The organism is Dyadobacter crusticola DSM 16708 (assembly GCF_000701505.1).
Taxonomy (GTDB): Bacteria; Bacteroidota; Bacteroidia; order Cytophagales; family Spirosomataceae; genus Dyadobacter; species Dyadobacter crusticola.
Genome location: NZ_JNJB01000006.1, coordinates 288,358 through 483,989 on the forward strand (window position 1 = coordinate 288,358; position 195,632 = coordinate 483,989).

Annotated in this window: 165 protein-coding genes and 2 pseudogenes (1 of these 167 running past the window's edge); 105 read left to right on the forward strand and 62 right to left on the reverse strand. The window is 47.5% G+C overall.

Annotated features, from left to right (window positions below; all coding sequences use genetic code 11):
- The 9 genes from sufC to Q369_RS0109700 form a co-directional block, all read left to right on the forward strand.
- On the forward strand, positions 1-404 hold the 3' portion of the coding sequence (sufC, locus tag Q369_RS0109660; RefSeq protein ID WP_031527602.1) for a Fe-S cluster assembly ATPase SufC. 355 nt of this gene lie to the left of the window's left edge; the window shows 404 of its 759 coding nt (coding positions 356-759); the start codon falls outside the window, past its left edge; it ends in the stop codon at positions 402-404.
- Between the two features lie 51 nt (positions 405-455).
- Positions 456-1,775 carry a Fe-S cluster assembly protein SufD gene (gene sufD, locus Q369_RS0109665; RefSeq protein ID WP_031527603.1) on the forward strand — a complete coding sequence of 440 codons (1,320 nt, stop codon included), beginning with the start codon at positions 456-458 and terminating at the stop codon, positions 1,773-1,775.
- Positions 1,776-1,856: 81 nt separating this feature from the next.
- Entirely contained in the window at positions 1,857-3,083 is a 1,227-nt protein-coding gene (locus Q369_RS0109670) for a cysteine desulfurase (RefSeq protein WP_031527604.1), read from the forward strand.
- 53 nt (positions 3,084-3,136) lie between these two features.
- On the forward strand, positions 3,137-3,325 hold the full coding sequence (locus Q369_RS0109675) for a hypothetical protein (protein ID WP_031527605.1): 189 nt from the start codon (positions 3,137-3,139) through the stop codon (positions 3,323-3,325).
- A complete protein-coding gene (locus tag Q369_RS0109680; RefSeq protein ID WP_031527606.1) occupies positions 3,313-3,597 on the forward strand; it encodes a type II toxin-antitoxin system RelE/ParE family toxin in 285 nt (94 codons plus the stop codon). Before Q369_RS0109675 ends, Q369_RS0109680 begins: the two co-directional genes overlap by 13 nt.
- Before the next feature lie 9 nt (positions 3,598-3,606).
- Positions 3,607-4,038 (forward strand): SufE family protein, encoded by a 432-nt coding sequence (locus tag Q369_RS0109685; protein ID WP_031527607.1) that lies wholly within the window; start codon positions 3,607-3,609, stop codon positions 4,036-4,038.
- 29 nt (positions 4,039-4,067) lie between these two features.
- Positions 4,068-4,379 (forward strand): SUF system Fe-S cluster assembly protein, encoded by a 312-nt coding sequence (locus Q369_RS0109690; protein WP_031527608.1) that lies wholly within the window; start codon positions 4,068-4,070, stop codon positions 4,377-4,379.
- A 155-nt stretch (positions 4,380-4,534) separates the two neighbouring features.
- Entirely contained in the window at positions 4,535-4,963 is a 429-nt protein-coding gene (locus Q369_RS0109695) for a BrxA/BrxB family bacilliredoxin (RefSeq protein ID WP_031527609.1), read from the forward strand.
- Between the two features lie 89 nt (positions 4,964-5,052).
- The gene (locus tag Q369_RS0109700) at positions 5,053-6,162 is read left to right on the forward strand and encodes a vWA domain-containing protein (RefSeq protein WP_031527610.1); all 1,110 of its coding nucleotides are present in this window, start codon (positions 5,053-5,055) and stop codon (positions 6,160-6,162) included.
- 3 nt (positions 6,163-6,165) lie between these two features.
- Here Q369_RS0109700 and Q369_RS0109705 read toward each other — a convergent pair whose 3' ends face one another.
- Positions 6,166-8,640, reverse strand: coding sequence for a PIG-L family deacetylase (locus Q369_RS0109705; protein WP_031527611.1), 2,475 nt, complete (start codon positions 8,638-8,640; stop codon positions 6,166-6,168).
- Between the two features lie 31 nt (positions 8,641-8,671).
- Positions 8,672-9,298: a 4'-phosphopantetheinyl transferase family protein gene (locus Q369_RS0109710; protein WP_031527612.1), complete on the reverse strand. Its 627-nt coding sequence runs from the start codon at positions 9,296-9,298 to the stop codon at positions 8,672-8,674.
- Between the two features lie 12 nt (positions 9,299-9,310).
- On the opposite strand from Q369_RS0109710, the gene Q369_RS0109715 reads away from it, so the two are divergent.
- From Q369_RS0109715 to Q369_RS0109785, 15 genes are all read left to right on the forward strand, one after another.
- Positions 9,311-11,068 (forward strand): C45 family autoproteolytic acyltransferase/hydrolase, encoded by a 1,758-nt coding sequence (locus Q369_RS0109715; RefSeq protein WP_229206787.1) that lies wholly within the window; start codon positions 9,311-9,313, stop codon positions 11,066-11,068.
- Entirely contained in the window at positions 11,068-12,330 is a 1,263-nt protein-coding gene (gene flxY / locus Q369_RS0109720; RefSeq protein WP_031527614.1) for a flexirubin biosynthesis putative acyl-CoA ligase FlxY, read from the forward strand. The genes Q369_RS0109715 and flxY overlap by 1 nt, the downstream gene beginning before the upstream one ends.
- A 33-nt stretch (positions 12,331-12,363) precedes the next feature.
- Positions 12,364-12,978 (forward strand): hypothetical protein, encoded by a 615-nt coding sequence (locus Q369_RS0109725; protein ID WP_031527615.1) that lies wholly within the window; start codon positions 12,364-12,366, stop codon positions 12,976-12,978.
- Positions 12,979-13,001: 23 nt separating this feature from the next.
- The gene (locus tag Q369_RS0109730) at positions 13,002-13,634 is read left to right on the forward strand and encodes a hypothetical protein (protein ID WP_031527616.1); all 633 of its coding nucleotides are present in this window, start codon (positions 13,002-13,004) and stop codon (positions 13,632-13,634) included.
- Between the two features lie 199 nt (positions 13,635-13,833).
- A complete protein-coding gene (locus tag Q369_RS0109735; protein ID WP_084165695.1) occupies positions 13,834-14,496 on the forward strand; it encodes a YdcF family protein in 663 nt (220 codons plus the stop codon).
- Positions 14,497-14,505: 9 nt separating this feature from the next.
- Positions 14,506-15,570: a methyltransferase gene (locus tag Q369_RS0109740; protein ID WP_051664009.1), complete on the forward strand. Its 1,065-nt coding sequence runs from the start codon at positions 14,506-14,508 to the stop codon at positions 15,568-15,570.
- A gap of 35 nt (positions 15,571-15,605) precedes the next feature.
- Complete coding sequence (locus Q369_RS0109745; protein WP_031527619.1) at positions 15,606-16,088, forward strand: hypothetical protein; 483 nt, start codon at positions 15,606-15,608, stop codon at positions 16,086-16,088.
- A 25-nt stretch (positions 16,089-16,113) separates the two neighbouring features.
- Complete coding sequence (locus tag Q369_RS0109750; RefSeq protein WP_031527620.1) at positions 16,114-17,025, forward strand: hypothetical protein; 912 nt, start codon at positions 16,114-16,116, stop codon at positions 17,023-17,025.
- Positions 17,025-18,167, forward strand: a complete 1,143-nt coding sequence (gene darB, locus Q369_RS0109755; RefSeq protein WP_031527621.1) for a dialkylresorcinol biosynthesis protein DarB — start codon at positions 17,025-17,027, stop codon at positions 18,165-18,167. The genes Q369_RS0109750 and darB overlap by 1 nt, the downstream gene beginning before the upstream one ends.
- 13 nt (positions 18,168-18,180) lie before the next feature.
- Positions 18,181-18,579, forward strand: coding sequence for a flexirubin biosynthesis protein DarG (gene DarG / locus Q369_RS0109760; protein ID WP_031527622.1), 399 nt, complete (start codon positions 18,181-18,183; stop codon positions 18,577-18,579).
- A 4-nt stretch (positions 18,580-18,583) separates the two neighbouring features.
- On the forward strand, positions 18,584-19,615 hold the full coding sequence (gene darH, locus Q369_RS0109765) for a BtrH-related acyltransferase DarH (RefSeq protein WP_031527623.1): 1,032 nt from the start codon (positions 18,584-18,586) through the stop codon (positions 19,613-19,615).
- 3 nt (positions 19,616-19,618) lie between these two features.
- Positions 19,619-20,377, forward strand: a complete 759-nt coding sequence (locus Q369_RS0109770) for an ABC transporter ATP-binding protein (protein WP_031527624.1) — start codon at positions 19,619-19,621, stop codon at positions 20,375-20,377.
- Position 20,378: 1 nt separating this feature from the next.
- Positions 20,379-21,656, forward strand: a complete 1,278-nt coding sequence (locus Q369_RS0109775; protein ID WP_031527625.1) for an ABC transporter permease — start codon at positions 20,379-20,381, stop codon at positions 21,654-21,656.
- 35 nt (positions 21,657-21,691) lie between these two features.
- Positions 21,692-21,958 (forward strand): phosphopantetheine-binding protein, encoded by a 267-nt coding sequence (locus tag Q369_RS0109780; RefSeq protein ID WP_031527626.1) that lies wholly within the window; start codon positions 21,692-21,694, stop codon positions 21,956-21,958.
- A 1-nt stretch (position 21,959) separates the two neighbouring features.
- Positions 21,960-23,156, forward strand: coding sequence for a beta-ketoacyl-[acyl-carrier-protein] synthase family protein (locus tag Q369_RS0109785; protein ID WP_031527627.1), 1,197 nt, complete (start codon positions 21,960-21,962; stop codon positions 23,154-23,156).
- On the opposite strand, the gene scpA is transcribed toward Q369_RS0109785, so the two are convergent.
- Together scpA and Q369_RS0109795 are read right to left on the reverse strand one after the other, a co-directional pair.
- Complete coding sequence (gene scpA, locus Q369_RS0109790) at positions 23,153-25,297, reverse strand: methylmalonyl-CoA mutase (protein WP_031527628.1); 2,145 nt, start codon at positions 25,295-25,297, stop codon at positions 23,153-23,155. The genes Q369_RS0109785 and scpA overlap by 4 nt on opposite strands.
- Positions 25,294-26,679, reverse strand: coding sequence for a methylmalonyl-CoA mutase family protein (locus tag Q369_RS0109795; protein ID WP_031527629.1), 1,386 nt, complete (start codon positions 26,677-26,679; stop codon positions 25,294-25,296). Before Q369_RS0109795 ends, scpA begins: the two co-directional genes overlap by 4 nt.
- A 250-nt stretch (positions 26,680-26,929) precedes the next feature.
- Here Q369_RS0109795 and dnaA point away from each other — a divergent pair, with 250 nt between their 5' ends.
- Positions 26,930-28,357: a chromosomal replication initiator protein DnaA gene (gene dnaA / locus Q369_RS0109800; RefSeq protein ID WP_031527630.1), complete on the forward strand. Its 1,428-nt coding sequence runs from the start codon at positions 26,930-26,932 to the stop codon at positions 28,355-28,357.
- Positions 28,358-28,401: 44 nt separating this feature from the next.
- The gene (locus Q369_RS0109805; RefSeq protein WP_031527631.1) at positions 28,402-29,379 is read left to right on the forward strand and encodes a GNAT family N-acetyltransferase; all 978 of its coding nucleotides are present in this window, start codon (positions 28,402-28,404) and stop codon (positions 29,377-29,379) included.
- On the opposite strand, the gene Q369_RS0109810 is transcribed toward Q369_RS0109805, so the two are convergent.
- Both Q369_RS0109810 and Q369_RS0109815 read right to left on the reverse strand, forming a co-directional pair.
- Positions 29,366-30,133, reverse strand: a complete 768-nt coding sequence (locus Q369_RS0109810; RefSeq protein WP_229206788.1) for a DUF3108 domain-containing protein — start codon at positions 30,131-30,133, stop codon at positions 29,366-29,368. The genes Q369_RS0109805 and Q369_RS0109810 overlap by 14 nt on opposite strands.
- Before the next feature lie 46 nt (positions 30,134-30,179).
- Positions 30,180-31,199 carry an aminopeptidase gene (locus tag Q369_RS0109815; protein ID WP_229206789.1) on the reverse strand — a complete coding sequence of 340 codons (1,020 nt, stop codon included), beginning with the start codon at positions 31,197-31,199 and terminating at the stop codon, positions 30,180-30,182.
- Positions 31,200-31,411: 212 nt separating this feature from the next.
- Between Q369_RS0109815 and Q369_RS0109820 the strand changes: the two genes are divergently transcribed.
- On the forward strand, positions 31,412-32,911 hold the full coding sequence (locus tag Q369_RS0109820; RefSeq protein WP_031527634.1) for a hypothetical protein: 1,500 nt from the start codon (positions 31,412-31,414) through the stop codon (positions 32,909-32,911).
- 214 nt (positions 32,912-33,125) lie between these two features.
- A complete protein-coding gene (gene recA, locus Q369_RS0109825) occupies positions 33,126-34,196 on the forward strand; it encodes a recombinase RecA (RefSeq protein ID WP_031527635.1) in 1,071 nt (356 codons plus the stop codon).
- 75 nt (positions 34,197-34,271) lie between these two features.
- Here the strand turns inward: recA and Q369_RS0109830 are convergent, their stop codons facing one another.
- The 6 genes from Q369_RS0109830 to Q369_RS0109855 all read right to left on the reverse strand — a co-directional run bounded on the left by Q369_RS0109830 (position 34,272) and on the right by Q369_RS0109855 (position 41,408).
- A complete protein-coding gene (locus tag Q369_RS0109830) occupies positions 34,272-35,807 on the reverse strand; it encodes a magnesium chelatase ATPase subunit I (protein ID WP_031527636.1) in 1,536 nt (511 codons plus the stop codon).
- A gap of 15 nt (positions 35,808-35,822) precedes the next feature.
- Positions 35,823-37,394: a ribonuclease Y gene (gene rny / locus Q369_RS0109835; protein ID WP_031527637.1), complete on the reverse strand. Its 1,572-nt coding sequence runs from the start codon at positions 37,392-37,394 to the stop codon at positions 35,823-35,825.
- Between the two features lie 120 nt (positions 37,395-37,514).
- Positions 37,515-37,826 (reverse strand): cell division protein ZapA, encoded by a 312-nt coding sequence (zapA, locus tag Q369_RS0109840; RefSeq protein ID WP_031527638.1) that lies wholly within the window; start codon positions 37,824-37,826, stop codon positions 37,515-37,517.
- Positions 37,823-38,167, reverse strand: coding sequence for a hypothetical protein (locus tag Q369_RS0109845; RefSeq protein ID WP_031527639.1), 345 nt, complete (start codon positions 38,165-38,167; stop codon positions 37,823-37,825). Before Q369_RS0109845 ends, zapA begins: the two co-directional genes overlap by 4 nt.
- 44 nt (positions 38,168-38,211) lie before the next feature.
- Positions 38,212-40,641, reverse strand: coding sequence for a phenylalanine--tRNA ligase subunit beta (gene pheT, locus Q369_RS0109850; protein ID WP_031527640.1), 2,430 nt, complete (start codon positions 40,639-40,641; stop codon positions 38,212-38,214).
- A 122-nt stretch (positions 40,642-40,763) separates the two neighbouring features.
- Positions 40,764-41,408 carry a DUF1684 domain-containing protein gene (locus tag Q369_RS0109855; protein ID WP_031527641.1) on the reverse strand — a complete coding sequence of 215 codons (645 nt, stop codon included), beginning with the start codon at positions 41,406-41,408 and terminating at the stop codon, positions 40,764-40,766.
- A 185-nt stretch (positions 41,409-41,593) separates the two neighbouring features.
- On the opposite strand from Q369_RS0109855, the gene Q369_RS0109860 reads away from it, so the two are divergent.
- Both Q369_RS0109860 and Q369_RS0109865 read left to right on the forward strand, forming a co-directional pair.
- On the forward strand, positions 41,594-41,971 hold the full coding sequence (locus tag Q369_RS0109860) for a response regulator (RefSeq protein ID WP_031527642.1): 378 nt from the start codon (positions 41,594-41,596) through the stop codon (positions 41,969-41,971).
- A 5-nt stretch (positions 41,972-41,976) separates the two neighbouring features.
- Positions 41,977-42,747 carry an MBL fold metallo-hydrolase gene (locus Q369_RS0109865; protein WP_031527643.1) on the forward strand — a complete coding sequence of 257 codons (771 nt, stop codon included), beginning with the start codon at positions 41,977-41,979 and terminating at the stop codon, positions 42,745-42,747.
- Positions 42,748-42,763: 16 nt separating this feature from the next.
- On the opposite strand, the gene Q369_RS0109870 is transcribed toward Q369_RS0109865, so the two are convergent.
- Complete coding sequence (locus tag Q369_RS0109870) at positions 42,764-44,008, reverse strand: DUF819 family protein (RefSeq protein ID WP_031527644.1); 1,245 nt, start codon at positions 44,006-44,008, stop codon at positions 42,764-42,766.
- 179 nt (positions 44,009-44,187) lie between these two features.
- On the opposite strand from Q369_RS0109870, the gene Q369_RS0109875 reads away from it, so the two are divergent.
- Both Q369_RS0109875 and Q369_RS0109880 read left to right on the forward strand, forming a co-directional pair.
- Positions 44,188-44,679: a (2Fe-2S)-binding protein gene (locus Q369_RS0109875; protein WP_031527645.1), complete on the forward strand. Its 492-nt coding sequence runs from the start codon at positions 44,188-44,190 to the stop codon at positions 44,677-44,679.
- A 33-nt stretch (positions 44,680-44,712) separates the two neighbouring features.
- Positions 44,713-46,875 (forward strand): molybdopterin cofactor-binding domain-containing protein, encoded by a 2,163-nt coding sequence (locus Q369_RS0109880; RefSeq protein WP_031527646.1) that lies wholly within the window; start codon positions 44,713-44,715, stop codon positions 46,873-46,875.
- A gap of 82 nt (positions 46,876-46,957) precedes the next feature.
- Here Q369_RS0109880 and Q369_RS0109885 read toward each other — a convergent pair whose 3' ends face one another.
- The 3 genes from Q369_RS0109885 to Q369_RS0109895 all read right to left on the reverse strand — a co-directional run bounded on the left by Q369_RS0109885 (position 46,958) and on the right by Q369_RS0109895 (position 50,101).
- On the reverse strand, positions 46,958-48,517 hold the full coding sequence (locus Q369_RS0109885) for a vanadium-dependent haloperoxidase (protein WP_031527647.1): 1,560 nt from the start codon (positions 48,515-48,517) through the stop codon (positions 46,958-46,960).
- 11 nt (positions 48,518-48,528) lie between these two features.
- Entirely contained in the window at positions 48,529-49,371 is an 843-nt protein-coding gene (locus Q369_RS0109890) for a hypothetical protein (RefSeq protein WP_229206796.1), read from the reverse strand.
- A gap of 175 nt (positions 49,372-49,546) precedes the next feature.
- Positions 49,547-50,101: a hypothetical protein gene (locus Q369_RS0109895; protein ID WP_031527649.1), complete on the reverse strand. Its 555-nt coding sequence runs from the start codon at positions 50,099-50,101 to the stop codon at positions 49,547-49,549.
- Between the two features lie 189 nt (positions 50,102-50,290).
- Between Q369_RS0109895 and Q369_RS0109900 the strand changes: the two genes are divergently transcribed.
- Positions 50,291-50,809 (forward strand): DinB family protein, encoded by a 519-nt coding sequence (locus Q369_RS0109900; RefSeq protein WP_031527650.1) that lies wholly within the window; start codon positions 50,291-50,293, stop codon positions 50,807-50,809.
- Here Q369_RS0109900 and Q369_RS0109905 read toward each other — a convergent pair.
- Together Q369_RS0109905 and Q369_RS0109910 are read right to left on the reverse strand one after the other, a co-directional pair.
- Positions 50,804-52,822 carry a thioredoxin domain-containing protein gene (locus Q369_RS0109905; protein WP_084165697.1) on the reverse strand — a complete coding sequence of 673 codons (2,019 nt, stop codon included), beginning with the start codon at positions 52,820-52,822 and terminating at the stop codon, positions 50,804-50,806. The two genes, Q369_RS0109900 and Q369_RS0109905, sit on opposite strands and share 6 nt — an antisense overlap.
- A gap of 9 nt (positions 52,823-52,831) precedes the next feature.
- The gene (locus Q369_RS0109910) at positions 52,832-54,463 is read right to left on the reverse strand and encodes a T9SS type A sorting domain-containing protein (protein WP_031527652.1); all 1,632 of its coding nucleotides are present in this window, start codon (positions 54,461-54,463) and stop codon (positions 52,832-52,834) included.
- Between the two features lie 127 nt (positions 54,464-54,590).
- Here Q369_RS0109910 and Q369_RS0109915 point away from each other — a divergent pair, with 127 nt between their 5' ends.
- The 5 genes from Q369_RS0109915 (at position 54,591) to Q369_RS0109935 (ending at position 59,423) form a co-directional block, all read left to right on the forward strand.
- Positions 54,591-55,046 carry a hypothetical protein gene (locus Q369_RS0109915; RefSeq protein ID WP_031527653.1) on the forward strand — a complete coding sequence of 152 codons (456 nt, stop codon included), beginning with the start codon at positions 54,591-54,593 and terminating at the stop codon, positions 55,044-55,046.
- Positions 55,047-55,123: 77 nt separating this feature from the next.
- Complete coding sequence (locus Q369_RS0109920) at positions 55,124-56,437, forward strand: MFS transporter (protein ID WP_031527654.1); 1,314 nt, start codon at positions 55,124-55,126, stop codon at positions 56,435-56,437.
- A 187-nt stretch (positions 56,438-56,624) separates the two neighbouring features.
- On the forward strand, positions 56,625-58,448 hold the full coding sequence (locus Q369_RS0109925) for a glycoside hydrolase family 2 protein (RefSeq protein ID WP_031527655.1): 1,824 nt from the start codon (positions 56,625-56,627) through the stop codon (positions 58,446-58,448).
- A gap of 91 nt (positions 58,449-58,539) precedes the next feature.
- Entirely contained in the window at positions 58,540-59,103 is a 564-nt protein-coding gene (locus tag Q369_RS0109930) for an HD domain-containing protein (RefSeq protein ID WP_031527656.1), read from the forward strand.
- Positions 59,104-59,129: 26 nt separating this feature from the next.
- The gene (locus Q369_RS0109935) at positions 59,130-59,423 is read left to right on the forward strand and encodes a hypothetical protein (RefSeq protein WP_031527657.1); all 294 of its coding nucleotides are present in this window, start codon (positions 59,130-59,132) and stop codon (positions 59,421-59,423) included.
- Positions 59,424-59,484: 61 nt separating this feature from the next.
- On the opposite strand, the gene infB is transcribed toward Q369_RS0109935, so the two are convergent.
- The 3 genes from infB to rimP form a co-directional block, all read right to left on the reverse strand.
- Entirely contained in the window at positions 59,485-62,565 is a 3,081-nt protein-coding gene (gene infB / locus Q369_RS0109940; RefSeq protein ID WP_031527658.1) for a translation initiation factor IF-2, read from the reverse strand.
- A 73-nt stretch (positions 62,566-62,638) separates the two neighbouring features.
- The gene (gene nusA, locus Q369_RS0109945) at positions 62,639-63,880 is read right to left on the reverse strand and encodes a transcription termination factor NusA (RefSeq protein WP_031527659.1); all 1,242 of its coding nucleotides are present in this window, start codon (positions 63,878-63,880) and stop codon (positions 62,639-62,641) included.
- Between the two features lie 87 nt (positions 63,881-63,967).
- Entirely contained in the window at positions 63,968-64,450 is a 483-nt protein-coding gene (gene rimP / locus Q369_RS0109950) for a ribosome maturation factor RimP (protein ID WP_031527660.1), read from the reverse strand.
- A gap of 166 nt (positions 64,451-64,616) precedes the next feature.
- On the opposite strand from rimP, the gene Q369_RS0109955 reads away from it, so the two are divergent.
- Both Q369_RS0109955 and Q369_RS0109960 read left to right on the forward strand, forming a co-directional pair.
- A complete protein-coding gene (locus Q369_RS0109955) occupies positions 64,617-65,708 on the forward strand; it encodes an endonuclease/exonuclease/phosphatase family protein (protein ID WP_031527661.1) in 1,092 nt (363 codons plus the stop codon).
- A 377-nt stretch (positions 65,709-66,085) separates the two neighbouring features.
- Positions 66,086-67,252: a glycosyltransferase family 1 protein gene (locus tag Q369_RS0109960; protein ID WP_035333214.1), complete on the forward strand. Its 1,167-nt coding sequence runs from the start codon at positions 66,086-66,088 to the stop codon at positions 67,250-67,252.
- Between the two features lie 20 nt (positions 67,253-67,272).
- Here the strand turns inward: Q369_RS0109960 and Q369_RS0109965 are convergent, their stop codons facing one another.
- Both Q369_RS0109965 and Q369_RS0109970 read right to left on the reverse strand, forming a co-directional pair.
- Positions 67,273-67,620 (reverse strand): DUF4907 domain-containing protein, encoded by a 348-nt coding sequence (locus tag Q369_RS0109965; protein ID WP_031527663.1) that lies wholly within the window; start codon positions 67,618-67,620, stop codon positions 67,273-67,275.
- Positions 67,617-68,657 (reverse strand): Kelch repeat-containing protein, encoded by a 1,041-nt coding sequence (locus Q369_RS0109970; protein WP_031527664.1) that lies wholly within the window; start codon positions 68,655-68,657, stop codon positions 67,617-67,619. The genes Q369_RS0109965 and Q369_RS0109970 overlap by 4 nt, the downstream gene beginning before the upstream one ends.
- Positions 68,658-69,127: 470 nt before the next feature.
- Between Q369_RS0109970 and Q369_RS0109975 the strand changes: the two genes are divergently transcribed.
- Entirely contained in the window at positions 69,128-70,543 is a 1,416-nt protein-coding gene (locus Q369_RS0109975) for a DUF4270 family protein (RefSeq protein ID WP_031527665.1), read from the forward strand.
- Between the two features lie 83 nt (positions 70,544-70,626).
- On the opposite strand, the gene Q369_RS27615 is transcribed toward Q369_RS0109975, so the two are convergent.
- Complete coding sequence (locus Q369_RS27615) at positions 70,627-71,277, reverse strand: oxygenase MpaB family protein (RefSeq protein WP_310588976.1); 651 nt, start codon at positions 71,275-71,277, stop codon at positions 70,627-70,629.
- Between the two features lie 268 nt (positions 71,278-71,545).
- On the opposite strand from Q369_RS27615, the gene Q369_RS0109985 reads away from it, so the two are divergent.
- The 3 genes from Q369_RS0109985 (at position 71,546) to Q369_RS0109995 (ending at position 77,189) form a co-directional block, all read left to right on the forward strand.
- Positions 71,546-72,004, forward strand: a complete 459-nt coding sequence (locus tag Q369_RS0109985; protein ID WP_031527666.1) for a hypothetical protein — start codon at positions 71,546-71,548, stop codon at positions 72,002-72,004.
- 65 nt (positions 72,005-72,069) lie between these two features.
- Positions 72,070-72,945: a manganese catalase gene (locus Q369_RS0109990; protein ID WP_031527667.1), complete on the forward strand. Its 876-nt coding sequence runs from the start codon at positions 72,070-72,072 to the stop codon at positions 72,943-72,945.
- 386 nt (positions 72,946-73,331) lie between these two features.
- A complete protein-coding gene (locus Q369_RS0109995) occupies positions 73,332-77,189 on the forward strand; it encodes a hybrid sensor histidine kinase/response regulator (protein ID WP_169739245.1) in 3,858 nt (1,285 codons plus the stop codon).
- Positions 77,190-77,207: 18 nt separating this feature from the next.
- Here Q369_RS0109995 and Q369_RS0110000 read toward each other — a convergent pair whose 3' ends face one another.
- The 7 genes from Q369_RS0110000 to Q369_RS0110030 all read right to left on the reverse strand — a co-directional run bounded on the left by Q369_RS0110000 (position 77,208) and on the right by Q369_RS0110030 (position 84,728).
- A complete protein-coding gene (locus tag Q369_RS0110000) occupies positions 77,208-77,606 on the reverse strand; it encodes a response regulator transcription factor (RefSeq protein ID WP_031527669.1) in 399 nt (132 codons plus the stop codon).
- Positions 77,607-77,620: 14 nt separating this feature from the next.
- Complete coding sequence (locus Q369_RS0110005; protein WP_084165698.1) at positions 77,621-79,507, reverse strand: PAS domain S-box protein; 1,887 nt, start codon at positions 79,505-79,507, stop codon at positions 77,621-77,623.
- A 51-nt stretch (positions 79,508-79,558) separates the two neighbouring features.
- On the reverse strand, positions 79,559-80,815 hold the full coding sequence (locus tag Q369_RS0110010; RefSeq protein ID WP_031527671.1) for a sensor histidine kinase: 1,257 nt from the start codon (positions 80,813-80,815) through the stop codon (positions 79,559-79,561).
- An 18-nt stretch (positions 80,816-80,833) separates the two neighbouring features.
- Positions 80,834-81,457 carry a response regulator gene (locus Q369_RS0110015; protein WP_031527672.1) on the reverse strand — a complete coding sequence of 208 codons (624 nt, stop codon included), beginning with the start codon at positions 81,455-81,457 and terminating at the stop codon, positions 80,834-80,836.
- Positions 81,458-81,693: 236 nt separating this feature from the next.
- Positions 81,694-82,278 carry a DinB family protein gene (locus tag Q369_RS0110020; protein WP_031527673.1) on the reverse strand — a complete coding sequence of 195 codons (585 nt, stop codon included), beginning with the start codon at positions 82,276-82,278 and terminating at the stop codon, positions 81,694-81,696.
- A gap of 70 nt (positions 82,279-82,348) precedes the next feature.
- Positions 82,349-82,918, reverse strand: a complete 570-nt coding sequence (locus Q369_RS0110025; protein WP_031527674.1) for a Crp/Fnr family transcriptional regulator — start codon at positions 82,916-82,918, stop codon at positions 82,349-82,351.
- A gap of 112 nt (positions 82,919-83,030) precedes the next feature.
- Positions 83,031-84,728, reverse strand: a complete 1,698-nt coding sequence (locus Q369_RS0110030) for a hypothetical protein (RefSeq protein ID WP_031527675.1) — start codon at positions 84,726-84,728, stop codon at positions 83,031-83,033.
- 190 nt (positions 84,729-84,918) lie between these two features.
- Here Q369_RS0110030 and Q369_RS28310 point away from each other — a divergent pair, with 190 nt between their 5' ends.
- Entirely contained in the window at positions 84,919-85,275 is a 357-nt protein-coding gene (locus tag Q369_RS28310) for a hypothetical protein (RefSeq protein WP_051663993.1), read from the forward strand.
- Between the two features lie 69 nt (positions 85,276-85,344).
- Here Q369_RS28310 and Q369_RS0110040 read toward each other — a convergent pair whose 3' ends face one another.
- From Q369_RS0110040 to Q369_RS0110055, 4 genes are all read right to left on the reverse strand, one after another.
- Positions 85,345-86,259, reverse strand: coding sequence for an LEA/WHy family protein (locus tag Q369_RS0110040; protein WP_031527677.1), 915 nt, complete (start codon positions 86,257-86,259; stop codon positions 85,345-85,347).
- A gap of 173 nt (positions 86,260-86,432) precedes the next feature.
- Positions 86,433-89,672, reverse strand: a complete 3,240-nt coding sequence (locus tag Q369_RS28315) for a PAS domain-containing protein (RefSeq protein WP_169739246.1) — start codon at positions 89,670-89,672, stop codon at positions 86,433-86,435.
- 129 nt (positions 89,673-89,801) lie between these two features.
- The gene (locus Q369_RS0110050) at positions 89,802-90,197 is read right to left on the reverse strand and encodes a response regulator (protein WP_031527679.1); all 396 of its coding nucleotides are present in this window, start codon (positions 90,195-90,197) and stop codon (positions 89,802-89,804) included.
- A complete protein-coding gene (locus Q369_RS0110055) occupies positions 90,181-91,971 on the reverse strand; it encodes a PAS domain-containing protein (RefSeq protein ID WP_031527680.1) in 1,791 nt (596 codons plus the stop codon). The genes Q369_RS0110050 and Q369_RS0110055 overlap by 17 nt, the downstream gene beginning before the upstream one ends.
- 334 nt (positions 91,972-92,305) lie before the next feature.
- Between Q369_RS0110055 and Q369_RS0110060 the strand changes: the two genes are divergently transcribed.
- The 5 genes and pseudogenes from Q369_RS0110060 (at position 92,306) to Q369_RS27620 (ending at position 96,551) form a co-directional block, all read left to right on the forward strand.
- On the forward strand, positions 92,306-93,535 hold the full coding sequence (locus tag Q369_RS0110060; protein ID WP_310588977.1) for a DEAD/DEAH box helicase: 1,230 nt from the start codon (positions 92,306-92,308) through the stop codon (positions 93,533-93,535).
- Positions 93,536-93,699: 164 nt separating this feature from the next.
- The gene (locus Q369_RS0110065) at positions 93,700-94,422 is read left to right on the forward strand and encodes a DUF1361 domain-containing protein (protein ID WP_229206790.1); all 723 of its coding nucleotides are present in this window, start codon (positions 93,700-93,702) and stop codon (positions 94,420-94,422) included.
- A gap of 44 nt (positions 94,423-94,466) precedes the next feature.
- On the forward strand, positions 94,467-95,198 hold the full coding sequence (locus Q369_RS0110070) for a class I SAM-dependent methyltransferase (RefSeq protein ID WP_031527683.1): 732 nt from the start codon (positions 94,467-94,469) through the stop codon (positions 95,196-95,198).
- A gap of 9 nt (positions 95,199-95,207) precedes the next feature.
- A complete protein-coding gene (locus Q369_RS0110075) occupies positions 95,208-95,924 on the forward strand; it encodes a pseudouridine synthase (protein WP_035333216.1) in 717 nt (238 codons plus the stop codon).
- Positions 95,925-95,964: 40 nt separating this feature from the next.
- A pseudogene (locus Q369_RS27620) lies at positions 95,965-96,551 on the forward strand (DUF1572 family protein).
- On the opposite strand, the gene Q369_RS0110085 reads toward Q369_RS27620, so the two are convergent.
- The gene (locus Q369_RS0110085) at positions 96,548-96,781 is read right to left on the reverse strand and encodes a hypothetical protein (RefSeq protein ID WP_051663995.1); all 234 of its coding nucleotides are present in this window, start codon (positions 96,779-96,781) and stop codon (positions 96,548-96,550) included. The pseudogene Q369_RS27620 and the gene Q369_RS0110085 sit on opposite strands and share 4 nt — an antisense overlap.
- Positions 96,782-96,827: 46 nt before the next feature.
- Positions 96,828-97,184: a VOC family protein gene (locus tag Q369_RS0110090; protein WP_031527686.1), complete on the reverse strand. Its 357-nt coding sequence runs from the start codon at positions 97,182-97,184 to the stop codon at positions 96,828-96,830.
- Between the two features lie 431 nt (positions 97,185-97,615).
- Here Q369_RS0110090 and Q369_RS0110095 point away from each other — a divergent pair, with 431 nt between their 5' ends.
- Positions 97,616-100,726, forward strand: a complete 3,111-nt coding sequence (locus Q369_RS0110095) for a SusC/RagA family TonB-linked outer membrane protein (RefSeq protein ID WP_031527687.1) — start codon at positions 97,616-97,618, stop codon at positions 100,724-100,726.
- Positions 100,727-100,742: 16 nt separating this feature from the next.
- Positions 100,743-102,275 (forward strand): RagB/SusD family nutrient uptake outer membrane protein, encoded by a 1,533-nt coding sequence (locus tag Q369_RS0110100; protein WP_031527688.1) that lies wholly within the window; start codon positions 100,743-100,745, stop codon positions 102,273-102,275.
- A 47-nt stretch (positions 102,276-102,322) separates the two neighbouring features.
- Here the strand turns inward: Q369_RS0110100 and Q369_RS0110105 are convergent, their stop codons facing one another.
- Positions 102,323-105,367 (reverse strand): ligand-binding sensor domain-containing protein, encoded by a 3,045-nt coding sequence (locus Q369_RS0110105; RefSeq protein WP_157488127.1) that lies wholly within the window; start codon positions 105,365-105,367, stop codon positions 102,323-102,325.
- 115 nt (positions 105,368-105,482) lie between these two features.
- Between Q369_RS0110105 and Q369_RS0110110 the strand changes: the two genes are divergently transcribed.
- Positions 105,483-106,931, forward strand: coding sequence for a glycoside hydrolase family 30 protein (locus Q369_RS0110110; protein ID WP_051664011.1), 1,449 nt, complete (start codon positions 105,483-105,485; stop codon positions 106,929-106,931).
- A gap of 31 nt (positions 106,932-106,962) precedes the next feature.
- Here Q369_RS0110110 and Q369_RS0110115 read toward each other — a convergent pair whose 3' ends face one another.
- A complete protein-coding gene (locus tag Q369_RS0110115; protein ID WP_031527691.1) occupies positions 106,963-107,934 on the reverse strand; it encodes a c-type cytochrome in 972 nt (323 codons plus the stop codon).
- Positions 107,935-108,112: 178 nt separating this feature from the next.
- Here Q369_RS0110115 and Q369_RS0110120 point away from each other — a divergent pair, with 178 nt between their 5' ends.
- The 3 genes from Q369_RS0110120 to Q369_RS0110130 are packed head-to-tail and all read left to right on the forward strand — an operon-like array spanning position 108,113 to position 110,149.
- Positions 108,113-108,649: an LVIVD repeat-containing protein gene (locus tag Q369_RS0110120; RefSeq protein ID WP_031527692.1), complete on the forward strand. Its 537-nt coding sequence runs from the start codon at positions 108,113-108,115 to the stop codon at positions 108,647-108,649.
- Between the two features lie 40 nt (positions 108,650-108,689).
- On the forward strand, positions 108,690-109,451 hold the full coding sequence (locus Q369_RS0110125) for an LVIVD repeat-containing protein (protein WP_031527693.1): 762 nt from the start codon (positions 108,690-108,692) through the stop codon (positions 109,449-109,451).
- Complete coding sequence (locus Q369_RS0110130) at positions 109,448-110,149, forward strand: DUF3575 domain-containing protein (protein WP_157488129.1); 702 nt, start codon at positions 109,448-109,450, stop codon at positions 110,147-110,149. Before Q369_RS0110125 ends, Q369_RS0110130 begins: the two co-directional genes overlap by 4 nt.
- 1 nt (position 110,150) lies before the next feature.
- Here the strand turns inward: Q369_RS0110130 and msrB are convergent, their stop codons facing one another.
- The 7 genes from msrB to Q369_RS0110165 form a co-directional block, all read right to left on the reverse strand.
- Positions 110,151-110,717: a peptide-methionine (R)-S-oxide reductase MsrB gene (gene msrB / locus Q369_RS0110135; RefSeq protein ID WP_031527695.1), complete on the reverse strand. Its 567-nt coding sequence runs from the start codon at positions 110,715-110,717 to the stop codon at positions 110,151-110,153.
- Between the two features lie 84 nt (positions 110,718-110,801).
- Entirely contained in the window at positions 110,802-112,142 is a 1,341-nt protein-coding gene (locus tag Q369_RS0110140; protein ID WP_031527696.1) for a sensor histidine kinase, read from the reverse strand.
- A gap of 79 nt (positions 112,143-112,221) precedes the next feature.
- Positions 112,222-112,950 (reverse strand): bacillithiol biosynthesis deacetylase BshB1, encoded by a 729-nt coding sequence (bshB1, locus tag Q369_RS0110145; RefSeq protein ID WP_031527697.1) that lies wholly within the window; start codon positions 112,948-112,950, stop codon positions 112,222-112,224.
- Between the two features lie 8 nt (positions 112,951-112,958).
- Positions 112,959-114,038, reverse strand: coding sequence for a peptidoglycan DD-metalloendopeptidase family protein (locus tag Q369_RS0110150; RefSeq protein WP_031527698.1), 1,080 nt, complete (start codon positions 114,036-114,038; stop codon positions 112,959-112,961).
- 76 nt (positions 114,039-114,114) lie between these two features.
- Entirely contained in the window at positions 114,115-115,077 is a 963-nt protein-coding gene (gene trxB / locus Q369_RS0110155; RefSeq protein ID WP_031527699.1) for a thioredoxin-disulfide reductase, read from the reverse strand.
- A 162-nt stretch (positions 115,078-115,239) separates the two neighbouring features.
- The gene (locus Q369_RS0110160; protein ID WP_031527700.1) at positions 115,240-117,201 is read right to left on the reverse strand and encodes an OmpA family protein; all 1,962 of its coding nucleotides are present in this window, start codon (positions 117,199-117,201) and stop codon (positions 115,240-115,242) included.
- Entirely contained in the window at positions 117,156-117,737 is a 582-nt protein-coding gene (locus tag Q369_RS0110165) for a 7-carboxy-7-deazaguanine synthase QueE (protein WP_031527701.1), read from the reverse strand. Before Q369_RS0110165 ends, Q369_RS0110160 begins: the two co-directional genes overlap by 46 nt.
- Before the next feature lie 163 nt (positions 117,738-117,900).
- Between Q369_RS0110165 and mnmE the strand changes: the two genes are divergently transcribed.
- The 4 genes from mnmE (at position 117,901) to Q369_RS0110185 (ending at position 120,641) form a co-directional block, all read left to right on the forward strand.
- Positions 117,901-119,268 (forward strand): tRNA uridine-5-carboxymethylaminomethyl(34) synthesis GTPase MnmE, encoded by a 1,368-nt coding sequence (gene mnmE, locus Q369_RS0110170; RefSeq protein ID WP_031527702.1) that lies wholly within the window; start codon positions 117,901-117,903, stop codon positions 119,266-119,268.
- Positions 119,269-119,325: 57 nt separating this feature from the next.
- On the forward strand, positions 119,326-119,808 hold the full coding sequence (locus Q369_RS0110175; RefSeq protein ID WP_031527703.1) for a nucleotidyltransferase substrate binding protein: 483 nt from the start codon (positions 119,326-119,328) through the stop codon (positions 119,806-119,808).
- Complete coding sequence (locus Q369_RS0110180) at positions 119,805-120,107, forward strand: nucleotidyltransferase family protein (protein ID WP_031527704.1); 303 nt, start codon at positions 119,805-119,807, stop codon at positions 120,105-120,107. The genes Q369_RS0110175 and Q369_RS0110180 overlap by 4 nt, the downstream gene beginning before the upstream one ends.
- A gap of 138 nt (positions 120,108-120,245) precedes the next feature.
- Positions 120,246-120,641 carry a hypothetical protein gene (locus Q369_RS0110185; protein WP_031527705.1) on the forward strand — a complete coding sequence of 132 codons (396 nt, stop codon included), beginning with the start codon at positions 120,246-120,248 and terminating at the stop codon, positions 120,639-120,641.
- Positions 120,642-120,779: 138 nt separating this feature from the next.
- On the opposite strand, the gene Q369_RS0110190 is transcribed toward Q369_RS0110185, so the two are convergent.
- A complete protein-coding gene (locus tag Q369_RS0110190; RefSeq protein ID WP_031527706.1) occupies positions 120,780-121,202 on the reverse strand; it encodes a helix-turn-helix domain-containing protein in 423 nt (140 codons plus the stop codon).
- 711 nt (positions 121,203-121,913) lie between these two features.
- Positions 121,914-126,056, reverse strand: coding sequence for a hybrid sensor histidine kinase/response regulator transcription factor (locus Q369_RS0110200; RefSeq protein WP_031527708.1), 4,143 nt, complete (start codon positions 126,054-126,056; stop codon positions 121,914-121,916).
- Positions 126,057-126,383: 327 nt separating this feature from the next.
- Here Q369_RS0110200 and Q369_RS0110210 point away from each other — a divergent pair, with 327 nt between their 5' ends.
- From Q369_RS0110210 to Q369_RS0110230, 5 genes are all read left to right on the forward strand, one after another.
- Positions 126,384-129,620 carry a SusC/RagA family TonB-linked outer membrane protein gene (locus Q369_RS0110210; protein WP_031527710.1) on the forward strand — a complete coding sequence of 1,079 codons (3,237 nt, stop codon included), beginning with the start codon at positions 126,384-126,386 and terminating at the stop codon, positions 129,618-129,620.
- A gap of 7 nt (positions 129,621-129,627) precedes the next feature.
- On the forward strand, positions 129,628-131,442 hold the full coding sequence (locus Q369_RS0110215; RefSeq protein ID WP_031527711.1) for a RagB/SusD family nutrient uptake outer membrane protein: 1,815 nt from the start codon (positions 129,628-129,630) through the stop codon (positions 131,440-131,442).
- 13 nt (positions 131,443-131,455) lie between these two features.
- Positions 131,456-133,453, forward strand: a complete 1,998-nt coding sequence (locus tag Q369_RS0110220) for a sialate O-acetylesterase (RefSeq protein ID WP_031527712.1) — start codon at positions 131,456-131,458, stop codon at positions 133,451-133,453.
- A gap of 21 nt (positions 133,454-133,474) precedes the next feature.
- Positions 133,475-135,607: an alpha-glucuronidase family glycosyl hydrolase gene (locus Q369_RS0110225; protein WP_031527713.1), complete on the forward strand. Its 2,133-nt coding sequence runs from the start codon at positions 133,475-133,477 to the stop codon at positions 135,605-135,607.
- A 258-nt stretch (positions 135,608-135,865) separates the two neighbouring features.
- Positions 135,866-137,602 (forward strand): response regulator, encoded by a 1,737-nt coding sequence (locus Q369_RS0110230; RefSeq protein WP_157488131.1) that lies wholly within the window; start codon positions 135,866-135,868, stop codon positions 137,600-137,602.
- Between the two features lie 49 nt (positions 137,603-137,651).
- Here the strand turns inward: Q369_RS0110230 and Q369_RS0110235 are convergent, their stop codons facing one another.
- The 8 genes from Q369_RS0110235 to Q369_RS0110270 all read right to left on the reverse strand — a co-directional run bounded on the left by Q369_RS0110235 (position 137,652) and on the right by Q369_RS0110270 (position 146,253).
- Entirely contained in the window at positions 137,652-138,341 is a 690-nt protein-coding gene (locus tag Q369_RS0110235; RefSeq protein ID WP_031527715.1) for a MarR family winged helix-turn-helix transcriptional regulator, read from the reverse strand.
- Positions 138,338-139,594: an NAD(P)/FAD-dependent oxidoreductase gene (locus Q369_RS0110240; protein WP_031527716.1), complete on the reverse strand. Its 1,257-nt coding sequence runs from the start codon at positions 139,592-139,594 to the stop codon at positions 138,338-138,340. The genes Q369_RS0110235 and Q369_RS0110240 overlap by 4 nt, the downstream gene beginning before the upstream one ends.
- A gap of 6 nt (positions 139,595-139,600) precedes the next feature.
- A complete protein-coding gene (locus Q369_RS0110245; protein ID WP_031527717.1) occupies positions 139,601-140,245 on the reverse strand; it encodes a flavin reductase family protein in 645 nt (214 codons plus the stop codon).
- Between the two features lie 2 nt (positions 140,246-140,247).
- Complete coding sequence (locus Q369_RS0110250) at positions 140,248-140,964, reverse strand: SDR family NAD(P)-dependent oxidoreductase (RefSeq protein WP_031527718.1); 717 nt, start codon at positions 140,962-140,964, stop codon at positions 140,248-140,250.
- Positions 140,964-141,644 (reverse strand): GTP cyclohydrolase I FolE, encoded by a 681-nt coding sequence (folE, locus tag Q369_RS0110255; RefSeq protein WP_031527719.1) that lies wholly within the window; start codon positions 141,642-141,644, stop codon positions 140,964-140,966. Before folE ends, Q369_RS0110250 begins: the two co-directional genes overlap by 1 nt.
- A gap of 182 nt (positions 141,645-141,826) precedes the next feature.
- Positions 141,827-143,242, reverse strand: coding sequence for a TolC family protein (locus tag Q369_RS0110260; protein WP_031527720.1), 1,416 nt, complete (start codon positions 143,240-143,242; stop codon positions 141,827-141,829).
- Positions 143,243-143,249: 7 nt separating this feature from the next.
- Positions 143,250-144,587, reverse strand: a complete 1,338-nt coding sequence (locus Q369_RS0110265; protein ID WP_031527721.1) for an HlyD family secretion protein — start codon at positions 144,585-144,587, stop codon at positions 143,250-143,252.
- Positions 144,588-144,597: 10 nt separating this feature from the next.
- A complete protein-coding gene (locus Q369_RS0110270) occupies positions 144,598-146,253 on the reverse strand; it encodes a peptidase domain-containing ABC transporter (RefSeq protein WP_031527722.1) in 1,656 nt (551 codons plus the stop codon).
- 190 nt (positions 146,254-146,443) lie between these two features.
- Between Q369_RS0110270 and Q369_RS0110275 the strand changes: the two genes are divergently transcribed.
- Complete coding sequence (locus Q369_RS0110275; protein WP_229206791.1) at positions 146,444-147,073, forward strand: TetR/AcrR family transcriptional regulator; 630 nt, start codon at positions 146,444-146,446, stop codon at positions 147,071-147,073.
- A 153-nt stretch (positions 147,074-147,226) separates the two neighbouring features.
- Here the strand turns inward: Q369_RS0110275 and Q369_RS0110280 are convergent, their stop codons facing one another.
- On the reverse strand, positions 147,227-147,832 hold the full coding sequence (locus Q369_RS0110280; protein WP_035333218.1) for a DinB family protein: 606 nt from the start codon (positions 147,830-147,832) through the stop codon (positions 147,227-147,229).
- Positions 147,833-148,071: 239 nt separating this feature from the next.
- On the opposite strand from Q369_RS0110280, the gene Q369_RS0110285 reads away from it, so the two are divergent.
- From Q369_RS0110285 to Q369_RS0110435, 30 genes are all read left to right on the forward strand, one after another.
- Positions 148,072-148,875 (forward strand): polysaccharide biosynthesis/export family protein, encoded by an 804-nt coding sequence (locus Q369_RS0110285; protein WP_031527725.1) that lies wholly within the window; start codon positions 148,072-148,074, stop codon positions 148,873-148,875.
- 36 nt (positions 148,876-148,911) lie between these two features.
- Complete coding sequence (locus tag Q369_RS0110290; protein WP_051664000.1) at positions 148,912-151,248, forward strand: GumC family protein; 2,337 nt, start codon at positions 148,912-148,914, stop codon at positions 151,246-151,248.
- 94 nt (positions 151,249-151,342) lie between these two features.
- Positions 151,343-152,653 carry a polysaccharide biosynthesis protein gene (locus tag Q369_RS0110295; RefSeq protein WP_157488133.1) on the forward strand — a complete coding sequence of 437 codons (1,311 nt, stop codon included), beginning with the start codon at positions 151,343-151,345 and terminating at the stop codon, positions 152,651-152,653.
- Positions 152,650-153,489 (forward strand): hypothetical protein, encoded by an 840-nt coding sequence (locus Q369_RS0110300; protein ID WP_035333220.1) that lies wholly within the window; start codon positions 152,650-152,652, stop codon positions 153,487-153,489. The genes Q369_RS0110295 and Q369_RS0110300 overlap by 4 nt, the downstream gene beginning before the upstream one ends.
- A gap of 20 nt (positions 153,490-153,509) precedes the next feature.
- Positions 153,510-154,460, forward strand: a complete 951-nt coding sequence (locus Q369_RS0110305; protein WP_031527729.1) for a hypothetical protein — start codon at positions 153,510-153,512, stop codon at positions 154,458-154,460.
- Positions 154,461-154,475: 15 nt separating this feature from the next.
- The gene (locus tag Q369_RS0110310; protein WP_031527730.1) at positions 154,476-155,618 is read left to right on the forward strand and encodes an acyltransferase family protein; all 1,143 of its coding nucleotides are present in this window, start codon (positions 154,476-154,478) and stop codon (positions 155,616-155,618) included.
- 132 nt (positions 155,619-155,750) lie between these two features.
- The gene (locus tag Q369_RS0110315; RefSeq protein ID WP_229206792.1) at positions 155,751-156,191 is read left to right on the forward strand and encodes an acyltransferase; all 441 of its coding nucleotides are present in this window, start codon (positions 155,751-155,753) and stop codon (positions 156,189-156,191) included.
- The gene (locus tag Q369_RS0110320; RefSeq protein WP_051664001.1) at positions 156,188-156,802 is read left to right on the forward strand and encodes an acyltransferase; all 615 of its coding nucleotides are present in this window, start codon (positions 156,188-156,190) and stop codon (positions 156,800-156,802) included. The genes Q369_RS0110315 and Q369_RS0110320 overlap by 4 nt, the downstream gene beginning before the upstream one ends.
- Positions 156,762-157,838, forward strand: coding sequence for a glycosyltransferase family 4 protein (locus Q369_RS0110325; protein WP_031527733.1), 1,077 nt, complete (start codon positions 156,762-156,764; stop codon positions 157,836-157,838). Before Q369_RS0110320 ends, Q369_RS0110325 begins: the two co-directional genes overlap by 41 nt.
- A 2-nt stretch (positions 157,839-157,840) precedes the next feature.
- Entirely contained in the window at positions 157,841-158,953 is a 1,113-nt protein-coding gene (locus Q369_RS0110330; RefSeq protein WP_031527734.1) for a glycosyltransferase family protein, read from the forward strand.
- A 6-nt stretch (positions 158,954-158,959) separates the two neighbouring features.
- Positions 158,960-159,997, forward strand: coding sequence for a glycosyltransferase family 4 protein (locus Q369_RS0110335; RefSeq protein WP_031527735.1), 1,038 nt, complete (start codon positions 158,960-158,962; stop codon positions 159,995-159,997).
- Positions 159,994-161,250: a glycosyltransferase family 4 protein gene (locus tag Q369_RS0110340; RefSeq protein ID WP_035333222.1), complete on the forward strand. Its 1,257-nt coding sequence runs from the start codon at positions 159,994-159,996 to the stop codon at positions 161,248-161,250. Before Q369_RS0110335 ends, Q369_RS0110340 begins: the two co-directional genes overlap by 4 nt.
- A 2-nt stretch (positions 161,251-161,252) precedes the next feature.
- On the forward strand, positions 161,253-162,563 hold the full coding sequence (locus tag Q369_RS0110345) for a hypothetical protein (RefSeq protein WP_051664002.1): 1,311 nt from the start codon (positions 161,253-161,255) through the stop codon (positions 162,561-162,563).
- Positions 162,564-162,600: 37 nt separating this feature from the next.
- Positions 162,601-163,152 (forward strand): hypothetical protein, encoded by a 552-nt coding sequence (locus Q369_RS0110350; protein ID WP_157488135.1) that lies wholly within the window; start codon positions 162,601-162,603, stop codon positions 163,150-163,152.
- Positions 163,115-164,290 (forward strand): glycosyltransferase, encoded by a 1,176-nt coding sequence (locus Q369_RS0110355; RefSeq protein WP_031527739.1) that lies wholly within the window; start codon positions 163,115-163,117, stop codon positions 164,288-164,290. Before Q369_RS0110350 ends, Q369_RS0110355 begins: the two co-directional genes overlap by 38 nt.
- A gap of 2 nt (positions 164,291-164,292) precedes the next feature.
- Positions 164,293-165,492: a glycosyltransferase gene (locus tag Q369_RS0110360; RefSeq protein ID WP_229206793.1), complete on the forward strand. Its 1,200-nt coding sequence runs from the start codon at positions 164,293-164,295 to the stop codon at positions 165,490-165,492.
- 331 nt (positions 165,493-165,823) lie between these two features.
- Positions 165,824-167,404, forward strand: coding sequence for a capsule assembly Wzi family protein (locus Q369_RS0110365; RefSeq protein WP_051664003.1), 1,581 nt, complete (start codon positions 165,824-165,826; stop codon positions 167,402-167,404).
- Positions 167,405-167,637: 233 nt separating this feature from the next.
- Positions 167,638-168,441 (forward strand): LytR/AlgR family response regulator transcription factor, encoded by an 804-nt coding sequence (locus Q369_RS0110370; protein ID WP_084165704.1) that lies wholly within the window; start codon positions 167,638-167,640, stop codon positions 168,439-168,441.
- Between the two features lie 19 nt (positions 168,442-168,460).
- A complete protein-coding gene (locus Q369_RS0110375) occupies positions 168,461-169,747 on the forward strand; it encodes a WcaI family glycosyltransferase (RefSeq protein ID WP_031527743.1) in 1,287 nt (428 codons plus the stop codon).
- Between the two features lie 76 nt (positions 169,748-169,823).
- Positions 169,824-170,807 carry a phytanoyl-CoA dioxygenase family protein gene (locus Q369_RS0110380; RefSeq protein WP_031527744.1) on the forward strand — a complete coding sequence of 328 codons (984 nt, stop codon included), beginning with the start codon at positions 169,824-169,826 and terminating at the stop codon, positions 170,805-170,807.
- Between the two features lie 311 nt (positions 170,808-171,118).
- The gene (locus Q369_RS0110390) at positions 171,119-172,174 is read left to right on the forward strand and encodes a sensor histidine kinase (protein ID WP_031527745.1); all 1,056 of its coding nucleotides are present in this window, start codon (positions 171,119-171,121) and stop codon (positions 172,172-172,174) included.
- A complete protein-coding gene (locus Q369_RS0110395; protein WP_031527746.1) occupies positions 172,152-172,937 on the forward strand; it encodes a LytR/AlgR family response regulator transcription factor in 786 nt (261 codons plus the stop codon). The genes Q369_RS0110390 and Q369_RS0110395 overlap by 23 nt, the downstream gene beginning before the upstream one ends.
- A 286-nt stretch (positions 172,938-173,223) precedes the next feature.
- Positions 173,224-173,760: a WcaF family extracellular polysaccharide biosynthesis acetyltransferase gene (locus tag Q369_RS0110400; RefSeq protein ID WP_031527747.1), complete on the forward strand. Its 537-nt coding sequence runs from the start codon at positions 173,224-173,226 to the stop codon at positions 173,758-173,760.
- Between the two features lie 34 nt (positions 173,761-173,794).
- Entirely contained in the window at positions 173,795-174,652 is an 858-nt protein-coding gene (locus Q369_RS0110405; protein WP_035333224.1) for a glycosyltransferase family 2 protein, read from the forward strand.
- Between the two features lie 210 nt (positions 174,653-174,862).
- Positions 174,863-175,753, forward strand: coding sequence for a glucose 1-dehydrogenase (locus Q369_RS0110410; protein WP_031527749.1), 891 nt, complete (start codon positions 174,863-174,865; stop codon positions 175,751-175,753).
- 208 nt (positions 175,754-175,961) lie between these two features.
- A complete protein-coding gene (locus Q369_RS0110415; protein WP_031527750.1) occupies positions 175,962-176,801 on the forward strand; it encodes an oxidoreductase in 840 nt (279 codons plus the stop codon).
- Between the two features lie 60 nt (positions 176,802-176,861).
- Positions 176,862-177,104, forward strand: coding sequence for an Atu4866 domain-containing protein (locus Q369_RS0110420; RefSeq protein WP_031527751.1), 243 nt, complete (start codon positions 176,862-176,864; stop codon positions 177,102-177,104).
- A gap of 28 nt (positions 177,105-177,132) precedes the next feature.
- Positions 177,133-178,029, forward strand: a complete 897-nt coding sequence (locus tag Q369_RS0110425; RefSeq protein WP_031527752.1) for a helix-turn-helix domain-containing protein — start codon at positions 177,133-177,135, stop codon at positions 178,027-178,029.
- Between the two features lie 103 nt (positions 178,030-178,132).
- A complete protein-coding gene (locus Q369_RS0110430) occupies positions 178,133-179,125 on the forward strand; it encodes a bestrophin family protein (protein WP_031527753.1) in 993 nt (330 codons plus the stop codon).
- Positions 179,126-179,205: 80 nt separating this feature from the next.
- Complete coding sequence (locus tag Q369_RS0110435; protein WP_084165706.1) at positions 179,206-181,743, forward strand: glycoside hydrolase family 95 protein; 2,538 nt, start codon at positions 179,206-179,208, stop codon at positions 181,741-181,743.
- A 16-nt stretch (positions 181,744-181,759) separates the two neighbouring features.
- On the opposite strand, the gene Q369_RS0110440 is transcribed toward Q369_RS0110435, so the two are convergent.
- Positions 181,760-182,977, reverse strand: coding sequence for an MFS transporter (locus tag Q369_RS0110440; protein WP_031527755.1), 1,218 nt, complete (start codon positions 182,975-182,977; stop codon positions 181,760-181,762).
- 156 nt (positions 182,978-183,133) lie between these two features.
- Between Q369_RS0110440 and Q369_RS0110445 the strand changes: the two genes are divergently transcribed.
- Both Q369_RS0110445 and Q369_RS0110450 read left to right on the forward strand, forming a co-directional pair.
- The gene (locus tag Q369_RS0110445) at positions 183,134-183,973 is read left to right on the forward strand and encodes a sugar phosphate isomerase/epimerase family protein (RefSeq protein ID WP_229206794.1); all 840 of its coding nucleotides are present in this window, start codon (positions 183,134-183,136) and stop codon (positions 183,971-183,973) included.
- A gap of 64 nt (positions 183,974-184,037) precedes the next feature.
- On the forward strand, positions 184,038-184,448 hold the full coding sequence (locus tag Q369_RS0110450; protein ID WP_031527757.1) for a DUF4345 domain-containing protein: 411 nt from the start codon (positions 184,038-184,040) through the stop codon (positions 184,446-184,448).
- A gap of 9 nt (positions 184,449-184,457) precedes the next feature.
- Here Q369_RS0110450 and Q369_RS29855 read toward each other — a convergent pair.
- Positions 184,458-185,976 (reverse strand): annotated as a pseudogene (locus Q369_RS29855) (glycoside hydrolase family 32 protein).
- A 130-nt stretch (positions 185,977-186,106) separates the two neighbouring features.
- On the opposite strand from Q369_RS29855, the gene Q369_RS0110465 reads away from it, so the two are divergent.
- The gene (locus Q369_RS0110465) at positions 186,107-186,937 is read left to right on the forward strand and encodes an SGNH/GDSL hydrolase family protein (protein WP_031527758.1); all 831 of its coding nucleotides are present in this window, start codon (positions 186,107-186,109) and stop codon (positions 186,935-186,937) included.
- On the opposite strand, the gene Q369_RS0110470 is transcribed toward Q369_RS0110465, so the two are convergent.
- Positions 186,930-187,472 (reverse strand): DUF4468 domain-containing protein, encoded by a 543-nt coding sequence (locus Q369_RS0110470; RefSeq protein ID WP_035333275.1) that lies wholly within the window; start codon positions 187,470-187,472, stop codon positions 186,930-186,932. The genes Q369_RS0110465 and Q369_RS0110470 overlap by 8 nt on opposite strands.
- Positions 187,473-187,595: 123 nt before the next feature.
- On the opposite strand from Q369_RS0110470, the gene Q369_RS0110475 reads away from it, so the two are divergent.
- Both Q369_RS0110475 and Q369_RS0110480 read left to right on the forward strand, forming a co-directional pair.
- Positions 187,596-187,949, forward strand: a complete 354-nt coding sequence (locus tag Q369_RS0110475; protein WP_031527760.1) for a DUF6152 family protein — start codon at positions 187,596-187,598, stop codon at positions 187,947-187,949.
- A complete protein-coding gene (locus Q369_RS0110480; RefSeq protein ID WP_229206795.1) occupies positions 187,949-188,422 on the forward strand; it encodes a DUF6644 family protein in 474 nt (157 codons plus the stop codon). Before Q369_RS0110475 ends, Q369_RS0110480 begins: the two co-directional genes overlap by 1 nt.
- Positions 188,423-188,448: 26 nt before the next feature.
- Here the strand turns inward: Q369_RS0110480 and Q369_RS0110485 are convergent, their stop codons facing one another.
- The gene (locus Q369_RS0110485) at positions 188,449-189,831 is read right to left on the reverse strand and encodes a hypothetical protein (protein WP_035333277.1); all 1,383 of its coding nucleotides are present in this window, start codon (positions 189,829-189,831) and stop codon (positions 188,449-188,451) included.
- 155 nt (positions 189,832-189,986) lie between these two features.
- Here Q369_RS0110485 and Q369_RS0110490 point away from each other — a divergent pair, with 155 nt between their 5' ends.
- The 3 genes from Q369_RS0110490 (at position 189,987) to Q369_RS0110500 (ending at position 194,742) form a co-directional block, all read left to right on the forward strand.
- Positions 189,987-190,409, forward strand: a complete 423-nt coding sequence (locus Q369_RS0110490; RefSeq protein WP_031527763.1) for an organic hydroperoxide resistance protein — start codon at positions 189,987-189,989, stop codon at positions 190,407-190,409.
- A 100-nt stretch (positions 190,410-190,509) separates the two neighbouring features.
- Positions 190,510-194,175 carry a phosphoribosylformylglycinamidine synthase gene (gene purL, locus Q369_RS0110495; RefSeq protein ID WP_031527764.1) on the forward strand — a complete coding sequence of 1,222 codons (3,666 nt, stop codon included), beginning with the start codon at positions 190,510-190,512 and terminating at the stop codon, positions 194,173-194,175.
- A 174-nt stretch (positions 194,176-194,349) separates the two neighbouring features.
- Complete coding sequence (locus Q369_RS0110500) at positions 194,350-194,742, forward strand: GxxExxY protein (RefSeq protein WP_031527765.1); 393 nt, start codon at positions 194,350-194,352, stop codon at positions 194,740-194,742.
- Between the two features lie 74 nt (positions 194,743-194,816).
- On the opposite strand, the gene Q369_RS0110505 is transcribed toward Q369_RS0110500, so the two are convergent.
- Positions 194,817-195,281, reverse strand: coding sequence for a hypothetical protein (locus Q369_RS0110505; RefSeq protein WP_031527766.1), 465 nt, complete (start codon positions 195,279-195,281; stop codon positions 194,817-194,819).
- Between the two features lie 78 nt (positions 195,282-195,359).
- Between Q369_RS0110505 and Q369_RS0110510 the strand changes: the two genes are divergently transcribed.
- Positions 195,360-195,632 (forward strand): transposase (locus tag Q369_RS0110510; RefSeq protein WP_031527767.1); only part of this gene is annotated, 273 nt, incomplete at its 3' end.

Consider the following 195,632-nt stretch of genomic DNA (forward strand, 5'->3'; position numbering starts at 1 on the left):
AGTTCCTTAAAATGGTGCGTGAGAAAGCCAAGCTGGTGAGTATGAACGACTCGCTGCTGAAACGCGCATTGAACGAAGGGTTTTCAGGTGGGGAGAAAAAGCGGAACGAAATTTTCCAGATGGCGGTGCTCGAACCGAAGCTGGCGATACTTGATGAAACGGATTCCGGTCTGGATATCGATGCATTGCGCATAGTTTCGGAAGGTGTTAACTCGCTTCGTTCTCCTGAGCGCGCTACGATCGTGGTAACCCACTATCAGCGTTTGCTTGACTATATTGTTCCTGATTATGTACACGTACTTTATAAAGGCAGGATCGTAAAATCGGGCCCGAAAGAACTGGCTTTGGAGCTGGAAGAAAAAGGTTACGATTGGATCAAAGCCGAAGTGGAAGCAGTCAGTTAAGAACCTTGTTTGTGGAGTTTCTTGGCATTAAAGTACCTTATTAAAAATTCGATGAGTACCGAAACAATAGATTTAAAAACCAGGCTTGTTACAGACTTTTACGCACGTGAATCTGTCATGAACGGCGCAGCGTCGTCTGCGTTTCACCAGAAAAAACGTGCGGCACTGGCCAGGTTTGATAAATTGGGCTTCCCAACTATCAAGAACGAAGAGTGGAAATACTCCAACGTTAAAGAGCTAGTAAGCGAATCCTATAATTTCAATGCACCAAGTGATATTGCGCTGAGCGATTTGCAGGATCTTAGAATCCCCGAGCAGGATGCTAATATTATCTATTTTGTAAACGGGCATTATCACGCCGAGCTGTCAAGACTTGTTTCTTCGCCTGACCAACTGACGATCAGCTCGCTTTCAGAAGCAATCAAGAATGATCCAGATCTGATCAATTCTTATTTTAACGAGCTGGCCGGCGAAAGCGGCGACGCATTTACCGAGCTGAACACCGCTTTTACACAGGACGGAATTTTCATTCATGTACCTGAGAACAAAACGGTCGAGCACCCGGTGATTTTGCGGTTTGTGAGTGACGCAAGAAATCAGAACATAGGCAGCCAGCCCAGAAATATCATTTCTGTCGGCCGCAATGCACATTTGAAGCTTGCAGAAGCTTTCAGGACCTTGGGAGCAGAGCGTTCATTTACAAATGCAGTGACTGAAATATATGTAAGTGAAGATGCAGGCGTAGAGTATTACAAAGTGCAGAATGAGAGTGAGAAAGCATACCACATCGGTACTACTCAGGTAAGAATGCTGGATCGCTCGCAGTTTTACGCCGGTACAGTGACTTTGAACGGCCGGTTTACAAGAAACAACCTCAATATAGTAATTGACGGGGAACGTTGTGAAGCGCATATGTACGGTCTGTATTTTCCCGACGGAGTACAACATGTTGACAATCATACCACTGCCGATCACCGCAAGCCAAATTCGAACAGCAACGAACTGTATAAAGGAATTTTGAGGGACAGGTCGAAAGGTGTTTTTAACGGAAAGATTTATGTTCGTCCTGATGCTCAGAAAACGAATGCATTTCAATCCTGCAAGAACATTGTACTCTCCCCGGATGCTACAATGAACACCAAACCCCAGCTTGAAATCTTTGCGGACGATGTAAAATGTTCGCATGGAACGACAACCGGGCAGATAGATGAAGAGGCATTATTTTATATGCGTTCAAGAGGTATCTCACGCTCGGAGGCGCTATCCCTGCTGATGTTTGCTTTTTGTGCGGACGTAGTTTCGCAGATCAAAATAGACTCGATCAGAGAATACCTGGAAGATTTAATAGCTGAAAAGCTGGCTACCAAATAACGTCCGCGATCATTCAAGACACAGCTAATTGTTGCCCAGCTCAATTTTTTTGGGTTGGGTATTTTTCTTAAAAAACATCTCATGAATACTTCTTTTGATATATCATCCATCCGGAAAGATTTCCCGATCCTCAATGAGGTGGTAAATGGAAAGCCGCTTGTCTACTTCGACAATGCAGCTACAACGCAGAAGCCGCGGGTTGTACTGGATGCAATCTCGGGTTATTACGAGCATTACAATGCGAATATTCACCGTGGTATCCATCACCTGGCCGAAAAAGCAACTTCTGCATTCGAGCAATCGAGAAAGCGGATGCAGGCATTTTTGAATGCAGAATTTTCTGACGAAATCATCTTTACTTCCGGTACCACCGACGGGATTAACCTCGTGGCAGCTACATACGGTCGCAAATTCCTGAAAGAAGGCGACGAAGTGATTATTTCGACAATGGAGCATCACTCCAATATTGTCCCCTGGCAAATGCTTTGTGAAGAGAAAGGCTGCATTCTCAAAGTGATCCCGATCAACGATGAGGGCGAGCTGCTGATGGACGAATATGAAAAGCTGCTCACGGAACGAACCAAGTTTGTATCTGTGGTACATGTTTCGAATTCCCTCGGGACGATCAATCCGGTGAAAGAAATTATACAAAAAGCACACGCGGTAGGAGCGAAGGTGCTGCTTGACGGCGCGCAGGCAAGTTCACACCTGCATCTGGATGTTCAGGATCTCGATTGTGACTTCTATTCATTATCCCTGCACAAAATCTATGGTCCTACGGGAATGGGTATTTTGTATGGTAAAAGGGACTTGCTGAACGAAATGCCGCCTTATCGCGGAGGAGGGGAGATGATCAAGGAAGTTACATTTGAAAAAACAACCTATAATGAGCTTCCCTACAAATTTGAGGCTGGTACTCCGAACATTGCTGATGTAGTGGCCGCCAAGTATGCGCTGGATTATGTGGATACATTGGGGAAAGAAAACATTGCCGCATACGAAAATGAGCTTCTGAGATATGCTACCGAGGCAGTTGGTGAGATTGACGGTTTGAAGATTATCGGGCAAGCAAAGGAAAAAGTGAGTGTGCTTTCATTTGTGATTGACGGGATACATCACCAGGATATCGGCGTATTGCTGGATCAGCAAGGTATCGCCGTGCGGACCGGTCACCACTGCACGCAGCCGCTGATGAGCCGCTTCAATATTACCGGAACCTCCCGGGCATCTTTTGCTGTTTACAACACGAAAGAGGAGATTGACCTTCTGATAAAGGGTCTTCATAAGGTGAAAAGAATGCTTGGATAATTTTCGTAAATTACTTTCAGAAGTTGATCATGTAACGAAGCATCCTGTTTACAATGGAAACCATACCAAAGGAGATTTTGCTCAATTCGCTGGAAACAATGCCGGACCAAATCGAGGTAGAGCAGGTTATTGAGCAGATAATATTATTGTCAAAGATCGAGAGATCCGGCAGACAAATTGAGAACGGTGAATCATACACACATGAAGAAGTAAAGGATTCTTATAAAAAATGGCTGGAATAATTTGGTCCAAAGAAGCCAGGCAGGATTTAGATACCATATTTCTTTGGCTCGAATCCGAGTCAAAATCTTACTCAAAGAAATGGATCAATGAACTCTTTCAGAAAGTGGAGCTAGTTGAGAAGTTTCCTAAAATGGGTAGGAAAATACCGGAGACAAGAATTGAGAGTATACGGGAAATACGCGTTGGAAATTACAGAGTTATCTACAACGCCAAAAAAGATGATGTAGAGATTCTGGCGATAAGACATACTTCCCGGCCATTATCAGAATAACGAAATACAATGACGATAAACGAGACACAGGACGAACTAATTTCTGATTTTGAGTTGTTTGATGATTGGGAAAGTAAATACGAGTACATCATTGATCTCGGAAAGCAGTTCCCACCTTTGGAAGAACAATACAAGACCGAAGACAATATCATCAAAGGGTGCCAGTCCAGAGTTTGGCTCAATGCTTACATGGATGGTGATTTGCTGAAATTCGAGGCAGACAGCGATGCGATTATCGTGCGCGGATTGGTGAGCATGCTGGTAAAAGTGCTTTCAGGACATACGCCGGAGGAGGTAGCAAATGCTGATCTGTACTTTATGGAGAAAATCGGCTTACACCAGCATTTAGCGCAGACACGATCAAATGGACTTGCGGCGATGTTGAAACAGATGAAAGCTTACGGATTTGCCTATCAGGCTAAGTCTGTCAATGCAGAATAATTGAAATCATTCAGATAATCACTAAGACAATGTCAGATTCAGAATTGCGGGAAGAAGTAGTTAAGGCAATTAAAACCGTTTACGACCCGGAAATTCCCGTGGATGTTTATGAGCTCGGCCTTATTTACGATTTGAAAGTATTCCCGGTAAATAATGTATTCGTTTCCATGACATTAACTTCTCCGTCTTGCCCGTCAGCGGGTACCTTGCCGGGTGAAGTAGAACAGAAGATACGCGAAGTGGAAGGGGTGAACGATGTGAGTGTAGAATTGACTTTCGATCCGCCTTATACAACCGAAATGATGTCGGAAGAGGCAAAATTAGAGCTGGGTTTTATGTAAGTTACCTCGGCCGTCAGCTATCGGCTTTCGGCTTTGAGATAAAAAACGAAGTGGCTGTCAGCTATTGGCTGTCGGCTTTGAAATAAAAAAGAAAATGGCTGACAGCCGACAGCTGAAAGCCGAAGTATAGAAAATAACCATAAAAATTAAAGAATATGTATCCACCGCAATTAGTGGCCCCAATGAAAGCCGAACTTGTAAATGTTGGTTTTCAGGATCTTACAACTGCCGAAGAAGTAGACAACTTCATGCAAAACACAAAAGGAACTGCACTTGTAGTGATTAACTCAGTGTGTGGCTGTGCAGCTGGCGCGGCTCGTCCGGGCGTGAGAGCAGCATTGTCGCGCAGCGAAATCAAGCCTGACCATCTCGCAACTGTATTTGCAGGAGCAGATCTGGAAGCGACTGCAAAAATGCGCGAATATACATTGCCATATCCGCCATCTTCACCAGCTGTTGCGCTGTTTAAAGACGGAGAATTGATCCACTTTGTTGAGCGTCACCACATTGAAGGCCGTTCTGCCGAAATGATCGCGCAGCATTTGCAAATGGCGTTCGAAGAGTTTTGTGCCGAAGAAGCCTAGTTAAGAAGATCAGAACATTGACATTCGGCTACTTTCAATTAACTTGGAAGTAGCCGAATCTTTTACAGCCTTTTTATTTCTTTATTATCATGCGCGGACATCGTTTTTCCAAGTTCATACCCGCCGAGCAAGGTGCCAACAGCAAGTTTGAGCAGCTTTTTGATATTTTCCAGCAGTTGCTACTCATGACCTCCGGTGATGTAAGCGAAGCTATGTCCTGGCTTAGCGAACTGGACAGGCAGTATAATCTAACCAATGATTCTTACGGGATCGGTGACTTTTTTGAGGACCTTAAAAAGAAAGGTTATCTCACCGAAGAGCGGCAGGAAGGTGAAAACAAGCTCATAATGACTCCGAAGGCAGAAAAAAGCATTCGGAAAAGCGCACTGGATGAGATATTCGGCAAACTAAAAAGGTCAAAATCAGGCGGAAATCACCACACCCCCCATTTGGGAGTCGGAGATGAGCTGAGCAGTGACATTCGGCAGTTTCAGTTTGGCGACACGCTGGATCAGATTGCAATGACCGAGTCCATTAAAAATGCGCAGGTCAATCACGGTATCGGCGATTTCATGCTGATGGAAAATGACCTGGAAGTAGTGGAGCGTGAGCAGAAAACGACTACTGCTACCGTGGTGATGATCGATATCAGTCACTCCATGATCCTTTACGGGGAAGACCGCATTACGCCTGCCAAAAAAGTAGCATTGGCGCTTGCTGAGCTGATCCGGAGCAAATATCCGAAAGATTCACTCGACATTATTGTCTTCGGAAATGATGCCTGGCAGATCCAGATCAAAGATTTGCCCTATCTTGAAGTTGGACCTTACCACACCAATACAGTTGCAGGCCTCGAATTGGCGATGGATATTCTGCGCCGCAAGAAGACGCGGAATAAACAGATTTTCATGATCACAGACGGTAAGCCAACCTGTCTCAAAGAAGGAATCCGCTATTATAAAAACAGCTTCGGCCTTGATCGCAAGATCATTAATAAGACATTAACGCTGGCAGCACAATGTCGCAGGCTGGATATCCCTGTTACTACTTTTATGATCGCGACCGATCCTTACCTCAAACAGTTTGTTCAAAACTTTACGCAGGTAAATAACGGCCGCGCTTATTACAGCAACCTGCAAGGGTTAGGCGGATTTGTTCTGGAAGATTTCCAGCGTAACCGCCGCAAGAATGTAAAGTAAAACCTACTTTTTGCCTACCGAAATCATATTTGCAAACAGACGATAGGCGCCGGTCACACCCGCAGGGAGCTCTCGGAAAAAGGAAAGGCCGGTATATATGTAGTGGCCTTTCCCATATTGCGCATAAAGCAAACTACCTTCTTTTGCACTCTCCGTTTCATCATTGGCCGAAAACAATGCCTTGAAGTTCTGCTTGTCCCAATCCTGAGCGAAGTACAAGCCGCGTTCCTGAACCCAGCCTTCAAAATCCTGTTTGGTAATTTTATTAGGGAAATTCAGGATTGGGCTGTCTGGCTGCAAAAATCGCATTTCTGCATCTTCTTCTGTTACCCGCTCACGGCCCAGCTGAATTTTATATGGACCAATTTCTTTTACTTTCTGACCAGGGATCGTGTATTGTACCACCATTGTGCCCCCGTTTTTCACATATTCCATCAGCTTGCTTTGATAGTTTGTGAGATAATCTTCTGTATTGTAGGCACGCACACCCACAACAATCGCGTCAAATGCGCTCAGATCTTTTGATAATCCGTTTGCATTCAGCATCGTAACCTGGCAATCCATTTGCCGCAATGCAGTAGGCACATCGTCGCCAGCACCGGCAATGTAGCCGATGTTTTTGGCAGTAGTTTTGACGTCAATTTTCGCCAGTTTGGCCTCAGATACTGGGAAGATGGTTTGCGAAGGAATGTGACGGTATGCAATGGTTCGGATGGACTTGTCAAAAGTCACGCCGTCAACGGTAGCGACAGCTTTGAGCGAAACTTCCTGATTATTGATTGGCGGCGTGATGATAAATGAAAAGTATTGCTGCTCGTACTTATTGGTCAATGTAAAATTGGCAGACTCAGGGACAGACTTCCAGCCGGCTGGTATCTGTGGTTTGAGTACGCCGCTCACATTACTTTTCTGCGCCTCTACCACCATCGTCACCGTTTTCGGCTCAGCCGAGGCAAAGATGTATACTGGTTCTGCAATGGTTGTGGTAACTGCCGGACGAATTTCAAACGGACGGTAAATCTCTCCTTCGGCAGGATCAGTGGATTTGTAAATCCAGGGCCGTGCAAATGAAAAACGCTGACCGCCGATTTCGAATGTAAAAGTGGTAACAGTTTCTGGACGGTTCTCAGGAAAACCGATATCTTCTTGTTTGTCAATCTGGAAAACACCCTTTTCAATAGGCTTTTCGAGCCAGTAAGGCTGACTGATTTTTAGTGTCTCTGGCAGCTTCGTTTTTAATCCAAAATTGTTGAGCTCATTCTCATTCAGCGCAAGATTGAGTAAGCTGTCTTTTTCTTTGCCGATCCAATGCATTGAAACGAGCTTCACAGGATAGTCGGAGCGCTTTATTACTGAAACATTCACCGTGGCTATATCGCCTGCAACTGCTGAGAAGTCGGCAGGGTTTGACTCAAACCAAAGTCCTGCACATTGGATAATCAGGTCACGTACTTCCTCTTTTTTTGCTTTTACATAAATATTTGCGGTATCCAGCTTGGTAAGCTCTGCATTGATCTTTAACAGATCGGGAATGGAAGCGGAAGGTTTGTTGACCGAAAAATTCCGGATTGTCTGCGTAACCAGCGCCTGTACCTTTTCACTTCCTTTAACCCTTTTCCAGCTGATATCCACATCGTCAAATAGCGACTTCTGGGCGGGCTGGCCTACTTTATGGAGGAAAAAATCAATGCGCTCGCCCCGCTGAGGTGAACTGCCAAAGCCCTGGCTTTTGTGCTGACTCCGGCTTTCCGCTGCAATTTCCGTGTAAGATTTACCTAGAACCGGATTGTAGCCGCCGATTTCAATGGAGATAAAAGGACTTTTTTCGCCGGTAGGCTTCTGGTTTGTAAAGCCGGGCGTGTAAGTGTTCCATACCAGGCGTTTTGTTTGCCAGGGTTTTACAAATTTAAGTTGATCAGGATATGCATTCGGATCTGCTGCCAGCTTAAAACCTTCTTCGGCAAGATATGCGGAAGTCTGGTGGTGACCGTGGCCGGCGCGGGGATCAGGTGGGAAGCGGGTAATGATAACGTCCGGACGGAATTTCCGGATCATCCAAACCACATCTCCCTGCACCTTTTTTGCATCCCAGAAATGCAGGGTTTCGTCCCGCGTTTTGGAAAAACCAAAATCATAAGCACGGGAAAAAAACTGTTGTGCCCCGTCGATGCGCCTTGCCCCGAGTAATTCCTGCGTTCTGATTACACCGATATTATAACCTTGCTCTGCGCCGATCAGGTTCTGTCCGCCGTCGCCTCTTGTTAGAGACAGGTACCCGGTCCGCACCATTTGATCTTTCGATAAATACGAAAGCATCAATGTATTTTCATCATCCGGGTGAGCTGCAATGTAAAGTACCGAGCCAAGTACATTGAGCTTTTTGACGTTCTGAAAAATCTCGCTGGAAGAAAGAGAAGGATTTTGAGCAGAAACTGTAAAGAAGGTAAATGCAAAAACAATCGTAAAAAATCGGCGCATAGATGGTTGGGGTTAGAGGCTTCAATCCGGACTATAAGGTCCAGGTCAGTACATAATCTTCAAAGGTATCGTAAGCTATTCTGACAGCTTCGTTTGTGTCCTTTCTTGCAAGCAAAACTTCAAATTCTCCGTTTTGGTTGCTTTTAAAAGGTGTAATCGTAATGTGTTTTTTCAAATCCAGCTCAGCGTCACCGGCATACTTGAATGCGGATTCCTTGGCAGACCAGATCAAATGCAGCAGGAGATTATCTTCTGCATGTATCCATTGTTGCTCTTCTTCATTCAAAAAATAATCAATTCCTTTTGAGATCGAAGGCTTCATCTGCTGGATATCTACTCCAACAGACTGGTCAGGAGCAATATACACCGCTGCGAAATCTCCTGAATGCGACATTGAAAGCTGAAAGTCAGTATCCGGAATATGAGGTTTCCTGTTAGTATCATACCAAACGACCGGCGGCCGGGAAGTAAGTTCCTGGATCAGCATGCGGCAGGAAAGCCATTCTTGTTTTCTTTTGTCCTTCGGGATGGTATTAAGTTGCGCAAATGCCTCTTCCGGAAGCTGAACCAGACTCCGCAATTCCTGCCAGGTTTCGGTCATATGCCAAATTCCAAGTCGGGCTTGCGGAGAGATGGTTTTTATGCAACTAATTCCCATTAATCGTTAATTTTGATCATAAAACAACTGCGCATCAACTGGCAGCGCATTGAATTTCTTATGTGGCCAAAAAACAAAATCGCCCGATCTGTTCTCAAAGCACTCTCCATTTTCCTGTTGGTAATCGGAATATTGTTCGGGCTATTCCTGTGGCGGATCAGTCTTCCTGCCCCGAAAATTGAAAGTAATAAAACTCCTGATAGTTACAAACGCGTACAGCTAGGGAAAGATCATTATGCGGTCGGTAACTGCTGGTTGAAAAAGAATAAACACGGGATTTGGGAAATGTACCTGGAAGGCGCGCCATACGAGCGAGGACTGATTTATGGTGTGCTTGCCAAAGAGTTAATGGAAAAGCAGGAAGTCCATTTCGTCGGACAGATCAACGAATTGATTCCAAGTTCCATGTTTTTACAGGTGCTGAAAGGGTTTGTGGGATGGTTTAACCGGGACATTTACAAATACATTCCGGAGGAAAATCAGCAGGAGATTTATGGGGTTTCGCGATCATTTTCAGACCAGTTCAACTATATCGGGCCGAAATATTACCGGATTATGAACTACCACGCCGCGCATGATATCGGTCACGCGCTGACGGATATGAATGTGGTCGTAGGCTGTACTTCATTCGCAGTTAAGAATGGACTATCCGCTGATTCGACTTTGCTGATTGCGCGCAACTTTGACTTTTACATGGGCGATGCATTCGCCGAGGACAAGTTGATCGTGTTCATGAAACCCGACAAGGGTTATAAATTCGCTTCATATTCGTGGGCAGGGTTAACGGGCGTAGTGTCGGGAATGAATGAAAAAGGGATTACGGTTACATTGAATGCGTCCAAATCTGATGTTCCATTTACGGCCAAGGAGCCTATTTCAATTCTTGCGCGGGAAATTTTACAATATGCTTCCAATATCGAAGAAGCTACGGAAATCGCCCAGCGCAGTGAAACTTTCGTGTCTGAGTCACTGCTGATTGGTTCCGCGGCTGACAAGAAGGCGGTAATTATCGAAAAGTCACCCCAGAAAATGGATGTTTATGAATCAGGTAAAGATTATCTCGTTTGTGCCAACCACTACCAGGGCAGCACATTTCTCAGCGATTCGGTGAACATCAAAAACATTGCTACTTCTGACTCCAAGGCACGATTTGATCGCATGACGCAATTAATGGAGCGTTCCTATCCTTTGGACGTGAATGAAGCTGCGACTATTTTGCGCGATAAGAATGGAATTGACGACAAATTTATCGGGTATGGAAATGCGAAATCTCTCAATCAGCTGATCGCGCACCACGGTATCCTTTTTAAACCTGAACAAAAAGAAATGTGGATCTCCGCGCCGCCTTACCAGCTGGGCGCATTTATTCATTACAACTTGAATGATGTTTTTTCAGGCAGAACGAGTTTAGAAGAAGCTCAAATGATCAGTGAAGACCCATTCCTAAAATCAGCGGATTACCGCCAATTCGAAGCATTTAAGGAGACCCGGCAGAAGATCACGAAGTTTGTGATGATCGGAATTCCATTTGAGTTGACGCCGGCAGCTGAGCGAAACTTTATCGCAAGTAACCCGAAAAGCTACGTGACCTATGTTGCGCTGGGAGATTATTTTAAAGCCAAAGAACAAAATAAAAAGGCGATCAGCTACTATGAGCAGGCGCTAAAATTGGATGTAGCCTCGGTTCGCGAGGCAGAAGGTATCGAACGGAAGATAGCGGATTGCCAAAACATCAAGCGGTCAGGGTTCTTTTTCAAAAGAGATAGTTAATGAGTCAAATAGCATACCGAGAGGCGCAGGATAACCGCCTTAAATATTTGTTGTCCTACGTAAGTGACCACTCACCTTACTATCAACGGGTTTTTCGTGAGCACGGGGTTGATATTGAAGCTGTTTTCAAAATTGCTGACCTTAACTCACTTCCATTCACAACGAAAGACAATCTGGCTGCGGCTAATGATGATTTTCTTTGTGTGCCAAAGAGCCGGATCGCAGATTATGTAACAACCTCCGGCACGCTCAGCGTCCCCGTTGCATTTTACCTCACGGATTCGGATATCGAAAGATTAGCTGCGAATGAAGCGGAGTCATTCAAATGCGCTGGTGGGAGTGAACGCGATATTTACCAGTTAATGACCACTATCGATCGCAGGTTCATGGCCGGACTTGCCTACTGGATGGGCGCGCGAAAAATGGGAGCGGGTATGATCCGCGTGGGACCCGGAGCTCCGTTCCTGCAATGGGAGTCAATCCAGCGGTTTTCGCCGACCGTCATTATAGCCATACCTTCATTTATTCCAAGATTGATAGATTACGCGATCGCGAACGGGATCGATTTTCAGTCTTCAAGCATTCAGTCAATCATTTGCATTGGCGAGCCGATCCGGAACCCTGATTTTACATATAATGAATTGGGAAAAAGAATCACCTCGCAATGGAATGTGAAGTTGTTCTCTACCTATGCATCCACCGAAATGGGCGCCGCATTCACAGAATGTAGTGAAGGAAAAGGCGGCCACTTGAATCCGGATTTGCTGATTCTTGAAGTAGTAGATGAGCAAGGCCAGGCGGTGGAGGAGGGCGGACTGGGGGAAGTAGTAGTCACAACGTTGGGTGTGGAAGGTATGCCGCTGATCCGCTATAAAACGGGGGATCTTTGTCATGTATATTATAGTCCGTGCGCGTGCGGCCGCACAAGTCCGCGGCTCGGTCCGGTAGTGGGAAGAAAGCAGCAGATGATCAAGTTCAAGGGTACCACCATTTTCCCGCCGGCGATTTTTGATGTACTTGATATGGTCAAGGAAATTGAGCTGTATCAGGTGGTAATATCAAAAAACGAGTTTGGAAATGATGAGATAACTGTACTGTTAGCTATGCAGTTACATACGCCGGCTTTCCGTGAAATGCTCCATTCTCTGTTCAAATCCAAGCTCCGGGTAACGCCCGTTTTTGAGTTTATAACCGCTGAAGAACTCTCCTTCCGAATCTTCCGCCAGGAGAAACGCAAACCTGAAAAATTGATATATATTTGAGCCTCTATCACTTAAATACTTGTCAGTTAGTCCATGAAAAAGTTCGTTTTTGCATCCGTAATAGCTATGGTTGCCCTGAGTTTCAATGCTTCAATCGCCCAGAGAGTAGAGGCGCGTTCCGGAGATGTCGCCGTTTTATCGGGACAAAAAATCGTCAATGTAGAGTACGACTATTCTAGTTTCGGGGTAGGTAAATTTGCTACCGAGCAGGAGTATGTCGATAAGAAATCGGCCGAGTACAATGCGAAAGAATCCGGGAAGGGAGATGCCTGGAAAAAAGCCTGGGTCGACGACCGCAAAAATCGTTTTGAGCCGAAATTCGAAGAGTTATTTAACAAGGGAATGGAGGACAAAGGATTGCAGGTTGTACAATCACGTCCGGATGCGGCGTATACCATGATCGTGCGGACCAAATTTGTAGAGCCCGGCTTCAATGTGGGTGTAATGCGCAAGAATGCCTATATCGATTACGAGATTGATGTGGTGGAATCCAATAACAAATCTGGAAAAGTGGCTGAGCTGGCCATGAGAAATGTACCAGGCGCTGTGGCTTTCGGAATGGACTTCGATACGGGCGCCCGTTTGGCTGAATCCTATGCAAAAGCTGGAAAAACGCTGGCTGCATTCCTCGAAAGAAAAATGAAGTAGTTAATCACTCGATACCTCAGGTTATGAAGAAGTTAGTACTGTTTGCTCTCCTGCTCTGCAATGCGGGAGCTGTTTTGGCTGATCATACAATGGCCGACCTGTTTGCAGGAAAAGCAAAGGTGGTTTTTCTCGGACTTGATTTTACACAAGCCAAGTACGTAGGCTCCGTAGGGTTCACAGATCCTGGCGCAATCCAGAACCAGCACATGGTGAGCTGGAATAATCTGATCGAAATGGAGCCAAAGAAATTCTCGCTTCAAAAAGCATTCAATCTCAACGATGGTCAGTATGTTTCCAAGGTTGAGGATATGATTAAATTCAATAAATCAGTGAATGTGGCTGAGAACATCACGGAAACTGCGAACAGCATTACAGAAGATCAGGTTAAGAAATCGGTTGCCAAATATTTGCTGAGCGAGAAGGACGGGATTGGGATCGTGTACGTGGTGGAAAACCTGAGTAAAACCGCCGAGAAAATGACAGCCTGGGTCACATTCATTGATCTGAGCACGAAAAAGGTGCTTTATACCGAGCATGTTGAAGGAAAAGCAGGCGGTTTCGGGTTCAGGAATTATTGGGCTGGCGCCGTTTACAAGATCAACCAGGAGATCGACTCCAAGCTGTACAAGAAGTGGAGTAAGTCTTTCAAAGGCTGAGAAAATAAATAGAATTGCGTATTTTTAAAGCTCAGAATTTAATACCGATACCATACTGTTGCCTGATAAGCTGTGATTTGTTTGCCGGTTTCGGTGAACTTTTCACAGCTTACTGCTTAAATTACAATCACAACTTGTGAGAATATCAACTTTGATCCTTTCAGTGCTTCTTTCCATATTTTTATCCGGATGTGGCAGGATGCTGTACCGTTCGGCGGATAAGGCTTTTCAAAAAGGTTTAAAGGAACAGCCCTACGACGCAGTCATTGTTCCCGGTTATCCATTCAACGGAGAGAAATGGGATATGATTTTGCAGCTGAGAATCCATTGGGCACATTATCTCTATGCCAAAGGATATACTAAAAACATCATCTTTTCGGGCTCAGCCGTTGCTACGGAGTATATTGAGAGCCGTGTGATGGCCAACTACGCGGAGGCGCTTGGCGTGCCGCGGGAAAACTTATTTACAGAAGAAAAGGCCCAGCACAGCACCGAGAACATCTACTATTCCTACAGGCTCGCCAAAGACCTGGGATTTAACAAAATCGCATTGGCAACAGACCCGGTGCAGACAAGCTATATGCGGCGGTTTATTAAAAAGTATGAGCTGCCTGTCGGATTAATGCCAACAGTGATTGATACCATCAAAGTGCTGAATTTGTACGAGCCAAGGATCAATCTGGAAAATACAAAACGGGAGAACTTTCAAAAGCTGTCAGACAGGGAAAACTTCTTCCAGCGTTTCAAAGGCACAATGGGCAAGTACATTGTGTGGCACGAAGAAGATCTCAAAAAGAAAAAATACAAAAAGAAGTTTAAAGACCGGATGATCCCCTCTTCGTCGGTAAGTAAGGAACCATAAATGCATATAATGAAAAAAGAATTATCTGCCATTGAGGCTAAGTATGAAGCACAGAAAATAGCGTTCGGGCCGATTTATTTTCAGTCGGTGGTAGCATTAAGGAAATTGGGTATCCTGCAGTTTATAAGCGAGCACCGCAAGGGCGTGACTGTAGACGCAATCCTCGAAAAGCTGGACGTATCTGAGTATAGTGTTCATTTGCTTCTGGAAGCTGCCGAAGTCCTCGGAGTGGTAGATATGGAAGGTGATATCGTGCGGATCAGCAAGGTGGGCTTTTTTCTTTTGAAGGATGAAATGACGCGGGTGAACATCAATTTTATGAACGATGTATGTTACCTCGGCGCAAAAAATATGACCGAAAGCTTTGTGAAAGGAAAGCCGGAGGGACTCAAAGTACTGGGCGACTGGCCTACCATTTACGAGGGACTTTCGGTACTGCCGGAGCCAGCCAAAACATCATGGTTTGAATTTGATCATTACTACTCCGACAATGCATTTCCCGAAGCGCTGAAAATTGTTTTCAGGAAAAAGCCAAAGCTGATTTTTGATATTGGAGGAAATACAGGGAAATGGTCGTTTGCCTGCTGTGCGCACGATCCAAACGTCCGCATTCAGATACTTGACCTGCCTGTGCAGCTGAAAGTAGCGAAGGCAAATGCAGCTGCCAAAAACCTGTTGGATCGCATTCAATTCCACGAAATTGACCTGCTCGATGCTGCGCAGAAAATTCCTCAGGGCGCCGATTTAATCTGGATGAGCCAGTTTCTTGATTGCTTTTCAAAAGAGCAGATCGTGCAAATTCTTGAAAATGCCTATCAGGCAGCCTCTCCCGACACCACATTGTTTATTCTGGAACCATTTTTTGATAACCAGAATTATCCTGCTGCGCATTACAGCCTCGTCGCAACATCTTTGTATTTCACAATTATGGCTAACGGTAACAGCAAAATGTACCGCATTGGTGTGATGAAAGAACTGGTCGACAAGGCTGGTTTTGACGTGGTTGAAACCTACCCGCTGATCGGGGACAGCTATCATACGATTCTGGAATGCAGGAAAAAGCAGCAGGCTTAATCCGTATCGAAACAGAAATCGTAAATTTGGAGAATATGAAGAAAACACTTGTTGCTTACCTGATACTCAGCCTTGCATTTACCGCATTCGCTGCTGCTAAAATTGAAAGAAGTGTTTTTTATAAAGCGTTATCCTCCGGCGATGAATCCGTGATTGATAAAACAATTTCATCACTGGAATCGGAAAAGTCTACATCACGTAACAAAGCCTACATCGCTGCATTGACGATGAAAAAGGCAGGCTTTGTGAAAGGAGCAGGGGAGAAGCTGAAAGTATTTAAGAAAGGCGCTCAGGTCCTGGAAGAAGAAATTAAGAGTAACCCGGATAATGCAGAATACCGGTTTTTACGGCTTGCGATTCAGGAACACGCACCGAAGATCTTGAAGTATAATAAGCAGGTCGACGAGGACAAGCGCGCGATTGTGGCAGCATATAACAAGCTGGATCCGGGTGTGCAAACTGCTGTTGCAGACTATGCGAAAAACTCGAAGGTACTCAGGCCGGCTGATCTGCAATAATGATTAAATTGGATTTAGATATTTAATGGGAAAGATTCTTGTCGTAAACTATTCACAGACGGGGCAGCTGAATGAAATTATCGACCACTTTTTACTCCCATTTGACCAGGCGGATATTGAGCGTGTGGTGATCAAACCGGCGAAGCCCTTTGTGTTTCCCTGGACCACAGACGAGTTTTTTGATAAGATGCCGGAATGCGTGCTGGAAGAAACAATCGAGCTGGAATCCTTTCAATTTTCCTCAACACACTACGATCTCATTGTACTGGGGTATCAGCCCTGGTTCTTGTCGCCTTCATTGCCATTTACATCCCTGTTGAAATCGCCTGCATTCAAAGCCGTAATGAATGGAACGCCGGTAGTTACCATTATTGGCGGCCGGAACATGTGGCTTAATTCGCAGGAAAGTGTCAAGAAGCTGATCGCTGAGGGTGGTGGCAGGTTGGTGGGCAACATTCCATTTATGGACAGGACTTCCAACCTGATCAGCGCATTTACCATTTTGCATTGGATGCTGACGGGACGGAAAGATAGGAAATGGGGCATATTTCCGTTACCGGGAATAAGTCAGAAGGATATCGAAAGCGCTGCGCAATTCGGGCGCATTGTGCGGAATGCATTTAAAAACCAGCAATACGGGAATTTGCAGAACGACATTCTCGCGACAGGCTTGATAGAAATCCCGACAGATATCCTGTTCATCGAGCAGCGGGCCAAAAAATTGTTCAGGATCTGGGCCAAATTGATCAAGACAAAAGGTACTACACCGGCGAAACGGAAAAGGCTGGTGGGCTTTTTCAAATACTACCTGCTGGTCGCGCTGTTTATGGTGGCTCCGATCATTCTTTTTGTGTACAATTTGTTCGTAGCGCCTTTCACCGAAAATACGATTAAGAAGAAAAAACAATACTTTTGTGGGGTTGAAATCAAATCATAATGTCAGAAGCATACATTACAAGAATTGCCAAGTTTTTGCCCAATGAGTCCGTTTCGAATGAGGAAATGGAAGAATATCTAGGATACATCAACGGTAAGCCTTCTAAATCAAAAGCAATCGTTTTACGTAATAACGGAATAAAAAGCAGGTACTACGCACTTACAAAAGACGGCGCGGTAACCCACACCAATTCCGAAATGGCAGCGCAGGCTGTCCGCGGTTTATTCAAAAATAATCCAGAGGAAATTGCGGAAATGGACCTGCTGAGCTGCGCCACATCCAGTCCGGACCAGCTGATGCCTTCGCACGGTTCAATGGTACACGGAAGTTTGCCTGAAACTGGCTTCGTCGAGGTGGTATCTCCTTCAGGCGTTTGCTGTGCGGGAATGCATGCGCTTAAATATGCTTACATGTCTGTGAAAGTAGGAGAGAAGCAAAAGGCAGTTTCCTGTGCATCGGAGCGACTTTCTTCGGTTTTAAAGGCTGATCAGTTTGCAGAGGAAATCAGCCAGCTGCAACGTTTGGAACAAAATCCGTATATCTCTTTTGAAAAGGATTTTCTAAGATGGATGCTTTCAGACGGCGCGGGTGCTTTTCTGGTAGAGCCGCAGCCAAATGCAACCGGAATCTCCCTGAAAATAGATTGGATCGAAGGCTGTTCCTATGCCAACGAGCACGAAGCTTGCATGTATATGGGCGCGGACAAGCTTGCAGACGGTACCCTGCAGAGTTACAAGGATTTTGGGGCAGAAGAAATTCAGGATCGGTCGGTATTCAGTATCAAGCAGGATGTGAAGCTATTAGGTGAAAAAATCGTTAAATTAGGCTTTGCAAAGTTGAAGGATATCCTACTTAAGAAAAATATGAGCGTGGATGAGATCAGCTACTTTTTGCCGCACTTGTCCAGCTACTTTTTTGAAAACAAGATTGACGATTTCCTGAAAATAAATGGAATGGGCATACCTAAGGAAAAATGGTATACCAACCTCGTGAACAAAGGGAATGTGGGCGCAGCTTCTATTTACATGATGCTTGAAGAAGTATTCCATAGCGGTGCATTGAAAAAGGGAGAAAAAATCTTACTCGCCGTTCCGGAGAGTTCGCGATTCTCCTACATGTTTTGTTTGCTGACTGTTTGCTAAAACCAGTTTCAAAATGAAAAGAGAAGATCTGCCACAAGATACCGGCGCCCTTGAAAAATTTACACGGGAAGTATGCTACGTCAAAAATGAGGACGGCAAGTATGAAACGGCGCTGAGTAAGGGTTGGGAGGTCAAGAAACTTGCATTGGATAGCGCCTGGGAGGATGTCAATGAGCGTGTAGAGGAAGCCAGGCAGGCAGTTATAAGAGGAGAAAAGAGCCCGATCCATTATTTCATGGAACTACGGTTAATGGACCTGGCGGTACTTTCGGGATACACAGGTATTTTCTCATTTTTTATCAAAAGACATTTAAAACCGGCTGTTTTTAAAAACCTCAGCGAGCGTAAACTTGAAAAATATGCGCGCGCGTTTGATATCACAGTCGATAGTTTGAAAAATTTTAAAGGTTGAGCCAGTGAATGTTGATAGTCAAACGGATGAATTTCACCACGTCCAAACGGCGCATTGTGAGAATGGCGTAACAACGGCTTTGCTGCGTTACCACGGACTGGATTTCATGACCGAGCCACTTGCGTTCGGAATGGGTTCAGGTCTTTTTTACATACAAATCCCTTTTTTAACTGTTAATAACGGTCCGGCAATCTCGTTCAGGACCATGCCGGGGGCCATTTTTAAGCGTACCTGCAAGTCGCTCGGTGTGGACGTAACCAGGAAGAAATTCTCGAATCAGCTTGCGGCTGAGTCCTTTTTAGATCAGAAGGTAAGAGAAGGAGTACCTGTGGGGTGCCAGGTTGGTGTATTCCACCTGACCTACTTCCCCAAGGAGTACCGCTTTCATTTCAATGCACACAATCTGATTGTTTTTGGTGAAGAAAATGGCCGGTACCTGATCAGTGATCCGGTTATGGAGGATGTAACCTCACTTTCGCGGGAAGAACTTACAAGAGTCCGCTTCGCACAGGGGCCACTTGCGCCGAAGGGACATATTTACTTTCCCGAAAGTGTAAAGCCTATTTCTGACGATATGATCAGGAAAGGGGTCGCAAAAGGTATCCGCCGCAATGTACGGGATATGCTGCGTATCCCAGGCAACTTCGCTGGTGTAGACGGTATCAGGCATACTTCCAATCACATTCGTAAGTGGCGCGACAAGCTCGGGCTGCGAAAAGCAAGCTTGTACCTGGGGCAGATCGTTCGGATGCAGGAGGAAATCGGGACAGGCGGCGGCGGTTTTCGCTTTTTGTACGGTGCATTCCTGGAAGAAGCCTCTGCTTACATGCAGGACGACAGGCTTTCTCAGGTTTCCGAGGATTTTACGAAAGCAGGAGATTTGTGGCGGGCGAGTGCTATCAAAATGGCGGGGGTGTATAAAGGAAGACTAACCGAACAAAAAGATTTCAATGAAATCGCCGATATGCTGTTGAATATACGCTCGGTAGAAAAAGAAGCTTTCGAAAAGCTTTCCAGACTTAACCTAGGAAAGTAAATTATGGCAGAAGTTTCAAATCCGGTATGCATTCAAATCAAGCACGTTTCAAAAAAATACAAATCTGCGCAGGAAAATAGCCTCACCGATGTTTCACTAAACATTACCCGATCAGATGTTTTTGGTCTGCTGGGCCCAAATGGCGCGGGAAAAACTACATTGATTTCCATTCTATGCGGAATAATCCCGCCCACCGAAGGAGAAGTAGCATTTATTATTGACGGGAAAGTACTGTCTCTGATTGAGCGCAAAAGCAGGATCGGGTTTGTGCCGCAGGAATACGCATTTTACCAGGAACTCAGCCCACGCCAGAACCTCGACTACTTCGGGGCTATGTATAACATTCCCAAAAACGATCTGCTTGAAAGAAGAGAGCATCTGTTAAACGTACTTGGCCTCTCCAAGTCCGGCGACGACAAGGTTGAAACGTTTTCCGGCGGTATGAAGCGGCGGGTGAACCTGGCAATTGGGATTATTCACGAGCCGGATATTCTTTTCCTGGACGAACCGACTGTGGGGGTGGATGTGCAAAGCCGCAATGCGATTATCCGCTATTTGCAATCCATCAATGAGGCAGGTACCACGATTATTTACACTTCTCACCACATGTCGGAAGCTGAGGAATTTTGTAAGAACATCGCATTGATCGATCATGGTAAGGTTATTGCTGAAGGCGAAATACAGGCTTTGAAAACGCAGCACGGCGTTCCTAACCTGCAATCACTGTTTATCAATCTGACCGGCGAAGCGTACAGGGACTAGGATGTTCAAGATATTTTCCTCACTTCGAAAAGAATTCCTACTGCTTATTAATGATAAGACCGGTCTCGCGCTGCTCTTTTTGATGCCGCTGCTTCTCGTTTTTATCATCACCATTATTCAGGACAGTGCCTACAAAATGGTCAATGAGAACCAGATCGCATTGTTAGTTGTAAATAAAGATGCGGGAAAGGAAGGTGGAAAGCTGGTGGATGCATTGACCAAGTCGGGCCTTTTCAAGATTGACTCGCAAGATCAGATCGAGCAAAATGCATTGAAATCGGAGCTGCTGGCGCGGGGCAAGCTGATCGCACTTTTTATTCCCAAAACATTTTCGGCCGGACTGGAAAGTAATGCAGAGGATGTCAGTAACATACTCATGCAGGATCTGGGATTGGAAACTGATTCTGCTGCAAAGGAAAAGGTGGACATGCCGAGACTCTCATTTTACCACGATCCGGTTTTGCAGGAAAATTACAGCCAGTCGGTAGTGGGGGTTATTCAGTCGTATATGGGTATGATTGAAAATTCGCTGATGATCGACAGAATGTACGCAAGTATGGAGTTGGGTGATAAATCAGCAGTTCTGAAGCAAAAAATGATTTCCAACCGAGTCAGGATCGATCCGGTGGTAGCCAGCAACAATAATTCGACAGTTCTGCCTAATTCGACACAGCATAATGTGCCAGCCTGGACCATATTTGCAATGTTTTTTATGGTAGTTTCCCTGGGCAGCAACATTGTCAAGGAGCGGATAAACGGGAGCTTTTTAAGATTAAAAACGATGCCCACCACATTCATGCTTGTGATGTTCAGTAAGATGGCAATTTATGTGATGGTAGCAGTAGTACAGGTCGCACTCACTTTTTCAATGGGGATTTGGGTACTGCCACAGCTTGGTTTACCGCAACTTACCGTGCCTGAAAGTCTGATCGCACTCCTCGCGGTTACCTTCGTGAGTAGCATGGCGGCAGTAAGCTATGCATTGATGATCGGTTCCTTTGCGAAAACCGAGCAGCAGGCCAACGGTTTTGGTGCCATTTCCATTATTATTTTCGGCGCAATCGGCGGAATTCTGGTACCTACATTCGTAATGCCCGCATTTATGCAGACAGCCAGTAATTTTTCTCCATTGCATTGGTGCCTCGAAGGATTTTATGTTTTGTTCCTGAAAGGCGGAAGCTGGCGGGAACTCGGACTCGTTTTTTCTTTTTTAGGTATTTTTATACTGATTTGTCAGCTAGCGACATATTTTAAACTCAGGATCGAAAGAATTCTTTAAGTTTGGCTAGCGTAGCAGCGCATTTAACTATTAATATGGACATAGAAAGCTTGAAGCCCATTTTGAAGGGCCAGATTGTACAGTATCTGAATTTATTAGACGTTAACCCTCAGGATATCAGAGATGATGAGCCACTTTTTGGTGGAGATCTCGGCCTTGACTCCATTGATTCTTTGGAATTGGTAGTACTTCTTGAAAGAGAATACGGAATTAAGATCAACAACCCGGCTGAGGGAAGAAAAATACTTGTTGATGTAAACCGAATGGCGGAATATATTCTTGCCAATACGAAAACTGCCTGATATGAGGAAAGTGCTGGTTACCGGAATGGGGGTTATTTCAGCGATAGGAGAGAACCTGCATGAAAATCATCAAAGCCTGCGTTCTGGTATCACCGGAATTGGCAAAGCTGCCCGCTTCGAATCACAATATGCTGCATTGTTGCCTTTTGGTGAGTGCAAAACAAGCAACGAATCTTTAAAAGCAATGCTCGGGCTTGAAAACAGCCTGGGATATACACGTACCTGCCTGCTTGCCAGCAAAGCATTTGACGAAGCCGTAAAGGATGCAGGATTAACTCCACAAGAACTCTCAGACTTTGCCACTGCATTCATCTCAGCCAGTACAGTAGGAGGAATGTGCCTGACCGATCAGCTTTATGATGATGCCAACCTGAGATCCAGCGGCTCACAGTATCTGGACGCTTACAGTTGCGCCGCACACACGCTCAAAATTATAGATCATTACAAAATCAGAGGATTTACGGATACGATTAATACAGCCTGCTCTTCCTCTGCCAATGCAATTATGCTGGGCGCGAGGCTGATACGCTCGGGCCGCGCGACGCGCGTGATTGTCGGCGGCGTAGATAGCCTTGCCAAATACACCGTTAATGGATTTAACGCATTAAAAATCCTCTCCGAATCTGCGTGCAAGCCTTTTGACGAAAATCGGGACGGTCTGAACCTGGGGGAAGGAGCTGCTTACCTGGTGCTTGAATCCGAAGAGGGTGCGGCCGGTAAAAAAGTTTATGCCGAAGTGGCGGGTTATGGCAATGCAAATGACGCGCACCATCCTTCTGCGATGTCTGATGAAGCAACTGGCGCAATCCGCTGCATGCGCGAAGCAGTCGAATCGGCGGGGATTACATTTGATCAGATCAATTATGTAAATGCGCATGGTACCGGCACGAGGAACAACGATGAGGTTGAGCTTTTTGGTCTCAACCAATTGTTTGATCAAATTCCACCTTACAGCTCGACCAAATCTTTTACGGGACATACCCTTGGCGCAGCGGGCGCGCTGGAAGCAATTTTCAGTGTCCTGAGTATCGTGCACTCCGAGCTTTATCCAAGTCTGAGTATTGAGGTTCCGGTTGCTACTTACGATCGTATTCCGGTGCTGCGCTTTGAAGAAGGGCAGCAGATCAACTACGTGCTTTCCAATTCTTTCGGCTTTGGCGGGAATTGTACTTCGCTGGTTTTTGGAAGCGTGAATTAATGCGCTTCCATGAGAGCTGTCAGTATCTTTTGGGCTGCTACTGAAATGATGGTTCCGGGTCCAAATACTCCTTTTACTCCTGCATCATACAAAAACTGGTAATCCTGCGCAGGTATAACTCCGCCAGCTATCACCATAATGTCCGGGCGACCGATGGTTTTCAAAGCCTCGATCAGTTCCGGGATCAATGTTTTATGTCCGGCCGCGAGACTCGACGCGCCGATTACGTGTACATCGTTTTCTGCCGCCTGCATTGCTACTTCCTGCGGAGTTTGGAAAAGCGGCCCGATATCCACGTCGAAACCAAGGTCGGCGAAGCTCGTTGCAATCACCTTAGCCCCTCTGTCGTGACCATCCTGTCCCATTTTTGCTACCAGGATCCGCGGCCGGCGACCCTCCATTTCAGCAAACTGATCAGAAAGCTGCCGGGCGAGCCGGAAATTTTCATCATCGGAAACTTCTGCACGGTACACACCCGAGATAGATCGGATGGTGGATTTGTATCTTCCAAAATGGTTTTCCATTGCTTCTGAAATTTCGCCCAATGTTGCTCTTTTGCGCGCTGCATTAATCGCCAGCGCCAGTAAGTTGGAGCTCATATCTTTTCCCCCTGGCTGTGCGCAGGCCATTGTAATCGATTTCAATGCAGCCTGAACTTCTTCCTGGTTCCGGCTATTGCGAAGTTGGTTCAATGCATTGATCTGTGCCTCTCTTACAGCCTGGTTATCTATTTCCAGCAGCTCCATACCATGCTGCTCTGTTGACTTGAATTTGTTCACCCCAACAATGATATCCTTGCCCGAATCAATGCGCGCCTGTTTTCTGGCGGCTGCTTCTTCAATCCGCATTTTCGGAAGTCCGGTTTCGATTGCGCGTGTCATGCCGCCAATTGCCTCCACTTCCTCAATCAACTGCCACGCTTTCTCAAGCAGCTCACCAGTTAGATATTCCATGTAGTAGGAGCCGCCCCACGGATCTACAAACTTGCAGATATCTGTTTCATATTGAATAAAAAGCTGGGTATTACGCGCAATCCTGGCAGAAAAATCCGTCGGGAGCGCCATTGCTTCGTCGAGTGAATTGGTATGTAGCGACTGTGTGTGCCCCATTACTGCGGCCATCGCTTCAATGGTTGTGCGGGTCACATTGTTAAATGGGTCCTGCTCGGTAAGACTGTACCCGCTCGTCTGGCAATGCGTGCGAAGCGCCATTGATTTCTCTTTCCCAGGGTTAAATTGCTTTACAATTTTAGACCACAACAACCTCCCCGCCCGCATTTTGGCAATCTCCATAAAATGGTTCATTCCGATTCCCCAGAAGAATGATAGACGCGGTGCGAAATCGTCGACCGGAATGCCGGCGGCGATACCTGTTCTGATGTATTCAAGTCCGTCTGCGAGCGTGTATGCGAGTTCAAGGTGCGCAGGTGCACCTGCTTCGTGCATATGGTAGCCGCTGATGCTGATGGAGTTGAACTTCGGCATAAACTGCGAGGAGTACGCAAAAATATCCCCGACAATCCGCATCGATGCAGCAGGTGGATAGATGTAGGTATTGCGGACCATGAACTCTTTTAAAATATCATTCTGAATCGTACCCGAGAGCATTTCCGGCGAAACGCCCTGCTCTTCGGCTGCAGCAATGAAAAACGCCATAATGGGAATAACGGCGCCATTCATTGTCATTGAAACAGACATTTGGTTCAGCGGAATCTGATCAAAGAGCGCCTTCATATCTTCGACCGAATCAATGGCGACGCCCGCCTTCCCCACATCACCTGTCACCCTGGGATGGTCTGAATCGTAGCCCCGGTGTGTGGCGAGGTCAAATGCAACTGACAATCCCTTCTGGCCGGCAGCCAAATTGCGTCTGTAAAATGCATTGGACTCTGCCGCGGTGGAAAAGCCTGCATACTGGCGGATCGTCCACGGGCGGTCGAGGTACATGCTGGCGTACGGGCCGCGCAGAAATGGCGCATTACCCGCACCGAAATGCAGGTGACCAGCCGACGCAGTATCTTCTCCGGTGAAGTAAGGCGCAAGCCGGATTCCCTCCCGGGTAATACCTGTTTTATCCTGCAATGCTGCCGGAGCTACTTCGCCTAGGTCTTGATCCGAAATTTTTCTAAAATCAGGTTTCATAAGGTTTTCCGGTGATTTTGGAACATCTCAGACAAGGAAGTGTCACGTAGCAGGCGCAGTTTCGCTGAATTACTACCGGGTATTTCTGCAACAGCAACAGGGTTTGATTCCGGTTCTGTAAAACGATTTACACCGATCATCACTCCACCATTTTCCAGCATATCCAGTTTTTGTCTGGCCGAATCTTGTAGTAAATCCTGAATGTAACGTTCCTGAAAACATTGTATCAATCCTCCTTTCTCTTCCATTTCGATGAAAAGAGCCCAGGCAGCATCTGACAATCTGATGGACATTTGTTCAATTGCATAAGCACCTCCTGCTGGGTCGGCTACTGCATTGTAGCCACTTTCATAGGAAAGAATTGACGAAACATTTCGGGCAATCCGCGACGAAAGTCCGGGTTCTTCCATAAGGTGACTTTCAAATCCTTCAACAGTCAATGCATCGCAGCCACCAATCACCGCGCTCATTGCCTCGCTGCCTGCACGTATGATATTGGTGTAGCTGGCGGCGGTAGAGTGGTAAAAAGAGGATGTTTTTGCGTGTATAAGCGGCTTTGTTTTGTTAAAAGGCAACTCGTAAGCAGTGGCAACTTTCTGAAGCAAATGTCGCAAAGCTCTTAGTTTGGCTATTTCTGATAAGTACTGTGTACCTGTTGAAATGGAAAAGAAAACACTATTGAAAGCCTTCAATACTGGAATACCAGCTTCTGTAAGCAGGTCCATATAAGTGACCAGCGCCCCGATCGAAAATGCAAGTTCCTGTACAGGGTTCGCTCCATTATTGTGATAAATGTGCGATTCGACCATTAACGGTCGGAATTGGCCTTCTTCTTTTTTACAAAAAGCAATCACCGTGTCCACCGCTTCTGCCCAGTCCAATCCTGTACGCATCCAGTTTGCAACGGGATCGTGGGCGACGCCTCCTTTGATGAGGTAACCTGTTTGATTCGATATAGCGTTAAAAAGGAATGTTACTGGCTGGTTTGTTTGAAAGTAAACCGGATTATCATTCAGCTTGGCGTTATGCAGCAGTCGGGCTATTTCGGCGGTATCTGGTTGTGCTTTTTGAAAGTCTATAATTACACCGTCAGCGCCCTGGCTTAAAGCTTCTCTGACACTCGTATTCGTTTCTGTTGGGCTGGTAAGTTTCAGGCGCGGGAGATTGAGCCAGCCGGGAACCAGCTTTTGGCAGTTTCGCATTTGTCTGACCTGCTCTGGGTTCAGGGTATCCGCTGTTGCGTATGCATTTGTAGATACGCCAGGCGCGGGCGACCAGCAATGCAATGCATTAAATTTCGCACCGAGCTCTGACTCAGCTTGCTTTGCCCAGGCATCGTAGCCGGTTGGTTCAAATTCTGAAAAAAGTGAAGCTGAATTCATCGTGCAACCGGAATGAAGAGAAAAACGGACCAGGGCAAAACTAAACAATTGAGCCAATATTTTGTGCCTCAAACACCTACGGAATTAAGCACGCGCAGCGCCGATTTTAAATGCGATGTTTTTATCCATTGACTTGGAGTTCGGTCATATTGATACTAAATTGAACCCTGGACCAATCTTGACAGATCAGGTATTTTTATATCTTTGCCGTCCCTTAAACAAGAACATCTGAGTTTTGGTTAGTTACACATTGGAAAGAGTAAAAGCAAATACAGAAGTAGACCATGTCTGGGATGCCTGCCTGAGAATTGTTCAGCAGCATGTTCCGGAGGAAAGTTTCAAGACGTGGTTCGAGCCTATCCGACCACTGCGGCTGTATGGAAAAGTACTTACGATCCAGGTTCCGAGCCAGTTTTTTTACGAATGGCTGGAAGATAACTACGTCAATTTGCTCAGAAAAGCTCTTGATTATGCGATCGGGCGCGATGGAATGCTTGAATATTCCATTATTGTAGATAAAGGAAATGAAAAGCATCAGCCGCTGACAATGAATGTGTCGACGCCCAAGTCGCCTAACTATTCGAAGCCGGATAACTTTGTTACAGATCCTCGGCTAGGCTCTAACCATAAGGAAAAAGACCAGGATTCAATGAACCTGGATACTTACCTCAACCCGAATTATTCATTCGACAACTTCATTGAAGGAGATTGTAACCGCCTCGCGCGGTCGGCAGGATTCGCTGTGGCGCAACGTCCCGGACTGACCTCTTTCAATCCATTGATGATGTACGGAGGTGTGGGGCTTGGTAAAACACATTTGGTACAGGCAATCGGAAACTACATCATGAACCACTATGAAAATAAGCTGGTGCTGTATGTTTCTTCTGAAAAGTTTACCAATCAATTTATCAACTCCATCAAAAACAATACGTTGCAGGACTTTACGGACTTTTATATGAAAGTCGATGTACTAGCGATTGACGACGTGCAGTTTTTGTCGGGTAAAGAAAAGACGCAGGATACCTTCTTCCATATATTTAACCACCTGCACCAGCTCGGCAAGCAGATCATTATGACAAGTGACCGCCCGCCGAGGGAATTGCAAGGGTTGCAGGACCGTTTGCTTTCTCGTTTCAAATGGGGATTAACAGCAGATTTGCAGGCACCGGATTACGAGACACGTATTGCCATTATTCAGAAAAAAATACAGTCGGAAGGAATTTACATTGACTATGATGTGATTGAATACATTGCACATAGCGTGAATTCCAATGTAAGGGAGCTGGAAGGTGTGATCGTGTCGTTAATGGCGCAGGCATCACTTACAAGACGCGAGATAGATGTGGAACTTGCCAAGAATACGCTCAAAAATATCGTAATGAATGAGAGCAAGGAAGTTACCATCGATACAATTCAGGAAGTAATCGCCGATTTTTTCCAGGTTACGATCGCAGACCTCAAAAGCAAGAGCAGGAAGAAGGAAGTTGTTTATCCGCGCCAGCTCGCGATGTTTCTTGCCAAAGAGTATACCGACCTCCCATTGAAATCCATTGGTTACCATTTTGGCGGCCGTGATCACTCTACGGTTATCCATTCTATTCAAAGTATTAACCTGCTGATGGACGAAACGCCGGACGTGGAAGAAACTTTACAGAAGCTTCGCAGTTACTTTAAGTAGAAGTTGACGTCTAAAGGACAAGTGTTTCATTTGATCCTGTCCCGATGTCACCCATCCTACTTACCCGCTCCCAAATTGACGATGCCGCCTGGAATGCGTTAGTTCAGGATTCTCCGCAATGCGTCATTTACGCGTTTACCTACTATCTCGATATCGTTTGCGTTGATTGGAAGGCGCTGGTTTATTCCGCCGGCGCAGGATACCAGGTTGTTATGCCGCTTCCTGTCAGGAAAAGCTTTGGCTTCGAGCTGGTTTATCAACCTCTTTTTTGCCAGTATCTGGGTCTTTTTTCACGCGGACAAATTACCGGCGAACAAGCTGCGCTGTTTCTGAAAGCACTGTCGCGGCATTACAGCTACATTTCAGCTTACCATTTCAATCCTGATAATGATCGGTTATTGGATGGATTAAACAAGAGCTTTCCTGAATTTCAAACCAATACATATGTTACGCATTGGCTTGATCTCACTCAAACATACTGCGAGCTCAGTGCCGGCTTTAATAAGGACCGGCGGAAGAATCTCAGAAAAGCCGAGGCAGCGCGGTGGGAATTGGTGGCAAGCACCAATATTCATCCACTTATCTATCTTTTTGTATCCAATCACTCCCGAAAAATTCCGGGGGGAGTGAATCCGAATGCTTTTAACGTGTTGGAAGCATTGCATTATACATTTAATACACGAGCGCAGGCCGAAGTTTGGTACGCGGCCAAATCAGGCAGAATACATGCAGGTATCCTGCTTATCAGGAGTGGCGGGAAGGTGATTTACCTTTTTAATGCGGCTGATGATACGGGAAGGAGGGAGAATGCAAGAACTTTTCTGCTTGATCAATATTTCCGGGAATTTTGCACGAATGCGCAGATCTTCGATTTTGAAAGTCCGCGGGTTAAGTCCATTTCAGACTTCTACAAAAGTTTAGGCGGCGAGGCTGTACCTTTTCCCGGTATACGTAAAAACCGACTGCCATTTCCGCTGCGGCAAATACAGGAATGGAGAATCAACGGCCTCAAAACCAGTTGATCTCCTGTTTAAGTCCTTTATACGATTTCAAGTCCATTTCCAGCGAACCGATCCGGAGCTCTACCTCGGCTTTCAGCGGCACTTTATTAACATCATCTGTTACCCAGAGGCGCATTGCACCTTCATCTTTGAAGAATTTATTGGTCGGGATCAGCGGATTGATCCGTAATGCTCTTGCCTTGCCAAACTTGGTTTTTATAACTTCTTTGCCCACATATCTTACCCGCAATTTGTAAACTTCGCCATCGAAAAAGGTAGGGACTTCTATAATATCTCCCTCATTAACCTTATCGAAATTGATCGTGCGCAGGAAATAATAGCCGCTGATAATGTCGTGAATGTTGTTCGGCACATTGAACGTCTTTGTCTCGTCCTTGGCGGTGGCAATAGCCTGGTCACGATTGTGGTTGAAAATGATCTTTTCTTCCTTGCGATATTTGTTCTCCTGAATCTGCCGCTCAAACATTTGCGGGAGAATGGCAGTTGTGTCGATGTAAGAACGCCAGGTGTCGCGGACTTTCGAAATCAGGTCGAACGCTCCCACTGTACGCCCGGTCACATTTACACGGTAACAGGGCCGGCTGTTGATCATGGAAATGTTCTTTCCGATCTCCACTTTCGCTTCCGCTGCATTGATGAAGCCATAATGCACGCGGTACTCAACCCGCTCGCCGGCTCCGAAACTCTTGTTTGCTACTACGCGCAAATCTGCGGCTTTATCTTCCAGTTGCCTGAAAGAAAGGAATAGTAACATTGTCAAAATGGCTAATAGATAACTGGCTCTTCTCATTTTACAGCGATTACATAGAGGGGTATGTTTTCTTCAGGTGTTCCAGATACAGTCTCAAATCACTCCTGAACTCATTTTTAAACTCCTGCAAAAACACATTTTGCTTCGATTTATAGGTTAGGTAACTGATAAAATAGGCATTGTTCGGAATCTGATCGTCTGCAAGGCGCTTTTTGTTTGTTAACGCTTGCGAGCCCGACAGAAGTGTATCGGCATCTTCCACAATCTGCACGATCAATGCTTTTTTCAAAGAATCCTTTCGCTTGTCCGGTTTCTGATTTCCGTCAAATGTGTTATAAAGTTCATTCAATTTCATAGCTCCACGCAGCATATGTGCCGAATAAGCCTCATTGTACTTTCTGGAAAATTCGTAATTACGAAGCTCGGCAGATTCAGGACCGTACTTGTATTTCAAAAAACGGATCGCCCCCTGGTCGCCTACGAAACTTGCCAGATTTTCATTGAGTTCCAGATTACTTTTAACAAAAAGTGTACCATGTGTCAGTTCGTGCAGGATCAGGTTCGCCAGGCTGCCGGGTTTGCGTTTGAGCATGCTGGAAAGAATCGGGTCTTTGAGATACCCTAGTGTCGACCAGGCGGACACTTCGCCAATGTCCGTATCCAGTCCTTTTGCAATAAGCGCCTGCTCTTCCGTTACTGCTCTTGTAGAGTCAAAATAGCCTTTGTATGGAAATGTACCAACGATGGGAAAATGCCACAGATGTGGCGCTATCCTGTATCTTTCAGAAGCTGTAATCAGCCAGATTAGCGGCCGGCCGTGTTGATCGTAAAATGTAGTATAGTTTTTGGAAGGGTTCAGTCCCAGTGAGTCGGTACCAAATTTCTTTATTTCCTGAATAAGTCTGATCTGAGCTTTCAGGGAGTCAGGAAAGGTGGGATCTGCCATTACTTCTTCCACATCCTGCACATGCATCAGAATGCCGATCTGTCCTTTTGCCTGCAGGAAACCATATCCGATCACATCCCGGTAAATAATCCCAAAAACCAGAATAACCAGGCTAAGGAGCAAAAGTATTTTTTTGAAAACGGATAAGCTATTCACTCTGAGCGCTAAAAGGTACCGGTGGCAAATCTATGTAAAAATGACCACTCCGAGTGGTGAATGCTGTATAATTGAGGAAAAGGAATTTGTATGCAATGGATAGCCGCATAGTAACCGGTCGGTGATTATGGCGATAATATAAGCTGGCATTGATATATTTGTTCTTACATCCATTTTCCATGAAAGTAAAATTACTCAGGTCCCTCACGATCGGCTATTTACTGGTTCCGAACCTGCTCTATTATTTCTTTTGGACGAAAACCGCAATTGCGGCCGTCTGGATTCTCTTACTTCTGGCTGCATTTGCAACTGTGCTTACTTCGGGTAACTTCAATTCGGATGCACGCGCGTCGCTGACTGCCAAAGATCTGGGTGTCTTAATTGCAGTTGCATTGCTGATCACCTTCGTCTCCGGCGCGGCAGGATTGTCTTACCAAACCTTCGACTACTGGTGCCATAACACTAAATTTTACGAACTCTTCAAATACGACTGGCCGATCCGCATTCCGCAGGACGGGCCGGTGATTTCCTACTATTACGGCTACTATGTCGTGCCTGCGTTGATCTTTAAATGGTTGGGCGGCATTAATGAGGCTGTTATTTTCATCTGGACGGCAATTGGCTTCTTCCTGGGGCTCGCGTGGGTATACCTGGCTTTGAACAAGAGCATCATTTTCACATTGCTCGCCACTGCTGTGGGCGACACGCCGCACGTGATCAAGACTGTTTTCTACAAATTCACGCACATGTGGTACCAAATGGGAGATTTCGGTCTTGAATCGTGGTCAAACTTCGAAAACTTGCTTTGGGTACCCAACCAGGTGATTCCGACCCTGATGATCGGCGGCATGTTTGTGTATCTGCTTAAAAACAAGCTTGACGTTGAGCACATTGTACTGCCGGTCGCGCTCACCTTCTGGTGGGCGGTTTTCCCGGCTTTCACGGGCGGACTGTTGGTGGCTATTGTGATTGTTCGCAAATGGCTCCTCGCAGGTCTGAGGCTTGACTGGGGGCTGGTGTCCAAGCATGTTGTATTGCCATTTTTGTGCTGTTTGCCAATGCTGGTGTTCCTGACCTCACATGAAGAGCCGCCTATTTCGGGATTTATCTGGCAGTTTCCGGACAGTATGCCAAGTAGAGTGATAGAGTACATTGTGAACATCGGTATCAATCTGGTACTCTTCTTCTTCTGTTATCGTTACTTCAGCTCACGGCAAACTTCGCCAATGGATTCGTTTCCATTCTACGTGATCCTGTTCTTCTTTATGGTATTCCCTATTTACCGGGTAGGCAAGGTGAATGATTTCCTGTTCCGTGGATTGATGCCGTACCTGATTATCATAGGTATTTACGTGTTTTATCCGTTTACGACTGGGTCTTGGCAGGACTCCTGGCGGATGATGCGCAAATCGCTTTTGAAGCTTGCCTTTATTGCTGTTATGGCCTCGTGCTCATTCATTGCAATTGGCCGGGTCGTGCGTTCATTGCGGGTTAATGTAATAACGAAGCATTATTTCCCAGATCGCGTTGTTTTTGATCCTATTCCTTATGATGCTTACCCGAATATCTATGAAGTGCTGCGAGACAAATGGTCGCAGCGAGAGGCAGATCAGTACCTAGGTAAAAAGGACTCGTTTTACGAATTGAAAATGGCTCCGGCAAATCCCGCTGATAATTGAAATGATCCGCTTGAACACTCAGGTTGTACACCCATTTTTATAAAATGTCAAAACTGGAATTTGAAGCCATTTTCTTGAATTAACCGCATAAAGCGGGTTGGAATTATTACAAATTTTTGGTATTTTTACATGAAAGACAACCCCTTTTTGATTGCGGTTTTTGGAATTCAAGAACCTGCGGTTTTTACACAAACTAAATTCTGTTTACCATTTTATGGCACAACCAAACACAACAGATAAGGACAACAAATTAAAAGCGTTACAGACCACGCTGGAAAAGCTTGATAAAGCTTATGGTAAAGGCACAGTGATGCGCCTGAGCGACAGCAAGGTTTTAGATATTCCTGTAATCTCAACCGGTTCCCTCGGACTTGACCTGGCGCTTGGCGTTGGCGGCGTTCCCCGTGGCCGTGTCGTGGAGATTTACGGACCTGAATCGTCCGGTAAAACCACGCTGTCAATGCATTGCATTGCAGAAGCTCAGAAGAAAGGCGGACTGGCTGCTTTTATAGATGCTGAGCACGCTTTTGACCGTTCTTATGCTGAAAAATTAGGAATAGATACAAGTAACCTGCTGATCTCACAGCCTGACAGCGGCGAGCAGGCACTTGAAATTGCCGAGCACCTGATCAGTAGCGGCGCAGTAGATATCATTGTAATTGACTCTGTTGCCGCATTGGTTCCACGCGCTGAGCTGGAAGGTGAAATGGGCGACAGTAAAATGGGTCTGCAGGCAAGGTTAATGTCGCAGGCACTTCGTAAGCTGACCGGAGTTATCAATAAAACTGGCTGCTGCTGTATATTCATTAACCAGTTGAGAGAGAAGATCGGTGTAATGTTCGGTAACCCCGAAACAACTACCGGTGGTAATGCACTTAAATATTACGCTTCGGTACGTCTGGATATCCGTCGTGTTGGCCAGATCAAAGAAAGTGCTGATGCGATCCTGGGTAACCGTACACGGGTTAAAGTGGTAAAAAACAAAGTTGCACCTCCATTCAAGGTTGTTGAATTCGATATCATGTATGGCGAAGGTATTTCCAAAGTAGGAGAGGTGATTGACCTTGCCGTGGAGCTTGACATTGTGAAGAAAGCCGGATCCTGGTTCAGCTATGACGGCAACCGGTTAGGACAAGGTAGAGATGCGGTTAAGTCGCTCTTGAAAGACAATCCTGAATTGCTGGAAGAACTCGAATCGAAAGTGCGCGGGAAAGTAAATAACGATCCCGATTCTTTGATCGATACCAGTGAGCCAAATGTCGTTGACGACGGAGCTCCGCTATAAGTCTCTAAATGCTGACTAAATAAAAAATGCCCTGTTTTTAGCAGGGCATTTTTGTTATAACTTACTTCAATCGAATCAGAAAGGTTTCCGGTCGTCGTCATCTTCGTCGAAATCGTAGTCCTCATCCTCAGGACCGGAGAACATACTGCTTACCAAATCCTGGAATTTCATACCCTGATCAAGTGACTGCTTGCCGATCAGCGAGAATTCAGCCATACCGTGCAATGCGAATTCCATCATAAACAGCTTTTCCTCCGCACTTGAATATGCACTCAGCATATCAACGAAATCATCCAGTCCGTCAATGGTTTTGAGCCTTGCAATGTACTCCCGGTCGGTCATATCGCCCGGCATTTCCATTTCATTGCCGGAACCGAACCACTCAATTACTTTCGCATACGGATTGATTTTGCTCTTCTTGGTTTTCTCAGGATCCGGGAAGAAGTTCAGGAACTGCGTCCGAATTGCTTTTCCAATCAGGTTTTGAGCTACGATCACCGGCCCTTCCACCTCGCCTTCATAAACCAGCTCAACCTTCCCGCAGATTGCCGAAACAACTCCATACAAGTCTGAAATGCGTACATAAGTCGAAGTTTCACCATTGATCAATGCACGTCGCTCGGCCGTACTCAACAGGCTTTCATAAGCAGAGATCGTCAGACGAGCCGAAACGCCACTTTTACTATCAACATACTCACTTTCACGTGCTTCGAATGCGATTTGCTCGATCAGCGTTTTAGCCAGCTCGTTAATTTGTACCAGAGTCTTTTGCTCTTCCTTCACAACCGCTTCCTGCTCGGTAATTCTCTTGCCGGTTTCAATGGTTTTGGGATAGTGCGTGACAATCTGGCTTTCAATGCGGTCTTTCAAGGGAGTTACGATGCTACCGCGGTTGGTGTAATCCTCCGGGTTAGCCGTAAATACAAATTGAATATCGAGCGGTAGACGCAGTTTAAAACCACGGATCTGAATATCACCCTCCTGCAAAATATTAAACAATGCAACCTGAATACGCGCCTGCAAGTCGGGCAACTCATTGATCACGAAAATCCCCCTGTGAGAGCGTGGGATCAAACCAAAATGGATCACGCGCTCGTCAGAATAAGGCAATTTTAATGTCGCCGCTTTGATCGGGTCCACATCGCCGATCAAATCCGCTACCGAAACATCGGGTGTAGCCAGTTTTTCAGTATATCGATCGCTTCTGTGAAGCCATTCTATTTCGGTATGGTCACCATGCTCCGCAATCAAATCTTTGGAATGGCGGCTCAGTGGCGCAAAAGGATCGTCGTGCAGGTCGGAACCTTTGACAAAGGGGATAAACTCATCGAGCAAATCGACCATCATACGCGCAATACGCGTTTTAGCCTGCCCCCTCAAACCCAAGAAGTTGATGTTATGCATCGAGAGAATGGCCCGTTCCACATCGGGAATCACCGTTTCTTCATAACCCCAGATCCCCGGGAAAATATGTTCTTTATTTCTGATTTTCGCAATCAGATTATCTCTTAACTCCTGCTTAATGGAACGTGATTGATAACCTGCTTTTTTAAGTTCTCCGAGCGTTTGAATGCCCAGACGTTCTGAACTGGTAAGCTGTGAGTAATTCATGTATGAGAATCTAAGTTAGCGCGCATAGGCAACCGAACGCATTTCGCGGATCACAGTGATCTTGATTTGTCCGGGGTACTGCATTTCTTTTTCAATTTTTTGAGATATATCAAATGACAGCATTCCTGCTTTTTCATCGGATACATTTTCTGCGTCGATAATTACCCTCAGCTCTCGACCAGCCTGGATTGCATAGCATTTTTCGACTCCGTCAAATGACAACGCCATATTTTCCAAATCGCGCAGACGCTGGATGTAAGACTCCATCATTTCGCGGCGCGCACCCGGGCGGGAGCCTGAAATGGCGTCACAAACCTGGATAATCGGGGATAAAATGCTGGTCATCTCGATCTCATCGTGGTGAGCGCCGATCGCATTGCACACCTCTGGATTTTCCTTGTATTTCTTAGCAAGCTCCATTCCCAGGATTGCGTGCGGCAGATCTGATTCTTCCGGCCACACTTTTCCGATATCGTGGAGTAGTCCGGCACGTTTGGCCAGCTTCGTATTCAGTCCGAGTTCCGATGCCATTGTCGCACAAAGTTTTGCTACTTCACGAGAGTGTTGCAGCAGGTTCTGGCCGTAAGAAGAGCGGAAACGCATTCTTCCGATCATTTTCACCAGCTCAGGGTGCAAGCCGTGGATACCCATATCAATGACGGTACGCTCCCCGATTTCCACGATCTCGTCGTCGATGTTTTTGCGTGTTTTGGCTACTACTTCTTCAATTCTGGCCGGGTGAATCCTTCCGTCCTGAACAAGTCTGTGTAGTGATAGTCTTGCTATTTCTCTCCGTACAGGATCAAAGCCGGAGATAACAATTGCTTCCGGTGTATCATCCACAATGATTTCAACACCTGTTGCCGCTTCCAGAGCGCGGATGTTGCGTCCTTCGCGACCAATGATTTTTCCTTTGATATCGTCATTTTCGATATTGAAAACAGACACGCAGTTTTCGATGGCGTGCTCGGCAGCAGTTCTCTGAATGGTTTCAATGACAATTTTCTTGGCCTCCTTGGTAGCAGTAAGCCTGGCTTCTTCCATTGCGCTTTTCACGTAAGATCCGGCGCGGGTGTCTGCTTCTGCTTTGAGTGCATCGATGAGTTGTTCGCGGGCCTGTTCTGCGGTAAGATTTGCGATTTTTTCCAGCTGTGCTACTTGTTGCTGCAGCGACTTTTCAGCTTCTTCCTTGCGTTTAGTCGCGGTTTCCAGCTGCTGGTTCAAGTTATTTTTAAGCGCTTCCAGTTCATTCTCGCGGCGTTTGTTCTGCTCGATAGACTGGTTCAGGCTTTGTTCGCGCTGTTTGAGTTTCTGTTCGTTGCTTTGAAGAATGCTCCGTTTTTTATTGGCATCTTCTTCAAATTCTGATTTCAAGCGCAGGTACTTTTCTTTTGCTTCCAGGATGCGGTCCTTTTTAATATTCTCGGCAGCACTTTCTGCATTTCTGAGAATCTCGGCCGCTCTTTCCTGAGCTTCCTTTTCCTTCTGATCAAATGACCGCTGGAAAATATACTTACCTGCGAAAATACCCACGCCGACCGCAATAATGTCGGACAGGACTACGATGAAAAACAAAGAATTTGACATTTCAATAAAGGTTTTATATATAGTTGGTTTTACCGACTACACCAATGCTAAAATGCCGAAAGTGAAGGAGTTAAAAGAAATATCAGAAGATTATCAAATAAAAGGTCTGTTGTATAGTGGTTAGCTCTCGATGGCGCCGGATATTACTTCATCCAGCTTTTCAACTCTGTTCTTAAAAGCCAGAACCAGATCATCCATTTGCTCCTGGTTCCGCTGCAATGCCACCAGGCATTCGATAGAAGTCAGCGCGATGGCCTCAATATCTCCGTATACTTTTCCTCTTAATTTATGCTGTTGCACGCGATGCAAGAACACCTCATACCCATCCCTATAGAATTTCTCCTGATCCGCCGGAACGCTCAGTTTGAAACCTCTGTCCAGCAGTTTTATAAAGACAGAAACGTCTGGATTAGGTATGCTATTTTTTTTCATAAGGTCTCTTCAAGCAATTCTATGCACTTATCAATCTCCTGGATATATCTTTCAACTGATTCTTTCAGCTCGGCAATTCCGCTTGTTGGTGTCAGTTTACTAGTGACAATTTTAGCGAAAGTTTTGGACTTATTAAAGTCTTTTTCCAAACTCCCGCTTTTTTTCTTCAATTCCCTGGCGTCCTCTTTTAGTTTAATATTGGCCTGCCGGAGCTCCGCATTTTCACGCTGAAGCTCCGCAATTGTCCAGCTCATTTTCTCTTTTGTATTGATCAGAAATTCGAGTTTTCTCTCAAGATCAGACAGTTTGTGTTCGATTATGCGCTCGATGCTTCTTTCCATTGTCCAGCCTGTTGAATGTTGATCAACACAATTTTAAAACTGATTTACTTCCTGATCACGGCTTCAAATTCCTTTTCATAAGCTGCGATCAAACGCTGCATCGACTTGTCGATTACCTTATCTGTCAATGTCTGCTGGTCGTCCTGAAGAATGAAGCTAATGGAATAGGATTTTTTCCCTTCCAGGTTTGCGCCTTCGTATACATCAAACACATTCACGGCGCGGAGCAGCTGTCGCTCGGTTCGGTAGGCAAGCTGTTTAAGCTCTTCAAACGTGATTTTCTTGCCTACAACAAGCGAAAGGTCTCTCCGTACTTCGGGAAATTTGGAAACTTCCTTGTACTGAACCGCCGAATCGTACTGACGTAACAAGTATTCCCAATCAAAATCGGCAAAATATACAGGCACTTTGATATCAAGCTTTTTTGCAATAGCAGGTTGCAGCAATCCGAGGGTAGCCACAGATTTTTTGTTTACAAACAATGTAAGCCCGCTTTTGAAAATGGCTTTGTCAACTTCCTGTTTTTCGACTTCGCGAATCTTCATCGCGCTCAGTACCTGACTCGCAACGCCGGCCAGATCATGAAAAGTAACTTCACGAGACGTCTGGACCCAGCTTTCCTGCTGAATATTGCCCGTCAGAAAAACCGAAAGTCTTTCCTTTTCGATGTACTTCTCTCCTGACTTATGATAGGTTTTGCCAAATTCGAACAACTTCAGATCGCGTTGGCGGCGGTTGATATTATACCCAATCACTTCGAGTCCCGAGAAAAGAAGCGTTTGGCGCATGACAGATAAATCTTCGCTCAGGTAATTGAGGATTTGAACGGGCTCACCGAATAGACTTTCTCTCAAAGACTCCTGATACTCCGGTTTGGTCAGCGAGTTATTGATCATCTCGTTAAAACCATTTCCAGCCAACAGCTCAGAAATTCTCAATCGAAGCTTCTCAGGATCATTAACAGGGAAATCAGAAAGGAATTCAGAGCTCATGGCATCTGATAACTCCACTTGTCCGAACCCGTAAATGCGCAGGATTTCTTCGATCACGTCTGCTTCACGCTGCACATCGACGCGGTAAGGCGGAACAATGGCAGTGAATGTGCTTTCCGTTTCGTTTTCAATGGTAATGTCCAATGCGGCAAGAATGCGGCTGATCTCCGCTTTTTCCAGCTCTTTTCCAATCAGTCTGTTGATGTTGCGGTACTTCATTTCTACTTTGAAGTCGGCGACAGTCTCTGGATAAACATCGACGATTTCAGAAGATACCTCACCTCCCGCGATCTCCTGGATCAGCAATGCAGCCCGCTTCAATGCAAAAACAGGCATATTCGGGTCAGTACCTCGCTCGAAGCGGAAAGAAGAATCTGTTTTCAAGCTGAATCTCTGCGCTGTTTTTCGTACTGAGGCAGGGGAGAAGTAAGCTGATTCAAGGAAAATGGAAGTTGTTTCTGAGGAAACGCCCGAAGTAAGTCCGCCAAAAACACCGGCAATGCACATCGGCTCCGGCGTGGTACCATCGCCTGCATTGCAAACCATCAGGTCGGTTGCAGCGAGTTTTCTTTCAACACCATCAAGCGTGACAAACGGTGTTCCTTCTGCCAATGTGGTCACAATTACTTTGCCGCCTTTGATTTTATCGGCATCATAAGCATGCATGGGCTGTCCCAGCTCGTGGCACACGTAGTTTGTGATATCCACGATATTATTGATTGACCTGATGCCGATCGTCTGCAAACGTGTTTTCAGCCAATCGGGAGACTCTCCAACCTGAATGCCTGAGATAGTCAGTCCGGTAAACCGCGGCGCTGCTTCCTGGTTTCTGACTTCCACCGGAATGGATAAAGATTGATTTGCTACTGCAAAGTTTTCAACGGACGGAAGTTTGATAGACCTGTGTAAAACTGCTTTCAGGTCTCTTGCGACACCGTAATGCGAAGCCGCGTCAGCTCTGTTGGGTGTAAGTCCGATTTCAATCAGGTAATCGGAAGAAATGCCGAAGTATTCGCTGGCAGGCGTACCGTTTGGCAGGTCGGTGTCGAGCACCAGAATCCCGTCGTGAGAAGTGCCGGTACCCAGCTCATCTTCCGCGCAGATCATCCCTTCGGACAATGCGCCACGGATTTTTGATTTTTTTAAAACCAAAGGCTGCTCGCTGCCGGTTGGATAAAGTACTGCACCTACTGTGGCTACAATCACTTTTTGTCCAGCTGCCACATTCGGCGCGCCACATACAATGGATAATGGATTTTCACCACCCACATCAACAGTGGTAAGGCTCAGCCTGTCTGCTTCCGGGTGTTTCTCGCAAGTCAATACTTCTCCGACAACTACGCCCTGCAAGCCGCCTTTGATCGATTCAATCTCTTCTATTGCTTCAACTTCCAGCCCGGTGGCCGTAAGCAGTTTGCCGATTTCATCGGGAGTTTCACTAATTTCAATGAGGTCTTTCAGCCACTTATAAGAGATCTTCATGCGATTACTATAATGATAATAAAAGCGGTCATTTCGGTAGACCGCCTTTATGCAAAAATAATGATTTAGTTGGAACAGGTGCGCTCAAATGCATTGCTGCGCACTTTTAAGCGGATAAACTGCTATTCGTGAACCGAACTTTCGATGAGTTCTCCTGCCTCGATTGGTATAGTAAGCCTGTTTTCTGGGGGTGGAACCGGGCATGCATAAGTTTCCTGGTATACACAATAAGGATTATACGCCTTGTTGAAATCGAGCACAATGACGTTGTTTTTGACATTAGCCACAGGATAATCAATGTAGCGCCCGCCGCCGTAAGTTTGCTTTCCGCTGGTGGCATCCTGGAAAAGAACTGAGATAGTGCCGTCGTTTTCAAGTAGCAGCAGCTTCTGGTCTTCGCCCATGATTTTAAAGTTGGCATAACCATACTTCTGGTACTTTTCCGTTGTGCCGTCGGTATATTTTACCACCATTTCCCTATCATCATTCATATAAGGTGAAATCGTTGCCTGCACCCGGTAGGTAAGGTTTGGCTCGAAGTAATGCAATCCGTGGAAACCTGCTTTATTTGCAATGGGCGAATCTTCGGAAGTCCTGAACTGCTCGTCTTTTGCGGCTCTTTCTTCTGCGAGCTGCGTTTTGTATTGCTGGGGGTTCACTGCGGCCAGGGGATCGTTGCCGGCCGAGAAATTCTCGATCACGAAGTAGGCAAGAATTGCAACGACCATCGCAATTGTGCTGTAACGGATCAGCTTATTTTTAAACATAACTAAAACGGTAATGGTAAACGGTTTGCAAACTTACAGCTAATGTGAGCTCCGAAAAAGTCTCGGGAGTTTATTTACTTTTTTATGATATTTTTCAAATTTCGCATAAAGCTGGTTTGTGTTGTTGATTGAAATATACCTAAATTGACCTGGCAAATAATTAAAACCAATACCTGGCCCATCATATGTCATACACAAAGAGAGTACTCATTGCCGAAGACAGTTCAGTAATTCAAAATCTGGCAAGGAAAATACTGGAATTCCAACATTATGAAATCACGTCGGTGAAAAATGGAGAACAAGTATTGCAATTGCTTGAAAAAGAGGATTTCGATATCATTTTGCTGGATATCAATATGCCTGTGATGGATGGAATGGAGTGCGCGAGAAGTATCCGCAAATTGCCGAATGAGCAGAAAGCGAAGACGCCGATTGTGGCAATCACAGGAAATGCAAAGAATTATTCAGAAGAAGATTTCAAAGAAGCAGGATTTGACGATGCGCTCATGAAACCTTTAAATTTTGACCGCCTGGTTGAAGTGGTGGCGCATTTGACAGAATAAAAAGAATGAGGATCACATTTTTAGGGACCGGCACATCACAGGGAATACCAGTTATCGCCTGTGAATGTGCCGTTTGCCGTTCTAGTGACCAGCATAACAAACGTTTGCGGGCATCCGTGTTCATCGAAACCAGAGGAAAAGCGATGGTAATCGATACCGGCCCGGACTTTCGTCAGCAAATGCTGCGGGCGGATATCAAGCACCTGGATGCCGCAATTTTTACCCATCAGCACAAGGACCATACTGCCGGCCTTGACGATATTCGCGCATTTAACCACAAGCAGCAAAAGGATATGCCGCTTTACGGCAGGCTGGAAGTGCTCAACCAGATCCGGAACGAATTTGCCTACGCATTTTCAGAAACGAGATACCCCGGTGTACCGCATTTCGAAATGCATGCCATTGAAAACAAGCCTTTTGATGTTGCTGGTATCCGTGTAATCCCGATTGAGGTAATGCACCACAGGCTGCCAGTTTACGGATTTCGCTTCGGTGACTTCACGTACATTACCGACGCCAATTTCATCTCGGAAGCAGAACAGGAGAAGATAAAAGGTACGCAGGTGCTGGTACTCGACACTTTGCAAAAAGAACCTCACCTGTCTCATTTTACGCTATCACAGGCATTGGCGCTCATTGAAAAGCTGCAAGTGCCCCGCGCGTACCTGACCCACATCAGCCACAAGCTTGGTCTGCACGCCACGATTGAAAAAGAGCTTCCGGCGAATGTCCATCTGGCTTACGATGGGTTAGTCCTGGACCTGGAAGATTTCTGAAACTCCGAATTGATAGCTAAAAGCTGCCCATTTCGGAAACTGCCTGCATCAGCAGACCAGTAAGATAACCGCCGTAAGTTCCGATCCCATAGCCCAGAATAGCCAATAAAACACCTACCGGGGCGAGCGAAGGATGAAATGCGGCTGCCACGACGGAAGCCGAAGCCGAGCCGCCCACATTTGCCTGGCTACCTACTGCCAGGAAGAAGAATGGGATTTTCAGCCACTTACAAACCAGTATAAGGATAATACCGTGAACGGTTATCCAGATCAGCCCGATCGCAAATAGTCCGGGGTTATCCGCCACCGCACCGAGATCCATTTGCATACCGATCGTTGCGATGAGCACGTAAAGAAACACTGATCCGAGCTTCGACGCGCCTGCATGTTCCAGCTTCCGGACAGGAGTTGCCGAAAGCCCGATCCCGATTAAAGTTGCAATGCTGATTACCCAGAAGAAGTTAGAAGTCAGGCTGTATTTTGCGAGAGCCGGATAATTTGTGGCAAGAAAAGGAGTGATTACCTCGGCAAGAGCGTGCGAAATGCCCGTCGCTCCGAATCCAATAGCAGCGATCATCATATAGTCCTGCATTGCGGGAATGCGTTCGTTGACCTTGTTTTCTCTGTCCAGATGAACTTTGACGTCATCTACCATACGACCGTCAGCTCCCAGCCAGGTATCCAACCGGGCCGCCACACCGGCTCCGTATATCAAAGCGGCCATCCAAAGTTCAGCGATCAAAACATCCACTGCAACCATTTGAGAAAACAGTACATCGCTGGGCTGGAAAACTTCCCGCATAGCAGTTTGGTTGGCGCCTCCTCCGATCCAGCTTCCTGCGATCGTGGCAAGTCCCCGCCAAACCTCATTGTTGCCTTCTCCTGCGACTGTTCCCGGGCTGATGCTCCCGACGATCCACAGTGCCGCCGGACCGCCGATCATTATTCCTGCTGTACCTGCCAGCATCGCGATCAACGCCTTTGGGCCTAATTTTGCGAGCGATTTCCAGTCCATCCCCAGCGTGAAAAACACGAGACAGGCAGGGAGGAAGTATTTGGAAACGACCGGATAAAGCTGAGAACCCGCGCCATCCACAATGCCGAATGAATTTAAAAGGCCGGGAATAAAGTAGCATAGCAACAAAGGAGGGATAATGCTGTAAAATCGTTTCCAGACTCTGCTGTTGAGCGAAGCTGTCAGGAAAACAGCGCCCAGGATCAGCATCAGTATCCCAAGTACTACCGCGTCGTTTTTAATCATTAAAAGAGTAAGGTTCGGTCAGAGGGTAAAAATAGCTTTGTTTTCGATAACTCGGCTGCATTCGTGAAGAGAGCTTTCGTTTTCATTATCAGTTGCGCGTGCCGGCTTTTGCATAAATGTTTTTTTTAAAATAATTTACATACCTGTTGGCAGGCGAATGCTGACCTTATTGACTTACTATGGCGATCTATAATTTATCAGTAAACGGGAAGAAAGTAAAGGTTGATGTTGAACCGGATATGCCTTTGCTTTGGGTTGTTAGGGATTTTGTCGGGCTTAAAGGGACTAAGTTCGGATGCGGAATGGCGCAATGTGGTGCCTGTACGGTGCATTTAAATGGGACACCTGCCCGGTCTTGTCAGACGCCGGTGTCTGCTTTGGCCAAAACAGATAAGATTACGACGATCGAAGGAATTGGTGACGGCAAGTTGCACGCGATCCAGAAAGCCTGGATTGAAGAGCAGGTACCTCAATGCGGATACTGCCAGTCGGGCCAGATTATGTCTGCAGTTGCATTGTTAAAATCAAATCCGAAGCCAACTGACGCAGACATTGACGTGGCAATGAGCGGCAACCTTTGCCGCTGTGGTACTTACGACCGGATCCGCAAGGCAATCCACCGTGCGGCAGAAGAAGTAAAGGTCGCAGAAAGCGGCATTGGGAAGATGTAAGTCGCAATTCACAAAATTTAGTCAATCAAGATCTTGGAAAACATACAACCATCACGCCGCAGCTTTTTGAAAGCAGGCGGCCTTGCTTCTGTGGGATTAGCGCTGGGAATATCAGGCTTTACTAGGAATGCAGCAGTAAAAAAGATCAGTCCGGCAATTATCAAGCTGGAAATCAATCCGTTCATTATCATCGATACGGCGGGCAATATCACATTGGTAAACCCGCGACCTGACATGGGGCAGGGGTCAACGCAGGCGGTACCGTCGCTGCTGGCCGAAGAACTTGAAGTAAGTTTGGAAAAGGTATTGATCGTGCAAAGCGACGGAAACGGCAAATACGGCAGCCAGACTTCCGGTGGAAGCAGCTCGGTACGTGAGCTTTGGATGCCGATCCGCAAGGCAGGCGCTGCCGCCAGGGAAATGTTGACTACCACAGCCGCCAAACGTTGGAATGTGCCGGTATCGGAATGCAAAGCCGAAGATGGGAAGATTGTACATCCAGGCAGCGGCAGGAGCTTTACCTACGGAGAACTCGCCGACGATGCATCTAAACTCGAAATTCCAAAAGCTCCCAAATTGAAGGAGTCCAAGGATTTCAAGATTATCGGTAAATACAATAAACGTCTCGACGTACCTGAGAGAGTAACCGGCAAAGCTGTCTATGGAATTGATGTGGAAGTGCCTGGAATGGTTTACGCGAGCATTTTGCATTCGCCTGTAATCCACGGTAAGGTGCTCAATATCGATGATTCGGAGACCAAAAAGGTCAAGGGAGTTTTAAAGGTGATCAAAACGGAGCGTACCATGCCGCACCGTACTTCTGAGGCTGTTGCAGTAGTGGCAACTAATTACTGGGCTGCATTGAAAGGTAAAAAAGCCTTGAAAGTGACCTGGGACAATGCCGATTATGAAAAAACATTAAACACTGCTGACTACTATAAGGCAACCGCTCAGGCCGCCGCCAAGCCAGGTGTTAACTTTGAGGAAAAAGGAGATTTCGCCGCAAAGTACGCCAAAGCACAGGAAAAGCTCGAAGCTAATTACCAGACGCCATTTTTAGCACACGCGCCCATTGAACCTGAGAATGCAATTGCGCACGTGAAGGAAGATGGAACCGTCGAAATCTGGGGTCCGGTACAAGGGCCAGACTGGACTTTGAGAGACGTATGCGGTTATTTGAAGGTTAAACCTGAGCAGGTAAAGATCAATGTCGCATTGCTGGGAGGCGCTTTCGGCCGCAAAGCTTATCACGATTTTGTGTTGGAAGCCTGTCACCTTTCTCGGGAGGTCAAGAAGCCCGTAAAGGTTATTTGGAGCAGGGAAGATGATATTGCGCAGGGACCTTACCGGCCGGGTATGCTCAGCCACATGCAAGGTTTTGTCGAGAATGGTAAAATCACCGGTTTTCACCATCATACTATTGGTGAATCTATATTAGGCCAGGTTTTCAAAGGGTTGAAAGAAGACGAAGCCGATGCCTGGATCGGTGGTGAGCTCAGTACTGAAAACAGTAAGTACCAGTTTGACTCCGCTTCTAAAATCAGCTGGACCAATGTGAAAACTGATATTCCTATCGTTTGGTGGCGGTCGGTTTATGCGTCTAACTTTGGCTGGGGGCAGGAATGTTTTGTAGATGAGCTGGCGCATTTGGCCAAGAAAGATCCCCTGCAGGCAAGACTGGATATCTTGCCGGATCCACGTTTTCAGAAAGTGCTTAAAACTCTTGCTGAAAAAGCCAACTGGGAGGAAAAGCTTCCGGAAGGAAGTGGAAGAGGGTTGGCTGTATTCAAATCTTTCGGGAGTATATCAGCTTGTTGCATTACTGTTTCGAAAAAGGATAAAGGAGTGCAAATCGATAAGGTTGTCTCTGTGATCGACTGTGGCCACTATGTTAATCCTGACAACGTAAAGGCGCAAACCGAAGGGAATATCGTTATGGGGCTAACCGCGGCTATCAAGGACGGAATTACATTCACGAACGGCAAGTGCGACCAAAACAATTTCCACGAATACAACATCATGCGGCTCAACGAAATGCCGAAAATCGAAGTGCACATTATTGACAGCGACGAGGTACCCGGTGGTGTTGGTGAGCCTGGCTTACCACCCATTGCGCCAGCACTAGGCAATGCAGTTTTCGCAGCGACCGGCAAAAGAATGCGTACGCTTCCATTCGATATCCATAATCTTGGTTAAAACTATCTGATTATCAACGAATAGGCAAAAAAATAGCAGTACTCGGAAGAGTGCTGCTATTTTTTTATGTTTTTAGAAGTGATTATTCAGCGCCGTCGGCTTTTGCTCTTGCTACGGCAAATTCACCCACTTTATGTCCTGATTCCAGACCAGCTTCACAATCAAAACGATAGTGGATCAATCCGTAGATTCTTGAAACAGAAGCTTCATTGGCCATCGCGTCGAGCTTTTGTTTCTCACCTGGGAAAATGTGCGCCAGCAGTTCAGCCGCTGCTCCCGAGAAGGTGGAATGCCCGGATGTATAGGATGGGAAATTAGGTAATCCAACTGAGGTTTTTACCTTCTTGTCCATTTGGTTCGGGCGCGGATAATAGTAATAATATTTAGCGTCCCAGCAGCAGATACCCGCATCCTGCAATGTGGTGCCCAATAAAGCCAAGGTTCTGGCGGTGCGTACTTCACTGAATTTGTTCTGGTGACAAAGGTTTGCTGCGCGTCTGTGCCAGTGGCCCGGTGGGGTGTAGCTGCCGACGCCGTCGGACCAGAAGCTCGCAATGCGTGCCTGCTCGCGGGTCTGGCTTTTGGCTATTTTTCGCAGCTCTTCCATATTTTTGTTAAACTCTTCACTGCCAATTGCGGGAGGAGGTGAAGGTCTCATGGTAGCTACTGCCTGACGGTCGAAGTTCCAGGGCATCACTGTTCCATAAGTAGGCAACATAGCAGGGCGTGCCGGCACTTCCTGGCTTACCCATGGTTCAGTAATGCCGATCGCCTTCGCATTTGCGATCATTTCAGCCGTTTTTGCCTGGTTGTTTGCTGCGCCCATCCCATCTGTTTTTGCGCGCGCCATCGCTTTTTCTCCTACGGCTTTGCCCAATGCAGCTCCTGCATCAATGTCGCTTTTCACATTTAATCCTGCCCAGAGCCTGCTTTCTTTATGCTCTTTCAACTTGGCTTCCAGGTAAGGTACCTCGCCGGGGAACATTGCTTTCAGTATTTGAAAGGAAGCTTCCGCCACCACCGCGTCCTCAGAAGGATAGGAGGGAAGATCCGTGACCGGCAGGAGTGTCTTGATCTCATTGTCTGACCTGGAAGGTGCGGGACGTTTGTACTTAAACTTATAGTTCCATGCTGCCACCAGCGCGTCGTACTGGGCCACGCTCAGGTAAGCGAGCGCTCTTGCTGTATAAGGCGGGTTTGCAAATGGAAATTTCGGGTCTGCAAGCGGATTGGCGGGATCGGGTACCGGGTATTTACCGTCCTGATTAGAAGCCGGCGGGGTATTGTACCTGGCAGCGAGCTCTCGACCGATCTCATTCCAGCGGAAAACAGCGCCTGCGCCCCAGTAATTTACCTGCTCTTTTTGTTGAGGTGTAACTGCATTTACAACCTCTTTGAGCTTGCGCAGCTCGGTTTTATAGTTTTCGCTGGTTATTTCGGCTGGCGCTTCCACGGGTATCTCTGACGATGCCGTCAACACGTAAGTCTTCCAGTTGCCTGCATTCTGGTCCAGGCTGGACGGATCATTGATTCCGATGGTAGGTTCCTGTACGACTTTATTACAGGAAAGCGCAATTACGCCGAGAAGAACAAAGGATGCGGACTTCGCAATTTTGTGTAAGAAAGAATAGCTATATCTCATTTCAGGAAAGATCAAAGTTTTTTGTCCGCCCTGGCATAGCGGAACTGGTAAAGAATGCCGGCCGAGAAAGCCGTGCTTTGTCCAACATTAGCGCCATTTACCACGTGTGCAGCCCGCGCATTTACGCCAATGTTCTTGGGTTGATATTTGGCATAAACCCCAACAGTTGTGGACTTCATATTATTGGTAGGAAATGGCATATCATTCCGGCGGATAAAATCCCCGCCTGCACATGCGCCGTACTCTGCGTAAGCTTCTGCCTGAATTGCCTTTTTGAGGTAACCCAGACGAGCAGCTGCGTCGTAAGCATTTGGAACACGAACCTGATCAGAATCGTACAGTTTTTCGTCAGCCTGGTAGGTATCCCGGTCTATTTTGATGTTGCTTCTGAATATGTAGCTTCCGTGAGCAGTCATGTATACGCCGGATTTGTGACGGTAATTGATCAGAAGTCGGGCAGTGGCCGTTTTGCATTGCAAGCCGATTGACATGGGCAGGAAGTCAGGAATGTAGTTCGTCACGGGAATGGAACCGCCCGCAATGGCGTGAAGGCTAAAACCTGACACATTCAAAAAGCGGTATTTAAGCCAGCCCGATGCATCCTGAAATCCCTTTTGCCACATCAGGTTGCCGGCGCTGGTCTGTGTCCAGATATAAGGAACCGCAGCAATTACATTGAGATTTTTGGTTATACCTACCGCCAGCATTGGCATTACACTTTGTGTTGTGTGTGTGCCAATGTTCAGGTTCTCGCGACGGAGGCTGTTTTCCCAGTATTTATCCCACGAGCTGTGTGAATAAGTGACGGCCAGGCAGGCAGTCTTTTTTGACATGTAAATGGCGTCGTTAGGCATTTGGGCAAAAACCTGCGACACGTGAAAGGTTAGCAAAAACCAGCAAGCGAGTGAAGTCCACCTGGTCAATGGTAAATATTTTTTCATATAATAAATGATTTTTAAGAGCATTCAAACAGCCGCATAGGGCAGTATGGAGTGCTATACAAGCAAAGCTTTTGAAGAAAAAATGGAGTTATGACCGGCGCTCAGGTGGAGGATTGCTGACCATTGCGGAAATAGAGGAATAGCTCCCGCTATAATCAAAGGTAGGGCGGTTAGGAACGCCCGTCATGGAATGAGGCTGAATGTTAAAGTCCTGTTTGTTTCCCGGTACATACGTTTTGATTAGCTCCGATAAGAGCTTCAATGCTTTGCTGCCTGGATGATCAGGTGTATCGCCGGGTTGGTTGCTGAGCATTTGCATGGCTGCGGTCAGCTCGAAAAACCTGTCGCGTGCGGCCTGGTTACTTTGCAGGGTAACATATAATGTATCGTTAGCATGCTGCACCTGAACCGGGTTGTAAAACTGATTTTCATGTCGGATTAATGCTTCGATCTGACTTGGAATTTCCAGATCTCCGGAGTAGGGCAGGGAAGGCAGGTAAACTTTCAACAGTTGCTGCTCAGCGATTGTCTCTGTTGTTGGCGCCACAAGGTAATCTTTTTCAAAAAAGATCACAGCTACGCTAAGCCCGAACGTATTGCAGAGCAACAAAACCAATAAAGCTACCGGCGCTAAACTTTTCAATTCTGAGAGGATTATATTCAAAGTAATCAAATTGATTGCATATAAACAAGATCTATTATCATACTTTATGGTAAATGAAGTCCATTAAATAAGTAACCTTGGGTTATATACTTTTGAATGTCGTCGAAGTTGGTTTGAAGGTGATCAGTCTGTATTTTGGCATTTTTAATTCAGCTTATTTGATATGCCATGAAAAAATCAGACATCAATCCCATGCCGCCCTTTTTTGACCGCTACATCAATCTTGTTGATGATATCGATATTATGGAAGGATTTGAAAAATATACACCGGCTGCAATCTATCATGATCTGGCTAAATTGAAGGCGCTGGGAAGCCGGGTTTACGCTCCAGGTAAATGGACGGTTCATGACACTTTACAGCACGTGATCGATAACGAGCGCATTATGGCGTATCGTGCATTGCGGTTTTCGAGAGGGGATGATACGCCACTGGCGGGATATGATGAGAATATCCTCGCGCCGAATACCACCGCGAATAAGCGCACCCTTGAAGACCTGCTTGCAGAATTTGACCTGGTGCGGGCAGCAAGTATTGCCTTATTCAGCAATATGAATGATGTGATGCTGCAGCGGGCGGGCAGTGCAGACGGCAAGCAAATTACTCCGCTGGCGCTGGCATTTGTGATTCTGGGGCATCCTGTTCACCACATGAATATCCTGTCGGAGCGGTATTTCCCGTTGCTATGAAACGCCGGCAAGCTGTTGCAAGGCTTCTTCCACGTTGGTAACAGGCAGCTGACAGGTTTTATCAAAGCAAATGTAAATCGCCGTCTGATTGTTGATTTCGGTCCGGTTTTGCAACAATGGAAGCTCCGAGGCTGCCGTAGTGCCCATTACGACTTTGTTTGGCACAAAAAAGCGGTCGAAGTCCTTACGAACCTGATCTGCCTGGGCGCCAACGATTGCTACTTCCGCAGTCGGTACCGCGTGCTGGCAGTACAGCGCGGCCCAGTTGGTTACCCACTGCACATCAGAAAGCAGCAGCCGACTGATTTTTGAAAGCATTTTATTGGTAATATCCAGGTACTCGCTCTTATCTGTAATCAATGAGAGCGTATACAGGTTATGTGCCATGATGGAGTTGGAGCCGGGAATTACATTATCGAAAAGCTCTTTTTTCCTCGCAATCAAAGCTTCTCCATACACATCTGTAAAGTTGAAAAAACCTTCCTGCTCATCGTAAAAATTGGTCAGAGTGTAGGAAGTAAGTTCTTCCGCTTTACGGATCCAGTGTTCCTCAAAAGTGATTTGGTACAAGGAGAGACAAGCGCCGATAACTGCGGCATAATCTTCCAGAAAACCGGTCACCGAAGCTTTTCCATTTTTGTAACTGTGGAGCAAACGTCCTTCGGCGCTCATTTTTTCAAATACAAAATTGCCCGCTGATACAGCCATTTCCCTGATTTCCTCATCGCCAAGCGCACGGTATGCAGCTGCAAGACCTGTAATCAGCAGCCCATTCCATGAGGCAAGTATCTTATCGTCAAGCCCAGGTCGCACGCGGTGACTGCGATGTTCGAAGAGTATATCCAGCGTGCGGCGGTAATTTGCTTCAAACTGATCATGGTAGATCCCAGCGGCTTTCGCCGTATGAACTGGCGCTTCTGTAAGATGCAGATGATTGAAGCCGTGTTCCCAGTTGCCGTGGCCTGATATGTTATATAGTTTGGAAAACCAGTTGAAATCATCGCCTAATATTTCACGCAGCTCAGCTTCGGTCCAGATGTAAAATTTACCTTCCACACCTTCACTGTCTGCATCCAGAGCCGAGTAGAACCCCCCTTCTGCATGCCGCATTTCACGACCTAACCATCCGATCGTTTGCCGGATCCGGTCGGCATATAATGGATTTTGGGTGAGCGAGTAAGCTTCCGAGAAGATTTCCAGCAGCTGCGCATTATCATAGAGCATTTTCTCAAAATGCGGTATAAACCATTGATCATCGACAGAATACCGTGCCCAGCCGCCGCCAGCGTGGTCGTAAATTCCTCCCAGTGCGATCCGGTTCAGCGAAAGTTCAATGTGGCGCAGCGCTTCTGGGTTCTGGCTGATGTCGTAGTAACGAAGCAGAAATTTGTAAATGGAAGGCATCGGAAACTTGGGCGCCCGGTTCATGCCACCATTGTAGGTATCAAAGTTTTTTTGAAGCTGTTCAAACATTGAGTCTAAATGCGCGGCTTCAAATTCGGTATGCTGGGTGTTCAATCCATATTTTTCTGAATCGGGAATTGCCATATTTTCCACGAATCCTTCGGCTGATTTTGCCAGCTCGTCGTGGTGGTTTTTAAATGCATTATCAATGCTTTTCAGCAGCTGCACCCAGTTCTGAGGAGGCAAATAGGTGACTCCGTAAAATGGTTTACTGTCGGGCAGCAAAAATACGTTCAGCGGCCAGCCGCCGCGCACGCCCATTGCCTGCACTGCGTCCATGTACACCGCATCCACATCAGGCCGCTCTTCACGATCTACTTTAATGCAAACAAAATGCGCATTCATCACTTCGGCGATATCCTGCTTTTCAAAGCATTCCCGTTCCATCACGTGGCACCAGTGGCAGGCAGAATAGCCGATACTAACCAGAATAGGCTTGTTTTCCTGCCTGGCTTTTTCAAGCGCCTCATTTCCCCATGGATACCAATCTACCGGATTGTGGGCATGTTGAAGTAAATACGGGCTGGTTTCCTGGGCAAGACGGTTCATAATGCTGTTTTATTGGTTTACAACTACCTTTTTGGTAATTGTTTGGGTCGGAGTGTCGAACCGGACAAAATATATGCCAGAAGAAAGATAAGGAAGCGCAACTGAGTGCCTGGTCTCTCCTGCTTGTGATTTAAGGAGCTTTTGGTAAAAACTTTGCCCTTTTGTGTTCAAAATTGTCATCGACACATCGCTGCTGCCATTAGCTCCTGTGAGTACCACGTTGATCTCACGTGATACAATGTGCGGATATACATATGCGTCTGAGAGTGGCTGCTCTACACCATTCACTGTATCGTCCAGGTCAAACTTGCAGAGAAATACCTGCTTTCCATTCAATGTGATCGTGCGTGTCCATTTCTGGTGTGAGACCGCGATAGTTGTTTGCTGGTTGTCGGCAGCGTAAGGATTTTGAGCTGCGATCAGAATTTCCCTGCCTTTGACAACACCCCGCCAGACCGGGTTTTGCAGCTCCATATGATCGCGGGCTGACTGCGGTATTACCAGCTGGTAAGCGCCTTCAAACATGCTCCTGAACTCGGAAAGCCGGTACAAACCATAAATAAAATGTTCGTAAGGTGCATAGTTTTCCTGACGGTTACCGGGAAAAAATGGGTTTTCCCAGAGCCAAAGCCCTTTTGCACCAGAGAAGAAGGGGAAAATAGCCGTAGCCTCGGCCTGGTACTTGTCGATCAGCGGCGTGTTCGGATCGTAGCTGTCGTGAATTCTCATCCATACAAACGGAATGACGGGTTTGTTGCTCCAAGCTGCATTGGCTTCGATATTGAACAGCAGGTAAGAAAGATAATCCTTACCGATAGGATGCGCATAACCATAATAGTAGTAAGGCGATGGCGACTGAAAATCAAGTGAATTGAAAAAGTTGCCTCCGATCTTACCACTGTTATCCTGAGCCAGGTAGTGTGTTCGCGCCAGGTTAGTGGTCCAGTCCTGCCAGGAATTAGAGGTGATATTAAGCCAGGTATTGCGGACCGGAACATCGCTGTAACTCGTTATTTGGGCAGTTACACCTTTTGCACGCAGCCGGTTGACAGCTTCTGCGTACCACCAGCGCATATCCCGTTTGTAGGTAAGCAAGAAATCCTGATCAGAAAGGTTGCGGTAATTTTGCGGGATCTGGTTATTCGTTTTTAATGCAAGAATGTCGCGGTCTTCTCGCTGCATTCGTTCAATGTCAAGGCACACAATATCTACATCAGTCACGGTACCGGCAAAATTGTCCCAGTAATTGCGGTAGGCTGCTGTGTCGTTTCCCCACGGACTTCTGAGTGCATTATCCGCCCACGGCTGGTTGCCGCTCGATGTCGCTACTCCGTACCAGAGCACAGCCCTTTGCTGGCGTGTAAGTGAGCCTGGCTCATTGCCGGAGAAGGAAGCGAGGTGACTAAATCCGTGCTGCAACGGCTGTGACTGTGTATCGCCGAAACGTGGGCCGCTGTAAATGATCTTGAATGGAAGGGAGAATGTTGGGAATTTGCCCCATTCTATGGTGTTGTTACCGGTAACCGGATTTAGTACAAATGCGGGCTGACAATCCTGTCCGAAGCACGTGAAACCGGTAAATAGCAGTAGGAAAAGTGTCGTATAAAATTCCTTAAAATAGATTTTAGCAGATTGAATCATAAGAATGGCCAGACAAATTCGTTACTTTTGCGACGTGTATAATGTTGTTTTTCCGGGAAAAGCGAATGTATTTTACAAGATTCAAACTACTCGGTAACTAGCCTGAAAATTTAAATCCAGAAGAATTATGAAAAAAATATTGCTACTCGCCAGTCTTGTTCTTGGCCTTTTTATGGCAGCTTGTGACAAGGACAAAGATAAGAACGAAAACCCGCAGCCCACAGAAAAGGACAAAATACTCGTCAACTATCCGTGGCGCATGTCAAAGGTGACTGATTTGTCAGGTAAGGATATTCCGATCAATTTGCTGAATACGCAAACACAGGCGATCAAGCAGGTAATGGATATTCAGTTTATGCAAAACAATGTCACCAAAGCAATTGACCAAAAGTCCAAGCAGGTGATCAATGGAGGTACCTGGTACCTGATCGATGAAGGAGCAATATTGGATATCTCAATCTCCGGGTTTGCCGGGAAGTTCGGCGTTGAGGAACTTACCAATAGCAGGATGCGGCTAAAAAGCACAATGCCTGTTAATGGAGTTGATCAGGAGACTATTATGGTATTTGAGCCCGTGATCTAGGTCTTGTTTCGAATATATATGAGTGGAGCGGCGGATTAAATCTGCCGCTTTTCTTATTTTGTGCCAAACATATTTGAATGAAAAAGAATAACCCTTCTATCATTAACGCGTGGTGTATGTACGACTGGGCCAACTCGGTACATGCACTTGTAATCGTTTCCAGCATATTTCCGGTTTACTTTAGCGCAACTGCCCTCAGTGCCTCGGGGCGCCCGGAGGTAGACTTCTTCGGATTTTCCATTAAAAGCTCAGTGCTTTTTTCCTACACAGTTTCTGTTTCTTTCCTGATCACCGCCCTGCTTGTTCCCATTTGTACGGCAATCGCCGATTATACCGGCAAGAAAAAGCGATTTATGCAGTTCTTCTGTTATACTGGTGCATTGAGCTGCATGCTCCTTTATTTTTTTACAAAAGATACCCTGATAGCTTCAATCTTCCTTTTCGGTTTGAGCCTGGTAGGGTGGAGTGGGAGCATTGTTTTCTATGATTCCTATTTGCCCGAAATCGCAACGGAAGACAATTTCGACCGGTACAGCGCACGCGGATTTTCGCTGGGGTATCTTGGAAGTTGTCTGCTGCTGCTTTTCAACCTGAGCATGGTCCTGTTCCCTGATTTCTATGGAATCACCCAAAAGGCGCTGCCTGCACGGATCTCGTTTTTTACTGTGGGACTTTGGTGGATACTATTCGCGCAAATTCCCTTCCATTATCTGCCCGAAGGAAGAAGTGATAAGCAAAAAGGCGGCAGCTGGATTTTGAATGGATTCAGAGAGCTAAGCAAAGTATATGGCAATTTGCGGGAGCAGCCCTACCTGGCTAAGTTCCTGACTGCATTCTTTATTTATACAATGGGGCTTAGAACGGTGATGTATGTAGCTACAATTTTCGGCGCAAGCGAGTTGAAATTACCTTCCCAAAGCCTGATCATAACAGTACTGCTGATTCAGCTGGTGGGAATTGCGGGTTCCTACACCTTTGCCTGGCTCTCTGCTCAGATAGGAAACATCTATGCATTGATGACTGGCGTCGTGATCTGGATCGGCATTTGTACCGGCGCCTACTATACCACCGAGGCAATGGAATTCTATATGATCGCCTGCACAGTCGGGATGGTAATGGGCGGTATTCAATCGCTTTCACGCTCGACTTACTCGAAGCTGATCCCCGAAAATGTGAGTGATACCGCCTCTTATTTCAGCTTTTATGACGTCACCGAAAAGCTGGCGATCGTGCTCGGTACCTTTATTTACGGAATGGTAGAACACATTACGGGCAGCATGCGCAACAGTATTCTAGCATTACTTGTGATCTTCGTGCTGGGTCTCGTTTTGCTTTATCGCATTCCTTCTCTCAAAGTTTACCGCTTTGAATTGGATAAGAAAAGTAGCTGATTACAGCGCTATCCGGTGAATCTGACCTGGTTTTTGGCTTAATCAATCCGTTTATCTTCGTTGTTAAATCCCCCGCGCTGGCACAATTCTTATCGACTTTGGTTCAACGTTGGTTACATTTTCACATATACATTGAGTGTTGCTGTACGTGAGTTCGGCTGCATTTGGAAATCAAATCAGGTAAAAGATGCAAAATCACACCAATTACGGGTCTTCCAAAAGCAGGGAAGCGTCCTTTGACACAGAAGCTTTTCGGGACGATCTTCCCCGGGCTGTCCTCCGACCAAATGAGTATATCCTGCTCGACGGTGAATGGAAATTCGCTGTTGATGCAGAGGACAGGGGGCTGGTTGACAGCTGGTATGTGAAACACGATTTTACACGAACAGCAAACTGGCCGGGCAGCGTAGAACAGCATTTGGCTGGCTCACAGAACGAAATAGCCTCCTGGCAGGACAAGATTGTAGTTTGGTACGAAAGGAATTTTGAGCTGCCTGAACAAGCCGCGTCGGTGATAGCCAGCGACACTATTCTGCAGCTGACTTTTGGGGCCTGTGGATACGCAACGATGGTTTGGCTCAATGGGCATTTACTTTCCACGATTGAAGGGGATCAGATGCATACCGGAGAGTATACCTCATTTTCCTACGAACTTGAAATGCTGAAACCTGTTAACCGGCTTACGGTCCGGGTTGCCAGCAGTATGGATGCGGATATACCCCGCGGGAAGCAGGAATCGCACGTTTATAAACGCGGCGGAATCTGGTACCAGACCTTTACTGGCGCAGTCCGGAGTGTCTGGCTTGAAAAGGTGGAGAGAAACCGGCTGCGGTCGCGTGTGGGTGTGGTCAGCATCATTGAAGATAATTTAGTACGGTTTACATTGACAACCCGCATTCATGATCCGGGTAAGTATAAGATCAAACTATGTATTTTCCCTGTTGAAAGCGATGAGCTGGTAGCAGAAGACGAGTTTGAGCTGGTACTGGAAGCGGGTCAGAAATCTCAACGCCTCGTTATTGATCTCCCAAATGCGTCGCTTTGGTCCGTAGAAAGCCCCAACCTGTACCGGCTGGTCGCGCAGCTTATTGACGACGACGGTGCAATTTCAGAGATTGAAACGAAGTTTGGTTTGAGGAAATTCGAGGCAAGAGGTAATAAGCTTTACTTGAATAACAAGCCCATTTACCTCGATGGGATCTTGTACCAGCCGGGTAATTCAACTTACCATCAGATCAAAAAGCATTTGCTTGCGATGAAGGAACTTGGCTGCAATCTCGTCCGGATCCACATCGCCGGTGTAGATCCGCGCATTTACAAGCTTGCAGACAAAATAGGAATTCTGCTATGGGTGGAGGTGCCCAGCCCGCATCAATCCACTTTCCAAAGTCGTGAGAATCACCGCGCGGAGCTGAAACGAATGGTAGCGCTAATTGGTACCCATCCTTCTGTAGTGATATGGAGCTTATACAATGAAGATTGGGGTGTGCAGGATATTGCGCACAACCTGGAAACGCAGCAGTACATTATCGATATGTACCATTACATGCAAATTTCATATCCACAGTTCCTGGTTGTTGATAACGATGGCTGGCAGCACATTTCCCTGGAAGGAAGGCTTAAATCAGATCTTTTAACGGCACATTTATACACGCCGAACTTGGAGGATTGGAAAAGAATGCTTGATGATTTGAGAGACGGGAAATTTGAAAAGGTAGCAGCTTTCCCGCTTGTGGTGGGAGATCCGTTTTTCTATCGCAAGCAGGTTCCATTGATAGTAAGTGAATGGGGTGGGTTTGGTTTCCAGGATTATGGCGGGCCAAAAGACGACGCTGCCCGTGCAAATCAAATCGCGCTTTACAAAGCAGAACTTCGTAAACGCGACATTTCTGGTGATGTTTACACACAGGCCACTAACATTGAAGATGAACAAAATGGCTTAATTGACCCGGAAACAGGCGCGTTGAATGTTCCCGCCGGCCTGTTGGCATCGAAGCGCAATGCTCTTTGACACTCTTATGAAATGAGTGGATTTTTCTGTTTTTGGAAGAATAGGATTATCTGTAAATACTTGATGGCCTAGCATCGCATTACAAAAAAGCATGGAACTTACGGAGAGGCAATGGCTGCTGTTTGATTTTGTCAAGGAAATGCACGGCACGCAAGTGCGGAAGTATTCAGGTAAGCCTTATTACACACATCTTCTGAGCGTCGCCGACACGGTGAGCCGATATTCCAATGAAGGTTGTGAAACTGAAATTGCGCTTTGCCACGACCTCATTGAGGATACGCCATGTTCGCTGGCTACACTATCGGGTTTACTGATCAAGCTCGGCTATAATGTTCAGGAGGACGCTCAAATACTTGCTGCCGTCGATGATCTTACCGATAAGTACACGAGCGCCAAATATCCTCACCTTAACCGGGCTAAGAGAAAACAAATGGAAGCTGCGCGTATCATCTCTTCGAAACCAATCGCGCAAACTGTCAAGTATGCAGATATCATCGATAATATCGTCTCCATTGCTGCAAGCGACAGGGGCTTTGCCCGTGTTTATCTTCGGGAAATCGATCATTATCTCTGGCGGCTAAACAAAGGCAATCCCGACCTGTATCAGGAATGCTGCACTGTTTTTACACAAACCCTGAAAACAGTCTCCTTCTAACATTTACCACTTTGACAGAATGATGTATGAATTCATCCGAACAGAAAGATTTTGAACACGCGACTCCAACAGAGGATGAGATAAACGGAACCATCGACCGTTTACAGGAAAAACTGAAAGATGCGGGAACAGAAGGTGAGCTTGCAGAAGCTTACACTCAGGCTATTGAGATTCTGAGTAAACGGATAACCAATTACGAAGAGCTAGTCCTCCAATCCAAATCAGAAGCTTCTAAGACGCTTGGCGTGTTGGCGGTCCGCTATCTTAATGGGGAAACAGGCACGGATGTCCTGCTCAACTATCCATTCAAAAAACAATAGCCTGTCCCAACAAAGGAACAGGCTATTCTTCTTATCTATAAACTCAGACCGGTTAACCGGCTTACAGTGTTCTTTTCACTTCACGTAGCTCAAAGCTTTCGATAATATCGCCGATTTCGATGTCGTTGTAGTTTTTAACACTCAAACCACATTCATAACCATTTCTTACTTCCTGAACATCGTCTTTGTAACGTTTCAGAGAGTCGATCTCACCTGTGTAAAGCACGATACCATCGCGGATTACGCGGATCTTATTACTGCGTTTTACATAACCGTCTGTCACGTAACAACCTGCAATCGTGCCTACTCGGCTGATTTTGAACACCTCGCGGATCTCTATGTTACCGGTAATGATCTCTTCGATTGTCGGAGCGAGCATACCTGTCATCGCATCCTTGATCTCGTCGATCGCCTGGTAAATTACAGAGTAGTGACGAATCTCGATCTGATCCTGTTCGGCCATTTTCTTCGCATTTGAAGAAGGTCTCACCTGGAATCCTACGATAATCGCATCCGAAGCAATCGCAAGGTTTACATCTGATTCGGAAATCTGACCCACTGCTTTGTGGATGATGTTAACCTGAACTTCGGAAGTAGAAAGTTGCAGTAATGAATCCGAAAGTGCTTCAACTGATCCATCCACGTCACCTTTCACAATCAGGTTCAGCTCGCGGAAGCTACCAATCGCCTTACGACGGCCAATTTCTTCAAGCGTAATGTGCTTGCGGGTCCTGATCGATTGCTCACGCTGAATTTGCTCACGTTTAGTAGCAATATCACGGGCATCACGCTCATTTTCAAAGACATTAAACCTGTCACCAGCTTGTGGCGCTCCGTTGAGTCCCAACAGCTGCACTGGTGTGGAAGGTCCGGCAGTTTTCAACCTCTTACCAAGATAATCGGTCATTGCCTTCACTTTACCGTAATGTGAGCCTGCGAGGACAACATCACCCACTTTCAATGTACCTGTCTGCACCAGGATAGTAGTTACATAACCACGTCCTTTATCAAGCGACGCTTCCACTACTGTTCCAACAGCTCTGCGGTTAGGATTCGCTCTCAATTCCAGAAGCTCTGCTTCCAGCAATACTTTTTCTAGCAGCTCATCGATACCCAATCCTGATTTGGACGAGATTTCCTGGGTCTGGTATTTACCGCCCCATTCTTCAACAAGCAAGTTCATATTGGCCAGCTCCTCGCGAATTTTTTCGGTGTTGGCACCTGGCTTATCTACTTTACTGAATGCAAATACGATCGGCGCACCTGCCACCTGTGCGTGGTTGATCGCTTCACGTGTTTGGGGCATCACACTGTCGTCCGCTGCAATTACAATGATAACAACGTCGGTAACGTTGGCACCACGTGCACGCATCGCTGTAAATGCTTCGTGACCCGGTGTATCCAGGAATGTAACCTGCTTGCCGGTTTTTGTTTTTACGCTATAAGCTCCAATGTGCTGGGTAATACCACCTGCTTCACCACTAGCTACGTTCTCCTGACGGATATAATCGAGCAGCGAAGTTTTACCGTGGTCAACGTGACCCATAATTGTAACGATAGGAGCTCTTTCCAGCAGACTTTCTTCATCATCTACTTCCTCCTGAACATCATTCTGAACCTCTTCCTCCGCGGAGATGAACGCAACTTCAAAGCCAAATTCATCAGCAATAAATGTGATTGCTTCTGCATCGAGACGCTGGTTGATCGAAACGAACATACCCATGCTCATACAAACTGAGATAACTTCCTGGACTGTTACGTCCATCAATGAAGCCAAATCGTTTGCCGAAACGAATTCTGTTACGCGCAATACTTTTGTTTCCTCATCACCGAAGCCATTTGCATCGTTTTGATCTGCTCTGTCACGACGACGTCCGCCTTTTCCGCCACGGGCCATATTTCTGGTGTTACCACCGCCCATACGCGCCATTGTAGCCTTGATATTGTCTGATACTTCTTTGTCAGAAACCTCTTCGCGTCGGCCACCTCTTCGGTTATTGCCGGCACCACTTCTGTTATTGGTATTTGTATTCGTGTTAGGTCTTGCATTTGCCTGGCCAGTTCCTGGCTGCGTTGTTGTACTACCAGTAGCAGGTGTACCCGGACGTGCCGCATTAGGTGCACTTCCTTCGCGTGGCCGGCCGGTTGCAGCATCAGTTGCTGCGGGTGTTGCCGGTTTGTTATCTCCTGGCAAGCCAGCTCCGTCGCGTATCCGTTTTCTCTTTCTGCGGCGTTTTTTATCTGCAGCAGTATCACTGCTGGATGCAACTGGGTCTTTCTTTTTAGCTCTATCAGAAGGAAGCTCGATCTTGCCAACTACACGCAATCCGCGCAGCTGTTCTCCGCGTGCTTCGATCAGCTCAGATCCCGCAGGCTCACTTTCAGTGGCTGCAACCGGAGTAGCAGCAGCTGGCTTAGCAGCTTCAACGGGCTCAGCCACGGGCGCGGGCTCAGCAGCAGGAGCTGGCTCTTTCTCAGGCGTGGCAGGTTTCGGAGCCTCGGCTGGTTCGGGTGCTTTTTCTTGCTTAGGCTGTTGCGGCTCTTCTGATTTCTCTGCAACAGGGGCCACAGGTGCAGCCTCTTCTTTGGGTTGCGCAGCAGCAGGTGCAGGCGCAGCTTCGGGCTCCTTAACAGGAGCAGGGGCTGGCTGGGTTTCTTTTGCTACAGGTTCCGGTGCTGGTTCAGCGACAGGTTTCTGCTCTTGAACTGGCGCAGGTGCCGGCTGAGCAGGTGCCGGTCTCTTTTGATCAAGATCAATTTTTCCAACAACCTTAATCCCCGGCAAACGATTTTCAAAAGCAGGCTGGGCTGTGGCAGGAGCTTGTGGCTCTGCTACCGGCTTTTCTTCGGCCTTTTGCGCATTGCGGAAATACAAGATCCCGTCAACATCGCTTTTAACTTTATCCTCTTTTATTTCAGCAGGAGCTTCTTGCGGCGCAGCAGGTTTCTGAGACAATGACGAACGCAGGTCATCGGACTTGAAATCTTTCGCCAGAAACTCGATTTGGTCGGAATTAATTTTGGTATTCGGGTTTGTTTCCACCTTATACCCTTTGGCAGACAGATGATCCACGATCGTAGTAATTCCCACGTTCAGGATCCGTGCCACTTGGCTAAGGCGCATCATTTTATCTTCTGCCATATTAGCAATTAATAGAAAAAAAGTTTTGCATTGTGGCAGTTTCAATCACAGCGATTGATGCCGCCAATTATTATTATTCAAATTCTTTACGAAGGATTTCCAGTATTTCTTCTACCGTCGCTTCTTCGAGGTCAGTTCTTCTCACGAGCTCCTCTCTGCTCAGGGCAAGTACACTTTTCGCGGTATCCAAACCGATTTTGTGCAGCTCGCTGATGATCCATTCATCGATCTCATCAGAGAACTCCGTCAGATCGACATCTTCATCATTTTGTTCTTCAACATCGCGGAACACGTCAATTTCCATTCCAACCAGCTTACCGGCCAATTTAATGTTCTGGCCACCTTTACCAATTGCGAGCGATACCTGATCCGGTTTCAGGAACACCGATACGCGTTTCGCATCCCGGTCGATCTGCATAGAGCTTACTTTTGCAGGGCTTAACGCTCTGCTGATCAGCAGTTCAAGGTTATCCGTATAGTTGATTACATCGATGTTCTCATTTCCAAGTTCACGCACTATTGAATGGATCCTGGATCCTTTCATACCTACGCAGGCGCCTACCGGATCAATTCTGTCGTCGTAAGATTCTACTGCTACTTTTGCACGCTCGCCTGGTTCACGGACTACTCTTCTTACTGAGATAATGCCGTCGTAAATCTCAGGTATCTCCACTTCAAAAAGCCTTTCCAGGAATACAGGAGAAGTTCTTGATAATGTGATCTTCGGAGAACCGTTATTCATTTCTACTTTGTGGATCACCGCTTTAACGGATTCTCCTTTACGGAAGCGGTCCTTAGAAATCTGCTCATTCCGGGGCAATGAAAGTTCGTTTCCTTCTGAGTCCATGATAATGACCTCGTGACGGAGTGTCTGATACACTTCCCCGGTAATCATTTCACCAACCTGATCCTTATATTTCTCAAACATGATTTCTTTTTCCATGTCCTTGATCTTCTGGATCAGCGTCTGGCGTGCGGTTTGAACCAGCCTGCGGCCAAATTCAACCAGCTTAACTTCTTCTGCAACTTCTTCGCCTACTTCAAAGTCACTCTGGATTCTGCGTGCTTCCGCGAGCGGTATTTTATTGTAATCCCAGATATCTTCCGAATTATCGTCAACGATTTCGCGGGTACGCCACATTTCAAGGTCACCGCTCTCTGGGTTGATAATCACATCGAAATTATCGTCTGTACCATATTTTTTACGAATCATAGTACGAAAAACCTCTTCTAAAACACTGATCATCGTAGGGCGATCGATGTTTTTAGAGTTTGCAAACTCCGCGAATGATTCAATTAATATTCCGCTATCCATTGCTTATTGAAAGAATATTTGCTGATACTAAGTTATACATATTATGCCATTGATTACAAGCCAGCTCCGGCATTCCGGCCCGTAATTCTATTTAAATGAAATTTCAACCAGCGTCTTCGAAATCTCGCTCAGCGCGATTTTGCGGACAAGCTCGCCGGGTTCAACAGGTACTTTCGGTTTTTTCTTTGGCAACGGCAGCTCAATTGTTATCTCCTCCTCGCTCGCCTCGGTTAGTTTGCCGGTTACCGCCTCACCTGTTTTCAAAGTGACTTTCAGGTTTCTGCCAATATTTTTGGTGTATTGACGTGGCAGTACCAATGGATGGTCAAGGCCAGGCGAAGAAACTTCGAGTGTGTAAGCCTCTGAAATCAGGTCCAGCTCTTCGAGCTGCTTGGCCAGCTGACGACTGATAGAAGTGCATTGCTGGATAGTAATGCCCTGGTCACTGTCAACAAGTATTGTTATTTTTTGGCTAAGCTTGGAAGGTTTGTTGATGATGTCAACCAAATAACAATCACCGTTTTCCAGCAGAGGAGCCAGTAAGACTTCTAAATGTTCCTTTATTGTCATGAAAGACCTTAATGCAAATAAAAAAGGGGATTAATGTCCCCCTCAATCAATCGATCAAAATAGAATTGGATGCAAATATATAACTATTTTATCACAACTACAACTGACTGCGACTCTTCAAAATTGATAACCAGTGCCTATTTTTGTCAAAATTTGATTTTCTACAATGAAGGGATTGATAAAGTTTTTGTGGTTTTTATATACGTGTTTTGTCTTCTACACCTTCCTTGTTTACGGACTCGTTTTGTGGACTCCATTTGACGGCTGGATCGCCGGTTTCATGATGATGTCTTTCCCGGTTGTGATGATCGTACATATTGTTTCGGTACCTGTCTGGTTTCTGTTTGGGTCAAAAAAAGCGTTGCTGCCCCTTGTTACACTTGCTGTCGGCTGTATTTTTTTGCCACGTACCTTTGCATTTGGAAATCAGGCGGATGCGGGAGAAGATCAGAAACGCAGCTTCAAGGTACTTGGCTATAATGCACACGTTTTTATGCTTAATTCCAATCGCCGGGATCCTGCTACAAAACAGCAGATCGCCAGTATGAAAGAATGGATCTCAGGAACTAATGCCGACATTCTGTGTATGCCTGAATTCTACGACGAGGATGTTAAGCTGTTCCGTACCACTGAATATTTCAGGAAGCAGGGATATCGCTATTCAGTCAATTTTGAAAGATCCAGGAAGCACAAGGAGGCGCAGTATCTGGGTCTCGCGCTTTTTTCAAAATACCCCATTATTAGTCAGCACGACACAATCTTTCAGGCACAAAATGGAATGATCCGGGCTGACATTGCGATCGGGCGTGACACGGTGAGGGTAGTTGCTCTTCACTTATACTCGATGACATTGAACCTCAGCCGGCTGGCTCATCAAAAGCAAATGGATGGTGTTGTAAAGGAGGGTAAGTTTACTTTCGGTAAAATGAAAGATGGTTTTAAAAAGCGATCAAAAGAGCTAGCCGCTCTGCAGGCCTGGACCCTGAATTCACCTTATCCGGTATTGATCTGCGGAGATTTCAATGAAATTCCTTACGGATATGTCTATGGTGAGCTGCGAAGGGACTTTGCAAATGCATTTGAGGAAAAGGGTACTGGTTTTGGCTTCACTTTCAACCACATTCCCTACTTTATCAGGATCGATCATCAGTTTTACGATTCCAAAAAGCTTGATTTGCTCAATTTCACCACTCACCGTGATGTTAAATACTCAGATCATTATCCTATCACAGGCACTTATCGTTTTAGTGACCAATAATCACGTTTAACTAAGCCGCAGCTGTGAAGGCGCTTGCATTTACCACAGCTACATTGCCCCTTCTTGTTCTCACAACCTCACCCCTCTAACCCGGCGCTGCGACGGCATTACCAGGCTTAAAACCTGTTTGAGCCACTTTCAGGCTTTTTTTTGCTCAAAATTCCTGTTAGGCCTTTTACCCGGTACAGTATTTGCTAAGGTCGCGTGCATTCATCAACATAAATCATGGGAACTATGGAAAAACAAACCAGAATCAAATAGGGTATTATCTCCAATGTGTACCCATCAGCCTTGCTAACAGTGCCGTGTACGTTGTACGATCTTTACTGCCGGCAAGCACCAGTTATTTTCTTAAGCTATTTAAATCTTTAAGAGTCATGCAGATCCAATTACCGAGTAACCTGGTTTGTTTTTCCCATTTACGCTGGGATTTTGTTTATCAGCGCCCACAACACCTAATGAGCCGTTTCGCTGCCGAATCGGTAGTATATTATGTAGAAGAACCCATTTTTGAAAAGGATGTTGTGCCTGCGATGGTGGTTAGCCGCCGGTTAGACCATCTCTGGGTTTGTGTACCTCACTTACCCCACGGCCTTAGCGCGGAGCAGATCAACTTCAATATCCATAAATTGCTGGTATCGATGCTGGCGGACGTAGATATGTCTGATTGCATTTTCTGGTACTATACACCCATGGCGCTGAAATTCTCCGCCGACTTTGATCCCGCCTGCATTGTTTACGATTGCATGGATGAACTTTCCGCATTCAAATTCGCTCCGGCAGAATTGAAGAGGTTAGAAAGAGAACTTATGAATGCCGCATCCGTGGTATTCACAGGCGGACACTCGCTTTACGAAGCCAAGCGGCACCAGCACGAAAACATCCATCCATTCCCGAGCAGCATTGACAAGCAGCATTTTCAGCAGGCACGAGAAGCTTGCGAATGCCCGGCAGACCAGGCTTGCATCGAAGGATTTAAGCTAGGGTTTTATGGTGTCATCGACGAGCGATTTGACACAGACCTGATTGCACAGATAGCTACCATGCGACCTGAGTGGCAGATCGTCCTGATTGGTCCCGTTGTTAAGATAGACCCTGCTATGTTACCGGCGAATCCAAACATTCATTACCTGGGTTCAAAAAGCTATGAAATGCTACCTAAGTATCTGGCAGGGTGGGATGTTGCTTTGATCCCCTTCTTGCTTAACGAATCGACTGTCTTCATCAGTCCGACAAAAACACCTGAATACCTTACAGCTGGTAAGCCGGTGGTTTCAACTGCGATCCGGGACGTGATTACGGGATATGGGGAAAACGGCGCAGTGTCAATTGCCTCAAATGCCGAAGAATTTGTAGAAATTATCGATGGGCATGTTGCGCAACTGCCTGGTGCGGAATGGCTGGAATTTGTGGATGGACTTTTGGAGGATAACTCTTGGGATAACACATTCAAGCAAATGAAAGCTTTAATTATTGACAGCACGAAGTCGACTGAGATCATCGAACTGTACCGTGCGAAGCTTCCGGCGCAAAGGAGTGTCTGAAAAAAGCGTGTTTGACGTTCTTAATATTTAACGCCTAGACTGTCAAGTTCTGCAAGTGAAATGGTAGGAGGGAAAATGCCCTGATCAAGCTTTTGTGTGACCAGGGTACCCGTCTTTTTTGCCAATTCCTCGGAGCGAAATCCGCTGTTGCCCGGCACGCCCGGAATCGTTGCCTGCTCGATCACTGGGATGGTATCCTGATAAATCCGGTAAGCCCAGCCGGTCTCTTTTTGAAAGGTCTCGACCCTGAAAGCAGACCGGCCTTCGCCGGTGAAGCTGCTGCTTTTGTTAGTGAAAAGCAGGTAAGCTGCAACAGCGAAGGCCAGCAAGCAAATAACTGTAATAATACTAGTCTTCTTATTGATCACTGGTTGTCGTCGTCATTTTTTGCGACAGTTGGATCAAATGCCCAGAAATCATCAGTTCCACCTGTACCAGACAAACTTCCTGTGCCAAAGTAAATCAGGTTACCAATAGAAAATCCGGCAGCATAACCTCTCTGCTGCCCTTCAAAACCTGCTTTTTCAACCCAGCTGTTAGACCCCGGAGTAAATTCCCAAACGTCAGATTTATTGTCACCACCGATGATGTAAGCTTTATCGCCCAGCGTAAGTGCGATGCCGTTAAATCTGGCGTCAAAATTTTCTTTCACGTCATCATTTGGAAAATCAATGCGGGTCCAGGCACCCTTTCCGCTACCTGCAGCAGGGTCAAAGCTGTAAATATCATTTGTCGCAACCGTAGAGTTGCTTCTTCCGCAGCCAACATATCCTTTTCCGCCAATTGTGAATGCAAATGCGCCTGCACGTTTACCACCTATAAAAGTAGCCATTTCGGTCCACTTGTCGGTGGTTGGATTGTATTCGTAAAAATCCTGGAAGTAGTTGCTTCCATTATATCCTAGTCCCACATACGCTTTGTTGTTTACAACGAAAGATGAAGCGTACTGACGGGTTCCAGGAAAATCAGCGATTCCTTTCCACTTGTTTGTAGCAGGATCGAATTGGTAGAAGTCTTTCTTATAACCGTTATCAACAGTTGTTACATTATCATAACCTGTTCCAACATAAGCTTTTCCGTCAAGTACAAATGCAGTGGCATCATTGCGGCCTGTTCCTGGAAAAGGAGCTACTTGTGACCATATTTTATCAGACGCATCGTACGCCCAGAAATCTTTAACCCGCGCCACTGTCTCATTCGTATAGCCAGTTCCCACATATCCAACATCGCCAATCACGAAACTTACAGACCTGGTTCTTCCCGAGCCGCCGAAGCTGGGAAGATCTTTACGGAACCAGTTTCCCTGCAGATCTGCAGCCGGATCATCATCCTTACAGCTGATCTGAGCAAATGCAAGTGAAGCAACTACAATGGCTAACGAAGTCTTTTTTAAAGTATTAAACATGAAAAAATATAGTTTGACGAATTGATACAAATGAATACTGACAAGATTTTTCAGGGCTAAGTGCCTGTGCGGATAAAGGTGTTTTTACACAAAATTTTTGCAAACATAATATCTTCAACCTGCTAAGTAAAAATTATAGGGGCTTTTTTGTCCAAAACTTTACCGGTCAGTTACTTTTAACGCGGATTCACTCAGGAATGTTGCCAACACCGTAATACTGCTTTTTCCTGACAACTTATATGTGCAATTAGTTGAAATAGGTCCGGCAGAAAATGCGTTTGTAACTAGGCTTGCCACTTTTCGGCCGGCTGTCGCGTATAGTTCAAAAAGCCTTCCGAAAAGCAATACGTGCCGCTCCGCTTGTTTGTTGCAAGTGGCGGTCACTTTTGATAACGGCTGCTAATTGTCACATACATATTGTAAATAAGCTTACATATGGTAGTTTTGCATTTTTTACTGTCTTGCTCTCAATGAAATTCAAGTCTGGTTATTTAAAAGGATTATTCAAGGCCTCTCCACTGCTGTTTATATTCGGAATGTCTGCTTCCATGATTGCCTGCGAGCCCACAGGCGATGAGATTGGAGCATTGGTTCAGCCCAATCCTGATGATTTTACGGTAGGGTTTTCTGACACTGCACGGGTGCAGCTTTCCACCGTTATTACGGATTCCGTAATGACCAGATCTGCGGGCCGCATGTTAGTAGGCCGGTTTACTGATCCTTACTTTGGGAAAATACAAGCCGCGAGTTTTTTTCAGCCTGGCATAAACAATGGCCTTACAATGGGCCAAGAGGCGGTTTATGATTCCCTGGTACTATCCATGTACTACGATAACTATACATACGGGGATACAACCAAAGCGATGAATCTGAGCGTCCATAAATTGCAATCGGATATCCGCGACAAGGGTGTGTATTTTAGTACGAATAGCATTCCATTCGATGCGGCACCGCTTGGTACGGTTAAACTTGCGCCTCGGCCATTCACCAGCAAGCGACTGGTTATTCGCCTGTCCGATGTGCTGGGTAAAGATATTTTTGCAAAAGCCAAAGCCAATCTGATACCTTCCAATACGGAATGGATCAATCTGCTGAAAGGATTGGTAATAAAAGGGGCTGCGAATGATGAAGGCGCAGTTGTCGGTTTCAGGTCAGACGGTGCAACAGTTAATTTGTACTTCCATACGCCAGAGGTTGACGGTATCCGAAGAGATTCGACTGTAATACAGAACACCAACATTTTCAATCAGGTACTGAGCGACAGGACAGGCACGCAGATCGCCAACCTCCCTGTAACCAGAAGGGTATCGTATCCTACCTCTCAGACTGGCAACACCGCATTTATCCAGGCTGGGACCGGTATCATGACGCGCATTGATCTGCCGACTGTTCGCGACCTCCGGTTTCAGAAGTATATAGCAGCAAACCGGGCGTTTTTGAGAATCACTCCCAAAAGACTGTCCGTAACCAACCAGTTCAAGGCCCCGCCGGCATTATACGTTTACAGGGTTGACAGAAATAATGATTTTTATGTTCAACCTTTTGGTCCAAGTCAGATCCAGCTTCCTGTACCACTATATAGCCTGACAACTGCAAGCGTCACTCCGGTTCCGATAGCGGCCCTTTACGTTGACGATCTGGTTACTAATAAACAGTATTACCTGCTGGACATCAGTTCATATGTAACAGATTTGTTGACCAGCGAATCAGGCGACGTGGGTGCGTTGGTGTTGCGTACTTCGCAATTTAATCCAGACGCCGGCAGTACTTACCCTGCGGCAAACACCGATTTTACAAATACATTCAACCGGCTCGTTTTCGGAGATCAGCAAAGCGATGATCCCGGCGTCAAATTGGAACTGTATTATACCAGGATCACGCCTTAGCAGGCGACCTCTAATTCTTTCATAACGAGAAATGCCCCGCTGTCTTACTGTCAGCGGGGCATTGTTGTTAATAATAGTTGCATTTATATTGCCACATCCAGTTCCCTGATTTCAGCCTTGTATTTCGCAGGCAGGATCAGCGCTTTCAACAGCCCGTCCATTCCCAACTTCCTGCTGATCTGATATAATCCAAGCAACGGGTTCAGCAGAGAAAATTTCCTGAATTGCATCAGTTCAATGACCCTGGCAGGGACAACCAGGATCTGAGCCTCCGTGAGTATCTTGTAACGCACCGTACCCAGATGCTTTCGGTATTGCTTGAACAGATCATCAGTATAGTGGCTATGTGCCAGATTTTGCTGTAAATGCTCCTGACGCATTAATCGCCATTGTTCAAATGTCACCGGCAGGCCCTTCACACCCATCCGGTTCCCGACTTTGTAAAAAACACCAAATACCTCCTGCTTTTCAGCTTCTGTAAGTTTTCGTTCCAGAACCTCAAAAGAGCGGATCGAGTAGTCAATGAGCATGAACAAAACATCGCGGTAAGCCCAGTCGGGAATGCTTTGGCCGCGTTTTGCTTCTACTCCGGCGTGTATAGTAGCCATTGTGTCAATGGCGCGAAGCGCTGATTCTTCTTCTGAAAAAACAATTTTCCGGGCATAGGAAACTGTGGAGAAGAGCCGCCCTAACGGATCTGCCGGCAAACGGTTCGTAAAATACAGCCAATCCACAGCTTTGCTGAGCGCGAACTCAGCCGAGGCTCCCGCAAAAATGAAGAGGATCGTGTCACTCTTTCCCTAAATTTGTCGCACAATAGAGTGCTTTTCAACAAAATATCCCATGCCGTAACAACGCAAAATCAGTCTGTAGTATCTCACATCCGTTTGATGACGGGCCAAAAAGTTTGGTCTGGTTATTTAACCTCGCACCCGCTGCTCAGTAGCAGTGCTACTCTGGTAGCGAATATACCTTTAACGCCCGACGGGCAATAAATTAGCTATGCAAACTTCACCAGATTCTTCGTGGGCAAATGCACGTGATCAGGCCGCACTCCGTGTTTTTTTCGAAGAATACAGACACAGAGACTCCGAAGTCCAGGCATTATTGTCACTCATCCAAAATGAACCCCCGTTACAATTTGGTAGCTATCATTGGCGTGCTATTTCCGTAGATGGAATCGATTTTCAGCTCTCCGGATTGACTAACGAAGATGGTACCTGTGTACTTGCCTGGTCGCGGATCTTTGAAGCGCGGGAGATACTGTGCGTCATCAACTTACACAGGCGGAGCGAGGCTGTCGTGCATGTTACTGTTGACAATGGACTGCACCCTTCCGGTACTAAAATGCACCGCCTGCTTGGTCCGCATTCAATTCCCGGAGAATTGAATGTAGAAGACCGCAATGGAAAATCTCTCCGGCTGACGATCCCGCCACGTGCGCTGGTGATGTACGGATAACGGGTTTTTCAACTGGCACAGTTTTTACCAAAGCGGATCAATTTTCAACTAAAAACTATTTTCTTATGTTTTATCACGATGGAAAACTCCAGTATCATGTAAGGGTTGACAAGCCCAATCCCCAGTTCGCAAAACTGCTTCAACAAGCAATCGGCGGTATAGAAGGAGAAATGCGCGTTTGTATGCAGTACCTGTTTCAAGCGTGGAACAGCAGAGGACCTCAGAAATACAGAGACATGCTCCTGGAGACCGGAACAGAAGAAATAGCGCACATCGAAATGCTTGCAACTGCGGTGTGTCTGAACCTGGAAGGCTCATCAACAGCAGTGAAAGACGAGATGGTGGCAAGTAACCCAATGGTGGAAGCCGTAATGGGTGGACGCGATCCGCGTCACATTCTTTCTGCCGGACTTGGCGCGATGGCCGCTGATGCGAATGGTGTGCCGTTCAACGGATCATGGATTGTCAGCAGCGGAAACATCGCAGCCGATATGCACGCCAATGTAATGGCGGAATCAACTGGCCGCGTGCTGGCTACAAGATTATACGAAATGACTGACGATGCAGGAATGAAGGATATGCTCGCATTTCTGATTGCAAGAGATACAATGCACCAGAACCAATGGATGGCAGTATTAGAAGAACTTGGACTTGAAAAAGGGCATCCGATTCCAAACAGCTTCCCCGAGGAGCTGCAAAATCAGGATGTCGCTTACAAATTTATAACTACCCGGGTCGATGGAAATGCTACACCATCAGGTCGCTGGACCGAGGGGGCTTCCATTGATGGAAAAGGGGTATTCAGTGTGGAAGTGGGCAAGCCAGTAGGCGGAGTGCCTGTTCTTGCACCAGCTGATAAAGAAGTGCACGGACAGCTAGAACAAGGTATCAGACCTGATTCCGGTTTTCTGGATCAGGTAAAAGACTTTATAACTAGCTAGTCGAACAACCACCTTAGTTGTGTGAGTGAGTGAGTGAGTGATGCAGCCACTGATTGTGAGGGAAACCTTTACAGTCAGTGGCTTTTTTTCTTACGAGATTGATCAGCAACTATGTTTTGATATTATTTTGGCAGTCTTTTTAAAAACTCTGATGAGCTAATTATCGCGTACCGCGCAATCTGTGCAATGCATTCTACAATTATTTCCCTTCACTGCTTAATATCTTACAGTGAATGAGATGTTTTAAACAATTCTAATTTATCATTTCCTGATTTATGAAGAGGTGAAAAATCCCTTTTTTACATGTAACTTACTACAAAATCTACAAAGTAATTTTACGCTCCTCTAAAAGCATGAAGCTGCGCCTTTGCCTGTTTATTTGTGCCTTGCTGATTCAGTTAGTTCCTATACTTGCGTTTGGGCAAAGCAAACCCATTCATTTTCGTCACCTCACTACTGAAAACGGTCTCACCGATAATAATGTCAATTGTATATTTCAGGATTCAAAAGGCTTTATATGGATCGGAACGAACGGCGGGCTGAACAGATATGACGGACATGAATTCAAGATTTATCAAAATAGTGAGCGTGATCAGAACACGCTTAGCAACAATGTTGTAACAAGCATAGCGGAAGACAAGGCCGGGAATATCTGGGTAGCAACGAGTGGCGGCGGGCTGAATATGCTTGACAAGGCCCGGAAAAAGTTTAAATCATACGTTTTTGATTATAACAACAAGCAGAGTATCGCCGGGAATTTTGTCAATCGCATTGTTTTTGATCAAAATGGAAAACTGTGGCTCGCTACCACAGGCGGGCTCGACTGTTTCGATCCTGAAACCGGGTATGTACTTACCCACTACAAATTCGATCCTGCCAATCCGCAGAGTCTCAGCGCGGATAATGTCAATACTGTATTCTGTGACAAGCAAAATAACATCTGGGCAGGGACTTCCGCTGGCTTGAACCTGCTCGACAGAAAATCGCAATCATTTAAGAAGTTCACTTACGACCGGGACAATGCAGCTTCTATTTCGGGGGATGATGTGCGTGCTTTATTTCAGGATTCAAAAGGAAATATCTGGGTAGGTACATATCAGAATGGGCTTAATCTATACCAACCTGAAAATGGTACATTCCGCCGCTTTCGGCGTGATCCGGCTAATCCTGGAAGTTTGTCAAACAACAGCATTACCAGCATCAATGAGAGCGAAGACGGGATTTGGGTAGGTACCGAGAATGGCGGGTTAAACATCTTAAATACAAATAGCTGGACATTCACGACTCACCTGCATGACGAAATCGACCTGAGCAGTGTAGCAGGCAATTCTGTGGACTGCATTTACCGGGACAGTCAGAGCAACCTGTGGCTGGGTGTGTACAGCAGCGGAGTGAGTATTTATAAAAAGAGTAACGGCTTCGACCATTTTCGTCGAAATGCTTCCAAGAACAGTCTCACAAACAATGCGGTACTCTGCTTCTATGAAGATGCGGAAGAGAATATCTGGATTGGCACAGATGGGGGAGGACTGAACCTTTTCGATACCAAAACACAGAAGTTCGTAGACAATCCAATGCTGGTTGCCGCCCGGAAAGCAATTAGCAAATTTGTGCTGACCATAATACCAGATAAACAACAGAAGTTATGGATCGGTACTTGGGGGGACGGCTTTGCAGTTCTTGATCCTAAAACCGGACGGTCTGATGTGTTCAAAAGTCAGAAGAATGCAGCCAACACATTGTATTCCAACAATGTGTATGCAATTGCGCATACAGCTGACAACAGGGTGTGGCTGAGCACCTATGGCGAGGGGCTTGATGTTTTTGATCCTGCAACAAAGGTTTTCAAACATTACCTGAGTACTCCCGATGACCCAAAAACGCTTTCTGATAACACGATCAACTGTTTTCTCGTCGACAAAAAAGGTGATTTGTGGATGGGAACAGATGAAGGCCAGCTTAACCGCTACGATCCCGCTTCTGATTCCTTTACCCGATTTTCAATCTCAACAGGAGAGCACCTATTCAATGGGGCGATTAACAGCATAACGGAGGATAAAACCGGTATTTTCTGGCTTTCTACGCTCAAAGGCCTGATCCGTTTCGACCCGGTAACGCGCAAGTCGAAAAAGTATACAACTGAAAACGGGCTGATCAGTAATGCAACGCAGGCTATCGTGGAGGATGATAGCGGAATGCTGTGGATCAGCGCGGCGGGCGGGCTTTCCAGATTTGATCCGAAACGCGGCAAATTTGAGGTGTATTCTGTAGAGTATGGTTTACAAGGACGCGAATACAAGCAGAAATCAGTCTATAAAGATCGCAGGGGCAATATTTACTTTGGTGGTGTCAATGGTTTCAACAAGTTCAATCCTGCTGAGATCAGGCGCGATCACGAAACTTATCCAGTTGTTGTTACCAATTTCAGAGTATTTAACAGGAATGCAAATTCGACCGACACGGAAAATCTCACGCCGGTGATTGACGGTGAGATATCCGAAGCCAGCGAGCTTACCTTATCTCACAACCAATCCTTTATCGCGATCGATTACGCAGCGCTGGACTTCATAGCGACGCGCCGCAATTACGCTTATTGCCTGCAAGGTTTTGACAAAGAATGGAATTACGTAGGAAGCAAGAATACAGCCGTTTACACCAATCTTCCGGCTGGAGAATACCACTTTAAGGTAAAGGCGCAGAGTATTTCCGGTGAGTGGGTAATGGGCGCTCAAACACTCGTGATTAAGGTCAAACCGCCGTTCTGGGCAACCTGGTGGTTCCGTTTGTTAGGTATAATCCTCGCTGCATTCCTCATATATCTGCTATATACCTACCGCGTCAAATCCATCGTAAGGCAAAAGGCTACCTTGGAGCGGCTCGTCGAAGAACGTACAATGGTGGTTCAGCGGCAATCAGAAGAGCTGCACGCGCAGGCTGATCAGTTACAAGCCTTGAATGAAGAGCTGCAGGCGCAGTCGGAGGAATTGCGGGTTCAGGCAGAGGAGTTGTACGAGCAGCATGAAGAAGCACAGTTTGCCCGCGAGGAAGCCGAGCGCGCCAATCAGGCCAAAAGTATCTTCCTGGCGACGATGAGTCACGAAATCCGCACACCGATGAATGGTGTGATCGGGATGACGGCGCTGCTTTCTGAAACACAACTGACTGACGAACAGAAAGATTATACCAGAACAATCGCCGCCTGCGGCGAAACACTGGTGAATGTGATTAACGACATTCTCGACTTTTCGAAAATTGAAAGCGGGAAAATTGATCTCGAAGATTATGAGTTCGAGCTGCGGCCCACGATCGAAGAGATGATCGACCTTTTTGCTCTGACAGCTTCCCGGAAGGGGATTAACCTGCGCTTTGAAATTGACCCCGACCTGCCGCATTACCTGGTAGGTGATAGCCTGCGTTTAAAACAGGTACTGACGAATCTGATCAGCAATGCGGTGAAATTCACATCCTCAGGAGAGGTGACTGTACTTGCTTACCTCCATTCCGAACCGGACCGGGGACAAGTTGAGGTCGGTTTTACGGTGAAAGATACGGGTATCGGAATTCAAGAAGATAGCCTTTCCAGCTTGTTTAAGGCCTTTTCACAGGTTGATTCCTCTGTTAACCGCAAGTACGGCGGCACCGGTCTTGGACTTGCTATTTGTGAAAGATTGGTCAGGTTAATGGGTGGCGCAATCCGGGTAGAAAGTGATTACGGAAAGGGTTCGTCATTTCACTTCTACATTACAACAGGCTACACCAACAAAATGTCTGACGGGCGCAACCACCGAGCAGCGCAGCAAAGTGAATCCAAAGTGCTGGAAACCGATTTCGCCTCACAATACCCATTACGGATACTGGTAGCGGAGGACAATCAGGTGAATCAGAAATTCATTGAATATGTCCTCAATAAGCTCGGTTACGAAATTCTGATCGCGAACAATGGACTGGAAGTGCTCGCTAACCTCGCACAGCGGCAGTACGATCTGGTGTTAATGGATGTACAAATGCCGGAAATGGACGGTTTTGAGGCTACAAAGATTATCCGCCAAGAAAATCCATTGGTACCTTACATTGTTGCTTTAACAGCAAATGCAATGATCGAAGACAGGAATAAATACCTGAGTATCGGCATGAACGATTACATGGCAAAGCCTATGAAGCTTGAAGAGATCAAGGAAGTATTAAAAAAGGCTTACTCCAGAATACAGCAACCTCAACTGGATGTCTCTTCCGGTCGCGTCTAAGCGCCTATTCCCAATACTTTACTTGCTGTCGTTGCTGATCAGCTGATACAAGCTTTCAGCATAGCGATCGTATGCAATGAAAATGTCAGGCTTGACCATAAACTCCCGAGCACCCAGCCCTACGCACTTCTCCCGGGTAGATGAAACGGAAGAAGTAGAGGTAATTACCACCGGGATTTGGGGGAAATTAGCTTTCACCCCCATGATTACGTCGTAACCGTTTTTGCCCGGCATGTTCAGATCGGACAAGATCAATTCTGGCAAAGTGTCGGGGCGCGTGTTCAGCCACTCAAAGAGCTGGTCGCCATTGCTGAACTCACCAACGATATCGAAACCCTGAGACGCGTTGAATGCATCTGCCATAAAGAAGCGCTCATCCTCGTCGTTTTCGACGATAGCTAGTTTAAACTTCTTCATAATAAATTCTACAATTAATGTTTATGGGGCAATATTACAAAAAAGGTGGTACCATTTCCTTCTACTGACTCCGCCCAGATTTTCCCGTTGTGCCGCTCAACTACTTTTTTGCATATCGCAAGGCCGACGCCCGTTCCCGGGTACTCACTGGAAAAATGAAGTCTTCTGAAAATCTCAAAAACAGATTCCAGTTTGTCCCGGGGGATACCAATCCCATTGTCGGCAAAAGCGAACCTGACGTGCTCATTTTCCAATACACAACCTACTGAAATGACCGGAGCGCGATCTTTGGTAAACTTCAATGCATTTCCAAGCAAGTTCTGAAATAGCTGAACAAGCTGGACACGGTCGCCACGCACATTTTCTACGTCGGACTGCAGCGTGACCTTCGCGCCGGAAGCTTCTATTGCTTCATTCAGGTTCTGAACTGCGGCTGTAAATAGGTCGGAAACCCTTACTTCCTCTTTGATCAGATCAGACTTGCTGATATGGGAATAATGTAAAAGGTTGTCGATCAGTTCCTGCATTCTTTCGGCGGCGGCGATACCCTTTCCAATGTAGGTTTTCATGTTCTGGAACTGATCCTGCTGCGCATTCCGGGCCATCAGATGCAGGAAGCTCTTCACCGTGCGTACCGGCTCTTTCAGATCGTGCGACACAATGGCCGAGAACTGTTCCAGCTCCCTGTTGGCAGCCGATAACTCACCATTGGCAATGGACAATTCACTTGCAAGCTGCCGGTACTTGTTTCTGCTCTCCTGCAGCGCCTGCTCGCTAAGCTTCCTCTCCGTCAGGTCGCGGGTAACTTTTGAAAAGCCCGTCAGTCTGTTTTCCTGATCATAAACTGCGGTAATCACAATATTGGCCCAAAAACGGCTTCCGTCTTTTCGCAGCCGCCAACCTTCTTCTTCGTATTTGCCGACTGCGCGTGCTATCCGCAGCTCATACCTCGGCTTATCATTGATAATGTCCTCTTCGGGGTAAAATATCGAGAAATATTTACCGATTACTTCTTCGGCTGCATAGCCCTTAATGCGCCTCGCACCCTCATTCCAGCTCACGATCCGCCCTTTTTCGTCCAGCATGAAGATACCGTAATCGGCTACCTGCTCTACGAGCGAGCGGTATCTTGCCTCACTGTCTCTCAGTACCTCTTCGTCTTTCAGGCGGCTGGTAAGATCCCGCGTCACCTTCGAAAACCCGATCAGTTGATTCCGATCATTGAAGAGGGCAGTTAATACCACACTTGCCCAGAACATCGAGCCGCCTTTCTTGACACGCCAGCCTTCTTCCCGGTAAATTCCCTGCTGCCTGGCAGTCAGGAGTTCATTTTCGGCTTTGTTGGCGATCAGGTCGGCCGAAGTATAAAATATGGAGAAATGTTGTCCGATCAGCTCACTGGCAGAGTACCCGTGGATCAGCTGCACGCCTTCATTCCAGGTAAGAATGTGGCCTTCCGGATCGAGCATGAAAATAGAATAATCCTTTACAGCCTCCACCATGAGCCGGAAGCGCTCTTCGCTGGCTTTGGTTTCGAGCCAACGGTTTTTTCTTTCCGTAGTATCGCGCAGCAGCACGGTAAAGCCGGAAAGCTTGCCGGTATTATCCAGAATAGGGGAGAATGTAGCTTCGGCCCAGTAGCGTGTTTTGTCTTTCCTGCGCCTCCATCCGTCTACTACCCATTTGCCCTCCTGAGCCGCTAAATTAAGCTCGTGCTGGAATTTGATGATGTCCTCGTGATCATCATCCAGGATATGGAAAGGCTTGTTTTCAATCTCGGCAGCAGCATAGCCTGTGATCCTGCCAGCTGCCTGGTTACACGAAAGAATATGGCCTGCTGCATCCAGCAGAAATACTCCTTCGGGAAGGTGTTCAAACAAAACACGGCTGTCTGGTGTCATTTATTTTAGTGGATATAGTGTTTGCATAAAGATAAAATTCTAAGATTATTCTTAACTGGCTTCGGGGCTGGCTTCTGCTACCAAACTTTCCTGCAGGGTAAGTCTTACCCTCGTACTTTGCTGATCTGATTCCATATACAGCCCGATATCCAGCAAAGATGCAATCTCCCGTATCAATATTAACCCGATACCTGCGACCTCGATAGTCGCCGCAAATTCGCGCTCTCCATTCGAATGCCCGTTTGAATTGAACCATTGCACCAAAAGTTCCGGTACACTGCTGCCACTGTTTTCCAGTTCTATCTGGACGACATTGTTTTCGGCAGATGCATTTACCCTTATCTCGCCGTTACGTGTATATTTATTTGCATTATCGATGAGATTATGTAGCACGATCCCGAGCAAATTGGAATTGCTCATCACCGTGATTGCCGGATCAATGGCAATGTGAAGTGTGTTATTGTTTGTCCTGATAACGCCTTCAAAAAGCTCAGATTTCTCCGATACCAGCTCGGATAGGTTCACTTTATCGGATATCGCGAGTTTCTGCTGGACCGGGATCTTCGTGAACTCCAGCAGGTTTTTCACATACCCGAACATTTTCTCCAAAGACTGGTTCAGTTCTAGGCTGTACTGTGCCACGGTTTCATAATCCTTGTTTTCCAGCATCCGGCAGATCTCCTCGGAGATGATCACCAGGAAGTTGAAAGGCCCGCGGATATCATGCGTGATGGACGCAACAATGCGGGATTGGACGTAAAGCTGATGTTCCAGGTCCTTCTGCGACTTTTCCAGAGAAACAAGCGCCTGCTGGAGTGCCCGTGTGCGTTCCACCACAGCTTGTTCAAGCAACCTGTTTTCAATCCTGACACGCTCCATGGCAAGCCGCTCGTTCTCCTTCCGCTGGTGCCGCGCTTCACCGTCTCTTTTCAGGTAGTAAGCTGCCGGAATGAGGATAATACTCATCAAAATCCCCCGGCTCGACAGCATCAGTATCTTGATTCCCAATGGATTTTGCGCAGTCCGGAACGGGAAGTCTTTGAAAATGGGATTGAATGTAAAATAAAACAGGTTGGACAGCAAACAGCAGCAAAGCAGTGAGAGGATAAGTCCCTGCCAGCGTGCGTGCCTTTGCTGGATGTAATGAATGCAGTACCAGCACGTGAGGCTCATAAAAAAAATAACAATCTCAGACCCGATCAGGTTAACCGGATCAGCCCACTGACCTTCCGAAATACGCGCCGGCAATACAAAAAGCGGAATGGAGATTGCAACAATAATACCTGCCTTGTGAAGATGCTTGTTCATCAAATACTTTGGATTACCTTACTCAACTTCTCCTGCATTCACCTTCACAAACAGCTCCATTACGCTGGTAACGTTTGCCTTTTCGAAGATCCGGGCTTTGAAAGTACTTACCGTACTCCCGCTGATATTCAGCTCGTGCGCGATTTCTTTTGTCCATTTACCCTCGATAAGCAGGTACATAATTTCGCGTTCGCGGGCAGATAAACGTACGGCCGTTTTCTTTGTCTGCTGTTCCTGTTCAAGCAGCTTGCTTTGCAGATTGTCGCTGATGTATTTCTGTCCGTGCATCACAGATGAAATTGCCGACATTGTCTCCTCCTTCGAGGCTGTTTTGGACAGGTAACCGTCCGCGCCGGACTGTAGATAGCGCAGGGCATGCTGCTCCTCGTCTAGTGAAGAGCAGACCAGGATAGCGGCTGCGGGCTGTTTTTCCCTGAGGAGTGCGGGCATTTGCGTTCCCATTCCACCGGGGATATTAATGTCAAGCAGAATAAGGTCAAATGATTCCCTGCCAGTTTGTTGCATAGCTTCGTTGAAGCCATCCACTTCATGGATGCTAACTTCCTTGTCGAGCTCTTGTAGCATGAGCCTGAGGCTCATGCGTATCAACACATGATCTTCAACAATCAGCACTTTATTCATGAATAGTCCTGGCAAGTTCTGATTGCCGTTTATGCTCAATTGGAAAAGTCATAACGTAACCAGATTGAAAGTAAGTTTTCTGCACCAAAGTAGTACTAAAATGCAATTTTGCCAACAGCTATTGGAGCCGAAGGCAAAACGAATTAAATTAATTCGCTTTTAAATCATACAACTTACAGGAATATCACGCGCAGCGAAATTAAAGTGCTTCAGTAATCTGTTGATAGCGATTTGTTTTACTGATGTCTAGCGTGAATGAGCTCGGGATGCAGGTTTGCCATCGCTTGCCGCAGGTGCCGCCTCGTATGTACGATCATGAACTGCAGAATGTCCCCGACAGGCAAACGCACCCAGCTGGCAATGGAGAGTGGGATGCGCATGTGGTTTACGTCTGCGGTGCGCGCAATTCGCAGCAGCTGCAGTAAGGTTTCCTGCTGTTCCAGAAACTCGGCAACTACCTGGTGTGCGTCCATTTGCTCGGCAGGCAGGTGCTTTTTGACGGCTTTCATTTTCTTCGGGCTTTGATCCGGGTCAGTGAGCTTGATCAGGTACCTGCCCAGCCAGGAGCTTTTGTAAGTGGCAGCGGCATGGTGTGCAGCCGGTTTATTCAACTCGTTTTGCAGACGTGGCAAATAGTACTCTCCGTAGCTGTTGAGGTGCGCCAGGCATTGGGCTATACTCCATCCGCCTGTGGCCGAGGAGCGGAGCAATGTTTGTTCTTCCAGGTTCTGGAAGTGCTGTAAAGTTTCACTGATAAATAGTTCTGTTTCTTCTTCAAGCGCATTGAGCCAGGGCGCTTTTTCAATGTTCCGTGCTGACATTTTACTGCTGTTTTGTACAATGCAAAGTTGACCAGCCTGCTGTGATCCGATATTGGTATTTGCCAAGATTTCAGGATCTGACGCTGTTGATGAACTTGCTGAAATTGGTCGGATCTACACCAATGTAATTTGCCAGGTACTTATGTGCGACCAGCTGTAAAATGTGCGGACTGCGGTTCAGCAGCTTTCTGAATTTCTCCTCCGACGAATAGCACTGCAATTCCACCAGCCGCTCCATTACTCCCGACATAGCCTGCGTAATCCCTAGCCTGATCATGGTATCGATGGCGGGTCTCTGCTCCATTAAAATGTGTAAGTCGCTGTAAGGCGCTCTGAGGAATTCCGAAGGGGTTAATGTTTCAAAATAGTAGCGAGAAGGTTTTTGTAAAAACAACGAGTCGACCACGCCGCCAAATGAAGGTGAGTAGGAAAAAACGAGCGTCGATTCGCGCCCTTGTTCATCGAGATAATACACCCGCTGAACCCCACTGAGCACGAAATACAAAAAGTTCTCATTGTCCCCTGCGGAGGTGAGCAGTACTTTTCGCTTCGCTGAAAAAGGTTGCCAGATCGCCGAGAATGCTGCCCAGTCGGACTCGCTCAACGGGTGAATGGCGTCAACAACCTGGCGCAGCTGCATACGAAATCGAAATGAGTTTATCAGTCAGTAAATATAAGGCATTTGAAAAATCTCCGATTGGCAATCCGTGGAGCGGCGCGTGATCCGCTCATTGATCCAGGAATGAGCGGCGCTACTGCAACGCAAACCCGCCGTCCTTTGCAACCAGCGATTTGTCTAACGAATAGAATTGCTTTTCACCTCTGTAATCCACATCCAGAATAGCCAGTTCATAAACTCCGGGAGCGAGATCGTCTTTTCTCAAAAAGGTATTGAAGCCGGGTTTATAGTAATTGCCTGTTGTCAATATCTTTTTGCGGGCCTCGATTTTAGCATTTGCATTCATCAAATGTACGGCGCCGGTTTGAAGATCTTTTAAAACAAGAAAACGATCGCTCAGAAGCGTTTTGCGGAAAGGCTCATCGTTGCTTCCAACAAAATAATGCGTCAGCGGCTCTGGCCCATCGGCCGTCATTCTGGTCACCTTCCAATCTTCCAGGTATATTTTATCGTCCGTTTTTGAAGCTGCACCGCGCGCAAACATACTATCCAGTTCCGCCTTTTCGATCACGGGTTGTGGAGGGCGGAAAAAGCCTTTTTCGTAGCCGGGAGTTAAATAAAAATCGGCATTGCGTGTGATCGTTTTTTCGACTGAAAACATATTGTGATTGGTTTTCCAGTTGTAAACGTCTGCCAGGTAGGTCGTCTTCTTGGCTGCTACAGTTGCAGTAAAAGCATAATGTGCGTATCCCCAATAGAAAATGCTCAGTATTGTTACTGTAATTAAAACCTGTTTTTTCCTGAAAAACGAAGTATAGTTGAGCAGGAGAATGTAGCATATCACCGTAGATAATGCAGCGTAAAGTTGAAAACGGCTGGCAATCGTTGAGCCTGCCCAGGACCTGAACAAGGCGATGACCGCGCTGGTGATGAAAATGAATGCAAAAAGCGACAGCAGCTCAATGGTTCCAGGTTTTACGGAGCTCGGCTTGTTGAAATACACAGCCGCTACTTTCAATGAAAGAGCAACCATAAATCCGACAATGAAAATACCCCACACAGCAGACCACAGCTCTTTACCCGACCAAAGCGACATACTTGACCCGATAAAACCAAAGAGCGAAGAAAACATGCTGAACAGATCATTCGGCAAATGCCCGGCCTGCCCCTTTTCGTAGCCGATCAGGTAAATAGCCAGGCAGGCGATCATAGAAACAGTGGCAAGGATCGCCTTTTTGAAATCCTTCAAGCATAAAAAATAAAACACAATCGCGGGAAAGGAAAGTACTCCATTACCGTGCGTGAATGTAGCCAGGAAGCAAAAAACCATTGCAAGCCAAAACGTTACGTTGGTCCTACGGGAAGCCAGCAGAATAGCTGTTACCGTAAATGCAGTCAAAAACGAATGCTGCATTCCATTAAGCGCCCAGCCGGACACTTCGTGGAAAAGCGGCGTGAAGAAAAAGAATGGAGCCGGGATGAAATAGTAGAGCGGCAGCTTTGCTTTCCTGAACTGTATATAGAGGAAAGAGAAGATGTAAACGACATTGATAGAGACCAGTATAATATAGAACCGGAAGTTCTGGTGACCTGTGAGTGCGTACTCGATCAGCGCAATAAGCCGGATTGTGGTGGCTTTGTGATCGTTGAAGGTCAGAAACATTTGTTTGATCACCACATCAAACGCAAACCCGCCCTCGGACGCAGCTTCGATGAATTGAATGATCAGGAAATCGTCCTGGAATGGGAAATTAACTGAAAAGAAGAGGTTATATAGTAAATAGAAAACAATAACCAGGCCGATAATCAAGCCTGAAACTAAACGCGGCATACATAATTGTTAAAGAGTTCAGCCTTGCAAGTGCAAAATTCGTACCGGGCAGGTTGAGGCTTTCTCTCCCCGCGCCGGCTGGCGAGCCGCCGAAGATAGTAAATGGAATGGTAATTGTCAGGGGCGCTTTCTGCAATCAGGATCTCAGACGATCCGAGTTCTTATTTGTTTAACCAAAACATCAACACTTATGAAAAAGCCAATTTCCCCTAAAATGCACGGTATCATTGATTATGCGTTCGCAGGCGTACAGCTGCTCGGACCATCTCTCCTGGGGCTGAATAAGGAGGTACGTACTGCCTACAAGATTTTAGGAGCCGGATTTACAGGAGTTAATGCATTTACTAAAACTCCGGTGGGAATCAGTAAGAAGATTTCAATGAAAAGCCATCAAAAAGCAGACGCATTATTTCTGGCGACACTGTCGGGTTTGAGTACACTGGGTATCATTAAAAACCACAAAAAATCCCTCGCATTCCACATGGGATTTCTCGGTCTCGCGCTGATGCATTACGCGCTGACTGACTATGACGGTACGAAAAGATAGAAATTAATGATGTAAACAGGCGGACCGGAAGTTTGTCCGCCTGTTCACAGTAAAAGGAAATGCAATGCACTATTTGGCTTCTTTCACTGCATTCATGATTTCGGCCAAAGTCCCCCGGACATTCATAACCATATTGCTATTGTCGAGCATCTCGCTTTCCGATTCAACTTTGCCGGTAAACTTGTAGAGAAAGCCGGTGTCCTTTTTGTCAGTCAGGATCTTCCAGCCGCTTTTCAAGATACTGCCGTCGGTAACTTTGGCATGCATCGATACGTTTTGTGAACCTTTGGCCGGTATGCTGATCGTTTTTTCCAGAACCCCATTCATTTGCAGCGCATCTTCAATACTGAAAACGAATGCGCCATTGCTCAGTTTCAATGGAAACAGGTTTGGATTAAACACCTCAACCTCCACATCCATTCCTTTACTTTTCATGGCGAGTGCATTCAGGTCGACATTTTTCAGCTTGATTTTAGGGATCCTCAAAGCCGGTAATTTTCTGGACACGTCCATTGTAAACTTCCGCTCACCGGCAATGGGTACATCCACCTCAAAGGTCGCTGTCATCGCATAGTCTGCGCTGTCTATTTTGTTATCATCAAAATGTTTCAGTACACGCGCCATTGGCTTGGCGAGCAGCTCCATGGGAACTGTAATAGTCGAGCTGTCTGCCGATCGGATACTGATCGGTTTCTCATAAGTATCCTCAATCACTTTAATGGAATCTATATAGATCACGTAGTTGAGCCGCCTGGTGTTGATATCTACCGGCAGGGGATTGTGGATCGTGACTTTGCTTTCCATTTTAATCCGTTCCGCGTCAATATCCCGGATGTTCAGAGTGGCGATTCCCACGGTCGGCGTGACTTTGTCTGCGGCTTTTTGCTTAGCCTTATCAGAAGAAGGCGACTTCCACCACCAAATGCCTGCGCCAGCCAGAACGACCAGTACCAGCAATACGATTAACCATTTGCTAATGCGCATATATCATCAGTTTAAGTGAGGTAAATTGAAGTTTCGTTCAATTCCGTGGCATTGATAATTTTCGTGCCATTTCAATTTTGCCGCAAGTGTGAACCTTGCATTATTCCAAACCGACTGCCGACACCGCGACAGAATGGCAAAATACTGAACCTGACGTGTTGATATACATTCACTTATAAGGGGATAAAAATGCTGAAAGTAGCTCCTTTTCCCGGCTCACTTACTACTGAAATGCCGCCGCCGTGATTGGCAGCTACTCTCTCACAAATAGCAAGCCCTATCCCGGTACCTGAATACTGACTCCTGCCGTGAAGGCGCTGGAACAACTGAAATATACGGTTGGCATACTGTTGTTCGAAACCGATCCCATTGTCGGTAATATCAATCCGGTAATACAATGCGGAAGTCCGGGTGACGATTACATTCGAGGGCAATAAACCGGAAGATATCAGGTCGCTTGTGATGCTGATCACCGGCCGGGTATCCGGTTTTCTGAACTTGATCGCATTGCTGATCAGGTTGAGGAACAACTGGTTGAGCTGCATTTGGTCACCCAGGATTTTGGGCAGTTCGCCAACACGGATCATTGCTGATGTTTCAGTAATGGCCAGTTCGAGGTCACTCAGCACTTCGTTCACCACCTTTGTCAGCGATACCGTCGTGTTCATTTCATTATGCGCCGTGATGCGGGAGAATGCAAGCAGGTCTTCGATAAGCTGCGACATGCGCGAGGCTGCTGTCTGCATTCGCTGCAAGTAGGTAATGCCCTCGCCGAGTCGATCCGAATAGCGGCTGATCAGTAAGTCGGAGAACGACCTGATCTTACGTAGCGGCTCCTGCAAATCGTGCGAGGCCACATAGGCGAATTGCTGCAGATTCACATTGGATTGCTGCAGCATGTTGTTTGAGGTAGAAAGCTCCTCGTTGGTAGATATATATTCCTCATTGATGGCCGCAAGCTCTTCATTGATCGCTTCCAGCTGTTCTGTGCGTTGCTGTACAAGTTGTTCCAAGGCCAGTTTGATCTTGCGCTGTGCCGTTACATCCTGCGCTGTGCCAATCATGTAACTCGGCTTGCCGGCTTCATCATAAAGTACCCTTCCCTGTACGTGCAGGATGCGTGCGGAGCCGGTCCGTTTTTCGTCGAGGGTATATTCCCGGTCGTAGGTGCCGCTCGCGCCAGGTGCAAGCGCCCGTTCTACTGCCTCCATCACATCCTGCCTGTCGTCATCACAAATGGCAGCATACATGGTCTCGAATGTTATTTTAAGCTCATTTTTTATTCCAAACCATTCTCTTAACCGTTCCGAGCAATCGACGATACCTGTTTTCAGATCAATGGAGTAGGTGCCCAGTTCGGCCAGTTCAATGGCACCCTGAAGGAAAGCTTGGGTTTCTTCTATTTTCTTCCGGTTGACTACATGATCCGTCAGCTCAGTTGCTACAACGAGTACGCCGTAAATGTTTCCTTCCGAATCGCGCTGGGGCTGGTAGGCCAGGTTTACGTAAATTGTTTTGAGCACACCGTCGTAGCTGATATCTGCCGCCTGTTCTTTGGACAGGAAGGGGATACCCGTAGCAATTACTTCTTCCAGGAGTTTATCAAAACCCTGTCCGTTGATCTCGGGAAGTGCTTCGAGCAGCGGTTTGCCGATGATTTCCCGGGGATCCCGCCCCACAAGCTTGCCGTAAAACGGATTGGCCATGGTGTAGGTCAGGTTGTCTTTATGGATCATGGCAATCCCGATCGGCGACTGTTCGAACAATGCGAGCAGCTGCATCTGGCTTTTCTCGATCTCCTTCTCGACATTGACCCGCTCCGTTACATCTATGGCAATGTCAAGGATCGCGTATACTTTTCCCTGACTGTCGTAAACGGGCGAGTAGGTAATGTCGTAGTAATTATGCGTCATGACGCCGTGCCGCACAATATCCACCTGCGTTCCATAGCTCTGGAACGGAACTCCTGTGGTGTATACATCGTCAAGGATTTGAAGGAATGGCTGACTTGCCAGCTCCGGCATTACTTCCCGCAGTGGTACCCCGACGATATCCGGACCTTTGCCCACAACATCTATAAATGCCTGATTAGGCAGCTCCACCAGCAAGTCGCGACCAACAAACAACCCGATCGCCGCAGGAGCCGATGCAATCACAGCCCTCAGTTTCGATTCGCTTTCCTCCAATGCCCTGAGCGCAAGTACCTGTGAGGTAACATCAATCGACATATTGATGATACCGTAAATGTTGCCTTCGCTATCGAATATAGGTTTATATGTAAAGTCAAAATAGTAAGTACGCAGCTCTCCGTCCACTTCAATGTCAACCGGAGCACTTTTAGCGCTATACGGAATGCCGGTCCTCAGAATGTCACTCAGTATATCAAGAAAGGGTTGACCGATCAGCTCAGGTACTGCCTCCCGCAGCGGTTTGCCTATCACATTTTCGTCTTTGCCCCAGTTATCAATCATTGGCTGGTTGGCAAGTTCAATCACCATATCCTTACCCACGAACAAGCAGGTAGCCACGGGTGCCTGATCTATCAGCGCTTTGAATTTGGCTTCGCTTGCTTCCAGCTTTTTCCGGGTCTGGTACTGCCGTGTGACTTCATGGGCCATAACCATGATACCGTCCACATCGCCAGTTGCGGTGCTGACGGGAGTATACACGAAGTCAAAATACAAGTCTTCAAGCTGTCCGTTCCGTTGCAGCCGGGCAGGTACTCCGTTCCCGATGTATGGTATTCCTGTATTGTAAACGTTCCGTAGAAGTTCTATAAAACCCTGATCCCTGATTTCCGGTAAAGCTTCTGCCAGCTTCATACCTGTGATGGATGCATCTTTTCCCCAAACCTCAAAGATCCTTTCGTTGCCCAGCTCGATCACGAGATCGGTGCCTTTGAGCAGCCCCAGAGCCATAGGTGCATGTTCCACAATGGTCTGGAAACTTCTGGAGTGCTGCTGATGCTGACTGAGTTCCCGCCGGTTCTCAACTTCCTGGGTAATATCAATGAAGGTGCCCAGCGCCCGAAGAGTTCCGGATGCTGCCCCATTCTGCAAACTACCCTTGCAAAGCAGCCAGCGTTCTTTTTCCGGATCACCCGCGTTTATACGCAATTCCGTCGAAAAGAATGCAGGTAAATCCCGGCTTCCCTTGCGCAATACTTGCTGGGAGAATGCGTCACGGTCATCGGCGTCTATTTGCGTCAACAGCTCGCTCAGATCGACGATGTCATTGCCTTCAAAGGAAAAAAGCTTTTTGGTCCTGTTGCACCAGCGTACCTGATTTGACCCTAAGTCCAGCTCCCAGGTCCCTACGCCTGCGGATTCCAGAGCTAGTTCAAGTCGTTGTATTTCTAAGGCGTTATCAGTATTGAAAGGCTTGGAAGCAGTAGTCATGTACTCGATTTTCAAGGCATTTAGTAAACCAGTAAATAGCGGACATTTGCCACTTTCCGACTGGCAGGAAAACATTGTGCCACAATGGTAGGATTACCACGGGCCGGGCGCGAAAATCCGGAACAGTTTATTAAAAGGCCACTGTCAGAACTTGCCCGAAAGGTCGGCGAGGATACGGGTGCAGTTTTCCCTTGTAAGTGGTTTGGAAAGGAAGCCTATTACCTGGCTGTACGCAGTGCCGGGCATTGCCACCCGACTTTCAGTGGCTGAGCTGACCAGCAATATGCTCGTCTGCTCCGAGTAGGGGCGGGTTTGTAATGTTTCCAGGAATTCCCAGCCGTTCATAACGGGCATGTTAATGTCTAGCAGCGCATAGTATGCTGTTTCGGGTTCGCAGCTGTCCATGAACTCAATGGCGTCTCTGCCATTGTTCAGGGTGTGTACATTGGCGGTGATGCCCGCTTTTTTCAACAAGGTTTTGTGAAGAAAAAGTACAACAGGGTCATCATCAATTAGTAGGACCTTAATTTCTCGGCTCATGCGTCGTTTCTGCTGTATGTACAATTTCACGTATAACTTTGTCAAGCTCACAGGCCGACCGGTACACATGGTCCAGCAGTTCCTGTGGGGTTAGCTCCTCGTACTCCCCGTCTTTGAGCAATGCAACCAGTCCCATTATCCTGGCCAGGGGCGCACGCACCACGTGTGATTGTGTCCAGGCAATGCGTGTTAGCGTCTCGTTTTGCTGGTGTATCCGCTGCAAATTTTTCCGGTATGCAGTTGCGTCTTTTACATGTCCGATCGCGCGGACTGCAATTCCCTCCTCATTTCTTAGGAAAATAATCCTGTGCTCTACCACTGCAATGCAGCCGTCGGCTTTTGTATAACCGTATTCAATATCGATCATTTCCTTTGCAGGATCGTTCTTCGCCTCATTTACCTGCTGTATCACGCGCTCTTTGTCGTGTGCGCAAATGTGAACAGACCATACGGAAGGGTCAGGGGACGAAAATTTGTAGCCGAAAATCTCCGTAAGCCCTTCTCCCCAGTCGACTGTGCCCTGCGTAATATCCCAGTCATAAACCGCCTGGTTTGCAGCTTTCATTAACAGCTTATAGCGGTCGTTGCTCGTTTTCAGCGCATTGGATTTGTTGAGCAGGTCGGTGATCTCGGTGGAATTGATAACAATACCGCCGACTGCTTCCTCGTGTGTCAGGTTGGTCGCCATTGTGGAAATCCAGCGCCAGCTTCCATTCACATCAGGGAATCTGTAAGGATCAATCTTGGTCTTTTCGCCAGGCAGCAGCGATTGCACCTGGCTGGTAACGCGCGCTTTGTCTGCGGGGTGAATATAGTCGAACAGATTGGTGCCGACCAGCTTATCAGCAGCAAAGCCTAGCACAGGCAAAATGCTGTCAGCTACAAAAATGCATTTGCCTGACTTCTCCATGATACCAACAAGATCGGCACCTTCCTGGGCCAGGGCTTTATAGCGTTTCTCACTGATGCGCAGCTGATTTTGCTGGCGTACGCGTTCGGTAGTATCCCGGATAATCCCATTCACTAAAATGGGCCGCCCGTCTTCATCACATTCGAGATGGAGGCGCTGAAACACCCAGCGTATCTCCCCGTTTTCGGTCACAATGCGGTGTTCGTAATCTGCTATCCCTGTTTCGGCGAGTGTTTGGAAAGCTTCCTCATCAAGCAGATGGCGGTCGTCGGGATGGAAGCACAGGCGAACGTTCTCGTAGCTAGGCACAAAAGTGGAGGGGTCTCGGCCGTAAATCGCATACATTTTCTCAGACCAATCGGAAATATCGTCGCCCATTTTCCTACTCCAATAACCGAGCTTTGCGATCACCTGCGCATCATGCAGCTTTTTTGTGGCTGCTTCAACTTCCTTCTGGGCGGCGAGCGTGGCAGTAACGTCGGCGGCAAGGATCAGTTCGGCATTTCTTCCTGCATACAGGATCCGGCTTCCCCAAACCTGGACACTGATTACTTCCCCTGTCTTTTTACGATGCTTGTAAATGCCGGTTGTAAAGTGTTTGTCGTCACTTTTAAGCTTTTCAATGGCTTTTTCCAGAACCGGAATGTGTTCGGGCGGGCGCAAATCTTTGATTGTCAGGCTTAAAAATTCTTCTTTGCTGTATCCATAGTGCAGGAGCGCAGCTTCATTGACATTCAGAACCTGGTAGGTATCAATGTCATACACCCACATAGGCAGGGGATTCAACTCAAAGAGTACTTTGTAATTTCCATCAAACTCAATAAAATCCTCCTGCTGTTTGCCCGGACCACTCTCGAAAATCATTCTCCATTATAAGTTATGCACTTCAACAAGGCTTAAATATAGAATGGTAATCGAGATTTGTAGCTTAATTGTAGAATTATTTGAGTAAAAAAGATAACGTAAGCACAATGTCTGCTGATGCGCACGGTGGAAGGTTTGCAAACCCGCTATGCCGCTCCTTTACATTTTCCCCGGATTTTGTTATATTTGTTCAAATCAAGCGGTTTGCTGACTAGGAAATTGAAGTCAGCTCTTCTATAAACACCTCTGCCGAAACGCCGGCGGATTTAAAAGCTGAATTTTGAATTTCGACGAATTTGAACTCCACGAGGACGTGATAAACGCCGTGGAATCTATGAACTACAAACAAGCCACACCCATTCAGGAGCAGGCTATCCCGTATATTCTTGAAGGAAAAGACCTGCTTGCCTGCGCGCAGACAGGTACCGGTAAAACGGCCGCTTACCTGATCCCGATATTGGACAAAGTGGCGCACGAATCCAATGTACATACCGGCGCATTGATCTTGGTACCCACCAGGGAGCTCGCTGTGCAGATCGACCAGCAGATCCAGGGTTTAGGATATTTCGTCGGAGCGACCAGCATTGCGGTTTACGGTGGAAATAAGGGTCCGGAATGGGATCAGCAGAAAAAGGCACTGACACAAGGCGCAGATATCATTATCGCAACACCCGGCCGTCTGATCGCCCACTTGCAGCTTGGTTATGTGAGTTTTAGTGACATCAAACACCTCGTGCTAGATGAGGCCGACAGGATGCTGGATATGGGTTTTCTTTCGGATATCCTCAAAATCATGAGCTACCTGCCTGCCAAGCGCCAAACGCTCATGTTTTCTGCGACGATGCCTCCCAAGATCAATGAGCTTGCCAAGAGGATCCTGCAACAACCAGAGGAAATTAGACTGGCAGTATCGCGCCCCGCCGATCGCATTGACCAGCAGTTTTACCTTACGAATGATGAACAGAAACTGCCGCTTCTGATCCACCTGCTCAGTGAGGTACAGAGTACGAGCATGGTACTATTCACCTCGCGGAAATCAACGGTTGAACCTATTGTAAGGTCGCTGCGGAAGCTGGGAATGGAAGCGCACGGTATCTCTTCTGATTCCGAACAGGCTGACAGGGAGATTGTTCTTAGAAATTTCAAGAACAGGCAGTTCCCGGTACTCGTTGCCACCGACGTGCTTTCGCGTGGGATCGACATTGATAACCTGAGCCACGTGGTCAATTATGATGTGCCGCGGGACCCGGAGGATTATGTACACCGTATCGGACGTACTGCACGGGCAGAGTCGAAGGGAACAGCAATTACCTTTATCAATGAGCAGGACCAGAAATATGTACTGAAAATTGAGCGGCTTTTTGAAAAGGAATTAGAGAAGAAATCCGTTACAAAAGAGCTGGGCCTGGGTGAAGCTCCTGCATTTGAACCCAAAAAGCACAGAGCGCCTGCCGCGGGTGGTAGAAAACGGCCGTCGGGCAGCAAGGAGGGATCCGGAAAAGCAGCCGGCAGACCAAAGCGACGCAAACCTAAAAAAGAACATAATAACCCCTCTCAGGCATAAGCTGTTTACAGCGTTCGTCAGACGTTAAGCGACAGAGAAAATGCAGTTCTGTGATTATACCAGTGTTCCTTATAATGAAAACAATGATATAAGCGCAGGTTGCTAATTTTCCCTTTCATTTGTCTTGCTTTATAGTCGACAGCATGAACTTAAATTAAGTACGTTTGGACCGTTTAATAGATTGGATAAGAAATTACAAGTTTAGCGTTTCCGATCCTCCCATTATTACAATGGAGGGTCTGTTTTCGCTGCTGCTGCTGCTGGTTTTGAGCCTGGCCGCCGTATTTTTCCACCTGATCCGTATCCTTTTCAACGCGCCGGTTGATTTTTCAATGGACTGGAACCTGTTTCTGAGCTGGATTCCACTTTTGATTGCCTTTGTCGCCGACAGCCTTACCAAAAGATATACTGAAATACCCGTCGGGCTCTCGCTTCTGAGTGTTATGTGGCTGGCATTTTTCCCGAATGCGCCTTATATGATCACGGATCTCGCGCATTTAACTGTTGACTATCAGCGGGACCTCACCTGGCACGATACCATTATGCTGTTTTTCTATGCGGAGGTAAGCCTGTTCAACGGGCTAGTTTCGTTGTACTGGATTCACCGGGCGTGGCGCAGGGTTTTCGAAAAGCGAGCAGCTAACATTATGTTGCTCGTCTGCCTTCCGCTGGCAGGCTTTGGTGTGTACCTGGGCAGGGTGAGGAGAATGAACAGCTGGGATATCATCCACGAACCTGGCCTGATTGTCACCAACCTGATCGAGAGCATTATGGACCGTACTGCCATGGTATTCAGCTTTGAGATCGGCTTGCTGCTCGGGATCTTATACCTTGTACTCTGGGGAATTATCCGTTTCAGGATCAGATATAGTAAGAAAAACCAGTGACTTTCGAATTTATCCGCACCAAGAAAACCTGTTTGTATTGAGATATGCAGATTTCTGAAAACATAAAAGGGTCCTATTCTTCCCAGTACGACCAGAGTACAGTGGCCTGGCGGAACACAGGTGCAAAATACAAGGCACTCAACATCGTCGAGCTTGCCAAGGGAATAACTTTCAGGAATGTGCTTGAAGTAGGAGCAGGGGAGGGTAGTATCCTGAAATGGCTGGACGAATGGAATTTCTGCCAGGATTTGAACTGCGTGGAGATTTCAGAGAGCGGCATCGAGCTGATCAAGTCGAAGAACATCCGTAACCTACGTGACATTCTGCTTTTTGACGGTTATAAAATTCCATATCCTGACAATCATTTCGATCTCGTGATCTGTTCGCATGTGCTGGAACACGTTGAGCATGAGCGCACGCTGCTCAGGGAGATCAAGAGGGTATCGAAGTACCAGATCTTCGAAGTGCCCATTGACTTTTCTTTTTATGTTGACAAAAAGGTGAACCATTTCCTCTCCTACGGTCATATCAACATCTACACACCCGCGCTGTTCCGCTTCTTGCTGGCAACCGAGAATTTCAAAGTGAGAAAAGACATTTGTCACCTTTATCACGACGATGTTTTAAAGCTTCTTTACAAAAACAACAAAGCAGCGCTTTATATTACTCAGCTCAAATACGCATTGTTGCGGCTTATTCCTTATTTCAGGGGAATTAAGCCCAGTGCTTATGCCGTGCTGACTGAAAAAACAGACAAGCAGCTATCAATCTTCTGAGCTGTTCCAATGGACGATCTTCCCATTATTTTTCGCGACGAGTTCCTGATTGCCGTCAACAAACCGCATGGATTGCTTGTGCACCGGTCTGCTATCGCCGCCGATACTGACCAGTTTGCAGTTCAGATCCTGCGTGACCAGATCGGGCAGCACGTTTATCCCGCTCATCGTCTTGACCGCAAAACCGCTGGTATACTGCTTTTTGCACTCAATGAGGAAGTAAATAGTCTGATGCAGCAGCAATTTCAGAATGGTCTCGTTGACAAAACGTATCACGCGATTGTACGTGGCTTTACACCGGAGCAGCTCGATATCGACTATCCGCTCAAAAAAGAGAATGGGACAATGCAGGAAGCGTTCACGGCTATGCGCGCTTTGCTGCATTCAGAAGTTGGATTTTCAGTTGGGAAACACCCTACGTCCCGTTATTCGCTGGTCGAGCTGAAACCCACTACGGGCAGAATGCACCAGCTGCGCAAGCACATGGCGCACATTTTCCATCCGATCATCGGGGACCGGCCTTACGGCTGTAATAAGCAGAACAGGTATTTCAAAGAGCAGTTCGGGGTGATGGAAATGATGCTGCATGCGTCGGAACTATCGTTTACCCATCCAATGCTGGGGAGCAGGCACGAGCTCCGTGCCCCTTACCAGAATGCATTCGCCGGGATGCTGGATTTGCTAGGATTTGAGGTGGGATTAACTTTCGACTCTCCTGTTCATTAACGATGCGCATTTACCTGATCGCATCTAATCAGCTATACAAATGGAATTAAGCTACTTAACCAGTGTTCTGAAACAGTTTCAGTACTATAAACATTTAGGTGAAAAGGCAATTGCACAACTGCCGGAAGACAGGTTATTCTGGCAATATGATCAGGAAAGTAACAGTATTGCTGTGATCGTAAATCACATGGCGGGCAATATGCTTTCCAGGTTTACAGATTTCCTGAGTACCGACGGTGAAAAACCCTGGCGGAACAGAGATGCTGAATTTGAAAATCCATTTACCGACGCCGGTCAGATCATGGAACAATGGGAGCGAGGATGGAAAGTAGTCTTTGAAGCCATTGAAGGGCTCACCGAATCCGAGCTGGAACGCATTACATACGGAACGAAGGGCACACTGTCGTGGAAGCATTGAACCGGCAGCTTGCCCATTATGCTTACCACGTTGGTCAGATTGTATTTATCTGTAAAATGCTGGGTGGTGCCAATTTCAAATCACTTTCTATCCCGCGCAGCCAGTCGGCAACTTACAATGCGGGCAAGTTCTCACAACCGCAAAGCAAGCGGCATTTTACAGATGAAATGCTCGGAGACCAAGCAAATGAAACTGGCCCGAAAGACTAATTTGAGCTGACGAAGTTGTCCGTGCGTATCTTGATAAGTTCGACCGGATCTACCTCGGGAAGGTCACTGGTTTGTTCTTCAAAGTTCGAAATCAGGTGAGCCAATAAAAGTTTCTCCTTGTGCAGCTCTGACCCACGAGCTGCATGTTTGATCTCCTGGTAACGATTTAATGCAGTTTCGTACTCCTGCTCGGTTTCGATCAGAAACCAATTTGATTTTGCTTTCTCCATATTTAGGGTGATTAAAAGAATAAGTTGGCAAAATACCAACTATAAATTACTCTGACCACACGGCCAGTTCATAACCGTCCGGATCTGTGAAATGGAAGCGGCGGCCGCCTGGGAACTCGAAAATATCTTTGACGATAGTCCCGCCGGCATTCACAACTTTCTCCTTAGTCGCGACTACATTTTCAGAGTAAAGGATCACCAGGACACTGCCATTCACAGGTTCACCCGTCGTGAAACCGCCATCGACAAAGTCGCCTTCAAATGAGGTGTAATGCGGACCGTAGTCAGTGAACTTCCAGCCGAAGCTCTCGGAATAAAACTTTTTGGCCGCCTCCAGGTCGCGGGAAAGAAATTCAATGTACTGGATCTGCTCGTGTCTGAGCCTTTTTTCTGGTGTTATCATGGAATTGCTTTTAAGTTTTTGGCGGATAAATATAGAAAGATTGTTCAAACTCATCTGCTGAAGGTACCACTCGGAAGCTAGTGTTCTTTTAAACGGACCTTACACTTGCCACCGGACTTACATTTCTCTCATTACCGGTGCGAATACCCTCGCCGCTCCCGGAAGACTAAACTGTTTATTTGGCCCTCGCTCTAATTCTTCTGGATCAATGCAGGAATAGCATATTCAGCTGCATTGTAGTAGTAATGTAGTGGTGACATTTCCGGTAAAATCTTTCATTTATCAAATATGAGGTAGTAATGTAGTAATGCATCTGCTACTGCTCTTTGTGCCCTGCGCATACCTTTGTCGTTAAGATTAGTGTATTACTATTTCAATAATTTATTGGGCAAATAGCATTTGCCTCTATCTACTAATTAATAAAAACATCTATGAAAAGAAAAATTGTACTATTGTGTAGTGTGTTAATGCTATACAGTATGGTGCAGAGCGCTTTTGCCCAAAGCAGGACTGTAAAGGGCAAAGTCACTGTGAAGAGTGGAGGGGAAGAATTGGTAGGAGCCACCGTGCTGGTAGAAGGAACCAACCAGGCAACGATTACTGATGCTGGCGGAAATTACACCATTGACGTGCAGCCGGAAGCTGTACTGGTGGCGAGTTTTATCGGTATGGTTACGCAAAAGGTACCAGTAGGAAACCAGAGTGAGATCAACTTTCAATTAGTTGAAGCCGCCGGTAACCTGGAAGAAGTGGTGGTGGTTGGATACGGCGCACAAAAGAAAAGTGTTGTGACCGGCGCTATATCCAGTGTAAAGGCAAGCGACCTCGAAACAATGCCCATCAACCGACTGGAAGAGGCGCTGCAGGGACGTACGTCTGGTCTTACCATTGCTGCCAACTCCGGTCAGCCGGGATCGGCAGCGACGGTCCGTGTACGCGGGGTAACTACTTTGAATAACAACAACCCGTTATGGGTAGTGGATGGTGTGGTGGTTGACAATGGCGGTATCGGTTATTTGAACCAGTCGGATATCGAGTCCATTGAAGTATTGAAAGATGCAGCATCGCAGGCCATTTATGGTGCCCGTGCAGCTGCGGGGGTTATACTTGTAACCACCAAGAAAGGTAAAGCGGGCGGGATCCGCATCAATTACAATGGCTATGTAGGTACGCAGGCGCCTGCGCGGAAGCTGGACTTACTGGATGCGACGCAGTATGCAACAATCCGGAATGAAGCGGCAGTTGCTGCGGGACAAGCGCCGGTATACGCTGATCCGGCCTCTTTCGGAAAAGGTACAGACTGGCAGGAGCTGATCTTCAACAACAATGCAAAGCGTCAGAACCATGAGCTCAGCATCAGCGGGGGAACGGACCGCTCTACTTTTTACCTTTCTCTCGGATACCTGGATCAGGAAGGTATTGTGGCAAGCGATATCTCCAAGTACAAGCGTACCAGCATCCGTCTGAATTCCGAGCATAAGCTTGCGAAGTGGCTTACTTTTGGTCAAAATCTAGGCTATGCGCATGACAAATCCGTAGGACTTGGGAATACAAACAGCGAGTTCGGCGGGCCATTGAGCTCGGCTATTAACCTGGATCCGATTACTCCCGTGGTGGTTACTGATCCGGCAATCGCGAATGCGGCTCCTTACACCAACAAAGGTGTGCGGCGCGACGCCAATGGCAATCCTTACGGGATTTCATCCGCAGTAGGACAGGAAATGAGCAACCCTTTGGCGTATATTCAAACACGTTTAGGTAATTATAGCTGGAGTGATAACGTGGTGGGTAATGCATACCTGACCGCCGAGCCGATCAAAGGATTGCAGCTGAGATCGACACTTGGTACCAAGCTCTCGTTCTGGGGAAATGAAAGCTTTACGCCAATTTCGTGGCTGAATGCAGCCTCGGTTACTTCACAGACGAATTTCAACCGGACCAATAACCGCCGTCTTGACTACAACCTTGAAAACACGATTTCTTACACGCGTGCCTTCGGGTTGCACAATGTAAATGTTCTGCTTGGCCAAGGTGCTTACCTGGATAATAACACCAGAATGACGAGCGTGACTTTCTTCAACGTGCCAGCGGATAATTTCGACGACGCGTCGCTGAACTTCAAGGTACCGGCCGACCAGCGTAATTCTGATGGTTCGGAAGGCGCACGTCACACAGTAAGCTCGCTTTTTGCCCGTTTGAATTACGATTACAATGAAAAGTACCTGTTGCAGGCGCTGGTGAGAAGAGACGGTTCTTCGCGCTTTGGTTCAAATCATAAATACGGTGTTTTCCCCTCCTTCTCTTTGGGCTGGGTGCTGTCGCGTGAGGACTTCTTCCCTGAAAACAATGCAGTTAACTTCCTGAAATTGCGCGGAGGTTATGGTGTGGTAGGAAATGACGGTATCGGTGATTTCGCTTATTTGTCAACTATCGGAAGCGGCAGGAACTACACCATCGGTAACTCAGGAAGCTATATCATCGGTTACAGCCCGAATGCACCTGCGAACCCTGACCTGAAATGGGAACAAACGAGCCAAACCAACATCGGTTTTGACGCAACGGTTTTCCGCAATGTGAATATCACCTTTGAGTGGTTTAAAAAAGCAACAAAGGACATTTTGCAAAATCCCCGCATTCCTGGCTATGTAGGCGCGATTTCCAATCCGGCTGCCAACATTGCCGATATGGAAAACAAGGGAGTGGAACTGGAACTGGGATACCGCAAGCAGTTTGGCAATGTTGACTTCTCTGTCAACGGAAACGTTTCTTACATCGAAAATAAGGTAACTAACCTGGGTAATGGCGTGGAATACCTCTCTGGCGGAGCAAGCTTCCAGGGTGCGCCTCCGATTACCCGCACGCAGGTAGGTTATGCTATCGGTTCGTTTTTCGGGTATGTCAACGAAGGAATTTTCCAGACGCAGGAAGAGGTTGACCGGCACGTAGCGGCAAACGGTAATAAGATCCAGCCGAATGCAAAGCCGGGTGATTTCCGCTGGGCTGATTTGAATGGGGACGGCGTGATCACCGAAACGGACCGTACTTTCATCGGTAATCCAACTCCGAAATGGTCTTACGGTTTGACGATCAATGCGGCTTACAAAGGTTTTGATGTAGTTGTATTTGGTCAGGGTGTCGCAGGAAACGATATTTTCCAGGGACTTCGCCGTTTGGATATTGCCAATGCAAACTGGCAGTCAGACGCAATGGGCCGCTGGACTGGTCCGGGTACCTCGACAGAATACCCGCGCATTGTGAACGGAGATCCTAACAAGAATTTCCAGAACCCTTCCAGCTTCTATCTCGAAAAAGGCGATTTTTTCAGAATGAAAACATTGCAGCTAGGCTACTCGCTCCCGAGCGCATTGATCAGCAAGGTGGCATTGCAAAAAGCGCGTGTTTACGTGATGAGCCAAAACCTGTTCACATTGACAAAATACACCGGTTACGATCCTGAGATCGGCGGCAGCGTACTGAGCATCGACAAAGGGATTTACCCGCAGGCACGCTCGTTCATGGTAGGACTGAACATTGGTTTTTAATTGATTAACAAGAAGAATGATGATGATAAAAAATAAAAAATTCATAGCTGCATTGACATTGATGGCGGGGCTGCAGCTGATGTCGTGCTCGGAGAGCTTCCTGGAAGTAAAACCAAGGGGACTGAACCTGGAATCCAACTACTACCGGAACCAGGAAGAAGCATACAATGGATTAGTGGCCATTTACGACGTGGTAGGCTGGCAGGGCGCCGGTTATGTGACCACGATAGCCACGATGAATGCAGCTTCTGACGACCACTACGCAGGTGGCGGTGGTCCAAGCGATATCATGGACTTCCAGGTAATTTCCAACTATACCCTTAACCCGACTACCGGGCCGCAGGGAGAACTTTGGAGAAAAGGGTTCTCAGGTGTTTTCCGGGCTAACTCGCTCCTGGAAAAGCTTCCTGCAGTGCCGATGGACGAGGCTGTTAAAAGAAGGTATACAGCGGAGGCTAAATTCCTGCGCGGTTACTTCTACTTCGAGCTGGTGAGATTATTCAAGAATGTGCCCCTTTTCACCAAAACAGTTTCCACCCAGGAAATGTACGACGTGACCCAGGCGGCTCCGGCGGAAGTATATGCGCAGATTGAAAAGGATTTGTCAGAATCCATGGCCGATCTGCCGGTAACCATCAACGTAGCCACGGAAGGTGGCCGCGTAGGGCAGGGTGCAGCGCATGCGATTCTTGGAAAAGTGTATCTGTACCAACAGAAATTTGCTCAGGCAGCGCAGGAATTGGCGCTGGTAAATGGAACGCCGGGCGGTACCAATCCTTACGGCTACAAGCTGCTCAACAATTTTGCTGACCTCTGGAAAAGCGATAATAAGTTCAACAGCGAGTCTATTCTGGAAATTTCCTACACCAACACTTCCGCAGGTACCTGGGATTGCGTGGCTTGTACAGAGGGTAATATCATGAACATTATCACGGGGCCACGCGGCTACAACCGCAAGTCCGACGCTGCGCCGGATTATGTTTCAGGATGGAGCTTTTTGCCGGTAACTCCTTCGTTGTTCGAAGCAATCCACTACGATCCACGCTATAAAGCGACAGTTGCCAACCTGGATAGTCTGGAAAAGGCCGGACTTGCCACTTACGAGAAAGGTTACATGAACACGGGCTACTTCCTGGAAAAGTTCGCTGGAAGAGTTTCCAACCGCTGGACCGGCGCCGGAACGCCTGAATTGAACTTCCCGCAGAATATGTACGATACACGCCTCGCAGATACTTATCTGCTTGAAGCCGAGGCATTGGTCCGCGGTGGAGGTGACCAGAGCCGCGCAACTGCATTGCTCAGCGCGGTAAGAGCGAGGGTAGGCTTGAAGCCGGTTGCAGCTACATTCGAGAACATCAAAAGAGAGCGCAGGCTTGAACTCGCAGGTGAAGGGCACCGCTGGATGGACCTTGTCCGCTGGGGTGATGCGCCGAAAGCATTGGAATCGAAAGGCTTTGTGGCGGGAAAACATGAGATATTGCCAATCCCGCTGCTCGAAATGGAGAATACCAAGATTGAGCAAAGCAAAGAGTGGGGCGGAACGAAATAGGGATTTAGTGTGAATTATTAAGCTGAGCGCATTGCGCTCAGCTTTTTTTATGACTGCGTCCCTCTGTTTTCTTTCGATTCGTCAATGTGAAAGCCCAGAAAAAAGTTAAACATGTTGACTTCGGTAGGCAGTTGCAGCTTCTTGCGAAGGCGATACCTGCTCACTTCTACACCCCGGAGCGAAATGTTCATCAGCTCAGCGATTTCTTTGCTCGACAGGTTCATTCGCAGGTATGCGCTCATTTTCAGCTCGCTGGCTGTCAGTTTAGGGTACCTTTCTTTGAGTGCGATCAGGAAGTTGCTGTGTACACTGTCGAAGTGTTTTGAAAACTGTCCCCAATCTTTATCCACCTTATTTTCCTCCGCTACGACCTTGATTACCTTTTTGAGATCGTCGTTGATCTTCTCATCGTCGGCCGTTTTGGTGATCTTGACAAGGTCTGTTTTTAGTTTGGAGAGGAGTTCGGCTTTTTGTACCAAATGCATTGCCGAAGTTGCCAGGTCTGTATTCTTATGCAGGATCTCGGCTTCCAGTTTCTCATTTTTCAGCTTGATAATCTCTTTCTCACTTTTTTCAAGTTCCAGCTGGTGCAGGTATTGCAATCTCTGCTGCTCCTCCTCATGCTTCTGCCGCTGGCGCAGAAAACGTTTTTCCTGCCATTCATAAAACAGGAAAGCTAATCCCAAAAGCATGACCCCGTACACGAGGTATGCCCAAAAAGTCCGGTACCAGGGTGGTTGAATGACAAAAGTATAACCAGTAACCTGCGACTCACTTCCGAAGTTATTGCGCGCTTTGACGTAAAATGTATACTGACCTGCCGGAAGGTTGGTGTACTCCTTTGCGGTTTTAATCGACCAATGCGACCAGTCCGCATCGAATCCATCCAGAAAATAGGAATATTCGACGCTGGATTGCTGGCTGAAAAGGGGTGAAGAAAATTCAAGACCAATGGAGTTCAGCTTGTACGCAATTTGCGGTATCTGGCGGTCGTCCTGCTTGCTGAGCTGGTTAACCTCGCCGAGGTAGCCTCCAAAAAGGACCGTGTCGGACGCCGCAACCGAGCGCAACATTCTGATTTGTACATCAATCTGGTTTTTGTGCTGTCTGTATTGCTGATAATTGATGTGGTAAATGCCTTTTTCGCTGCCAACGAGAATATTTTGTTCGTTCAAAGGATGAATGTATTCAAAGCCTGACACCAGCTTCTGGCTAAGCTCTGGCAGAGAAATAATTGCGGGCTTTTTACCGGAAACATCAAGTACCCCAAGCTCTTTTCCCGTCACAAACCACACATTACCAGCCTGGTCTTCTTTCAGGTAACGTACATTCACACCTTTGAAAATCCCATTGTAATAGTCCGACGCAGCGAAGCGGTCTTTCTGTGGATTGTACTCGTAAATGCCCCTCTCAGTCGCTACCAGTATTTTGTTTTTGACTTTATATACATAATTATTATTCAGCGAAAGCGGCAGCCCGTCTTTGCTGGTGTACAAACGCGCTGAGGATCCGCCGTTTGTTTGCAAGGAGATTTTGAAAACGCCGCGATATGGATGCGAAGTCCAGATCGCATTTTCATCGTGCGTATCTGTGCAGAGGAAACGGGACGCAATGTCAAAGCCACTTACTGCACCAGCCGGACGGAACTCTTTGCCGTTGTAGGAAAGAAAATTGATCCCGTTATAATTACCCACAGCAACCCGCGCCACCGGGTCAATCCGCGACAATGGTACCGCACCCCAAAATCCGTTCCGCCGTTCAATGGCGTGTGCTTTGTTTTGACGTATCTCAAATATCCCCTCATGGTGCGACATCAGCAGTTTTCCATTGATCTCAGACAGCCCCCAAACCTGCCCCCGCGAGCTTTCTACAAATGTGAATGCGCCTTTGACAAAGCTGAGGTCACCAAACTCACCCACCGGGACTGAGTACAACCCATTGGAAGTGCCAATGTAGAGGTGGTCTTTGTAGATAATCGAAGCATAGCCGGCCTCGTCTTTGGTAGGCACGGGATAAATCGTTTTGATCGCATTATCGTATGCAATGAAGTCTATCCCGTTATCGAGCCCCAGCCAGAGATTGTGGTCACGGTCGCTAAAAACACTCAGTACGTTGTTGGTTTGCAATCCGTCGCCACGTGAGAACCGGTGGACAAACTCACCTTTATTGGTCACGATGTAACAGCCTCCCAGGCTCGTGGAAAGTGCCAGCAGCTGCTCGTTGACGCGGGTAGCTCCGTAAATGCGTTCTTTTTTGATCTGTTCGATGAATGCAGATTCCATTTTCACGGCACTGTTACCCGCCAGCCTGTAAAGCCCGGCGTCCATGGTCACCAGAATGGAAGTATCCCGGCCGAGGGGCAGCAATGCAGTACTCAGGAATTCGGCAGGTAGCTGGCTCTTGCTGAGAAAGGGTTCCCAGCGTTCATTGTTGAACCGCAAAAGTCCGTTTGTCGCATCCTGCGCTAATACTTGTCCGTTTGCATCCCCCATGAAACGCCAGTGCGAAACGGGATTGAACGTGATGATCGATTTGTCTTTGTACAAAAAGATCTTGTTACTCGCCCTGAAAAACACATTGCCTTTCGAGACGGTAACATTCCAGATATCGGCAAAGCCCCTGTCTTTCTCCTGCACCAGCTCGCGCAAAGAAAAGTAGCGCAATACCCCGGATTGATCGGGTGAGAAGTATCCAAATTCGTTTTCTCCGCCAATGTAAATGCGGTTATCATCGCACATTTCCAGGGAACGGACTTTGGTTTTGTTGGGAAGCGGGTATACTTTCCAGTACACGCCGTCGAAACTGAGAAGCCCCTCGTTGTTAGCGAAGTACATAATCCCATTCCGGCCCTGACGTATCGCCCAGTTCTGTGTACCTGCCCGGTAAGTTTGTTTAGAGTAATTAACTACCTCGGGCAGTCCGATGGTCGGGAGTCCGCCGGTCGGCAGTCCGATGGTGTGCTGGGCTTGCAGGAACGGATGAGTAAGAATAAGTAATAAGACAGCGGCCACTCGTATCATTTTCCACAGGTGCTGTATACCGGTAAGCGGATTGACGTAGTAGCGAACCGCGCCTGGGTATCTATTTCGCAAGTTTTGTCAGTTTGTTGTATTAATGTAGTAGGAAGCCATGCAGATCAATGTACAGGTTGCGCTACATTTGACATTGCAAGATATTACATTATTGTTAGTGTATTCCAATATCCCTATGAGCATAAAAATCTTCTTTCCTAAACGCGCATTGCTGCTTGCCATTTACATCCTGATCAACTGGACAGCCGTTGGTCAGCCCCGAAAAGCGGGTTTCTGGCTCACCAACCTGGACCGTTCTGCGCTTTTTACGCAGCAGCCCAACCTTAGTTTCCGTCAAATATCAGAAGCGGGGCCACCTATTGAGGCGACTGTGGTGCACATAAACCCGAAGCAGCGTTACCAAAAAATAGACGGTTTCGGCTTCACCCTCACCGGCGGTAGCGCGCAACATTTGCTTGGTATGAGCAAAACGGGACGTCGCGCATTGCTTCAGGAACTTTTTTCTACTGCGGGAAATAGTATCGGAATGGCTTACCTGCGCGTGAGCATCGGCGCATCCGACCTGAACGAGAAAGTATTTTCGTACGACGATCTTCCGCAAGGGAATACTGATCCGGATATGATGCATTTTGACCTCGGCCCGGATCGTAAAGACGTTATACCCATTTTGAAGGAAATCCTTGCGATCAATCCCAAATTGAAGATTTTGGGTTCACCTTGGTCGCCGCCGGTGTGGATGAAGGACAATGGTGATACACGCGGGGGTAGCCTCAAACCTGAATGGTATGATGCGTATGCGCGCTATTTTGTCCGATACGTTCAGGATATGAAAAAGGAAGGCATTCGCATTGACGCTATTACCGTTCAGAACGAGCCGCTACATCCGGGCAATAATCCTAGCTTGCTGATGCTAGCAAAAGATCAGGCGGTCTTTGTTAAAAATCATCTGGGACCTGCATTTGAAGACGCAAAAATTAGTACAAAAATCATTATTTACGACCATAATGCGGACAAACCCGAGTACCCGATATCCATTCTCGACGACCCGGAAGCGAAGAAATATATAGATGGCTCGGCATTCCATTTATATGGCGGCACAATCGATGCATTGTCCAAAGTACATGACGCACACCCCGACCGCAACCTGTATTTCACAGAGCAATGGATGGGCGCGCCGGGTAATTTTGAAAAGGACTTTTCAAACCACATCAAAAATCTGACTATTGGTGCGACGCGCAACTGGGCCCGTACTGTGCTGGAATGGAACTTGTCGAGCAATCCGCAAAACCGTCCATTCACCGATCGCGGCGGCTGCGACCGCTGCTTAGGGGGCGTCACAATAGATGGCGATAAAGTTACGCGGAATGCGGCTTATTACGTGGTAGCGCACGCTTCCAAGTTTGTACGACCTGAAAGCGTGCGAATTGGTTCGGGTACTAATGCAACTATCGGTTGCCCTGCCGACGACAAGCTGCTGCACGTTGCATTCCGGACACCCGACGACAAAATTGTTCTTATAGTGATGAACGATTCCGAGGCAGTGAAGCCATTTACGATTCAGGATGGCGGCAAGGTGGTAAATGTGAGTTTGAAGCCAGGGTCGGTCGGTACATTCGTGTGGTAAAAGCGCCGGTGCGATACCCGGAAGGTAATCCTCAGTTTGGATCGAATTTCACAACCTTGTTCACTTTTGGTTCCAATGTTTGCAGATAAGTGTAAATAGCGGCCAGATCGCTCTCTTTCATGCCTGCGTACATCATCCAAGGCATAATTGTGTTCATCTCTTTCGGGCCTACCTTCTGCGGTTTGTAGTTCGAGTCCGCATACATTTTGAAGCGTTTGACAAATGCTTCCTCAGTCCAAAGGCCCAAACCTGTTGCTTTGTCCGGGGTAATGTTGGCTGAACGGACGGTTCCTGTGGGAATGATAAACTCGCTGCCGCCGCCGAACTCGCTGCCTTCCACGCGTGTGCCTTTCTCCATTTTACTGTGACATTCTACGCAGGCTGCCGCCGTCACCAGGTATTTACCGTACGCCACTTTGTCGGTTTCGGCCGGCTTTACTCCCGGGCTAGCTTCAGAGGGCATTGTATTTAAAAGTACACTCACCGGAAAGTCGGCAGCAGAAGTTTGCACATCGTTTTTGACGGAAGGCAATGTACGCAGGTAGGCAATAATGCTGTAAATGTCTTCGGGGTCCATTTGTCCGTAGCCGTGGTAAGGCATCACCGGGAACATGGCTGTGCCACTTTTGGTAACACCGGTGGTAATTGCCCTGAATATCTCTCCGTCAGTCCAGTCGGATAGTCCGTAAGGCGTGATGTTTTTAGAATAAAAAGTGCCAGGGAAACCGGTATTGGCGTCGAACTTTTCGCCTCCGCCACCGAGGTTACCGGCAAGCGGGGCCGCATAATAATTCCAATCGCGTGCGGAGTGGCAGTCCATACAAACTGTTACGTGGTTTGCCAGATACTTGCCGCGCTCCACCCGGGCAGCTGTTTTTTCTATTTTCAGGTCGGGCGCAGGGCCTACATTCGGCATTGCTGCTTTGATGTACACGGCTGCGCCAGCCACAAACAGGATTACGACGAGTACAAACACGCCGAACACTTTGAATGCTTTTTTCATTGGAAACGAGGAGTTAAGGATTTATGGAGTATCAAAGGCGAAAATTACCAGCAAATATCTGTTTGGGTTCCTTTTCCATTGAAATCTTATTAAGCGGATATTTCATGATTTCGTGTAACCGGCGGCAACGTTTTCAGCTGTCAGCGTGTCTGTCAATTAATCTCATAAACAGCTAGCTATGAAAAATTCTTTCCGTCTTCTCTCACTTGTTTTTATCTGCCTCGCATGCATTGAGCCCGACGAAGATTCGCCCCGGGGCATACCTTTCGACGGCACCGGCTACAAGCCCGTTTATGCGACTGTGGAGGATGTTGCGAAAATTCAGGTAGCTGCTGCACAGCCCCTGGTTCATCCGGGCAAGATATACCTGTTTGATCCCTATATTTTCGTCAATGAATCGGGAAAGGGCATTCACATCATTGACAATAAAGATCCTAAGAATCCCAAAAACCTATCCTTCATTTCGATCACCGGCAACTTCGATATTGCCGTAAAGGGCAACTGGCTGTATGCCGACAATCTATCCAACCTGCTCGTTTTCGATATAGCAGATCCCGTGTCACCGAAGCTGGTAAATACGATTAAAGATGCTATCCCTGTCAATAATTACCCGCCTCATCAAAATGTGTATTTCGAATGCGCCGATAGTAAGATGGGAGTAGTTGTAACATGGGAAAAAGTCCCGATGGCGACAAAGCCCAAATGCTTCAGGTAACACTTCCTCTTCCAGTTAAAAACCACTTTAACATAATGCCATGAAAAAATTAATGCCTTTTCTATTTATAGGTCTAGCCTTGCTGGGGCTTTGCATGATCCTGACTGCCTGCACTGACGGAGAGAGTAGCGTCAATCCGCAAACCGGAACGGGAGGCTCGATGGCGCGCTTCGCCATTACGGGCAATACATTGTATATCGTTTCAAAACAATCCCTCGAAGTTTACGATATCACGGAGGGCGCGGAGCCGGTCAAGAAGGTGCGTAGGGAAATGAATGTGGGGATCGAAACGATTTTTCCTTATAAAAACAACCTCTTCATCGGTGCTAATGACGGGATGTACATTTATGACAATGCCAATCCTGTAAATCCTGTTTTGCTGACCAAATACATTCACATACAATCCTGTGACCCGGTGGTAGTTCAGGACAAATATGCTTATGTGACATTGAGGAGCGGCGTCTCCTGCCGTACCGGAAATACCGGGAGCTCACTCGATGTGGTGGATGTATCCGTACCGTCCAATCCTACGATGGTGCATTCCCAGGTAATGACATCCCCTTTCGGACTGGGGGTTTCTGGGAATAAATTGTTTGTGTGCGAAGGGAGCGGTGGATTACGGGTAATGGATATTTCAAATCCCGCACTTCCTGTCCAAAAAAACTATTTCACAGATGTTCCCGCGTATGATGTGATCGTCAGGCCTAATCACCTGATTGTGACCGGAGAAAAAGGGCTGTTTCAGTACAAGTTCGACGATTCGGATGAATATGAACTGCTTAGCAAAATTCCGGTTTTATGAGACGTATAACTTGTACAGTGCTACTCCTGTTACTCGGTTTTTCATTCAGCTGGGCTCAGATTGATGCTTATAATGCAGCGAAGCACGTCATTATCAAATACTCGCCGGCCGCGATGTTCGATAGCGATAATACGATTCAATTTGGCGTGGAGGTTCCGCTGGGGAAGAGCGGGATCAGCTTGCAGCAGGATCTCGGATATGGACATTCGGGTTTTAATCTGTGGTACCATGACATTACCAATGCACCCAACAAATCAACTTACAAGAGCCGGACGCACCTTCGTTACTATTACTTCAGCAAGTCGCGGGTGAGAGGCTATTTCGCCGGTGAGTTTTTATACAAAAAGGTTCTCTACCGTGATAATCAATGGGTAGGAATGGACTGTTCGAGCTTCGGCGATTGTAATTACTTTGAAAATAAGGATGTGACAATTGGCCGTATTGCAGCTGCGGGACACGCCAGAATGGGCTGGCAATTCTACTTTCCCAGCCGGATGACCCTGGATTTATTCACGGGATTCGGTATGCGGGATATCAAAGTAAAGGCGCTGTCGCCTGGTCTGGAAACTGCAAGGGTGCGGGCTCCGCGGGAAATCTGGTCTGAAACTACACCAGGCACGCATTATGTAATGCCGAGCCTGGTGCTGGGTTTTCATTTGGGAGTTGTATTAGGCAAAATCCGCCAGAACAGCCAGTAGCTCAGCTGCCTGCGTTCGCCTTTTTCTTGTCTGCGTACTTTTTCTCTGCCGTTTTAGCCTTTTCGAAATCGAGTACAACGCCGTTAATGCAATAACGCAAGCCGGTTGGCGGCGGACCATCGTCGAAGACGTGACCAAGATGCGACTTGCAGCGGCCGCACATTACCTCAGTCCTGCGCATTCCGTGGCTGTTGTCCTGAGCTTCTACGATTGATTTTTTACTGATTGGTTCAAAGAAGCTGGGCCAGCCGCAGCCGCTTTCGTACTTAGCGTCGCTCTTGAAAAGTGCATTACCGCAAACTGCGCAGTAAAATGTCCCTATTTCCTTGGAGTGTTCGTACTCGCTGGTAAAAGGCCGCTCGGTACCTTTTAAACGCGCTACCTCATATACTTCGGGAGCAAGGATCTTCTGCCAGTCCTGGTTGCTTTTATTTACCGGAGCAGGATCAGAATGGGAATATTCAGGAGCCTTTTTCTGATCAGCAGGCTTGGACGCCGACTGTCCGTAGCAGTTCTGAAGCACGAGCATCAGTACCACCGAGACTGCGATTGTTACTATATATTTCATGTTGACAATGGATGTTTGTTCTACTATATATACGATAAACAAACGGATATAGTTGTGATCAAACCATTGTTTGCCAAGTTTCTTTTATACCTGGTGCAGGGCAGGGGAACGAGCGGCTTGGTCGATCTTACTAACTCCGACCGGAATTCTCAGGTAGCATTTCGTCCCGGTTTCAGGCGAGCTGGAAAATGTGATTTCGCCGTTAATAGCATCTGCATACTTCTTCGCCAGCACCAAACCCAGGCCGCCGGACCGGGATGTATTCCTGAATTTGTTTTCCCAGCTTTCGGCAATCGCTTGTTGAGCGCTCTTACTGATTCCAGGGCCATTATCTGCGACGCAGAATTCGTGCTGTGAGCCTTTCCTTACATAAGTGAGTGTAACAGTGCTGTTCTTGCCGGAGTACTTTACCGCATTGTTGATAAAGTTCCTGATCACGACGGAGAAAAGGTTAGGTTCGGAGAAAACCATTAAATGGTCAGGGATTTCTGAATAGAGGCTTATACCTTTCTCCCTCGCAATCCCGGCGTACACATTAATTGTTTCCTCGATTGCATTATTGACATTAAAATCGTGCAGGACTACATTTGAGCCAGACTCGATATTTCCGTTTGTGATAGCCAGCAGGTTCAGGAGCAGATTTTGCGTATTCACAACAGAATGGCTTAGTTCGGCTTCCAGCCCCTTCCGCTCTTCCACGCTCAGGTCGTAGCTACCTAAAATATCCAAGTATTTTTTCAACGAAATCAATGGTGTCTGGTAATCATGCGAAATTACCGAGATCAGCCGGGCCTTTTCCTCGTGCAGTTCGTCCAGGAGCATTGCGTGATTTTCAGCCTTTTCCCGTTCAGCCCGGTAGCTGCTGATGATATATCCCAGCGTGATCAGTATCACAATTACGCTCACTAGATAAGTAGAACCGATATCAATGAAATGCTGCTCTGTGCCGGTATACCCGGACACTACAAACTCCGGGTAAAAGTATTCTGTTGTCAAAAGCCCGCCGACGACCGCAATGTTGGTGATAGTGATTATGAAGTACTGCTTTCGGGGCGCGATCGTAAGTGACAGGAAGTACACCAGCCCCAAGGACAGGAGGGTTGATCCCGAAATTCCGGCCCCAATACGGTAAGAGGCTATGAAAAAGAGATAAATGATGGTCATGTAAAGGTTGAAGGAAAGCGTTGTGCGATTCCTGAACCTTGACAGATAATAAAGAAAAAGCTGAAATGGAATAAGTACGGCAGTGATTACCGATGCTGTAAACAGGCCGGTGACAAAGCTGAATACAAATACGTACACCATTACCAGGATCGTGGCGGTACATGCAAAATGGTAGATCCTGCTTTGAAGTGAAAACAGGTCGCTGTCACCTTGGAGGTACTGCCAGTATTTAAGTATGGTCTTGTGAACTTTGTTGATCAAAGCGTTGCCAGTTTAACAAAGAAATTCACGAGAATAAGAAAGTAGTGCGCTAGGAGATAAGCGGGCCTTTTCTTTCTGATCAGATAAAAGCACCGATATCGCGCACGCCCAGCATTCTTGCACTGGTAAAGCCTTCCCCAAAGGTTACACCCACGGCGTGGCCCATTTCGCGTGCACGCGAAATGATGAATTCGAGGAATTCAGGCGTGGAAATATAACTCTGCGGCTCGCTTTCTCCCTGATATTCGGGAATGTGAAACTGGCTTTTAAATGCGCGCACCGCTTCTATTTTCCGGTCGTGAAACTCGGTGATATCTACCACGAAATCAGGCTTGATGTACCTGTCCTGAACAGCATGAAATACCTGCTTCGGACGCCAGGCTTCCTGCTCATTTCCATTTTCATCAAACGTCTTCACCATTCTCAATCCCGCATAAAAACAGGCATCAGCTACCAACCGGGCTCCGCGTCCGTGATCAGGGTGGCGGTCGTCGATCGCATTGGTGATCACGATATCTGGCTGGTATTTCCTGATGAACGGGATGATCGCTTTCTGGTGCTCTTCGTCGTTTTTGAAGAAACCATCGGCCAGACCCACATTCTCCCGAACAGACACACCCAGAATAGCTGCTGCATCTTTACCTTCCTGAATGCGACCCTCGGGTGTTCCCCTGGTGCCAAGTTCACCTCTTGTCAAATCGATTATCCCAACCTTTTTGCCGAGCGCCATTTGGGACAATAATGTCCCGGCACAACACAGCTCAACGTCGTCGGGATGAGCTGTGATGGCGAGTATATCAAGTTTCATGTTTTAGATTATTTAATGCGAAGCTTTTGTCCGATCCGTAATGTTGAGCGGCTGGACATGCGGTTACGGCGGGCAATAGAGGAAACGCTCACACCGTAGCGTTCTGCAATGGCACCCAGCGTGTCGCCCGGGCGCACTTTGTGTAGAACAGACCGACTATAAGCAGCGGGTGCCGCGTCGCCGGATTCGAATTCACCTTTGTTGGATTTACCTCTGAGATGGTTCCATACTGAACTTGTCAATAGGAAATGATCAGATTTAATGGCCCGGTTATCCCAATCGAAAATATGTCTGGGGTCAAATGGATTTCCTTCGTACCGGTTTTCGTAATGCAGGTGAGAGCCGGAGCTTCTGCCTGTATTCCCGCCCAGGCCGATCACTTCGCCCGCCTTGACGATCTGTCCGGACTCGACCATTTGTTTAGAAAGGTGCCCGTACAAAGTTTCAAGCCCGTTATAATGCCGCACCACAATGAAACGGCCGTAACCTGATCCATCCCACGCAACAATCCTGACCATTCCGTCATAGGTACTTCTTACCGTATCGCCTGTTTCCAGGTCGAGGTCGGTACCATTGTGCCAGCGGCCCCAGCGATAGCTGAAATTGGAAGTAGTAGGGGTTTTTTCCATTGGCGTGCTCCATTTCCGGTTCAGCGCCTCGTTGTATAATGTCAGGTCGACGGGTTCGTCAAATTCAAGGGGGTTCAAGCCGTAGGGGTTGATGGTACGCGCATCCCAGATTACATAATATTCTGCCGCTTTCACCCATTCGTCGCCCACCTGCAAGGAGTCCACGACTTCTACCACTTCTGTTTCTCCTTCATCAAGGGTCGTGGTATCTTCGTGTACAACGGGGTTAAGGGGTTTTACAGGCTCAAACTGGTTTTGAAATTTCAGGTTGGAGGTTTCCACCTGGTATTCGTCTTCGGGCTGGGGGACGGTAGCCTTGGTAGTAGGTCCTTCGTTGGCGTTGTTTCCGGACTGGTTAATCTTTGGATTTCTTCTGAATTTACCTCGCTCTTGTGCTTGCGTGTTCCATGAAATCAAACACACCATCATCAGCAAACTTACAATAAGCTTTACTTTCATATTTAAAATGGGTCAGACTACATACGAGCGGTGAGCTAATATGTAGTCTGACTAAATTTTAGGGGTTGGGCAAAAATTAAGCTGTTGTTTCTTCGATAATCTCTTCCACTTCTCTTTCCATCAAAAAACGTTCTGCATCCAAAGCTGCCATACATCCTGTACCTGCTGCTGTAATCGCCTGTCTGTACACGTTATCCTGTGCGTCTCCACAAGCGAACACACCCTTAATGTTGGTGCAGGCACTTCCTTTTACGGTTTGAATGTAGCCGGTTTCGTCCATGTGCAGATATCCTTTGAATATATCCGTGTTAGGTTTGTGGCCGATTGCTACAAAGAAACCGGTTGCGTCGAGAAGTTGCTCCTCGCCGGTCTTATTATTTTTTACCAAAACAGATTCCAGTCCTTCTTCTCCATTCAGCTTCACGGTTTCTGTATTCCACAATACTTCAATATTAGGAAGCATTTCAATGCGTTTCTGCATGATCTTTGAAGCGCGCATTTCGTCGCGGCGCACCAGGAGGTATACTTTGCGGCATAATTTCGCAAGGTAGCTCGCTTCTTCCGCTGCCGTGTCTCCGGCTCCCACAACCACTACATCCTGGCCCCGAAAAAAGAATCCGTCGCAAACTGCGCAGGCAGATACTCCGCGACCATTCAGCCTGTCCTCTCCCTCGATTCCCAGCCACTTCGCAGAAGCGCCCGTGGAAACGATCACCGAGTCGGCAATGATCTCGTGCTTGTTGTCAATGATTACTTTGTGCGGATAAGAAGTGAAATCAACTTCCGTCGCCATTCCGTAGCGGATATCCGTACCAAAACGTTTGGCTTGCTTTTCGAAATTGATCATCATTTCGGGGCCGGTAATTCCGTCGGGGTACCCGGGATAATTATCAACTTCGGTGGTAATGGTAAGCTGGCCGCCGGGTTGGGCGCCTTGGTATAGTACAGGATTCAAACCTGCTCTTGATGCATATATGGCGGCAGTGTATCCGGCAGGTCCGGAACCGATAATGAGGCAGGAAACTTTCTCAGATGACATGATTGACAATAACTAGCGTATACAAAAAAACGTTACAAAATCTATTCAGGATTTTACTTGAAAATATAAGTGTGTGGAATTGAAAAGGCCTTTAAGGCATTCGCATAGTACAACAGCGACAGATCAACAAAAGTGCGAAATTTAGCCCCGTAATGCAAGCTATCAGAGAATGCGCCACTCAATGCGCCTGTTTTTTTGGCGGTTTGCTTCGGTATCATTCGCAGCTACTGGTTTTGTTTCTCCATAACCTTTTGACAGAATGCGGGGCTGGGCAATACCCGATTTGTGCAAATACTGCTGAACAGATTGCGCGCGCCGGCGTGACAGTTCCATGTTTTCACTATCCGAGCCCACATCGTCGGTATGTCCGGAAATCTCGATTTTTACATCCTTGTTCCGGCTCAGGAAGTCGACCATTTTGTCGAGCTCGACTTTTGATTTTTCATCCAGTTCGTACCTGCCCGTCTGGAAAAAGATGTTATTCAAAATTTCAGCGCGGTCTTTTTCGATCGCCTCCAAAGGAATTTGAAGGTCGACAAACGAAATGGAGTCACTGACTGAAAAAGTTAAGCTTTTGAAGAGGTACCCGGGTTTTGAAACAAAAAATGCATACTCTCCGCCTTTATTGAGCACCGCCAGAAACGAACCCGTGCGACCGTCGGAAGTGAATGCACCTACTTTCTGCTGCGTTTTCAGGTCAAAAAGGTCGATATCGGACGAAACTGGCTGCCCGGTTTTCTTGTCTGTCACCTTACCTTTTGCGTATCGGGTAGGTACGATCATGTTTTGAAGCGATTCTGGCAATTCGAAAGTGTAGATCAGCGAGCGGCCTTTTCCTTTGTCAGAAGTGTCGTCGGTATAATAGGCATTTTTTCCGTCAGAGGCGATAAAAAGTCCAACCTGATCTGCAACGGTGTTAATAGGATATCCCAGATTTTTCGGAGCTCCCCAGATTGTGTCTGTCTTTTGAGAAATGAAAATATCGAAACCGCCCATTCCTGCCAGTCCATCGGAAGCAAAAAAGAGCGTCCGGCCGTTTGCGTGGATAAAAGGTGCATTTTCATCGTCGGGTGTGTTGATGGCGGGACCCAGGTTTTTAGGCGCATTCCATTGCTTTTTCTCATTCAAAGTTGTGACCCAGATATCCCTTTTGCCGATTCCGTCCTTTCGTTCAGAGGCAAAGTACAATGTACGTCCGTCAGCTGACAGTGAAGGTTGCGATTCCCAGTCGCGGGTGTTGACCTGCTCACCAAGATTTACCGGTGGAGCCCAGTCTTTTCCTTCTTTATGTGTTATATAAAGATCGCAGCTACCATAGCCTTCGGGCCGGTTGCAGGCTGTGAAAACGAGGGTACGACCGTCAGCTGAAACACTGCACGTGCCTTCATTATTAATGGTGTTGATAGCGGGTGAAATATCTTCGGGAACATCCCAACCCACCAGCGCTCCGTCTTTCTTGGTGCGGTTGGTGACGTAGATGTTTTCGTCGCGTTCTTCCGTCAGTCCGGTGAAAATTAAAGTCTCGTTATCGGCTGTCAACACAGGGAAATACTGCGTTCGCAGGAAATTGACTGTATCGCCCATTGATTTTTTCTGAATAGCCAGCGGCTTTTTGATCGCTTCTGCGGCAAACTTTGAGGAGATAATGGATTTTTCAGCCAATCTGAACAGGCTCGATTTCGGCGGGAACAGCTTTATGGCTTTTTCAAAATAAAACTGCGCCGAATCGTATCGCTCAGCCTGGAAGTGGTACCTGCCCAGCCACTGAAATCCCGGTCCTGATTGCGGTGCGTCGGGTTTGAGCCGGGTAGCAAGCGTATAATATTTGCGGGCCAGATCAGCATTGCGCTGCAACTCGTAAATCTGCGCCAGCCTTAGATGGGTATCGTAACTTTGAGGTGTTTCCTGCAGCACTTTTTCAAACAATAATATTGCCTCTCCAAGCTGGCGCTGCTGCCACGCTTTTTGCGCCTTTTCATAATTTTCTCGTCCTTTTCTGGACAGGGTAGCCTCTTGCGCCACCACATTGAACGATCCTGAAAAACTTAGAATAACAATAAAAACGACGGCCCAACGCATTATGGAATGTTCATAAACTTGTGAGTTTGTAACGACATTTTCCATTTGGGATTGTCTTTGATATAGTCAATCATCAAAGGCAGCATGATATCGTGCTTACTCCATTCCGGCTGCATCAGCAATGTGCAGTTTTCATTGACCAATGCGGCGTGCTCTTCTGCAAAATCGAAATCACTTTTGTTGTAAATGATCGCTTTCAGCTCGTTGGCATTCCGGTAAATGTCGGGATGCGGGGTTTTGAATTTTTTAGGAGAAAAACAAACCCAGTCCCAGTGACCTGAGAAAGGGTAGACGCCGGAAGTTTCAATGTTGGTTTTAAATCCCGCCTCCTGCAATGCGGTTGTGAGCGCATCCAGGTTATACATCAAAGGCTCGCCTCCGGTGATTACAGCGAGGCGGCCTGGATATTGCAAAGCGCCTTCCACAATTGAATTGATCGTGTATTTAGGATGTGCCTCTGCATCCCATGATTCTTTCACATCGCACCAGTGACAGCCTACCTCGCACCCGCCCAGACGGATGAAATAAGCTGCCCGGCCGCTGTGCTGCCCTTCACCCTGCAAGGTGTAAAATGCTTCCATAACGGGAAGCGCGCTGGTGTATATTGGTAATGTTTCGGTAAGCAAAATCTTGAATTGCTAAATGTTTAAAAGAGCGTAACAATTGCCACAGCTCAAAAATCCCACAAAGGTACAAAAATCAATGCGGAACCGCCCGTCGTGAAAATAGTCGCATATTTGTATTATGAATACCTCACCAATTCATCAGCAGGAAGTAATATGTGCGCTCGCAACTCCTTCGGGAGTGGGTGCGATAGCCGTCATCAGGGTCTCAGGGAAAGGCTGCATTGACATGGTCAGTCGAATTTTTAAAGGTAAAAATCTGACCGAAGTCCCGACGCATACCGTGCATTTCGGCACGATCCGTGCAAACGGGGAGATCGTCGACGAAGTGCTCGCAACCGTTTTCAAAAGTCCCAAGTCATTTACAAAAGAGGATTCCGTGGAGATTTCGTGCCACGGTTCCAGCTATATTATTGGTCAGATCCTGCGGTCGCTGATCCAGCAAGGCGCGCGGATTGCAATGCCGGGTGAATTTACCCAGCGTGCTTTTCTGAACGGACAATTCGACCTCGTGCAGGCAGAGGCGGTCGCCGATCTGATCGCGGCAGATTCGCAGGCCAGTCATCGCACGGCGTTGAACCAGTTGCGCGGCGGCTTTTCAAAAAAACTCGCGGCGCTCCGTACTGAGCTGATCCATTTTGCTTCTCTGATTGAACTTGAACTGGATTTTGGTGAAGAGGATGTAGAGTTTGCCCAGCGCGATGATTTGCGCAGGTTGATCGAAGCGCTGCTGGCCAGTATTGGCCCGCTGATCAACTCGTTTGATTTCGGAAATGCGATCAAAGAAGGTATTCCAGTCGCCATTATCGGCTCTCCTAATGTGGGTAAATCGACACTGCTGAATGCGCTTTTGAACGAGGAGAAAGCCATAGTAACCAGTATCGCCGGCACTACCCGTGACGTAATTGAAGACACGATGGTGCTCGCCGGCCTGAAATTCCGTTTCATCGACACCGCTGGAATCCGCGAAACCACCGATCTGGTCGAATCCATCGGCATCGAACGTTCCCGCGCCGCCATGGAAAAAGCTGATATCGTCATTTTCCTCTTCGACAGCCAAGAAACGCTCGCGGAAAACCAGCAGCTGGCCGCCCTGCTACCTGCAGAAAAGCCAAGGTTTTTTGTCCTGAACAAAGCAGATCTGAACCCGGATCTGGCTACCGAAATGGCCCGGGTAAATCCCGGACACCTCATAATTTCAGCACGTACCCAATCCGGCATTCACCAACTTACAGACAGCCTGGTAAACCTCGTCGGCAGCCGCGCCCCAGGCGACACTGTGGTAAATAACATGCGGCATTATCAGCACCTTGTAAAAACGCACGAAGCACTCAGTGACGTCCTAAACGGCCTCCAAACCGGCGTCACAGGCGACTTCCTGGCGCAGGATATCAGGTTGGCGCTGCATCATTTGGGAGAGATTACAGGGACGATTGTGACGGATGATTTGCTGGATAATATATTCTCGAAGTTTTGTATCGGGAAGTAAATGTCGAGGTGATAACAGGCTGTTAAAGTATTGGCATACATCTGAAATTTTAAAACTATGGACGGGCAAGACATTCGTTGGGAGCAGCGGTTCGGTAATTATCTTAGGGCGTTGCGAAAGTTAGATCTGGCGGTATCTAAAATTAGAGCAGATTATCCTTTGGACGAGGCCGGAAATATTGATGAAGATGAATTTCTGGATGATATCATTAAAGAAGGGCTCATCCAGCGATTCGAGTATACGCACGAACTGGCGTGGAATGTCATGAAAGATTTTCTTTTGTACGAGGCTGATATAAAGGTGCTAGGGTCCAAAGACGCAACAAGGGCAGCTTTTGCTGCGGATTTAATTGAAGATGGCGAGCTATGGATGGAAATGATTAAAAGCCGGAATCAAACCTCGCATACGTACAACGAAGGAACGGCCAATGTCATTTTTAAGAAAGTGTTGGAAGAGTATTTACCAGCATTTCAAGATTTTAAGGCTACAATGGGCGAGAAGCGCAATGGAAAGCAGGGCAACCTATTTTACGAGAAATGAAGTACGGACTTAAAGAAAGCACCATTGCTGCAATCCAATCGGTTTTTATCAAATATCCTGGTGTTAAGGAAGTAATCCTGTATGGATCGCGGGCAAAAGGTAATTTCAGAAATGCTTCGGACATTGATTTAATGCTGGTAGGAGAAAGCCTCACTTTATCAGATCTATTCAAAATCGAAACGGAACTGGATGATTTATTGCTTCCCTACAAAATTGATTTAGCGGTTTATCATCAGATTGAAAATAAAGAGCTTGTTGCCCATATCGATCGGGTAGGGGTGGTGTTTTTTGAGAAGTAGATTAATGAGTTCAGGCCGTAAGTCTCATTTGATAATGAAACTTTTGTCAGCATGTTGGAAATATAATTTGACAATTGATGCGTAGCATGAATTTGAAGTTTGAAGCGCATTTTTATAAAAAGATCTCCAATCGTCAATATGAAATATACCCTTACGCTGCTCGTCGTCCTAATATCTTTAACTACTTACGCTCAAAAGCAATGGTATTCCAAAAGTGAATTAAAAACTCTTGTTATAGCTCAACAAAAGAGGATATCAAGTTTAGAAATTGAAATTGCCAGATTGTCAAGTTTGCAGAAAAAATACTTGACAGCAGATCAGGAGAAATTTGAATGCCTTAATAAGCTGTCTTCGATGTTGGATTCATTAAAAACCAAAAATGAGTACATAGAGAGTAAAAATCAAGAAAATCGATATTTATCAAACTACATCCATCAGCTAAAGGAAGAGCTTAGGCAAAAAGACCAGGTAGTGTCGAGCAGTACACAACCGATTGTTAGTTCATCCCAAATAGATAAGGTAAATATTCTTTAGCGAGTGATTATAATACACCAACCTACAAACCCGCACAACGTACCTATATAAACTGGACCACGAGGAGGATGCTATTACATCAATGGGAACGGAAACAAAACATATGTTGATCGGAGTCTCTGCAGATAGTTTGGTTATTTATTTCCCCCCAATCAACCGCTCCAACCGCCGCATCATCTCATCCTTCTCCTTCAACATCCGCTCATACAAAGCAATCTTTTCCTCATGGAGCTGCATTAGCTTATCAATTGGATTGTTATTGTAGGTGCCAAATGAATTCCCGAAAAACGCTTGATCCTGAAATGTATTAGAAATAACATTGATCGCTTGCTCCTCATCAAAATTCCGAATCGCCTCAGCCGGAATCTTTAAAATCGCCGCAACCTGTTCCAAAATATCATTATCAATCTTTTCTTTCTGTTCGAGCAGGGAGATTTTCTGCTGGTTCCAATCTTCACCGAGCTCAAACGCCATGGCGTCTTGTTTCAGGCCCAGGAGCTCTCTGAAACGTTTCAAATTACGGCCTTCGTGGATCTTTGGATTGGAGGTAGTATGTGCCATGTGGATAGGGTGTTTGGTAAAAAAAGCAATTTATGTAAATCTCCCGGGAAGTGCGTGGATATCTTACATGGGTTGCAATGTATGTTACCATTGAAGATGTCGCCTCAAAGTCTCAGGGAAGGACAAAGGTGGTGTTGCGTGATCTTCGACACAGGGCGCCCGGAAAAGGTCGGTCCGCCCTTGCACTTGCGTACAAATTGCGACGAGCTGCTTTTTATAATCGCTGGAATGTGAAATCGGGATGCCGCATTTCCAATTCATTTTCGCTCGAAGCGCGTTGGGCTTCCGATGCGTAGGAAAATATATTTCGCTCGTAGTCATCAATGGCCCCACAGTGGCGGTGACGTAGTAACGAACACCGAGATTAACAGATGAAAAAAGAGTGACTTTGTAGTCCTTGATTACCGCCAGGTTGGTTGCCAATGATATAAACCACTACGGCTTCTATATTCTTCATTTCTTTCTTTACTACTTTACTCTGACAGTCGCATGGGCCGGTCTCTTTATCAAGGTCCTTGCATTGGATGTTTAGAAAACATACAATCAAAGGCATCAATGTGAATCGGGCTATTTTACTCAGATTCATATTTACAATTGTATTTAGATTTCGACCTGAAAGATTACACTTTCAAGATTCAGAACTCATACAAATAGTTGGAGGCTAATAAATAGCGTTTCAAATATCATCTTTTTTCTAACTGAACATCCTAACTAAGAAATGCTCAACCGACGCGACGAATCAGCCATTCGCGCATTCCCGTCAGGTTGCCTTCGCTTCCTCAGCTTATATTCCGTTGGGAGCATGTTGAATTTGGCTTTGAAGGATTTTGCAAAATAATTCGGGGCCGTAAAGCCGGTCATGTAAGAGATCTGCGAAATGCTCAGATCGCTGTTTTCCAGTAATAATGCCGCCTTTTCAAGTTTAATGGAGCGGATGAATTCAATGGGCGTCTGGCCGCTCATTTCCAGTACTTTGCTGTACAATGTTCCCCGGCTCATGCCCACGTGCTTACTCAAATTTTCGACGCTCAACTGCGAGGTATGCAGGTTATCCTCAATGTAGGTGAGCATATCTTTCAGCAATCTTTCCTGGCTCGATTCGATCTGCGGCGCTTGGCCTGAAACCTGGATCTGGCGGGAGTAAACGCCTTTTAACAGCCGGTTCAGTAAAATCAGGTTATTGATTTTTGCATTCAGGATATCAAAGTTGAAGGGCTTGGTAAGGTAATCGTTCGCGCCCGAATTGAGACCTTCGAGCTGCTGCTGCTCGCCGGTGGAGGCGGTTAGAAGTATGATCGGAATGTGCTTGGTGCGCTTGTCCGACTTGATTTTCTGGCTCAATGCGATCCCGTCCATTTCGGGCATCGCCACGTCGCTTACGATCAGTTCCGGGTGGTGGCTGAGTGTTTTTTGCCAACCCTCTTTCCCGTTGCTGGCTTCAATAACATGGTAATATTGCATCAGGCTCTCCTTCAAATAGTGCCTGAATTCGTCATTGTCTTCAATAATCAGAACATTTGAAAGCTCTTTCAAGTTGGTCTTTTCCAGCTTTGGAAAGCCATTTTCAGCTTCTTCACGCATTGTTACGGATTCAGGCTGAGGTTGTTCCATTACAGGAACCTGCTGATCCGCAATCGGCAGCTCTACTGTAAATGTGCTGCCCGCGCCCGGCTGACTCTCAACATTTATTTTTCCCTGATGCAGCTGCACGAATTCCCGCACGATAGACAAGCCAATCCCGCTTCCCTGGTTCAGCACTGTCAAATCTGTATCATGTTGGTAAAACCGGTCGAAGATCTTTTCATGCTGATCCTCGGCAATGCCTGTTCCATTATCTGAAATGTTGATTTGCAGCCAGTGTCTCCCTTCTGACTCCGTCCGCTGCTGCACGTTCAAAGCTACCTCGCCGCCTTTGGGCGTGAACTTAAAAGCATTGGAAAGCAGGTTGAACAAAATCCGTTCGAGCTTATCCGCGTCAAAATCCATGACCAGCTGATCCAGGGAACTCGCTATTTTAAACTGAATCCCTTTTCGAATGGAAAGATCGCTGAACTGGTCGCAGGTATCTTTTATAAACAAAATAATGTCCTGCCGTTTTAAGTGCAGCTTCACTTCCTGTTCCTGCATATTCTTGAAATCCAGCAGCTGATCCACCAGGTTGAGCAATCTTTTTGCATTGCGCTTGATCGCATTCACGGGTGGGTGCAGCTCGGTGGATTTAGTCTTGACCAGCAAATTATCAACAGGGGCCAGGATCAGAGAAATGGGTGTCCGGAATTCGTGGCTCAGATTGGTCAAGAACTTGATTTTCATTCGGTCTAACTCCTGCGCCCGCTCTATTTCTGCGCGCTGCTGCTGTTCCCGGAACTGCCTTTGCAGCTTCTGGATCCCACGCCTTCTCATCAGATACACAATTACAAATGGCGCGAGAAAATAGAAAATATACGCGTAAATGGTCAGGTAAAAAGGAGGTTTGACGATTACTGCAACCGACTTTGTTTGCGGTCCCCAGTTCCGGCCGTCCTTACTGGCCTGCACTTCAAAAACGTACTCGCCCGGACTCAGATTCGTATAGCTCGCCTGGTTGGTAAGTCCCGTTTCGTTCCATTCGGATTGCATTCCCACCAGCCGGTGCCGGTAGTTCATCTGTTTGGGATTGGTATAATCCAGCGCCGCATATCCGATCGAGAAGTTTTGTTTGTAATCCAGTTTAATGGTTTTGGCCACCGCAATAGCGGCGTCTATATAGCTGGAATCGGCCGGGGTAATGCTGCGGTTACCAATTTTCAGATCTTTCAGGATAATGGGCGGAATGCGTTTGCTGTTCGGCAGGCTGCGTGTGTCGATGTAGTTGAACCCGGCTATTCCGCCAAAAAAGAGCGTGTTGTCGGAAGCCCGAATGCCCGAGCCCAGCACGAAAGTCCGGTCCTGAATGCCGTTGTAGGAAGTGTAGTTGGTGAATTTTTTGGTTTTTAAATCAAAACTGCTGATCCCATGATTGGTACTCACCCAAATGCGCCCCTGCGCGTCTTCGAGCACTTTATTGATAATGTTGCTCGCTAAACCTTCTGTCGCGCCGTAGGAAACAAACTTTTGAGTGCGCCTGTCGTACAAAGCCAGCCCTTCGCCCGAAGTACCTGCCCAGATATCGCCTTTGCTGTCTTCCAAAAGCGAGAAAACGATATTGCCCGGCAAATCGCTGGTCTGCTTGTTGAGCAGCACTGATTTTTGTGTAACAGGGTCGAAGACCGCAATGCCCGTGCCGTGCGTCGCAACCCAGAGCTTTCCTTGCTTGTCCAGCAGCAGATCGCGTATGTAGCCGTTGAGTGGAATAATGCGCTGAGCGATCGGAACACTGGCGTCATACATTCTCCTGAAACTTTTGGTGGCCGGATCATACAAATGCACGCCACCGCCATTTGTACCTACCCACAGCTTGCCAGACGGGTCTTTTTTCAGACAAAATATCTCATTGTTGCTCAGGCTGGATTCGTCTTTACCCCGGAGAAATTGCGTGTAACTGCCTGTTTTTGGATTGAATTGAAAAAGGCCATCTTTGAAAGTCCCTATCCAAAGCTCACTTTCTGAAACCAGTTCCAGCGTAAGTATAGCCAGTCCGGAGGCGGCAGTCCTGTTTTTTGGATCAATGGTGAATTTTTTAAAAAGATTAGTCTGCCGATTGTACAAATTCAGTCCGCCACCGTCCGTGCCCACAAACAGCTCGCCTGACGTGGTTTGCGCAAAAGAAGTGACGAAAGGCGCGCTTAACCCGAACGGATCATTTACATCCGACCGCTTTAAGCCGAAAATGGCCAGGTTCTGATCATACTTATTAACGCCGCCTTTGTAGGTGCCGAGCCAGCAAATGCCCTGGTCGTCGATCCAGACACAGCGTACCGACTTATTGGTTAAACTGAACTGCGTCCGTGCGTCGGGGCCGTAGCGCGTGATGTTTTCATTTTTGGTGTCAAGAATGTTGAGGCCGGCATCGGTGCATATCCACAGACGGTCTCGCTTTTCCCAGGCAATACCAAAAACCATGTTGGTGCTCAGCGAATTCTTGTTTTGCGGATCATATTTGTAGTGTTTTAGAATCTGCCCGTTTGCATTGATTTTGAACAAACCGCCGAAAGTACCCGCCCAGATATTTCCTTCCGAATCTTCTGCAATGGATTTGACCGTGCGTGCGGCGGCGTCATCTGGCAGCGCTTGCAGATAGTCAATGTATTCGCTGTTTTTGTCTTTGGGATCAATTTTATACAAACCGTTCCTGGTCCCGATCCAGATCCATTTTCTGCTGTCGATGACGATACTGAGGATCATACCCTTTGAAATCTGATCAGGTATGTTTGGCAGAGATAGGAACGTGCTGATCTGATGTGTTTTCGGGTTTACGGTCATCAGGCCCGCCGTGGTACCCACCCAGATCTGCCCTTTTTCATCACTTGCAATGCTGGTAATGCTATGCGGCGAGGGGATGCTGACGAATGCATCTTTCCGTCTGTCGTAAAGATGCAGGCCGCCTTCAATGGTACCCACCCAGATGCGTCCAGCGCGGTCCTGGTGCAGGCACGAAATATCGCTCGACCGGAGTGAAGCCGAATCCTTTTTGTCGTGGCGATAAACTGTCACATCCGTTCCATCGAATCTGTTCAGACCGTCGTCAGTTGCAAACCACATCAGCCCGTAACGGTCTTTCAGGATAGCCGTCACAGTGTTGGACGACAATCCATCCATGGAAGTCAGCGAGGTGAATTTCGGCTCGGCGAGCTGTGCAGAAGCGCTCGGTACCACTATACTGGACAGAACAGGCAGTAACGCTAAAAAACACAACAGTACAATTTTGGAGCGCATAAGAGCGAATGGGATTTGAAAGTTACCCTGAGACAGAAGATAAATGCAAAAAATGCAAACTTCTCACAGAATCCGGCATTTTCCGGCTCGATTTGAACAATCTTTTCTTTAAAATGAACAAAAATGCTCACAGCTGTGGGTATCATCCAGCTACTTTTGTCAGCTATAAATTAAATAAAATCTGGAAAAAATGATGAAGCACAGTTGCCATGTGATTGACCCAAGCTGCGTTCCAACCAAGTATTGTCAATTTGACACTTCCGTATTTTTCGAAAAAGAAACAAGCTCATTTAAAACTCATCTGACACTCTAATCCATACAGAACTTATGCAGGAATATTTATTAGACCGAAACATGTGGGCCAGGATATTGGGTATCTCTGGCCTGCCCATTCTGCTGCTCGGCGCCCCGGCTTTTGCCGATACAGGCCGGAATGCGTTGCTGGAGCGTAAAGTAAAAACGCGGTCCGAAGCTGTCGCCGATATTGAGGTTTCAGGTAAGGTTACGGGTGCTGACGGACAGGGCTTGCCCGGCGTAAACATCATCGTAAAATCGACCGTTCAGGGAACCAGTGCAGACCAGGACGGGAATTACAGACTGACAGTTCCGAATGGCGATGCCGTGCTGGTATTTTCCTTGGTAGGCTATGCTTCGAAGGAAGTGCCCGTGGGCACACAGCAGGTTATCAATGTAACACTTGCCGCTGACGATAAGACGCTGGAAGAAGTAGTTGTGGTAGGATACGGCGTTCAGCGGAAACGGGATGTCACAGGTTCGGTTGTTTCTGTCAGCGAAAGCACACTGAGGGAAGTTCCTGCGCCAAACCTGGTAAGCCAGCTGAAAGGCCGCGCGGCGGGTGTCTCCATCATCAGTAATGGAAGCACGCCCGGCTCGCAGGGACAAATCAGGATTCGCGGAAACCGGACATTAACGACAAGCTCAGGTTCGAGCGACGGCCTTGACGGTCCGCTCGTGGTGGTCGACGGAATTCCATTTGGCGGGTTAAATGACATCAACCCGGACGATATTCTGAGTTTGGAAGTGCTGAAAGATGCTTCTGCAACAGCTATTTACGGTTCACGCGGGGCAGGCGGAGTAATTCTTGTTACCACTAAAAGAGGAAAAGTGGGTAAGCCGGTGTTCAGCTATGATGGATATCACGGGGTAACGCAGGCGATGGGCAAATTCAATGTCATGAATGGACAGGAATATGCGCAGTTTAAAGCCGACGCAGCCAAATACAACCGCACAGCTCCGGGAACGTCGGGCTATCTGCTCACCCAAAAAGAACAGGAGGCATTAGATAATGGCGTGTCGACCGACTGGCAGGACCTGATCTATAAGTCAGGTTTCATGACCAATCACCAACTGGGATTGCAGGGCGGTGTGGAAAACACACAGTATTCGCTTGGGTTGGGGTATTTCAATGAAACCGGGATCATTCCAAACCAGAGTTTCCAGCGTTTCAACCTGCGCGCAACAATTGACCAAAGGATTGGTAAAAACATCAAAATCGGTCTGAATACCCTCAATACGCTGACTTACACGAACACACCGGGCGGTGGCGGCGTGCCGGGCGGTCTTGTGCGCCTGACTCCGTTGGCATCACCTTACAATGCAGATGGGACGGTGAATACCTTTCCGGCCGAAGGTTCCATTGATGCCGCAATTGTAAGTCCATTGACGATTATGACCAAAGAAGATGCCTATCTGGGACGCACGCGGGCACTGAGAACATTCAACAGCCTTTATGCAGAGGTCAATATCCTGCCGGGATTGAAGTACCGTTTCAATGCAGGTCTGAATTTCAGTCAATCGAATTTGAACAACTACAATGGCCCGCTGACTTACTTTAACACGGCAACAACTCAGGCCGGATCCACAGCCGAGATCAGCAACACCGAATATTGGGACGTGAACCTGCAACATTTACTGTATTTTGATAAAACATTCGCAGACAAGCATAAACTGGGCTTCACCGCGCTTTACGAATACACCAAAAACCATTCACTCGGCAGTCGCTTCACCGTGACGGGTGTGCCGGCGGATTATATCAAAACATCGAACTTTTCACTGGCAGGTGGACAACCTGTCGCACCTTCTGATTTTGGTAATTCATTCTCAGAAACCGGCTTGCTATCCTATATGGGTAGGTTGAATTACAGCTATGCAGACAAGTACTTGCTGACATTGACATTGCGCCGCGACGGTTCTTCAACGCTCTCTCCGGGCAACCAGTATTTTAATTATCCTGCAATTGGCTTAGGCTGGAATGTGGTAGAGGAAGATTTTATGAAATCGGTAACCTTCCTTTCAAACCTCAAACTGCGCGGCGGCTGGGGTATTTCCGGCAACAGGAACGTAGGCGCATATTCAACATTAGGTGCATTATCAGCCGGTTATTACAACTTCGGCCTGGGAACTGCCGGGCAGCAACTGGCCTACACTGTTACCAGCTTGCCTTCCAGCGATTTGAGCTGGCAGTCAACTTCGCAGGTGGACATCGGAATTGATTTTGGCTTATTTGATAACCGCATTACCGGTTCTGTAGACTGGTATCACCAGAAAACCAAGGACATTCTGTTGTCTGTACCCCTGCCGCCGAGCAATGGAGCCGGTTCGACTTTGAAGAATTTGGGTAGAACAGAAGGAAAAGGTTTAGAAGTAGCTGCGAGCTTCGATATTGTGAGAAGACAAAAAGGTTTCAATTGGAGCATTGACGCGACATATTTCTTTAACAGAGAAAAAATCACGCAGCTGACCACGCCGGAAGAAAAATCCAATACAGGCGCCGGATGGTTTGTCGGACAACCGCTTTCGGTGATTTATGATTACAAAAAGCTGGGTATCTGGCAAACTGCCGACGCTGAAAACGGAACATTGGCGCAGCAAACCTCGCCCGTTCAATTTGCCGGACAAATCCGCGTGGAAGACTTGAACGGCGATAATAAGATCGACGCCAGCGACCGCCAAATCCTGGGCAATTTTCAACCTAAATGGGAAGGTGGACTGACCAGCCGTTTCAGCTTTAAAAATTTCGACGCCTCCATCGTAACCTACGCGAGAATGGGCATGAAAGTACTCGTGCCTTATCTGACGGGTAACTCCACCGGTTCGGGAGGTTTTGCGTTCTTTAACCAAAGCCGCGTGAACCAGGTAAAAGTGGATTACTGGACCGAAACCAATCCTACCAATGCATTCCCTGCTCCTGATGCGAGCGGCGCAGTGGCCAACTTTGGTTCTACATTGGGTTACTATGACGGTTCATTCATCAAATGCCGCAGTATCAACTTCGGTTACACTTTTGAAAGTGATTTGATTAAAAAGATCGGCGGCAGTTCTGCGCGCATTTACGTCAACCTGACTAATCCATTCATCATTTACTCGCCATTGGTGAGAGACGATCTGGCCATTGATCCCGAGGGAAACAGCTACGCTACCGGACAGTCTACACTGAACCCGCAAGGCGCCAGTGACCGCGGCGCACCAGAGCGTCAGATCTCGGTAAACCTGAATTCTCCGCCGGTAAGACAATTCACTTTGGGCGTAAACCTTAAATTCTAATCCAACTATGAAAACCATAAAATCGCTGATCACCGCAGCCCTGATCGCTTCATTCAGCACCGGGTGCGAAAAAGTGCTCGAAGAACATCCGCAATCCCAGATCGTCCCTTCTTATTTCAACAGCCCGTCGGGTGTATTGGGCGGTATAGCCGGAGTGTATAACGATATCCGCAGTCAATGGGGTACCGAAGGTTTTACAATAGAAATGCAGGCCGGGACTGATGAATTTATCCAGGGCGTTAACTCGGGCGGGGGTCCGGCATATACCTATAACGGACTCAACAGCAGCAACTTTGGTTCTGCCTGGGGCATTGCATTTCAGGATATCAACACCTTGAACGGCGTGCTTCAATACGGCGCAACAATCGATCTTCCCGAAGCTACGCGGAAGCAATACCTGGCGCAGGCCAAGTTTCTGAGGGCATTCTGGTATTTCTATCTGGTGCAAACCTGGGGCGATGTGCCGCTGCATACGGAATTCATCACTGTACCTTCACAAGCCGCATCCCGCCAGCCGGCAGCAGACGTTTACGCCCTCATTATTCAGGACTTGACAGAGGCGGCAGCCGATCTGCCGAACCAGCCTACGGCACCTTTCCTGGGAAAAGCGGCGACTAAGCCGGTGGCGCAGTTACTGCTCGCAAAGGCTTATCTTACCCGCGGCTGGCTGAATAACACCGCCTCAGATTTCACACAGGCGGCGACGATTTGCGATGACATTATCGCCAATAAATCGGCTTACGGGTTGGATCTGTGGCAGGACTACGGCGATGCATTTGTACCTGCGAATGATTACGGCAAAGAAACAATGTTCGTCAGCGACCACGTGCTGGATCCCAAATACGGCTATTACCAGGTTGGAGGACAGGCTGGGGGAGGCGCGGCTCAGAATTTGAGTCCGTGGTTTACCAACTGGAATTATCCTAACAACAGTGGTATCAATTCCATAAAGAATGCGGCGGGTGCATTTGTCAACAGCGGTACGTCGGGTATGTTGCGCGACTCGTACTATGGCCGTCCGTATGTGCGGATGCGTCCGAATTCGGATAAGATCGCGACTGGCCCGCGCGCTGGAAAGAACTATTTCCTCGATCAGGCTTTCACCAACCGGGATGTGGATTCGCGCTATGCCAATTCTTTTTACACCGTTTACATTTCCAATACTGCGGTTACCAATCAGGCCAATGCCACCAATAACCTGCGTGGGATCAGTTACACAACAGTTCCGGGCGTGGATACTGCGGTTTGGCTGCCGGATTATGAAGTGCCGGGTGCGCCTCAGTTTGTAGGAAACAGGCCGTTCAAAGGCATTGTAGTGCCGCCAAGTCTTTGGAACAATGGTATTTTCCCTGCTTTGAAAAAATTCATGGACCCAAGCCGCGGCGCGAATTTCAACGATCCGTCAACCCGTCCAGCCGTTTTATACCGCTTTTCGGATGTGTATATGACAGGTGCCGAAGCTTACTTCAAAGCAGGCAACAACGCCAAAGCGGCCGCATTGATCAATGTAATCAGGCAGCGGGCCGCTTTCCGGAAGACTAACACCACAGCCCAGAATGCAGCAGCCGCAGCGGCTATGACCATCACCGCAGACCAGGTTACCCTGGACTTCATCCTGGACGAGCGCAGCCGTGAATTTTTCGGAGAATGGCAGCGCTGGCATGACCTCGTGCGGGCGCGCTCACTCGTTCGTCGCGTGCAGGAGTGGAACCAGGAAGCCGCCGCTTATGTGAAGGATTTCAATATGCTTCGCCCTATTCCGCAGACGCAGATCGACCGGGTGGTGGAAGGTCCGAAGTTTCCGCAAAATTCCGGATATTGATCAAAAAAAATCGATGACAAATCGAAGTTCGTTGCGGAGTATCTTAGTGGTTTTGCTGACGTTTGTTTTGAGCTGTCAAAATGGACAGAGTCAGGATACCAGCTTGGGACAGGTTCGCCTGCCTAAGCTGGTATCCGACAATATGGTTTTGCAGCGCGACCAGCCCATCACGATCTGGGGTTGGGCAATGCCGAAGGAAAAGGTGACGGTAACATTCAAAAGCAAAAGTAGGAGTACGCTCACCGGGGCGGATGGTAAATGGAGCATCCAATTGCCTGCCCAGCCTGCGGGGACGGGTTTTGAAATGCTCATAAAAGGCAGGAACGAGATCAGGATCAGGAACATAGCATTCGGGGATGTGTGGCTTTGTAATGGACAAAGTAATATGGTGATCAACATGGAGCGTGTTAAAGAGCGCTACCCCGAGGATATTGCCACCGCCGACTATCCGCAGATCCGCAACTTTTTTATCCCCACATTAACCGATCTGAATGGCCCGCAACAGGATTTTCCAAGCGCAGAATGGAAGGTAGCCAATCCTGAGAACGTGCTCAGCTTCGGCGCGGTCGCCTATTTTTTCGCGAGAGATCTTTATGATCAATATAAAGTGCCGATCGGCATCATCAACAGCTCGGTAGGCGGCACGCCCATTGAAGCCTGGATCAGCGAAGGTGGCTACAAAGATTTTGTTGACATTCAAAAGGTTATTAATCAAAATAAAGACACTGCCTACGTTCGGGAAAGGAAGCAGAGCACGGTTACCAATGCGCCAAGGCCACCTAAACCAACCGATACAGGACTTACCGAGCATTGGGAAAGCGAATCCTATCAGCCCAAAGGCTGGCGGAACTTCAACATTCCGGGATATTGGGAAGATCAGGGATTGAAAAATCTGAACGGCGTCGTGTGGTTTCGCAGGGAATTTGAAGTGCCTGAAAGCTGGATCGGTAAGCCGGTAAAGCTGTATATGGGACGCATTGTGGATGCGGATGAAATGTTCGTTAACGGCGAGAAAATAGGGAATGTAACTTATCAGTATCCGCCACGTCGCTACGAAATTCCCGCTGGCTTGCTGAGATCGGGAAAGAATACATTTGTGGTCCGGGTTACCAATACGGCTAAAAAAGGCGGCTTTGTACCTGATAAACCCTATTTTATGACGGCTAACGACCAGCGGATTGATCTGAAAGGGACCTGGCAATACAAAGTAGGACAGGTTTTTGAGTCAGCTCCAAGGAGAGATCCTGAGCAAGCTCCTTTTGTCACTCAAAACCAACCTGCGGCACTATATAATGCGATGATCGCGCCATTGTTGCCTATGAAGCTGAAAGGGTTTCTTTGGTATCAGGGGGAGTCGAATGTGGATGATCCGAAGCCTTATTACACACTTTTACCTGCATTGATCAACAATCGGCGCAGGCTTTGGAATGACGATAACCTGCCTTTTCTGGTTGTGCAGCTGCCCAATTTCCAGGATATCGATTTTACACCCGCAGAGAGCAACATGGCGCTGCTGAGGGAAGCTCAGAACCGGGCATTGACATTGAAAAATACGGCTGTCACGGTGACGCTGGACCTGGGAGAATGGAATGACATTCACCCGTTAAACAAAAAAGACATTGGAAAGAGACTGGCGCTGTCTGCCAGAAACCTGGCTTATGGAGACAAGCATGTGGTTTACAGCGGCCCGACACTGAAATCACAAAGCATAACAGGCGACAAGATCATTCTCACTTTCGACCATGTTGCAGATGGAATCAAGTCGATGGACGGTGAAACATTGCGTTGGTTTGCCATTGCAGGGGATGATAAGAAATTCGTTTGGGCCAACGCGAAAATCCTGGGAAAAGATCAGATCGAGCTGAGCAGTGAAACCGTGAAAACGCCCAAATACATTCGCTATGCCTGGCAGGATAATCCGGAAGGCATTAATTTATATAACTCAGCCAACCTTCCTGCGTCGCCATTCAGGACGGACATTGATGGAGGGGCAAACCTGGGGTCGGAATAAGTTATTTTTACAAAATCAATTATGATCAAAAGCATTCTATTGCTCATTTTCAGCTGCTTTTTATTTGGTGCAAAATCATTTGCGGCTGATCCGTTGTCATCAGATGGCAACGACGGATACCGGCTCTGGCTTAAATATAAGCGGGTCACAAATGCATCTGTCAGGGCTGAATATCTGAGATATACCACTTTCATTGGTCAGCCTGCGAAAGGGGAAATTCTGGAAAGTGCATCCAGGGAGCTGCAAATGGGATTAGGCAAACTCCTGGGTAAATCCGTCAATGTAACTAACGCATTTGCCTCAAAGTCAGGCGGGATTATTTTAAAAATAGAATCTGGCGCCGATTCTACGCAACAAGCGGATGGTTATTACATCCAGCTTGCGGGCGGCAACATTGTAATAAGTTCAAGATCGGAAAGCGGCATTCTTTACGGGACATTTGCATTGCTCCGCCACATGCAAATGCAGTTGCCGATCAGGGGCCTGAGCATTGCAAGCAGCCCCAAAGTGCGTTACAGGATGCTGAACCATTGGGATAATCCTGATGGAACGATCGAGCGTGGTTACGCAGGCGGCTCGCTCTGGAAATGGTATGAGCTGCCCGAGCGTGTCGATCCGCGTTACACGGACTATGCCAGGGCGAATGCTTCCTTAGGGATTAATGGAACTGTGCTGAATAATGTCAACGCCAGCGCACGTTTTATGTCGCAGGAATACATTATGAAGGTTGCAGCGGTGGCGAATGTGATGCGGAAATACGGAATTAAGACCTACCTATCCGTGTATTTCGCTGCGCCTAAAACCCTGGGCGTGCTGAAAACTTCCGATCCGCTCGACCCGCAGGTGCGTGCTTGGTGGAAAGAAAAGGTGGCTCAGATTTATAAAGAGATCCCTGACTTCGGTGGTTTTTTAGTGAAAGCAAATTCGGAGGGAGAGCCAGGTCCGCAGGATTATGGAAGGACGCATGCCGACGGTGCCAACATGCTGGCCGAAGCGTTCAAGCCTTACGACGGCATTGTGGTATGGCGCGCATTCGTTTACAAAGCCGATCCAAATGCAGATCGTTTCAAGGCGGCTTACGAAGAATTTGTGCCGCTCGATGGGAAGTTTGATCCCAGGGTTATCGTGCAGGTAAAGAATGGCCCTATTGATTTCCAACCGCGTGAGCCATTCTCGCCATTGTTTGGAAATATGCCTAAAACGCCACTGGGAATGGAATTTCAGCTCACGCAGGAATACCTGGGTTTCGCTACGCACGCGGTATATGAAGCGCCTATCTTCAAAGAATGTCTGGATGCGGATACTTATGTGAGCGGAAAAGGATCAACCGTAGCGAAGGTTGTAGATGGAAGCCTGCACGGTTATACGCGCACGCTCATGGCGGGTGTGGCCAACACAGGTAACAGCCGTAACTGGACAGGACATCCGCTCGCACAAGCCAACTGGTATGCATTCGGCAGGTTGAGCTGGGATCACGAGCTTAGTTCGGAGCAGATAGCGCGGGAATGGGCCGCGCTGACTTTGACCCAAAACCAAAAAGCAAGCGGGCACATTGTCGAACTGATGTTACGGTCAAGAGAGATTTACGTCGATTATAACACCCCGCTTGGCCTTTCCCGGCCCTGGATGGGCGTACATTTTGCACCCGAACCCTGGCAAAACAAAGGCTCGCGCCCGGACTGGACGGCAGTATATTACCATCGCGCCGATTCGGCAGGATTAGGCTTCGACCGAACTGCTGCGGGAAGCAATGCATTAGCGCAATATAGACCAGAAGTACAGCAACAGTGGAGCAACCCCGACCAAACACCTTTGCCGTATCTGCTTTGGTTTCACCATGTACGCTGGGATAAAAAGCTCAGCACCGGCCGGTCACTTTGGGAAGAGCTGTGCACGCGGTTTTATACCGGCGCTGATTCGGTCGTGTGGATGCAGAAGCAATGGGATCTGGCAAAAGAAAGCATTGATCCGCAGGTTTATACAGATGTTGCGGAGCGCCTGAAAGTGCAGCGCCGGGAGGCGATCTGGTGGCGGGATGCCTGGGTTTTGTATCTGCAAACATTTGCCAAACAACCCATCCCGGCCCCCTTCGAACCACCCAGGCAAACTTTGGAGGATGTGAAAAAATCTGTGAATGTGTATCTGATGAGGTGAGTAGATACCTCAGCGGCCTTCTGGCACCTGGCGCCAGATCAAACTGGCATAAACGCCCGGCGTGCCAGATTCTGATCATAACAGCTTATCAACATTTGTCCTACATCAATATTTATTTACATTCCGGTATGTGACAGTGGTGGGAAATGGGCTTTAAATAGCTACTTTGCGATGTTTAAATAGCGAGTTTTACTCATCAGTGGCACCAACTAGTTTTGATCATCAGATACAAGGTGACCTGCACGGCTTGACGAATCTTTGGAAAGAAGAATTCGAGGCAAAGCGACGTGGGGTAACAGGATATTTTGCTTTACATTTCTGATTTGTTACCCGTTAACCTCCATTCTCTACTACCTGAATGGGAACCCCGATTATCAGTCTATTCTTCTGATACAATTGGTATGCAGCAGTGTGGTAGCAGTGCTCATTTTCCTACATTTCAGAGGAAAAATCAACAGTCAGCAGGCTTCTTTTTACAGCCGGATCCTGTTAATTATTTTTCATTCATTTATCCTGGCCCGCTTTCAGACCCTCTACTACTATGACATGAGCATCAATCTGACGCTACAGCTGATATTTTCCATCTGGGTGTTGCATTGGAAGTTCAGTTACGCCCTGATCAGTTCGGTAGCCACCATTCTATTTTTCTCTATTGCGCTTTATATCAAAGGCGAAGATGTGTTGATTCATTTTTTAAGGGAAGGCGGGTTTTTCTATTTTCTCGGACAAAGCGTTTTTCCATTGGTTTCGCAAATGCGCTATAACAAGCAATACCGGGAGTTTGTCTATGTCAACAGCTTGCAGATACAGAACAAAGAGCTCGAAAAGCAAAACCAGCTGGCAAAGGAGGCAATGCAGGCCAAATCCGACTTCCTCTCTATTATGAGCCACGAGATCAGGACTCCGCTCAATGGGATCGTAGGGGTTGTTCACCTGATGCTTCAGGAGGATTTGCGGACTGATTTCCAAAAAGAGTTGGTCGGTACTTTAAAGTTTTCGTCTGATCACCTGATGGCGGTAGTAAATGATGTTCTTGACTTTAATAAGATAGACTCCAATCACGTAAAGCTTGCCAGGGAACCCTTCAACCTTTATGCTTCGCTCAAAAATCTTGAAAAAACGTTCATTCCACGCGCGCAGGAAAAGGGACTTGAGTTGATCTTTGAAATTGATCAATCCCTGCCAGCGCACCTGACCGGCGACCAGCTTCGGCTTAACCAGATCCTTACCAATTTGATCCACAATGCCATTAAATTCACGGAAAAGGGATTTGTAAAGCTGGCGGTCAGGGAACACAGAAGGGATGAAAGCCATATATCGTTACATTTTGCAATCACCGATTCGGGCGTCGGCATTCCGCTGGAAGATCAATCTTCCATCTTTGAAATTTTTGTGCAAAGTAGTACCGAGGCAAAGCGTGGCAATCGCGGAACGGGAATCGGACTGGCTATTACCAGAGAACTTTTGCGACTTTTTGGAAGTGAAATCAGCTTAGAAAGCGCGCTGGGGCTTGGATCGTGTTTTTCTTTCACGATTGATTTCCCATTTTCCAATCAGCAATGGGTAGAAGAAAAGCCGACTGGTGTGCCCATAGTGCTGCCCGCAGCGAAGGTTTTGGTTGTGGATGACAATGCCGTTAATATACTGTTTGCCACAAATCTGCTCAAAAAGATCGGTTTGCAATACGATCAGGCCGAGAATGGCTGTGAGGCAGTAGAACGGTTCAACAGTGAACATTACGACCTGATATTGATGGACCTCAAAATGCCGCTGATGGATGGTTTTGAAGCTACTCAGATCATCCGCGCGCAGGGCTCCACGATACCTGCAATCGCATTGACAGCTTCTGCGTTTACTGATGAGCGTGACAAGGCGCTGGCGAGTGGTTTTTCCGGGTATCTGGCAAAGCCTTTTCTTCCCAAGGATTTCTACGATATCCTTTTTACATTTCTCAAAACGGAAGACCTCAGCAAACTGCCCGAAACGACTGTATAGGGTTTGACGAGGGTTTTCTTAACAGCACACAATGCTGGCAGCGGCAGCTTCATTCTGCGTCGGTAATGAGCTCCCCTGCAAAAGACCTCAGATCTGCTTTGCTGGCAATCGTTTTCTTTTCGTGATGTTCGTGATGGAAGTCTTCAAGCTTTTGCAGCAAGTATTGCAGGGTCAGCTTTTCGGACAAGGTTAATTTACCGTTGATCATTTTGCCGACGTGGTTCATATCTTCAAATACCTTGTAAAGCAGCTGTCTTCCTGCTTCGGTAATGGCGATCTGCTTGCTCCTTTTGTCCTTTAAATCATCCCATTGCTTTACCAACCCGGCAGCGAGCAGCCGTCTGATCACTTCGGTACCTGAGGTTTTCTCCTGTAAATTATAACTGATCAGCTCACTTTTAGAAAGGTGATCGTGGGTCAGCAGAATGGCGAGGCCCGTGAAATCCTCGGCAGTGAGCAGCGGCGTGCCTTCGAGGGCTTTTTTAATGTAAGACTTCGCATAGCGGCTCATATATACAAATAGCCGGCCGATATTGTTGTCGAGTTGAAAGGCATTCTGCTGTGCAGTGCTTTCCTGTTTTCCAAATCTTACATCATGACCGCTATGCTCGGCCGGCTTGCTGAGCGAATGGACCAGGAAGCCGGCGAAGTCCTGAATGGTTACCTCGCGGCCCGGGTTTTCCTGCTCGGCTTCTTCCACGAGAGTAATCAGTTCATGAATAAGCTTGTATGATTTCATGCCGGCGAATTTTGGCTCATTAATATTGCTTCTGCGGCGAGTCTTCCGCTTTTCATAGCGGCGTTGATCGACCCGTTCATCAAATGGTCACCGCAAATAAAGCAATGCGGACTTAATTTCATCATTCGCTGGTCAGGTTCATTGGTCACACGGTCGTCGTCGGGCAAAGCATAATCGATATGGTAGGTTTTCAGGTGTTTCCATTGCATTGCGCCGGGAAACCAGATTTGCATCTCACGTAAAACATCAGCCCGGAGCTGTGCGCTTTTTGCAGAGGAGTGATTGCCGACCAGCGATAATGAGATCAGGGATTGTCCTTTCTTGGAATAACCCGGAGCGACCTGGTCCATTACGGCAATGTTGTTGACCAGTTTGTTGGGTAATGCATTCAAAGCAATCACCGGCGCCGCATAAGGTTTGCTGGCAGCGGTGAAATACATATTCGTCACGGAATGGTAAGATGCCGGCGCGCGGCGAAAAGGACCGGGAATTTCGAGCTGGTCTGTGGCAATAAGGATGTTTTTTGCCTGGTAAATGGACCCGGATAATGTTTTTACCTTGTTTTCATCAATCCCAACCACTTCTTGATACAAGATAAGCTCCGCCGATGTAAGTCCTTTTGCTAACTGCTGCGGGATCATACCCATTCCTTTCGCCGGCACAGCAGTATCACCCTCGCTGAACATTTTGAATACAAATTCGAACATGCGGCTGGATGTGCTCAGCTTGTCTTCGAGGAAGATCCCGCTCATGAATGGTTTGAAGAACTGGCGGATAATCCGCCGGCTGAACCCGAAATTTTCCAGGTAGGAGAGGGTAGTGACTTCACTGCCGGAGAAGATCTCCTCGATACTCTTGCCCGCGAGCTTCAATTTCAGCCCCAGCATTCGGAATTTATCGTTTAATGTACCCGCCGAGGAGCTTAATGTACTGAGCAAGGTGCCAGGCTGCCTGGCGGGATCGCCGATTTTTGTGCGGCCCTTTTCGTTCAGGATCAATGCACCAGGATCAAACTTGCGCAAGTCCAGGGCGTCATAGTCCAAAAAGCGCTGCGTTTCCGGGTAAGCCGTTAACAAAACCTGGAATCCTCTGTCCAGAAGGAAGCCATCAACCTCCTCCGTTCTCACTCTGCCTCCTATCTGGCCAGAAGCTTCCAGTATCTTTATAGACTTACCAGCAGTTTTCAGTACCCGCGCAGCTGTTAAGCCCGCTAATCCTGCACCGATAATGATTACGTCAGTCTGATGTTCCATAATCGTTCAGTTTGCACTGGTTAATTCACTCGGCTCAACCCCTGGCTTCGCATAAGCAAGCCGTCCGACAGGCTGCGGAAGAAAGTAAGCATCCAGGCCCGCTACTGTCATGGTACCTGCGCTGATATGATCTATGGTACCGTCCTCGCCAATAAGCGAATCATCTGCCAGAATCTCCACAATTTCGCCGACAACGATCGTTGTACTGTTAATTTCCATATCAATGATCTCACGCAGCTTCAAACCGATCCGGACTGTCGACTCAGCCACGAAGGGCGCATTGAAGCCGCTGATATATTTCTTTTCAAATCCGCAAGCCTCAAACTCCGATACGCCGGATGGATAACTGGCGCTGGTTTGATGGGCCTGTTTGTACCAGGCGGGCAACACGTTGTTCAAGGTATATTGGCCGGTTGCCATGATATTGCGGAGCGTGTCGTTGTGTTCACGCCCAGGCCGCATTACCATACCGACGAGCGGCGGGTTGGCGCCCAGGTGAAAAGCCGAGCTGATCACGCAAAGATTGGTAACTTTCTCCTCACTGATCGTGCCCAGCAGGTTCAACGATTTGTACCCAACCAAGCTGTTGATCAGGCAGATCCTGTACTGTTTCTCCAATGCGGCAATCTGCCCGCTCTTGATATTTTCCATTGTCAAACGGTTTTTAGTTTGCCCAAACCTCCATCAATGCCAATGACCTGACCGGTTATCCAGCTGCTGTCTTCTGCAAGTAGAAATGCGATTGCTCGACTAACATCTTCCGGCTGGCCGAACTTTGCGAGCGGGTGCCTTTTTGCAGAAGCCTCGCGTTTTTCAGGAGAGCTGAGCAGAGTCTGCGCCATTGGCGTGTCTGTCAGCGATGGCGCGACCACGTTTACCCTTATCCGCTGTGCAGCCAATTCGGCCGCCAGCGATATAGCCAGTCCCTGAACTGCGCCTTTTGCAGCGGATATACTGGCGTGATATGGTAAGCCCGTATTGGCCGCCACAGAACTGATCAAAACCACGGAAGCTCCTGCGGCGTTTTTCAATTGTTTCAATGCATGCTGGACCATTAAAGCGGCACCCAGCACATTGAGGCGATAATCGTTCAGGAAATCATCGCTGGTCAGGCGGTTGAAGGGTTTCAGGTTAATGCTGCCGACCGAGTAAACCAGGCCGTGCAATTGCTCGGGCAAGAAGCCGCTGACCGCATCAAGGTTGCCTGTCATATCGGCTTGCAAATGCTTGATGCCTTCAGGAAAATCGGCTGGCTTTGTACGCGAAATCACATAAACCAATGCATTGTTTTCGTGTAACATTTTAACCAGTGATAAACCAATACCGGAACTGCCGCCGACTACCAGGATATTTTTTCCATTAAAATCCATTATGCTATGTATTTTAGAAATTCATTTTTGGTCTCGGCGTTCAAAAATTTCCCGGAGTATTGCGCAGTCACTGTGGTACTGCCCGCATCGCGGATACCGCGACTGGATACACAATGGTGATGCGCGTCGACGATGACGGCCACATCGTCTGTTCCGAGGGCTTCCCTGATCATATCCGCGATCTGGACGGTAAGTCGTTCCTGAACCTGGGGCCGCTGTGCGCAGTACTGCACGATCCGGTTCAGCTTCGACAGGCCGATCACCTGCCCATTACTGATATAAGCCACATGGGCTTTGCCAACAATGGGTACAAAATGGTGCTCACAGTTGCTAAAAACGGCAATGTTCCGCTCAACCAGCATCTGGTTATACTGAAATGAATTGTTGAAAAGGGTTGGTTCTGGCTTGTTGGCCGGGTTTAAACCACTGAAAATCTCTTTTACATACATCTTGGCCACACGTTTCGGCGTGTCCTTCAAGCTGTCGTCTTCCAGATCCAGGCCAAGAACCCGCATGATGTCGGCAAAATGGCCTGCGATTAAAGCCATTTTTGTGTCATCATCCAGTTCCGGCATCTCTGCCGCGGGTATTGAACCAGTTGCTTGAAGTTGCGGTGCGTCTTCACGGTCGGTTGCATGCTGTTCTTCTGCTTGCTCTATTAAGGTATCCAGTTTTAGCATTTAAAGCGGAGCTGATTAAATTTTGTGCATTTTACTACAATATTGTATTAAAATAAGATATTTGATCCAATATTATACTAAATAACCTGGGTACGCAGCAACAACGACGGAATTTGTGCCCGTCCGAGATTAGGAATGAGTGGGATTGGCGGCCTTTATTCTGTTAGATTAACTTGAATAGCTTAATAGAGTAACCCTGCGCTCCATTGGAGTGCATAAGCTGTTTTGTAGTATTTGGTTTTGAGTTCAATCAGTTTCTGGCGTGCCTCCAAAGCTTTGTTTTCACGACTGTTGATCAGGAAAAGTGAGCTTTCCCCATTCCCAAACCGCGTTTCTTCTGCCTGGACGAGCTGCTGGTAATTGGCGTAGTTAAGAGTTTGCAGCTTGATTTGCTCTCTAAGCACATTCAGCTCATTGTGATACTGCCTTACCTTTATTTGTAAATCCAGCTGCTTCTGCATTTGCCCTAAGCGGGTTTCCTCAATTTTAAGCCGCGCCATTTTGTATTCTCCCCGGCCGGCAGAAAGCCGCAGTGGGATCTCAAATTTGAAGCCGTACTGATAGTTGTTGTCAAAAATTGCCGCTTCTCCGGCGCTGGCCAATGCATTATATCCTTTACTCAGGTGATTGTAGCGGAAATCTGCCTTGGGCAACAGCTCCTGAAATTTGAGCTTCTTATTGATATCGAGCGCCCGCAGCTTGAAATCGTAAGATTGAAGTTCAGGATGGGCCTGCGTGGCAGCAGAAAGCAAACTGTTTAGGTTCAGGTCAAAGTCTTCGATATTTTCTTCATTGTCCCAGTCTGCCGAAGGGGTGATCGTTTCGGGTAAAGTATACGGATCACCTGTGTCTTGCCAAAGAAAGGCGGACAGCTGTAAGCCCGCATTCCGAAATTCGAGCAGATACTGATTTTGCTGATATTGAAAGCTTTGTAACTGTGCCAGTGTTTCGATCGTATCAATGGCGGCGCGCTCGCCGTTCAGGAGCGATTTGCGGACAAAGTCCAGCCGCTGCGCGTTGATGGCTACATTGGCCTGCATGATTAGATACAGATTATAGCTGTTGACCCACTGCCAGTAGGCATTCATGGATTCCATCAGCAAATCATTAAGTACCAGTCTTTGCTGCGTATCGGCGAGGGACCTGAATATCCGCGCCTGTTTCAGAAAGGCGCGGCGTTTGTCCATCAGCAGGTCTTTACCAAGGGGAACGCTCACCCCCAGAAAAGCCGATTGTCCCTTGGTCATCGTGGGGTCCAGCCGCTCCCCGGTGTAATTCTCAATCCCGCTGTGTACTTCAATGCCATACCAGGCGGGTATCATGATTTCGGGCGAAGTCCTGTTGTAATAGTTAATGCCGTCGAAACGCTTGCGTGCTACGTAGGCACCCAGCACCGGGTCGAAACCACCGCGCGCAATCAGCAGATCGGCCTGTGCCTTGTCGATGTTGATACCTGCCTGCTTAGCGACCGGGTGGAATTTCCGGACCAATTCCAGCACCTGCGCCGCGCTGAGTGTTCGTGTCGAATCCTGTGCCGCAGCCGGCTGCAAAACCGCCAGTACTAGCAGTAAGCTCAATTGTATTGCCAAGCTTTTCATAAGCTGCCTATTTTGTTTCTTTACCTGAACTTTTCAATGCAGGATCTTTCAAAGTGTAGTAATCCGGCGGGAAGCCGTTGATGTTTCGCCATAGCTCGTACCATAGCGGCACGTCTTTAAGCAATGCAATGCCCTGTGCGCCAGTCCCGAGTTTTAGTTGCTGCGGCCACGGCCGATCATTCTCATCCTCGGCGACCAGCACCCGGAACAGCCCGTTGGGACTGATTGTGTGCTCATAGGCAACCACTTTTCCTCCAAATGTGCCATAGCTGCTCTGCGGCCAGCCACTGAAAATAATGGCCGGGAAGCCGTCAAACATAAAGCGAACTTTTTGCCCGATGCTGATCAGGGGAAGATCGACGGGGCGCACGTACAACTCTACGGCATAGTTTACCCGCGTGGGAACGATCACTGTTATACGCTCGCCGTCTTTCAGTATCTCGCCGATCCCGGCCTTGCTGGCCTGAACAATCTGCCCGTCCTGCGGGGCTACAATGACATACATTCCGTTGCGGATCGTATAATTGGCTACCTGGTTTTCCAGTTTGGCCATTTCGCCTTGTCCGGCTGCGATATTGCTCAGGCTCTGCAACCGGTCTCCCTCTGCCTTGCTGATCTTTTCGGCATACTCCTGCTGAACGCCATTTTGCTCGATCTCGACGATGAGCATTTCCTGTTTGGTCTGTGCAATCTTGTTTTCGGCTGTTATTTTCTTTGCTAATGCATTCTGGAAAGCGGTGTTGCGTTGCTGTAACTGTGTTTGGGATACCAGTCCTTGCTCAAACATTTTCTGCTGCCGGTCAAACTGGTCTTTGGTCAGATTTAATTCGTTCGTGACAGCTTCGAGTTCGGCCTGTTCGCCCAAAAGCTTGTTGTTGAGTTGGCTCAACTTATTTTCAAGCTGCTTGATTTTGAATGTCCTCGCAGCCTGCAATGCCTCCATTTGCGACACAGAGGTAGCGGCTTTTCCTTTATAGAAGTTGATAGAGCCCTTTTTTGCGTTCACCTGCTCCTGGGTCCTTCCGACCAGGTTAGGGTCCAGGTATTCTTCTTTGATCTCCGATATCTGAATGATCGTGTCGCCTTTCTTCACAAAATCACCTTCCTTAACCGACCACTTGACGATTTTTCCGGGAATAGGTGAGTTGATGTTCTGAGGCCGCTGCTCCTGATACAGCGAGGTGATATCTCCCCGGGCTTTAATGTTCTGAGTCCAGGGTAAAAAGAGGAACAGTACAAGCAAAAGGATGATGCCGTAAAACCAGTACCTTACCTTACTTTTTTGATCGTGAAGATAAATGGTATCGAAGGATTTGAGGGGTATTTTATAGGTCGCTTTTTCCATTTTCTGCCTTTCAGATCAAGGTTGCTGTTGCGTTGCTGAGTACAATGTGTTTGTCACATTGCTCTAAAAATTCTGCGTCGTCAGTGGCTACCACCACCGTGGCTTTGCCGGCCCTGTTTACCAGGTACTGCATCATTTTCGGCTTATCCTGCACGGACATACCTTCCCAGGGATTTTCGAGCAGCAGCAGGACAGGTTCGTCCAGCATTGCCCGTAGTAATGAAATGCGCTTGATATATTGGCTGGGCAGATTTTTCCCGTTTGGATCTACCTGTGTCTGGAATCCGTCGGGTAACAGGTCCAGAAATCCGGAAAGCCCCGTCAGCTCGGCAAGATTGATGATTTGCTCAGAGGTAATGTGGTTTCTGCCGACGATGATATTCTCCCACACGGTACCGATGAATATATCTTTATGATTGAGGTACATACCAACCCTTCTTCTAAGTGAAGGCAGGCGGTAGTCGCTTAGAGGAATTTTGTTAATCAGTAAAGAACCACCGTACTGTTGGAAGTGCCCGCCAAGTATTTTCAGGAAAGTCGATTTACCTGACATACCGGATGCAGAGATACCAACAAGGCTTCCGGCTGGAATGTGGATGTTCACATCCTTGAAAATCCGCTTACCATTCGGAAATGCAAACGAGAAATCAATCAGATCGATACTGACACCGGTATTGGGGAAGTTTAAATCTACGCTGCCCTCGCGCTCGGAAAGGTTTTCCGTAACCGTGGCCAGCTTCTCTAAACCGGTGGCTACGTCGTAGACACTGTCCAGGTTAACAATCAGCTTCTCTACCGCATTGATCACGGTAAGTACTACAATCTCCGCCGCGATAAACTCACCGACATTGATCTGCTGGTCAAGCAAAAGAAAGGAGCCCCCTGCCAGCATGGCCAGCGTAATCGCCACTTTGGTAATCACAAGTGCCCTGTACTGAACAAGCAGTACCGAGAAGTGATCAGTTCGCGATTGCAGATATTTGCTTACGTGCGCATCTGTTCTCACCAGATTAAGGTGAGCGTCATATTCCAGCTTGAATGGATTGATAACCCTCGCCATTTCTTCCAGCCAGCCAACTGTTTTGTACTTGTTAACGCTTTCCTGAAGACTGGTTTTCAAACCATTCGCACCCGTAAGCTGGAAGATCAACGATAGTACAAAAAGCAGGGTAAGACCAAACACAATGAAAAACGGATGGTAAATGGCCAGCAGAATCAGCCCGAAAATGATCTGAATACTTGCGATGGGTACATCCAGTAACAGCTTCGATAATCCTTTCTGCACATTCAGCACATCAAAAAACCGGTTGACTTTTTCGGGGAGGTAAAACCCGTCCGTCTTCATCAGATCAAACCTTGCGATCTTGTCGGCAAACTCAAATGCGTAGCGGGTAAAGATCTTCTGCTGGATTTTTTCAATGATTTTCATCTGATTGATCTGCATCAGACCCACCGCGCTAACTCCTAACACCACCAGGACGATCAGCACATAGATAGATGTTACCATAGATGCGCCCAGTACAAAACCTATAATGGCCTGAATGCCAAGCGGCAAGCTCAGGTTTACCAGCCCGCTCAGTGTGGCGTAAAAGTAGATAGACCCCACATCGGACCTGTCCAGCAAAATCAAATCCCATAGCTTCTTAAAAGGGTTTACTTTCTCCATACTTCTATTGTCTCATTTCCAACAAATATAACAATGCTTTTCTGAATGATAGTATTACTATTATGAAATATAGTTAAATTTTTTTTTAAGACAGGGTTACTCTCGTTTGTGAATATTTTGTTATGTTAGATTTATAAATGTGATCTCGATGGAATTTCAGCTAAGTTTTTCTTTAAATAAAACGGTCTATTTGAAAGACCCTGAAAGTAGTGAGCTGGGTAAGCAACTTGTTAAGAGCGCGATAGATCTGATCTATGAGTTAGGATTTGAACATTTTACATTCAAAAAGCTGGCGGCGGAGGTCAACACGACTGAGGCGACGGTGTACCGCTATTTTGAAAACAAGCACAGGATGTTACTCTACATCCTGAACTGGTACTGGAGTTATATGGAGTTTCTGGTTGTGTTCAGATTACAGAACATAACGGATGCGAAAGTCAAGCTCGAAACCATCATTGAGCTCCTTACGCAGGAACTCCCGGAGAGCTCGGGGACAATGGATTACAATAAGCGGTTTCTCAACCAGATAGTGATATCAGAAAGCAGCAAGGTGTACCTGGTGAAAGAAGTCAAGGAAATTAATAAATCCCAGGTTTTTAAGGCTTATAAAGATTTATGTGCGAGGATTGCATTGGTAGTCAGTGAGTACAATCCCGATTATCAATATCCGAGATCACTTAGCAGCACATTGATTGAAACGTCGCATTTTCAGCAGTTTTTCTGCACGTTTCTTCCCAAGTTAACAGATGTGGACGGCTCAGACCACAAGAAATTTACCGCGGCGTTCTTGTCAGATCTGCTTTTTAAAGCACTTGGATAACCAGCATGTGAATCTCGCCGGTTGAACTTTTAAATAGCATTGCCAGATACATGCCGCTTTCAATGAAGAAAAGAAGGCGATCACGGATCTGGCAATTTTAAAAACTTGAAAAGACGGAGGTACTATAAGGTGAGAGAGAATGCCTGATTGATCCTACCTGGGAAATTTAGCATCGCTTTTTACTTTCCGGATCTGTCTTAGATGCCGGTCTACGTGGCCCCATTGGTAGATGTACACCTGGTGCATGTTGCGTGGATTTGGGGTGCCGGTCAGCTCGAAGTGTGCGCGCATATCTGCATCTGTCTTTTTCACAAAAGCGATGTTCTGCTCGCGGCGGCTCAGAAAGAATGTCAGATTGTTCTTTCCTTTAATAAAGCCGGTAGGTATGGCGATATCAGCTGCTACGTGCGGGTTTGTTTCCATAATAAACTCCGAATAATAGCTGTCTGGCCGGGCTGTCTGGTTCAATTCCGGCTGCGGCTTGCTGCGCGATCCCATACAGATTTCCCGCGCCCAGATGATTTCCCATAACGCAAGGTGTTCCACAATCTGAGCGATCGACCAGCGTTCCGGGGATTCTTTGAAATCCCATTGGGCCGGTGTAAGGTTCTCTGTTTCTTTTACCAGTTCGTCCCTCGTGCGGGTCAACTGATCGACGGTATACTGGCGGTCCGTTTCTGTCCAGAGCTTTTCCTGTGCGAAAGACGGACAGGCTAAACAAATGAACAGTAGCAAGGTGCAATAGTTTGGAAGTTTCATTTCCTGTTAGTTTAGAGGTTTGCCCAAAACTAGACGTAAAAGGAAAACAGGGAGGGTACATTGAGCAAACGGTAGATCCGTTGAGCAAACGGAAATCACGGGCCCGAAGTTGGGTAGACAGATCCCTGATGTGACTGCCCGCCTTATCCGCCTAATTGCCCGCTTCATCTGAATGTGTAGAATCGCTGAAAAAGATTGATTGTATCATTACATACGTCTTTTCAAGCGACTCATACTGTATGGTGAATTTGTACTCCCTCTCGCTCCGTTCTTTTTTATGCTTATTTGCTGCCGGTTTGGTAGCTGCCTGCAATGTAAGCTGCATTACACCCAAACAAATGGTGTATTTCCAAAACAGCAGTCCTGAAAACACGGTCGACTCGATCATGCAGGATTATATTCCTACCATTCAAAAGAATGATATGCTGTCGATCACAGTCGGCAGTCTGAACCTGGAAGCAAATGATATCTTCAATACCGTTAGCCAGCGCGCGCCATCGGTTGCAGTGAATGGCGGACAGGCTACATCGCAGCCTTACGGACATCTGGTGTTTGCCGACGGGAGCATTGAAATGCCGCTGATCGGGAAAGTGCATGTGGAGGGACTGGAATTGCAGCAGGCGGCAGATACCCTCAGGAGAAAGCTCAACAAATACCTCAAAGCACCCTCCGTGGCAATTCACATTCTCAACTTCAAAGTGTCGGTTCTGGGTGAAGTCAATAAGCCGGCTGTGTACACCATTACCGACGGTAAAGTAACGCTGCCCGAAGCATTGGGGCTAGCCGGGGATCTGACCATTTACGGCCGGCGCGACAATATCCTGGTTGTCAGGGAAGAGAAGGGAAAACGGGCGTACACCCGCGTAGATCTTACATCAAAAGCAATTTTCGACTCGCCTTATTATTACCTCCACAAAGATGATCTCGTTTACGTGGAGCCCGCCAAGGCAAGAATGACCCACGCCGACCGCGCGTATCAGATTTTACCTCTTAGCCTGAGCATTATAACCACGGTTTCCCTGGTGCTTTTCAGAGTTCTCTAAGTGCATTCATTGCCTAATAAATAAACATCCTTTATAATGGAAGAAAAAGGAAGTGGACTGTTTCCTGGTAACCAGGACGGTCAGCAGAAGAAGTTTAATCTTCGCGCTTACATTTTCAGGTATTTCAAGTACTGGTACCTGTTTGTACTATTTATCCCATTGTGCCTCGCGGGAGCGTACTACTACCTGCTCTCTACACAACCGGTTTTTATCTCGTCTACCACGCTGCTCATCAAAGATGATGGGGAAGCAAGCGCCGGCAAGGCGATCATGGATGAAATGGTCAAATTGAACGGCAACAAATCGCTCGAAAACGAGATGGGCATTCTTCGCTCCAAGCTGTTGATGGGCCTGGTAGCCAAGCAGCTGGCGTTGGACATTGCGTACGAAACCGAAGATGGTTTCAGGACAGTAGATCTCTATTCGCAAAGTCCGATCCGCGTGAATGCGGAAATCGTTTTCGAATTCGCCTATTCCAATCCGCTGATCATCCACAAAATCGACAGCACCGAATTCACGATCAACGATTTCCCGCAGCGTCATCAATTTGGTCAAAAACTCAGGACGAAGTGGGGCTTGTTTACTGTTGAACACGGCGTGGCGTCACCTTACCGGGACATTTCGGTACGGTTTCATAACCTGCCCGCGCTTACCGCGGGGATGCTGCACCGCTTGAATGTAAAAGTGCTTTATCCGGAAAGTACGCTGCTTGAACTGACTTTTGAAGATACCTCCACACAGCGCGCCAAAGATATTTTGAACAAGCTGCTGGATGTATATGTACAAAGTTCGATCAGCGATAAAAACGGCGAAGCTTCCAACACGCTTAAATTCATTGAAAGTCGCCTCAACCTGATCACGGGTGAGCTGGGCGACGTGGAAAAGCACGTGGAAGTATATAAGAAAACAAGGGGATTGACCGATATCGGTGCGGAGTCGCAGCTGTATTTGTCCAATATCAAGGAAAATGATGTCAAGCTGAATGAGATCAATACCAAGATCAATATTCTGGAAAGTGTTGATCATTATGTCGAAAACCCGAAAGCCGGTACACCGCCGCCTGCAACTTATATGATCGACGACCCGATCCTGATTTTGTTGCTTACCAAGTACAACGAGCTCGATCTGCAGCGCGAAAGGTATTCGCAGACAACCCAGGCCGACAACCCGCTGGTAGAAACGATTTCTACTCAAATGGCGCAAACCAGGCAGGCAATCCGCGAAAACGTCCAGAACCTGCGCCGGGGAATGGACGTTACCAAGCGCAATCTTGAAACGATTAACACACGGTTTTCATCAGGACTGCGTGGTATTCCTCAAAAAGAAAGAGAGTATCTCGGTATCAAAAGGCAGCAGACCATCAAGGAAAACCTCTACCTGTACCTGCTTCAAAAAAGGGAGGAAACTGCGCTCGCCTACGCATCGACAGTTACCGACAGCCGACTGATCGATGCGCCCATTTCTTCCTACCAGCCAATCAGACCGCGGCATTCCACCATTTGGGCAGGAGCGGGATTGGCTGGCGTGGTGATCCCATTGGTTTTGATCAACCTTATTTTATTACTGAATACAAGAGTACAGAGCAGGCAAGAAGTAGAAGATCTGACCCAGACAGCGATTCTCGGCGAGATTGGAACAATGAAGAAAAAGAAAGGACAGCGTACTTCGGAAGCCGTGTTCAAGATCGGCAGCCGCAGCAAGGTATCCGAGCAGTTCCGGGCGCTGCGTACCAATCTGCAATACTTGGGCAGCGGAAACTGCCGCATCATCATGATCACTTCTTCGATCAGTAATGAGGGAAAAAGCTTTGTCAGCGTGAACCTGGCCGCGAGTTTGGCTTATACAGACAGAAAAGTAATCCTGCTGGGGCTTGATCTGCGGAAGCCTTCCGTGCACGAATACCTGGAAGTGACCAACAATGTAGGCATTACCAACTATCTGATCGGACAGCTGAATGCACAGGATCTGATCAAGAAAACCTGGCTGCACCCTAAGTTTGACATTATTCCAAGTGGTCCGCTTCCCCCGAATCCGTCCGAGCTGCTCAGCAATGGGCGGCTGGGCGAGTTGATCCGCGAGCTGCGCGCAGAGTATGACTACGTGTTGATCGATACGCCGCCAACCGGCCTGGTTACTGACAGCGCGTTGATTTCCGAGTACGTCGAAGCCAGCCTCTACGTTGTGCGCGACAACTACACCTTGCAAGACCATCTGAAAAGTGTAGCCGAACTGAAATTCTCAAAAAGATTCCCGAACCTGAGCCTGGTGTACAATGGAGTCAATTACGGCGCTGATTACGGTTATGGAAACGGGCAGGGCTATTTCGATGAATCTAATGTCAAATCAGAAGCAGAGCTGGTTGCCGGGAAATAGCTGAACTAAGTTTCGGCATCTGATATTTTTAAGTGCGTATATCATCAAGCGTTAGGTTAAATCTACTCCGCCATTTAAGATCAGGCGAGAAATAATGATGAGGAAAAGATCCATATTGCTACAAGTACCTGCTGTGTACGCAAGGCTCATTCAACTGGCAAAACTGGCTGCTGTGACTGCTATGTCGCAGGCCACGATTCAGGGTTTGGGCTTGCTGACGGGTTTTCTGATCATCCATTTGCTGCCCGTCCGGGAGTATGCTTATTACACCATCGGCAACACCGTGTTGGGCACGATGGCGCTGCTTTCTGATAGTGGCATCAACAACGGCGTCATGGCGCAAGGGGGCCGGGTGTGGCAGGATCGCGCTGAGCTTGGCTCGGTTCTGGCGACCGGATTAAAGTTGAGAAGGAATTTTTCCCTCATCAATCTTTGCATTTCAATCCCGATACTGCTTTTTCTTCTGCTGCGCCAGGGAGCCGGCTGGCCCGCCAGTTTGTTGATCGTCCTGGCGCTGGTCCCCGCCTTCCTGGCCACACTGACCGACTCGGTTCTCGAAATTCCGTTTAAGCTGCATCAGGATATTAAAACATTGCAGGTCAATCAGTTGATGGTCGCGGCAGGCCGCTTTTTAGTAAGTGCCGGTTTGTTGCTGGTTTTCCCGTGGACTGCCGTTTCACTCCTTGCAAACGGAGCCCCGCGGCTTTACGGCAACTTAAAATTGCGGCAAACCATGAATACCTTTGCCGACCTGTCTGTAAAGCCCGATCCCGCCGTCGGAAAGGAGCTATTGAAAACTGTCCGCCGGATATTACCGCTAACGATCTACTACGCTTATTCAAGCCAGATCGCCGTTTGGATCGTGTCGCTTTCAGGTTCCGCATTTGCGGTGGCGCAACTCGGTGCGCTTGGTCGTATTGCGATGATATTGAGCTTGTTCAGTATTCTTTTTGCGACAATGGTCACACCGCGTTTCGCGCGAATGGCGGCCAGGAGAGCGGATTTATTGAAGCGGTTTTTACAGATTCTGCTGCTGCTGTTGGTTTTAATGGTGTTGATTTTAGTTACCTGCAATTTGTTTTCTGCCCAAATATTGCAGCTGCTCGGGCCGAAGTACGCCGGGCTCGGTTCTGCATTGCTTCTGAGCCTTGCCGCAGCCTCAATTAACCTGCTGAGCGGCTCCGTTTACGCGCTTTATTCCAGCCGGGGGTGGACAATGCAGCCGCTTGTTTCTATCAGCCTCAACCTGGGCTGCGTGCTGATCTGCATTCTTTTGCTGGACGTTTCGACATTGCATGGCGTATTGTGGTTTAACATTGTTTGTGCGCTGGTTCAGCTGCTGATCAGCCTGGTTTTTTGTTTTTACAAAATCATCAAAATGCCCGTGGCAGGGAATACAATATGAGCTTTGAAACTGTTTTTAGTCTGTGCATTATTTTCATTGGGCTGCTGGGCATTTATAATTTAATGCTTTACATTCTGCCACTTCGGAAAACGATATATTACGATGATATCGAAAGGGCAGAAGCTTATGTTTTTTCAAGAAGCACATTTGATCACGTGTTTGTCGGGTCCGGGCTGATAGGACACATTGATCCGCGGATTTCACGTAATTCTTTTAACCTGTATTTTCCCTATTATGGAAGCTGTACGGGATTACAGGTAATTGCATTGTCCAATAAAACTCCGAAAGTTCTTTTCGTAGAGACGAATTTCATCTTCAAAGGTACCAACGAGAAAGTGATCGCACACCTTTTTTCAAATAGGCTTTTCAAGTGGAAGCAAATACTGCCTTTTATTCTTAAAAAGAACAATCCATTGAAGCTGGTCAAGCAAGTTTTGCGCGCGTTCAAGATCGGTATGAATTCAAGAAAACCATCCGGTTCAAATACCTGTCAGGTTGAAATCGAGGAGTTGATTGAGCAATTCAATAAAACGCCTGATTTACGAAAACTGCAATCGGACCTGGCTTCCTTGAAAAAGAATGTAGATACACTTTCGGATAAAGGCTGTGAAGTGGTTTTCCTGGAAGTACCCATTGATCCTGTGCTGGCCAATGCCAAATTGTTTCAAATACAACATGCAGAATTGAAAAAGATTTTTCGTGAAAAACCCTACAAATGGATTCCGGACAGTAGGGGATACTACTATCGAACTGAAGATGGATTGCATTTGACCTCGGATAGTCTGCAGACCTTCAAAAATCATTTACAAAAAGAAATTAGTAAGCTGAATATTTAGACCACTTCTCGTTGATACTCATGAATTCAGTCGTATGTACACTTTTTGAGGGCCATTATCATTACGGATTAGCCGCATTGATCAACTCACTTTACAAGCACGGTTTCAAAGGAGACTTTTATGCAGGATACCGCGGCGAGCTTCCGATCTGGGCGAAATCAGGTAAAAAGGAAACCCTATTCCATTGGCAGGATTGCACAACACTATCGGTAGCAAAAGGGCAGCACATCCATTTCATTCCCCTGAATGTTAATTATCATTTCTGCAATTACAAGCCGGACTTTGTCATTGAGCTGAGCAGTAATCTGGGTGAGCATGTTTCGGGCATTTTCTATTTTGATCCCGATATTGTAATTAAATGCCGCTGGTCTTTTTATGAAGAATGGCTGAATCTTGGCGTGCCTGTTGTACATGAGATTACCAACAATGATATGCCGCAAACACATCCGATCCGGCAAATATGGACCAATGTAATTAAGAACAATGGACTGGAAGTGAAAACCAATATCTGTTCTTACCTCAACTCGGGTTTCTTCGCAGTGAAGAAAGCGGATATAGGCTTTGCGCATTTGTTTAAAAAGTTTGTGGAAGTATCGCAGCAGGATTACAAAATGGACCTGACCGATTTTACATTTGAATTGGACCGAAGTAATCCCTTCTTTGCCAAAGATCAGGATGCATTTAATATCGCCGCAATGTGTACAGACGCGGCCATCAGCGAGTATGGGCCTGAGGGAATGGATCTTACGTCGGGCGGGAAATTAATGTCCCATGCAATAGGAACGCCAAAGCCCTGGAAGAAAAAGTACTTCCGGCATTTTCTCAAAGGTTCTCCGCCAACAATGGCCGACCGGGAATATTGGAATAACGTAAATGATGCAATCAAACTGTATTCCGAGCCACAGCTTAAAATGGCCAGAATCGAATTGCAGCTCGCATCTTTTCTGGGGAGATTTTACAGGAAATATTAGTCTGATCGCTTTCAAATGGACATAAAATTCAAAAAAGGACATGTTAATTCCCTGGACGGGATCAGGGGAATAGCAATTCTGCTGGTGCTTTCCTTCCATTGCTTTGACAAAATAGATGCATTCCCATTTACGCTCTTTTCCGAAATCGGGTGGGTAGGCGTGGATCTTTTTTTTGTACTTTCCGGATTTCTGATTACCGGAATTCTTGTTGATACGAAAGGAAACCAAAACTATCTTAAATCGTTTTTTGCAAAACGAGCATTGAGGATTTTCCCAGTTTATTATCTGACTTTGCTGCTGGTATTTCTTGCATTGATCAGTCCGGGCGCCTCAAATTTTAATCCTATTCTCGACATAAGGCATTTAAAAAGCAGTATTTATTACCTGACATTTACGCAAAACCTGCTATTTGCTTTCGATCACTGGGGAGTTACGGATCTGCTCAACCATTTCTGGTCGCTGGCAATTGAAGAGCAATTCTATTTGTTCTGGCCATTCGTCAACTTTTATCTCGGTACATCCAAAGTCCTCATGGTGTGTGGCTTATTGATCATTATAGCAATCATTGTACGTAACCTGAATGTCAGCAACGATTTTAGTTACGTATTTACATTATCCAGGGTCGACGCACTGGGAATAGGTGGTATGCTCGCGATCCTGATCCGTAAACACAGCTCTTTGTTAGGAAGAATTGCGCTGCCGGTTTTCTTAGCAAGTTTGGTATTGTTGATTATCCTTTCCTTTTACTCTCCGGACCTGAGTTTTCGAAATCCATATTTCATTAAAATAGGTTACACTTTATTCGCACTGCTATTTGCCACCGTTATTGTATTTGTTTACGACACAAATAAAACAGGCAATGTAGTGAACCGGATGCTATCCTGGCGGTTCCTCCGTTTTTTCGGTACTTATTCCTACGGACTTTATATTTATCACTGGCTCTTGTACCGGGGCATTTATACGCCTTTGTACAACAAGTACCTGTTTTCCAAAGCCTACATTCTATTGTTTCTCATTGTAGTAGTGCTCGTAAGTGTAGTCAGCTATCACACTTTTGAAAAGTTGTTTTTGAGTTACAAATCAAGATTTGACAGCAGTCCTGAGCTGACAAAAGCGGAGTTTTCGCCGGTTCCTGAAATGTCCGGGGCCGGTAATTAGCAGCTTGTAAAAGATCATTTCTAATAAAATAAGATGAGGCGATTTCTGGCGGAACTCAGACTGTATTTTTGTAATCACTGGGTTGCTGTGGTCCCAAGTAGCCGACTGCGCATGTGGTATTACAGAAACGTAATGCATTTCGAAATCCAGCAGGGAACGAACGTGTTTATGGGCTGTACTTTTGATTGTACGCGGTTGTTGCAGATCGGTACTAATTCGGTAGTTAATGCCAGGTGCAGAATAGATCCGCGGGGTGTCATTTCAATTGGAAACAATGTTTCAGTTTCCAGTGACGTAACAATCCTGACAGCCGACCACGATATGGAAACCATGAGCCTGGAAGGAAGGACCCGCTCGGTGGTGATTGAAGATTATGTCTGGATCGGCACAAGGGCGATGATTATGCCGGGTGTTCACATTGGTAAGGGTGCAATTATCGGCGCCGGATCTGTGGTAACCAAAAATGTAATGCCCCATGATGTAGTAGCCGGTGTTCCTGCGAAAGTGATCAAGAAGCGTCCGCAAAACGGGGACTATACATACAATTCTTCTTTCAAAAGATTATTTCAATGAGGAAGCTATTTCAGCAGCTCTGCTTTACGGTTCGCTTTAAATGGCTGGGAAATCCGGGCGGTATTTTTCGTAAAGCTTTTTACCGGATTCAGGGAATGCACGTGGGTGTAAATACTGCTTTGCCTCCGATTTTCGTCACTTGGCCGCACCAGGTTTATCTAGGTAATAACTGCAAATTGGAGCGGAATATTTCACTCAAATACGATGGAATTTGGCGGAATGAAAGAGCTATTGTAATTCACGATCAGGTATTTATCGGAAAGGATTGTGAGTTTAATGTCAGTCGGGGAATTCAGATCGGGAAGTTCAGCAATATAGCCTCGGGCTGCAAGTTCATAGACCACGACCACGGCATTGAGCTGGGGACCCGGATCGGGCCGCAGCCTTCGGTGATGGGAGCAATCGTGCTCGGGGAAGATGTTTGGCTGGGCTGCAATGTGATTGTTTTAAAAGGCGTGCATATCGGCAACGGGGCCGTTGTAGCCGCCGGGGCAGTGGTGACCAAATCAATTCCGGACAATGAGATCTGGGCCGGGGTGCCGGCGAGACGAATTTCAGCAAGAACCAAATATGGAAAGCAGGAAGACCATTTTGCACATTTCGGAAGTTGATATCACCCTCACCGGCGGAATGGGGCGGGTAGCGCATTACTGGAAAAATGCCTTCGAAAACGCAGGCTACAACTTTATTCACCTCGGTCCGAAGGAGATCGGAAAGGTGTCGCATAAGTCGCTATTTAGCTGGAAAGCATACCGGTACATGCAGCGGCAAGGCATTAAAGCCACTGCAATCATCGTCCACGAACCTGCCGCTCTGTTCTTTGTAAATCAACCCGTGCCCGTTTTCATTGAAAGTCACGGCATTGAAAGCAGGAACTGGGAGCGCGAGCTGAAAAGCGGAATGCACAGCGAGGTATCCTTTAAAACGAGGTTGCTGTACCCCGTTTGGCGGCTGTGGCCTTGCAAGATCGGGTTAAAAGCCGCTACCAAGCTGCTGCTCATCAACAACGAGGATAAGCTGTATGCACAGAAGAAGTTTAAGCGCAGCGAAGAAGATATTTACGTCTTTAAAAACGGCGCCGACCTGGCCGAAGCGAGCAGCCAGCCCGAAAGGTTTACTGTACTTTTCAATGGAAGCTGGATCAAAAGAAAGGGTTACGAAGTACTGATCGAATCGGCAAGGTTACTGATTGGGCGCGGGATACTTTTGAATTACCTGCTGATCGGAACCGGCAAGCGGGAGGAAGATGTACTGGCTGACTGGCCTGCGATCCTGAAACCGTTTGTGCAGGTTGTACCCGCATTCCCGCGGGATATGGAGGCGAAATTTCTCAACGATGCCTCGATAGTTGTGCTGCCGAGCAATTTTGAAGGCCAGCCGCTTAGCATTTTACAGGCGATGGCGGCTGGCAAATGTTGCATTACCACCAATTGCTGCGGACAGAAGGATTTCATTGAAAACGGCAAGACCGGCTTTCTGTTCGAACCCTGCGACGCGGAAGCACTGGCCGGCCTCATCGCGGATTGTATCGCAGACGAGCATTTAATACAAAAAATAGGTGCAGCGGCGAAAGCGGCAGTAGCCGACAGGACCTGGGAGCGGGTGTCTTCAGAAGTTGTACAATACGTAACAGATCATATCTGCTAATTATGAAAGTTGTTTTTATATGTTCTTCTGTTGAACCCGGCCGCGACGGCGTCGGTGATTACACGCGTCGCCTCGCGGCTGAGCTTAACAGCCAGGGACATAATGCATTGGTGATCGGCCTGCACGACAAACACCTGATCCCTGCAAGCTTGAAAGAGCCCCAGCTGGACGGCGAGCGGAAGGTGGAGGTACTCAGGCTTTCGACTTCGCTGGCCTGGGAAAAGCGGCTTGCCGCAGCGGCGCATTTTGTCGAATCCGTGGATCCCGACTGGATCAGCCTGCAATATGTATCTTACGGGTTTGATATTCAGGGGCTTCCGTGGAGGCTCCCCTGGCGGATCAGGAAGCTGTCGGAGCGGCGAAGGCTGCACGTGATGTTTCACGAACTCTGGCTCGACAAGCCCGTTAACCTGAAACAGCGCCTGCTTGCAAAGCTTCAAAAATCGGCCATTTCGCAAAGTATCCGGCAAATGCAGCCCGAAGTGATCAATGTGACGATCCCCTTTAATCGCCGGCGTTTGAAGGGACTCAGCTATGCGGCCGTTCCGCTGGGCTTGTTCGGGAATGTGCCGGTTTTGTTACAGGATCAAAATGGCGACAGAAGCACCGGTTGTATAGAAAAACACATTCTCTATTTCGGGACACCGCCCAAAACCACATTCCTGAAAAAGCTCATCGACGACCTTGTGGATTTCTGTGCCGCTAACCCGGTACCTTTGCGTATCACGATCGTAAGCGGCTCCTCCGAGCAGACCAACCGCTTCATTGAACAACTTACAACGCGCCTCGCTGACTTCGAGCTGACGATTTCAGACCTCGGGTTTGCGTCCCTCGAAACGCTGAGCCTTTTGATGCATACCTGCGACGTAGGGATATCGAGGTCAGAGCCGCATTTGCTGGGAAAAAGCGGCACCGCCATTGCGATGCTCGAACATGGGCTGCCGGTTTGGCTGCCTAAATGGAGCGGGGCCAAGGATATCCATTTCAGTTTCAGGAAAGAACTGCTCTTTTCAGATCTGCGCACTGCGTTGAACTCAGAATTGCGTTGTCCGCCCGATTCACTGCTCCCGAAAACCGCTCAGAATTTCATCGATCAACTGACCCCAGGCCGATAAGTACCCATGAAAATCCTCATCCTATCCCATCAGTTTTATCCCGAAGTCGGCGGCATTGAAGTGAATTCCGAGGTATTGTGCGATGCATTCCACAACTCGGGCCACCAGGTGCGGCTACTTACCAGAACTAAGGAAAAAGGCAGTAAAACATTCCCTTTCAAGGTAATCCGCAACCCGGGCAAGTACTCGCTGGTTCGCGAGCATTTGTGGGCTGATATTGTTTTTGAAAATAACCTTTGCCTGCGCCTGTCCTGGCCGAGATTGTTCATCAACCGGCCCGGAGTGGTGGCGATCAGGACGTGGATCAGCCGCGTTGACGGCAGGACTGCCTGGCAGGACAGATTGAAAATCGAATGGCTGAAACATGCATCTGCGGTCATCGCGGTAAGTACCGCCATCAAAAACAGGTGCTGGGACAAAGCGGTGGTGATCGGCAACCCATACCGTTCCGCACTGTTTCAAATACAAACTGATCAGGGAAGCAGGGAGCTTGACTTTGTTTTTATGGGCCGGCTGGTTTCAGATAAAGGTGTGCATCTGGCGATCAAAGCATTAAGAAAATTTATTAATCAGAAAAAAGAGGTTTTTGCTGATTTTCAAACCTCATTCACCATCATTGGTGACGGGCCGGAAGCGGATGATCTCAAAATGCTTGTCCGCGAGCTGCAACTGCAAGATATGGTATTCTTTACAGGTGTTTTGCGGGGAAAAGAGCTGGTTCGCTGCCTGAACGACCACCGCTTTTTACTGGTACCCTCCGTGTGGAATGAACCGTTTGGTAACGTCGCACTGGAAGGAATGGCGTGCGGGCTGATCCCCATTGTTTCAAGCGGTGGAGGCTTGCCCGACGCAGTGGGAGACGCCGGGCTTGTGTTTGAATCCGGCAATATCGACAGCCTCGTAGAGCACATGTCCAGCATTTATGAAGACCCGCTGCGGCAGTATTCCATGCACATGAATGCAAAGAATCATCTCACGAACCATCACCCGGAAGTGGTGGCCGACAGGTACCTGGAAGTTCTTCAAACCGCTGCAAGGTCATGAAAGTGATCATTTCACACCCTACCGGCAATGCGAATGTCCGGGCAATGCTGTCAGGCCTTCACCAGCGCGACGCGCTGCATCGTTTTTACACGACACTCGCCATTTTCCCGGACGGATTCTGGGACAAAGTCAGCGGGCTTGGTCCGTTCAGAGAATTGAAGCGGCGCAGTTATGACATCTCATTGAAATCCAAAACAAGGATCTGGCCGGGGCGGGAAGCTGGCAGGCTGCTGTTTTCCAAAGCCAAATGGGACAGCCTGACCGGCCAGGAAAATGATCCTTTCAGTGTCGACTCAGTTTACAGGAGTTTGGATAAACGGATTGCTTCCACGCTGCATTCTGCTAAGAGGGAGGGCGTTAGCGCGGTTTATGCTTATGAAGACGGTGCATTGGAAACCTTCCTCCGTGCCAAAGAACTGGGCCTTACCTGCGTGTATGACCTGCCGATCGCCTATTGGGAAACAACACGAAAACTGATACGGGAAGAAGCTGAAAGATTACCTGAATGGGCTGGTACCCTCGGCGGCGCAGTGAGCGATTCTGAGCAAAAGCTGGAAAGAAAAACGCGCGAGCTCGAACTGGCCGACCTGGTAGTAACTCCCAGCGATTTCGTGGCCGGATCAGTTCCGGTATCTGGCAGCCGGCAGGTTATCAAGTCGCATTTCGGCTCCCCGGCTTCGGGTGGCGTGTTTAACAGGGCACCAGCGACAGGTCGCCCGCTCAGGGTATTGTTTGCAGGGAGTATGGGCCAGCGGAAAGGGCTGGGGGATCTGTTTGAAGCAATAAAACTGTTGAATACGAGGGAAATTGAGCTGGTAGTGCTGGGGAGTTTACAAGAGAAGCTTTCGTTTTACCAAAAACAGCTTCCCACGATGACCTACGAAGCACCCCGGCCGCATTCGCAGGTACTACAATTAATGGCCGAATGCGATGTACTCTGTCTTCCGTCGATTATCGAGGGTCGCGCGCTGGTTATGCAGGAAGCAATGAGCCAGGGAATGCCGGTCATTATTACGCCAAATACGGGAGGTGAAGATCTCGTGATTGAAGGAGAAACAGGGTTCCTGGTTCCGATTCGCTCGCCGGACTCCATTGCCAGCCGGCTTCAATGGTTACTCGACCACCGTGAAGCGGTACCCGAAATGGGCCGGAAAGCGCGGGAACACGCAGCCACATACTCCTGGCACCATTACGCGAGTGCGGTCATCGATCAGATTGAACATCAGGTAAACAGCTATCAATTACAAATGTAGATATGTTAAAAACCTCACCTCAGCCATTTGCATTGGAGAAAAGACTGATATGGATCTATTTCATCCTGATCATTCTCGAAGGAGCATTGCGTAAATGGGTTTTCCCGTCACTATCAACACCGCTCCTGGTAATCAGGGAACCAGTTGCCCTTGCATTGATCCTTACCAGTATCCGGAGCGGCGTTTTTCCGCTCAATCCGTTCCTGTACGGGATTATACTGATCGGGATCGCAGGCTTTTTCGCTGCTATATTCGCCGGACACGGCAGTATGGCGGTTGCGATTTACGGCTGTCGCGTTTTCCTTTTACATTTCCCCGTCATCTTCATTATGGGCGCAATTTTCACCCGTGAGGATGTGATCAAAATGGGGAGAGTTACGCTGGCCATTGCCATTCCGATGGCAATACTGCTGGTTATTCAGTTTTACAGTCCGCAATCGGCCTGGGTCAACAGGGGAGTCGGTGGGGATATGGTAGGTGCGGGATTTTCGGGTGCAATGGGCTACTACCGCCCTCCGGGGACTTTCTCTTTCACGATCGGAACGACATTGTTCTTCGGTTTCGCAGCCTGCTTTGTGTTTTATTTCTGGCTCAATCCGATGTACATTCGGAAGTCCGTGCTCTGGCTTTCCACCGCCGCGCTGATCGTTGCGATCCCCGTTTCAATCAGCAGAGGATTGTTTTTCCAGGTGGGCGTTGTAATGGTTTTCGCGATCGTCGCCAGTGCCACAAGCTTGAAGAACGCTGCTAAGATCCTCTCGTCTCTTTTTATAGTCGCATTGCTGATCGGTGTTCTGAGCCAGACGTCCGTTTTTCAAAACAGTACCGAAGCCTTTACGGCAAGGTTTACCACGGCCAGTGCCACCGAGGGCGGTTTGGAAGGAACATTGGTAGAGCGCTATCTCGGGGGAATGCTCGTAGCTTTCACCGGTTCGCAGGAAATTCCATTCTGGGGTTACGGCGCAGGAATGGGCAGCAATGTGGGCAGCATGCTGCTGACAGGCTCCGTGCAATACCTGGTGGCGGAAGGGGAGTGGGGCAGGATGGCCGGGGAGTTTGGACCAATGCTGGGTTCGCTGATCATTTTTTTGCGACTGGGGTTTGCCTGGAATTTATCTGTCCGTAGCTATCAATCTTTGCGGCGGAAAGACCTTTTGCCCTGGCTGCTCCTGGGATTTACGTTGCTGATGCTGCCGCAGGGGAGCACGGCGCAGCCCACTTCGCTCGGTTTTCTGGTGATGATCGCGGGACTGCTGCTCGCAGCACTGAACCACAAAAAGCCTGTACCCGCCGGCACTGCCGCCGTTCGCTAGTATTCCATCATCAACAAACCAAATCAACCCTTCTCCCATGAAAGACATTATATTCATTCATTCTCATGCCGCTCCGCATCTTGGCAGCTTTTACGCTGCCTTAACAGAACGGGGATTGTGTGTCAAGATGTGGTACTGCACGCCGGGTTACTCCTGGAAGCTGCTCTTCGGAGGCAGTTTTCTGGAACTTGTCAATCCTGGTATAATCATAGCGCTGTTCAGGATACCCAAGTCTTTGATTGTGGTTCAGGATTGGCGGTGCGTGACGCAGTGCATGATCTTGCTGCTGGCCAGAAGCCTGGGCCACGTGGTGTGCATGTGTAACGATATAGCAGAAAGCGCAGGTCGTAAAAAGCCTGGAACAACGCACTTCATCCGCCGCGCGGCACTCCGGTACCTGCTTTTTCCCAGAGTAGATTACTTCCTCTATGCCAGTGAGCACAGCCGCCATTTTTACAAACAACACGGAATTACTGCCAGAAAGCTTGTTTCATCACCCTACCATTCTTTGTTCGACAGACTTGGAAAAATTAAAAAACGCCCTCGCAAATATGAAGATCATCGTATTTACACATCCGCCGTTTCTTGAACATAAAAGCATGCACCGGTACGCCCACATGCTTGGCGAAGGAATGAAGAAACGGGGGCACAACGTAAGTTACTGGACAGCCAGTCCGCTATTCTTCAAAATACCCGTTTCCGTTGGATTAAAAAAGTGGCTCTCTTATGTGGATCAGTACATCGTTTTTCCATTGCAGCTGAGACAGCGCATTCGCAGGAATGAGGAGGATACCTTGTACGTTTTCACCGATCACGCGCTCGGGCCCTGGATACCCGCTGTCGCCGACAAGCCGCACGTGATTCATTGTCACGACTTTATGGCGCAGTTTTCGGCAGAAGGGAAATTCGTGGAAAATGCGGTAAGCTGGTCGGGACGACAGTTTCAGTCGCTTATCCGGAGAGGTTTTAACAAAGGCAGGCATTTTATTTCCATTTCAGAAAAAACACGGAGCGACCTGCATTTTTTTCTCTCTGAAAAAGTGCCGCTTACTTCAAAAATGATCCACAACGGGCTCAATCCGATCTTTAAACCGCACAGCCAGCTCGACGCGCGTATCCGGCTTACAGTACGAACGGGCATTGATATGATGGGCGGATACCTGCTACACGTAGGAGGAAATCAATGGTACAAGAACCGGCCGGGTGTGATTGAAATTTACAATAGCTGGCGCAGGTCAGGCAAACAGTCGCTGCCGCTGGTGCTTTTCGGGAGTAAGCCGGATAAGGCGCTCTCGGATTGTTACGAAAAGTCGCCTTACAAAAAAGACATTCATTTTATCTCAGGAATGCCCGATTGCGTCATTCATCTTGCTTACGCTGGTGCAAGCCTGCTGCTTTTTCCTTCCTATTCCGAAGGTTTCGGCTGGCCGGTTATTGAGGCAATGGGCTCGGGCTGCATAGTGCTGACTACCGACGAGGAAACACTTCGCGTGGTAAGTGCGGATGCTGCTTTCCTGATTCCGGTTCGGCCGCAAACCGCCGGGAAAACTGCGGAATGGGCTGATTTTGCCGCCCATATTGTAAGCCGCATTCTCGCATTCTCGGATTCGGAGCGAATGCAGGTGATCGAGCGCGGCTTTGTCAATGTGAAAAGGTTCGATGCCGAAAGCAAGCTGAACGAAATTGAAGAGATCTACAAAACCATCGTAAACATTCCAACATCGTGAAAATGCTCCATGTTACCGGCAGTATGCAGCCGGCCGTAGGCGGTCCCTGTCAGGGTATCCGCAACCTGATCCCTGAACTGGCTGGTCAGGGCATTTCCAGTGAGGTGGTCTGTGTAGACGACGCGAGCCAGATCAGCTTTCCTGAGGATCCTTTTATGGTGCACGTACTTGGGCCCGGCGTTACGCCCTGGCAATACACTGGCTTATTGCATGGCTGGCTGGAATATAACCTCGAAAGGTTTGATATCGTGATTGTGCACGGCTGCTGGCTGTATCCCGGCTTTGCAACTTATAAAGCCTGGAAAAAACTCATGGAACGCAGCAGCCCGGTGCGAAAGCCGGCACGCCTGTACTTTATGCCGCACGGTATGCTCGACCCTTATTTTCAGGTGGCCACCGGGCGAACATGGAAGGCGCTGCGCAACTGGCTGTACTGGAAGCTGATCGAAAGCAAGCTCATCAACGAAGCCGACGGACTACTGTTTACCTGTCTCGAAGAACTTACCCTCGCGCGCTCCTCATTCAAACCTTATAGGCCCAAAAATGAACTGAATGCTGGTTTTGGTATTCCAGAACCGCCAGCATTCAAAGCATCCATGCGACAAGAACTCGACCAGAAATTTCCCGAGCTGAAAGGGCAGGAGTACTTTCTCTTTCTAAGTCGAATCCACGAAAAAAAGGGGGTAGAGCTGCTGCTGCAGGTATATCTGAGGCTGCTCGAAAGGTACCCGAATTTGCCCCGGCTTGTAGTAGCCGGCCCCGGGATGGAAACTCCTTATGGTGAAAACGCCCGCCATTTCGTCTCCTCGCGCTTGTTGCTTCGAAACCATGTGACATTTACCGGAATGCTGAGCGGAGATCTTAAATGGGCGGCTTTTTACGGCTGTCAGGCTTTTGTACTGCCCAGCCACCAGGAAAACTTCGGCATTGCGATCGTGGAGGCGCTTGCTTGCGGCAAGCCGGTCATTATTTCAAACAAGGTCAATATCTGGCGGGAGATCGCAGGTGCGGAATGCGGCGTGGTGCGTGCAGATACTTACCAGGACACGCTGGCCGGTTGGTCGGAGTTTATAGAAATGACCGCTTCCGAGAAAAAGGCAATGGGGGAGCATGCCGCGGAAACTTACAGGCAGCAATTCTCAGTAGATAACGCCGTGCATCAGCTGATGAGCTGCCTTTTACTTGACAAGGTTGTTCAGTAGCGTTGATGCCGGTTCGCGATCCGGTTAAGCGGCTGCCCGGGTTTGTGCAGGTTTTGCCCGTTACAAAAGCCATTTTGTCCATCTTATCGTTTCCATATTTGAATTAGAATGAGAGTTAGGCATTTTTGATTACAGTATGATTCAGAATAAAATCATCCTTCCTCTGCTTAGGTTACGTCGCCGCATTTTGCACCCTGCAAAACGACTGCGTATATAGCACAACGTTAACACACTGTTTCTTCAATATCTGCCCAACCCACTGCTCAAATAAGTGTTACTCGCGCAAGGTGCGGAGTACACGTCGCTTTCACCCTCCAATCGTCTTCAAGAGATGAGTGTAACCCGTTACAGCAGCAAAAAACCTGATATGCGAAAGCATACGTTCCTGCTTCTCCTGCTTTCCCTGACGGGGCTTTCAGGTTTTGCTCAGCCTCTTGCCGGCTATGATTCCGTGCGGTTATCAGATGTGTGCAATGCCTTCATTGACTTCGAAATACTCGCTTCGTCATCCAAACGTACCCCATTCTGGCAACACACCAACCAATGGAGAACTGTCCCGACGGAGGCTCCGGCGGCCCTGCTTGGAACCGGCCTTGATTTCAGGAAAACGATTTTACGCAACCCCTCAGGAAAGTCTGTGCTGGCTTTTTCAGCAGGTGCGGAACTGGTCGCCGTCGCAAGCCGGAGCCCGGAGATTCTGCTTCCCCAGGCTTATGCAGGAATTGGCTTCAAAGGCCTGGAACTGACTGTGGGCCGGTGGAAACAATACGTGGGTTTGAGCGACTATTCGCTTGGGACTGGATCGTACATCTGGGCTGGCAATGCGCTGCCCATTCCCAAGATCCAGATCGGCTTCCAGAACTACACAGCAGTTCCATTTACACGACAATTTCTGTCTTTTAAGGGTTTTTATTCTGATGGGATTTTTGAAAATACGCGTGCTGTAACTACTAACCTTAAACTGCACAACAAGAGCTTCTACCTGCGGATAGGGCAGCCAAAAAGTGTCGTTAAGCTGCATGGAGGATTTAATCACGCTGTTCAATGGGGCGGCAAATCACCTTATCACACCGAAAATGGCCAGATGCCGCGGGGCTTCAAGAACTATCTCAATGCGGTAACCGGTTTGAAGCCGCACGGCCGGTTGGCCAATGCATCCGCATTTGATAATGGAAACCGCGTGGGTAATCACGTGGCCAGCGTGGATGTGGCGGCAGAGCTCGACCTGAGGAAAGTCCATGTTTTCCTCTACCGGCAGAACCTCGTTGAAGACGGATCTTTATTTTACCTCAATAACATCAAAGACGGGCTTAATGGAATCAGTCTGAGCCTGAAAGGGCAAGAGCGGGGCGGTTTCGTGCTGCGCAGGATAGTAGGAGAATTTCTTTACACCAAAAGTCAGGGAGGCGACAAAATGGAGCCTGGCAGCCACATTCGCGGGAATGACGATTACTTCAACAATGGGCAGGTAAGAGACGGCTGGTCTTACCACGGTCGCGCACTCGGCACACCTTTCATCACGCCTGGCTCTGACAATGCCTGGCCGGCTTACGCTGACTTTTTTACCAACAATAACCGCGTCTGGGTAGCGCATTTAGGATTGCAGGGAAGCGCAGGCGGTTTTCTGTGGAGCTCGAAGCTGTCTTACTCAGACAACGAGGGGAGCTATGCAGCGCCATTCTCCGGACAGGTCAAACAGTTTTCAGGTTTGCTTTCCGTACAAAAGGAGGTCAGCTGGTTTGGGAGCAGTTTGTTAAAAGCGTCGGTTTGTGCCGACAATGGAAAGCTATTCAGGAACGCACTTGGTGTTCAGCTGGGCATCCGGAAAAGCGGCCTGATCAGGAAGCGGAATTTGCCTTCGCAAACAGCTCCGGGAAACAGCGGGAGCAGCTTGCTGACAGCCAGGATATAGATTTTACTCAATGGTTCTTTATACACCTTTCCTTTCACAATGGGCTGCCTCCGGCAATGAAGGTGCCTTGTTTTCCACACGTCGCACTGCGATCTAAGGATTATTAAAACCACAGGTTACCGCCGGTTTTCCGGAAGCTGTTTTGGACAAATGAGTTCAGGACAGCTTCCGGAAGGAGAGTCCGTCAGCTACCATCATTACACGAATCAATCAAACTTTCCACCTCCATAACAATGGTCAACGTTCTACTCATCTCATCACAACCAAAATCAACAGACGTATTCATCCACATGATCGAGCAGTCGGACGGTAACTTCCGCGTGTGCGACACTGCCGGCACCGTCAGGCAAGCCCGCAACTGGCTTTCGGAAAACAAAGTGCCGGACCTTATCATTTGCGACGTAGAGCTTGAAGACGGCCTTGGCTTCCAGATTTTCGCCGACCTCGACATTACTCCGCCGGTAATCTATTGCGCTAAGAGCCACCAGTATGCGATTGAAGCTTTTGCCAACAATGGAATCGATTACCTGCTGCAGCCGTTCGGCGAGGAAAATGTCAGGAAAAGCCTCTCTAAATTTTCCAAGTTCAAGGAGTTCCTTTCGTTTCAGCAAGTCAGTGAAACACCTGCCGAAAGCCGGCTTTATATCCCGCAAAACACCTACAAGAGCTTCCTGCTGTCGTACTACAAGGACAAGATTATCCCGGTGAGCCTTGAACAGGCTGAGTACCTGTATTACAACAACTGCGGTGTGACCATTCACACGGCAGACGCCAAATACGAGACGCGGGATACGCTCAATAATATCATCGTTGCCCTGAACCCCAATGTGTTCTTCCGCGCCAACCGGCAGTTTATCATTCACCGGAAGACAGTCAAAAGTATCCGGCAGTATTTCGGAAGGAAGCTGCTGGTCGACACCACGATAGCCACACCTGAGCCGGTGATTATCAGCAAAGCCAATGCGTCCGAGTTTCTCCGGTGGGTGGAGGGAATCCAGCACAATGCCTTGCCAGTGCAATCCAGACGATTCGCGTAAACCATTCACTATTTATAACATGAGAATACTTATATACGGGATCAACTACGATCCCGAGCTGACCGGTATTGGCAAATACACGAGTCAGATGGCGGAGTGGCTGGCGGGCAGCAATCACGAAGTGAGCATGATTACCGGAATGCCTTATTATCCGGAATGGAAAGTAAATGAAGCTTATAGGGGAAAATTATGGCACACCGAGCGAAAAGCAGGCGTGCGCATTTACCGCTCGCCGCTCTATGTGCCGGAGAAGATCAATACATCCAAAAGGATTTTGCATGAGTTCTCATTCCTGCTCGGTTTGCTGCCGATCTGGCTTTTTACATTATGTCAGAAGAAGTACGATATCGTGATGTACGTGTCGCCGCCTTTTCACCTGGGAATGTGGCCTTACCTGTATGCCAAACTAAGAGGGGCTAAGTTCGTGACGCACGTGCAGGATCTGCAGGTGGACGCGGCCAAAGATCTGGGTATGATCAGGAGCGAAGGTCTGCTGAAATGGATGTTCCGCATTGAAAATTTCATCCTGAAAAGCAGTGACGCTGTTTCCACGATCAGTCCGGGTATGTTGAAGAAGATCGAGAAGAAAGGCATATCGGGCGCCAAGATTTCGGTGATATTCAATTCGGTAGATACTAACAGCATTTTCCCTTTGCTCAAAGAGCAGTCGCTGGCCAGGGAATTTGAACTTGGGCTGGACGATAAGGTAATCTTGTACTCTGGTAATATTGGTGAAAAGCAGGGGTTGGAATACATGATAGAGGCTTCCAAGAGGTTCCGGCACCGGCCTGATGTGAAGTTCGTGATCGTCGGATCGGGTGCATTCAAGGAAAAGCTGCTTGCATTATCTCGCCAGGAGGAATGCGACAATGTTCTCTTCTTTCCATTGCAGCCTTATGAAAAGCTGTCGGAACTGATGGCGCTGGCCGATGTGCATCTCGTCTTGCAGAAACAACAGGCTTCTGACCTGCTGATGCCTTCCAAGCTTTCGACGATACTGGCAGCTGGCGGATGCCCGATTGTTTCCGCGGTTCCTGAAACTTCATTGTATGAGATTATCGAAGCAAACCGGCTCGGGATCGTCGTCAAACCCGAGTGTGTCGATGCGCTCTGCGAGGGAATAGAAACCGCACTGACTTCTGATCTGAAAATGTTCAAGCTGAATGCGCGGCGCTTTGCCGAAAACTACCTGCGCACCGAAGCAATCATGGATAAATTTGAACACAATCTGATTAAAATTGTTCGACCAGCTATGTCGATGCAATCCGAATTGGTGAATGAAAATAATTTAGAAGTTTCAAATTAGTTGTTAGTTAAAACAGCTCTTTTTGTAGTTGAGAAAAAAGACTTGAATGCGCGAAAATTATTCTTCAAATCTCTATATGAATTCACAATTATTTACCCCTGAATTCGAATCGGTGAATGCAAAGGAAATTGCCGGCGAGCTCAAAAACGGGAGTGGTTATTATGTGTGCCGGGAAGCATTGAAACCAGAGGTGATGAATAAATTAATGCAGGAGCTTCCGGAATTTGACTGTCTTGTCAATAACAATCATCTTGGATTTGTAAAAGCTTACAACAGTAATTATCTCGGACATACATTAGCGGTTTCCAGGCAATGTTATGATATTGTTACATCAGAAAAGCTCCGTGCTGTATGCCGGAGCTTTTTTGATAAACCCTACAAACTTTGTAATCAGCGCATTTATCAGACACACACTGCATCGCATTTACCCTGGCACACAGATAATAATCTGCAATCAGGAAATCAGTTTGACGGGAAGCACGATATGCCGGGGTTGATGTTCATGGTTTACTTGTCCGATGTGCATGAAATGAATCCCTTTCAATTAATTCCATATTCCCACCAGTGGTCGCAGCAAAACAGAGATCAATTTTTCCAGGAAAGCTTTATTGATAAGAATTATGGAAAAGATATGGTGACGGTCCGTGCGCCGAAGGGTACCCTCATCATTTGTACCACTAACACAGTTCACCGCGCCGAACCGTTTCATAAGCAAGGATTTAAGCGATTGACGTTATTGTTCCAGGTCGATGAGGTATCTGCTGATCATGCAGGACACGGAGAGCGGCTGCTGGTCAATCCCGCTTTCGTTACCGACAGAAATCCGGAGATTCTCGATTATCTTGGTTTTGGCGTACAATCCGATTATCCCGCGTTTCCTGAAACTTCCGTAGCTACAATGCTGGTGAAAGATATCGTTTCCTTGCAGCGGGCAATTCTGCCAAAAACAATAAAAAGCCTGATGATATCATTAATTAAAAAGGTGCTTCCCGGTGCTGTCGCAAATACCATTCGAATGAACCTGGCAAAAAGAAGAAACATAAAAATGAAAACTATATAGAAATTTTCATCAAATTGGACTTAACTTGTTGTACATAGTCCGATAATTTCCACACTTTTTTATGGAGCGGCTATTGTTTCCAGTGAATTTGCCGCTAGCTCAGAAAAATATCCGGTGGCGAGGTTTTGGCATGAATCTTATGAATCGCGCGAAAAAAATGGAGGAGCTGTTTTGGATAAGTTAAGCTTCTATATACATCCGCATTTTTATTCGAGAGTCAGAAATTTGGAGGAAAGTCTTTTTGGGGGATAAATGTAAAATCCCCTTGTTTTTACAGGTTGCTATTCCCGTAAAAACCACAATTAATCCGTATGGATATCAGGAAAAGATTGCAGGGCGTCGTGCGGTTCTGGCACGTTTTGAAAAATGATTATCAATTGGGTTACGGGATTTGTTTATCCCTTGTCATTTCCCTGCTGGCATTCTCCGGAAGGCTGGTGCATTTGCCCGCAGGCAGTACCGCCGATCTGATGGGGTCCGAACTGGCAATAATGCTTTTGTGTGTCGGAACCTGGACCGGCGCGCGCCACTTCCTGCTTGCTTCCGGAATCTGGCATAAGCTATTTACCGTCGTGGCTGGTGTTACCCTGAGCGGCGTTTTCTCCGCCTCTTTCACCTTCCTTTTTGAAGATTACCCGCGGGCCAGTGAAATGGAAGAAGTACAGAAAGTCAACCTATCCATGTACAGAGGCATTTTTATCAGTGTTGTCGGGTATTCCGTTGCGCTTTACGCCAACAGGATTATCAAGGAGCATGACCTGAAACTGGAACATCAGCTCCGGGAAAACCTCTGGATCAATCTGCACCATTTGACCAAGGAAGTGGACCCGCATTTCCTGTACAATGCGCTCTCCGTGCTGAATTCAGGCTTGCAGGAAACCTGGGCGAAAGAGTTTATACATAAGCTCAGCGCCTTTTACCGGCACATGATCAGTTACAGCAACAACCTGAACCCGGTAAGCGTGCAGAGCGAAATGGAGTTCACAAGGGCCTATATTCTCATTCTGAATGAACGGTTCTCCCATTCATTGCAGCTCTCTGAGTCTATCAGCGAGGCGGGTGCAAAACGCTTTGTGCCACGTTGTGCGATCCAGCTGCTGGTTGAAAACGCGGTCAAGCACAATATGATATCAGGCGATCAGCCGGTTGATATTCAGGTATTTGATGAAGCAAATATGCTGGTCGTGAAAAACAGTAAGTCCATTAACAAAACATTAGCGCGTGACGGGCAGGCACAGGGGCTTGGGCTGAGGAACATCTACCTCAGGTACAGCCTGCTGACGAGTAATCCCGTCGTAATCCAGGAAAACGAAAAACACTTCATAGTTAAAATCCCTCTACTAAATGACCAGTATACTACTTATTGAGGACGAAGTAGAAATAGCCTCAGACTTGAAAAAAATGATCGAGCACTTCGGGAATGGTTTCACGGTGTGCGGAGTGCTTAGTTCGGTGCAGGAAGCGAAAAGATGGCTGACAAGCAACAAATCGCCACATCTGATTCTCTGCGACATTCAGCTTTCGGATGGATTGAGCTTTTCAATCTTTGAACACCTGTCGATTAAGTGCCCGGTTATATTCTGTACAGGGCATAATGATCATGCGATGGAAGCTTTCGAGAACAATGGGATCGACTACCTGCTGAAACCCATTGATGTGTTCAGCCTCCACAAAAGCCTGGAAAAGTTCAAGCGGTTCCGCGACTTCCTGAGTGAGGATTTTTCCAGGGACATTTCGACTCTCAAACGCGCGATGATCGCCCGTAACACATTCAGGAGCTCGGTACTTGTTTATGTGAAGGACCAGATCATTCCTATTAACCTCGATAATATCGATTTTATCTACTACAACAACTACCAGGTGTCCGTATATGCCGGCTCCATGCGGTATGAAACGCGCGACACACTCAACAATATCCTTGATACGCTGAACCCCAGGGACTTTTTCAGAGCTAACAGGCAGTTTATTGTACACAGAAAAGCGGTGATCAGTATTCAGCAATACTTTGGCCGCAAGCTGCTGGTTGGCGTTACCTGTACTACTCCTGAACCTCTTATTGTCAGTAAAGCGAATGCAAGCGACTTCCTCAAATGGATAGAGGGGCGGCATGTTGCGCAGCTGGACAATTAGAATATACCGGCTCTGCCCGCTCAAAAGCCTGATTTGTCCCTTTCGCCAATTGCCTGTTGGCGCTTCATTACAGTCCTTGCATTTTTGTAGAAACCTGCATGCCTGCCGTGTACATCTTGTGTGACACGGCAGGCTTCCGGTAATAATCACAACTTTTTGCGAGGGTAGAATTTAGCAATTTTTACGATAGAATAATTTTAACGTATATACCTATATGTTAGAAATTCCATGTGGTCGAGTTTTGGAGTTTCATCAAACTATTTCCTAGTGTATTTGTCTGAAAAATATGGTTAATGTAGATACCCACACCGGCCCGTCGTTTTCACTTGGTAACCGGTTAGCCAGGTTGGGCTGGTCAGCTGCGGGTATATTTTTCAAATGGTCGCCCAAGCCGCTGCATTCCTGGCGTTCCTTTATGCTCCGCTGCTTTGGCGCGAAAGTAGGTCGCGGGGTACATATTTACCCGCGGGTTAAAATCTGGGCTCCCTGGAACCTGGTGCTCGAAGATGAATGCGGCGTGGCCAATGGAGTGATCCTGTATAGTCAGGAAAAAATTACGATCGGGCGGCGGGCTGTCATTTCGCAGGGGACGCATGTTTGCACCGGTACCCACGACTACGAGCAAAAAGGTTTTCCATTGATTACCAAACCGATCTATATCGGCGATCAGGTGTGGATTGCGGCTGATGCATTCATTCACCCCGGCGTGCGTATCGGCGAAGGCTGCGTCATCGGGGCACGGTCAGTGGTCAGCAAGGATATGCCCGAATGGACGATTTGTTCGGGTCACCCCTGCAAACCTGTGAAGCCGCGGCTTGTTTAAAAGATCACCACCTCATCCAAAAACCACTCTGACTATGGCCCTCGACCTGACTATCGTAATTCCCGTCCGGAACGAAGAAAGGAACCTCGCCGGCTGCCTGCGGGCGATCGGCAAGAATTTCGTGCAGAAAATCGTTGTAATCGATTCCATGAGCACAGACCGTACCCGGGAGATCGCAGCAGATTTTGGCGCCGACGTCATTGTTTTCGAATGGAACGGACAATTTCCTAAAAAGCGCAACTGGTTTTTAAGATACCATACCCCGGCTACGAAGTGGGTGATGTTCCTGGATGCGGACGAATACCTGACCGAAGCCTTCAAATCCGAGCTGGTGCGGGCAATGTCCCAGCCGGGCGACCTTGTGGGATACTGGCTCAAATACTCCATTTACTTTTTAGGAAAAGAGCTGAAAGGCGGGTACCCGCTCCGAAAGCTCGCCTTATTCAGGGTTGGATGCGGCGAATATGAGCGAATCGAGGAGAATCAATGGAGTCACCTCGACATGGAAATTCACGAACACCCGGTATTGAATGGAAGGGTGGGGGTGATCGACAGCAAAATAGATCATCAGGATTTTCGCGGTGTTGCGCATTATGTCGACAAGCACAATGCTTATGCCAGCTGGGAAGCCGCACGCTTTTTGAAATTATCATCTGAAACCGTTGCACTCAAACATTTTACCTGGAAACAGCGGCTGAAATACAGGTTCTTCGCCACCCCGCTCATCGGTCCGGCTTTTTTCTTCGGCAGCTTCATACTCATGGGCGGATTTCGCGATGGGGCCCGGGGGTTTACATTCGCAATCCTGAAAACAGCTTATTTTGTTCAGGTTTATTGTAAAATCCGGGAGCATTCAGCGACCCGCAGCGAAATGCAGCCAGTCGAGATCTGATGCCGCACCTAAGCAGGTCACATTCGCCTGGCCTTTTAAATACTTCTCTAAATACAGACTCACTGTCGAACTGATCACAACTTGTCCGGAACGCTGCGGCTGCTGCATTCTTTGGCATGATTATTACCGACAGCGCGCTTGAAAGCAGGCGGGCTCCTGGCAGCGCATCCGGCTTTCAGCAAATCAAATTACAACTTCAACAACAGTACTATGAGCATCGAGAATAGCACAGATCCCGCAGAAAAGTACCCCCAACCTGAATTTCCTGAGCAGAGCCAGGAGGTACCCGGAACAGAAGCCCAGATGGAGCCCAAAGCCGACCATGGTGAAAATTCCTATAAAGGATCGGGTAAGCTGACCGGCAAAAAAGCGATCATCACAGGTGCCGATTCGGGTATCGGAAAAGCGGTGGCGATTGCATTCGCAAGGGAAGGGGCCGACGTGCTGATCAGCTACCTGGCCGACGTAGAGGATGCTGATGCGCAGGATACCGCTTCGTGGGTAGAGAAGGCTGGACGGAAAGCGGTACTTGTAAAAGGCGATATCAGCAAGGAAGCGCATTGCCGCGCGATCGTGGAGAAAGCCGTGGAAGAGTTTGGACAGATCGATATTCTGGTCAACAACGCTGCATTTCAAATGGCCAGGAAAACATTGCAGGACATTCCGGAAGGGGAGTGGGAATATACTTTCGCGGTCAATATCCATAGTATGTTCTACCTCTGCAAAGCTGCCGAGCCGCACATGAAGCCGGGCAGCGCGATCGTCAATACTACTTCGGTAAACGCGTATTCGCCCAACGCGAGCCTGCTGCATTATGCGGCCACAAAGGCAGCGATACAGAACTTCTCTGCTAACCTGGGACAGATTATGCTGCAGCAGGGAAAAGGTATCCGTGTCAATGCGGTGGCGCCGGGTCCTGTTTGGACTCCATTGATCCCGTCCACGATGCCGGACCCGGAAGAGTTTGGCGCTGATACCCCGATGGGGCGGCCGGGACAGCCCGCTGAGCTCGCACCGGCTTACGTGTACCTCGCTTCGGATGAAAGCAGCTATGTTTCGGGCGCTACCTTGCCGGTTACAGGAGGCAGAATTACGATATAGTACGCAGCAACACCTGTTGCACTTGCCTGACCGCGTCAGCCTTTCCATTCTTTAAGGAATGAGAAAGCGGCGCGGTCAGTTTTATCGTTTCCCCCCGCAAATTAGAATGACAGTGCCAATTGTTTGAATTTCGCAAGCATTGGTTTGAACCGGACAAACACCCGGGCCTCCCTATATGCCAACTTTGTGATAATAAAAAACACAAAGTATGAGCACTCAAAAAGTATGGTTTATCACAGGCGCGTCCAAGGGACTCGGCCTTACATTGACAAAGCAGCTCCTTGCGCAGGGACAAAAAGTAGCAGCTACTTCCCGCAACATAGCAGAGCTGAAAGAAGCTGTCGGCAGCGGTAGTAACGATTTTCTTCCATTGGCATTGAGCATAACCGACGAAGCCGACGTACAGGTGGCTGTCGCAAACGCAGTCACAGCTTTCGGACGGATTGATGTGCTGGTGAACAATGCAGGTTACGGTCTGACGGGCGCATTGGAAGAACTTTCCGATTCGGAAGCAAGAGCGAATTTCGAGATCAATGTATTTGGCGCACTGAATCTCATCCGCCAGGTATTGCCTCAAATGCGCAATCAGCAATCGGGCCACATTTTTAATATTTCTTCCATCGGAGGCTTTTCGGGAGGCTTCCCGGGCTTCGGTATCTATTGTGCTACGAAGTTTGCGATGCATGGTTTCTCCGAGTCACTTTTTCACGAAGTAGCACCATTTGGAATTCACGTGACATTGGTAATGCCGGGCTATTTCCGGACCAACTTCCTGAGTTCAGGTTCTTTGAACACGCCGCAAAAAGAAATGGCAGAGTATGCCAATGTTCGCGAGTCACAACTGGCGCACCAAAACAGCATTAATGCCAACCAGCCCGGCGATCCTGAAAAAGCAGCAGCCGTTTTTATTGCAGTCTCCGAACAAGCTGCTCCGCCTTTTCACTTGTTCCTGGGTGAAGATGCTTATGGAATTGCGGAAGAGAAGATCGCATTGGTGCAGCAGGAAATGGAAGCCCAGCGCGCTCTTGCCACTGCTACCAACTTTTAAATGCAGCCGGTACCTGCCTGCGCGCAGGTGCCGGTATTTACCAAAATCAAAAAATCGATTATGAAGACTGAAACAAGTTATATCGGCATGTGGCAGACTGCCGACGGACATATCAGGCAGCAGTTGCTACCCGGCGGCCGCTACGATGAAGCACGCGGCAACCGCGAAAGTGCATATACCGGCAGGTATGAAATTACGGGGGATTATATTTATTATTGGGACGATTCCGGCTTTGAAGCCGACGGCAATTTCACGGATGAAAATACGCTGCACCACGGCGGGTACATATTTTACCGTAAGTGAGTCGCAGGTATATTAACAATGCACGATTATGGCAATTGAATCACTGGAAGAATTCTACCAGCACAAGTTCAACTGGATGCCCGAAAACCTGAAAAAGGATGTAGGGCATTTCAATGTGTTCAATCTGGAAGATTGGGACTGGGGCTGCAATGCGCAGATACAGTACAACCGGCGGGATTTTTACAAGATATCAATCATGCGCGGTAAACACGTATACCATTATGCGGACAAATCGCTGGAAGTGGATGGTACCACGCTCATGTTCTTCAATCCCAGTGTGCCTTATAAATACGAAAAGCTGACTACCGACAGCACGGGCTTCTTCTGCATTTTCAAGGAAGCATTTTTCAATGAGGTGATCCGGGGGGATATCAAGGAACTGCCTATGTTCCAGATCGGCGCCAAGCCGGCTTACCTGCTCAACGAAGAGCAAGACAAGCAGGTTGACGCGATTTTCAGGAAAATGATGACCGAAATGGGCGCGGATTATACATTCAAGTTCGACCTCATTCGCAACTACATCATGGAGATCGTGCATACTGCATTGAAAATGGACCCTTCTGAAAGCTTGTACCAGAATGCAGACGCCAACGCGCGGATCACAGCGGTTTTCTCTGACTTGCTCGAAAGGCAGTTTCCCATTGAAACTCCGTCGCAGCAACTTCGGCTGCGCTCGGCCAGCGACTATGCTTCGAGTCTCAACGTGCATACCAACCACCTCAACCGCGCAGTGCGCCTGACTACCGGCAAAACAACCACCGCGCATATCGCAGAGCGGGTAGCTGCCGAGGCAAAAGCATTGCTGCTGCACACAGACTGGAACATTTCGCAAATCAGCTACTGCCTTGGGTTTGACGAACCAGCCCATTTCAACCACTTCTTCAAGAAGCAAACCAGCACTACACCCAGTGCATTCAGGTTGTAGGATTTTTTTCAAAAAGCATGGTGCATTTCATTCTGTGAGTAGCTTTGGATAAATTATTGGCATTTATCCGGGCTACTCACTCTCTTATATAACTCCTGTTACTATGTACGTAAAGCGTTACCTGTCCCCTTTAATTATCTACTTCTATTCCTGGCGAATGGTTTTGTTCTCACTCGCCACAGGCTCCATCGCCATTTTTATCTATGAGTATCTTGGTTGGAAATGGGTAGCAGTGCCCTGGCTGCCGGTGTCGCTGGTTGGTACGGCCACTGCTTTTTTTGTTGGTTTTAAAAACAACCAATCCTACGACCGCAGCTGGGAAGCACGCAAGATCTGGGGCGCGATCACGAACCACAGCCGGTCGTTTTGCGTCGCTGTCCGTGCTTTTTCGCAGAGTAATCAGGATGAAGAAACCGGAACAGAAGTCAGGAAGATCATTTATCGCCACATTGCCTGGCTGTATGCATTGCGCAACTCGATGGCGAAACGCACCAGCTGGGAACATGAAGACAGGGCCAGCCAGCGGCAACGGACTGCATTAAACCGCGTAAAGATCATTTGCGACGCAGAAATCGCCCGGCACTTGTCTGATGGTGAACTGGAAGCATTGAAGCACAAAGCGAATATGCCCACGCAGCTGCTCGACTGCCAGGCGCGGAACATTGCGGCTTTACGGAACAACGGACGAATTGATGCCTACCAGCACGTAGCATTGCAGGGGCTGATCTCGCAGCTTTACGACGAGCAGGGCAAAAGCGAGCGGATCAAGAACACGCCATTTCCACGGCAGTACGCCACGACCTCCAACCTGTTCATTTTCGTTTTTATGACCTTGCTGCCATTTGGTTTGCTGCCGCAGTTCGTCGACCTGGGAGAGCGTTACATGTTCCTGCTGATCCCATTCAACATGATTGTGTCGTGGGTATTTATGTTTATGGAATACGTCGGCGATATCAGCGAAAACCCTTTTGAGGGACTTTTGAATGACACCCCGCTGGCGACAATCGTGCGAAATATCGAAATTGACCTGAAAGAAATGCTTGACGAAGAAGGGATACCGGAGCGGTTTGCGCCGGTGTCGGGTATATTGTTTTAAAGAAAGATGCTGGTTTACGCCTGATTACGCGGAGTAAGAGGGTCACCAGCGTCCGAATTGTTTTTACTTGATTTAAAAATATGATCCGAATTTTCAAACAAAAGAATCCGAGGGTACTGTTTGGTACCGCACTTTTTGCATGTACGATCCTGTTGAGCAGCGAGTTTGCATTTTCGCAGCAGGGATTGAAAATGTGGTACAAACAGCCTGCCCGCAACTGGAACGAGGCGCTGCCTATCGGGAATGGCCGAATAGGGGCGATGGTTTTCGGGGGAGTGGAAAAAGAGCTTATCCAGCTGAATGAAGAAACACTCTGGTCGGGTGGGCCGGTGAACAACAATCCCAATCCCGATGCTGTTAAATACCTGCCGCAGGTTCGCAAAGCGCTTGAAAACGAAGATTACAAGCTTGCGGAAGAACTTACCACCAAGATACAGGGAATATTTACAGAGTCTTACGAGCCACTCGGAGATCTGCTAATCAGCCACGATCTGAAAGGAATGCCCACTGCTTACCGCCGCGAGCTGGATATTTCCAATGCATTGTCACTAACCAGCTTCACAGTCGACGGTGTGGATTATACCCGCGAAATATTCATTTCAGCGCCTGATCAGGTGATGGTGGTGCGGTTGAAGTCCAGCAAAAAAGGCGCATTGAATTTTACGGCTTCTACCACCAGTCCGCTCGTGCACCGTCAGCAGGTAATCGCTTCTGATCAGCTCGCTATGAAAGGCCAGGCTCCCGCGCATACCGACCCGAGTTATATGCAAACAATGGAGATACCTGTCGTTTACAACGATCCTGCGCAATGCCGGGGAATGCGCTTTGAGCTGCGCGTGAAGGTGAAGGAAAGTGACGGTCAGGTCAAAACGGATAGTGCCGGCGTGCACGTAAGCAATGCAAGCGACGTGGTTCTGTTGCTTTCGGCGGCAACCAGTTTCAATGGTTTTGATAAATGTCCCGACAAAGAGGGAAAGAACGAAACCGAGCTGGTAGAACGCTATCTTGCAGCGGCCGGCAGCAAAACTTTTGACGTAATCAAAAACGCTCACATCGCTGATTACCAGTCGCTGTTCAATCGCGTAAGCCTGGTGATCAATGGAAACCCGGCGCAGGATAAACCTATGGACGAGCGCCTGAAAAGCTATGCAGAAGGTGGGAAAGATCCGGGTTTGGAGTCGTTGTATTTCCAGTTTGGCAGGTACCTGCTGATTTCAAGCTCACGGCCGGGCGGTATCCCCGCTAATTTGCAGGGAATCTGGAATCGGGAAGTAAGACCGCCGTGGAGCAGTAATTTTACCACCAATATCAATACCCAGATGAATTACTGGATGGTAGAAACAGCCAACCTGTCGGAGTTGCACACGCCGCTGCTCGATATGATCGGCAGAATGCAGGTGACGGGAACGGAAGTGGCTAAGAACTTTTATAATGCAAAAGGCTGGGTGCTGCATCATAATTCGGATATCTGGGCTACCGCAAATCCCGTCAGCGGCAGTCCGTCCTGGGCCAACTGGCCAATGGGCGGCGCGTGGCTTTGTCAGCATTTGTGGGAACATTACCAATTTACCGGCGATGAGGCATTTTTAACCAAAACTGCTTATCCGATCATGAAATCGGCTGCATTGTTTTGTCTCGACTGGCTTGTGGAAGACAAAAATGGCCGGTTGGTAACTTCGCCTTCAACCACCCCCGAGAACATTTTTATAGACGAAAAAGGCTTCAAAGGCTCAGTTTCGGTAGCGACTACGATGGACATGGCAATCATCTGGGATTTGTTTACAAACGTCATTGAAGCCTCACAAAAAACTGGCACCGACGCGGAATTCCGTCAATTGCTGGTTGAAAAACGCAGCAAGCTGTTCCCGATGCAGGTTGGCAAAAAAGGAAACTTGCAGGAATGGTATAAAGATTGGGAAGAGGCTGAACCCGAGCACCGGCACATTTCGCATTTGTACGGATTGTTCCCGGGCCGGCAGATCTCGCCGGTATACACCCCGGTATATGCACAGGCGGCCCGCAAAACAATGGAGTTGCGCGGCGACGGAGGAACAGGATGGAGCAAAGGCTGGAAGATCAACGTGTGGGCGCGGCTGCTGGATGGAAACCATGCTTACAAGCTGATCCGCGAGCAGTTGAAACTGACCGGCGTGGAAGGTACCGACTACGCAAAAGGCGGCGGGACTTACCCGAACCTGCTGGACGCGCACCCGCCATTCCAGATCGATGGTAACTTCGGAGGGACTTCGGGCATCACGGAAATGCTGCTGCAAAGCCACGACGGAATGATCAATGTACTTGCGGCGATACCAGACGATTGGCAGACCGGCGAGGTCAAAGGATTGAAGGCGCGGGGCGGATTTGAGCTCGATGTAGCCTGGGCAAATGGGAAAATCACCAGGCTGGCGGTTCGCTCCAAACTAGGCGGAAACTGCCGCATTGCAGCTCCCAATGCATTGAAGCTTAACAAAAAAGCACTGAAACCAGCAATCGGCGAGAATGCCAACCCTTTTTACAAAAGCATTCAAACAGCTGCCAAACCTGGAAAGCCGATGAACAAGCTTTCATTTGATTTCGTCACCGAACCGGGTAAAGAGTACGTTTTAACGGCTAAATAGATCCAACACTCAGTCGCTATGCGGCTGAGTGTTCTTTTTCTACATCGGGCAGAAAGTACGTTAGAATGCCGATCAGCGGCAGGTAGGAGCATACATCAAATACATAGGTGATGCTGGTCTGATCGGCCAGCTTGCCCAGCAATGCCGAACCCAGTCCGCCCATTCCGAATGCGAAACCAAAGAACAGTCCGGCGATCATACCTACTTTGCCGGGCATCAATTCCTGGGCATACACGATAATCGCTGAAAACGCGGAAGAAATGAGCAGCCCGGTGCAGATCGAGAGAATGGTAGTCCAGAAAAGATTGGCGTAGGGGAGCAGCAGTGTAAATGGCGCTGCGCCAAGAATGGAAATCCAGATAATGTATTTGCGGCCGAACTTGTCTCCAAGCGGACCGCCTGCAAAAGTCCCTACTGCTATCGCGGCCAGGAAAATGAACAGCTGGATCTGCGCACTTTTCACGCTCAGATCAAATTTGTCCATCAGGTAAAAGGTAAAATAGCTGGTCATTCCGGCCAGGTAAAAGTATTTTGAGAAGATCAATAGCAGTAAAATCAGCATGGAAACCGCTACTCTGCCGCGGCTCAGGCCGGTCGATACTTCTTTGATCGCTTTTGCTGCTTTGGGCAATGCGACACTTTTGTACCAGTTTCCGATCCGGGTCAAGATAAATATCGCGAGTATCGCGGGGATCGTGAACCACATCACACTTTGCTGACCGTAAGGTACGACGATGAGCGCCGTTAATAACGGTCCCAATGCGCTTCCCGCATTTCCTCCCAACTGAAAAATCGATTGTGCCAGTCCGCGCTTGCCGCCGGATGCCAGGTAGGCAACGCGCGAGGATTCAGGATGAAATACGGAAGATCCCATTCCAATGAGACTGACCGAGGCGAGAATCCATAAGTAGCTGGACGCGTAGGATAGACTAACCAGACCCAGCAGCGAAATGCCCATTCCGACAGCGAGGGAGAATGGTTTCGGGTATTTGTCGGTATAAAATCCCACGAAAGGTTGCAGAATGGAGGCGGTGAGCTGAAATACCAGCGTAACCATCCCAATTTGCGCAAAATCGAGGTGAAAGCTGGTTTTGATCAGCGGGTAAATCGCCGGGATAACCGCCTGCAACATATCATTCAGCAAGTGCGCCAGACTGATCGAATACAGAACGGAGTAGGCAGTTTGCTGGGCCGCACCTGTGGTGATCCCAGCGGGAGTTCCTTTTGTCATCATATTATCTGATAGCAAAAGAAGAAATTAACACCTGATTAAGCAAGGATAATCAACTGGTTCAAACGGGGATATTCACAAACTTTTTGCCTTCTAGCTTTAATCAACTTATTTAATCTGAAACTCATGTTTGTAAGCAGGAAGATTTTTTTGAAAAACATGTCGATGCTTGCCGGGGCTGCACTTGTTTCCGACAAGATCAATGCACAATCATATCTCGCATTGAAACCCGAAATGAAGCTGGGTTTTGTTACTTACCTGTGGGGGAAAGACTGGGACGTTCCGACGATAATCAGGAACTGCTCGGAAACGAAAATCCACGGTGTCGAGCTCAGGGTGGAGCACGCGCACAAGGTAATGCCCGAGCTGAGCGCACAGGAAAGAATGGAAGTGAAGCAGCAATTCGCCAACAGTCCCGTTAAAATCGTAGGATTGGGTACGAACCAGCAATATGATTATCCTGATCAGGGAAAGTTGAAAGCTTCCATTGAGCGTACCAAGGAGTTTATCAGGCTGAGCAAAGATGTGGGTGGCTCTGGTGTGAAAGTGAAGCCGAACGGACTGCATGCGGACGTTCCCGTAGAAAAAACGCTGGCGCAGATCGGAGCTGCATTGCACGAGCTGGCTGGCTATGCGGAAGACCACGGTCAGCAGCTCAGACTGGAAGTTCACGGGGAACAAACGCAGGAGCTGCCCAACATCAGGAAAATCATGGAGTATGCCGATCACAAAAACGCCCGCATTTGCTGGAACTGTAATCCGCAGGATTTGAATGGAGCCGGCTTTCAATCCAATTTTGATCTGGTTAAACAGTACTTCGGAGACACGCTGCATGTGCGGGAGCTGGACCGGACCGATTATCCCTATAAGGAACTAATCGCCAACCTGATCAAGATGAACTACAAAGGCTGGGTGCTGCTGGAATGCCACACCAACCCGGAAGACAAGGTGAAATCAATGGCCGGGCAGCGCGCGGTTTTTGACAGAATGGTGAGCTGATGGTAGTTGCCATGGTACGGTTTTAATGCCTTCGGCGGCGAGTTGTGCTTTAACAAACCATTCAATGTCCAATGTAACCCGTAGCAAAAGAACATTTCAGATCGTTCTGGCAATTTCCGCATTGGCCCCGCTGCTGACGGGTATTTTAGGAATGCTAGGTATTGCAAGCCCCATTTACCGGACGTTAGAGTCGCCTGATTACGTGCTTCTGGATAGTAACCTCAGGTTTTTGAACGGGATTTCTGTTGGCCTTGGTATTTCCATTTACCTGATCCTTCCGGGCATCGAAAAGCAGACCAGCGCGGTGAGGATCATTTGCGGAGCAATTTTCGTTGGCGGGATCGGAAGGCTTTTCTCCATCTACAACTATGGGTTTCCACCTTTTCCCTTCAATGTTTTCATTCCGGTTGAAATATTGTTGCCGGTACTTTTGGTTATTTGGCAAAAACGGATCTCGCAGGAAAGAGACAGCTGAATAGCCGATTCATTTTGACAATGCAGATTTCAGTTTCGAATATTTCAGATTGGACAATGTAGTTCCTGAAACAGACTTAATGCGTAACTCCGACATAGGTTCATCGGGAAAAAAGATCTTTGTCATCGCAGTAAGCCCGCCATCAGCAAAAAGCTCGACAGAAGCTGCATCCGCAATCAGTGTAAGGGAGATGTTTTTGTCTTTGGAGATGCGCGGCGCAGTATGCTTTACACCAAATCCCTCTTCGAAATCGACCTTACCCGATTTCGAGCGATCGGTATAGTATTGATTTGCGGCTTTATCATAGCCAATTATAAGCTCGTTTCCTGCTTTATTCGACAGTACAATGCTGAAATCGGCAGCAGAAACGGCTTCGAAATCCAGTCTGAACAAGCCTGTGCTGTTTTTTGCTTGGTTTGTGAGGTTTGTTTCCCCTTTTACTTTAAGCGTTTTCTCAGAGAAACTGCCGCTTTCAAGCAGGTTAAGCTCTTTAACGGGCACTGAGGTAAGGTATACTGCTTTGTCGACCGCCTTCAACCCTAATTCCCGCGCCACAGTGTTCGCGCTTCTCCAAGGATCTGTCGGTACCTGGTTGGCGTATTGCCAGTTTCTCATCCAGCCCATTAAAATGCGTCGGTTACCAGTGTTAGAAAATGTGACAGCTGCATAGTTGTCGGCGCCAAAGTCCAGCCATTTCGTTTCTTTTGAATAAGCTTTAAAGTCTTTTCCATTAAAATCTCCCAGGAAGTACTGCCCAGCCGAGCCTTTATTGGGGCCGCCCGGATTGATATTGACGATTAAAACCCATACCTCCTTACCATTATGCGTGATGGGGAGCAGGTCAGGGCATTCCCACACACCGCCGTGCGCACCGGCATCTACGCCAAACTCACTTTCACGTGTCCAGTTTTTCAGGTTAGGCGAAGAATAAAATGTGATCCTGTCTTTCGTGGCCAGGGTCATAATCCACTTTTTCTGCGGCTCGTACCAGCTTACTTTTGGGTCACGGAAGTCAGTGATCCCGGGATTGGGCAGTACCGGGTTTCCGCTGTATTTGGTCCAGGTTTTTCCATCATCGAGACTGTACGCGAGACTCTGGTATTCGTGTTTGCCGGTTTTTGTTTTTCAAGAACAGGATCGTGGTGTGTGAAAATCGCTACCAGCGGCGTTTTACCATCTTTGCCAAAATCCGAAGTATTGCTGGCATCTACCACAGCACTCCCTGAAAATATATATCCCAGACTATCCGGGTACAAAGCAATGGGCTGCTCTTCCCAGGATACCAGGTCCTTGCTCGTAGCGTGGCCCCAATGCATGGGTCCCCAAACCTTGTCGTCGGGATAATACTGGAAGAAAAGATGGTAGGTGCCATTGTGAAAAACCATTCCATTCGGGTCGTTCATCCAGTTGGACCTGGGTGAGAAGTGAAACTGCGGGCGGTATTTTCCTTCATATCCTGCGCAAAAGCGGATTGTCCGGTGTATTGCAGTGCGATGAGGAAAATCAATGGAAGCAGCACTTTTTTCATGAGCGGCGAGCGTTTGGTTGGTGGCGAAGCTGCTGAGCTTTCATTTGCTATTTACGAGAAATTTTTATGAGATAAGTAGAATAGGGGCACTAATGCATTCCTCTATTCGGTTCTGAACTTCTTTATTCCAATGAAAAAAAGTGTTTTTCTGCTGCTGTTGCTGGCGGCTGTTTGTTTCAGTGCTGCCCCGGGCAAAGTAACCTGGGTGGCGATCGGTGATTCTATTACGTATCTCAATGATCACAAAGACGAAACCGGGAACCGGGTGACCAAGGGATACCTGAGTTTGATCACCGAAAAATACCCTGACATTGAATACATTAATCAGGGGCATAATGGCTGGACTGCGATTAATATTGCAGAAAGGATCGAGTCGCTCGGACTGGTGAAAGCCGATGTCTATACCATTTTCCTGGGAACGAACGACTGGTGGCAGGGTAAGCCGATCGGAACTATTGCCGACTATGAGAACCAGAACGGCGCTTCAACCGTGTACGGTGCATTCCGGGTTATTACGAATAAGTTGCGGGATCTGAACAAAAATGCTGACATCATCCTGATCACACCTATGCAGCGCGGCGATTTTGTGTACATCAACAACCCGAAAAACAATGCATACGGATCTTATAAACCGAAACGCGACCAGGCGCTTGAACAGGTGGCGAATGCAATCCTGGAAATCGGGCTGAAAGAAAAGCTGTCGGTGGTGGACCTATACCACGAAAGCGGGATGACTCACGAGAATATGGTCAATTTTAAAAGACTGAGAAATCCCGAGAACGGCAAGTACCAGAACTATACCTATCCTGACTACACCAATATCCCGTTTGATCCCGAAAAAGACGAATATCCATATCCTCCGGAAGCGATCAACATGACCTACGACGGCCTGCATCCATCTGACAAAGGATATGAAATAATCGCAAATATGCTGATCGCGAAGTGGAAGGGGCTTAATTAGTAAACTGCTTGATGCTCGCCAGCAGGTTGTACATCGCCGTATTAATACCTTCGTTGTCAGCCTTTATCAATTTGAGTTCGTCTTCCATTTCGCCGCGCTTTTTTCTGCTGTTTTCAGCTTTTGCGAGTACTTCTTTGGCTGAAATGCGTTCATTGTCCTTGGCAGAAAGCCGCACGGGGCTGTGAATAGTGGAGATACCGTCGAGGTTGGAGATAACGGCCTGGTACTGGTTGTCAGCGCAGCTGATCGTGAGATCGAAACGGACATAGGCGTAATCTGCGTGGATTACCGGCACGTAGCTGGTGACGCGCAGCTTGCCCGCGGCTGCATCTTCAAAGGTGACTGCATTCTGGTAATTTCCGAAAGTATTGGAAACCCAATCCTGCATTTTCTTGTAAATCTCGTCTTTGGAAAGCTTCGGCTGACCTGAGTCTGAATAGTAGATATTTTTTTCCTGGTCCAATGGAAGCATGCCACTTTGGGCGAAAACCTGACCGGCAGAGATGAAGAAGAAAAGTGCAAGGATGTATTTCAAAATTTTCAAGAGTTGATTGGTGGGTAAATATAGTCAAAAGGTTCCGGTTAGGATTTTGGCTATAATTAATTTCAAAAAACGATAAGTTTTGGTTACTTTTAAATACACTAAAATCAACATGTTATGACTCACCTGAAAAAACTCAGCCTGGTATGTATGGTATTGCTGCTGGCCTCATTTACCTTTTTGCACCACGGCTGGGCAGATTACGATCAAACCAAACCGACAGATTTTAAAACGAAAATAGAAGAGTCTGTTTACGAAAATCCGCACGTGCTGGCGAAGGTCAAGTACAACAAAGAGCTGGTAACCGTGTTTTTAGCGCCCACCAGCCGCATGACAGATCGCGGCCTCACCGCAGATATGATCACGAAAGGCACTGATGTAAGACTGGTCGCATACCCGCACAAAACAGAGAAAAATGAAATGCGCGCAGAACGCATTTTTGTTGACGGTAAAAAATTCGAGCTGCGCTAGTGGAGCTGTTGGAATGGCTTGAAGAATCTTCCTGGGCTGTCGGTATAAGACAATCTTTGTATCTATACCCGGTATTGGAAATCATTCATATACTGGGTATAGTTATGCTGGTTGGCGCCGCCTTTTTGTTTGATCTGCGGCTTTTAGGCTTTTCTAAAAACCTTTCTGTTAACGGGCTGGCGCGCCATTTACTCCCCTGGTCGCAGCGCGGGCTGATCCTCATTGTTCCCTCGGGGTTGCTGCTCTTCATCACCAATGCGCAGGCGCTCGGTACTGATTTTACATTCTGGTTAAAGCTCGCATTGATTGCAGTTGGGGGACTGAATGCGTGGGTTTTTCACAGGTTTATTTACAAAATCCCCCAAGTTGTTACCGAGGAAACCGAGCTTTCGGGTTTTTCCAAATTGTCTGCATTGATTTCCATTACAGTCTGGATTGCAGTAGTAGCTTGCGGGCGGCTGCTTGCTTACTGAATTTGTTTGTGCCGGATCCGGGTATTTCAATGCATAATTACCTCTACCAGCATATCGTAACGAGGATCGTGGAGCGGGCCGGTAAGCCAGTCTCTCACAATATATTTGAAAAACAACATAGGCGGCTCGTGCTGACTTATCGCGGTCTGGAAGTATTCTACTGCCCTATCCGCATCGCCCAATGTTGCATGCACAATGCCCATATCGTAATTCGAAACAACCTGCGTTTTACTGAGCGCATTCATTTGGGTAAGTATATCCCGCGCACTTTCATGCTCGCCTGACAGTCCAAACAATGCGCCGCAGGCACTCAGTGTAATGCCATTGTAATTAATTTCCAATGCAGTTTCCAATGCTTCCTGGGCAGCGGCGTAATCTTTCATCGTGATCAGGTTTGCGCCTGTGATCATGTGACCGCCCCAGAAGGTGGGTTGCATTGCAGTCAGCTTTCTTCCCTGCGCTACCGCTTTCTCGAAATTGGCTGAAAGCCAGTACACATAGCCTGCATAAAAATTGTTGATCAGCGAAAATGGTTCGAGTTCCAATGCTGTCCCGATCTCCTTTTCTGCCATGGAAGCGTGGCCGAGCAATCCCCAGTATAAGGCAAATTGCACGTGCAGCTCGGCAGTATTCCAGTTCAGGTCTGTTGCTTTTTTAAATGCATTTGCTGCGCTGCCAAAATCCCATTCGTATAGCATTTGCATGCGGGCCAGTGCAATGTAGCTTTCTGCTATTTCACTGTCGAGCGCAAGTGCCTGGCCGGTTGCTTCCTTCATCAAAGGCAATGCTTTTGCAGCGGGCATATGTCGGTAAAACCACATATTCAGGTAGCAGGACGCAATTCCCGCGTAAGCTATCGCATAGGTCGGGTCCAGTTCAAGCGCTGCATTGAAATAGCTGATTGCTTTGTGGTACTCCTCGCTGCCGGCGAATTTATTGTGGTAAAATCGTCCGCGCAGGTAGAGCTGGTAGGCATCTTTGTTATTGGTATATCGTTTGAAAGTAACGGCAGGTTCTTCGCCCAGGAGCTCTACTTTGATCGCACCTAAAATAGCCAGCGCAATTTCATCCTGAACATCAAAAATATCGTCCAGCGTACGATCATACTGCTCTGACCAAACTTCTATTTCGTCTGCTGCATTCACAAGCTGTGCATTGATCAGCAACTGGTTACCATTGCTGGAAACGCTCCCTTTGAGGACGTGGCTTACATTCAGCTGGGCGGCGATTGAGCGCAAATCGTCATTGGTACCCTTGAAGGTAAATGAAGAAGTTCGTCCGGTTACCTGCAAACCCGGAACGCGGCTGAGCACGTTGATGATTTCTTCGGTAATACCGTCGCTGAAATATTCCTCTTCGGGATCGTTGCTAAGGTTGACGAATGGAAGTACGGCAATGGATGGTTTCATAATCACGCTTATTTCTTTCAATACTGCCAAGATAGGTATTTTCTAAGTGTTTGGAGCGTAAAATCCGATGCCTGTTGCATGCGGAACCAGGCAGCAGATTTGGCGGTTGTAAATGGGAACGTTTGTAAATTATCTAAATCAAAAACTGCATTTGTATGAAAATTGAGCCATTATATACCGCGAAGGCAACTGCTACGGGCGGACGCAACGGAAAAGTTAAATCAGAAAACGGTGTACTGGATATCGATGTGCGGGTACCCAAAGAAATGGGCGGTCCATCGGGCGAGTACCTGAACCCTGAACTGCTTTTTGCGGGAGGATATGCAGCCTGCTTCGACAGCGCGCTGGGTGTAGTACTGCGTCAGGAGAAGATCACCGGTGTAACCAGCACAGTAACTGCCGAGGTGAGTATTGGTAAAATCGACAATGGCGGTTTTGGACTGGCGGTTACGCTGGAAGTCGAGATCCCTGGTGTGGACAAAGAGAAAGCGCAGGAACTGACTGAGAAGGCGCACCAGATTTGTCCTTATTCCAATGCGACACGCGGAAATATTGACGTGCAGCTGATCGTGAAGTAAGCAATTAAGCTTGAAGGTTGTTATTTCAAAAGTCAGAAAAGACGTTTATCGCTAGCCAAAAAGTTAAAATAACGTTACCTTTGCGCCATAATTCGATACCATGATCTACTTCTTTGCAGACAAACAGAATACTGTTTTTGCGGTCCAGATAGAGAGAACGCTAACAGAATCAGATACTTCCAAATTAAGCTGGCTTTTTGGCGGCGCAGAACTCCGGGATGAGCAAACCATCACGGAGTTTTTTGTTGGTCCGCGTGCCGCGATGATCACGCCTTGGAGCACGAATGCCGTGGAAATCACGCAGAACATGGACATTCAGGGCATTATCCGCATAGAAGAATTCAGGAAAGTTGACGCGGATTTCTCTGGTTTTGATCCCATGCTTTCGCAAAAATACAGCGAGCTGAACCAGGAGCTTTATACAATTAATATCCAGCCGGAACCAATCCTTGAAATTGACGATATCGCTGCCTATAATAAGCAGGAGGGACTTTCATTAAGCGACGAAGAGGTTGACTACCTGAATAATCTGGCTCAAAAACTGAATCGCAAACTGACTGATTCAGAAGTTTTCGGGTTCTCCCAAGTCAACTCCGAGCACTGCCGTCATAAGATTTTCAATGGCGTGTTTGTGATCGATGGCGAAGAGCAGCCGGTTTCCCTTTTTAAACTGATCCGTAAAACTTCAGAGGCGAACCCTAACTCGATCGTTTCTGCGTATAAGGATAATGTTGCTTTTCTGGAAGGTCCTGTCGTGCGCCAATTTGCGCCAAAGCGGCCGGATGTTCCTGAATATTACGAGATCAAAGATTTCAAATCGGTTATTTCCCTGAAAGCCGAAACACATAATTTTCCAACAACTGTTGAGCCTTTTAATGGCGCAGCGACTGGTTCTGGCGGTGAAATCCGCGACAGGCTGGCGGGCGGACAAGGTTCTTTGCCTTTGGCGGGAACGGCAGTTTACATGACTGCATTGTCGCGCCTGGAAGAAAATCGTCCTTGGGAAAATGGCGTGGAAGAGCGCCAGTGGCTGTACCAGACGCCAATGGATATTCTGATCAAAGCTTCCAATGGTGCTACGGACTTCGGAAACAAATTCGGCCAGCCGCTGATCGCAGGATCGGTTCTCACATTTGAACATGAAGAACAAGGCCGCAAGCTGGGTTATGACAAAGTGATCATGCAAGCGGGCGGTATTGGTTACGGAAAGGCTGATCAGGCCAAGAAATCGACGCCGGCAGTGGGTGATCAAATTGTGGTGATGGGCGGTGAAAACTACCGGATCGGAATGGGCGGCGCGGCGGTGTCTTCTGCTGATACGGGTGCATTTGGTTCGGGCATTGAGTTGAATGCAATCCAGCGTTCGAATCCGGAAATGCAGAAGCGCGTTGCCAATGCAGTACGCGGCATGGTGGAAAGCGGCAACAACACAATCGTCTCTATTCACGACCACGGCGCTGGCGGACATTTGAACTGTCTTTCAGAACTTGTCGAGGAAACAGGCGGAAACATAGATCTGGATAAATTACCTGTCGGCGATCCTACACTTTCAGCCAAAGAAATCATTGGAAACGAATCCCAGGAAAGAATGGGACTCGTGATCAGCAAAGAGAACCTGGAAACGCTGAAACGCATTGCCGACCGCGAGCGTGCGCCATTGTATAATGTAGGTGAAGTGACGGGCTCACATCGGTTTACATTCGAATCGGCCAAGACGGGTGCGAAACCAATGGACCTGAAAATGGAGGACATGTTCGGCAGCTCGCCGAAGACGATCATGGACGACAAAACCATTGACAGGAGCTATGAACCAGTGACTTATGAAGTTGAAAAGCTGCATGAATATCTCGAACAAATGCTGCAACTGGAAGCGGTCGCAAGTAAGGATTGGCTTACCAACAAAGTAGACCGTTGCGTAGGCGGCCACGTTGCCAAGCAACAATGCGCCGGACCATTGCAACTGCCTTTGAATAACGTGGGCGTAATGGCGCTGGATTTTCAGGGCAAAGATGGAATTGCGACTTCCATTGGTCACGCGCCACTTTCGGCACTGATCGATCCGGCAGCGGGTAGTCGTAATGCAATCGCCGAGGCACTTTCAAACATCGTTTGGGCCCCATTGCAGGATGGTTTGAAAAGCGTTTCGCTCTCCGCCAACTGGATGTGGGCTTGCCGGAATGAGGGCGAGGATGCCAGACTTTACAAAGCGGTGAAAGCTTGTTCGGATTTCGCAATCAGTCTGGGAATCAACATTCCGACTGGCAAGGATTCGCTTTCGATGAAACAGAAATACAAAGGTGACGAAGTGATCGCGCCGGGTACTGTGATTATTTCAGCGGCTGGACATTGCGATGATATTCGAAGCGTTGTTGAACCCGTTTTGAAGAAAACAGGTGGTTCGATTTACTATATCAATCTGTCAGGCGATGCTTACAAGCTGGGCGGATCTTCATTTGCACAAATCCTGAATAAAATCGGAAGTGAAACGCCGGATATCCAGGATGCTGAGAAGCTGAAAAATGCATTTAATACTATTCAAAGCCTGATCAAAGCAGGTAAAATTCAGGCTGGTCACGATATAGGCAGCGGCGGATTAATAACAACATTACTTGAAATGTGTTTTGCAGACCGCGATCTGGGCGCTTCGATTGATCTTTCAGGTTTGGGAGATCAGGATATTATTGAAAAGCTTTTTGCGGAAAATATAGGAATCGTTTTCCAGGCCGATGAAAGTGTGGAAAACGAGCTTGAAGCGAATGGAGTTGATTTTAACAAGATCGGAAATGTAAACCTGGCTTCGACATTGACCGTTAAAGATGCGACTGGCAAGTGGGATTTTGATATCGATCAATTGCGTGACGTCTGGTTCAAGACTTCGTATTTATTAGACAAAAAACAAACGAAACCTGAACTGGCGAAAGAGCGTTTTGATAACTATAAATACCATCTGCTGCGGTACAAATTCCCGGCGCAGTTTGACGGTAAAAAACCTGTTATCGACGAATCAAAACCACGTCCGAAAGCGGCAGTACTCCGTGAAAAAGGAAGTAACTCTGAGCGTGAATTGGCCAATGCAATGTACCTGGCCGGTTTTGACGTAAAGGACGTACACATGACGGATTTGATTTCCGGGCGCGAAACTTTGGAAGATATCCAGTTCATCGGCGCAGTAGGAGGGTTCTCCAATTCGGATGTTTTGGGCTCCGCCAAAGGCTGGGCAGGCGCATTCCTCTATAACGATAAAGCACGGATCGCACTCGAAAACTTCTTCAAACGCGAAGACACGCTTTCAGTAGGTGTTTGCAACGGCTGCCAACTTTTCGTCGAGCTGGGTCTGATAAATATGGGCCATGACGTTAAGCCGAAGATGCTGCACAACGCCAGCGGCAAACACGAAAGCATTTTTACCTCGCTGACCATTCAGCCAAACAAATCGGTCATGCTATCGTCACTAGCCGGCTCGACACTCGGCGTCTGGGTATCCCACGGCGAAGGTCGCTTCGAGTTTCCGTATACAGAAGACCGTTACAGCATTGTGGCCAAATATGCTTACGAAACCTACCCGGCCAATCCAAACGGGTCGGGCTTCAACACGGCGATGCTTTGTGACGAAACGGGCCGCCATTTAGTAATGATGCCGCATATTGAAAGATCACTTTTCCAATGGCATTGGGCGAATTATCCTGAGGGTAGGAAGGATGAAGTGAGTCCTTGGATTGAGGCGTTCGTGAATGCGCGGAAGTGGGTGGAGAAGTCTAAACTATGATTTTTGTGAGGGCAATGAGGACTATGATTTTTTGATTGGATTTCTGGATTTGTAGTTTTTTTCATTCTTTCCTTCTTTTCGATTCTTCTCCATTCTTTTCTTTTATGTTGCCGCTGGCTTTTGGTTGGCGGCAATTTTTTTGTTTGATTTGTTGTCTACACTATTTTACACACTATGATTAATGAACTTTACAAACATTCGGATTTGACGGGCAGGATTATCGGTTGTGCAATGGAAGTGCATCGATATATGGGGAATGGTTTTCAGGAAGTGGTTTATCAACGCGCTTTATCTATTGAGCTCAATCTGAACGGCATCGCGCATCAGCGAGAAATGGAAATGCCGCTGAGCTACAAGGGATTTCCAATAGGAAAAAGGAGGGTCGACTTCTTCATCGAGAACACAATAATGCTCGAAATCAAAGCAGTCAAAGAACTGGAAGATGTCCACCTGGCCCAAGCAATAAACTATTTGGAAGCCTACAAAATGGAAATCGGACTCTTAATCAACTTCGGTAACACCAGCCTCCAATTCAAAAGGGTCATGAAACCCAGACCGAAACGATAATCAAAAATCAAAAAAGAATACGCTCAAACCAAGCACCCCAGAAAATCATAGTCCATCAAAGCCCATCAAAGAAATCATAGTTTAGACTTCACATACACCTCTCTTATCTCCCGATCAACCCCCAAACTGTCGATCCTTTCAAAGCCTGTCTGCACCAGGGTATCTCCATTGATCCGGAGCTTGAATTTGAATTGGTGATTTTCCCATTCCCGATAGTTGCAGTATTGCAGGTTCTCGGTGTAGTCTTCACCTTTTAAAGTGTAAGTGCCGGCTCCCGCGTCGAAAACTGCAGTGTCACCTTTGCCCTGCCGCGTATCATGCTTCATGAAGCTGAAATGCGTGTCGGTAATCTGCTTGATCATTTCCTGGTCCTTGACAGGGAAGGTATTGATCGTGTCGCCTTTTTCAATGATCTGGCTGGAATGCAGGTGCCAGGTGCCTATGATGGATTGTTCTTTGGGTTGATTGGCGGTTTCTGTTTTGGAGGTGCATTGGGTTACTGATACCAAGAGTAAGAGGGCTGCGAGTTTGAGGTTCATTTAATTTTGAGGTAAAGTGTAAGTATCCCTAACCCACAGACAGTTTGAAATTAGAGATTAAACCTTAATTTTAAACTGATGAAAAAGACCAAATTCACCGAGACACAGATCGTTTCGATCCTCAAACAACAGGAAGCTGGCATTCCAACCAAGGAGATTTGCAGGCAGAATGGCATTTCCGAAGCCACTTTTTACAATTGGAAGAGCCGGTATGGCGGCATGGAAGCTTCTGACGTTAAACGCCTGAAAGATTTAGAGGAAGAAAATTCACGCTTGAAAAAGATGTTTGCTGATCTGAGCCTGGATAATCAAATACTTAAAGAGCTGTTCGCAAAAAAAGGCTGGGCTCTG

Coding starts and splice junctions, on each gene's coding strand:
- rimP (WP_031527660.1), bottom strand. CDS start 64,450: ATGACAATAAAGGAACATTTAGAAGTCTTACTGGCTCCTCTGCTGGAA.
- Q369_RS0109910 (WP_031527652.1), bottom strand. CDS start 54,463: ATGATTCAATCTGCTAAAATCTATTTTAAGGAATTTTATACGACACTT.
- Q369_RS0109805 (WP_031527631.1), top strand. CDS start 28,402: ATGTCACCCATCCTACTTACCCGCTCCCAAATTGACGATGCCGCCTGG.
- Q369_RS0109795 (WP_031527629.1), bottom strand. CDS start 26,679: ATGAATTCAGCTTCACTTTTTTCAGAATTTGAACCAACCGGCTACGAT.
- Q369_RS0110165 (WP_031527701.1), bottom strand. CDS start 117,737: ATGGAAGCATTTTACACCTTGCAGGGTGAAGGGCAGCACAGCGGCCGG.
- Q369_RS0110295 (WP_157488133.1), top strand. CDS start 151,343: ATGATGAGGAAAAGATCCATATTGCTACAAGTACCTGCTGTGTACGCA.
- Q369_RS0110315 (WP_229206792.1), top strand. CDS start 155,751: ATGCATTTCGAAATCCAGCAGGGAACGAACGTGTTTATGGGCTGTACT.
- Q369_RS0109775 (WP_031527625.1), top strand. CDS start 20,379: ATGTTCAAGATATTTTCCTCACTTCGAAAAGAATTCCTACTGCTTATT.
- Q369_RS0109680 (WP_031527606.1), top strand. CDS start 3,313: ATGGCTGGAATAATTTGGTCCAAAGAAGCCAGGCAGGATTTAGATACC.
- Q369_RS0110415 (WP_031527750.1), top strand. CDS start 175,962: ATGAGCACTCAAAAAGTATGGTTTATCACAGGCGCGTCCAAGGGACTC.
- Q369_RS0109915 (WP_031527653.1), top strand. CDS start 54,591: ATGAAAAAAATATTGCTACTCGCCAGTCTTGTTCTTGGCCTTTTTATG.
- Q369_RS0109770 (WP_031527624.1), top strand. CDS start 19,619: ATGGCAGAAGTTTCAAATCCGGTATGCATTCAAATCAAGCACGTTTCA.
- Q369_RS0110320 (WP_051664001.1), top strand. CDS start 156,188: ATGAGGAAGCTATTTCAGCAGCTCTGCTTTACGGTTCGCTTTAAATGG.
- msrB (WP_031527695.1), bottom strand. CDS start 110,717: ATGAAATATATAGTAACAATCGCAGTCTCGGTGGTACTGATGCTCGTG.
- Q369_RS0109700 (WP_031527610.1), top strand. CDS start 5,053: ATGCGCGGACATCGTTTTTCCAAGTTCATACCCGCCGAGCAAGGTGCC.
- Q369_RS0110430 (WP_031527753.1), top strand. CDS start 178,133: ATGTACGTAAAGCGTTACCTGTCCCCTTTAATTATCTACTTCTATTCC.
- Q369_RS0110245 (WP_031527717.1), bottom strand. CDS start 140,245: ATGGAAAATATCAAGAGCGGGCAGATTGCCGCATTGGAGAAACAGTAC.
- Q369_RS0110260 (WP_031527720.1), bottom strand. CDS start 143,242: ATGAAAAGCTTGGCAATACAATTGAGCTTACTGCTAGTACTGGCGGTT.
- Q369_RS0110200 (WP_031527708.1), bottom strand. CDS start 126,056: ATGCGCTCCAAAATTGTACTGTTGTGTTTTTTAGCGTTACTGCCTGTT.
- Q369_RS0109750 (WP_031527620.1), top strand. CDS start 16,114: ATGGGAAAGATTCTTGTCGTAAACTATTCACAGACGGGGCAGCTGAAT.
- Q369_RS0109830 (WP_031527636.1), bottom strand. CDS start 35,807: ATGAATTACTCACAGCTTACCAGTTCAGAACGTCTGGGCATTCAAACG.
- Q369_RS0110220 (WP_031527712.1), top strand. CDS start 131,456: ATGACAAATCGAAGTTCGTTGCGGAGTATCTTAGTGGTTTTGCTGACG.
- Q369_RS0110390 (WP_031527745.1), top strand. CDS start 171,119: ATGGATATCAGGAAAAGATTGCAGGGCGTCGTGCGGTTCTGGCACGTT.
- Q369_RS0110335 (WP_031527735.1), top strand. CDS start 158,960: ATGAAAATCCTCATCCTATCCCATCAGTTTTATCCCGAAGTCGGCGGC.
- Q369_RS0109975 (WP_031527665.1), top strand. CDS start 69,128: ATGAAATTCAAGTCTGGTTATTTAAAAGGATTATTCAAGGCCTCTCCA.
- Q369_RS0110290 (WP_051664000.1), top strand. CDS start 148,912: ATGGAAGAAAAAGGAAGTGGACTGTTTCCTGGTAACCAGGACGGTCAG.
- Q369_RS0109885 (WP_031527647.1), bottom strand. CDS start 48,517: ATGAGATATAGCTATTCTTTCTTACACAAAATTGCGAAGTCCGCATCC.
- Q369_RS0110310 (WP_031527730.1), top strand. CDS start 154,476: ATGGACATAAAATTCAAAAAAGGACATGTTAATTCCCTGGACGGGATC.
- Q369_RS0110125 (WP_031527693.1), top strand. CDS start 108,690: ATGAAAAAATTAATGCCTTTTCTATTTATAGGTCTAGCCTTGCTGGGG.
- Q369_RS0110360 (WP_229206793.1), top strand. CDS start 164,293: ATGCTCCATGTTACCGGCAGTATGCAGCCGGCCGTAGGCGGTCCCTGT.
- Q369_RS0110190 (WP_031527706.1), bottom strand. CDS start 121,202: ATGGCACATACTACCTCCAATCCAAAGATCCACGAAGGCCGTAATTTG.
- Q369_RS0109875 (WP_031527645.1), top strand. CDS start 44,188: ATGGCGATCTATAATTTATCAGTAAACGGGAAGAAAGTAAAGGTTGAT.
- trxB (WP_031527699.1), bottom strand. CDS start 115,077: ATGTCATCTGAGAAAGTTTCCTGCCTCATTATCGGTTCCGGACCTGCC.
- Q369_RS0110345 (WP_051664002.1), top strand. CDS start 161,253: ATGTTAAAAACCTCACCTCAGCCATTTGCATTGGAGAAAAGACTGATA.
- Q369_RS0109730 (WP_031527616.1), top strand. CDS start 13,002: ATGAAGAAGTTAGTACTGTTTGCTCTCCTGCTCTGCAATGCGGGAGCT.
- folE (WP_031527719.1), bottom strand. CDS start 141,644: ATGCTAAAACTGGATACCTTAATAGAGCAAGCAGAAGAACAGCATGCA.
- Q369_RS0109705 (WP_031527611.1), bottom strand. CDS start 8,640: ATGCGCCGATTTTTTACGATTGTTTTTGCATTTACCTTCTTTACAGTT.
- Q369_RS0109785 (WP_031527627.1), top strand. CDS start 21,960: ATGAGGAAAGTGCTGGTTACCGGAATGGGGGTTATTTCAGCGATAGGA.
- Q369_RS0110235 (WP_031527715.1), bottom strand. CDS start 138,341: ATGAAATCATACAAGCTTATTCATGAACTGATTACTCTCGTGGAAGAA.
- Q369_RS0110350 (WP_157488135.1), top strand. CDS start 162,601: ATGAAAGACATTATATTCATTCATTCTCATGCCGCTCCGCATCTTGGC.
- darB (WP_031527621.1), top strand. CDS start 17,025: ATGTCAGAAGCATACATTACAAGAATTGCCAAGTTTTTGCCCAATGAG.
- Q369_RS0109820 (WP_031527634.1), top strand. CDS start 31,412: ATGAAAGTAAAATTACTCAGGTCCCTCACGATCGGCTATTTACTGGTT.
- pheT (WP_031527640.1), bottom strand. CDS start 40,641: ATGAAGATCTCTTATAAGTGGCTGAAAGACCTCATTGAAATTAGTGAA.
- flxY (WP_031527614.1), top strand. CDS start 11,068: ATGAGTCAAATAGCATACCGAGAGGCGCAGGATAACCGCCTTAAATAT.
- Q369_RS0110090 (WP_031527686.1), bottom strand. CDS start 97,184: ATGATAACACCAGAAAAAAGGCTCAGACACGAGCAGATCCAGTACATT.
- Q369_RS0110085 (WP_051663995.1), bottom strand. CDS start 96,781: ATGGAGAAAGCAAAATCAAATTGGTTTCTGATCGAAACCGAGCAGGAG.
- Q369_RS0109990 (WP_031527667.1), top strand. CDS start 72,070: ATGTTTTATCACGATGGAAAACTCCAGTATCATGTAAGGGTTGACAAG.
- Q369_RS0110240 (WP_031527716.1), bottom strand. CDS start 139,594: ATGGAACATCAGACTGACGTAATCATTATCGGTGCAGGATTAGCGGGC.
- Q369_RS0109740 (WP_051664009.1), top strand. CDS start 14,506: ATGAAAAAAGAATTATCTGCCATTGAGGCTAAGTATGAAGCACAGAAA.
- Q369_RS0109685 (WP_031527607.1), top strand. CDS start 3,607: ATGACGATAAACGAGACACAGGACGAACTAATTTCTGATTTTGAGTTG.
- Q369_RS0110030 (WP_031527675.1), bottom strand. CDS start 84,728: ATGCCGCGTTTAGTTTCAGGCTTGATTATCGGCCTGGTTATTGTTTTC.
- Q369_RS0110130 (WP_157488129.1), top strand. CDS start 109,448: ATGAGACGTATAACTTGTACAGTGCTACTCCTGTTACTCGGTTTTTCA.
- Q369_RS0110305 (WP_031527729.1), top strand. CDS start 153,510: ATGAATTCAGTCGTATGTACACTTTTTGAGGGCCATTATCATTACGGA.
- Q369_RS0110485 (WP_035333277.1), bottom strand. CDS start 189,831: ATGAAACCATCCATTGCCGTACTTCCATTCGTCAACCTTAGCAACGAT.
- Q369_RS0109710 (WP_031527612.1), bottom strand. CDS start 9,298: ATGGGAATTAGTTGCATAAAAACCATCTCTCCGCAAGCCCGACTTGGA.
- Q369_RS0109865 (WP_031527643.1), top strand. CDS start 41,977: ATGAGGATCACATTTTTAGGGACCGGCACATCACAGGGAATACCAGTT.
- mnmE (WP_031527702.1), top strand. CDS start 117,901: ATGAATACCTCACCAATTCATCAGCAGGAAGTAATATGTGCGCTCGCA.
- Q369_RS0109985 (WP_031527666.1), top strand. CDS start 71,546: ATGCAAACTTCACCAGATTCTTCGTGGGCAAATGCACGTGATCAGGCC.
- Q369_RS0110355 (WP_031527739.1), top strand. CDS start 163,115: ATGAAGATCATCGTATTTACACATCCGCCGTTTCTTGAACATAAAAGC.
- Q369_RS0109845 (WP_031527639.1), bottom strand. CDS start 38,167: ATGGAAAGAAGCATCGAGCGCATAATCGAACACAAACTGTCTGATCTT.
- Q369_RS0110475 (WP_031527760.1), top strand. CDS start 187,596: ATGACTCACCTGAAAAAACTCAGCCTGGTATGTATGGTATTGCTGCTG.
- Q369_RS0110365 (WP_051664003.1), top strand. CDS start 165,824: ATGAGTGTAACCCGTTACAGCAGCAAAAAACCTGATATGCGAAAGCAT.
- Q369_RS0110380 (WP_031527744.1), top strand. CDS start 169,824: ATGAATTCACAATTATTTACCCCTGAATTCGAATCGGTGAATGCAAAG.
- scpA (WP_031527628.1), bottom strand. CDS start 25,297: ATGAAACCTGATTTTAGAAAAATTTCGGATCAAGACCTAGGCGAAGTA.
- Q369_RS0110000 (WP_031527669.1), bottom strand. CDS start 77,606: ATGAAGAAGTTTAAACTAGCTATCGTCGAAAACGACGAGGATGAGCGC.
- Q369_RS0110225 (WP_031527713.1), top strand. CDS start 133,475: ATGATCAAAAGCATTCTATTGCTCATTTTCAGCTGCTTTTTATTTGGT.
- Q369_RS0110020 (WP_031527673.1), bottom strand. CDS start 82,278: ATGTCAGCACGGAACATTGAAAAAGCGCCCTGGCTCAATGCGCTTGAA.
- Q369_RS0109670 (WP_031527604.1), top strand. CDS start 1,857: ATGAATACTTCTTTTGATATATCATCCATCCGGAAAGATTTCCCGATC.
- Q369_RS0110025 (WP_031527674.1), bottom strand. CDS start 82,918: ATGCAGCTGCGCCAGGTTGTTGACGCCATTCACCCGTTGAGCGAGTCC.
- Q369_RS0110325 (WP_031527733.1), top strand. CDS start 156,762: ATGGAAAGCAGGAAGACCATTTTGCACATTTCGGAAGTTGATATCACC.
- Q369_RS0110050 (WP_031527679.1), bottom strand. CDS start 90,197: ATGAGCCGAGAAATTAAGGTCCTACTAATTGATGATGACCCTGTTGTA.
- Q369_RS0109745 (WP_031527619.1), top strand. CDS start 15,606: ATGAAGAAAACACTTGTTGCTTACCTGATACTCAGCCTTGCATTTACC.
- bshB1 (WP_031527697.1), bottom strand. CDS start 112,950: ATGAAACTTGATATACTCGCCATCACAGCTCATCCCGACGACGTTGAG.
- Q369_RS0110150 (WP_031527698.1), bottom strand. CDS start 114,038: ATGAAAGTAAAGCTTATTGTAAGTTTGCTGATGATGGTGTGTTTGATT.
- Q369_RS0109920 (WP_031527654.1), top strand. CDS start 55,124: ATGAAAAAGAATAACCCTTCTATCATTAACGCGTGGTGTATGTACGAC.
- Q369_RS0110505 (WP_031527766.1), bottom strand. CDS start 195,281: ATGAACCTCAAACTCGCAGCCCTCTTACTCTTGGTATCAGTAACCCAA.
- Q369_RS0110370 (WP_084165704.1), top strand. CDS start 167,638: ATGGTCAACGTTCTACTCATCTCATCACAACCAAAATCAACAGACGTA.
- Q369_RS0110400 (WP_031527747.1), top strand. CDS start 173,224: ATGGTTAATGTAGATACCCACACCGGCCCGTCGTTTTCACTTGGTAAC.
- Q369_RS0110435 (WP_084165706.1), top strand. CDS start 179,206: ATGATCCGAATTTTCAAACAAAAGAATCCGAGGGTACTGTTTGGTACC.
- Q369_RS0109780 (WP_031527626.1), top strand. CDS start 21,692: ATGGACATAGAAAGCTTGAAGCCCATTTTGAAGGGCCAGATTGTACAG.
- Q369_RS0109695 (WP_031527609.1), top strand. CDS start 4,535: ATGTATCCACCGCAATTAGTGGCCCCAATGAAAGCCGAACTTGTAAAT.
- Q369_RS0110100 (WP_031527688.1), top strand. CDS start 100,743: ATGATGATGATAAAAAATAAAAAATTCATAGCTGCATTGACATTGATG.
- Q369_RS0109735 (WP_084165695.1), top strand. CDS start 13,834: ATGCTGTACCGTTCGGCGGATAAGGCTTTTCAAAAAGGTTTAAAGGAA.
- Q369_RS0110115 (WP_031527691.1), bottom strand. CDS start 107,934: ATGAAAAAAGCATTCAAAGTGTTCGGCGTGTTTGTACTCGTCGTAATC.
- Q369_RS0110285 (WP_031527725.1), top strand. CDS start 148,072: ATGGTGAATTTGTACTCCCTCTCGCTCCGTTCTTTTTTATGCTTATTT.
- Q369_RS0110005 (WP_084165698.1), bottom strand. CDS start 79,507: ATGACACCAGACAGCCGTGTTTTGTTTGAACACCTTCCCGAAGGAGTA.
- Q369_RS0110265 (WP_031527721.1), bottom strand. CDS start 144,587: ATGGAAAAAGCGACCTATAAAATACCCCTCAAATCCTTCGATACCATT.
- Q369_RS0110450 (WP_031527757.1), top strand. CDS start 184,038: ATGTCCAATGTAACCCGTAGCAAAAGAACATTTCAGATCGTTCTGGCA.
- Q369_RS0109810 (WP_229206788.1), bottom strand. CDS start 30,133: ATGTTACTATTCCTTTCTTTCAGGCAACTGGAAGATAAAGCCGCAGAT.
- infB (WP_031527658.1), bottom strand. CDS start 62,565: ATGGCAGAAGATAAAATGATGCGCCTTAGCCAAGTGGCACGGATCCTG.
- Q369_RS0110120 (WP_031527692.1), top strand. CDS start 108,113: ATGAAAAATTCTTTCCGTCTTCTCTCACTTGTTTTTATCTGCCTCGCA.
- Q369_RS0109860 (WP_031527642.1), top strand. CDS start 41,594: ATGTCATACACAAAGAGAGTACTCATTGCCGAAGACAGTTCAGTAATT.
- Q369_RS0110300 (WP_035333220.1), top strand. CDS start 152,650: ATGAGCTTTGAAACTGTTTTTAGTCTGTGCATTATTTTCATTGGGCTG.
- Q369_RS0110250 (WP_031527718.1), bottom strand. CDS start 140,964: ATGGATTTTAATGGAAAAAATATCCTGGTAGTCGGCGGCAGTTCCGGT.
- Q369_RS0109870 (WP_031527644.1), bottom strand. CDS start 44,008: ATGATTAAAAACGACGCGGTAGTACTTGGGATACTGATGCTGATCCTG.
- Q369_RS28310 (WP_051663993.1), top strand. CDS start 84,919: ATGAAAAAGCCAATTTCCCCTAAAATGCACGGTATCATTGATTATGCG.
- Q369_RS0110375 (WP_031527743.1), top strand. CDS start 168,461: ATGAGAATACTTATATACGGGATCAACTACGATCCCGAGCTGACCGGT.
- Q369_RS0109970 (WP_031527664.1), bottom strand. CDS start 68,657: ATGTTTAATACTTTAAAAAAGACTTCGTTAGCCATTGTAGTTGCTTCA.
- Q369_RS0110410 (WP_031527749.1), top strand. CDS start 174,863: ATGAGCATCGAGAATAGCACAGATCCCGCAGAAAAGTACCCCCAACCT.
- Q369_RS0109960 (WP_035333214.1), top strand. CDS start 66,086: ATGCAGATCCAATTACCGAGTAACCTGGTTTGTTTTTCCCATTTACGC.
- Q369_RS0109930 (WP_031527656.1), top strand. CDS start 58,540: ATGGAACTTACGGAGAGGCAATGGCTGCTGTTTGATTTTGTCAAGGAA.
- rny (WP_031527637.1), bottom strand. CDS start 37,394: ATGTCAAATTCTTTGTTTTTCATCGTAGTCCTGTCCGACATTATTGCG.
- Q369_RS0109925 (WP_031527655.1), top strand. CDS start 56,625: ATGCAAAATCACACCAATTACGGGTCTTCCAAAAGCAGGGAAGCGTCC.
- Q369_RS0110490 (WP_031527763.1), top strand. CDS start 189,987: ATGAAAATTGAGCCATTATATACCGCGAAGGCAACTGCTACGGGCGGA.
- nusA (WP_031527659.1), bottom strand. CDS start 63,880: ATGGATAGCGGAATATTAATTGAATCATTCGCGGAGTTTGCAAACTCT.
- Q369_RS0110405 (WP_035333224.1), top strand. CDS start 173,795: ATGGCCCTCGACCTGACTATCGTAATTCCCGTCCGGAACGAAGAAAGG.
- Q369_RS0110440 (WP_031527755.1), bottom strand. CDS start 182,977: ATGATGACAAAAGGAACTCCCGCTGGGATCACCACAGGTGCGGCCCAG.
- Q369_RS0110060 (WP_310588977.1), top strand. CDS start 92,306: ATGAACTACAAACAAGCCACACCCATTCAGGAGCAGGCTATCCCGTAT.
- Q369_RS0110110 (WP_051664011.1), top strand. CDS start 105,483: ATGAGCATAAAAATCTTCTTTCCTAAACGCGCATTGCTGCTTGCCATT.
- Q369_RS0110040 (WP_031527677.1), bottom strand. CDS start 86,259: ATGCGCATTAGCAAATGGTTAATCGTATTGCTGGTACTGGTCGTTCTG.
- Q369_RS0110210 (WP_031527710.1), top strand. CDS start 126,384: ATGCAGGAATATTTATTAGACCGAAACATGTGGGCCAGGATATTGGGT.
- Q369_RS0110015 (WP_031527672.1), bottom strand. CDS start 81,457: ATGAATAAAGTGCTGATTGTTGAAGATCATGTGTTGATACGCATGAGC.
- Q369_RS0110280 (WP_035333218.1), bottom strand. CDS start 147,832: ATGAAACTTCCAAACTATTGCACCTTGCTACTGTTCATTTGTTTAGCC.
- Q369_RS0110270 (WP_031527722.1), bottom strand. CDS start 146,253: ATGGAGAAAGTAAACCCTTTTAAGAAGCTATGGGATTTGATTTTGCTG.
- Q369_RS0110180 (WP_031527704.1), top strand. CDS start 119,805: ATGAAGTACGGACTTAAAGAAAGCACCATTGCTGCAATCCAATCGGTT.
- Q369_RS0110055 (WP_031527680.1), bottom strand. CDS start 91,971: ATGATTTTCGAGAGTGGTCCGGGCAAACAGCAGGAGGATTTTATTGAG.
- Q369_RS0109855 (WP_031527641.1), bottom strand. CDS start 41,408: ATGTTTAAAAATAAGCTGATCCGTTACAGCACAATTGCGATGGTCGTT.
- Q369_RS0110500 (WP_031527765.1), top strand. CDS start 194,350: ATGATTAATGAACTTTACAAACATTCGGATTTGACGGGCAGGATTATC.
- DarG (WP_031527622.1), top strand. CDS start 18,181: ATGAAAAGAGAAGATCTGCCACAAGATACCGGCGCCCTTGAAAAATTT.
- Q369_RS0110160 (WP_031527700.1), bottom strand. CDS start 117,201: ATGGAAAATGTCGTTACAAACTCACAAGTTTATGAACATTCCATAATG.
- Q369_RS0109890 (WP_229206796.1), bottom strand. CDS start 49,371: ATGCCTAACGACGCCATTTACATGTCAAAAAAGACTGCCTGCCTGGCC.
- Q369_RS0109900 (WP_031527650.1), top strand. CDS start 50,291: ATGAAAAAATCAGACATCAATCCCATGCCGCCCTTTTTTGACCGCTAC.
- Q369_RS0110445 (WP_229206794.1), top strand. CDS start 183,134: ATGTCGATGCTTGCCGGGGCTGCACTTGTTTCCGACAAGATCAATGCA.
- Q369_RS0110070 (WP_031527683.1), top strand. CDS start 94,467: ATGCAGATTTCTGAAAACATAAAAGGGTCCTATTCTTCCCAGTACGAC.
- zapA (WP_031527638.1), bottom strand. CDS start 37,826: ATGAAAAAAAATAGCATACCTAATCCAGACGTTTCTGTCTTTATAAAA.
- Q369_RS0110175 (WP_031527703.1), top strand. CDS start 119,326: ATGGACGGGCAAGACATTCGTTGGGAGCAGCGGTTCGGTAATTATCTT.
- Q369_RS0110075 (WP_035333216.1), top strand. CDS start 95,208: ATGGACGATCTTCCCATTATTTTTCGCGACGAGTTCCTGATTGCCGTC.
- Q369_RS0110465 (WP_031527758.1), top strand. CDS start 186,107: ATGAAAAAAAGTGTTTTTCTGCTGCTGTTGCTGGCGGCTGTTTGTTTC.
- Q369_RS0110010 (WP_031527671.1), bottom strand. CDS start 80,815: ATGAACAAGCATCTTCACAAGGCAGGTATTATTGTTGCAATCTCCATT.
- Q369_RS0109690 (WP_031527608.1), top strand. CDS start 4,068: ATGTCAGATTCAGAATTGCGGGAAGAAGTAGTTAAGGCAATTAAAACC.
- Q369_RS0109725 (WP_031527615.1), top strand. CDS start 12,364: ATGAAAAAGTTCGTTTTTGCATCCGTAATAGCTATGGTTGCCCTGAGT.
- Q369_RS0110330 (WP_031527734.1), top strand. CDS start 157,841: ATGAAAGTTGTTTTTATATGTTCTTCTGTTGAACCCGGCCGCGACGGC.
- Q369_RS0109675 (WP_031527605.1), top strand. CDS start 3,137: ATGGAAACCATACCAAAGGAGATTTTGCTCAATTCGCTGGAAACAATG.
- sufD (WP_031527603.1), top strand. CDS start 456: ATGAGTACCGAAACAATAGATTTAAAAACCAGGCTTGTTACAGACTTT.
- Q369_RS0110395 (WP_031527746.1), top strand. CDS start 172,152: ATGACCAGTATACTACTTATTGAGGACGAAGTAGAAATAGCCTCAGAC.
- Q369_RS0109955 (WP_031527661.1), top strand. CDS start 64,617: ATGAAGGGATTGATAAAGTTTTTGTGGTTTTTATATACGTGTTTTGTC.
- recA (WP_031527635.1), top strand. CDS start 33,126: ATGGCACAACCAAACACAACAGATAAGGACAACAAATTAAAAGCGTTA.
- Q369_RS0110420 (WP_031527751.1), top strand. CDS start 176,862: ATGAAGACTGAAACAAGTTATATCGGCATGTGGCAGACTGCCGACGGA.
- Q369_RS0110340 (WP_035333222.1), top strand. CDS start 159,994: ATGAAAGTGATCATTTCACACCCTACCGGCAATGCGAATGTCCGGGCA.
- Q369_RS0109935 (WP_031527657.1), top strand. CDS start 59,130: ATGAATTCATCCGAACAGAAAGATTTTGAACACGCGACTCCAACAGAG.
- Q369_RS0110215 (WP_031527711.1), top strand. CDS start 129,628: ATGAAAACCATAAAATCGCTGATCACCGCAGCCCTGATCGCTTCATTC.
- Q369_RS0110425 (WP_031527752.1), top strand. CDS start 177,133: ATGGCAATTGAATCACTGGAAGAATTCTACCAGCACAAGTTCAACTGG.
- purL (WP_031527764.1), top strand. CDS start 190,510: ATGATCTACTTCTTTGCAGACAAACAGAATACTGTTTTTGCGGTCCAG.
- Q369_RS0110185 (WP_031527705.1), top strand. CDS start 120,246: ATGAAATATACCCTTACGCTGCTCGTCGTCCTAATATCTTTAACTACT.
- Q369_RS0110095 (WP_031527687.1), top strand. CDS start 97,616: ATGAAAAGAAAAATTGTACTATTGTGTAGTGTGTTAATGCTATACAGT.
- Q369_RS0109905 (WP_084165697.1), bottom strand. CDS start 52,822: ATGAACCGTCTTGCCCAGGAAACCAGCCCGTATTTACTTCAACATGCC.